This is a genomic window from Humibacter ginsengisoli (assembly GCF_054780095.1).
The window spans coordinates 741,732-968,194 of the sequence record NZ_BAAGWZ010000006.1; the positions used below are offsets into that span (position 1 = coordinate 741,732).

The window sequence follows — 226,463 nt, forward strand, 5'->3', positions numbered from 1 at the left end:
GCTCGTCGCCCTCGGAGTGGCTGCACTGGCCGACCGGCCGCTCGATCAGCTGAACGTGGAAGACCTCTCGGCACAGGCCGGCGTCTCACGCGGGCTGCTGTTCTACTACTTCGACTCGAAGCAGGGGTTCCACCGCGAGGTCGTGCGTGCCGCCCGCGACGGCATGCTGAACGCGACCGCGCCGCAACTCGACCTTCCGCCATTGGAGCGACTGCACACGACGCTGACGAAGATCGTGGAGTTCGTGCGTGAACATCGCAGCACGTTCGTCTCGCTCGTGCACGGCGTCGCCAGCGGAGACAAGGAGGTGCGGGCCGTCGTCGAGGAGGCGGAGCAGATCCAGACTGGGCGTGTGGTCGCCGTCTTCGAGGAACTCGGCGTTCCGCAGTCGCCGCTGCTCAAGGTCGCGCTGCGCGCGTGGGTCGCCTTCGCCGAGCGGGCGCTGGTCGACGGAGAGCTGGTCGAAGGGCCGGATGGCGACGACGACGCGGCCGCGTTCGTTGCCTTCCTGGAGCGTAGTGCCCTCGCCGTCGTCGAGTCCGTCGCCGGGCCTGTTCCGCGCTGACCGCGGCATCAGTCCGGTCCGCGGGTGCGGCGGCCTCTCGTTTTCGCCAGGCTGCATCGCCTACCCGAGACAGCGGGTGTTGCCCACGGTTTCGGGGCGGGCGTGCAGTCTCGCGATCGAGCATCGGTGTGGCAAACGGTTGCCTTTCGTTTGCCAGTGAGCCACGGGCCTGGTTGGCTGTCGTCATGGGAGGAGTTCGCGACGATGCGCCGCCCCAGGTGGCACTCGCTGAGGCGCCGCGTCCGGTGACGCTGGCCGACATCGCGGAGCGCGCCGGCGTCGCCATCTCCACCGCCTCGCGGGCGCTCTCGAACCCGGGCAGGGTGAACGCGGCCACCCGCGAACGCATCGCGCGCATCGCGGCCGAACTCGGCTACTCCCCCAACTCCCCTGCCCGCGCGTTGACGTCTGGCAAGACCGGCGCCATCGCCGTGCTCGTCTCCGATGTGACCAACCCGTTCTATTTCGGCATCATCAAGGGCACGCAGCGTCAGCTGAAGGCATCCGGATACTCGCAGCTGCTCATCGACACCGAGGAGTCGGATCAGAACGAAGACGACCTGCTGCACCGCCTGCGCTCGTCGTTCGACGGCGCCGTGCTCGCCGCATCGCGACTGTCGGACCGGATGCTCGCCGAGCTCGCGTCGCAACTGCCCATCGTCGCCGTCAACCGGCAGACCCGGGGCGTCTCGACGGTGTTCATCGACACACCGAAGGGCATCGAGCAGGCCGTCGAGCACCTCGTGTCGCTCGGCCACCGCGACATCGCCTACGTGTCGGGTCCCGAGACATCCTGGCCGAACGAGGGACGCTGGCGGCGGTTCGTCAAGGCCGGCAAGCAGCACGCGGTGACGACGCGCAGGCTGGGACCGTTCTCCCCGCTGCGCAGCGCAGGAGCGGCGGCGGCGGACGCGCTGCTCAACACCGGTGCCACGGCCGCTATCGCGTTCAACGACCTGCTCGCGATCGGCATGCTGCAGCACCTGGCAGGGCGGGGCATCCGCGTTCCCGGGCAGATGAGCATCGTCGGATGCGACGACATCTTCGGCGCCGACTTCTGCGATCCCCCGCTCACGACGCTCACCGCCCCGATCGAGCAGGCCGGCCGGCTCGCCGTCACGCTGCTGCTCGCGCAGCTCGAGGCGGGAGCGGACTCGGCTCGGCGGCGGAGCGCAACGCTGCCCACCCATCTCACCGTCCGCTCATCCACCGGGCCGGCGCCTGCGCTGGTCGTCACTTGACGCTGCCGGCAGTGAGTCCACCGACGAGCCAGCGCTGCAGGCAGAGGTAGAGGATGACGACCGGCGCCGCGCAGATCAGCGAAGCGGCCATGAGCTGACCGTAGAGCGGCAGCGATCCGCCGGACTGCGACGCACTGAAGATGTTGAGCGCGATCGAGACGGTCTGGGTGTCCGAATTCGTCATGACCGAGGCGAAGAGCACGTCGTTCCATCCCAGGAGGAACGAGAAGATGCCCGCCACGACGATACCCGGCCAGCTCAGCGGCAGGATCACTTGCCGAACGATCCGCACATTGGATGCGCCATCCATCCGCGCCGCCTCCTCCAATTCGCGGGGAAGGCCTCGCAGGTAGGTCACCATCACCCAGGTGGCGAATGGCAGCGCGAAGGTGAGATACGTGATGAACAAGCCCCACCGGGTGCCGATCACCTGAACGCCGATGTACGTGGTGAACGACGAGAAGACGACGAAGAGCGGCAGCACGAGCAGTGTGCCCGGGATCGACTGGAGGATCAGCATCGATCGCAGAACCGTCGAGCGTCCCAAAAAGGTGAATCGGACGAGCACGTACGCCGACACCGTGGCGATCGCCGTGGCCACCACAGCAGTGGACCCGGCGACGATGATGCTGTTCACCATGCCCTTCGCAAGCCCGACGGTCGTCCAGATCTTCGCGTAATTGACCAATGTGAACGATGACGGGAAGTACTCGCCACTGGCCACGCCCAGATCGGAGTTGACCGATCCGAAGACCACGAACATCATCGGCAGCGCGATGATCACGAGGATCACGACGATGATGACCGTTCGGAGCCATACCGGCACGAGCACCGCGATGCCCGCCGTCGCGCGGCGGCGATCACGTGTCGTGAAAGAGTCGGATGTCACTACCAGCTCTCCTTTCCAACATCGAGCCGCACCATACGCAGGTACACGATGAGCGGTATGGCAAGCAGCACCAGAGAGAGCACGGCAGTCGCGGCGCCGAGGCCGAATCGGAACACGGTGAAACTCTGGATGTAGGTGAGGAACGGCAGGGTCTGCACGTTGTCGGGCGCTGGAATCCCGAACAGCACATACGGAAGCGTGAAGTTGTTGATGTGGTTCAGCACCGAGACCACGCACGCCAGTGCCAGCGGGCCGCCGATGTTCGGGAAGACGATGGAGCGCAGCTGTCGGCCCCAGGTCACACCGTCTATCGCAGCCGCCTCGAACACCTGGTGCTCGATCGTCTGCATGCCCGCGAGCGTCAGAAGGTAGATGAACGGCCAAGACGCCCAGATCTCCACGATCACGAGAGTCCAGAATGCGTTCGGTCCGTTCAGCCACAGGCTCGACTTGACGCCGAAGCTCGTGAGCATGCCCGTCCACACCCCTCCGGGCTGCATGATCGTGCGCCAGATCGTGGCTACCACGAAGGACGGGATCACATAGGGGACCAAGAAGATGGAACGCACCACAGCCCGACCGCGGAATGAGTTGTGAGTCACCACCGCCGCTGCCACCCCGATGGGGACGCTGCACACCGTCGCGACCACGGCAAAGCCGATGCTCACACCCAGAGATTGGAAGAACTGCGTCTGCGTGACCACGACGACGTAGTTCTGGAACGCCACGAAGGGTGCGGCGAGCCACTGCCGAATCGTGTACTGGCTCAAGTTGAGCAGCGACATCCAGATCCCGATGATCAGCGGGATGAGGATGATCGCCACCAGCAGCACACCGCCGGGAATCAGCATCCACAGCGGCCGTCCGCGCTTCGTCACCGGCCGCCTTCGCCGGGCGGATCGCGAGCCGCCCGGCTGAATGGCGGACGAGCGGCTCGCGACGGTCGTCTCAGGCGTCATTGGGACTGCAGCGCCTGAGTCGCGGTGTTCTGCAGATTGTCGAGCAGGCCCTTGAGCTTGCTCGGGCTGACCGAGCCGTTGTTGAGATCGGGTATGGACTGCGTCACCACATTCAGCAATCCGACCTCAGTCGCGCCCCACGCGCCCGAGAACGGCGTCGTCACCGACTTCGACCCGGCTTCCAGGAGCGGAGCCAGCGACGCCTGGTTGGTTTCCAGCTTCTTGGCCTCGGACTGCGTCACCGGAAGATTGCCGAAGTTGGTGTACAGCTTGTTCTGCACCTCGTCGCTCGTCAGGTACTTCACGAGAGCGAGGTCGAGCGCCTGGTTCTTCGAGTACTTGGCGATGACGAGATTGTCGCCGGAGATGATGCTGGCGGCGGCGTTCCCGCCCTTCGGCAGCGAGGAGTACCCCGGGGGGACGGTCGGCATGACCGCGAACTTGTACTCGCCCTTGACCGGTGAGGCGTTCAAGGTGTTCTGTGCCGTTGCTGTCGTCCAGTTCAGCATCGCGGCCTTGCCCTGAGCGAACGCGGCAAGTGCCTGCACGCTTGTCCAGCCGACCGATGCCGGGTCGATCACGTGATCCTGGGTCAGCAGCCCGAAGTAGTCTTCGTAGGCTTTGAGCGTCTTCGGGTCATTCAGGGTGGCCTTCTTGCCCGAGATCAACGGGTTACCCATCTGCATGTCGTACATCCAGATGTACTTCCAGGGGCTGAAGCTGTCTTTGTAGTCCATGGCCATGCCGTAGACCCCGTTGCCGGTGAGTTTCTTCGCCTGGGCGATCAGGCCATCCCACGTCGTGGCCGGCTTCGTGAGGCCGGCCTGCTGGAACAGTTTGGTGTTGTACACCATCACGAAGGGACGAGACTCGTACGGGATGCCGACCTGATCTTTGGAGTTCGGTCCGGAGATGCCGAGCGACGCAGGAACGAACTTGCTCTTTCCTCCGATCGCGTTCCAGTCGGCGGTGGTCATGCTGACGAAGTCGCCTGTCGAGTAGGCGGTCGGCGTGAACGTGGTGCCGATGTCGTAGATGTCCGGGCCTTGACCGGAGACCGCCGAGGTCTGGATCTTGGTCTGCTCGTCGTTCGCCGACGCGCCCATGTCCCACACCAGCTTCGCGCCGGTCTGCTTCTGGAACGCTGCGGCCACATCGTCGTCGAACTGTTTCTGCTGCTGCGGGTACTGCGTGTTAGCCAGCGTGAAGACGGTGATGGTCTTGCCCTTGCCATTGACCGGTCCGCTGCTGGCGCTGGCGGTCGGACTGCCACCAGAACTGCATCCTGCCAGTGCGAGTCCTGCAACGAGCATCCCCGCGGTCACAGCGATCGCGCGTCTTCTGTGCATAGGTCGGTCCTCTCCATCGAGTACACGTGCTTCGTAGTAGTCGCACGGTAGAGACGCGACTGGGCAAGCATCAAGCTGTTGCCATTCGTTGCCACACTCTGCAACGAATCCGTGAATTGGACCGTGAACATCACCCTGCTTCCTTTGCTCGCGAGCGATGACAACGTTCTGCAACAAGTTGCAGAATGCTGCCGCCGCAGCTACCTTCAAGGGACTGGGACCCGAATGCGGGACCTGAACGGGAGCCGACCACGAGCAGCGACGAAGCCCGCAAACGGGTATCCATCAGAGATGTCGCCAGGGCCGCCGGCGTGGCCCCTTCGACGGTCTCCCGTGCGCTCTCGCTTCCGCACCGTGTGAACCAGGCGACGCGCTTGCACATCGAACACACGGCGGCGCAACTCGGCTATGAGCGCATCAGACCCGAACCGCAAGCGCACCGAAAACATGCGGTCGCCGTCGTCGTCTCGGACGTCACCAACCCGTTCTACTTCGGAATCATCCGCGGAACGCAGCACCAGCTCGCAGCCGCCGGATGGATCCAGCTGCTGGTCGATACCGAGGAGTCGCCGAGCACAGAGCTGCAAGCGCTGAACGCCATCGCCGGACGGGCTGACGGTGCAGTGATCTCGGCATCTCGCTTGTCGGATCAACGGATCGCGGAGATCGCGGAGCGACTTCCGCTGGTGGTGATCAACCGCAAGCCGCGGGGCGTTCCGTCCGTTCTCATCGACACCCCTGGCGGGATGGAGCAAGCCCTCCAACATCTCGTGTCCCTCGGACACCGCAACATCCTCTATGTTGCAGGCCCCGACAGCTCGTGGTCCAACGAACGCCGCTTCGGGGCCTTGAATGCCGCCGCAAAGCGGCTGAACCTCTCACTGAACAGAATCGGACCGCACGTGCCGTTCGTCGACTCTGGCGCAGCGGCGGCCGATGCCGCACTGAACACGGATGCTACGGCGTGCGTGGCGTTCAACGATCTGCTCGCGATCGGCATGCTGGAGCGGTTCCGAGAGCGTGGCATACGCGTGCCGGAAGACATGAGCGTGGTCGGGTGCGACGACATCTTCGGCGCCGCGTTCTGCCATCCCCCGCTGACCACCCTGACGTCACCCATTGAGCAAGCAGGAAGAGTGGCGATTCGGTCGCTTCTGCATCGGATCGAAACCGGGTCGGTGGTCGACGATGACGACCGCTTCGACGATCTCGCCCTGAGCCACGAAATCGTGCTCGCGACGCATCTCACCGTGCGCGAGTCGACCGGCCCCGCGCCCAGCTCGGTGCGGGAGTCACGACGCTGACCCAAGATTGGAGACTCGATGAGCGCTCGAACGCTGAGCCCGCACCCCGACCGTCTGCTGCCCGCCGACCCGGCCAGCCGCGATGTTGCGCGGCGGCTGTATGCAGAGGTGGCGGACGCTCCGATCTACTCACCGCACGGCCACGTCGACGCCCGCCTGCTGCTCGATGACGAGCCGTTCGGGGATCCGGCAGCGCTGCTGATCACGCCCGACCACTACGTGACACGGTTGCTGCACGCGGTGGGTGTGCCGCTGACCGAGCTGGGACTGAAGCGGAACGGTGTGCCGTCGCAGGCATCCGGTCGCGAGATCTGGCGCAGACTGTGCGAGAACTGGGACGTCTTTCTCGGCACTCCCGTGCGGTTCTGGTTCGAGAGCGAGTTCGCCGACGTCTTCGGGCTGACGGATGCTCCGTCGCCGCAGACCGCGGACGCCCTGTACGACCAGCTGTGCGCAGCGCTCGCGCGGCCCGAATTCCGTCCCCGCGCGCTGTTCGACCGCTTCCGCATCTCGGTGCTGGCCACGACCGACGATCCGGCGGACGACCTCTCGGCGCATCTCGCACTGCGCGACGACCCGACCTTCACCGGCGCAGTGGTGCCCACGTTCCGCGCCGACCGCTACATGCATCCTCTGCAGGCAGGCTGGCGCGACGCGCTCGCAACGCTCTCGACCGCAGCCAACATCGACTGCGGAACGTACGCAGGGATGCTCGACGCGCTTCGGTCGCGGCGCGCGTATTTCAAGGCGGCGGGCGGCACGGCCACGGACACCGGCGTGATCGACGCGGGCAGCGAGCCGCTCTCCGAGGCGGATGCCGAGCGCATCCACCGCGATGCCCTGGCCGGCACGATCAGCCAAACGGATGCGGACGCCTACCGCCGCAACCTGCTCTACCGGCTCGCGGAGATGAGCGCGGACGACGGTCTCGTGATGCAGCTGCACGCCGGCGTCATCCGCAACCACCACAAGCCGACCTTCGACGCTTTCGGTCCCGACACCGGTCACGACCTGCCGGGGGTGGGCGGCTACACCGTGCCGCTCACCCCGATCCTGCGCGACTTCGGAGTGAACCCGACATTCCGGCTCGTGCTCTTCACCGTGGACGAGACCCTGTTCTCGCGCGAGATCGCACCGCTCGCCGGTTTCTACCCGAGCGTGTACGCGGGCGCGCCGTGGTGGTTCCTGGACTCCCCCGCGGGCATCACCCGCTACCGTTCCGCGGTGACCGACTCGGCCGGCTTCACCAAGACGAGCGGATTCATCGACGACACCAGGGCGTTCTGCTCGATCCCGGCCCGTCACGACATGTCACGGCGGCTGGATGCCGGCTACCTGGCATCCCTCGTCGTCACGCACCAGCTCGACGAGGACGACGCGCTCGGTGTCGCCCGCCGGCTGGTGTCCGACATCCCGCGAGGCGTCTTCCGCCTGTAGCCGACGAACGCGCACCCTCGCGGGGACGAACCCGCGAGGGTGCGGGGCTACAGGTTGATCATGTGGCCGACGAGGCCGTGGAAGGCATCCTGCATCGACTCGGAGAGCGACGGATGCGGGTGCACGTTGCGTGCGAGCTCCAGCGCCCCGAGGTCCCACTTCTGAGCAAGCGTGAGTTCGGGCAGCAACTCCGAGACGTCGAGTCCGACCATGTGGCCGCCGAGCAGCTCGTGGTACTTCTTGTCGGCGACGAGCTTGACGAACCCGCGTGCGTCGCCGAGGGCGTGCGCTTTGGCATTGGCCATCATCGGGAAGGTCGAGACCTCGACGTCGTAGCCGGCGTCGCGGGCCTGCTGCTCGGTGAGGCCGAAGCTCGCCACCTGCGGCTGCATGTAGGTGGCGCGCGGCATGTTGCGGTAGTCGCCGAGTGTCATGGTCTCGGCGCCGCCGATGGTCTCTGCCGCGACGACGGCCTGCGCCTCGGCCACGTGGGCGAGCTGCAGCTTGGCGGTGACGTCGCCGATGGCGTAGATGCCGGAAACGTTGGTGCGCATGTGGTCGTCGATCGCGATCGCGCCGCGATCGGTGAGTTCGACGCCGGTGTTCTCCAGGCCGTAGCCGGAAACGTTCGCGGCGAATCCGACCGAGATGAGCGCCTTGTCGGCCGTGATGCTGCCCTGTGCACCATCCGCACCGGTGTAGGTCACCGTCACCTGGTTGCCGTCGTCGACCACCGACTCGACCTTCGTCGAGGTGAGGATCGGCACGCCGAGCGCCTTGAAGTGCTTCGTGACCTCTTTGGAGACGTCGACATCCTCGTTGGGGAGCGCGCGGTCGAGGAACTCCACGACGGTCGCCTGAACACCGTAGTTGGCCAGCACGTACGCGAATTCGAGCCCGATGGCGCCGGCGCCGACGATCACGATCGACTTCGGCAGCTCTCGGGTGAGGATGAGCTCCTTGTAGGTCTGCACGTTCTCGCTGAGCTCAACGCCGGGAAGCAGGCGCACCGTCGAGCCGGTCGCGATGATCGCGTTGTCGAACGTGAGCTGCTCAGTGCCTCCTGCGGCGAGCGCGACATCCATCGACTTCGGACCCGTGAAGAAGCCGTGCCCGTCGAACTGGGTGATCTTGTTCTTGCGCATGAGGAAGTTGACGCCCTTGGCACGGGCATCCGCGACCTTGCGGCTGCGGTCCCAGCCGACGCCGTAGTCGGCGTGAATGTCGCCGGAGATGCCGAACTCCGCGCCCTCGCGCGTGACCAGCCCCAGCACCTCGGCGTTGCGGATCAGCGTCTTCGCCGGAACGCAGCCGATGTTCAGGCACACTCCGCCCCAGTACTGCTGCTCGACGATGGCCACCTGCAGGCCGAGCTGCGCGGCGCGCACAGCGGCGACGTAACCGCCGGGGCCGGCACCGAGCACGACTACGTCGAAATGGGGCATGGGTCCTCCTCAGGAATCGGGCGGGTTTCGCTACGGGATGCTACCTGGTGCGCCTCGTGGTCCGGCCTCGTGAAGCCATCCGAGATGCCAGCGGCTACTCCGCCGCCGCCAGCTGGCCGCACGCGCCGTCGATCTCCTTACCGCGGGTGTCGCGGAGGGTTGTGGGGATGCCGGCCGACTCCAGCCTGTGGACGAACTCGGCCGTGACATCCCTCTCGCTCGCCGTCCAGATGGAGCCAGGCGTCGGGTTCAGCGGGATCGGATTGACGTGCACCCAGCCGCGACCCCGCTCGTTCAGCTTCTGCGCCAGCAGGTCGGCGCGCCACGCGTGGTCGTTCATGTCTTTGATGAGCGCGTACTCGATGGAGACGCGGCGGCCGGTCTTCTCGAAGTAGTAGCGGGCGGCATCCAGTGCCTCGTCGACCTTCCAGCGCGAGTTCACCGGGATGAGCTCGTCGCGCAGTCCGTCGTCGGGCGCGTGCAGCGAAAGCGCGAACGTCAGGGGGATGTCTTCGTCGGCCAGCTTGCGGATGGCAGGCACCAGCCCCACCGACGACACCGTGATGCCTCGTGCCGACATTCCGAGGCCGTCGGGCTGCGGGGCCAGCAGAGTGCGCACGGCGCTCATCAAGCGCTTGTAGTTTGCGAGCGGCTCCCCCATGCCCATGAAGACGATGTTGTGAACTCGCTCCGGCGCGCCGGAGGGTCTATGGCCCAGCTCCCCTTGTGCGATGGCACGGTTCGCTGCAACCACCTGGTCGACGATCTCGGCCGCCGACAGGTTTCGGGTGAGGCCGGCCTGGCCGGTCGCGCAGAACGGGCAGTTCATGCCGCATCCTGCCTGCGACGAGATGCACAGCGTGATGCGACCCGGATACCGCATGAGCACCGACTCCACCAGCGCACCGTCGAACAGCCGCCAGAGGAACTTGATGGTGCGGCCGTCGTCGGTGCGCAGACGGCGCACTTCCGTGAGCAGCGGGGGTAGCAGTGCCGAGACGAGCTCATCGCGACCGGATGCCGGCAGATCGGTCATGGCTGAGGCATCCGTCGTGCAGTGGGTGAAGTAGTGCGTCGACAGTTGCTTGGCTCGGAAGGCCGGAAGCCCGAGCTCCTCGACCTTCGCCTTGCGCTCGGCCGGAGTCAGGTCGGCGAGGTGCGTCTCGGGCTGCTTGCGGCGCGGTGAGGCGAACTGCAGCGCGGGCCGGCCGTCAGCTGCCAGCTGCTGCGTCCAGCCCTCGGCCACCGGGCGCACCTGGCGCCGCCCGGTGCGGGTGGCAGCAGGCACCTCGGCAGTGCGCTCATCGGGCAGGATCGTCTCGCTCACCCGGCCATTCTCTCAGGGTGCGGCTGGGCAACCGCCGGTGCAGGCATCCACCGCGCGATCCTGCGTGCGATGTCGCTCGACATGCCTAGCGACTGGCGGGCGGCTCCTCGAGGTCGGATGCCAGCGCCGCGCGGATGTCCGCAACAGTCGCGTCGACCGACGCATCGGAGCGGAAGACGGCACCGAACTCGTCCGGCTGCAGCGGTTCGAGCGTGGCCAGCTGTGAACCGAGCAGGTCGGCGGGCATGTACTCGTGCACCCGCACGGCGAGCCGCTGTTCGAGAGTCTCCGGCTGGGGGTCCAGGTGCGCGAAGAAGGTGTCGGGCGCATACGACCGCAGCAGATCGCGGTAGCGGCGCCGGAGCGCACTGCACGCCACGATCACGCCGTCTCCCACCGCGAGGCGCTCACCGATGATCCGCAACCACGGCTCGCGGTCGGCATCCGTCAACGGGATGCCTGCCCGCATCTTCTCCTTGTTCGCCGCCGGATGCAGATCGTCGCCGTCGATGAACACCCGGCCGGAGACGTCTGCCAGGGCATTGCCGACGACGCTCTTGCCCGCGCCCGACACCCCCATCAGCACGATCGCGGGAAGGTGGACGGGAGGAACGACGGTCATGCAGTCCATTCTGGTCGATCGCCGTCGTTGCCACTCACCGGCGAAGGATTGCCCGATCCGGCGCACGTCATCGTGCCGACGCGGCGGCGGTGCGTTCCGATGGAACAGGGCCGGTCGAACCCCTGACCGTGAGGTGAACCGCGAGATGCTCCGCTCTCGGCGCGTGGTCCTTGGTGGAGAAGTGGCCGATGAGTATCTCCGTCGCCGTTCTCCCGGCCCGTTCTCCCGACGTGGTCACGGTCGTCAGCGGCGGCGTGACGAACGCCGATCCGAAGACGTCGTCGCACCCGATGACACTGATGTCTTCGGGCACGCGGATGCCGCGCTCCCGGAACCGGCCGAGCGCACCGATCGCCAACGTGTCGTTGAAGAAGACCCCAGCCGTCGCCATACTCAGCGAGACCGCGTCGGCCGCCGCTGCACCGGCCGCCAGCGAAGGATGGAACGCGCCGATCGGCACGATCTCCGCCTCGTGGTGCTGTGCGGCGTCGCAAAGGGCCGCGTAACGCACCCGATCGGTCCACGAGTTCTCCGGCCCCCGGACGTAGGCGATGCGACGGTGGCCGAGACTGGCCAAGTAGTCGACGGCCTGCGCCGCGCCCGCAGGTGTCTCGATCACGACGCTGGACAGGGATTCGACCTCGCGGTTCACGACCACGACGGGCACGGCGTCGGCGACCGACCGGAGTGCGTCGTCGCTCGTTCGCGGCGCCACGACGACGATGCCGTCGACCGTGCGGGCAAGATCGGTCAGCCAGGTGGCTTCCACCGAAGGTGACTCGTCGGTGCTCACCAGCAGGTGGAAGTAACCCGCTGTCTGCGCCTGGCCCTGGCTGCCGCGTACGAGGTCGTAGAGGAACGGATTGGTCAGATTGGGCACGACGAGACCGATGGTGCCGTGCGTGCGCCAGTCATCTGCCTCCGGCAGAAGTGCTGAGAAGTAGCCCATCTCCCTGGCTTTGCGGGCGATCTTCTCGTACATCGACGTGCTCACCCGATGGGGATTGCTCAAGGCGCGCGACACCGTGGAGGGAGCGACACCGCAGGCCTGCGCGATAGCCGTGAGGGTGACATGCCGCGGATGGCGGCGTTGGGGCACGACCACGAACGCTCCGATCTGCAAATTGATTGGCAACAATTGTGCCAGTATTGCATCGATTCCAGGCCTGACACCAGTAGATCGCTGCCATCCGAGCATGCTGGACTGCACAGAGTTGGCACAATCATTGAACCTCGAGTGCGTCATATCTATCGTGAAGTCACCCCAGCTCTGCAGTTCCGTGAACCGTCGATGGAGACGAAATGACTGAGATTGCACTCCCCAAGAAGACGCCTGTGAAGGCGGCCGTGGCCGCCTGGATCGGTACGACACTCGAGTACTACGACTTCGCTGTGTATGGCACGGCGTCGGCGCTCGTGCTGAACGTGATCTTCTTCTCGCCCGACCTGCCCGAGGGCATCAGCGTCCTGCTCAGCATGGCGACCCTGGCAGTCGGCTACGTGGTCCGCCCGATCGGCGCGCTCATCCTCGGCCCGCTCGGCGACAGGTTCGGCCGCAAGTTCGTGATGATGCTCACGCTGTTCGGCATCGGCGGCTGCACCTTCTTGATCGGATGCCTGCCCACCTACGCTCAGGTCGGCGCTCTCGCACCCATACTGCTCGTCGCCATCCGCGTGCTCCAGGGCCTGTGCCTCTCCGGCGAGCAGGCGAGCGCCATCACGATGAGCCTCGAACACGCCTCGGACCAGCGGCGCGGGTTCGTGACGAGTTTCACCACGTTGGGCGCCTCCTCGGGCACGCTGCTGTCGATGGTCGTGTTCCTCCCCTTCACGGTCCTGCCCGAGTCGCAACTGCTCGGCTGGGCGTGGCGGATCCCGTTCTGGTTCTCTGCCGTGGTCGTCGTCGCCGCTTACCTGATCCGTCGCCGCATGCACGAGCCCCCCGCATTCGTTGCCACGCAGGCGATCAAGGTGCACATCGCTCCCCTCAATCAGGCCGTACGCTTCCACTGGCGGGCTATTCTCCGTGTCGCGCTCTGCGCGCTCATCGCGGGCACGAGCTACATGATGCAGACCTTCTCGGTGGCCTTCGGAACCGGCGGATACAAGCTCGACAAGGCGACCATGCTGCTGGTCACGACGGTCTCGGCCGTGATCGCGCTCGGGATCACGCCGCTCTCCGGATTCCTGGTGGACAAGATCGGCCGCAAGACCATGTTCCTCATCGGAACCGCCGGCGTCGGCATCACGATGGTGCCCTACCTCTGGTCGATCACGACCGGCGACTGGGCACTGATCTTCCTGTTCGGCATCGTCAACTACAGCCTCTTCTACTCGGTGGTGAACGCATCCTGGCCCTCGTTCTTCGCCGAGATGTTCCCGAGCCGGGTGCGCGTCTCCGGCCTCGCCGTGGGCACCCAGATCGGTTTCGCCGCCTCGGGCGCGATCGGCCCCGTGCTCGCGACCGCGCTGGCAGGCAGCGCGCTGACGGGGTGGGTTGGGCCGTCCATACTCGCGCTCGGGTTCATGGTCGTGGCAGGTGCATCGGCCCTCACGGCGAAGGAGACTCGCAAGTACACGCTCGACGATCTCGACGAGGTGCAGCAGAGCGACCATGAGAAGGCTGCGGTCACCGCCGCCACGGCACTGCCGACGGTGGCGCCCGCTCCGTGAACGCAGCGACCTGCTGACGCGCGATCTGGTTCCCCGCGATCGAAGGATGGAGATGATGTCACGCAGCATCGATCTGGTGGCCGACCTGGGCGAGGGCTTCGGCCCCTGGTCCATGGGCGACGATGACGCCCTGCTCGAGATCGTCACCTCGGCGAACGTTGCCTGCGGCTTCCACGCCGGCGACCCACGGATCATGGATCGCACTGTCGGCGAGTGCGTGCGCCGCGGCGTGCACGTCGGAGCGCATCCGAGCTTTCCGGACCTCGTCGGCTTCGGCCGGCGCACGATGGATGTGACCGCCCACGAAGTGCGCACCGACGTCGTGTATCAGCTCGGAGCCCTGGCCGCATTCGCCGCGTATCACGGCACCCGCCTGACGCACCTCACCCCGCACGGCAGGCTCGGGAACCTCGTCGGGACCCGCGCGGACTATGCGGATGCCGTGGTGGATGCCATTCGTCACGTCGACCCGTCGCTGCGCGTGCTCGCGCAGGACGGCTGCCTCGCGGACGCCGCCCGCGAGGCCGGCATCCGGGTGTCGATTGTCGGGATCGCCGACCGGGCGTACGAAGACGATGGCACGCTGGTGCTTCGCTCTCAGCCCGGTGCGGTCATCCACGACGCCGACGAGATCGCTCGGCGAACGGTACGCATGGTGACAGAGGGCGTTATCGACAGCCGCAACGGCGCGGCGATCCCGGTCGCCGTCGACACTGTTCTCCTTCACGGCGACAACGCGGAAGCCGTCGAGCTGGCGCGGCGGATCCGACGCGACCTGGAGTCCTCGGGCGTCACGATCGCGGCGCCCAAGGAAGATGGATGAGCGCTTGCGCGAAGGGAAGCGGACACGGATGAGCCCTGTCAGCGAGCGCGACGTGCGCGTCTCGGAGTGCGGTCCCGCCGCACTCCGCGTCTCAGCGCGTCTCGGTGACCGGGAACTCGACTGGCGTGTCGTACACGGGCTCTCCCGCCGACTTTCCGAGCGGCAGGAGCCCGGGCTCATCGGCTCGATCCCGACGTACGAGTCCGTACTCGTCGAGTTCGACCCGACTGCCACGACCGTGGCGGCGGTGGCCGAGCACGTGCGGCAGTTGTTGCGCACCATCGACCCTGGTGAACCCCTCGAGACGGCGCCTCGCACGTTCGTCGTGCCCGTGCTCTACGGCGGGCCATGGCAGGACGACCTCGACGAGGTCGCGCGCCTGACGAACCTCGACTCCGAGGAGGTGATCCGGCGGCATCTCGAGCCGTCCTACACGGTACGTTGCCTCGGCGCTCCCGGCGGATCCCCCATGCTCGACGGTCCCGACTTTCCGGTCCCGATCCCCCGGCTTGCAAGCCCTCGCGCCAGCGTGCCCGCGGGCGTCGTCTCACTCGCAGGGCGACAGGCCACGATCGCCCCCGCAACGTCGCCAGGAGGGTGGCGCGTCATCGGCCGTACGCCGCTGTCGTTCCTCGACCTGGCCCGCGAACCGCTCGTGCCCTACCTGCCCGGCGACGTGCTCCGCTTCGAGCGGATCGACGAGGATGCGTTCGAGCGCCTGTCCGGCCTCGCGCTCGTTCCCGACGGAACGATGACGCACACTCCCGCGACCGGAGCACGAGCATGAGCATGAGCGGGACATTGCGGATCGAGACGGCGGGCAACGCGGTGGTCACCGACCTCGGGCGACCGCGCGGCCCCGCGATGGGATTGCCCACAGGCGGCGCGAGCGACCAGTACTCGGCACGCGTGGCGAACATCCTCGTCGCGAACGACGATGACGCCCCGCTCATCGAGGCGACCGCGTTCGATCTCTCCTTCGTCGCCGAGGTCGACCTTCTCATCGCGGTGACCGGCGCGCCCATGACGCTCCTCGTCGACGGTGTCGAGCGCAGCATGTGGGAACCAGTGTCGATCTGTGCGGGCCAGCACGTGGTTCTGACCGAGATGTCGGCGGGCCTGCGCACCTACGTGGCCGTGCACGGCTCCTTCGACGTGCCGCTGCTGCTCGGCAGCTGTGCCCCGGATACCGGCGTGGGCTTCGGCGTGCGCCTCTCCGCCGGTTCTCGTCTCGACGTGCGCACCTCGATCGGGCCCGTCGTGAACCCGTACTTCGACATGTCGCTTTTCAACCTCGGAGTGCTGGTCCCCTACTTCGGCGACGACGTCGTCGTGAAGGTCACCGACGGACCCGACGAGGACGAGTTCGCGGGCACCTCAGGGCGACTCTTCCAAGCCCCGTACACGGTGACGGAGAAGAGCAACCACATCGGCCTTCGCATGACGGGCCGGCTCCCGGTGCGCACGAGCACCGCGGAGGTGCTCTCGCGTGGCGTACCCGTCGGCGCGGTCGAGGTGCCGCCGGGCGATGAGCTCGTCGTGCTTCACAGGGGTCGCGGCGTGACGGCCGGTTACCCCGTTCTGGCTGTGGTGACACCGGTCTCGCTCGACGATCTCGGCCAGGCCAGACCCGGGCAACGCGTGTGCTTCCGGCACATCACCGTCGAGCACGCTGCCCAGGATGTCCGCGAGTGGCGCATCCGCCTCCAGCAGCTGCGACGCCGCGTCGCCGCCATCTACTCGGCCCTCGGTCTCGCCGAGCCGCTCGGGATCGAACGCCGGACCACCGACAGAGAGGAACCCCGTGCCTTACAGCGACTATGAGACTGCGCTCGTCACCGGTGCATCGACCGGGATGGGAGCCGCGATCGTCCAGAAGTTCCGCGAGCGCGGCCTACACGTGCACGCCGTGGCACGCGACGCTTCCCGCCTCGCCGAGCTCGCCGAACGGACCGGGGCCGTCGCGCACGTCGTCGACCTTGCCGATGTCGACACGCTCGAGGCGGAGCTGGGCGCCATCCCGGCGGACATCCTCGTGAACAACGCCGGTGTGAGCGCGACCGGCAACATCCTCGACGCCTCTCGGCAGACGGTGGATGCGATGGTCGACGTGAACCTGCGGGCCGCGCTGCACCTCGCCCGCCTTCTCCTGCCGGGGATGGCCGAACGGGACCTCGGCCATGTGATCAACATCTCCAGCATCGCCGGCCGATACAACTTCTTCGGCCACACGGCTTACCACGCCACGAAGGCGGCCGTGTCGCAGCTCTCCCGGCAGCTTCGCAACGACGTCCTGGGCAGGCGTATCCGGGTCACCGAGATCTGCCCCGGGCGCGTCGAGACCGAGATCTTCGGCCGCAACTTGGGCGGAACGCCGGAGGCGATGGCCGAGGCGTGGAACACCTATTACGAGGGTTTCGAGTCCCTCACCGTCGACGACATCGTGAACACCGTCGACTTCGCCATTGACGCCCCGAGACACGTCAACCTCGGGCTTATCGAGATCACCCCGACATTCCAGGTTCCGGGTGGTCTGACCTTCGACAGGAGAGACGCATGACGAACACCGTCGGCCTACCCAAGCTGAGCACTGCCCCGCACGTCACCACGCGCATCCAACGGGCCGACCCGGAGAGCATCGAGCGACTCGGAACGTTCAGCGCCGCGACCATCCACGAGGCTCAGGGTCGTCGCGGGGCAGTCGCCTCACGCATCAAGCCCATCGATCCGGGAATGTCGTTCGTCGGCTCCGCCTTCACCGTCGTCTGCGCTCCGCGCGACAATCTCATGCTGCAAGTCGCCATCCACTTCGCACAGGCAGGAGATGTGCTCATCGTCTCGGCCGGAGAGCTCGCGGATGCAGGCACCTTCGGCGGCGTGCTCGGCAACGCGTGCAAGGCGAAGGGCATCGCCGCGCTGGTCACCGACAGCGGCGTGCGCGACACACGCGAGCTCCGCGAGCTCGGCCTCCCCGTCTTCTCCGGCAGCATCTCGATCAGGGGAACCGTGAAGGAGACGCTCGGTCACATCAACCAGGCGGTCGTGCTCGGTGGCGAGCTCATCCGCCCCGGGGACGTGGTGAAGGGCGACGTGGACGGCGTCGTCGTGGTGCGGCGCGAGGAGGTCGACGACGTCATCGCGCTCTCCGCCGACCGCGACGCGAAGGAGGAGGAACTGGTCGAGCTGTACAAGCAGGGCCGCACGACCATCGACCTCTGCAACCTCCACGACGTGCTTCGTGCGAAGGGCATCACGACCGACCTCGACGACATCGACCCCTACCAGGGCCTGGGCACCCGATGAGCGCTCCGGCTAAGAGAGATGAGCACAGATTGAGCGCGGCAGCATTCTCCCTGGCACAGCGGGTGAGCAGGATCCGGATCTCGCCGAGCCTCGCGGCCGCGCAACGGGCACGCGAGCTGCGCGAGGCCGGCCGGACGATCGTAGACTTCACCGCGGGTGAGCCCGACTTCGACACCCCGCGCCACGTCAAGGATGCCGCCATCGCTGCCATCGAGGCCGGCGAGACCAAGTACACCCCGGTGAACGGCACCGCCGTGCTGCGCAACGCCATCCGCGAACGGATGCTGCGAACCTCCGGCATCCGTTACGGGGACTCGCAGATCACCGTAGGAGGCGGCGGCAAGCAGCTGATCAACCTGGCGTTCGCCGCGACGCTCGACGCCGGTGACGAGGTCATCGTTCCTGCGCCCTACTGGGTGTCGTATCCCGACATGGTGCTCATGAACGATGGCACGCCGGTCCCGGTGCAGACCAGGCAGGAGGACGGATACCGGCTCACGCCCGAGGCGCTGCGCGCCGCCATCACACCACGGACGAAGTGGCTGGTACTGAATGCTCCCGGCAACCCGACGGGCGCCGTCTACGATCGCGCTTCGCTGAAGGCGATCGCGGCCGTTCTCGCCGACTTCCCGCACGTGTGGGTGCTCTCCGACGAGATCTACGACGAGATCCTCTACACCGACGAACCATACGTGGGGTTCGCCGAGGCCGCGCCAGAGCTTCGCGACCGCACCCTGACAGTGAACGGCGTCTCCAAGGCGTATGCGATGACCGGCTGGCGTCTCGGCTACGCCGTGGGCGACGAACGCCTGATCGCCGCCATCAACAAGCTCCAGTCGCAGAGCTCGTCGTGCCCGTCGTCGATCAGTCAGGCTGCGGCGGCCGCGGCTCTCACTGGAGACCAGACATTCGTGGCGGAGTGCTGCGACGCCTATCGCGCGCGGCGCGATCGCGCCGTCGCCGCTCTCGATCGCGTACCGGGGCTGTGCCCCAGCGTGCCGGATGGCGCCTTCTACCTCTTCGTCGGATGCTCGGGGCTCATCGGCAAACGCAAGCCGTCCGGCCAGACGATTCAGAACGATCTCGATGTGACGCTCTATCTGCTCGAGCAGGCAGGGGTCGCCGTCATCCAGGGGTCCGCCTACGGCAGCGAGCCGTTCTTCCGTATCTCGTTCGCCACCGGCGTCGACCAGATCGAGCGCGGGACGGCGGCCATCGCCGACGCGGTCGCGAAGCTGTCATAGGTGCGGCGCTGAGCCAGCGCCGAGCTTGGTCGCCTGCGATCAGGGAACGCCTCCGGCTGGCGTCATCGCTCAGAAGCGAAGAAGCACCTTGCCGGAACGCGCGGCATCGCGCGCGGTCTCGAACGCCTCGAGTGCGTCACTGACGTCGTACTCGTGCGTGACCACGGGTTCGACATAAAGCGAGCCGTCGGCCAATGCGGCCAGCACCTGATCGATCTCGCCGTTGAAGCGGAACGATCCGAGCAGGTCGAGCTCGCGCGTGATGACGAGAGAGAGGAGCGCGGGCTGCTCCCCGGTGGGCTGCAGACCCACCATCACGACACGACCGCCGCGGGTCGCCCCGCGCACTGCAGAGGCCAGTCCCGGCCGGGAACCGGATGACTCGAACACGACGTCGGCGTCGACCGCAGCGATCGCTTCGGCATCGCGCGCATCGATGGTGCGGGTGGCGCCGAGCTGCGCGGCGATCTCTCGTGGATGCTCGTGCAGATCGGTCACGACGATTTCCGCCGCTCCGGCGCGCCGTAGCACAGCCACCACGAGCGCTCCGATCGGCCCGCTTCCGATGACGAGGGCACGACGGCCCGCGACGTCGCCCGCGCGACCGACGGCATGCCAGGCGACGGCCGCGGGTTCGGCCAGCGCGGCGTCGCGAAGTGAGAGGCCCGTGGGAAGGGGGCGGAGCATCCTCGCCGGCAGATTCACCTGCCTGGCGAAGCCGCCCTGCCTGTGGGGCAGATGTGCTGCGCTGCCCAGATAGGTGGACCCCGGCGACAGATTGGGCCGGTCGCGCGGGTAGCGCGAACCGTCGCCGGCGCCCTCGGTGAGCGGGTGCACGGCGACGTCGACACCGGCTGCCGGTCCCGTTCCGTCGGCTGCCGGCGCCACGACGGTGCCGACGACCTCGTGGCCGAGCAGGAGCGGCTCGCGCAGGATCGACTCCCCGGCGGCCCCGTGCAGCCAGTAGTGCAGGTCGGATCCGCAGATTCCGCCGTAGGCGATGCGCACCACGGCCTCAGCGCCGGTCGGCGCCCTCTGCTCGATGGGCTCGATCCGCAGGTCGCCCTGGCCGTGCACGACCACCCCGAGCGACCGATCGTCGGTTCCGGTCATCGTCTTCACACTCACTCTCGAATCGGACGCGTCTACACGACGGCAGTCATGCCGCCGTCGACGAACAGCGTCTGCCCGTTCACGAAATCGCTCGCGGAACTCGCGAGGAACACGGCGGCGCCCACCAGGTCGTGCACGTCTCCCCACCGGGCGGCGGGAGTTCGCCCGCGCACCCACCCCGAGAATGCCGGATCGTCGACCAGCGCCTTGGTCAGTTCGGTTGCGAAGTAGCCCGGCGCTATGGCGTTCGCCTGGATGCCGTGCGGCCCGAGGTCAGCGCAGAGACCCTTCGTGAACATCACGATGGCGCCCTTCGTGGCCGAGTACGGCGCGATCGAGGGCCGGGCGAGCTGCGACTGCACGCTGCCGATCTGGATGATCTTGCCCGAGCCTCGCTCGATCATTCCGCGCGCGAGGCGGCGCGAGAGGTAGAAGACGCTGGACAGGTTGGTGCGTAGCAGCTCGTCCCAGTCGGGATCGGTGAACTCGGCGATCGGCGCGCGGCGTTGCACACCGGCGTTGTTCACCAGGATGTCCGGGGTTCCGAACTCCGCTTCGATCGCCGCGATCCCGGCATCCACGGCGGAGGCATCCGTCACGTCGAACGTGCGGCTGTGCGCCTGCACCCCGTTCGCCGCGGCGATCTCGTCAGCTGCTCCGGCCGCCTTCGCCGCGTCTCTCCCGTGCACGATCACGGTCGCACCGGCGGCCGCCAGCCCCTCCGCGAGCGCTCGTCCGATGCCCTGGCTCGAACCGGTGACCAGCGCGGTCCTTCCCGTGAGGTCGAAGGCGGACAGGCCCCGGGGAGCGTCGAAGGTCATGAGCCGATCATACCATCATGCTGAACGTAGTTCATTGTGCTGAACACCTGTTACCGCTTGGTAGTCGCTTGCCGCAGCGCCTCGGGCTGCAGATTCATCGGGTTGGACATCCGGTCGGCGACCTCGCGCAACGCATCGACGACGACGTGCAGAGCAGTAGCCGAAGCGCGGGACTCGACCAGGGAGGCACCCAACGCGATCGGCACCTCGCCGCTGGACTGCGGCGGAACGACGACCGCGACGCCGGCCAGGCCCGGGTAGACCTCGCCGTGGTCGATGCTGTAACCGCGCTCGCGCGTCTCCGCCAGCTTGCGCCGCAGCGCGTCGAGGTCGGTCACGGAGCGATCGGTGAACGAAGGGCGGGTCGCTTCGTCGGCGAAGCGCGTGGCGATCTCGGAGTCGGGCAGGTGCGACAGCAACGCGACGCCTACGGCGGTGATCGAGGCAGGATACTTCGAGCCAATGCCCGCGGAGAACCGGAAGGGCGCACGCCCCACGTGCGTAGCCAGGTAGAGCACATTCGTGCCATCGAGCACAGCGAGCTGGCAGCGCTCGTTGCTCAGCACCTCCGACTCCGCGCAGGCGCGATAGAACTCGAGCACGGGGTCGAACGAACGCAGGTAGTCGCCCCCGAGCTCGACGATCCGTCGCCCCAGCTGATAGCCGGCTTCGGTACGCCGGATCAGCCCACCCTCTTCAAGCGCGCCGCACACATTCAGCGTCGACGACTTCGCCGCACCGAGCGCCCGGGCGAGTTCGCTGAGGGTGACGGCACCTGCCGCCTCACCCAGGATGTCGAGGATGCGGACAGCCCGGCTCACCGCCGGTGCCTTGTCCCCCTGAACCTCTCGTGTCTCGGGTTCCATGCATTCTCCTGCCCGTTTCGAGCTCAGTAGAAGTCGACGACGTCGACGACGTTGCGCAGCGGTCGTCCGTCGAGCAGCCGCGTCGCATTGCCGGCGAACAGCTCGGCGAGCCGCCGATCCTCGGCCGCGGTCAGCGCGGCGGTGTGCGGGCTGATCAGGACCCTCGGATGATCCCACAGCGAACTGTCGGCGGCCAGCGGCTCGACCGCGACGACGTCGAGCGCCGCGAAGCCGACGTGTCCGTCATCGAGCGCAGCCATGAGCGCGGCTTCGTCGATCACCGTGCCGCGGCCCACGTTCACGACTGTCGCCCCGGGACGCAGAGCGGAGAAGAATGCGTCGCCGAGCATCCTTTCGGTCGCTGCCGTACCCGGCAAGGCGGCCACGACGGCGTCGACGCGGCTCGCCGCCTCGACGATGCGGTCGGGGTGCACGAGCTCATCGACCGATGGGACGGGCGCACCATGTCTCGACACGCCCACGACGCGTGAACCGAACGCCTTGAGGAGCCGGGCGATCTCCTTGCCGATGCCGCCGAGCCCCAGCACGAGCACGGTCTGCTCGGCGAGCTGTGCCATCTCGAAGCGCCCGCTCCACTCGTGCCGCTTCTGCTGCGCCGTCAGCCGTGGCAGCCGCTTGGCGCCGGCGAGCAGACCGAACAGCGCGAACTCGGCGAGCGGTCCGCCGTGGACCCCGGCTCCGGTCGTGAAGACCACGCGTTGCAGCTCGGCCGGGGTCAGTCCCGCCGCCTTCACCTGGCTGCCACCACCGGCGGCCATCACCTGCACCCAGCGCAAGCGCGGGTTTGCACGAACGACGTGGCGCAGGGCGGCCGGATCCACGTCGGGAATGCCGTAGAGCGCGTCCGCGTCCTCGAGCATCGCCTCGAAGCGAGCCTGCTGCTCGTCGGTGCGCCGGAACGACGGGTCGCCGGAGAAGTCGGCCGGATGCCTCATCGTGGGAAGCAGGTCCTGATCGCGCACGAGCCGCACCCGCGGTTCGAGCCGCTCGATCAGTGCGCACAGCTCCTCGCTGAGCGGTGTCGCCACGGCGACATTCAGACGTTGCTGGGTCATCGGCCGGTCTTCGGTCATCGTGGCCTCCATCGAGCGGGTGTATGACGGCCATGTTACCCGTGCATTCACTCACGTGAACAGCGTTCGATATATTGGCCAGCCTCCGCAGACTACGCTTGATTGAGCTGAATCCGATCCCCCGAAAACGTCCCGCGAAGGAGCCCCATGTCCCACGAAGCAGCAGCGAACATCGGTGTCGTCGGTCTGGCGGTGATGGGCTCCAACCTCGCCCGCAACCTCGCCAGCCGTGAGGGCAACACCGTTGCGATCTTCAACCGTACCTATGAGAAGACGCAGACGCTGCTCGACGAGCACCCGGAGGCGGGCTTCCTGCCGGCATCCAGCTACGAGGAGTTCGCGGCGACGCTCTCGAAGCCGCGCACGGCGATCATCATGGTGCAGGCCGGCCGCGGAACGGATGCCGTGATCGACGAGCTCGTCAAGGTCTTCGAACCGGGCGACATCATCGTCGACGGCGGAAACGCGCTCTTCACCGACACCATCCGCCGTGAGAAGGCGGTGCGCGAGACCGGCATCAACTTCGTCGGCGCCGGCATCTCCGGTGGCGAGGAGGGTGCGCTGCACGGTCCGTCGATCATGCCCGGCGGCTCGGACGAGTCGTGGGTGACCCTTGGCCCGATCCTCCGGTCGATCGCCGCCGTCGCCGAGGGCGAGCCGTGCGTGACCCATGTCGGGCACGACGGCGCCGGTCACTTCGTGAAGATGGTGCACAACGGCATCGAGTACGCCGACATGCAGCTGATCGCGGAAGCGTACGACCTCATCCGACGCGGCACGGGCAAGTCCCCTGCCGAGATCGCCGACATCTTCGCCGAGTGGAACAAGGGCGAGCTGGAGAGCTATCTCATCGAGATCACTGCTGAGGTGTTGCGTCAGGTCGACGCGGCGACGGGCAAGCCGCTCGTCGACGTCATCCTCGACCAGGCGGGCGCGAAGGGCACGGGAGCTTGGACCGTGCAGACGGCGCTCGATCTGGGCATCCCGGTCTCGGGCATCGCCGAGGCGGTGTTCGCGAGGTCGCTGTCGAGCAAGCCGGCGCAGCGGCAGGCGGCATCCGACCTTCCGGGGCCTTCAGAGGCGTGGAAGGTCGATGACGCCGATGGCTTCGTCGAAGACGTGCGCAAGGCGCTCTACGCGTCGAAGATCATCGCGTACTCGCAGGGCTTCGACGAGATCGTGGCCGGCGCAGAGCAGTACGCGTGGGATATCAAGAAGGGCGACATCGCCGCCATCTGGCGGGGCGGGTGCATCATCCGCGCCCAGTTCCTGAACCGCATCACCGAGGCGTACGCCGACGACCCCGGACTTGTGGCGCTGCTCACCGCCCCGTACTTCCGCGACGCGCTCGAGCGCACGCAGGAGGCATGGCGCCGCGTGGTCGTCGCGGCCGCACAGGGCGGCATCCCCTCCCCCGCGTTCAGCTCGAGCCTGGCCTACTACGACGGCCTTCGTGCCGACCGTCTGCCGGCCGCACTCGTACAGGGACAGCGCGACTTCTTCGGGGCGCACACGTACAAGCGGGTCGACAAGGACGGCGTGTTCCACACGCTGTGGTCAGGCGACCGCAGCGAGATCGAGACCGCCCCCTCCGACCACTGACGATTGAGACAGGGCTGAGCATGCTCGCATGGTCAGCCCTGCCGATTGAGCCAGTTGAGCGCGCAGCGCGACCACTGACGATTGAGACAGGGCTGAGCATGCTCGCATGGTCAGCCCTGCCGATTGAGCCAGTTGAGCGCCTAGCGCGATCACTGACGCCGAGCATCAGACCGGTTCACCCTCTCACCATCAGCTCACCTCCTGAAAAACCCTTTGCCCGCTGCCGAAAGGACTGCCGCGCGGTCGTGCGCGGCCGAGCGGCGCACCGTGTAGATGCCTGCTGCTTCCACCGCGCCCGAATCGACTCACTTCCGCCTGCCGAACGGCCAGGTACCTGTGGCCGTTGTGCTGCGCCGGCCCCGGCTGTTGACGACCGAGGTGCTGGCGGGACTGGTGACGACTCTCGCGCTCATTCCCGAGGTGATCTCGTTCTCGCTCATCTCGGGTGTCGGCCCCGATGTCGCGCTGATCTCGTCGGTCGTGCTCGCCGTCGTCATGTCGTTCCTCGGCGGTCGCCCGGCGATGGTCTCTGCGGCCGCGGGCTCGGTCGCGCTCGTGCTGGCGCCCATGGTGCAGGCGCACGGCACGGGCTACGTGCTGCCGACTGTGTTGCTGACCGGCCTGATTCAGATCGGGTTCGGAGCGGCGGGCCTGGCGCGGCTCGTTCGGTACATCCCCCGGTCGGTGATGATCGGCTTCGTCAACGCGCTCGCTGTGCTGATCTTCGCGGCGCAGGTACAGCACCTCGTGAACGTGCCTTGGCAGGTGTATCCCTTGTTCGCCGTCACGCTTCTGATCGTTGTGCTGCTGCCCCGGATCACTCGGGCTGTTCCGGCACCGCTGGTCGCGATTGTGGCCGTGACGGCGGCGACCTTCGCGTTCGGGCTGCACGTGCCGACAGTGGGTGACGAAGGATCGGTGAGCGGCGGACTGCCGGGGTTGACGCCGTGGACGGTGCAGTTCGATCTTCAGACGCTCCAGATCATCGGCCCGACCGCGGTCGCCGCGGCGCTGGTCGGGCTCCTGGAGACACTGTTGACCGCGAAACTCGTGGACGAGCTCACCGATAGCCGATCAGCCAAGGCGCGCGAGTCGTGGGGACTCGGCGTGGCGAACATCCTCGCGGGCCTCTGGGGCGGCGTCGCGGGATGCGCGATGATCGGCCAGACGGTCGTCAACGTGGAGATCGGGCGAGCGAGGACCCGGGTCTCCACGCTCGTCGCCGGCTTGTTCCTGCTTCTTCTGGTCGCGGTGCTCTCGCCCGTGATGGCGAGCATCCCGATGGCCGCGCTCGCTGCGGTGATGATGGTCGTGGCGGTGCGCACCCTCGACTGGCACAGCGTGCGACCGTCGACGCTGCGCCGGATGCCGATACCGGAGACGATCGTGATGCTCGTCACGGTCGGCACCGTCGTGGCGACGAACAACCTGGCGATCGGAGTCGGCATCGGCATCCTCCTCGCCCTCGTGTTCTTCGCCCGCCGGATCGCGCACGTCGTACGCGTCTCTCGCGCGGTCTCACCGGACGGCGCCTCGGTGCGGTACCGGGTGCTCGGTCCGTTGTTCTTCGCGTCGAGCAATGACCTCGTCGAGCAGTTCTCCTACGCCGACGATCCGGCTCAGGTCGTCATCGACCTGAGCTCATCGCACGTCTGGGATGCCTCCAGCGTCGCTTCTCTCGATGCCATCGAGACGAAGTACCTTGCGCACGGCGCGACCGTTGAGCTGGTCGGGCTCAACGAACACAGCCGCCTCTTCCACGGCAGACTGACTGGCGAACTGAACGGGCCGTCATAGCGCGACCGCGTCGCCGGCAGTGGCCGGCGTGCGCACGAAGAACGCGGCCACGACGGCGCCGAGCGAGATGGCGGCGCCGACGAGGAACGCGAGTCCGATTCCGGATGCCGTGGCATCGGTCGTGCTCGCTCCCGTGCTCGTGAGCGCGGCGCTGCGCACCGACATGACTGCCACGAACAGAGCTATGCCCCGGTGCGTGGTTCCCGGGCTCGCTACCGGCAGCGGCGGCGACATTTGGAGTCGGTCGTCGCCGAGCGGATGCCCGATGCCCGCCTCACCCGCCTGGCCGAACTCACGGAGTGGATGCCGCGTAACGCGCCGCAAGCGTACGCAGTCGATCCACTAGCTCGGGCGGCTCCGTGACCCGGAAGTCGAGATCGAGCAGTCCGAGGTAGACGGCGAGTGTGCCGATGCTGTCGGCGCCCGTCACGAGTTCGCACGTCGCATCGTCGATCGGGTCGACGATGCCGACAGCCGCGTTGATGCGTGAGCGCACCTCCTCGGCCGGGGCCAGCACTGTGACACGGGCGTGCACGTTCCAGCCGCTGTACGCGACCGCGCGCATGACATAGGCGCGCACGTCGGGCATGGGCAACGGCCGCGGTCGGAACGGTCGATGGGTCGGCATTCGCAGCGTCATGGAATCGACGCGGATGACCGCCCACTGGTCGGTCTCCGGGTCGCGGGCGAGCAGGTACCAGCGGCGCTCCCAACTCACCAGGCGATACGGCTCCATGAGGTGCTGCGAGCCAGCAGCATCGAATCGAAGCCAGTGCGCGTCCCTGATCGCCAGCGAGATGGCGGTGAGCGTGTCGGGGTCGACGTGCGGGTCGGCATCCGGGATGCCCGCGTCATCTGCCACCTGCACCGTCGCCTTGGTGAGGGCGGAGACCTGCCTGCGGAGCCGGCTGGGCAGCAGGAGGTCGAGCTTCGCCATGGCTCGTGCACTGGTCTCGGCGACGCGTTCGATGGAGCTCGCGGCCACGGCCCGCAGCCCCAGTGCCACAGCCACAGCCTCTTCGTCGTCGAGGAGAAGCGGTGGGAGGTCAGCTCCGGCGCCGAGCCGGTAGCCCCCCGCAGGACCCCTCGTGGTCTCGACGGGATAGCCCAGCTCACGCAGGCGCTCCATGTCGTTGCGCACGGTGCGCGTCGTGACGCCGAACCGTGCCGCCAGCTCGGTCGCCGACCACTGCGGCCTGGATTGCAGCTGAGCCAGAAGTGCGAGCAGGCGGACCGGTGTTGCGTGCATCCGAATTCCTTGCAGAAAGAGGCGGACGATCTTGTTCTTTAGGAACGCATTCTTCCTATACGAATCCTACCGTTGAGCCATGGCAAAGACGCAGAAAGCGGCCGACCGGAACCCTCAATCAACCAAGGAGGACACAACCATGACGACCATGAACAGCGGCGCGGGCGAGCAGGGCACCGCAGGCATCCGCCCCTTCCGCATCGAGATCCCGCAGACCGACCTCGATGACCTCGACCGTCGACTTGCAGGCGCCCGCCTGCCGATGCAGGCGCCAGGCGACGACTGGAGCTATGGAACGCCGAACCACTACCTGCGCGAGATGCTGCAGTACTGGCGCAACGAGTTCGACTGGCGTGCGCACGAGGAGCGCTTCAACGCGTTCCCGCAGTACCTCACCGAGATCGACGGGCAGACCATCCACTTCCTGCACGTTCCATCTGCGGAGGCGGATGCCACGCCGCTGCTTCTGGTGCACACCTACCCTGGGTCGTTCGTCGACTTCCTTGACATGATCGAGCCGCTCACTGACCCCGTAGCGCACGGCGGAAGGGCCGAGGATGCCTTCTCAGTCGTCATCCCCTCCCTGCCCGGCACCGGGTTCAGCACTCCGCTCGTCGACCGGGGCTGGACGATGGCCAGGGTCGCGCGTGCGTACGACACGCTCATGCGCCGCCTCGGTTACGAGAGCTACGGCGAGCACGGCAGCGATGCGGGAGCCATGATCGGCCGTGAGCTCGGCCTTCTCGAACCCGACAGATACCTCGGCTCGCACGTGCTCCAGCTCTTCTCCTTCCCGTCAGGCGACCCGGCGGAGTTCGAACGGCTCCAACCGGAGGATTATGCGGCCCTCGAGCACATGAAGTGGTTCCAGTCCGTGGGCGGCTACAACGCGATCAACGCGTCGCGTCCGCAGACGCTGGCCGTCGCTCTATCCGACTCTCCGATCGGCCAGCTCGCCTGGAACGAGCTGTTCGAGTCGTTCGGCAACGGCACGAGTCTCGTGACGAAGGACCAGGTCGTCACGCAAGCGGCACTCGAGTGGTTGACGAACACGTCGGCCGCGATGGGGCGCTACCACTTCGAGGAGGCGCACTCCGGGGCCGAGCCACGCGTGAACTCCTCGCGCACGGGTGTCTCGGTCTTCGCCGACGACTTCAAGTCGATCCGCGCGCTCGCCGAGCGCGACAACAGCAACATCGTCTACTGGAACCGACACGAGAAGGGCGGGCACTATGCGTCGCTCGAGCTTCCCGACGAGGTGACAGCGGACATCCGGGAGTTCTTCCGCGGCGTCTGACGGCGTCGGTGTCGTACGACCAACACCCGGATCGCCAGTAACAACACGGACGCAGCTGCTTCGGGAGAGCGGCTGCGTTCGCCATTGCAGGGCGCCCAGACCTCGTGGGCATGGTGACGTGGCGGGTGCCACGGCAGCGACCGAGCTGGGGATACGCGCGCCTGGCACCCGTTCGCGCGAGCGGCGCGGACAGCGCGCTCGCCGGTGCGGGCGCGTACGAGTCAATCCGTAACGCCTCATCATCGTCGAGAGCCGGCGACATCTTCGGGTCATTAATCTTGACGCAGGCGCGAACGGAAGGTGCGGCATGCGTGAACCGAAGTGGCGAGAGAGCGGCGAAGATCCGGACTACCGGTTCTCGCTGGCGAACGAGCGCACATTCCTCGCCTGGATTCGCACGGCACTGGCGATTCTCGCGGGCGGTGTGCTGCTCGAAGAGTTCTCCACCCGCATTGGACCGCACTGGGTGATCGTCATCCTCGCGGTCGTGCTCGGTGCACTCGCCACCGTGCTCGCTGTGATCGCCTACCTTCGCTGGCGCGCGAACGAGATCGCGATGCGAAACGGCAAGCGGCTTCCGCTCACGGTCGCCGTTCCGCTCATCGCGGCCGTCATCCTCGCTGTGGGCGCCGTGCTCACGGTGCTGATCGCCCTCTACCAGCGATGAGCGGCGTCCGGTGAGCGCCGACTCGCTGCGCGATCCCGGGCTGCAGGGCGAGCGCACCGCGCTGTCATGGTCGCGCACGTGCCTCGCGCTGGCTGTGAACGGCCTGCTGGCAGTGCGCGACGGCTGGCAGTCCGGCGCCCTGCCGCTCACCGCGACGGGTGTTCTGCTCCTGCTCGCGGCTGCCGCGTTCGTCGTCTACGGCAATGCGCGCGGACGGGCGCTGGCAGGTCGGGGCAGGCACCACGATCGGCTGCCGCAGGCCTCCCCCACCGTGCCCATGGCGCTTCTCGCTCTGGCGACCCTGGTGGCCTGCGCGGTCGGCATCGCCTCGACGCTCATCCAGCGCTGACTGGCTCCGTCGGGTCGCCGGAGCGGCGCGAACGTACGATTCCCCATGCGGTGAGCGCGGCGGCGGTGACTGTCAACGCGATGCCACCGACGGTGACGCCGGTCTGGAACTCGGCAGCCTGGCCGGCATTCCAGCGGGATGTCGTGATGCTTCCTACGAACACCGCAGCCAGGATGGTGCCCGTGACCGCGACACCGATGCCGTTGGCGACCTCGGTCGCGGTGTCAGTGAGCGCCGCTCCGATCGTCGTGCGGTTCGCTGGCAGGCCGCGCAGCACATTGGTGGCGGCCACGACTCCGACGACGCGCAGTCCTGCCGCGACGAGCGCAAGGGCGATTGCGATCCAGACGTACCCGGATCGGTTCAACGCCGCATAGACGGCGAGACCGGTCACCACGGCGGTCGCACTCAGCCAGGCGGCTCGGCGCAGGCCCACCCACCGCACCAACGGCTCGACGAAAGCACCACCGGCGAGAAGCACGACGACCTGAGGCAGCATGCCGAGCGAGGCAAGGGCGGGCGGCCATCCCCACTGGAGCTGCAGCTGAAGCGTGACCAGGTATCCGAGACCGGCGGTGGCGAGGCCCGCGGCCGCCTTGAACGCGAGCCCGCTGGAGACCAGTGGACGGGCGATGAGGCCGAGATCGATGAGCGGGTGACGAGCGCGGCGCTCCTGCCCGACGAAGAGCGCGGCGAACAGGAGCGCCCCGGCCGTGGCGGCCCACGGCATCCAGGACGCAGCACCGTCGTCCACGAAGAGCGTCGGGGCGACGAGGGCGAACACGATCGTGAGCGTGCCCAGCACGGCACCCGGGGCATCCACAGGATCGCGATGAAGCTCCCCAGGGTCGTCGGCGGCAATGCCGACGCGGATGCCGATCATGGCAAGGATGGCGATAGGCACGTTCACCAGGAGCAGTACTTGCCACGGCGCGATGGCGAGTACGAGTCCGCCGGCCGTGGGCCCGACAGCGAGCCCCACGAGACCGACAGTCGAGACGAGAGTGATGGCGCGTACGCGCAGCTTGTCGTCGCCGAACAGGCGGAACGCCAGCGCCATTGAGCCCGGCGTCGTCATCGCAGCGGCAACGCCCATCGCGGCGCGCACCGCGGTCAGCTCGGCTGTCGTACCGACGAACGCCGTCGCGAGACTGGCCGAGGCAAGGAGCGCGAGCCCGATGAGCATGATGCGGCGACGGCCGAACCGGTCGGCGATCGCACCGAACACGAGCATGAGACCCCCGAACACGACGGCGTAGACGCTCGTCACCCACTGCAGGCCGGTCGTCGAGGAGTGCAGTTCGCGCCCGATCGTTGGCAGGGCGACGTTGAGGATCGAGTTGTCGAGCATCTCGAACAGGAACACCGCCGAGAGCCCCGCGAGCGCGATCCACGCCTCTCCGAGAGAGCGCGGCGAACGACCGCGCGACGCGGCTCTTGAGGTCGACTGCTGCTCGGAGATCGGTCGGGTCGAGGCGGTCATGGATGCTCCCATCAGAAGACGACGAACAGTGTTCGTCACACGAACACCGTTCTATCAGCGAACGATGTTCGCGTCAACTGTTAGGCTCAGCCCATGCCAGACCGGAGCATCCAGAGCAGCTCGGATTCCCGCGACCGATGGGCGGCCCGACTCGCTGCCCTCGACGGGGCGGACAACGGCACACGATCACGCAAGACGCCCATCACGGTCGACAGGATCGCCAGCACGGCATTCGCGCTCGTGGCGAAGGAGGGGTTCGACGCCCTCACCATGCGGCGGCTCGCCGCGGCGCTGCACACCGGACCCGCGTCGCTCTACGGCCATATGCGCAACAAGGCGGATCTCGACGACCTGCTGATCGGCCGACTGTGCTCCGAGGTCGTTCTGCCGAAGCCGAGCCGCACCCGTTGGCGGGCGCAGATCATCGACGTCTGCGAGCAGCTTCGCGATCAGTTCCTGCGGTACCCGGGCATCTCACGAGCGGCACTCGCCGCCACGCCGAACAGCGTGGACACGCTCCGCATCAACGAGGGCATGCTCGCCATCCTCCTGGCCGGCGGCATCCCTGTGCAGCACGCGGCCTGGGCGATCGATGCAGCCTACCTCTACGTCGCCGCCTACAGCCTGGAGGCGTCGCTGAGGCAGGCATCCATCGGCGGCCCCGACGAGCGGTCGCTGAACAAGGCGGAGATCGTCGAACGTCTGCGTATGCTGCCGGCCGACCGTTTCCCGAACACGGTTGCTCACGCGGAGAAGCTTGCCGCCGGGGATGCGCACGAGCGTTTCGACTTAACCTTGCGCGTGCTCTTCGACGGACTCGCCGGAACCGCGTCGTAGGACGCGGCTACGCGGCTCCGTCGAACATCGAGGTGACCGAGCCGTCCTCGAAGACCTCGTGGATGGCGCGCGCCAGCAGCGGAGCGATCGGCAGGATCGTGAGGCTCGGGAACCGCTTCTCCTCCGGCACCGGAATGGTGTCGGTGACGACGACCTCGTCGATCGAGTCATCTTGAAGCCGCTCGGATGCCGGGTCGCTGAACACCGGATGCGTGGCGGCCACGATGACGCGCTCCGCACCGTTCTCCTTGAGCGCCTGCGCGGCCTTCACGATCGTTCCGCCGGTGTCGATCATGTCGTCGACCAGCAGGCACACCCGTCCTCGCACGCGACCGACGATCTCGTTCACGGTGACCTGGTTGGCGACGTTCGGGTCGCGGCGCTTGTGGATGATCGCCAGCGGTGCCCCGAGGCTGTCCGACCATTGGTCGGCCACACGCACCCGCCCGGTGTCGGGCGAGACGACCGTGAGCTTCTCGCGGTCCTCGAGCGACAGGCTCTGCTTGAAGTGATCGAGCAGCACGGGCTTCGCGAAGAGGTGGTCGACGGGCCCGTCGAAGAACCCCTGGATCTGCGCAGCATGCAGGTCCACGCTCATCACCCGGTCGGCCCCGGCGGTCTTCAGCAGGTCGGCGACGAGCCTGGCGCTGATCGGCTCGCGTCCGCGGCCCTTCTTGTCCTGCCGCGAATACGGGTAGTAGGGAGCGACCACCGTGATGCGCTTGGCGGATGCCCGCTTGGCGGCATCCAGCATGATCAGAAGCTCCATGAGCCATTCGTTGACCGGCGGCCCGAACGACTGGATGAGAAACACGTCGCAGCCGCGGATCGACACCTCGAACCGGGTGAGGATCTCCCCCGAGGCGAACGTGCGGTACTCGGTGGGCACCAGCTCCGTTCCGAGTGCCACCGCGACGTCGTGAGCAAGCTTGCGGTGCGACATGCCCGCGGCAACGACAAGTCGCTTCTTCGTCTTGGCGACGATGCCAGGTGCTATTCCGCGCTCCCGGTCGAGATCAACCGTCTTGTCTTTGCGACCCATCGTCCGCTTCCTGTGCGGATCGAGCACGCTCCGCCACCTCCGCGGCCGCCGTGCCCGATCGGTTCTTCTCGACCCATCCCTCGATGTTGCGCTGAGGGGCGACGCTCAAGGCCAGTGCTCCTGCCGGGACATCCTTGCGGACCACGGCCCCCGCTCCGGTCTTCGCGCCGTCTCCGATCCTAACGGGCGCCACGAACACGTTGTGAGCACCGGTGTGCACGTGATCGCCGACCTCGGTGCGGTGCTTGAGGATGTCGTCGTAGTTCGCGGTGATGGTTCCCGCACCGAGGTTCACGCCGCGCCCCACCGTGGTGTCGCCGACGTAGCTGAGGTGCGGCACCTTGCTGCCTTCTCCGATGTGCGCGTTCTTCGTCTCGACGAACGTGCCGATCTTGCCGTTCTCATCGAGCACGGTGCCGGGGCGCAGGTAGGCGAAGGGACCGACGGATGCCCGTGCCCCGATCACCGCGAGCGTCGCGTCCGCGCGCTTCACCGTCGCATCTTCGCCGACCTCGCAGTCGACGAGCGTGGTGTCCGGGCCGACGACGGCACCCCGGGCGACGGTCGTGGCGCCCTTGAGCTGGGTGCCGGGCCGGATCGTGACGTCGTTCTCGAGCTTGACCTTCAGGTCGATCCACGTCGTCGCCGGGTCTTGAACGGTGACGCCGTTCAGCTGCCATCCGCGCACGATCAGAGCGTTCAAGCGTGCGGCGGCCTCGCTGAGCTGGGCGCGGTCGTTGATGCCCTCGGCTTTCCACGGCTCGTCGACGGGCACTGCCTCCACCTCGCTTCCCGCTCGCCGCAGCAGTGCGATCACGTCGGTGAGGTACTTCTCGCCCTGTGCGTTGTCCGTGCTGAGGTTCGCCAGCTGGTCACGCAGCGCGTTCAGTCCGAAAACGTAGATGCCCGCGTTGATCTCGCCGATCGCGTGCTCCTCCGGCGTGGCATCCTTGTGCTCCACGATGCGGTCGAGCGACCCGTCGTCCGTGCGCACGATGCGGCCATAACCCGCGGCATCCTGGACGATGCTGCTCAGCACGGTGGCGCCTGCTCCACTCGCGCGGTGGCGGGAGACGAGGTCAAGCAGGGTCTCGGCATCCAGAAGCGGGACGTCGCCGTTAAGCACCAGCACCTCACCGGAGAAATCAGCGGGAAGCGCCGCGATCGCCTGCTCGACGGCACGACCGGTGCCAGGCACCTCGTCCTGGTCGACGATGACCGCGGTGGGCAGCTCGGCGGAGATCACCTCCGCGAGGCGGTCGCGCTCGTACCGTACGACGGCGAGCACCACTGCGGAGTCGAGCGCGCCGGCCGTGGCGAGCACATGACTGACGATGGGCACCCCGGCGAGTTCGTGCAGCAACTTCGGTGTCGCGGACTTCATGCGGGTGCCCTGCCCTGCGGCGAGCACGATGATGGCGAGGTTCGGATCGGTCACCGTACAAGTATTCCCGACCGAATCCCGCCCTCGAGAACCCGGCTGACTCCTGACGCCTGAAATTCCGACTGGCCCTGCCCCGAAAACAGGCAGATCACGTGGGAACAGGCGAATCCTGCCTGTTCCCGCGCGGTAAGCGCATTCTTGCTGTTATAGAACGAGGGAGGCATGTGCGAACTCCGCCGCCCTGTGCACCGCTAGCTCCGCCGCCCTGTGCACCGCGAGCTCCGCCGCCAGGACTCGAACCTAGACTTCACAGCTCCAAAGGCTGTCGTGCTGCCATTACACCACGGCGGATCGCGCCCTCCAGTCTGCCAGAGACGCGAGGCTCCGCTGGTCGGCACGGGCGGCGAAAATGATCCTCGCCCAATGTCGCCGATCCCGGAATTCCCGTCCGAAATGGTCGCTAAGTCACAGCGGCGACGACACATTCGGACAGGAACTCTCGGGCCGTGGGCACTTTCCTGTCCGTGGTTGCCGCCTCCGACCCTGGATGCGGCAACCACGGACAGGAAACCCCAGCGAGCTTCGGGCCTGCACACGTCAAGACGTGGTGACTCAGCCCGCCGCCCTGCGCACCAGCTCGGCGATGCGCTTCTCCACCTCGGGCGTCAGCTCGTTCAGCGCGTAGTAGATCGGCCACATGTCACCGTCGTCGAGCTTCGCCTTGTCGCTGAAGCCCAGGGTGGAGAATCGCGCCTTGAACTTGCTCGCCGGCTGGAAGAAGCAGATCGTGTCCTTGCCGATCGCATACGCCGGCATGCCATACCAGGTCTTCAGGGTGAAGTCCGGCACCGCCTCCGTGATGACCTCGTGCACCCTGGTCGCCACCGACCTGTCGGGCTCGGGCATCGCCGCGATCTTCTCGAGCAGGTCGCGCTCGCCCTCCTCCTTTGTCGCCTTGCCGCCCCGGCGGGCGTTCGTCTTCAGCTCCTCGGCGTACTCCTTCATCGCGGCTCGTTCGTCCGCCGTGAACTGGGGCTTCGACGATGTCTTCTGGGTCTTCTGCGACGTGGCCATGGCCTTACGCTCCTCGATTCACGTTCCGGTCATTCTGGATCCGGATGTCCTCCAGGCTAGGCAACCGCTTCCCGCCGGCGCCTCTCGAAAACTGCGCGATCACTGCGGCGACCCGCCACATCCGTCGAAAAGTCGAAAACTGCGATGGTGAGCGAAGGAGGAGGGCATTTCTTGACTTCTCGGTGTGGGAGGGCGACGGGCGGAGGCAGGATGACGACCGCGGGTGCCGTGGCTGGGCATTCGGGCCACGGATAATGGAGGGATGGCGGAGCACGCTGACGAGGTGGACCGGATCGTCGACGCCTGGGAGCGCGAGCGCCCCGACCTCGACTTCGCCCCGCTGCAGGTGCTCTCCCGGGTGGACCGGCTCTCCAAGCACCTGGATCGTGCGCGCCGCGGTGCCTTCGGGCGCTCCGATCTGCAGCTGTGGGAGTTCGACGTGCTCTCCGCGCTCCGGCGCGCCGGAGACCCGTACCGGCTGAGTCCGAAGGCTTTGCTCACCCAGACGCTGGTCTCCTCGGGCACCATGACGAACCGCATCGACCGGCTCGTGGAGCGCGGGCTGGTTGAGCGGCAGACCGACCCGCATGACGGGAGAGGCATCCTGGTGCGGATGACGCCGCAAGGACTCACCCGGGTGGATGCCGCCATCACGCGGCTCGTCGACGCGGAAGCGGAACTGCTCCGCACCCTTCCCGCGAACGAGCAGACGCGGCTCGCCGGCCTGCTGCGCAAGCTCAGCCTCGACTTCGACTGAGGAACTGAGGAGTTTCCGCGCGCTTCTACGGGGCGATGAACGGGCATCGAGACGGACTAAGACCGAGTTCACACGACTCCCCAAGTCGGCACGGATAGCGTCGCAGGCATGACCGCCGTGGAACCACAGCATGTGGCACGCCCGCTGCTCAGCGCCCGCACGCTCGAGCTGCTCGAACGCGCAGACAGCGGAACGCTCTCCGACCTGACGGCGCTGCGCGACGAGATCACCCGCTTCCTGATGCGGTACAAGTTCGGCGTCTCCGAGGTGGAGACCAAGCTCGACATCCTGCGCGAGGAGTTCAACCTCACCGCCGGATACAACCCGATCGAGAGCATCTCGTGCCGGGTCAAGACGATCGAGGGCGTGCTGGAGAAGGCTGCCCGCAAGGGCGTCGATTTCAACCTCGACTCCATTCGGGAAGGCCTGTCGGACATCGCGGGCGTACGTGTCATCTGCAGCTTCGTCAGCGACGTGTACCGCATCGTCGAGCTGCTGACGTCGCAGGACGACATCACCGTGCTCGAGGTGAAGGACTACATCGCCCGCCCGAAGCCGAACGGATACCGCAGCCTGCACGTCATCCTCGAGGTACCCGTGTTCCTCTCCGGCGGCCCCGAGCAGGTGCGCGTTGAGGTGCAGTTCCGCACCATCGCGATGGACTTCTGGGCCAGCCTCGAGCACAAGACGTATTACAAATACGACGCGCAGGTGCCTCAGCATCTGATCGACGGCCTGACCGAGGCGGCCGAGACCGCCGCTCACCTCGACGAGACGATGGAGCGGCTGCACCACGAGGTGCGCGGCTATCAGCCGTCCGCACCGACCATCGCCATCTGATGCCTGTCGTGTGAGGCCGACGCGAGCACGTCGAGCAGTTCGGCCGTCTCCTGCCAGCCGATGCAGGCATCCGTGATGCTCTGACCGTAGACGAGGCCGTCACGTCCGGCGTCCGTCAGCGGCTGGTTGCCCGGCACGAGGAAGCTCTCGGCCATGACACCCGCGATCGGGTCGCCGGCACGAACCTGGTCGGCGAGCTCGCGCAGCACGGATGCCTGCCTCACGTGGCTCTTCCCGCTGTTGCCGTGGCTGGCGTCGACGACCACAAGCGGCGTGTGTCCGGCTCGCGCGAGCAGGCCCGCGGCGTGCTCCACGCTCGACGTGTCGTAGTTGGGGGCGCCCCGGCCGCCACGCAGGATGACGTGACCCGCGTCGTTCCCGCTCGTGGATACCAGGGCCGCTCGCCCGTCGTCGTCGACGCCGAAGAACACGTGCCGCTGGGCGGCGACCGTGCAGCCGTCGACCGCGACCTGCACGTCGCCGTCCGTCGCGTTCTTGAAACCGATCGGCATGGAGAGACCGCTGGCGAGCTGACGGTGGATCTGGCTCTCGGTGGTGCGGGCGCCGATCGCTCCCCAGCTGACGGCATCCGCGATGTATTGCGGGCTCGTGGGCTCCAGGAACTCGCATCCGACCGGCAGCCCGAGCTCGAGGATGTCGATGAGCAACCGCCGCGCCATGCGCAAGCCTTCGGCGACGCGGTGCGTGCCGTCCAGGTGCGGATCGTTGATGAGGCCCTTCCACCCGCCGGTCGAGCGCGGCTTCTCGAAGTAGACGCGCATCACGACGAGGAGGTCGTCGCCGTGCTCCCGCGCGAGGACCGCGAGGCGCCGCGCGTAGTCGAGGGCGGCATCCGGGTCGTGCACGGAGCAGGGGCCGACGACCGCGAGCAGCCGCGGGTCGTCGCCGCGCAGCACGGCCTCGATCTCGCGACGGCTGCGGGCGACGAGGGACGCGGCATCCGCGCTCAGCGGCAGTTCTGCGCGAACCTCGGCGGGCGTGGGCAGCGGTTCCAGTGCGACGACTCTCGTGTTCGAGGTGCTCGGCGTTTGCCCCGTCTGGGCATGCCGTGACTGCGTCGCGACTGCCGGGGCCGGCTCGTGGGTGTTCCGGATGGCCGGATGTGCTGGCGGATTCATGGCTGGTCCTCTCGGTTTTCAGCGAGAGGCCTCTGCCAGGCCAACTCGCCGGTTAAGACGAAAGGCAGGATCCTTGCGGATCCTGCCCGTTGGCTCTGGAGAAGTCTGCTGGTCAGCGCATCCCGACCGTCGGCTCCTCCAGAGCCAACGCGAAATACGCATACCAGCGGGTTCTCATGCGGGTCACCGTATCACCGACGGCCGCGGTATACCAATCGCAGCATGCGTGAACGGAGCCGGAGGCCTGCCATGCGTGAGGCGATGAGCGGCAGAGCCGCGATACCGTGCACGGATGGATTCCCCCTTCACCGACACGGCGCTGAGGGCCGACTGGGCGGCGCTCGCGGATGCCGGATGGCAATCGCTCGAACGCCGCGTCATCAAGGCCGCACCCGACACCGCAATGGACACCGCAGCCGGATCGATCGGATGGATCGCCCGCTTCTCGCACGGCGTGACACGGCGTGCGAACTCGGTGTATCCGGTGCGAGAGGTCGCCGACGAAGCCGCCGCGATCACGGTCGTGGAGCGCTGGTACGGCGAGCGCGGGCTGCCATCCACATTCCAGATCACGGATGCCGACGCTGCTCTCGCTTCGAGGCTGCTCGCGCGGGGCTACGTCGCCGACAGCGAGACGCCGCTGCTCGCCGCGCGACTGCACACCGTGGCCGGAGCGCTGAGCAGCGCCGCAGCGCCGGCGTCTGGAACGAATGCCACCATGAGCGCGGAACCCGACGCCGAGTGGCTCGCTGTGTGGTGGGAGGTCGACGGGCGCGGTGGCGAGCCGGAGCTCGAGGTCGCGCGGCGCATCCTCACCAGCGGTCCCGCGCTCTACGCGACGGTGCGGGATGCGCGCGGTGCGGCATCCGTCGGCAGGCTCGCGCTCGTGGAGCAGAACGGGGTGCACTGGGGCGGCCTCTACGCGCTCGCCACACGGCCCGATGCCCGTGGCCGCGGACACGCACGGGCCGTGATCGCGACGCTACTGGAGCACGCCGCACGCCGGGGCACGACCGCGCTCTGGCTTCAGGTGATGGCCTCGAACGCGGTCGCGCGACGGTTGTACGACGGACTGGGGTTCCGGCAGGCGACGAGCTACCGCTACCTGTCGGCACCGGCCGGCTGATCGAGAACGGGCAGGATCAGGCGGCGGACTCTTCCGCTGCTGCGCCGCGGGCGTGCGGGTCGAGCCGGTTCAGCGTCGCGACCACAGAGTCGTACTCGCCGCGTGCCTCCGCGTAGCGCAGGAACTTGACGTTCTGCACCTGGATCTCGCGGGCATCCGGCTGCGTCTGAATGAGCTGCATCACCTCGGCCACGTAGTCGTCCAGCGGCATGGCGAACTCGCTGTCCTCCTGACCGGGCACGAGGCCGGTACGCACAGCCGGCGGCACGAGTTCCATGATCTGCACACCGGTGTCGGCCAGCTGCAGCCTGATGCTTTCACTGAGCTGGTGGACCGCCGCCTTGGTGGCGTTGTAGCTGGGAGTGACGGCGAGGGGGACGAAGCCGAGGCCGGACGAGACGGTCATGATGACGGCATCCGGTCTCTTCTGAAGGTGCTCGATGAAGGCGCCGATCAGCCGGATCGGGCCGAGCAGGTTCGTCGTGACCGTGGCCTCCGCCGTCTCGATGAAGCCGGCTGCCGAATGCCAGTCCTCGATGCGCATGATGCCGGCCATCGTGATGAGCACGTTCAGGTCGGGATGCGCCGTCAGAACGCGGTCAGCCGCATCCTGGATGCTCCGCGGGTCAGCCGTGTCCAGCTGAACCGTGTCAATGCCGGGATGCTCTGCACGGATGCTCTCCAGCAGCTCGGCGCGGCGGCCTCCGACGATGACGTCGTTGCCGCGCTCCTGCAGGGCGATGGCGAGCGCGAGGCCGATTCCGCTGGTCGCGCCGGGGATGAAGACGGTGTTTCCGGTGATGTTCATGCCTCCAGCGTGGAACGGGGCTGCCAAGCGCGGCAGAGAGCGGTTATCGGGGGATCGCCGATCCCTGGATGCGGCTCTGCGGGGTCGAGCAAGATGGACGCATGGATGCCGCAGCCCTCGCCGAGTTCCTCCGCCGCCGTCGCGGACAGCTCACGCCGCACGACGTCGGCCTTCCGGAGGGACCGCGACGCCGTACCCCGGGGCTGCGCCGCGAGGAGGTCGCGCAACTGGCGGCGATGTCGGTGGACTATTACACCCGCCTCGAGCAGCAGCGCGGACCGCAGCCGAGCGAGCAGATGCTGGCATCCCTCGCCCGTGCGCTGCGGCTCAGCCGGGACGAGCGCGACTACCTCTACCGTATGGCGGGCCACGGCATCCCGGATCAGGTCTCCACCGGAGCACACGTCGCACCCGCTCTGCTGAGGGTGCTCGATCGACTCGACGACTCCCCCGCGCTTGTGATCTCCGCCCTCGGCGAGACGCTCGTGCAGAACCGGATGGCCGACGCGCTTTTCGGCGATCGCAGCGCGCTCACCGGCTGGGAGCGCAGCGATGTTTACCGGTGGTTCAGACATCCGCAGACCGAACGGATGCTGTATCCCGCCCACGACCGCGACAGGCAGAGTCGCGCTCTGGTCGCCAGCCTGCGTGCCGCGTACGGAGCGATGGGCGCGCAGTCGAGGGCGGGCGAGCTCGTGCACGAACTTCAGCGGGTGAGCGACGAGTTCGCCGACCTGTGGGACCGGCACGAGGTCGCGAAGCGGTTCGAGGACCACAAGGTGCTGGTGCATCCGGAGGTCGGTCCCATCGAGCTGGACTGCCAGGTGCTCTTCACCGAGGACCAGGGCCAGGCACTGCTCGTGCTCACCGCCTCGGGCGGCGACGCCGAGGAGAAGCTGCGACTGCTCTCGGTGCTGGGAATCCAGGCGTTCTCGCCCTCCTCGGCCGCTTCAGACAGGACGAACGTGTCATTAGAGTGAGCGGGTGCGCGACACCACCGACCCGCGCGACACCGCCGACGAGGTAGTCGCCTCGCGATCCGTCTGGCGCAATCCGACATACCTGCGGCTCTGGTTGGGCGAGACGCTCAGCCAGGCCGGCGAGCAGGTCGGCACCTTCGCCATTCCGGTGCTCGCCGTGCTGGTCCTGGATGCCACGGCGCAGGAGGTCGGTCTGCTCAGCGCCGCGGAGACGCTCGCGTTCCTCGTGATTGGGCTGCCGGTCGGCGCGTGGGTGGACCGGATGCGCAAGCGCCGCGTGATGATGACGGCCGACCTCGTGCGCGCGCTTGCGCTGGCATCCATTCCGCTGCTGTGGTGGCTCGGCCTGCTGCAGATCTGGTACCTCTATGTGGTCGGCGCCGTGGTGGGCGGTGCGACGGTGTTCTTCGACGTCACGTACCAGAGCTACGTGCCGCGCATCGTGCCGTCACGGCAGGTGACGGCTGCGAATTCGGGGCTCGAGACCAGCGCGCAGGTGGCACGTGTGGGCGGACCGGCGGCATCCGGGGGGCTGCTGGCGATCATGCCGCCGCCGCTGGTGGTGCTGGCCACCTCGATCGGCTATCTGTTCTCGTTCGGGTTCGTCGCCTCGATCAGGGATCCCGAGCCGCGGCACGAGAAGACGGAGCACTCGTCCCTTGTGCGCGACATCGCCGAGGGACTGAAGTTCGTGTTCGGCAATTCGCTGCTGCGACGCATCACCATGATGACCGCGTCGTTCAACCTGTTCGAGGGCTTCGTGACGACGCTGCTGTCGATCTTCGTTCTGCGCACGCTCGGGCTCTCGCCCGCCGTCTACGGTGCGATGGCCGCGGTCGGTGCCGTGGGCGGCATCCTGGGCGCGGTCGGCTCGCCGGCGCTGTCACGGTGGATCGGTGAGGGTCGCGTCATCGTCGTGGCCGCGCTGGTGAGCGGCGTCGCCGTGTTCCTGGTGCCGCTGGCCGCGCTCGTTCCGAAATCCGCGGTCGCGTTCGGTGCGGTGCCGCTGCTCGTGGTGGGCGAGTTCTTCCTGATGTTCGCCGTCGTCGTCTACAACGTCGCCCAGGTGTCGTTCCGCCAGCGCATCTGCCCTCCCCCGCTGCTCGGGCGCATGAACGCGTCGATCCGGTTCGTGGTGTGGGGTGTCATTCCGATCAGCGGCGTCGTCACCGGTGCTCTCGGCGCATGGATCGGCGTCGTGCCGACGATGTGGGTCGGCTGCGTCTGCGGGCTTCTCGGCTGCGGCATCGTCGTGTTCTCCCCGCTCAGCAGGCTGCGTCGGCTTCCGGACGCCGGCGACGCGGTCACCGACCGCACGTCGCCCTCGGCATGACGGGCCCGGCATGGCAGAGAGCGACGCGCGACAATAGGGGCGTGAGCGAGCGCGAGGAGACGGAAACAGGCATCCGCACGATCGGCATCCTCGGCGCCGGCAAACTCGGCACCGTGCTGGCGAGACTCGCGGTGGCCGCCGGCTACGACGTGCTCATCGCCGGCTCCGGCGACGCGGCGAAGATCGCTCTCATCGTCGACGTTCTCGTGCCGGGTGCCCGTGCCGTCAGCGCGGCGGAGGCGGCGGAAGGAGCGGATGCCGTCATCCTCGCCCTGCCGCTGGGCAAGCACGAGACGCTGCCGGCCGACGCGCTGCGCGGCAAGCTCGTCATCGACGCCATGAACTACTGGTGGGAGGTCGACGGCATCCGCGACGACCTCAACGATCCGCTCACGTCGACCAGCGAGATCGTGCAGCGGTTCCTGCCCGAATCGCGAGTGGTCAAGGCGTTCAACCACGTCGGCTACCACGACCTGGAGGAGGAGACGCGTCCGAAGGACGCCGAGGGGCGCAAGGCCATCGCGGTCGCGGGAGATCGCGAGGAGGACGTCGCCGCTGTCGTCGGCATCGTCGACGCGTTGGGGTTCGACGCCGTCGTGGCCGGGCCGCTCGCCGAGGGCATCCGCATGGAGCCGAACACCGAGCTCTTCGGAGCGGATGTCGACGCCGAGCAGGTGCGCTACCTGCTGTCGACGTTCCCGGAATCGGCCAGAGGGCGCGTGGTCGCCAGGGCAAGGGCGGAACGGGCCGCGTAGTCTGCGCACCGGTCAACCTGAGCGTCCTCTCAGGCGGCGGTAGGCTGTCGGGGTCGCCGCCGACGTCGTCCCTGCGTCGGGCGCGCTCGCCCGCGTCGGCCGTTCCTCGCTCCCACCTTGATTGGAGACCTCCGTGCCCGAACTCTACCCGAACCTGCTGACGGTCTTCGACGAGGTCGTGCGCCGCAATCCTGGAGAACGCGAGTTCCACCAGGCGGTGCGCGAGGTGCTCGAGAGTCTCGGGCCGGTGGTGGCGAAGCATTCGGAGTACGCGGACGCCGAGGTCATCCGGCGCCTGTGCGAGCCGGAGCGGCAGATCATCTTCCGCGTGCCGTGGACCGACGACGCCGGGCACGTGCAGCTGAACCGCGGTTTCCGGGTCGAGTTCAACTCGGCGCTCGGGCCGTACAAGGGCGGACTGCGCTTCCACCCGAGCGTGTACCTGGGCATCGTGAAATTCCTCGGCTTCGAGCAGATCTTCAAGAACTCGCTCACCGGTCTGCCGATCGGCGGCGGAAAGGGCGGCAGCGACTTCGACCCGAAAGGCAAGTCCGACGCCGAGGTGATGCGGTTCTGCCAGTCGTTCATGACCGAGCTGTACCGCCACATCGGCGAGCACACCGATGTTCCGGCCGGCGACATCGGCGTCGGGGGCCGTGAGCTCGGCTACCTGTTCGGGCAGTACAAGCGCATCACGAACAGGTACGAGTCCGGCACGCTGACCGGCAAGGGCCTGACCTGGGGCGGGTCCCAGGTGCGCACGGAGGCGACCGGCTACGGTGCCGTGTTCTTCGTCGACGAGATGTTGAAGGCATCCGGAGACTCCTTCGAGGGCAAGCGGGTCGTCGTCTCAGGGTCCGGCAACGTGGCGATCTACGCCATCGAGAAGGTGCACGAGCTGGGCGGCATCGCGATCGCCTGCTCGGACTCCGACGGCTACATCATCGACGAGGCCGGAATCGACCTCGACCTGCTCAAGGAGATCAAGAACGGCCACCGGGGCAGGGTGAGCGAGTACGCGCAGCGGCGCGGAGCATCCGTTCACTACGTGCAGGGCGGCTCGATCTGGGACGTCGCCTGCGACATCGCACTCCCTTGCGCCACGCAGAACGAACTCGACGGGTCCGCCGCGGCGCGTCTCATCGCCGGCGGCTGCCGCATCGTGGCCGAGGGCGCCAACATGCCCACGACGCCGGATGCCATCCGCTCGCTGCGCGACGCCGGTGTCGCCTTCGCACCGGGCAAGGCCGCCAACGCGGGAGGAGTCGCCACGAGCGCGCTCGAGATGCAGCAGAACGCCTCGCGGGACTCGTGGACGTTCGAATACACCGAGGAGCGACTCGCCGAGATCATGCGATCCATCCACGACCGGTGCCTAGCGACCGCCGACGAGTACGGCGCCCCGGGCAACTACGCGGTGGGGGCGAACATCGCCGGCTTCACCCAGGTGGCCGACGCGATGCTCGCCCTCGGAATCATCTGAGCCTATTGCGCGCCGGTCCCCGCCCGGCGCCGCAGTCGGCTACTCGAGATGGTTGCGTTCGGCGCCGTCGTGGCCGCCGCCTCGTAAAGCGGGTCGCCGATCCGGGATCTGCACGCAATGCGGCACGCCGCCGTCGTCGGCACGAGGGGAATGTGTGCCGACGGCGGACGGTGGCCTTTGCCGGACTGCCCGTTCGGGTTGACCGGATTCGGGTGACCGAGTCGGATGGGCGTGTATTCAGTTGACGAGGTGCCAGCCGAGGGAGAAATCGAGCGCCACGGAGATCATCAGGTACATCAGCCACAGCCCCGTGACGAGGTGCCAGAACCCGAGTGCTCGCTCGCCCAGGGTCACCCCGATGGAGGCGAAGAAGTCCGACGCGTAGATCAGCGCCAGGCCGACGAACAGCAGCCCGACCGCCCAGTCGCCCGCCGCGAAGAACACGATGAGGCCGGTGACGGAGATGATGAAGAACGCGACGGACATGCCGGCGTTCGGCCTCGGGTCGCTTCCCCGGTAACGGTTGTAGCCGATGGCGAACCAGTGGATGCCGTATGCGGAGAACGCGAGCGCGGCCATGTACAGCGGCGCGCCCTTGAACACTTGGAACCAGCTCAAACCGATGAAGAGGATGATCCCGGTGACGAGCTGACAGAAGCCGGGCATCCAGATGCCCCACACGCCGGTCGCTCGGTCGACGCGTTCGTCGCGCTTAGGCCATCCCAACAGCTCCTGTGGTCCGTAGATCAGGTAGCCGGTGCCGAGGCCGAAGAATCCGAGTGCCAGAGGTGGGAACATCGACACTGCGAAATGCATGGTGAACCTTCTTCTACTCAGTTCCCCTCCATCTCATAGTGACCCTGTTCCCAGACAACTTCAAGGGACTGCCGCGTGCGGCGGCACGACTACCCTCGAAGCGAGGGAATCGCCCATGGCAGGCCGTTCCCGACCCGGCATCACGACCACTCGAGTCGAAGGAGCACGCCGTGACGAACACGCTTCATCGCGACGGCGAGCCGCGTGCCCTCCGTCTCCCCTCGACCGGGCTCCCGGCCGATCGTCTCGGGCGTCCGCTCACCGATCTGCGCGTCTCGGTCACCGATCGGTGCAACTTCCGCTGCGTGTATTGCATGCCGCGCGAGATCTTCGGTCGCGACTACGTGTTCATGCCCCGGGCGGAGCTGCTCACGTTCGAGGAGATCGTGCGGGTGGCGCGGATCGGGACCGAACTCGGCGTGCGCAAGGTGCGTCTCACCGGAGGCGAGCCTCTGCTGCGCCGCGGCATCGAGGAACTCATCGGGATGCTCGCCGTGCTGCGCACGACGGACGGCTCCCCGCTCGACATCGCGATGACGACGAACGGCTCCGCACTGGCGGTGAAGGCGCAGTCGCTCAAGCATGCCGGCCTGCACCGGGTGACCGTCTCGCTCGACTCGCTCGACGACGCCACGTTCCGGCGGATGAACGACGTGGACTTCCCGCTCGAGCGCGTGCTGCACGGCCTCGAGGCGGCGCACGAGGTCGGGCTCGGCCCGATCAAGGTCAACATGGTCGTCAAGCGCGGTCAGAACGACGACGACGTGCTGCCGATGGCCGAGCACTTCCGGGGGACCGGATACGTGCTGCGCTTCATCGAGTACATGGACGTCGGTGCGACGAACGGCTGGCGGCTCGACGAGGTGGTTCCCTCGCGCGAGATCGTCGAACGCATCGGCGCCGTGCATCCGATCGAACCCGTGGCCCCGGCCGCTCCCGGGGAGACCGCGGCGCGCTGGCGCTACCTCGACGGTTCGGGAGAATTCGGCGTGATCTCGTCGGTGACGCAGCCGTTCTGCGGCACCTGCAACCGGGCACGCATCTCGGCCGACGGGCGCCTCTACACCTGCCTGTTCGCCAGCGAGGGCACGGATCTGCGAGCCCTGCTTCGAAGCGGCGCGGGCGACGGCGAACTGAAGTCTGCGCTCACCGGCCTCTGGTCGAACCGCGACGACCGGTACTCGCAACTGCGGTCATCCGCCACACCGGACATCGCCTCGCACGGCCGCAAGGTCGAGATGTCGTACATCGGCGGCTGACGACCTCCAGGAGCGGCCGGTGAGCGCCGCCGGCCGTGTTGCGATCGCGGGGCCACCGGCGTATTCCTGAAATATGGGCAGAGTCACGACCCGACGGAGAGTCGCCCGGCTGACACTCGGCGCCGGCATCACGAGGCGCGAGGACACCCTCGTCGTCGAGGAACCACTCGAGATCCGTGTCGGCGGACGCTCGCTCGCCGTGACGATGCGCACGCCGGGGCACGATGTGGAACTCGCCGCAGGGTTTCTCGTCTCCGAGGGCGTCATCAGCCGTGGCGAGCAGTTCGCCTCCGCGAGGTTCTGCGCGGGCGACGCCGGCGTCGACAACACGTACAACGTGCTCGACGTGACGCTCGCACCCGGTGTCGCGCCGCCGGCACCCGAGCTGGCCAGAGCGTTCTTCACGACGAGCTCGTGCGGGCTGTGCGGGAAGGCGAGCATCGACGCGGTGCGCACGACATCCGCCTTCCGGGTGCAGGATGACCCGCTCCGCGTCTCAGCGGAGACGCTCGCGGAGCTGCCTAACCGGCTTCGTGCAGCCCAGGACGTATTCGAGAAGACCGGCGGCCTGCACGCCGCAGGGCTGTACCGGGTCGCCGACGACGAGCTGCTCGTGGTGCGTGAGGACGTGGGCAGGCACAACGCCGTCGACAAGGTCGTCGGCTGGGCGCTCACCCACGACCTGCTGCCGCTGACCGGAACTGTGCTCATGGTCTCTGGCCGGGCGAGCTTCGAGTTGACGCAGAAGGCGCTCATGGCGGGCATCCCGATGCTGGCTGCCGTCTCGGCTCCGTCGTCGCTCGCCGTCGAGCTCGCGATCGAGACGGGCATGAGCGTTGTCGGATTCCTGCGCGGAGAATCCATGGTGGTGTACGCCGGGACCCAGCGGGTCGTGCCGGCGCAGGAGAGAAGGCCGGCGCAGACGGAAGGAAGTGCGGCATGACGATCCACGAGGCCCGCAGCGAGCACAAGACGGCGCATCAGGACGAGCATCTCAGCGAGCGTAAGGTCGACGACTCGGAGCACCTGGAGATCTCGCATCCCAAGCACTGGGCGGCGGGTATCCCCGGCATCATGCACTCGGTCGGGCCGGCCGTCCGTGAGATGGGTCCGTCGCGCGCGGCGAAGCTGCTGACGTCGATGAACCACAAGGACGGCTTCGACTGCATGAGCTGCGCGTGGCCCGACCCCTCGCACCGCAAGATCGCCGAGTTCTGCGAGAACGGCGCGAAGGCGGTCACCTGGGAGGCGACGCCGGTAACGGTTCCGACCTCGTTCTGGGCCGAGCATCCGATTCCAGTGCTGCTGCAGAAGTCGGAGTACTGGCTGGGCATGCAGGGGCGACTGGTCGAGCCCGTCTACAAGGCCGCGGACAGCGACCGCTACGTGCCCGTCGGCTGGGACGAGGCGTTCCGCATCATCGCCGACAAGCTGAACTCGCTCGACTCCCCCGACCAGGCCGCGTTCTACACCAGCGGGCGCACGTCGAACGAGGCTGCGTTCGCGTACCAGTTGTTCGCGCGCGCGTACGGCACCAACAACCTCCCCGACTGCTCGAACATGTGCCACGAATCCACCGGTGCCGCGCTCGGCGAGGTGATCGGCGTCGGAAAGTGCACCGTGACGTACGACGACTTCGCCAAGGCGGACCTGATCGTGATCATGGGGCAGAACCCGGGAACGAACCATCCACGGATGCTCACCGCACTCGAGGAGGCGAAGGAGGCGGGCGCGAAGATCGTCGCCGTGAACCCCCTGCCGGAGGCGGGGCTGATGCGGTACAAGAACCCGCAGAAGGTGAGCGGCTGGATCGGCGAGGGCACCGGACTGGCCGACGACTTCTTGCAGATCAGGCTGAGCGGCGACCAGGCGCTCGCGCAGGCCGTGGCGAAGCGCGTGATCGAGGCGGAGGATGCCGCCCCAGGCACCGTGCTCGACCACGACTTCATCGACCGCTACTGCCAGGGATACGACGAGTACGCCGCGAGCCTGCGGTCGCTTGACGAGGCAGAGGTGCTCAAGGCGACCGGTCTCACGAGCGCAGAGATCGACAAGCTCGCCGATCGGTACATGAAGGCCGACCGGGTGATCATCACCTGGGCGATGGGACTCACGCAGCACAAGCGCGCCGTCGCCACGATCAAAGACATCATGAACCTGCTGTTCCTGCGCGGGAACATCGGCAAGCCCGGCGCCGGGGCATCCCCGATCCGCGGGCACAGCAACGTGCAGGGCGACCGCACGATGGGCATCTGGGAGAAGATGCCGCCCGCGTTCCTCGACAAGCTGCAGAACGAGTTCCACTTCGACCCGCCGCGCGAGAACGGAGTCGACAGCGTCGACGGCATCCGCGCGCTCGGCGAAGGACGCATCAAGGTCTGGTTCGCGCTCGGCGGCAACCTTGTCGCCGCGATCTCCGACACGGATGCCGCCGAGTCGGCTGTGCAGAAGGCGGAGCTGACCGTGCAGGTGTCGACGAAGCTCAACCGATCGCACGCCGTCGTGGGACGCGAGGCGATCATCCTGCCCACTATGGGGCGAACCGAGATCGACATGCAGGCATCCGGCGAGCAGTTCGTCTCTGTCGAGGACACCGTGTGCGCCGTGCATCCGTCGTGGGGCAAGGTCGATCCGGTATCGCCGAACCTGCTGTCGGAGATCTCGATCATCACGCGGCTGGCCAGGGCAACGCTCGGCGACAAGGTGGAGGTCGACTGGGGCGGGTTCGAGGCCGACTACGACCGGATCCGCGATCACATCGCCAACGTCTGCTCCGGATGCGACGACTACAACGTCAAGATCCGGCAGGAGGGCGGATTCGTGCTGCCGCACGGTCCGCGCGACTCGCGCACGTTCCCCACCGACACCGGCAAGGCCAAGTTCACGCTGAACGAGTTGCAGTACGTTCAGTGCCCGCCGGGGCGCCTGCTGCTGCAGACGGTGCGGGCGCACGACCAGTTCAACACGACGATCTACAGCCTGAACGACAGGTACCGGGGTGTGAAGAAGGGTCGCGACGTGGTGTTCGTGAACCCGCTCGACATCGCCGAGCTGGGCTTGCAGGACGGGCAACGCGTCGACGTGCACAGCGAGTACGACGACGGCGTCGACCGGGTGATCCGCGGGTTCCGGCTCGTGTCGTACCCCACCGCCAGAGGATGCGCCGCCGCATACTTCCCGGAGGCGAACCCGCTCGTTCCGCTGGATGCGACGGCGGAGGTGAGCAACACTCCCGCGTCGAAGTCGGTGGTGGTGCGCATCGAGCGGGCCGCGTAGCGTCGGGCGCTACCGCCCGGGCCACCCCCAAGCGACGTCATCCACGGCCAGGAACGGCTCGCCGCCGACCGTGGATGGGGTCAGGCCGGTGAACGCGGCGACGTCCCGGTGAAGGTGCGACTGATCGCTGAAGCCGGCCTCCGCGGCCACTGTCGCCGGTGCCTGCCCAACGGCGAGCCGGTGAACGGCATGGTCGAAACGAACGAGCTTGGCCGCGCTCTTCGGGGTCAGCCCGACCTGCGATCGGAAGCGGGCCCACAGCTGTCTGCGACTCCATCCGAGCTCTGTCGCGAGTCGATCGACTCGCACAGAGCCGTGTGACTCCGCGATCTGCTGCCACGCCCACGCCACCTCGGGCGTCGTGGCGACACCCGTCGAGACTCGTTCCCCGAGCCAACGTTCCACCAGAGCGAATCGGGACTCCCAATCACGGAGATCACCGAGCCGATACGTGAGCGGCTCGGCGTCTCGACCCCACAAGTCGTCGAGTTGCACGGCGCCGTCGAGCGCGCCGACCGCATCGCCGATCACGGCCCTGGCGACGGCGGGTGACAACCGAATCTGCAGGCAACTGAACGATTCCAGTTGCCGTGCCCGGAGCACCCGGCCGTACCCGGGTGCCAGCATGAAGCTGCCGCGCAGCCGCCCGCCTGCAGGGTCGTCCACGGCGAGCGCGCCTCCGAAGACCAGGATCAGGGTCACGGCCGGATGCGGGATGAGCCGCAACTGCGGAGGCGTGATCCCGCGGTCGGTGAATCCTGCCGCCTGCACACCGGCAAGCCGGATCGGGCGCGACGGGGAGCTGACATCCCACAGCAATCCGTCGCCGGCCATGCCCGCCATGGTAGGCGCGGAACATTCGTACAAGCCAGGGCGCACGTGCTCAGCGACGCTGGCAGCATGACTGAATACCCCTCGAATCCCTCCGAGACCGCCGTCGCCGGTGGCTCCGGCCTTCACTCGCTGTCGGCAGACGATCGCGTTCTCACCGTCGACGGAATCGACTTCGCTGTCTATCAGGACGGCCCGCCCGATGCCGATCCCCTGCTTCTCCTTCATGGCACCGCGGCATCGGCGCGATCGTGGGAGCCGTTGCTTCCGCTGCTGGTTCCGGCTCATCGAGTCATCCGCATCGACCTTCCCGGATGCGGGCGTTCGACACTGCCGCACGGCGCGAGCTACGACGTATCGGTCGTGGCCCGGCGCGTAGGCGGCGTCCTCGACCAGCTCGATGCGGGCCCGACAACGGTCGTCGGTCACTCCAGCGGCGGTGTCTTCGCGACCGGGCTGGCAGAACAGCGGCCGGACCTGGTGTCGGCACTCGCGCTGATCGACACCGGGCCGCACATGCGTGCCTACATCGCCGAGGAAGTCGACCTTCGCGGCGCATCCTGGACCGAACTGACCGACGACCAGCTCCGTCAAGCGATGCGGGATGGCTTCCATGCCGGCTTCGCGATTCCGAAGGACTATGTCGACCAGTTCCGCGAACTCGACTTCGGGGTCTTCGGCGCGGTCTCCGTCTCCATCCGCGGTTATCTCGCCGAGCGATCGCTGCCCGACCGGCTGGTCCCGATCGGCAAGCCACTGCTGGTGATCTTCGGCGAGCGGGACGTTCGATGGGACCCGGCGTCGGCACAGGACTACCGGATCGTCTCCGGCGCGCAGATCGAGTTGATGAACGGCCTCGGGCATTCGCCGAACCTCGAGGACCCTCAGCGCGTCGCCTCATCGCTGTCGTCGTTCCTGACAGGTCGGCTGCCGAGCGTGGGCAGCTGAGCCACAGGCGCCGGGCGTCACCGGTCGGATGCCTCGCCTACCTTTGAAGGCGACATGGCGCATCTTCTCGGGGCCGAGGCCCTGCATCTCGAGTTCCCCACCAAGGTCGTCTTCGACTCCGTCTCGCTCGGCGTGAACGAGGGCGACCGCATCGGCATCGTCGGCCGCAACGGCGACGGCAAGTCGTCGCTGCTGGCGATGCTTTCCGGCCGTCTGCAGCCCGACAGCGGGCGGGTGACGGTGCGCGGAGGCATCCGCATCGGGGTGCTCGATCAGGCCGACGTGCTCGAGGACGCGCACACCGTCGCACGCGTCGTCGTCGGCGACACGCCGGAGCACGAGTGGGCAGGCGACGCTCGCGTGCGCGACGTGATCGCGGGACTGCTGCGGGACATCCAGTGGGATGCCGTCATCGGCTCCCTGAGCGGAGGCCAGCGTCGACGCGTCGCCCTTGCTGCATTGCTCACGGGCGACTGGGATGTGCTCGCGCTCGACGAGCCCACGAACCACCTCGACGTCGAGGCGATCACGTGGCTCGCCGAGCACCTGAAGCGGCGGTGGCCGGCCAGCGCTGGCGGTCTGCTCGTCGTCACGCACGACCGCTGGTTCCTCGACGAGGTCGCCACGGCGACGTGGGAGGTGCACGACCGCCTCGTCGAGCCGTTCGAGGGCGGATACGCGGCCTACATCTTGCAGCGGGTCGAGCGCGACCGGATGGCCGCAGCATCCGAGGCGAAGCGGCAGAATCTGGCGCGCAAGGAACTCGCCTGGTTGCGCCGCGGCGCGCCCGCCCGCACGTCGAAGCCGAAGTTCCGCATCGACGCGGCGAACACCCTGATCGAGGATGTGCCGCCGATCCGCGACTCGGTCTCGCTGAAGGCTCTCGCCGTGGCGAGGCTCGGCAAGGAGGTCGTGGACCTCGTGGATGCCTCGGTGTCGTATCCGGCACGAGAAGCGGCCGACGCGGGCGACCGTGAGGTGCTGCACGGCGTGGAGTGGCGCATCGCACCCGGCGAGCGCACCGGCATCCTCGGGGTCAACGGTGCGGGCAAGTCGACGCTGCTCGGCCTGATCGCCGGCACGGTCGAGCCGACGAGCGGGCGCGTCAAGCGCGGCAAGACCGTCAAGGTCGCCTCGCTCACGCAGCGCATGGACGAGCTCGACCAGCACCTCGACGACCCGGTGCGCGTCGTGCTCGGCAGGCTGCGCACCACGTACACGATCGGCAGTGGATCCAAGGCGCAGGAGCTCACGCCGGGACAGATGCTCGAGCGGCTGGGCTTCTCCTCCGCTCAGCTGTCGACGCCGGTGAAGGATCTCTCCGGTGGCCAGAAGCGGCGGCTGCAGCTGCTGCTCATCCTGCTCGACGCCCCCAATGTGCTCATCCTCGACGAGCCGACCAACGACCTCGACACCGACATGCTCGCCGCCATCGAGGACCTGCTCGACTCCTGGCCGGGAACGCTGCTCGTCGTCTCGCACGACAGGTACTTCATCGAGCGTGTCACCGACCAGCAGTACGCGATTCTCGACCACCGGCTGCGGCACCTGCCCGGCGGGGTGGACGAATACCTGCGGTTGCGGTCGCTCGAGGAGCGGCGTGATGCCGGTGCTGGGGCGGGTTCCGCCAGTGCGGACGGCGCGGTTTCGGCAAGCTCGGCCGGCGGGAGCAGTCTGACCGGCGCTGCGCTGCGCGATGCGCAGAAGGAGGTGGCGTCGATCGAACGGCGGCTCGGCAAGCTGACCCAGCGCATCGACGCCGAACGCACCGCGCTCGCCGATCACGACCAGTCCGACTACACGGGCCTGGCGGCGAAGACGGATGCCATCGCCGAGCTCGAGCAGGAAGCGGAAGCCCTCGAGACCCGCTGGTTCGAGCTCACGGAGGCTATCGGTTGAGCAACCGCCTCCGCAGTGCGAAAGTGCCGGCCAGCAGAGCGGCGAGCACTGCGAGCCCCGCGACCAGGCCGACCGTCGCACCCCAGCCGGCGGCCGCGAAGACGAAGCCGCCCAACCAGCCGACGATGCTCGACCCGAGGTAGTAGAAGAGGTTGTACAGCGACGCCGCCTGCGCTCTGCCGAACGTCGCTCGGCTGCCCACCCATCCGGAGGCGATGGCGTGCGCCGCGAAGAATCCGGCGGTGAAGATCACGAGGCCGACGATCACCCATGGGAGCGAACCGGCCAGCGTGATAAGCACACCCGCCACCATGACGGTGACGGATGCCAGCAGCACAGCGGTGCGTCCGAAGCGACGTGCCGCCCCACCGGCCTGCCGCGAGGAATACGTGCCGGCGAGGTAGGCGAGGAACAACAGCGAGACCTCGAACGGATTCAGTTCGAACGGCGGCCGCTCCAGCCGGAAGGCCAGGTAGTTGTAGACCGTGACGAAGCCGCCCATCAGAAGGAACGCCTGCGCGAACAGCACGAGCATGCCGGGCGAGCGAAGATTCGCAAACGAAGCCTTGACCACCCACGCGATCGTCGCCCTCGACCGCCGGCCGCCGCGCGGCTGCGGCGTGACCAGCATGAAGCCGACGGTCGCCGCCGCACACAGCAGGACGACCACACCGACACCGACCCGCCAGCCGGACAACGCGGCGAACGGAGCGGCGAGGATCCGTCCTACTAGGCCACCCACCGTCGTGCCAGACACGTAGGTCGCGGCGGCGACCACTGTGTGTACCGGCCGCAACTCCTCGTACAGGTACGTGATCGCCAGTGCGGGGACGCCGCCGAGCGCGAGCCCCTGCAACACGCGGAGCACCAGGATGCCTCCGAACCCTGGAAAGACGGCGCCGCCTGCTCCTAGGAGCACGGCCGCGATCAGCGCGATGCGCATCGAGGGCAGGCATCCGATCCGGGTGGCCAGCCACGACCAGGGCAGCACTCCGACGGCGAGCCCTATCGTCGCTGCGGAGATCAGCAGCGCGGACTGCGCGGCCGTGACGTTCAGGTCACGCGCGACGAGCGGAAGTATTCCCTGTGGGGAATACAACTGGGCGAAGGTCGCGACGCCCGCGAATCCGAGGGCAATCAGGATCCGGCGGTACTCGGGAGTGCCACGATCATGACCGCGCCAGGCGATCTCAGCAGAGCCCGCGCTCATCCTCCGAGCGGCATCACTCGGGCACCGTGTACCGGCGCTGAGACGCGCACGGCCCGCAGCTGGCCGGCACTCAGCGCGATCTGCAGATCGATCGCCGACTCGCGATCCTCGGCGAGGAACGCGACCGTCGGCCCCGACCCGGAAACCAGTCCGGCCAGCGCGCCGTTGTTCTCTCCGAGTTCCAGCACATCGGCGAGCTCATCGGAGAGGTGGATCGCCGGTGCCTGCAGGTCGTTGGCAAGGTTCTCGGCGAGCAGCGCCGGATCCCCCGCACGCAGCGCCTGCAACAGCTCCATGCTCACCGACGGATGCTCCGCCACCGGCCCGAGCTCACCCGCGTGCCGTTCGCGATGCGCATCCAGCTCACGGTAGACGGCAGGAGTGGAGAGCTCGCCGCGCGGCAGCACGAGCACCCAGTCGAACCGGCCCTGCGTGAGCACGGGGCTCAGTTCGTCGCCGCGGCCCAACCCGATCGCCGTGCCGCCGGCGAGCGCGAACGGCACATCGGCGCCGAGCTGAGCCGCGAGCTCGTGCAGCTGCTCGCGCGGAAGCCCGGCGTTCCAGAGCGTGTCGCACGCGACCAGGGTTGCGGCGGCATCCGCCGACCCGCCGCCCATGCCGCCGGCGATGGGAACGTTTTTCTCGATCTCGATGCGCACACCGGTGCGCACACCTGCCGCGTCGGCCACGAGCTGCGCGGCCTGCACGGCGATGTTGCGTTCGTCGGTGGGCAACCCCGAGCAGTCGATCGGACCGCTGAAGTTCAGGGTGATGTCGTCGGCCGCCCAGACCCGCACATCCTCGTAGAGCGAGACCGCCTGGTAGACGGTCGCGACCTCGTGATACCCGTCGTCGCCGGCAACTCCGACCCCGAGGTAGAGGTTCACCTTGCCAGGGGCGCGAGCGTGCACAGGCAGACCCAGGCTGGCGGACGTCATGGTTCCAACCTACGGTGTCGGTCCGCCGACGCGCGCCAGGGCCACGAACTGGTCGGCCGTCAACTCCTCACCGCGCGCCGTCGGGGCCAGGTCGGCCGCCTCCAACACGGCTGATGCTGCCGCCGAGTCCCCGAACACGCCAGACAGCGACTGCCGCAGCATCTTGCGGCGCTGGCCGAACGCGGCATCCACGATGGCGAACATCCGCCGCCTCAACGCCTCGTCTCCCGGATGCTCGTGCCGCTCGAACGCGACGAGGATCGAGTCCACGTTGGGCACCGGCCAGAACACCTGCCGGGAAACCTGCCCCGCCGTGCGCCAAGAGCCGTACCACGCGGCCTTCACGCTGGGCGACCCGTACACCTTCGAACCGGGCTGGGCGGCCAGCCTCTGCCCCACCTCGGCCTGCACCATCACCACGCCGGACTGCAGCGTCGGCACGATCTGCAGAAGGTGCAGCAGCACGGGCACCGACACGTTGTATGGCAGGTTCGCCACGAGTCGTACCGGCGGGGCGTGCAGCGCGCTCACGGCCATTGCGTCGAGCGCGAGAGCATCCTGATGCACGACGTCGAGCCGATCGGATGCCTCAGGTGCGAGCTGCTCGACGGTCACCGGAAGCTGCCGGGCCAGCCTTCCGTCGATCTCGACGGCGACGACGGATGCCCGCGCCTCCAGCAGCCCCAGGGTCAGCGACCCGAGCCCCGGTCCCACCTCGATCACGACGTCGTCCGGCTGCACGTCGGCGACGCGCACGATGCGTCGCACGGTGTTGGCGTCGATCACGAAGTTCTGCCCGAGCTTCTTCGTGGGCGTGACGTCGAGCAGCTCGGCGAGGTCGCGGATCTCCGCCGGCCCTAGGAGTTGCATGGCCATTGCCGGTTCACGCGATGATCCCGATCGGCGTCGTGGGCGGTGCCGCGACCGGTTCCGAGTCCCACTTGCCGTAGACCAGTTCCGTGTTCGAGACGAGCTGCGCCGCCAGCAGCGAGACGTCGGTGCTGGTCACTGCCGCCATTCCGCGTACGGTGTGCGGAATGAGATAGGGCGCGTTCGGACGCCCGCGGAACGGCGACGGCGTGAGGTACGGCGCATCCGTCTCCACCAAGAGCAGAGATCGCGGCGCGATCTCCAGCGCGTCGCGCAGGTTCTGCGCGTTCTTGAAGGTCACCGTTCCCGCGAACGACATATACCAGCCGTTGTCGGCGCAGACCTCGGCCAGCCCGGCGTCCCCGGAGAAGCAGTGGAAGACGACGCGTTCTGGCGCCCCGACCCGCTTCAGAGTCGCGATCACGTCGTCGTGCGCGTCCCGGTCGTGGATCTGCAGGGCCAGGTCGTGCCGCTTCGCCATCTCGATGTGCGCCTCGAACGACCGGAACTGCGCGGCGCGACCGTTCTCATCCGTTCGGAAGAAGTCGAGACCCGTCTCGCCGATCGCCCGCACCCGTGGACGCGAGGCAAGCGAGTCGATCACGGCCAGGGCGTCGTCGAGCTCACCGGCGGCACCCAGCTCGGGCGCATCGTTCGGGTGGATGGCCACCGCCGCCAGCATGCGCGGCTCGACCGCGGCGGTCTCCGCCGCCCAGATCGACGACGCGACATCTGTTCCCACCTGCACGACGCCGCGCACCCCGACGGACGACGCACGGTCCAGGTGCTCGCGGTAGTCCAGCGCGTGGCCGTCTGCGATGCGGCCTGGCCGGGCCGACGGATCGATGTGCGTGTGGTTGTCGTATACCGGCACCACGAGCGGTGTCGGCAGCGGCGGATACGTCGGGTCGCTGGGCATGACCGCTACGCGACCACTGCCTGCTCGATGCGCGGGAACAACGCTTCCAAGGCGGAGACGCGGATGCCTGCAGGCAGCTGCCCCCACCTTCCCGCGTCGCGAAGCGGTTGCGCGGTGACCTCGCCGAGCGCATCCTGCGCACCGAGCGCCCGCCACAGCGTGCCCGTCGCCTTCGGCACAACGGGCGACAGCAGCACAGCGAGCGCGCGCAGCCCCTCCGCGGCCGTGTAGAGCACGGTCTGCAGGCGCTCGCGGTTCGCGTCGTCCTTGGCCAGCGACCACGGCTCCTGCTCGGTGATGTAACCGTTCAGCTCGTCCACGATCGTCCAGACCGCGGCGAGCGCGTCGTGGATCGCGAAACGCGAGATGGCGGCATCCGCGTTCGCGGCGGCATCCGCGACCGTGCGCTGGATCAGACGGTCGGCATCCGTCGTGGCACTCTCCACCGCAGCCGGCACCTCGCCGCCGAAGTAGCGCAGCAGCATGGCGATCACGCGCGAGGCGAGGTTGCCGAAACCGTTGGCGAGTTCGGACTGGTAGCGGGCCGAGAGGTCTTCCCAGCTGAACGAGCCGTCCTGACCGAAGCTGATGGCTCGCATGAAGTAGTAGCGGAAGGCATCCGACCCGAACGTGTCGGTGATCTGCGACGGCGCGATGCCGGTCAGCTTGGACTTCGACATCTTCTCGCCGCCCACGAGCAGCCAGCCGTGGCCGAACACCTTGTGCGGCACCTCGAGTCCCGCGGCAATGAGCATGGCCGGCCAGATCACGGCGTGGAACCGGGCGATGTCCTTGCCGACGAGGTGGTAGGCCGGCCAGCGCCGGTCGAACAGCTCCTGATCGGTGCCGTAACCGACGGCCGTCGTGTAGTTGAGGAGTGCGTCGAACCAGACGTAGACGACGTGCGACGGATCCCACGGCACCTTGATGCCCCAGTCGAAGCTGGAGCGCGAGATGGAGAGGTCGCTGAGCCCCTGCCGAACGAACTGCACGATCTCGTTGCGCACGCTCTCGGGCTGCACGAAGTCGGGGCGCGACTCGTAGAGGTCGAGCAGTTGCTGAGCGAACGCGCTCATGCGGAAGAAGTAGTTCTTCTCCTTGAGGATCTCGATCGGCCGGGAGTGGATCTTGCACACCAGCTGACCCTGGTACTCGCCGCTGAGAGGTTCGTCGAGCTCGTCGCGCTGCTTGTACTCCTCGCAGCCGACGCAGTAGTAGCCCTCGTATTCGCCGGCGTAGATGTGTCCGTCGTCGTGCAGCTTCTGCAGGAACCGGGTCACGGCCTCCTCGTGCCGTTCGTCGGTGGTGCGGATGAAGTCGTCGTTGGCGATGTCCACGGTCTCCAGCAGCGGCTTCCACGCGGATGCCACGAGCCGGTCGGCCCACTCCCGCGGCTCGAGCCCGTTCGCGGTCGCGGTGCGCAGGATCTTCTGTCCGTGCTCGTCGGTGCCGGTCAGCAGCCACGTGTCGTCGCCGGCCTGACGGTGCCAGCGGGCCAGAACATCCGCAGCGACCTCGGTGTAGGCGTGCCCGATGTGAGGGACATCATTCACGTAGAAAATGGGCGTGGTGATGTAGAACGAGGCGCCGTCGGACATGCGTTCCATCCTAAATGGAGCGGATGCCGCACTCCGGCCGCGTTACGGGCAATAGCTCCCCCGTCAGCGCAGCGCGGGCGGCAACAGCTCCGCGCGCAGGGCATCCCGTACCGCGACCATGCCGTTGTAGGTCTCCTCGAAGGATGTCGACAACGGCGACAGCCCGATTCGCAGGCCGCCCGGATCGCGGTAGTCCGGGATCACCCCTCGCTCCCGCAGTGCGGCGGTGACCTGTCGCATCGCCGGATGCTGCACCGTCACGTGGCCTCCGCGTCGTGCGGCATCCCGCGGTGACGCGAGCGCCGCACCGAGCGGCACCAGCCACTCGTCGATCAGCTGGATCGCGAAGTCGGTCAGCGCGAGCGACTTGGCACGGATCGCCTCGATTCCCTTGTCCCCGATCATCTCCAGCGTGTCCTGCATCGCGAGCATGCCGACGATCGGCGGGGTTCCGCTGAGAAAACGGCGCATGCCGGCGGCGGGAGCGTACTCGGGCCCCATGGTGAAGACATCCGCCGAGCCCATCCAGCCGTGGATCGGCTGCTGCAGCACCCGCTGCAGGTCGTCGCGCACGTACGCGAACGCGGGAGAGCCAGGGCCGCCGTTCAAGTATTTGTAGGTGCAGCCGACGGCGAGGTCGACCTCCCAGGCATCGAGCTCGATCGGTACGGATCCGGCCGAGTGGCACAGGTCCCAGAGCACGAGCGCTCCCGCGTCGTGTGCGATGCGAGTGATGCGCCGGGCATCTGCGAGGTACCCGGAGCGGTAGGCGACGTGGCTGAGCACGACGAGCGCGGTCTGCTCCCCCACGACGGCGGCGACCTGCTCCGGGGAGACGCCGGATACCGGGTCCGCCTCGATCCAGCGCAGCGTCAGTCCACGCTCTGCCGCGATCCCATCGAGGACGTATCTGTCGGTCGGAAAGTTGTCGGTATCGAGCACGATCTCGGTGCGACTTCCCGAGCTGCGCGGAGCATCCACCGCGGCCCTGGCCAGCTTGTACAGCAGCACGGTCGTCGAGTCGCCGATCACGGTCTGGCCGGGTGCCGCGCCCAGCGCCACGCTGCCGATGCGGTCGCCGATCGCGAACGGCAGCTCCATCCACTCCTCGTCCCAGCCCCGGATGAGCCGGCCGGCCCAATCCTGGGTGAGGAACCGCTGGATGCGTTCGACGCTCGCCGTGGTCGGCCGTCCGAGCGAGTTTCCGTCGAAGTAGGCGACAAGGCCGTCCGATGGCACGAACCTGGACCGGAAGTGCGCGAGCCCGTCACTTCGGTCGGCCCTCCTGGCGTAAGCGAGGAACGGGTCGGGGGCGCTCATTGCAGGGTCTCCTCCAGGTAGTCGATCGTCGTGGCGCGCGCGGTCGCCAGCCAGTGCGCCGTCTCCATCGGGCTCTCCGGCGGGGTGCCCGGCACCCAGGCGAATCGCGGACCGATCGCATCCGCGTGCGTCGCGCCCGCGATGCCTGCAACCAGGGCGTCGCGCTCCAGTGCCGCTTCGGCGAGCGCTTCCAGCTCCCTCGAGTTCACGCCGAGCGGCAGTGGACCGTTTCCGAGGTCGGTGCCGTACAACACGCGCACGCCGGCGGCCGCGAGGTGCCGCACGTTATGGAGCGCAGTCTCGAAGGCTGGCGTGCGGTCGCCCCAGCCGTGGATGTCGAGGGTCGAGATGACCGCGGTGCCTGCGCGGGACATCCGCGCGATGAGCGCGGGCTCGAGCCGTTCGGTGAACGGGGCATGCGCGATCACGTTGACGCCGGCATCCAGCGCGCGCTCCGTCATGCGCTCGCCCTCGACGTGCGCCGCAACCGGCACGCCTTCGGCTCGCGCGGCCGTGACGATGGCGACGAGCAGCTCCGGCGTCGGCACCGGGCCGGTGTCGCTGTTGAGAGCGACCTTGATGACGGATGCCCCGGCAGCCGCCTGCGTGCGTACCGCCGCCTCAGCCTCGTCGGGGTCGCGCAGCTCGACGACGGCCGGGTCGGGCGCCCAGTCGCGGCCCTTCGGATACCCGCCGGGGCAGGTGAGGAAGGCGCCGGCGATGTGGATGTCGGGCAGCGTGGATCCGGGGAACGCGGCGTCTCTGCGCAGTCGCCCGGTCAGTGCCGGGTCTCCTCCGAGGTCGACGACGTGCGTGATGCCGCCGGCGAGCAGCGGTTCGGCATCGACGAGCGTCAGGTGCACGTGGTGGTCGGTGAGGCGAGGGAAGAGCGTGCCGGGCACCTCGATGTCGGCACGGGCATCCGGCCCGACCGGTTGCAGCAGACCGTCGAGCAGTGCGTACGCCGTGCGCCCGCGGAACGATCCGGTCCACGCCGCGTCGAACGCGACGATCTGGCCCTCATCTAGCATCGGCCGCTCACGCCGGTGCTCCGATCTGCGTGCGCACGGCGTACAGCTCGGGGAAGAAGGCGATGTCGAGCGCCTTCTGCAGGAAGGGAACGCCGCTGGATCCGCCTGTTCCGGTCTTCATGCCGATGGTGCGCTGCACGGTCTTCAGATGCCGGAACCGCCACAGCTGGAAGTTCTCCTCCAGGTCGACCAGCTCCTCGCATGCCTCGTACTCCGACCAGTGCTCTTCGGCGTGATCGTAGATATCGCGGATCACCGGCATGAGCTCCTCGTTCATGCGGTACGCCTGCGTCACATCGCGCTCCAGAGCGGATGCGGGCACCTCGAAGCCTGCTCTGGCCAGGTAGCGCAGGAACTCGTCGTACAAAGTCGGCTCGTGAAGGATGCCCGACAACAGCTCGTGCGCGGCTGCATCGTTCTCGAACACCCGCAGCATGCGGGCGTCCTTGTTGCCGAGCGTGAACTCGACGGCCCGGTACTGCCAGGACTGGAATCCTGACGAGTTGCCCAGGAAGCCGCGGAACTGCGCGTACTCGGTGGGTGTCAGGGTGGCGAGCACCGACCACTGGTCCGTCAACGTGCGCTGAATATGCTTCACCCTGGCGATGCGCTTCAGCGCCGGTTGCAACTCGTTCTCGCGCAGCAGCCTGCAGGCATCCGTCAGCTCGTGCAGCACGAGCTTGAACCAGAGCTCCGTCGTCTGATGCTGCACGATGAACAGCAACTCGTCGTGATGCTCCGGAGAGCTCACCGGATGCTGCGCCGACAACAGCTGCTCGAGCCCGAGATACGACGAGTAGCTCATGCGGCGGCTGAAGTCGGTGACGATGCCCTCTTCGTAGCGGTCTGCGGTCATCACGCCTCCTCGCGTCCGCTCCATTGTCGCGTGGCGGTCGCGGCGGGGTCGAATCGTCCGCACGCTGCTGGCGCGCAGGATCCTGCTCACCCGCTCCGACGAGGCGGGCACGGTCGTGCGCTCCCTTGTGCAACATCGAGCTACTCGCGGCCGTACGGCTCAGTGGCCGATTCCGGACTCCCACGCGGTGATCGACACGCTGCTGCCGTCGGTGATGTCCGTCTGGGTGTCGAGTGCCGACCGGATCGCACCAGCGTAGGGAGCGACGAGTATCGAGTTCGCGGTGTCGCCCTGCGTGCCTGCACCCCATGACAGCGTCGCCTTTGCGGTCGTTCCGGGGCTGAGCGTCACCGTGTGCGGCCCGGGATCCTGTGCCAGGTACGAGCTGCCGTGCACGACCGGCACATTCAGCTCGCCGCCGTTCGAGGAGGCGAACGCGATGTCGGGGTAGCCGTCGACGACGCACGAGGTGCCGGACTGGTTCACCAGCACCAGCGTGATGGCGCGGTGGCCCAACGCGCCCTGCGTGCCCGAAGCGCTGATGCTGATGTCGGCATCCGTGCACCAGCCGGCGGCCGGCGCAACGGGCGTAGGCGCCACGCGAGACGGAGCTTGCGGGCGCGGCGTCGGGCTCGGGGTGACGGGGTGATACACGGGCGACAGCCCTTGCGCGGCCCGGTCCTGGCGCGTCGACGCCGGCAGCCCGCTGACGATGACGACGGATGCCGCGACCGCCATGACGGCGGCTGTGACGCTCATCCACGCAGCGACTCTGCGGCCGACCGGATTGCCGAAGTTGGCCAGCACGAGCGCGGGGAGCCATCCCCAGACCAGGCCGACGATCGCACTGGCCAGAAACCCGGGCAGATGCTCGCGGAAGACCCATTGCAGGCCGAGAGGCTCCTGCTCGGCCTCGGCCAGCACGGCCGCGAGATCCCACACCGCAGCTGTCACCACGCCCGCGACGGCACCCACGAACCAGGCGATGATCACTCTCATCAGCCGAGTCGCCGAGGACCAGTTGCGCATCCTGGCGGCCAGGGTGTAGCCGCAGGCAAGCAACGTACCGAACAACACCGCACCGAGAACTGGCAGCACGGTTCCCCACGGCGCTCCGCGCTGCCAGATTCCCATCGGCAGAGTCGGAACCACGACCACGCGGATCAGCGGAGCCAGGCGAACCGACGACAGGGCGGCCGAAGCGCTGCCGAGCTCCAGGAGGATCCAGCACACGGCTCCGACGAGCGCACTCCCGATGATGACGAGGCTTCCCTTGCTGCGCACCGACCCAGGCTATAGGGCGTCGTGTACTGGCCTGTCTTCCCAGAGCATGCCGCGAGTACGCGATTGTGCTTGCGCTGGCTCTCAGCGGCTGCAGCTGAAGCCTCACTACGGCCAGGCGTTTAGAAGGGTGGTGGGTCGCTGTCGTATCCGGTGGGGGTGCGGACGCGGATGCCGCCGTCGGGTTTCGGGTCCAACCGGATCCTGGTCACGGTCTTCAGCCGGTGGAGCCGGGGTTTCAGCGGTGCCAGGTTGGTCACGTTGGTGGGTCCGCCGTGTTGTCGTTCGATGACGTGGTCGATCTCGGCACCGGTGGTGACCCCGACTGGGAGGTAGGGGGCGGCGTCCTCGTCCAACCCGTACCTCAACGTCAGCCAGGTCCGCTGATCCGGGGTCGGCCGGTACCGTTTCGTGTCCAGATTCAACTGTGCCGGCCGGATCGGGTCCGCCAGCACTTTCCGGAACGAGGGTGCGTCCCGTAACGCTTTCCCGGCAACACTGGGCGGGATCGGACCATAGCCCAGGAGCTCGGCGAACCGGCCGTCCGCGTCGATCAGCACGAACGGTTGGACACCGGTCTTCACCGGTGCGACACCCGTTGCGTCGCCCTCGTGGCTGCGGGTGGCGGTGCCGTCGCGGGTGGCGGCGCCGCCGCAGGTGGCGGTGCCGTCGCAGGTGGTGCCGCCGGTGGTGAGCAGTTGCAGGGTCAGGTCGGCACGCAGCTGGTCCAGGGTGCGGTTCTCACCGGGCAGGGCACGCAACCGGCGTGCCTCCGCGGTGAGCCGGGCTTCGGCTTGCGCGATCTGAAGCACCGGCCCGTACACCGACAACCAGCCCATGCCGTCCTCGGCCGGTTCCACACACACCCGGCGACGCTTCCTGGCCTCCTCATGCCGCCGCTCCAGAGTGTCCGCACACAGCCGCTCCCGCAACAGCCGCGCCCGACGACCCAACACTCCCGGGGTCACCCGTTCGGCGATCCCGGCCAGACGTTCGTCGTACGTGCCCAGCACAGCATCCGGGAGGCCGGTGCAGGCATCCACCGCGGCGCGCACGTGCTGCGGGCTGATCCGACCCGAGCAGAACAGATCACGTAACCGCGGCAACGACGTCGTGAGCACGTCACCTTCCCACGCCAGGTTCCGCACCACGTTCTCGCTGACATGCAACCGGTGCGCGAGATCGAACGCGACCGACCGGAGAGCGAAGTCCACCTCATCCGCTTCCGGGTCACGCTCCGTGATCCCCACCGGCACGTAGATCCGCGGATCCTCACGTGCCAACTGGAACGCTTCCCGGATCGCGAACATCTGCCGAGCCGCCTCAATGTTCACCATCGTCTGCGAGCCGACCGCAGCATCCAGAGCGAACCGGATCGCCGCCTCACCCGACACCGTGACCACCGACGACACGAACCGATCCGCAGGCGAGGAAGCCCCGGACGCGTTACGGAACGAAGACTCCACCTCGTCGACGAGCGAGGACTCGTCGATCACATCCACCCACCACAGCTGACCCTCCAGCCCAGCATCCGGCAGTCCTTCACCGTTCATGTCTTCGACGCTAAACCCGACCACCGACATTCCGAACGCGCCTCTGACCTGGCCTTTTGACTGTGGATAACCACCCAAGCCGAACCCTGTGGACGGAAAGACGGCAAGGCGTCACGCCGCAGCGTCACACCGCAGTCAGCTTCAGAACGATCGCCTGCTCCGGGTGCAGTCCCGGCATGGCAAGCCCCAGGACTTCGAGCGCGCGACCGCTCATCGCGGCCGAACCGGCGTCGAACCAGGCCGGCAGCGCGCGATGTGCTACCGCGTGCCGGTCGATCTGAAGTCCGGGCGAAACCTCGTAGAGGCGGTCCGGGTCGAGGCCCGGAATCCGCAGCCTCGCCGGCGCCTCGTCAGGCGACGTGGCCAGCGCCACGTAGGCGACAAGAGCCTCGGAGACGTCCTGCGCGATCACTCCGTACGCACTGTCCGTCTCGTCGGGACGGTCGATGCGCACCGCACGGCCCGAGTGCAGGAGCGCGCGATTGGCCTTGTAGAACGCGATCGCCGCACCCAGTTCCTTGCGCTCGCCATCGGTCAGGGCTCGCACATCCCATTCGACTCCGAAGTGCCCGAACAAGGCCGTGATCGCCCGGAACGAGAGGGCATGCGTGCGCCCCGTGGTGTGCGACGTGCCCGGTCCGACGTGGGAACCGACAAGCTCCGGCGGCAGCACCAGGCCGGTCCAGCGCTGGATCGTCTGGCGCTCGAGTGCGTCGTTGGTGTCGGATGCCCACACCCGGTCGGTGCGCTCCAGGATCCCGAGGTCCACCCGCGCGCCACCCGATGAGCAGCTCTCGATCTCGACACCCGGGTGCGCGGCACGAAGGGCGTCGAACATGCGGTACGCAGCCAGCGTCTGCTCGTGCGTCGACGATCGGCCGTCGTGGCCGAGTTCGAGCTGGTCGCGGTTCTGATCCCACTTCAGGTACGAGATGGGGTACTCGCTGAGCAGGGCGTCAAGGCGGTCGTAGATGTACTGCCAGGCATCCGGATTCACCAGATCGAGAACCTGCTGGTGCCGCCACCGCAGCGAACGGCGGTCGGCAGGACCGGAGATCCAGTCGGGATGCGCCCGCGCGAGTTCGGAGTCCTCGTTGATCATCTCGGGCTCGACCCACAGCCCGAACTGCATGCCACGTGAGACCACGTGATCGGTGAGCGGCGTAAGCCCCTGGGGCCAGACATCCGGATCGACGAACCAGTCGCCGAGGCCGGCCGAGTCGTCCCGCCGGCCGAGGAACCAGCCGTCGTCGAGCACGAAGCGCTCGACACCGAGTTCGGCGGCGGCGTCGGCGAGCTGCCTCAGCACCTCGAGATCGTGGTTGAAGTAGACGGCTTCCCAGGTGTTGAGCACGACGGGACGCGGCGACGACGGATGCCCGGGCCTCGCCCGCATCCACTCGTGGAAGCGCTCGCTCACACCGTCGAGTCCGTGCCCGGAGTATGCAGCGAACGCACGCGGGCTGCGGTAGGTCTCCCCAGGTGCGAGCACCAGCTCGCCCGGATGCAGCAGCTCGCCCACCGCAATCACCTTCTGCCCGTCGCCCGCCCGCTCGACGCGACTCGCGTGATCTCCGCTCCAGCCGAGGTGCAGCGCCCACACCTCGCCGGAGCGCCAGTTGAAGCCGGGCGTGCCGGCCGCGATCACGAGCGTGGAGTCGTGGCCCGTGCGGCCGTGCCTGCCGCTGCGCGCCCACGTGCCCTGGTCGATGGTGCGCCGTTGCGGATGCTTCTCCCTCGCCCAGCGTCCCGTCAGGTCGAGCGCCTCGGTGGCGTGCGCCGGCACCGGAAGCGAGGTGTCGAGCGAGGCGAGACGGAAGTCGCCCTCCCCTGTGTTCTCGAGTTCGTTGTCGATCAGCAGCAGGCCGGACGGCGCGAGAGCGAGGGTGGTCCGCACCCGGATGCCTGCCGCCTCGTCGCTCAGAGTCAGCACCGCGCGCGATTCATCTGCCTCGACATCCTGGAGCACAAGGCGCAGCGAGTAGTCGCGCGAACCGCGGTCGCCCGTCACGCCGGGTGTGCCACGCCACCCGCGGGACGCCTGTGGAATGAGGGACACCGGCGCCGGCTGGTCCGAGGCCGAGTGCGGCACCGACGGCTCGAGCGCTGTCGCGTCAGGTACCTGCTCGCCCAGGTCGGCACCCCAGTGCACCAGCCGCACATCGGCGTCGCGCAGGTCGAGAAGAACACTGACACCCGCGGCGCGCAGGTACAGGCGGTCGATCACGAAGCATCCTCCGAACGTGCGCGGTTCTCATCGGTGGTGACGATGCGCAACTCGCCCGCGCGCGACGAGAGCACCTCCTGTGCGTGCCTGCTGAGGCCGTCGTCGCTGATCACGACGGCGGCCTCGTCGAGCTCCGCGATGGTCGACATGCCGACGGTGCCCCACTTCGTATGGTCGGCCAGCACGACGACGCGCCTGGCCGCGGCGACGAATGCCCGATCGGTCTCCGCCTCGAGCAGGTTCGGCGTGGTGAAGCCCTCGTGCTCGTCCATGCCGTGCACGCCGAGAAAGAGGTAGTCGAGGTGCAGCTGACGCAGCGCAGAGATCGCGATCGGCCCGACCAAGGCATCCGACGGGGTACGTTCGCCGCCGGTGAGGATGACGTGGCCCTTTCCGTTCCCTGCGCGTGGATAGAGGGCGCTCGCGACCTGCACCGAATTGGTCACGACGGTGCAGTCCAGCGGCGCTCCGGCCAAGAGCGACGCGAGTCGCCACGTGGTCGTGCCAGCGCTGATGCCGATGGCGCTTCCGGCACGCACGAGGGATGCCGCCTCCCGAGCGATCGCCAGCTTCTCGCCCTCCTCGCGCACGATCTTCGACTCGAAGCCGGGCTCGTCGGTGCGCAGGCCCCCGCCGGGCAGCGTGGCACCGCCGTGCACGCGCTCCAGCAATCCGCCGGAGACGAGCACGTCGATATCGCGCCGCACCGTCATCTCGCTCACCCCGAACTGGGCGGCGAGCTCCGTGACCCGAACGGTGCCCCGTTCCCGGGCACGGGTGACGATCGCGCTCTGACGCGCGGCTGCGAGCATCATGCGATTATCCCTTGCTCGCGCCCAGGGTGAGTCCCGCCACGAACTGTCGTTGCAGCACGAGATAGATGATCAGGGTCGGGATGACGGTGATCATCGCGCCGGCCGCCAGCAGGTTGTAGTTCGAGAGGAACTGGCCCTGCAGATTGTTGATCGCCGTCGTGACCGGCAAGCGGTTGCCGGATTGGATGAACACCAACGGCCAGAAGTAGTCGTTGTAGATGAAGATCACTTCGAGCGTTCCCAGGGCGGCCAGGGCGGGCCTCGTGAGCGGCAGGATGACATTCCAGTACTGGCGCCACACGCTCGCGCCGTCCACCCGGGCCGCCTCGGTGAGCTCGGCCGGGATCGCCTTCATGAAGTTCGACAGCACGAAGGTGCAGAACCCGATCTGGAACGCGGTGTTCGCCGCGATCACGCTCACGTAGGTGTTCAGCAGCGAACCGGAATCGCTCATCCAGTACGGCAGCGTCGTGTGCTTGAAGAGCTCGAACAGCGGAGCGGCGAGCACCTGCGGCGGCAGGAGGTTGCCCGCGGTGAACATGATCAGCAGCGTGACGTTGAACTTCCAGCTGTATCGGGACACGGCGAACGCCATCATCGAGGCGAAGAAGAGCGTGAGCAGCACGGCAGGAACCGTGATGATCACCGAGTTGCCGAAGTAGGTCGGGAACCCGCCCTGCGTCCAGGCGTCGATGAAGTTCTGGAAGCTGTAGTGCCCGGCGATGGAGAAGTAGCCGTATTTATCGGTGTCGGCCTTCGGCCGCAGCGAGGTGTACAGCGTCCACACGAGCGGCAGCAACCACATGATCGCCATCACCGTGATGAACAGATAGGTGGCCCAGTGCTTCTTCTTGTGCCTGCGCGTGGCGGCCGGCTGGTGGGGCGCCACGCGCACGGAGGTCGCGGTGGTCATGCCTTTTCCTTTCGGAACGTGCGGGAGAGGTAGAACACGATCGGCACGAGCGAGATCACGAGCAGCACCACGGCGAGCGCGGAACCCACACCGATCACCTGTCCTTCACCGATGAGGTTCTGGATGACCAGCACGCTGAGCAGTTCCAGCCCGTTGGTACCGCGGTTGATGACGTAGACGATGTCGAACGCCCGTAGCGACTCGATGATCGTGATGACGACGATGATGATGTTGGTCGGCTTCATTGCCGGGAACACCACCTGGAAGAACGACTTCCAGGCACCGGCTCCGTCGAGGGATGCCGCCTCCCGCAGGCTCGGGTCGACACTCTTCAGGCCCGCCAGGTACAGGATCATCACATAGCCGGCGTGCCGCCAGGTCGCGGCGATCATGGCCGCCCACAGATTGACCCCTGGCGTTCCGAGCCAGTCGACGGCGTTCGGTTTGCCCGCCGTGCCGAGCAGGAAGTTGAGCAGGCCGTTGTCTTGCGAATAGAAGAGTTGCCAGATGATGCCGATCAGCGCCAGCGAGAGCATCACGGGCGCGAAGAAGATGCTCTGGTAGATGCGCGTTCCCTTGAGCGCCTGGTCGAGCAGCACGGCGAACAGGAGCCCGAGCGGAGTGCCGATGATCCCGAGGAACAGCAACCAGACGATGTTGTGCAGAACAGCCGGCCAGAACGGTGTGTAGTTCTGGAAGATGTACTGGTAGTTGCCGAGTCCTGCCCACTTCATGTCTGTGAAGTCGAGCCCGTTCCACTGCACGAACGAGAGTCCGATCGAGAACAGAGTCGGCAACCAGACGAGGACGAGCTGGATCAGGGTGGGAATGCCCACCATGATCGACAGCACCACCACGTCTCGTCGGGTGAATTGGCGCAGGCGGCGCCGCTTCCGGGCGGGGTTCGAACCCCGCCCCGAAGCGGCTGCCTTCTGCGTGTCTGCAGACGTGACCGCCATGAGAAGTACTCTCCGCGCGACTACTCGGCCGCGTACAGGGTCTTCGCCTGCGCTTCGATGTTGCTGAGGTCGATGGTGCCGTTCTTGATGAACGTCTGCATCGCCGGCTCGAGCACATTGGTGGCCATGGCGGGCAGCGCATCGCGGTCGAAGAACTGGCTGATGTACTTCGCGTCGGCGATGACGCCGGCCAGCTTCTTCGTGAACGCGCTGTAGCCGGAGGTGTCGGCGTCCTTCGCTGTCATGATGTTCGACTTGTCGATGGCGTAATACGCCTCCTGGCCCTTGCCGGTGCCCATGAACTGCAGCATGTCGCGCGCGGCCTGGTTCTGGCCACCCTTCTTCGAGAGCATGAGCCCGTCGATCGGTGCCTCCACGGCGTCCTGTCCCTCGACTGCGATCGCCGGGAACTTGAAGAAGTCGATGTCTGCCAGCACGGTGGGGTCGGTGAACTGCTGCGTGATGAACGAGCCGAGCAGCATCATGCCGGACTTGTTCTGCGCGAGCTTCTGCGCGGCATCCTGCCACGTGAGGCCGAGCGCGTCGGGGTCCTGGTAGGGCAGCAGGATCTTCCAGGTGTCGAAGACGTCTTGCACCTTCTTCTGGTTCCACGACTCCTTGTGCGCACACAGATCGACGTGGAACTGGTATCCGTTCGTACGCATGTTGATGTAGTCGAATGTGCCGCAGGCGGGCCAGGCATCCTTGTCGGCGAACTGGATCGGGATGAGTCCGTCGGCCTGCATCTGCTTGCAGAGGGCCTCCAGCTGGTCCATGGTCGTCGGAATCTGGTAGCCCTTCGACTGCCACAGCGACTTTCGGTAGAAGAATCCCCACGGGTAGTTGTAGTTCGGCACGAAGTACTGCTTGCCGTCCTCGCCCGTCGAAGCCTTCTTGAGCGCGGGCGAGAAGTTGCTGCCGATCTTCGCCCACACGTCGTCGACGTCGGCGACCAGGCCCTTCTTCGCGTAGTACTGCATGCGGTAGCCGGCGAACCAGGTGAACGCATCGTCGGGGCTGCCCTGCAGGTAGTTGTTGATCTTGTTCTGGAAACCGTTGTGGTCGACCGTGTTGACCGTGACCTTGTCGCCCGATTTCTTCTCGAAGGCGGAGACGAACGAGGCGTACGCCTTCTTCGGCACGGGGTCGGAGGCGTTGGAGCCGAACGTGAGCGACTTGCCGCCGCCGGACGAACCGCCTCCGGACGTGGTGCCGGTGCACGCCGCCAGCAGCGGCACGGCTCCCAGTCCCAGGGCTCCCACTCCGATGCCCTTCAGAAGGGTGCGGCGGTCGATTCCCGGGCCGCGATTCAACTCTTGCATGTTGACTCCTTTGTAACGTGCAGGGGTGTGTGCAAAACCGCACAATTGCGATCATATTCGCCCACAGAGCTCGCGCAAGCAACGAATCGGCCACATCTTGGTGACGTTGCCATCGGCTCAACTCCGGGAAAGCGCATCCCACCACTGGCTGCAAGGGACCAGCCGTCTCACACGATCGTGCGTCATCCGACGAAATCGCATAAATTCGCACAAGGCGTCCACCCACACTGAGCCGCCCACGCCGACCGAAGGAGCTCGAATGACCGCGTCACCACGAGGATCCGCCTCGCTTCACGGGCCCATCGCAGCCGTGTGGAGGCATCCGGAGATCACGTCGGCCGGCCGGGAACGCAGCCACGCCGTGCCGAGAACCATCGGCTACGACGGAGCGCCGCTGGATGACGTCATCGACCTGGACGGAACGTGGCGGTTCCAGCTGCTGCCGAGCCCGGAGGCCGATCCCGGGGACGAGTGGCGGGAGATCCGCGTGCCAGGCGCGTGGTCATTGCAGGGCACCGACGACTCGCCGCAGTACCTGAACATCAGGATGCCGTTCCCCGACGCTCCCCCGCGGGTTCCGCATGCGAACCCGACCGGCGTCTATCGCCGCTCGTTCACCGTGCCCGAAGGATGGAGCGGGCGCCGCATAGTGCTCAGCGTCGGCGCGGCGGAGAGCGTGCTGCTGGCAACCGTGAACGGTGTGCAGGCCGGCGCGAGCAAGGGCAGCCGGCTGGCAGCGGAGTTCGACGTGACCGAGCTCGTGCACTCCGGAGACAACGATCTCGAGCTGACGGTCGTGAAGTGGTCCGACGCCAGCTACATCGAAGACCAGGACCAGTGGTGGCTCGGCGGCATCACCCGCGGGGTGCGGCTGTATGCGACGTCGCCGGTGTTCCTGCGCGACGTGCGCGTCGTCGCGGACTTCGACTCGGCATCCGGGGCCGGACGCCTCGACGTGCAGGCGATCGTCGGTGCACCGCGCGACGTCACGCCCGCCGGGCTGAGCGTGCGTGCTCGGCTGGGTGCGGCATCCGTCCCTGCGCCGGTCGCCGCCCCGGTGTCGACACGACTCGTGGTCGATCCTGACGACGGGCACGCGCAGGAGCTGCTCGCCCAGGTGCCGCTGGACGAGAACGTGTTCTCGCTGCATGCGAAGAACGCTGCACGGATGCCGCTGCCCGAGCCCGTGCGCACACTCGCCTCGATCGCGACCACCGTGAACTTCCCCGAACCGGACGGACGGGCATCCGTCTCGCTCGAGCTGCCGGATGCCTCGCCGTGGACCGCGGAGACTCCGACTCTGTACCCGGTCACGGTCGAGCTCGTCGACGAGGACGGCGCCGTGCTCGACACCGCTCGGCTGCGTGTCGGGTTCCGCCGGGTCGAGATCGTCGGGCGGGACCTGCTCGTGAACGGCCGTCGCATCATGCTGCAGGGCGTGAACCGGCACGAATTCGACCCGCGCACCGGTCGCACGCTCACGCGGGAGAAGATCGCCACCGAGCTGGCGAACCTGAAGCGGTGGGGGTTCAACGCGATCCGCACGTCGCACTATCCGAACGATCCCGCGTTCTACGACCTGGCCGATGAGTACGGGTTCTACGTGATCGACGAGGCCGACGTGGAAGCGCACGACTGGGCGTGGTCGATCTGCGACGATCCGCGCTATCTCAACCAGTTCGTGGACCGGGTATCGCGCATGGTGCTGCGCGACAAGAACCACCCGAGCATCATCATCTGGTCGCTCGGCAACGAGAGCGGATCCGGCGTGAACCAGGACGCCGCCGCCGGCTGGGTGCGCGGCTATGACTCGACCCGTCCCGTGCACTACGAGGGGGCGATCGCGAAAGACTGGTACGGCGGGCACTTCCAGACCGACATCGTCTGCCCGATGTACCCGCCGATCGACGCGATCGTGGCCTACGCCGAGAGCGAGGGCGCCGACCGGCCGCTCATCATGTGCGAGTACAGCCACGCGATGGGCAACTCGAACGGGTCGTTCGACGACTACTGGGCGGCGATCCGCTCCACACCCGGTCTGCAGGGCGGGTTCATCTGGGAGATGAAGGACCACGGCCTCGACCCCGACGGCGACGAGCACTACCGCTACGGCGGCGACTTCGGGCATGCCCTCAACGACGGCAACTTCTGCATCGACGGGCTGCTGTTCCCCGACGGGTCGCCGCATCCGGCGATCTTCGAGGTGCGGCGGGCGTTCTCCCCCGTGGAGATCGTGTCGGATGCCTCGGCAGCCCGGCAGGGAACGGTGCGCCTGCTCAACCGGCAGACGTTCGCGTCGCTGGAGGGGTTCACCCTCGAGGCATCGGTGGCGCGCATCGACGGTGAGACGGAGGCCGTGCGCGTGGATGTCGCTGCGCGAGCCGGCGAGACCGCCGACGTCGCGCTGCCCCAGGAGCTCGTGCGCGGGCTGAGCGACGACGGTGCACTTGCGTTGCGGGCGACGGTGCGGACGGCGGCGGACTCCGTGTGGGCGCCCGCGGGCACCGAGCTCGCAGTGCTCGAGGTGAGGGTTGCGGAGCCGGGCTCGCCGAGCCAGGAGAGTACGACGAGCCGGCAGAGCGCGTCGGGCACGCAGACCGCGTCGGCCGGGGCGGCCGTTGTCGACCTCGATGAAGAAGGCGTGGTGCGCCACCCGCTGCTGGCATCCGGTCCCCGGCTGCAGCTGTGGCGAGCGCTCACCGACAACGACAAGGCGATCCCGGGTCTCCAGCGGCTGGAGGAAACCGGGCTGCGAGACGCGGTGCGAACGGTCGAAGCCGTGGAGCGCGATGGTGAGACGACACTCGTGCGGGCGAGGTACACCGCGTCTAGCGGACACGTCGTGGAGCACACACAGCGGGTGCGGGCATCCGACGTGGTTCTGGAGTTCCACGAGACGGTCGTGGTGCCCGAGTCGCTGCCTGACATCCCTCGGGTGGGCATCGAGTTCGCGGTGGTGCCGGGCTTCGAACAGGTCGAGTGGGTGGGCGACGGGCCGCACGAGACCTATCCGGATCGGCGATCGTCGGGCCTGCTGGGGCGCTGGGAGTCCAGCGTCGACGACCTGCAGACGCCGTACGTGCGACCGCAGGAGAACGCCGGACGCACCGGCGTGACGGCGGCGTCACTGAGCGACGGCACTCGGAGCGTGGGCCTGCGGTTCTCGGGGCCCGTGCTGTTCACGGCATCCCACCACAGCGTCGCCGATCTCGAGACGACCGCGCACTCGTGGGAGTTGCCGCGGCGCGGCGAGACCATCGTGCGCGCCGACGTCGCGCACCGCGGGCTGGGCACTGCCTCGGTCGGCCCCGAGCCCCTGCCGCGCTTCATCGTCGGCCCCGGCACCTACGAATGGAGCTGGTCGCTGGCGCTGGCCTGACCCGGAGAGCGCGGGTTCCTGACCCCGAGAGTGCGGGTTCACCCCACCGAGAGTGCAGGTCACCGATAGCCGCGGTGCACGCTCTCCTTCTCCGTGCCGTCGTAGGAGGTGTCGGCGATCCACGGGCCGGTTCCCTCCGAGGCGTCGATCACGCCCTCCTCCAGCCACGTCATGTCGCCGTCCATCACCCTGTCGGTCAGCTTGCGGTCCACGTCGTCGGTGTTGTCCCACAGCTCGCGGAACAGCGCGTCGACCCGCTTTCGCGACTGGCGACAGAACACGTCGGCGAGCTGGTAAGCGGACCGCCCGCGTTGCGCGTCGCCTGCGCGGATCATCTCCGCCCTCGTGCACGAGGCGGCCATTGCGAACAGCTCCGCGCCGATGTCGACGATGCGTCCGAGGAACGCTTCCTTGTGCTCCAGACCCGCCTGCCACCTGCCCATCCCGTAGAACGTGGAGCGGGCGAGCTTGCGGGATGCCCGTTCCACGTAGCGCAGGTGGGCCGCGAGCGGGCCGAACTCGCCGTACGCGCCCGGCTCGTCGCCCTTGCCCACGACGAGCGACGGCAACCACTTCGCGTAGAAGCCACTGGCGTGCGCCGCGGCCCTGGCCTTGGCGCGAAGGTCGGCGTCCGGGGAGGCGAGATCGCCTGCGGCCTTGAGGTGGGCATCCACCGCCTCGCGCGCGATGAGCAGATGCATGATCTCGGTGGATCCCTCGAAGATGCGGTTGATGCGCATGTCGCGGGTCTGCTGCTCGGCCGCGACGGCTCGTTCGCCTCGAGCCCTCAGTGAGTCCGCGGTCTCGTAGCCGCGACCGCCGCGGATCTGTACGAGCTCGTCCGCCACCACGTAACCCATCTCGCTCGACCAGAGCTTCGCGAGCGCGGCCTCGATGCGAACATCCTTCATGCCGGAATCCGCGAGCTCGGCGGACAGCTCGAACACGGCCTCGAGCGCGAACGCGGTGGCGGCGATGAACGCGATCTTCGTGGCGACGGCCTCGTGCTGCGCGATCGGACGGCCCCACTGGACGCGCGCCGCCGACCACTCGCGGGCGATTTTCAGCGACCACTTTCCGGCTCCGGCGCACAACGCCGGGATCGAGAGCCGGCCGGTGTTCAGGGTGGTCAGCGCGATCTTGAGGCCCTGGCCCTCGCGGCCGAGCCGGTTCTCGGCGGGCACGCGCACTCGGTGGAAGCGGGTGACGCCGTTCTCGATGCCCTTCAACCCCATGAACGCGTTCCGGTTCTCCACCGTGATGCCGGGCGAGTCCGCCTCCACGACGAACGCGGTGATGCCGCCCTTCTGCCCGTCGTGCTCCGGCACCCGCGCCATGACGACGAGGAGTTCGGCGATCACGCCGTTCGTGGTCCAGAGCTTCACGCCGTCGAGCAGGTAGGCGGAGCCGTCGTCGGTGGGTGTCGCTGTCGCGGCCATCCTCGCCGGGTCGGAGCCGACATCCGGCTCGGTGAGCAGGAACGCCGAGATCGCGCCGGCAGCACAGCGCGGCAGGTACGTCTTCTTCTGCTCTTCCGATCCGAAGAGCTTCACCGGCTCGGGCACGCCGATCGACTGGTGGGCAGACGCGAGCGCGCCGATGGAGGGGTGCACCGACCCGATCAGCATCAGCGCACGACCGTAGTACAGCAGGCTGAGCCCGAGACCGCCGTACTCCTGCGGGATCTTCATGCCGAAGACGCCCAGCTCCGACAGCGCGGCGACGTACTCGTCGGGGATGCGCGCCTCGCGTTCGATTCGTCGGCCGTCGAACGTCTCGCACACGGCACGCAACCGTGCCAGGAACTCCTCGCCGCGCTCGATGTCGTGCGCGTCGCCGCGCGGATGCGGGTGGATCAGCGACAGGTCGAAGTCGCCCAGGTAGAGGCCCTTCGCGAAGCTCGGTCGCTCCCACTCGGTCTCGCGTGCCGCCTCCGCCGTCTCGCGTGCCGCGCGCTCCCCCACGTCGGTCGTCTGCGGGCGCGTCTCGGTGCCAACCTTCGGCTCCGCCTTGTCGCCGGTTGCCGGCTGCGTCTCCGTGCTCATGTGCCGCCTCCCCCTCGAAGCCACTGCACCTGCACTCTCATGCTAGGCACGCGGCCGCTCAAGCAACGAGACTGATTGAACCGCCACCACAATCGGTGCAGAGGAGGCACGATGACCAGACGCTTTGCGGTCGGCGACCACGTGAAGTGGAACTCGGAGGCGGGACACGTCTCGGGCACGATCGTGGCCGTGCACACCGCCGACTTCGACTACAAGGGCCACACGCATCACGCGTCGCAGGATGATCCGCAATACGAGATCGCCAGCGACAAGACCGGGCATGTCGCAGCGCACAAGGGCGCGGCGCTGATACTGATGCCCGACGACTGACGGTGCCGTTCTTCACGGTCGGACACTCCGACCGCACGATCGAGGCGTTCCACGAAGCGCTGCAGACGGCCGGGATCGAGTCCCTGGTCGACGTTCGCAAGCTGCCCGGGTCGCGGAGCAATCCGCAGTTCGACGAAGACGTGCTGGCGCCCTCGCTGAAGAGTGCGGACATCCTCTACCGGCACGAACCGGCGCTCGGCGGACTGCGTGGAAGGTCGAAGACCGTGCCGCCCGAGGTGAACGGTCTCTGGCGCAACCGCAGCTTCCACAACTACGCGGACTACGCCATGGGCGACGAGTTCGCGGATGCCCTCGCACGGCTTCGCGCGGAAGGGTCGGAGCGCGCAACCGTCGTGATGTGTTCGGAGGCGGTGTGGTGGCGATGCCACCGCCGGATCATCGCCGACCACCTGCTCGCCCTCGGCGAGGATGTTCGGCACATCATGGCCGAGGGGCGAATCGACCGCGCGACGCTGACGCCGGGCGCGTTCGTGCACGCGGACGGTCAGGTGACATATCCGCCGGTCTGACTCCCGGCGCTACCACGCGGAGGCGACCTCGGCATGCGTGCGAAGGATGCCCTCGGTCGTCCCGTCGGGTGCTCGGCCGATGCCGCATTCGGTGGCCACGCCGAAGACCGGCGCGTGCCTGAGTGCGGTGCGGATGCGCTGGCTCGCGCCGTCCGCGCCGTCCTCCCGGTGCACGAGCCCGAGGTACAGCTCGGTTTCATCGCTCAGCCGCAGCTCGTCCAGCGGCGCGAAGTAGGCGTCGTCGTCGCGCTCGATGGGCACCGGCAGGTGGATCCACGTGATCGCGCGGGGTGAGGCATCCGTCAGCATGTTCGCGTAGCGCACGAGGTTGCCGGCGTCGGTCGGCTCGATGAAGTGCTTCTCGGCGACGTCGCCGTAGCAGAGGTGGAAGCCGACCTCGACGTCCTCGGGCACGCGGGATGCCTGGTCTGCGGAGCGCTCCGTGAGGCCGGCCCACACGTCGTCTCCCCACCACGATTCTGCGCCACGGCCTCCGCGATGCGCGACGTCTTCGATGATGCCGAACTCGACCGCGTTGTCCCACTGCACGGCGAGATCCTCGTGCGGGATGGCATCCAGAATGGCGTCCAGCTCGCGGTACATCGCCTCGCGGTAGACGGGTTCGAAGGCGGCACGCTGGTCGGGCGGGAAGTACGCACCCACGACCGCAAGGGGCGTCGGAAGCGACACCTGGAACCGGGTACCCGGCTTGATGACTCCCTCGTCTCGCAGACGACGGAAGACGCCGTATGACTCGAGCGCGGCCTCCGCATAGCCGAGCGGTGGCAGCCGGAGCGCCGCCGGATCGACGCCATCGGCGATGCGGAGCGGACGGGCATCCAGCATGCGCAACGGAATCGGATGCTCCCCCACGCGCTCGATGCCCTCCGCCTGTCCGAGAACGTCGGGCTGGAACATGATCCAGTGGAACCGCTTGCCCGGCTCGCCGTCCGGGATGCGCTTCAGCAACGGGCCCATCAGCTCGGCCGCGGTGCGCATCGTGGTCTCGGCGTCGTCGTAGTTCACGCTGCCGACGAGCAGCGCGCCCTGGGGTTGGGTCGTGGCGACGTCGTGACTCATGGGACTCCTCCGGTTCGCAGGCAAAACTACCGGCAACAGGCAAGTTCTGCCTGTTCTCGCGATGAGAGCGCGACCATGCCTGTTTTCGGGTGAGTGGCAATCCACCGCGAGTCGAGACAGGCGCCTAGCGGCGAGCGCGGAGGGCGGCCTCGTAGAGGGTGCGGCGAGAAAGGCCGGTGGCAGCGGCGACGGATGCCGCGGCATCCTTCAGGCTCTCGGTCGCGGTGAGCAGCAGCACCTCCTGCACGGCGGTGGCGAGGTCTACTGTGCGTGGCTTGGCCCCCGCGACGACGACCACGATCTCGCCGCGAACGCCGTCATCCGCCCATTCCGCCAGCTCGTCGGCCGTGCCGCGCCGCACCTCTTCGTGCAGCTTCGTGAGCTCGCGGCAGACGACAACCCGCCGCGAACCGCCGAGCGCGTGCGAGATCGCCCGCAGCGATTCGGCGAGCCGGTTCGGCGACTCGAAGAACACCATCGTGCGCTGCTCGTCGGCGAGGGCCCCCAGGGCGGATGCCCGCTCGCCCGGCTTGCGCGGCAGGAACCCCTCGAAGGTGAACCTATCCGTGGGCAGCCCGGAGACGGCGAGCGCAGTGAGAACGGCGCTCGGCCCGGGGATGGCGGTGACCGTCACGCCTGCCTCGATGGCGGCCGCGACCAGGTGGTACCCCGGATCGGAGACCGTGGGCATTCCGGCATCCGACATCACGAGAACGTCGACGTCGCGAGCCTGCTCGACGAGGTCGGTCGAGCGCTCGCGCTCGTTGTGATCGTGCAGCGCGATCAAGCGTGGCCGGTTCTCGACGCGCAGGGCCTGAAGCAGCCGCTGCGTCACCCGGGTGTCTTCGGCGGCGACCACCTCGGCGTTCTCCAGCGCCTCCACGAGCCTGCGGGAGGCATCCCCCAGATTGCCGATAGGCGTCGCCGCGAGGATGATCACGTGTCCAGTCATACCAGCCGGAGTGGTCACACCGGCGCCCGGCGACCTCATAGCATTGCGGTCGTGACTGCCGACCCCGCGACGACCGGTGCCCAGGCGTCGACCGCCGGACCGACCGGGTCGCGGCTCGACAGATGGTTCGCCCGCACCGTCAACACCCCGGCCCGGCTGCGCCTGTACAACTGGGGTCTTCCCGGGCTGGTGACGCTGATCGCTGCCGTGACGAGGCTCTGGGCGCTCGGCGACCCGCACGCGCTCGTGTTCGACGAGACCTTCTATGTGAAGGATGCCTGGACCCTCATGCACAAGGGCTGGGAGGCTGCCTGGCCGGCGAACATCGACCCGCGGTTCGCCGACGGCGACGTGAACGCGTACACGAACGATCCGGAGTTCGTCGCGCATCCGCCGTTCGGCAAATGGATGATCGCCGCGGGCCTCGCCCTGTTCGGAGCGCAGAACACGGTGGGCTGGCGCATCTCCACCGCAGTCGTCGGGATCCTCGCGGTGGTCGTGCTGATGCTGATCGCGAAGCGGATGTTCCGCTCCACGTTGATCGCCGCACTCGCCGGATTCCTGATGGCGATCGACGGCAACGCCATCGTGATGAGCCGGGTGGCGATCCTCGACAACTCCGTGATGTTCCTCGCGCTGCTCGCGTTCGGCTGCCTGCTGCTGGACCGCACGTGGCAGCAAAAGCGACTGGCCGCGTGGATCGCCCGGCGGAGGGCAGAGGGACGTGAGCTCGGCTGGGGTCCGTGGATGTGGTGGCGTCCTTGGCTACTGGTCGCAGGCATCCTGCTCGGCCTCGACGCCGGCGTGAAGTGGACAGGGTTCTACTTCCTCGCGTTCTTCGCGGTGTACGTGGTGATCGTGGACGTGCTGGCGAGGCGCCGTGCCGGCATTCCGTTTTGGCCGGAGGCGGGCATCCTCAAGGGGGGCATCGTCTCGTTCGTGCTCATGGTGCCGCTCGCGTTCATCACCTACGTGGGCACCTGGGCCGGGTGGCTGCTCAACCCGGGAGGCTACTACCGCGACTGGGTGCAGACGACCGCCGACGCGAAATGGACCGGTCTTCTGTCGTGGGTTCCCGACTGGGCGCAGAACCTCTGGCACTACCAGTCGGAGATGTACGGGTACTCGATCAACCTGCACACGCCGCATCCGTACCAGTCGAACCCGCTGACGTGGATGCTCATGCTGCGGCCGACGAGCATGTACTACGTCGGCACGAAGTTCGGGGTGAACGGATGCACATCGCCGGGCGGATGCTCGTCCGCGATCACCGAGCTCGGCAACCCGATCATCTGGTGGGCGGGCACCGCCGCCGTGATCTACCTCGTCTACCGGCTGATCCGGTACCGCAATTGGCGGCACGGCGTGATCCTGATGGGACTCGCCGCCGGGTACCTGCCGTGGATGCTCTACGCCGGGCGCACCATCTTCACCTTCTATTCGATCGCGTTCGCCCCCTACGTCTACCTGGCGCTCGCTGCGGTGTTCATGCTCATCGTCGGCAGACCCACGGATGACTCCTACCGCCGCGTGCGAGGGCTCTCGCTGCTCGCGGTGTTCCTCGCCGTCGTCGTCATCGTGACGGTGTTCTTCTACCCGTTGTGGACGGGCATGCAGATCCCGTTCTGGTACTGGCAGCTGCACATGTGGCTGCCGAACGTCGTGACCGGCATCGGCACCATCGGGTGGATATAGCGACGCACGCGCAAGTCCTGTTCGGTGTCGCACCCCGGTGGTAAGCCGTAGACATGAGCGATAACCAGCCCCCCTCGAACGAACAGGCAAACTCGAACGAGCTGCCCGGCAGCCACCGGGAACCGCTGACCTCGTCGACGACACCGATCCCCGACGACGAGCAGGTCGAAGCCACGCTCATCCTGCGCAGACGGGAGCCGGTTCCCGACGAGGTGCTGCGCAACCCGCTCCCGCGCGACGAGTTCGTGCGGCGCTATGGGGCGGACCCCGCCGACATCGATGCGGTCGTGGCCGAGGCGAAGGCGGCCGGCGCCGAGGTGATCTCGGTGGATGCCGGCGAGCGGCGCATCCGCATCAGGGCCAAGGCGAGCGTGGTGCAGGGGTTGTTCGGCACCACCCTGGAGAGCGCCACCCACGAGCCTCGCGACGGCCAGACTGTGACGTTCCGGCAACGGACCGGGCCGCTCACCGTGCCGGAGCCGATGCGTGACCGCGTGGTCGCCGTACTCGGCCTCGACGACCGCCCGCAGGCCAGGGCGCACTTCGTCTCCGTGTCGACCTCCGCTGCCGCCGTCAGCTACTCCCCCGACCAGGTGGCCGACATCTACCGATTCCCTGCAGGAACGGACGGCACCGGCCGCACCGTCGCCATCATCGAGCTCGGGGGCGGGTTCGACCAGGCCGACCTGGACGCCTACTTCGGTGAGCTCGGCATCGCAACGCCGAAGGTGACGGCGGTGGGCGTCGACGGGGCATCCAATCAACCCGGCGGCGACCCGAACGGCGCGGACGGCGAGGTGCTGCTCGACATCGAGGTGATCGGGGCGATAGCCCCGAAGGCCGACGTCGTCGTGTACTTCGCACCCAACACCGACGCGGGGTTCGTGGATGCCGTCACGCGCGCCGCGCACGCCGAGCCCACGCCCGACGCGATCAGTATCAGCTGGGGCGAGAGCGAAGACTCCTGGACCGCGCAGGCCCGCACCGCGTTCGACGACGCCCTCGTGGATGCCGCGGCTCTCGGGGTCACCGTCACCGCGGCCGCCGGCGACGATGGAAGCGCAGACCGCGTGACCGACGGCAAGGCGCACGTCGACTTTCCGGCATCCAGCCCGCACATCCTGGCCTGCGGGGGCACGAGCCTGAACGCGAACCCCTCCACCGACCGGGTGACCTCAGAAGTGGTCTGGAACGACGGGCCGGGGCACGGAGCCACCGGTGGCGGCGTCAGCGACTCATTCGGTCTGCCGAGCTGGCAGGCCAAGGTGGGCGTGCCGAAGACGGCGAGCGGGAACGCCGGGCGTGGGGTGCCCGATGTGGCCGGCGACGCCGACCCGCAGACCGGGTACAAGGTGCGGGTCGACGGCACCGACACGGTGATCGGCGGAACGAGCGCCGTCGCACCGCTCTGGGCTGCGCTGACCGCACGGCTGGTGCAGGCCACCGGCACGCGCCTCGGGCTGCTCTCCCTGCACGTGTATCCGGATGCCACCGCCACCGCGACCGCACCTGGGTTCCGCGACATCGTGACCGGCAACAACGGCGCATACAGCGCTCGAGCCGGGTGGGATGCCTGCACCGGTCTCGGGGTACCAGATGGCGACGCGCTGTTGAAGGCGCTGCAGGCATCCGCGGGTTGACGTCGTGTTACGGCCGGTCCCGCCGGCTGTGCGAAGCTCCGTTACGGTAGCGGGGTGGCAGACCGCGAATTCGGCTTTCGCACGCGTGCGATCCATGCCGGCAATATCCCCGATCCCGTGACCGGCGCCCGTGCGCTCCCCATCTACCAGACGACAGCGTTCGTCTTCGACGACTCGGCGGATGCCGCCGCGCGGTTCGCACTGCAGAAGTACGGCAACATCTACTCGCGCCTCAACAACCCGACGGTCGCGTCATTCGAAGAGCGCATCGCCAGCCTCGAAGGCGGGCTCGGCGCCGTCGCCACGGCATCCGGCCTCAGCGCGCAGTACATCACCTTCGCAAGCCTGGCCGGCGCGGGCGACCAGGTCGTGGCATCCGCGAGCCTGTACGGCGGATCGGTCACTCAGCTCGACGTGACGCTGCGCCGGTTCGGTGTCGAGACCATCTTCGTCGACAGCGACGACCCCGCCGACTACGCCGCCGCGATCACGGACAAGACCAAGCTCGTGTTCGCCGAGACCATCGCGAATCCCTCGGGCGCGATCGCCGACCTCGAGGGCCTCGCCGAGGTTGCGCATGCCGCAGGAGTGCCGCTGGTCGTCGATTCGACGATCGCGACCCCGTACCTGAACCGGCCGATCGAGTGGGGTGCCGACATCGTCACGCACTCGGCGACCAAGTTCCTCGGCGGCCACGGCACCACGCTCGGCGGCGTCGTGATCGAGTCCGGCCGGTTCGACTGGCACAACCCGCGCTTTCCGCTGTTCAGCGAGCCCGTGCACACGTACGGCAACCTGCAGTGGAACGGCAACTTCGGCGAGTATGCGTTCCTCACCAGGCTGCGTGCGGAGCAGCTGCGCGACATCGGGCCGGCACTGGACCCGTTCGCCGCGTTCCTGCTCGCACAGGGCGTCGAGACGCTGCCGCTGCGCATGCGTGCGCACATTGCGGGTGCGCGTGCCGTCGCGGAATGGCTGGATGCCGATCCGCGCATCGAGCACGTGTACTGGGCGGGCCTCGAGTCCCACCCGCACCACGAACGCGCGAAGAAGTACCTGCCCGAGGGGCCGGGAAGCGTGTTCAGCTTCGTCGTGAAGGGCGGCCGGGAGGTGGGGCAGGGCTTCATCGAGTCGGTTGACCTCGCCAGCCACCTGGCGAACATCGGGGACGCGAAGACGCTGGTCATCCATCCGGCATCCACGACGCACGCCCAGCTGACCGAGCAGCAGCTGCACGACGCGGGAGTGCTGCCTGGACTCGTGCGGATAAGCGTCGGCATCGAAGACCCGGACGACATCATCTACGATCTGGACCAGGCGCTCACCAGGGCGCTGGAGGGCAAGCGATGAGCACTGCGACGGACACGACGGTCACCCAGCTTCCGAACGGCTTGAGCTGCGAGCTGCCCGCCGATTCGCCGCTCGCGCGACTCCTGCGATCGCAGCGCACCTGGGTGGGCCCTGACGCGAAGCAGCGGTTGGGCATCCTTCAGCGGGCGAAGTCGGTGGCGATCGTCGGCGCGTCGTCGAACCCGTCGCGCGCGAGCTACTTCGTCGGCACCTACCTGCTGCAGTCCAGCGACTACCGGGTGTACTTCGTGAATCCGAACGCCGACACCATCCTCGGCCAGCCGGTGTACAAGTCGCTCGCGGACCTGCCCGAGGTTCCCGACATCGTGGATGTCTTCCGCAAGCCCTCCGACATCCCCTCGGTGATCGACGAGGTCGTCGCGGTCGGCTCGCCCACCGTGTGGGTGCAGCTGGGCATCTGGAACGAGGATGCCGCCCGCTACGGCGAGGAGAAGGGCCTCACGGTCGTCATGGACCGCTGCATCAAGATCGAGCACGCCCGCTTCAACGGGAACCTGTACCTCTTCGGCTTCGACACCGGGGTCATCTCGGCGCGCAAGACGGCGCGCTGAGGCCTGTGTCTCCGCGTCGCTCGCGATTCCGCCCCGGCTAGAACGCGCACCCACCCGCCTTACCGCGGTCGGGTCCTCCGCGGCCATCTCGGCACAGGCCGAACGCGACACGGCGCTCTCCAGGCAGTCCCCACCGGCGGTGTGTTTATCCGGTGCACTGTTGTACCTGTTCCCAGGTGCTGCTCTTCGGGTGCAGGGGTATCGGTGCCAGCCCGGTGCCGCGCGGCGGTATGAGTACGTACTGGGTGCCTCGGCGTCGGACGTGCCAGTGGTTGTTGTGCAGGTTCAGGTGGTGGAATTTGCAGAGACTGACGCCGTCGGCGATGTCGGTTCTGCCATGTTCGGCGTCGTACTCGTTGATGTGGTGGGCTTCGGTTTGCCAGGGCGGTCGGTCGCAGCCGGGCCAGAGGCATCCACCGTCCCGGGCGCGCAGCACGATCCGTTGGGCCGGACTGAAGAGTCTGCGGGTTCGACCGAGGTTCAGCGCACGTCCTGACCTGTCGACGGTGATGGGTACGACCCCGTCGGTGCAGATGGCTGCTTCCACCGCACCGTGCGGGATGGTGAACGCGGATCCTTCGAGTTGCCCTGCCGGGATCGCCGTGGCCTCACGGTCACCGCGCTCCGGGTCGTCACCACGCTCTGGGTCGCCTCCGCGCTTCGTGTCATCGCCGCGCTCGGTGTCGGCGGTGCCGGTGTCGTTGGTGTTGATGGCGTCGATCACGGTGATGACGCGCACAGCGGGCCGGTCACCACGGAAGGTGGTGCTGGCATCGCAGGCGGCGCCGTCGCGGAGCACGGTGAGGAGGGTGTCGAAGGCGAGTTGTTCGTTGCTGCGTGGGTCTTCCAGCAGGCGTTGCGCCCACACCACATCGTCGTTGGCGGTGAAGCGGGGTCCGCCACGCCGGGGGCTGAGGGCGAGGTCGAACAACTGGGTGAGGAACACACCGGATTCGTCGTCGCAGACCGCGTGCAGGTTCAACGTCCCGTCCCGGTCGTGCCAGGTCTTCAGGGAGCGGCGCTCGTACCGGGCCGTGTACCGCTCAGCGATGCCGTCCGGGTCGATCTGGTCCCGCACCTGCCGGGCACGCCGCAACAGGTCCTCATGCAGGGCCGCACTCTCACCCTGCTGCCCGATGGCGTAGTCGACGAGTTCGGTCGCCGCCGCACGACGCACCTCCACACTGCAGGTATCGGACACGGTCTCCAGGATCCGTACGATCACGTGACCGTTCTCTGTGGAGAGGGTCCCGGTCATGATCGCCGCTGTCACCGGGTACTGCCACGGCACCGTCGGTTCGGGAGCAGGTGGCTCGTCGCCCGATACTGAAGTGTTCTCGTCGCCCTGGGTGGGCTCACTGGGGTCGATGCCGGGGTCAACAGCATCCTCGGCGCCTCTGCCGGTGATGGTGCCGCCGGGGTTGTCCGTGCCGGTGCCGGTGATGGTGCGTTGCGCGGCGTCCGTTTCACCGATCAGTTCGCCGACTTTCACCTGCCGGGCCGCTTCGCCCTTGGATTCCCCGGTGAGAGACTGCACGAGTTGGATCACGGTGCGGTGACCACGACGTTGCGCCAGTCCACCGTGCCCGAGGGCACGCTCGGAGCGTTTCGCCGCTTCCCCGGCAGCGACCGTGATCACCCGGTCGAACTCCGCCCGACCAGAAGCGGCTCGCGACAGCAGAGCTTCCAACTCTGCATCAGCCAGGTGGTGCAGAGTTTCGATCAGCGATGGCGAGTTCGATGCAGCATCGTCGCCGGTGTCGTCGGGAGCGGGTTTCTCCAGGATGGCGCACACCATCGCGGTCATCTCGGGGAGCCGCGTGAGGTGGAATGCCATGCTGCCATCCTACCGCATTAATCGAACAAAGTATCGAGGTTGGGATAAGTGTTCGATCCGCATGATTGGGGACGGAAAGACCCAATACCTGGAGCGATTCACACGTATATCGAACAAACTCTCGAGAGTAAGATTAGCAATTCCCACCGCCGGCTGGCGGCGCGCTAGCTCCAGAGCGGCTCGGCCGGCGCAGCCGGATCGACCGTGCGCAACGTGTTCGGCATCGGGAACGGCACGGTGTACTCGAGCAGCGGAATGTCGATCGCGCCCCAGTCGTCGCGCTTGACCCGGATCTCGTCTGTCGATACCTCGGTAATGCGCACCCGCAGCCACCGGCCGTCGTCGAGCAGCAGCTCGTAGGGGTCGGCGAGGTAACCGATTCCGAGCTCGTCCAGCGACTCCTCCGCGGTCAGCCAGTCGACGGCATCCGTTCGCTCGCGTCCCAAGAGGTCGACGACGACGAAGTCGCCATCGCCTTCGTCGTCCCGCGCAGGACGGATCCATCCCACGAGTTCGCGGTCGTGGCGGCGGTGTTCGATCCAGTCGGTGGGAACGGGCATCCCTCGAACTTAGCCGCTCATCAGGCCCGCGCCACGATGTGGAACACGTGCCAGTGCTTCGGGCCGGCGAACGATGCACCGTCGCGGTCGTCCTCCTGCAGCAGGAGCACGTCGAGCCCGTCGAGCAGACGCTCGACGTCGACGCGATCGTGCGTGGTGACATCCGGCCACTGAGCGAAGTTGTCGTGCGGCCCGAACAGTTCACCGGCGAAGAGGCCGCCGGAACGCAGCGACGAGCGGATGCCCGACCACAGCCGCGCGAACACGTCGCCGGAGCAGAACGGCAGCGCGAATCCCGCGTAGACGAGGTCTGCGGCCGGAAGCCCGCCACCGTCGAGCTCCTCGAAGGATGCGCGCCACACCGTCAGTCGCTCGAGCTCCCCCTCCGGCACGCCCGCCGTGACCCGCTCGACGACGCCCGGGTCGGAGTCGAGCGCGAGCACGCGCCATCCGCGCCTGACGAGCGTCCTCGACTCGACGCCGTCGCCGCAGCCGAGGTCGATGGCGTCGCCCGCCACCCAACCTCGTGCTTCACGCCAGGCATCCATCGCTGCGGTGAACGTGGGGCGCACCGCACGGCCGGCCTGCGCGGTGTAGAAGTCGTACCAGTCCATGGCCCCATCCTGACCGCACCGTGCACAGTCCCGGTCTTCTCGGGCACATCGAAACGTCAAAGGGTGCGGCCATCGGAAGCGACTCCAGCATTTTTCGACTTCTCGAGTGCGAGGGCGCGTTGCGAACGCGTTCGTGCCCTCAGAGGCTCAATCGGGTCGGCCCCGCGAGCGAGTTCGCGGCTCTCCCCTCAATCGCCTCTAGACTCGGCACAATGAGCCTGCCGAGCCGCGCGACCTGCCGGGTCGCCGTACTCGGTCCTGTGCTGGTGGAATCCTCGTCGGGCGACAGCGTGGAGCCGGGCGGCGCGACAGCGAAGGCGCTGGTCGTCGCACTGGTGCTCGCCCGCGGTTCGCTCTCGGTGCGCGGCATCGCCGACGACCTCTGGCAGGACGACCCGCCGCGCAATGAGAAAGCGGCGTTGCAGACGCTCGTGTCGCGGGTGCGATCCGTCGCCGCCGATGGTCTCATCGTCTCCACGCCCGGCGGGTACGCACTCGGCGGCAGCGGCGAGCCGCATCAGACCGACCTCGCCGAGGCGACGCGGGCCAGGGATGACGCGCGCGGTGCGATCGACCGGGGCGACTGGCGCGACGCGGAGGCGCGGGCATCCGAAGGGCTGCGGCTGTGGCGAGGCGAACCGGGCGCCGATCTCGGCCAGACGGAACTGGGCGATCGGCTCGCGTCCGTCGCCGCCGCGCTGCATCGAGACCTGACGCTGATGAGAGCCACCGCCCGCGCAGAGACCGGCGATGCCCACGGTGCGCTCGCGGATCTCGCTGCGCTCGCCGAGGCGGCCCCGCTGGACGAGACGGTCGAGCTGCTGCGGCTGAAGGCCATCGCGGCGGGCGGACGGACGAACGACGCGATCCGCGAGTTCGGCGAGTTCCGTGAGCGCCTACGCGACGAGCTCGGCACCGATCCATCGGCCGAACTCGTGGCCTTCAACGCCGAGTTGCTCCGAGCGCCGCAGGCGAAGGCGGAACCTGCACGTACGATGCGGGCGGGCATCCGTGTTCCACCGAACGAGCTGGTGGGACGTGACGATGACATCGCGGCGGTCGAGGAGCTGATGACTTCCGCACGGCTGACCACGATCCTGGGAGCGGGCGGCCTCGGCAAGACCCGGCTCGCGCAGGCTCTGGCGGCAAGGGCGGCCGACGGTGTCGGCAGCGGCGAGCGGATGCCCGGGGTCGCCGTCGTCGAGCTGGCCAGCGTGCGCACCGGTGACGACGTGCCGCTCGCGCTGGCGTCGACCCTCGGCATCCGCGAGTACACCGGTACACGTCTCACGCTGAGCGATCCGGTTGTACGGGTGGATGTTCGCGCTCGCATCCTCGGCGCGCTGGGCGAGCGGCCGACGCTGCTCGTGATGGACAACTGCGAGCACCTCATCGACGCGGCCGCGGAGTGGATCGCGGACATCCTGGCGTCGACACGCGGCGTGCGCGTGCTCGCCACCAGCCGCGCGCCCCTCATGATCGCGGCCGAGCAGGTGTATCAGCTCGAGCCCCTGCCCGCGACCTCAGACGACGACGGAGTACGACCGGGACCCGCCGTCGCGCTGTTCATCGAGCGAGCGCGGGCTGCACGACCCTCCGTCGTTCTGCCGGTGGAGATCATCGAGCGGCTGTGCGAGAAGCTCGACGGGCTTCCTCTGGCCATCGAGCTCGCGGCGGCGCGGGTGCGCTCGATGTCGGTCGACGAGATCGAGCGCCGCATCGGCAACCGGTTCGCGCTGTTGCGCGGCGGCGACCGGGCAGCGCCCGAGCGCCACCGCACGCTGCTGAAGGTGATCGACTGGAGCTGGAACCTGTTGCACACCTCGGAGCAGTTCGCGCTGCGTCGCCTGTCGCTGTTCGTCGACGGGTTTTCAGCGGATGCCGCTGCCGCCGTGTGCGGATCGCTCGATGATGTGGACGCGGACCTGGAGGGCCTCGTCAACCAGTCCCTGCTCTCCGCCGTCGAGAGCCCGCACACCGGGCGGGTGCGCTATCGCATGCTCGAGACGGTGCGCGAATTCGGTGACCAGCGGCTGCAGGAGGCAGGCGAAGTGAATGACGTGGCCGCGATCATCCGTTCCTGGGCCGGCGATTTCGCACTCACCGCTCTCGACACGACATACGGCGAGAAGCAGGTGGAGACGTTCCATCGCGTCGAGGAGGAACAGGACAACCTGGTCGCTGCGCTGCGCGATGCGATCACGGTGCGCGATCCGGCGACGGCAAGCAGTGTGTTCGCGGCGCTCGGAATGCACTGGACGCTGCGCGGTGCGCACGGCGAGGTGATGGGTCTCGCGCCACAGGTGCTGCAGACGCTGCGCCGCTACGACCCGGACGAGACCCACCGCGACGCGACCATGGTCTCGCTCGGCATGATCGGCGCGACCTCGCTCGTCTCGGACGTGCGGCAGGGCATCCGCTCGATCGTCCGGGTTCGCAAACTGCACGCCAGAGGGCCCGCGCGCGACCCGCAGCTGAACGCGATGCTCAGCCTGCTGCTGGTGATGCCCGACCTCCGCCAGGCGATGGACGTCGTGACGCGGCTGTGCACGGACGACGATCCGGCTGTCGCCTCCTTCGGTCTCATCATCCGTTCGCAGCTGATGGAGAATTCCGGCCGGCTCGACGCAGCCATCGCGGCCTGCGAGCAGGCGTACGGGAAGGCGCAGCTCACGAAGGATGTCTGGACCCTCGGCATGGCCGCGCACAACCTCTCCCAGTTGCACAGCGAGCGCGGCGCCCCGACCGAGGTGCTCGCATGGGCGAAGCTGGCGCGCGCCAACCTGGAGCAGCTGAACGCCGGAGAGGACCTCCGCCAGCTCGACTGGCTGGTGGCCGCGAACGAGGTGGTGCTGGGACGACCCGAGGACGCGCGGCCCGTGTTCGAGCAGCTCTCGCGGCTGCAAGGCGACCAGGACAGCTTCGACTGGAACGACTTGAAGGCGATCGGATTCGCAGGCCTTGCCGAGGTCGCCTCAGCCGAGGGCGACCTGGCGGAGTCGCGCCGGCTGTACGACGTTGCGGAGCGCATGTGGGGCGATCCGCCCGCTGGTCTCGCACCCTGGTACTACGGTGCCGCGGCCGGATACCTCGTGGCGTCGGTGCGGTGCGGTGGCGTCGACGACCCGCGCACCCGGTTGGTGGCCCGCCGCATCCGCAGTCGCATGCGGCGCGATGATCGTGTGCGGTCCGGCATGATCGACGTCCCGATCACCGGCGTGGCGGCGGTCGGCCTTGCCGTCTGGCTGCTCGCGACCCCGGACGAGGAGCCGGGCGCCCGTCACTGGCGGGCGACCGGACTCGAGCTTCTCGCCCTCGCCCGGGGCATCAGCGCTCGGCGCGATTTTCCGTCCATCGATCCCGAGCGGGCGTTGGACGACGTGCGGAGCCGGCATCCGGAGCTCGACGTCGACGCCGCGATCCGGCAGGTGGATGCCCTGACGCTCGACGAGCGCACCGCCCGCCTGACCGAGGTGGTGCGTTCGATGCGACCGCTGTTCGTCTAGCGTCTGCTCGAGGCGATAGCGGATTCGGCCGTCGCTTGCGGTGTGCGCACCAGCACCTCGTCGGCGATGCGCCACGCCTCTGCGACCGGCACGTCGGGGATCGAGTACCGATGCCGGCCGGCGGCCGTCGTGGCGATCAGCGTCGCCAGTCCTGCCCGCCGCTGAAAGAACGAGCGTCGCACCGTGAAGCCGATGATGCCGGCCGTGTCGAGCACGGTTCGTTTGCGTGCCAGCGAGCCATGCCGGGTGACCAGCCGCGAGCGCAGCAGAACGTGGCCGAGTCCGCGCCAGCGGTCCTCGGCGAGAAGCGCCGCTGCCGGCACGATACCCGCGAACACGTACCACGTTGCGGGCGAGAGGTATCCGAGCAGCTGAGCCACGAGGACCATCGCCGCAATCACCGCGACACCAGCCGCCGCCCGCGTGTACCGCCGCCGGTGCGCACGCACCCCGTGCTTCTGCAGCTCGCAGGTGAGCGGGTCGGCGTCGCCGTCGAGCGGGCCGAGCACGGCCGCCGCGACGCGCATTCCGTCCCCACGCGGTCCTGCGGGCTCGACCACCATGAGGCCTGCCCGATCCCGGCCCAGTCCGGTCATGATCGCGTGCACGGATGCCCCGCCCACAGCCCTCAGCGACAGCGGCTCGCCCAGGCTGATGCCACGCAGACGCCGCTCGTCGAGTGTGACCTGCCGCGTGCTCAGCAGACCGTGACGCACGTGCAGAGTGGTGGCATCCGTCCGCCAGATGGCGAAGCCGCTGTAGACGAGCACGTAGCGCACGAGCGCGATGACCGAGGCCGCCACGACGAGCACGAACGCGGCACCGATCGTGAGCTCCACTGGCGGGATGCGCCTGGCCGCGTCGATGCCTGCTCGCACGACGGGCAGTCGCACGAGCAGCCCACCGTCGAAGAACTGAAGCTGCAGCGCGAAGAACGCGGCGGCGAAGAGCGCGCCGACACCGGTGAGCGTGAACGGTGCGAACCGCGCCCATGACCACTTCCAGCCGCTGAAATCGCGGCCTGACGTCTCGGCATCCGCCATTGCGGCGCCTGAGTCTGCCCCGGGCAGGTCATGAGGTGCGGCACTCGAAGAGGTGCCGGGTCGTGCACTCGGCGCAATCGGTGGAACTACGACGCCGTGCAGCAGCTCCGAACGCAGTCCGGCGACGTCCACGGCCGCGATGCCGTCGAAGTCCAGGCCGTCCTGCCCGTGCGAGGCGCTCGTGCCGACCTTCACCACGGCGAGCCCGACGAGGCGGTGCAGCAGGGTGGCATCGACGTCGACCGAGCGGATGCGCTCTCGCGGCACCGAGAGCATCCTGCGGTTCAGGAACCCGCGGCGCACCTGCACGTGCGTGGGTGTGATGCGATAGCTCGTCGTCACCCAGCGCAGGATGCCGATCACGATGCCGAGGCCGGACAGCACGTACGTCCACCACGGCTCCCCTCCGACGGAGCCGGCGACGACGGCCAGCAACAGCACCGGGAGGTACCTGATGAGCTCGCGCACCGGGTGCACGAGCAGCATGCGCGGGTTCAGGCGGCGCCATGGCGTCGGGTCGGAGTCCGCATCGGCTGCCGGAGCAGCTTCGACGTCTGTCACGTCGCATCCCCCGGAGTCTGCTGCGCGACGGCGGTGAGCGTGGCGATCACGTCCCGCGCCACCGCGTCGTCGAGCGCGTGGATGCTCAGCGCACCTGCCGAGGACGCGGTCGTGACGGTGACGGTGGTCAGCCCGTAGATGCGGTGCAGAAACCCGCGGCGCGAGTCGACGGTCTGCAGGCGCGCGATCGGGGCGACGCGCGTCTCCTGGGTCAGCCATCCGCTGCGCACGAAAACGGCATCGTCGGTGATCTCCCAGCGGTGCACCCTGTAGCGCCACCTCGGCATGATCGATACGTGCACTATCGCCACCACCGCGGTGACCGCGAGGCCGGCGAGGTGCAGGGGGCTGGTCCAGGCATCCGCGAACAGCATCCAGAAGAGCTGAAGGCCGACGAAGACGCACCAGCCGACCACGGCGTTCCATGCCCAGAAAGCCACTGCGCGCTGGCTCGGCCGGCCGGCCGGTTCGCGCACGAGTCGCGCGATCCGGCCGGCCGGCTCAGAGGCGCTCATGGATTGCTCCTCCACGCTTCCGTTCTACGCCTTGCGCATGTAGGCGCGCACGGTGAGCGGGGCGAAGATCGCCACGATCACGGCGGCGCCGAGAAGCGAGATCCACAGGTCGGCGCCGACGGTGCCACTGTTCGCCAGGTCTCGCACTGCGGTGACGAGGTGCGAGATCGGGTTGACGTTCACGAACCACTGCAGCACCTGGGGCAGGCTCTTCACCGGCACGTAGGCGTTGGAGAGGAACGTCAGCGGGAACAGCACGAGCATCGAGATGCCCTGCACGCTGGATGCCGTGCGCGCGATCACGCCGAAGAACGCGAAGATCCAGCTGATCGCCCACGAGCACGCGATGACGAGAAGGCCGGCGAGAACCACGTTGCCGAAGCCCCCGGCCGGGTGATACCCGATCAGGTAGCCCACCACGAACGTGATCGTCGTGGCGATCGCATAGCGCACGGTATCCGCGAGCAACGCACCGGAGAGCGGGGCGATGCGCGCGATCGGCAACGAGCGGAACCGGTCGAACACACCCTTGTCCATGTCTTCGCGCAGCTGCACGCCGGTGACGACCGAGGTCGTGATGACGGTCTGCACGAGGATGCCCGGAATCAGCAGCGGCAGATAGCTCTGCACGTTGCCCGCGATGGCACCGCCGAAGAGGTAGGCGAACATCAGCGTGAAGATGATCGGCTGGATCGTCACGTCGATGAGCTGCTCAGGCGTTCTGCGGATCTTGATCAGCCCGCGATAGGCCATCGTGAACGAGTTGCGAAGCGTCTCGCTCAGGCTGGTGTGGTTCTTGAGCCGGCGTTCGGACGGCGGGACGATGCGTCCCGCGGGAGGCGCGATGGTGCTCATGCGTTCACCTTCTCCTTCTCTCCAGCGCCGCCTTCAGGCGCGGAGGCGTTCTGGTCGGCCGCGTCGTGGCCGGTGATGGTAAGGAAGACCTCGTCGAGGCTGGGCTTCTGAACGCTCAGCTCGGTGAGGTGGATGCCCGCCTCGCGCAGCGTGACGAGCAGGTCGGTGACGCGGTCGGCATCCGCCATGGGGGCCGTGATCCGCGCCGCTTCGGGCGACAGCGTGCCGCGAACGCCGAGCACCCGCTCGATCGCGGTGAGGGCGTCGTCGATGTCGGCCGGGTCTTCGATGCGAAGCTGCAGAGAGGACGTGCCGACGGATGCCTTCAGCTCGTCGGCGGTGCCCTCCGCGACCACGCGCCCGCGGTCGATCACGGCGATGCGGTCGGCCAGCTGATCGGCCTCGTCCAGGTACTGCGTCGTGAGCAGCACAGTGGACCCGGTCGCTACCAGCTCGCGGATGGTGTCCCACATCTGGCCCCGGGTGCGCGGATCGAGACCGGTCGTGGGCTCGTCGAGGAAGATCAGCGGCGGCTGCGCGATGAGCGACGCCGCCAGGTCCAACCGGCGGCGCATACCGCCGGAGAACTTCTTGAGCGGCCGCTTGGCGGCATCCGTCAGCCCGAACCGCTCGAGCAGTTCGGCCGCCTTCGTCCTCGACTCCTTGCGGCCGAGGCCGAGCAGGCGCGAGAAGATGACGAGGTTCTCGGTGGCCGAGAGGGTCTCGTCGACGGAGGCGTACTGGCCGGTCACGCCGATGAGCTGGCGCACGATCTGCGCCTCCTTCATGACGTCGTGCCCGAAGACCGTCGCGTTGCCGGCGTCGGGCTTGAGCAGTGTGGCGAGCATGCTGATGGTGGTGGTCTTGCCCGCGCCGTTCGGCCCGAGCACGCCGTAGACGGTGCCCGGTCGTACGAGCAGGTCGACCCCGTCGACCGCGCGGTTGTCGCCGAACGTCTTGACGAGACCGTGCGCCTCGATAGCCCAGTCGGCGCTTGCAGTGTGCCGTTGTGCGTTCATGGGTCACTCCTTTCAATGCGGTTGCGCGCCATGCGGCGCGGTGAAGTCGTGAAACGAGCATGCGGGGAGGCGCTTTCGCGGCACTTACATGCCGCTTACAGATGCTTTCGGGTGCTGTCAGCGCTCGCGACGGGCCTGCTGCGCGCGCTTGACGGCCTCGCGCCGTAGTGCTTGACGCTCCTGCGCGGACTGGCCCTGGTGCGCGGTGAGCGGGGCATTCCCGAGGTCCGCGAGCCGCTCGCGCTCGACCCGGCCGATCAGTCCATCGCGGTCGACCCCGGCGAATTCGAGCGCCCTGGCTACGGTTCCGACATTGGCGGTGATGACGCCGTAGAGCACGTCGAGTTCAGCCCGTCTGTGCCTCCCCCGGCCCGGAGGCTGCGCTCGCCGGAACAACTCACGCGTCGTCGACGCCCAACCCGGGCGGGTCATCGACCGGGGTGTGGCGTTCAGCAGCGACGCGTCCAACTCGTGAATGCCCACGACGGCCAGCGAGCGGGCGCGCTCCGTGTCGAGCGCACGGTCGAGCGCTTCGTAATCCAGCCCGACGTCGGCCAGTATGCCCGCCGCAATGGAGTCGGCTTCGGAGGCCAGCGCGAGCAGCAGGTGCTCCGGCGCTACCGCAGCGGACCCGCGTCGCTGTGCCTCTTCGATGGCGGTGACGACCACGGCACGGATCTGCTGGGGAACGGGAAAGTCATCCACGGCGCCTCCTCAGCTCGATATCGGAATCGGCGACACGCTTGAGGTGCTTCTTGTGCACCGCCTGACGCGAGACGCCGAGTGCCTCGGCGACGAGACCCCAGCTCCAGCCGTCGCGGAGCGCGTGTTCGACGGCCGCATCCTCGAGGCGGTCGGCCAGGTCGCGGAGAGCGACCACGGCGGCCAGCTCGTCGGCGGCGCCGCCCGTGGGCGGAGGTATTCGTACGGGATTCACGTTAAGCAACATAGGTTGCTTCGGAAGCACAGTCAACCTGCGTTGCTTATCTCTCAGCTTCCCTTCGGATAAGCAACGTTAGTTGCCTGTTCGAAGCGACTGTTGCCAGGTTCAGGCGATCGCTGCGAGGTGGCCACCCAGGATGTGCAGTGATCGACGTTCTCCGGTCGCATGGTGCGCACAGGAGGGCGGCGTAATGTCCGATCATGAATACGACTACTACAGCGGCCGATGCGGACATCGGCGTTCTTGGTTTGCGATCGGTGCTCGTGGGTTCGTTGCCTCCGGCGCTCTTGACCGCGGCGGCGCCTGATCGGTACTCGGTCGAAGCCGTTTTCTCGCGGCGGCCCGAGCAGGACGAGGTGACCGAGATCCTCGGCAGCGACACACGGTCCTTCCTGAGCGAGCACGGGCATCCGACCGTCGAACTGAGCATCTCCGATCGGCGACTGGGCATCGCGAACACGAACCTCGAGGAATTGCGCGACGGGCTTGCCGGTCTCATCGTCGAGCGTCTGGCCGAGATCAGCGCGCAGGTCAAAGCGAAGCATGTGCTCGCGCTGGCCCAGTCCAAGATCGCATCGGAACTCGAGCTGGACCGTGCGGCCGCGGTCGTCAGGCTCGCCGAGTCAATCGACTTCTCCGTCCGTCCTCCGGCCCCAACGGGCAACTGAGCCGAGGCAACCGGGACACGTCGAACCTGCCGCCGAGAACGAGTCTGATCCAACACTGAGACGCACTGATGCTCCGGGGCCTGCGTAGGCTGACAACATGGGTGGCGGCGGGGTGAAGGCGGCGGCCGTGCCGCACGCCGCCGTCGTCTTCAATCCGGTCAAGCTGTCGGCCACCGGTCTGCAGGCGCTCAGGGACGAGGTCACCCGTCACGAGGACAGCCTCGGCTGGGGTGCCACGACTTGGCACGAGACCTCAGTGAGTGAGGATGAGCGAGCGTGGCGTGAAGCGAGAGCGTCTCATCCCACGCTCATCGTTGTGGCAGGAGGCGACGGCACCGTACGCACCGTCGCCGAACACGCTCACGGAACTCCGCTCGGTGTCGTTCCGCTCGGGTCCGGGAATCTCTTGGCGAGGAACCTGGGACTGCCGGTGAACGACCGCGCCGAGGCGGTGCGGATCGCGTTTCACGGTGCTGATCGTCGAATCGACCTGGCCGGCGCCGAACTCGCGGACGAGAACGGGCACATAACCCGTTCCGTGTACCTGGTCATGGCCGGGATCGGACTCGACGCACGGATGGCGAGTGGTACGAACAGCGCGATGAAGAAGCGCGTGGGCTGGCTGGCCTACACCGATCCGATACTTCGTTCGGTGTTCTCTGGCGAGCGTTTCTCGGTCAGCTATGCGCTCGACGGCGGGCGCCGCCGCACGGTGCGTGCGCACACGATGATCGTCGGCAACTGCGGCACGCTGACGGCTGGGATTCTCCTGCTTCCGGACGCGGCGCCCGACGACGGCCTGCTCGACATCGTGGCGCTCAACCCAGCCGGCTTCGGAGGGTGGGCGAGCGTCGGCTCGCGGCTCGCCCTGAACGGAATGCTGCACCGCTCTCGCGGCGGGCGTCTCCTGCTACGCTCTGCGCCAGGCGTATCCGCTATCCGGTACGGGCAGGCCCGAACCATAGTCGCCAGATTCAACCGACCGCAAGCGATCGAACTCGACGGCGACAGTTTCGGTGACGTGGTTCGCGCCCGCATCACCGTCCGACCCGGCGCCATAGTCGTCCGAGTCCCGGATCAACCCTCCTGAGCCCTGGTCAACCCTGCTGAGGCCGGGTCAACCCTGCTGAGGCCGGATCAACCCTGCTGAGCAGAGTGCGTAGACAGGTCGATGACGACCTTGCCTCGGACGTGCCTGCCCGCCTGCAACTCCACGGCCGACCGGATGTCTTCGACCGGGAAGGTCGCCGCGATCGGCACGCTGATGCGACCGGTCGCGACCAGGCGTGCGATCTCGTCGAGGGCCTCCGGGCCGGCGTTCGCTCCGTTGGCGGCCCGCACACCGTCGACGCGGGCAGCGATGGTGCAGATGCGGTCGTCGGGGACTCCCAGCTCGCGGGCGACCTGCACCGTGTCCGTCCCGTGCAGGTCGAGCGCCGCTGTGACGGGCGCACCGCCCAGACCACGGATGCGCTCCGTCAATCCGTCGCCATACGCGACCGGCACGGCGCCCAGGCTGCTCAGGTACTCCGACGACGAGGGAGAACCTGTGCCGATGACCCGAGCGCCCGAGATGCGCGCCAGCTGAACGGCGAAGACACCCACGCCGCCCCCAGCACCGCCGATCAGCACCGTGTCGTCGGGGCCGAGATTCAGAAGCGCCAGCGCCGCCGCCGCGGTGCTGCCCGCGATCGACAGCGTGGAGGCAGTACGGTCATCGACGCCTTCAGGCGTGTGGTGGGCCACGCCGGTGGAGATGTTCCCCTCTGCTGCGATCACGAGGTGGTCGGCGATGGCACGGGAGAGAGCAGTTCCGAACACGCGGTCGCCGACGGCATAGCCCGCGGCATCCGGTCCGACCTCGTCGACGACGCCGGCGTAGTCGGTGCCGAACCCGGCAGGCAGCGTCAAGCCGAACCGCGCGGCTGTTGCGGCATCCGACGTCATGAACCAGTCCATGGGATTCAGCCCGGCCGCGGTCACCCGCACCCGGATCTCGCCACGGCTCGCGTGCGGCTCCGGCACGTTCTGCACGGACAGGTGTTCGGGACCGCCGAACGTCTCGAGCAGGACCGCCCGGCTTTGCTGCGTCATTCCGCTTCCCATCCTCGTGCTTCGTCGCTTGACCATTGCCGTGGCGCCGACCAGGCGCCATGGTGAACCGCTCGGAAACGGACTATGCTCCGTTTCACCTGGCCACCCTAACCGGAGCGTGATCCGTTTGGCAACATCGGAACCCCGACCGACCCGATCGGATGCGGTGCGCAACCGGGACCAGCTGCTCGCTGTCGCGGCGCGTGTGCTCGCGACCTCGGAGACCGAACCCTCGATGCGCGCCATCGCCCGGGAGGCCGGTGTCGGCATCGGTACGCTCTACCGACACTTTCCGACTCGTGAATCGCTGGTGGAGGCGGTCTACCAAGACCAGGTCGTTCGCCTCACGAAGGGCGCCAAGGATCTGCTTGCCGCTCACACGCCCGCAGTGGCGCTGCGGCGATGGATGGACCTGTTCGGTGACTGGATCGCGACGAAGAACGGCATGCTCGCCACACTGCTGACCATGGTCGAGTCGGGCGAGGTGGCCCATGCGCGAACCAGGAACGAGCTCTTGGCGGCGATCTCGAGCATCCTCACGGCGGGCGTCGCGGCAGGAGACCTCCGCGCAGACGTGACAGCCGAGGAGGTCTCGGCCGGCCTCATCGGGATCTTCACGGTCGCGCACCGGCACGACCAGGGTGTCACGGCTGAGCGACTGCTCGACATCTTCCTCGACGGCCTTCGCGCGCATTGACACCCGTCGCCGACGTTCACGGCCGCATCCGGCGAGGACCGAGCTGCCACGTTACGTCGTGTTGAGCGACGACGCGGGCGATCCCGTGCCGCGCCGTACCGTGGGCTGGTGACAGCGCACGCACCGGCATCCACTCCCGACTCGACCGCGCACAGCTCCGCGCCTGCTCGATTCAGCGGTCGGCAGCACCTCGTCTCCACTGCCGAACTCGCCCGGCTGCTGACCGGGTCCGACGATGCGATCGGATCGGACGTGGTCGTTCTCGACGCCACCGTATTGCAGGTGGCCGGCTTCGACGGGCATCCCTCTTACGTGACAGGGCACGAGCGGTACCTGATGGGCGGCCACATTCCCGGCGCGGTCTTCGCCGACCTGCTCGAGGAGTTCAGCGACGCGTCCGCCGCCCTGCCGTTCACCAAGCCGGATGCCGCCCAGTTCGCGCGCGCCGCCGCATCCGTCGGCGTGAGCCAGCATTCTTCGGTGGTGGTCTATGACGACTCGGTGGGCCAGTGGGCCGCGCGGCTGTGGTGGCTGTTCCGTTCGTTCGGCCACGACGATGTGCGGGTGCTCGACGGCGGCCTGCGCAAGTGGACGGCTGAGGAACGGCCGATCGAGGTCGGGCACGTCGCACCGCAGGCTTCCGCGACCTATACGGCGGTGGAGGCGACTGCGTACTGGGCCGACAAGCAGCGTGTGCTTCGCGCTGTGGCCGGCGACGAGCCGGCGGTTCTGGTGTGCGGACTCCCGCCGCGGGAGTTCGCCGGCGAGACCGGCCATCGGCCCCGGCTCGGACATATTCCGGGCAGCCTCAGCGCGCCGGCGTCGCGGCTCGTCGACCGAGAGACCAACGCGTTCCTGCCCGACGACGCACTCCGCGTGCTGCTTGCGGATGCCGCATCCTCCCCCGAGCCCGTCGTGGCGTATTGCGCGGGCGGTGTCGCGGCCAGCGCCGACGCTCTCGCGCTCACGATCCTCGGTCGCGACGATGTCGCCGTCTACGACGGGTCGCTGAACGAGTGGGCAGCCGACGAAGACGCTCCACTGCAGACCGTCGCCGGTTGAGCGTCGCCTAGGACTCCGCTACAGCCGATTCACGTCGGTGACCCGGAGCACTGCGGCGCCTTCCGCATCCGACGCGTCGAGATCGACCTCGGCCGCGATGCCCCAGTCGTGGTCGCCTTCCGGGTCGGCGAGGATCTGCCGCACGTGCCAGGTACGCGCGCCCGCGGCATCCGACTCGTCCACGATGAGCATCGCGGCGCTGCGGGCGTTCGTGTCGGTGCCGATCGAGTCGTGCTCACCGTAGTATGCGTCGAGCGCCTGCGCCCAGGCGTCCTCACCGAAGTCCGGGTCGAGCTCGGCGAGCTTGTCGACGCGGTCCAGCCCCGCCCACTGCACACGCCGGAACAGCTCGTTGCGCACGAGTACGAGGAAGGCGCGACGGTTCGACGTGAGCGTGCGTGGAGCAGGCGGCACGATCGCGGTCTCGGCGGCGTGCCGTGCGGCATCCGGATGCACCAGACTCTGCTCTGCTGCCTGCAACGTGGCCCACTCGTCCAGCAGGCTGGAGTCCACCTGGCGCACCAGTTCGCCGAGCCACTCGATCACGTCGCGCAGCTCCTCGTTCTTCGCCTCGTCGGGCACGGTCTGCCGGAGGGCCCGGAAGGCGTCGGACAGGTAGCGCAGCACCACGCCTTCGCTTCGCGCCAGGTTGTAGAACGAGACGAACTCCGCGAACGTCATCGCCCGTTCGAACAGGTCGCGCACGACCGACTTGGGGCCCAGCTCGAAGTCGCGCACCCACGGCTGACTGGAGCTGTACGTCTCGAAGGACTGCTGAAGGATGCCCTCCAGCGGCTTGGGCCACGTCACCTCCTCGAGCAGCTCCATGCGTTCCTCGTACTCGATGCCCTCCGCCTTCATCGCGGCGATGGCCTCACCGCGGGCGAGGTGCTGCTGGGCGAGCAGCACCGGGCGCGGGTCGTCCAGCGTCGCCTCGACGACCGACACGATGTCGAGTGCGTAGTCCCCCGTGCCGACACCCTGCTCCTCTGGCGAGAACAGCTCGAACGCCGCGAGAGCGAACGGCGACAGCGGCTGGTTGAGGGCGAAGTTCGGCTGCAGGTCGACCGTGAGGCGAGGGATGCCGTCGGCGTCCTTCTCGACGACTCCCGCCGTCACCAGGGTGCGGTAGATGCCCAAGGCGCGGCGCGCCAGTTCGAGCTGCCGCTTCCACGGTTCGTGGTTCTCGAACACCAGCGACCGCACGTTGCCGAAGACATCGCCGCCGCGACCGATGACGTTCACGATCATCGCGCTCGTGATCTGCAGGTGCGGCGTGAGCGTCTCGGGCTCCGCATCGATGAGTCGCCGGAACGACGGCTCGCCCCACGACACGAAGCCCTCCGGCGCCTTCTTGCGCACGATCTTGCGCTTCTTCTTCGGATCGTCACCCGCCTTGGTCACGGCGCGCGCGTTCTCGATGTCGTGCTCGGGAGCCTGCGCGACGACGGTGCCTGCGGTGTCGTACCCGGCACGACCAGCTCGTCCGGCGATCTGGTGGAACTCGCGCGCGGTGAGCTGCCGCATCCTGGTGCCGTCGAACTTCGTGAGCGCCGTCAGCAGCACGCTTCGGATGGGCACGTTGATGCCCACTCCCAACGTGTCCGTTCCGCACACGACGCGCAACAGGCCACGTTGCGCGAGCTGCTCGACGAGCCTGCGGTACTTCGGCAGCATGCCTGCGTGGTGCACGCCGATGCCGAGCCGCAGCAACCGGGACAGGGTGCGACCGAACCCCGCGGCGAACCGGAACCCGCCGATCGCTTCGGCTATCGCATCCCGCTGCTCGCGGCTGGCGACGGATGCACCGGCAAGCGCCTGTGCACGCTCGAGCGCATCCTTCTGCGAGAAGTGCACGACATAGACCGGCGCCTTGCCGGCATCCAGCAGCTCCTGAATCGTCTCGTGCACCGGCGTCAACGCGTAGGCGTAGTCCAGCGGAACCGGGCGTTCGACGCCGGTGACTGCGACCGTCTCGCGTGAGGTTCGGCGCGAGAGATCGTCGGCGATGCCGCTCACGTCGCCGAGGGTGGCACTCATCAACACGAACTGCGCCCGCTCCAGGATGAGCAACGGCACCTGCCACGCCCAGCCGCGGTCCGGGTCGGCATAGAAGTGGAACTCGTCCATCACCACCTGGTCGACCGGGGCATCCGGGCCGAGCCGCAGCGCAAGGTTCGCCAGGATCTCCGCTGTGCAGCAGATGATCGGCGCATCCGCGTTCACCTGAGAGTCGCCCGTCATCATACCCACGTTCTCGGCCCCGAACGTGTCGGCCAGGGCGAAGAACTTCTCCGACACGAGCGCCTTGATCGGCGCCGTGTAGAACGTGCGGCGTCCGTCGGCGAGTGCGGCGGCGTGAGCGCCGACTGCGATGAGCGACTTGCCGGTGCCGGTGGGCGTTGAGACGATCACGTTGGCACCGGAGACGATGCCGATCAGAGACTCCTCCTGCGCCGGGTACAGGCTGAGGCCGCTCTCCCCCGCCCACTCGGCGAACACATCGAAGACCTCGTCCGGTGAGTCCAGACCGTGTACGCGCTGGTCGAGCCGCACTTCCTTGTCAGTCGCGCGACCGGAGTGGATGCTGTCGGCCGCGCTCATCCCCTCAGGCTATCCGGCAGCGCACCCCCCTCCGCAGCACGCTCAGTGGCGTGAGCTGTTCGACGTGCGGCCGCGCACAATGCCGATGAATGTGTCGATGCGGCGCTGCTCCTCGTCGCTTCGAGGCGGCTGTGGTTCACTCAGCCACGCCAGCGCGATGCGGGTGGGTTCGGCATCCGTCACCTCCCGGGCGACGAGGTCGCGGCGTGAGTGCAGCCGGGCGACGGAATGCGGCAGCACCACGCTGCCGACCCCGGCGGCGACCAGCGCCAGCGTGTCTTCGACTGCGGCATCGAACGGATGCACCGGCTCGCCGAGCTCCGCCACCTCCGCGAGAGTCACGCCGTCCGCCGCCGCGATGACGTGGTCCTTCGGCACGACCACCACTGGTCGCTCCTCGTACATCGGGATGGCGTGCAGGCCGTCGCGATCGATCGGGAGCCGCACGAACACCATGTCGACGCGGCCTTCTTGCAACACCGGAAGCTGTTCGGGCTCATCGACTCGTGTGAGCTCGAGCGGGATGCGTCGCATCCGCTCCTCCCAGATGCGCACCCATTTGGCGGGCGTCACGCCGCGCACGTAGGCGAGCCGGAAGGGTTCCACCGTCCAAGGGTAAGGGCCCCTTAGCCTTGAGGGATGAGTGAGACGCTGCAGCCGGGGCCCGGCGCGATGAAGCCGGAGACCGCCGCCAAGAAGCTCGGCGTCTACCTGCCTGCCACGCCCGAGTCGTTCCAGGGCGGTGCGATCACGCGCGAGCAGTTCGCGGCGCTGCAGTCCGAGCCGCCGCAGTGGCTCGTCGACCTCCGGCGCGACGGACCGCATCCGCGCGAGGTCGTCGCGCGCAAGCTCGGTGTGTCGACGAGCGGGCTGGCAAGGGCCGGCGTGAAGGATGCCCTGACCACCGCGCAGATCCGCGAACTGCTGGCCGCTCCCCCGGAGTGGCTGGTGCGGGAGCGTGCGACGCAGGCGGCAGTGCGGGCCGAGAACGCTCGCGTGAAGCAACAGCGCGCGGACAGCATCGACCGTAGGCGCTGAGCGCAACGGAACGCCCCGTCGTCTACGCGGTGGCCGGCTCGCGACCCGCGAGGTAGACCGCCTCGGTGCGAGAGGTGGCGCCGAGCTTGCGCAGAATGGCGGAGACGTGCACGCTTGCCGTCTTCGTGCTGATGTAGAGCCGCTCGCCGATCTGCTTGTTGCTCAGCCCCTGAGCGATGAGGTCGAGCACCTGCCGTTCGCGGTCCGTGAGCCGCGCGGCGGGCGCTTCGGCTGCGGCATCCGTGGCGTGATCCGCTGGACCGTCGAGGCCCGCACGCTGGGCGAACTCGTCGAGCCAGCCCAGCAACAGTCCCGAGCCGAGCCACTCCGCTTGCTGCCGGCAGAGTTCGAGTTCACGATGCGCCTTCTCCCGGTGCGCTGCGGCACGATGCTGCGCCGTACCGAGACCGGTCCCTGTGGGGCCCAGGAGCGCCTGCGCCAGCCGGTACCGTGCATACGGCTCGAGGTGCGCAGGGGCAGCGGGCAACCGCGCCGCATCGACCGCGACCCGCCACGCAGAGACATCCGCTCCATCAGCGGCCAACTCGGCTTCGAAGAGCGGCGCCCACACCGGCGCCGTCGGCCAGTCGAGAGCCGTGGCGAGCACTTCGCGCAGCCCCGTCTCGGCCGAACCGAGGTCGATGTGCTCGAGGATGCCCGCGCCTGCTCCCGAGCGCAGCAAAGTGAGGGTCCGTGCCGCGTCCGCCAGCAGCGGCAGGTCGTATCCGCTCATCGTGCGGTGGTCGCGCAGGAGCACGCTCACGGCTCGCCACGCCCGTTCGGCGTCGCCGAGGGCGAGAGCAAGCTCGGCTTCGACGCGCGCCGTCCCCAGACGGGACTGCACCTCGATCTCGCCCTGAACGCTCATCATCGGTTCCCATGCGCGCCACAGCTCGTCGGCCTTGCGCAGGTCGCCCTGCCAGGTGAGCAGCCACATCTTCATCCGTTGCAGGTGCACGCGGAACCCTGGGGCCGGGTTCAGGGCAAGCGCCGGGTCGAGCAGGGCGGTTGCCTCCTCCCACCGTCCCAGCGCGGTGAGGGGCTCGACCGTGTTCGAGGCCAGCATGACGCCGCTGGTGCGCTGCACGCCGAGCTGACGGGCGCGCTCGACGCCCGCGTTGCCGATCTCGACGGCGTCGGCGTACCGGCCGATCAGGTGCATGACGTCGGACGAGTTCACCCGGTAGCGCAGCATCGCGCCGTCACGGGTCGCCGCGAGCTCTCCGGCCCGTTCGAGGTCGGCGAGCCCGTCTTCTATCCGGCCGAGTCCCACGAGCGAGACGCCGCGGATGTTGTGCGCCACTGATCGCCGCGAGAGCGACTCGGCACTCTCGGCCTGGGACAACGCCTTGGTCGCAACGGACACCGCTTCATCGAATCGCGCCTCGAGCATGAGGCGCCCCGCGAGATCGCTGAGCACAGCCGACGCCGTATCGGAGCAGGCATCCTCACCGAGCTCTGCGAGGGCATGCTCGAGGAGTGCCGTCGAACCCGTGCGAGAGAGGGATGCAAGATATCTGGCCTTGTCGACCAGGAGACCCGCGTGCTGTTCGGCGTCGGCAGGGTCGCACTCGGCCATCGCGGCGTCGATCAGCGTGAGAGCGCGCTCGATGTCGCCGGCATCGCGCCATGCGGCCGATCCGTCTTGCATGAGAGCCGTGTGCGACATGCCTGCAATGGACGCGGCATCGGGAACGCTCTCCCACAGTTCGAGGGCGCGCTCAGCCATGCGTGCGGCTCGTGCGAACGCGTACGCCTGCCGCGCCTCGCGCATCGCGTCGAGCGTCGCGGGAAAGGCGCGCACCGCGTCGTGCGCCTCCATGCGGTGCTGCGAGATCTCATGCGCGACGACGCGGCCCGCGGCGGCGAAGGTCTCGAGGGCATCCGCGTATGCCGTGTGATAGCGCACCCGCTCCCCCGGCAGCACTTCTCCGAGCACGGCGGTGCGCACCAGCGCGTGCCGGAAGTCGTAGCAGGCGTCATCGATCACGAGCACACCGCCGTCGACGGCAGCGCGCACCCCGGCATCCAGCTCGGCCGGAGAGCCGGGATACACCAGGTCGAGCAGGTCGTGACGAACGCAGGATCCACCGACCGCCAGCAGCCGCAGCAGATTCTGCGTGCCGTCGTCCAGCCGCTCGTATCTGGCCAGCAGCAGCTCGCGCAGCGTCTCGGGAAGCGCGCCCGGTGCCGCCCGCATGCCTGCGAGGCTCGCTCCGGCCAGTTCCTCCACGAAGAACGGAACGCCTTCGCTGCGCTCGAACAGGTCATCGATCAGTGCATCGTCGAGCTGCGCATCGTGGACGGACTCCGCCTCGCGCACAGCGGGCGCGCCGTCGGATGCCTCAGCCGTCAGCCTCGCACGGGACTGCGCTGCGATGGCGCGCACCTGCGCCGCGACCTGCTCACGCGTAAGCCGTGCCAGCTCCCATCGCGTGAGCCGCCTCGACCGCTCCAGCTCGGGCAGAACCGGGCGCAGCGGATGCCCGCGCACGATCTCGTCGCTGCGGTACGTGACCACGATGAGAATGCCGGGCCGCTCGAGCATGCTCACCAGGAACCGCAGCAGTTCGATGGTCGAGCGATCGGCCCAGTGGATGTCTTCGATCACCAGAACCAGCCGCCGCTGAAGCGCGACGTTCTCGAAGAGCACCGTCACGAGCTCGTACAGCCGCTCTGTTCCGGCACGCTGCGGCATCCCCTCGGCGGATGCCAGCTCCGGCAGGACGACGGACAGCACGGCACGAGCGGGCCCCGCGGCTTCGAGCAGCGCTTCGGTGCCGATCTCGGCAGCGAGCTCGCGGATGATCGCGGTGAACGGCGCGTACGGCGCGCTCTCCGTTCCGAGGTCGACGCACTTCCCGGTGAGCACGAGCGCGTCGCCGACGTCGCTGCGGAACTCGGCGACCAGCCGGGTCTTGCCGATCCCCGCCTCGCCGCCGATGGCGACCGCACGCGGCTCGTCGGCGCTGCGACGCAACTCGGCCCGCAGCGCCGCCAGGTCGGCCTCCCGGCCGATCATCTCGAGGCTGCTGACCGGTGATCTCACGTGGTCAATGCTGCCACCAGCCACCGACATTCCAGAGGCCGCCGAGACGGAAGCGTTCCGTGCCTCGAGGGCGGCCCGATTCACCTCGCTGCGAGGTGCCGAACCGGCATCCTGCCGGCCGAACGACGACCGCGCGAGCGACGTGGAGCATCGCCGGGTTCGGCATCCGTCTCCGCCGCCCGCTCGGCCGCGATCTCCCGCTGTCTGCGCACTCGGTCGAGCTCCGCGTAGAGGCGCTCCCGGTCGGCGTTCACGGCGTTCATCAGAGCTTCGTTGTACATCGTCTTCGTCCTTCTCTCCGTTGTCTAAGACGATGCTCGCGACTAAGGTAGGCACCCCGGATCGGGCGGATGCCTTATCTTTTCCGCGTCCGTCGGATGGCCGGTCTTAAGGAGCTGTGGATGCCCGACATCACCCGGCTGCACGTGCTGGTGCACGGCCAGGTGCAGGGCGTGGGCTACCGGTATTCGTGCGCCGAACTGGCCAGGGCATCCGGCCTCGGCGGTTGGGTGCGCAACCTGCCGGACGGCGCGGTGGAAGCGGTCTTCGAGGGGTCGCGCGACGACGTCGAAGCGGTCGTCGAATGGTGCAGGAGCGGTCCGACGTGGGCATCCGTCTCCTCCGTCGACGTCACGGAGGAGACGCCGGTCGGCGACGAAGACTTCCGCATCCGCTGACGCCGCTCGGGTCGCCCCGGCGCCCCTACTCGCCGGTGAAGAAAGCGGCGAGGGCTCCAGCGAGCCAGCGAGGGTCGTCCACATGGCACAGCTCGCGGGCGGAGTGCATCGACAGCAGCGGTACGCCGACGTCAACGGTTCGAATCCCGAGCCGTGTCGCCGTGAGCGGTCCGATCGTCGAGCCGCACGGCACCGAGTTGTTCGACACGAACTCCTGATACGGGACTCTGGCCGCTGCGCACAGACGCGCCCACAGGGCCGCGCCGTGCGCATCCGTTGCGTACCGCTGGTTGGCGTTGATCTTCAGCAGCGGGCCGGCGCCGGCGATGGGGCGATTCACCGGGTCGTGCTTCTCCTGATAATTCGGATGCACGGCGTGCCCGGCATCCGCCGACAAGCACCACGACGCAGCGTACGCACGCGCCCGCCCGTCGTCGCCCGCACCGAATGACCGCGAGATGCGCGAGAGCACGTCGTCGAGGATCGGCCCGCTCGCGCCGGAACGGGTCTCGGAACCGAGCTCCTCGTGGTCGAACGCGACGAGAACGCTGATGTGCCCGGATGCCGGCTCGGCGCCATCACCCGCGGCCTGCAGCAGAGCGTGCAGTCCGGCGTACACGGAACTGAGGTTGTCGAGCCTGGGCGACGCGAGCAGGCTGCCGCCCAGGCCGAAGGTGCGCGGCGGCTGCGTGTCGACGGTGACGAGGTCGTAACCGGCGATCTCGGATGCTGCGACACCGCTGCCTGCCAGCACCTGCGCTAAGAGGTCCTCGCTCTGCGGATCTCCCACGCCCCACACGGGCTGCGTGTTGCGCTGCTTGTCGAGCACCAGGCCGTCGTTGTTGACACCGCGGTCGAGGTGGATCGCGAGCTGCGGAATGCGCAGCAGCGGACCCGATCGCACCAGGTGCTCCACGCCGTCGGTCGTGACGACACGACCCGCGAGCTCGAGCTCGCGATCCAGCCACGAGTTCAGCAGTGGACCGCCGTAGACCTCGACGCCTGCCTGCAGCCATCCGGCGGCACCGGTCGTCGGCTTCGGCTTGAGCTTGAACCCGGGCGAGTCGGTGTGTGCCCCCACGATGCGGAACGGAGTCGTCGGCGTCGCGTCGGCGGGCGCAACCCAGGCCACGACCGCGCCATCGCGCACGAGCACGCCGCGACGCGCAGCTTCGCCAGCGGGGCCAGAGGGCCACGCATCCGTCTCCTCCACCCGCGCGAAACCCTCGGCCTCGAGCCGGCGGGCGACCTCCGCCGCCGCGTGGTACGAGGAGGGTGAGGCCTGAATGAACGCGGCGAAGTCGTCGATGTAGCCGGATGCCATGGGTTCATGGTGCCATGCACGGCAAGCGACTTTCCGCCCCAACGCGTGGCAGCCGATCTACGCTGCCATCATGACCGCCCTCTCCGACTCCGCCTGGGATCTCCCGCTCACCACCATCGACGGACAGCCCACGTCGTTGCGCGCCTTCGACGGGATGGCGCTGCTCGTCGTCAATGTCGCGTCCCGCTGCGGACTCTCGCCGCAGTACGAGAAGCTCGAGGAGCTGCAGAAGACGTACGGCGACCGCGGGTTCGCCGTGCTCGGCTTCCCGAGCAACCAGTTCCTCCAGGAGCTCGGCAGCGAAGACGCCATCAAGCAGTACTGCTCGACGACGTGGGGCGTGACGTTCCCGATGTTCGAGCGGGTGAAGGTGAACGGCAAGTCGGCGCATCCGCTCTACCAGGAGCTGAAGAAGACTCCGGATGCCTCGGGCAAGGCCGGTCGCGTGCAGTGGAACTTCGAGAAGTTCCTGGTGTCGCCGGACGGGTCGGTGCAGCGGTTCCGCCCGCGAACCGAGCCGGATGCACCCGAGGTGATCTCCGCCATCGAGACCGCGCTGCCCGCTGCCGCCGCGTGACGGCGCCTGTCCGACCGCTCTGCCGATGTCGCTCTGATCGACCTCTCCGGCGCACCTCGTAGGCTGTCAGCCGTGAAAGCGCTCCTCCCGGTCGGCATCGTGCTCGTCGTGCTCGGCATCGCCGCGGGCTTCGGCTATCAGATCGCTACCGCCGTGACCACCGGGTTGCCGACCAACGGCATCGGCTGGCTGCAGACGTCCGGCTTCGTCCTGGCGGCGATCGGCGCCATCATGATCGGCGTCTCGATCGGCAGGCGCCGGGCGGCGCGGCGAGCGGCGCGGGAGCAGTCGCAGCAAAGGTAGCGAGTCCGGCGAACAGCAACACCGAGCAGGTCGAGGCGAGCGCCGCGAACGCCGGCCGCGCCGACCTCAGGAGGCAGCGCATGTCAATGATCCTCGGTTGACGCTGGCGGTTCCGCCACTGCGAGCCGTCTCCGAGGAGAGAATGAGCGCATGCGCAGTCGACGGCGATCGGTCATCGTGGCGGCGGTGGCGGCTGCCACGTTGGCAGCTGCGGGCTGCACCGCTGTCCCCGCCGGTCCATCGTCGCCCGCGTCGTCCCCGACGAAGGCGTCGGACAGCAGAGAGCCCACTCCGACGAACGGGGTGAGCGCGCTTCTGGTCCAGCCCGTGCAACGCGCGCAGGTCGTCCCGGCCAGCGACGGCCGGAACCACCTGGAGTACGACCTTCTCGTCGTCAACGCGTTCGGCGAGCCGGTCACGCTGACCGACGTCGTCGTCCTTGGCACCGATGGCAAGCGCCTCCTCACTGTTACGGGGCGGTCGCTGGCCGCGGCGACCCAATCGCTCTACACCCACGTGGCATCCCCCGTCGTCGCCGCATCCGCCGCGGTGGTCGTCGAGGTCGATCTGCCGCTGTCATCCGGTGTCCCTGTGCCCGCCCGCGTCTCCAACCGCATCGACTACAAGCTGCCGGCATCCCCGGATGCGGTGATCGTCGACGACACGTCGGTGCAAGGCCCGACGGTCGACGTCGACCGTACCCACGCGGTCCGGATCGAGTCCCCGCTCGCCGGGAAGGGATGGCTCGCCACGAGCGCCTGCTGCTCACCGAACGTGCACCGCGACCTTCTGCTCTCGGAAGGCGGGCTGCGCCTGGCGACGTCGGAGACCTTCGCCGTTGACTGGGCTCTGGCCAAGGGCGACCGCATCTACGAAGGGAACGGAAGCACCAACGAGCAGTTCTACGGCTTCGGGGCTCCCGTGCTAGCTGTGGCTGACGGCACGGTCGTGGCCGCCCAGGACGGCATTGCGGAGTCCGTTCCGTTCAGCTCCTCGGCGCCCGAGACCAAAGAGGGATTCGGCGGCAACAGCATCATGCTCAAGATCGACGACGGCGTGTACGCCTTCTACGGCCATCTGCAGACCGGGAGTCTCACGGTGCGCGTCGGAGAGAAGGTGAAGGCTGGACAGGTGCTGGGCAAGCTCGGCAATACCGGCCCTTCGCAGGGGCCGCACCTGCACTTCGGCCTGCTCGAGAGCCCAGACGCCTTCACCGGTACAAGTCTGCCGTTCGTTCTCACGAAGGCGACGCTGACCGGGACCGTGGACTTCGCGTCGTCCACCGGGGACACGCTCGCCGTCTCGTCCGAATCGCGTTCGCTGAAGAACGTGTATCCGCTCTACGGCACGATCATGGACTTCGGCTGATGCTCCCCTCGGCCAGCGTGATGAACGCACTGAGTTCCGCGACTCCCTCCGGCCTGTGCGGAAGATGCTCGGTCAGCGAAGGCGAGTAGATCAGGTACGCCGCCCACTTGGCGCGCGACACCGCGACGTTCAACCGGTTCTTCATGATGAGGAACCCGAGCCCGCGAGGCGCGTACTCCGCGGATGACGCCGCCAGCGACACGATCGCGATCACCGCCTCCCGACCCTGGAACTTGTCGACGGTGCCGACACGCACGGCAGCGTGCCCGGCATCCGTCAGCGCGGCGTGCACGAGCGCGAGCTGGGCGTTGTACGGCGTGACGACGATGACGTCGTCGTCGGTCAGCCGGCGTTCGCCGTGCTCGTCGTGCCACACGCGGCCGAGCACGTGATCGACGAGCTCGACGACGCGCGTCGCCTCGGCAGTGGACTCCGTCGAGTCGCCCTCGTGCAACATCGGCTGCGGGTGCAGTCCGGGCTCGACACCTTTGAGCCCGCGGGCGCCGGACTCCGGATGCGCCCGCAGTCGCCCCTCGTACGACAGCCACGACACCCGGGCGGCAAGCGCCGGATGCATGCGCCTGGTCTGTGGCAGGAAGAAGCCGAGTTCGGCTGGCAGCACGTCGTGGCCGTCGCTGATCCAGCCGAGGGCCGACTGGTCGACCGGTTCGGGATGCAGCCCCTGACTCACCTGCGGCAACTGCTGCGGATCACCGAGGAGCAGCAGATTACGCGCAGCGACTGCCGATGCCGCGGTGGAGGCGAGCGAGAACTGCCCGGCCTCATCGATGACGAGCAGATCGAGACTCTTCGCGGGCACCCGTGCAGGGTGGCTGAAGTCCCAAGCGGTTCCGCCGACCACGAACCCTGACTGCAGGTGATCGAGAGCGAACTGCAGCTGGCCATCCTTCGGCAGCACAGTGAACGGGGATGCCGGGTCTGGCGCAGTTCGCGCGCCGCCTTGGGGTACCTTGCCGACCAGGCCGGCATCGAGACCCGCGGTGTTCACGATCGACGCGAGCAGGTTCTCGACAACCGAGTGCGACTGCGCCACGACACCGATCTTCCAGTGGTGGTCGCGCACGAGCGACGCGATGACGTGCGCGCCGAGGTAGGTCTTTCCGGTCCCGGGAGGCCCTTGCACGGCGAGGTAGGAGTCCTCAAGGTCGGCGACGGTCTCCGTCACCCCGGCGATGAGGGTGTCGACGGATGCCCGGCCCGCTCGCTCGGCTACGGTCGCCTCCCGTGTGCGCGGCGGGATGCGCCGCATCAGGTCCGTCACAGGGTCGCGCGGCCACGCAGGCTGCGCGTCGACGATGGACTGGCACCAGGACTCGATCGCCGGCACCTGGGTACCGGCACGCGGGGGTGGTCCTGGTGTGACGGCGCTCGGCAGGTCTGAATACGGCAGCACGTCGTCGGCCCTGGTCTCATCGACGAGCACCCAGTCGTCGCCCACATCCGAGAGACGAACGCCCCTGGCACTGCGCGCTCCACGGTCTCCGCTGGTGGCCTTGAACGGCCCGGGGTACTCGTACAGCAGGTAGGCGTCGCCGCCGGCCTTGGCGGTGCTGCCCGGGCCGAACTGGCCGGTGAGGCGCAAAATGCGGTGGTCGACGCGTTGCCCTTCCTCCCTGTGCCAGTCCCGCTCTACGCTCGCCCGCTCCACGACGAAGACATCTCTCGTGTTCGCCCATGCCTCGATGGGATCGACCAGCCGGGCGAAGTGCGACCACCAGAAGCTCTTCTGCTCTCGACGGTGGTAGTCGAGCGTGGCTGCGGCGAACGCGGCGGCGGTCTGGTCCGCGGTGCGCTGACGCGTGGCATCCGCTCCGGACGCATGCGGCACACCCGCCTCGCCTGCAAGCGCGAGCAGATCGTCGCGCAGCGTCGACGGCTCGAGCTCGGGCACGCGACCGTCGGGAGCCGGCAGGCCGACCGGGATTCCGGCATCCGCTGCGCGCTCCAGCAGCCAGTCCCGAAGGCGCAAGGTGGAGAGACAGTCGTAGCGGTTGTACGCGGCGATCTCGTCCAGGCGCCGCTGCCCCTCCTCGAGATCGCCGGAGAGCATCAGCGCGCGAGCCGCCGCGTACTCCTCGATGGAGGTGCCGGCATCCTGCACCTCCCCGCTTCGCAGCTGAACGCCCATGTAGAGCGGTTCGAGCTTCTTGATCGAGTACGACCGCGACCCCACCCGCACCGACTTGCGCACCAGCGGGTAGAGGTCGACGAGCACGTTGTCGCGCAGCAGGTCGTCCACCGCGTCTTCGCCCACGCCGTGCCGTGCCGCCAGTTGCAGCAGGTGCGTGCGCTCGTACGACGCGTAGTGGTAGATGTGCATGCCCGGATGCGCCGCCCTGCGTCGCTCGACATCGCTCAGGAACGCGATCAGCGCCTCTCGTTCCTCGGCGAAGGTGTGAGCCCAGAACGGGTGGAACTCACCGTCGGTCTGCAGCACCCCGAAGAGGTAGTCGATCCCCCACTGCTGGTCGGTGCCCTCGGTGTAGAGCGGATCGCCCTCGAAGTCGAAGAAGATGTCGCCGGGGTCGGGCTCGGGCAGCGCCGCGAGCGCAGCGGGCCTGTACACGACGAACGGCGGCGGCCCGCCGGCCTTCGCGGCCAGCTGCAGCCGCGCCTGCTCCCGCACAGCTGCCACGGTGGTCGGCGCGATCCGCTCGACCTCGGCACCATCGGGAAGCACTGCCAGGTCGTCGATGGTACGGATTCCTGCGGCCACGAAGCGCGGACGTTGCGTCACGCGCACCCCCGCCACGAGCAGCACGTCGCGGTTCGCCTCCACCTCGGCCGCGCACGTGTCGCATCGGCCGCACGCAGAGAATCGCTCGTCGCCCCAGTGCACGGCCTCCCCGTCGGAGAGGTGCTGCCGCACGATGTCGTGCAGCCTGGCGATGCGCTTGCGATACACCGGCAGGATGTCCGCCAGCCGGTGGGTGCTGACGCTCCCGTCGCCGAGCAGCAGCCGCACCTCCTCCGACGGCTCCACGCCGATGCGGCGCAACTGCAGGGCGTACGCGGCCACCTGCAGCAGCGCCGTCACCTTGGCACGCCGGGCGAGTTTCGTGTCTTCGACCGTATACCGCCCGTCCGGCTCGCAAACGATGAAGTCGGCGTACCCGACGAACGCGATCGGCAGGTCACCGTCGGCGATCCCGCCGGAGTCACTCCCCCCGCCGGCCGCTTCGAAGAACACTCCCTGATAGACGACGGGAGCGCCGGCGCGAAACGCCGCCGCCGTTGCCTGTGCGGCAGCGGTGAGGCCCTCGGCATCCGGGTGCTCCGGTCGGTCGAACACCGCGACGGCCTCGCCGAAACGCTGCAGGTACCGGTCGAGCACCCGATGCTCGTGCTCGTCGCCGAGCCGCGACGTGCGTTCGAGCATGGCATCCAGAGGCCGCTCCACGACCGGGCCCCAGCCGAGCTTGCCGTCGAGCCTGCGCAGAAAGTCGAACTCGCACGCCGACGCGGTGGTGAGGTCGCTGGGGCTCAGCACCACCGTGTCGGATGCGGATGCGGAACCGCTCAGCAGGAACATGCGGCAACGCTAGCGCCAGCCCCTGACGTTGCCTTACCGACCGCCGTCGATCCGCCGATGCCGCTGCTGCACTCCCGGCGCACCGTACGGGTAGTCCTCCACTCGTGGTGCGCTGGCCTCGTCGAGTGCGGCGAGCTGCTCATCCGACAACTCCACCTCGCTAGCGCCGAGGTTGTCCTGCAGCTGCTCGACGGTGCGAGCACCGAGGATGACGCTGGTCACGCCCGGCTTCGCGAGCAGCCACGCGAGCGACACCTGCGACAGGGATGCGCCGTGTACGTCAGCGAGCTCCTGTACGACCTCCAGGATTCGCCAGATGCGCGGGTCGTCGTTGCGTGCGCGCCACGCCTCCATGCCGCGCTCCGGGTTCTCGCCGAGTCGGGTCGCGCCGGTGGGCGCGACGTCGCGCTGGTACTTTCCGCTCAGCCATCCGCCGCCGAGCGGCGACCACGGGAGCAACCCGACCCCCGCATCCAGCGCGGCCGGTACGATCTCGTGCTCGATGCCGCGCACGATGAGGTTGTACTGCGGTTGCAGCGTCACCGGCTCGGCCCAGCCGTGAGCCCTGGCGACGTGCACTGCCTTCGTGAGCTGCCATCCGGTGAAGTTCGAGAAGCCGTAGTACAGGATCTTGCCCGCTGCGATCGCGTCGTTCAAAAACCGGAGGGTCTCATCGACCGGAGTCAGGGCATCCCACGCGTGCATCTGGTAGAGGTCGATCGTCTCGACGCCGAGCCGCTTCAGGGACGCGTCGAGCGCCCGGGAGAGGTGCCGGCGCGAGAGCCCGAGGTCGTTCGCGCCCTCGCCCATCGGGAAGCGGCCCTTGGTCGCGATCACGAGCTGCTCTGCCTCGGTGGGGTGCGCGGCGAGCCACCTGCCGACGATCTCCTCCGAAACGCCGTGCGTGTAGACATCCGCCGTGTCGATGAAGTTTCCGCCGGCCTCTACGTAAGCGTCGAGGATGGCATGGGATGCCTCCTCGCTCGCCTCGTGACCGAACGTCATGGTGCCGAGGGCGAGGTCGGTGACGGCCGTTCCGCTGCGGCCGAGGGTGCGGTACTGCATGGTTCTCCTTGATTCGGATGGGTTGGTCATCGGGTGATCTCTTCGTAGTAGGCGATCTTGTGCTCGATGTAGTCGAGCGCTTCCTGCTGCTTGCGGATGTCGTCGAGCACCTGCTCGCGGTGCGCGCGCAGCATCTCCAGTCGCGCTCGTTCCGTGCCACGACCCTCACGGGCCAGCTCCACGAACTCACGAATGGTGCGAATCGGCATCGCGGTCTGCCGTAGGCATTTGATGACATCGATGGATTCGAGGTCCCCGTCGGTGTAAACGCGTCGGCCACTGGAATCGCGCCCGACGGGCGACAGGATGTCCGCGCGCTCCCAGTACCGGAGGGTCTCGGCCGAGACGCCCAGGCTCGTGGCCGCCTGCGATGGTGTCAACGTGCTCATGCAACCATCGTGAGACCCGGAGTGCGCTCCGGGTCAAGTCCGCCGCCGAAACGATTCAATCCGCTTGCATCGCCCAGCCTCTGGGACGTGCGCTCAGGGCAGCGCGTTCACTCCCCGCGGTCGTCGTCGGCGACCGTGTCGCCCGACGAGTTGATGCCCTGCTCCCCGGCTTCGGACCGGCGGTCATCCAGAGGCAGACCGCCCGGTGCGGCTCCGGCAACGCTGGCGGACGGCTCCTGCGGGGCGACCAGCGGGGGTCGGCCCTGCGGCTCCAGGTCGTCGTCTTCGTTGTTTCGCGTCTCGTCCGACATGGTTTTCACCCTTCCCTCGTTCGGCGCGACCGTAGGCCGCTCTCCCCGAGTTCTGTCATCCCTTGACGGGGCGCGTGCTCCTGCTCCCGTATGACGAAAGCGACCGGCACGAGCGTCAGGCGACGATGTCTTCGTCGACCTCATCCCGCACGCGCTCGTGCACGACTTCCGACGCGGCGTACCGTCGCCAGCACACCCATCCGTAGACGCAGACGACAGCAGCGGCCATCGACACGGCGACGGTTGCCCAGGACCCCGCCGCCGCGGAGAGCGCGACACTCAGCACCGCGCTGGCGAGGCCGGCCCACCAGCCCGCGACCACGCCTCGTGCGAGCGCCGCCACCTGCACATACATCGCGACGACGACGATTGCCGTGCCCCATGCCACGGCGCCCGACTGACCGGAAGTCCCGTTGGCTGGCACCTGCTCGACGGATGCCTGCGAACCGCTGAGCGCGTACGCCACCACGACGGTGGCGATGGCCGACAGAACGACGCCATAGGCGGCCTCGCGCCCCGAGACGGAGCGCGGGCGCCGCACGTGGCCACTCCGGCGAGCACGCCAGCCGTATGCGCACAGGACGGCGAGCACCAGGCGCATGCCGGCATCCACGAACCGCACCTCGAGAAGCGCGAGCAGCGCGAACGCACCGCAGACGGCCGCCGCGACGGGCCACGCCCGGTCGGCGAAGCGAGCGACCGCGACCAAACCTGCGAGGAGGGCGACAGCCCCGAGCAAGGCTTCCACCGTGACGACCTGCGACCCCGGCATGGCCAGCGGCGCGGTGAGCCAGTCGAGCACGGCGAACATGAATGCCTTTCTCGACGGGGTTCGGACTAGTGACTCGTTTCATTGTGCCGTCGTCGCGGCACGGCCTCCGCCGCTCTCGGCGCTCCACCCGCAAGTCCTGGGGCAATCGTTATGCAGGCGAAACACTGCGGCATGCCGATTCGCTTGGCGTCGGACGACCGTCGTACCCTTGTCGATCATCCAGACGTGTCGGGGCGGGCAGCGCCGCGGATCGCAGGGCGGAGGTCGACGGATGACACAGCATCACAGGCATCCGATGAGCCTCGAACTGCTGCGCCAGGAGGCGCGCGACGAGCTGGCCGCGGTGATCGAGTTCCGGTGCCGGCTCGGCGACGATCCGTGGGACTTCCTGCCCGACCTGCCTACCGTCGACGAGCAGGTGGTGCTCACGTTGCGCGAGGAGACGATCGAGGCGCACGATCTGGCCGAAGCGCGTTCGCGGGCGTACCACCCGTCGGCGGCGCCCCAGGAGCGCGAGCGGTTCGAGTATCAGCTTCTGCGCCGCGTCGCGCTCGACCACCCCGAGCTCACACCCGCGGTGTGGGGCATGCTGGGCCGGCTGAACGCCGCGTAGCACAACGGTTCAGGCTGCGAACGGCCGCGGCAGCTCGCAGGTGAACGCCCGGCACAGGTACTCCGTCGGCTCGCCGCGAAGTGCTGTCCGGGCGTCGAACAGGGCGAAACCCGCGTCGGAGAGATCGGATGCCGCCCGCTCCGACACCGCCACCCCCGCGGCACCCGCACCCAGGCTCTGCGTCCGCACCGCCGTCTCCCGCACGACCGTCTCGCCGGGCCGTCGAGGGCACACCACAACGAGCTGCTGCAGCTCAGCGGCGAGCGCGGTCGCCGTCTGCAGCACGCCGCCGAACGCGATCGGCGAGCGCGTCGCGACGTCGGCGACCGAGCCGATCCCGGAGCGGGATGCCCGCTCGTAGCGCTCATCGTCGGTCAGCGCGAACAGCACGCGGCACGCGCCCGCGAGCGACGACAGCCCACCGGCATACGCGCCTTCCGACGGGTCTGCGTCGGAGACGAGACCGTGCGCGGCCAGCACCGGATCGCCACCCCCCGGAACCGCGAACGGCGAGCGGCCGGGAGCGGCTTCGGCGGCGTCCAGCGTCGCATCCGCCAGAGTGCGGGCCGCGAACGCGAAGCGCGGCTCGCCGGTGGCGAGGAACACGTCGAGCAGTCCTCGAGCGATCAAGCCGTAGTCCTCGAGCGCCGGTGCGGCAGCGGAGGCGCGACCTGCGAGCGAGGCGCGAATGAGAGTCCCGTCGTCTGAGACGTGCGAGGCAAGCAACCCGTCGGCGACCGAAGCTGCCGTGACGACCCACTCCGAGCGCCCCAGAAGGGCGCCGGCGTGGGCGAGAGCGCCGATCGCAAGTCCGTTCCAGCCGGTCAGCACCTTTTCGTCGAGTGCCGGTCGCGGCTGCTCGCTCCGCGCCGCGGCATCCAGCCGGTAGTAGGCACCTTCCCGCCGCTCGCCGTCGACCTCGCTCTCGGAGTCCTGCGCGGAGGCGAAGCCGCCGTCGACGAGGAGCGTGCCGAGAAGGAAGCCGGCGATGCCCTCAGCGACCTCAGCGAATCGCGCACCGCTGGTGCCGGAGTTGGTCTGGACGGCGAGCGAGGCGTCCGCATACAGGCGCAGGAGCCCGGCGTTGTCGTAGAGCATGCGCTCGTAGTGCGGCTCGCTCCAGTCCCTGCGCGTTCCGTAGCGGAAGAAGCCGCCGTCGACCGGGTCTCGCAACGCAGAGCCGGCCATGCGATCCAGGGTGTGCAGTGCGCTGCGCCGGCCGGAATCGGATCCGCTGGAGAGCAGGAATCCGAGCGCCGGCACGCTCGGGAACTTCGGCCCGGCGAAGTCCGGGGGCGTGCCGAAGCCGCCGAACTCCGGATCCTCCGCGGCGGCGAGTGCGTCGGCTGTTTTGATGAGCCGGCTGTTGTCGAGCACGGAGGCATCCACACCGCCGTCGTGCGCGTCTCTCCCCAGCTCCTCCATCGCCGCCGCGACCCGTGCCGCGGTGTCGGCGACGGAGTCCCGGCGGTGGGTCCAGGCATCCGTCACGGCATCCAGTACCTGCCCGAACGACGGCATTCCCCCGCGCACCTCGGGTGGAAAGTACGTTCCGGCGAAGAACGCGCGGCCGTCCGGCGTGGCGAAGACGCTGAGCGGCCATCCGAGACCCCGCGTGAAGGCGCTCGCTGCCGCGAGGTACGCGGCGTCCACGTCGGGATGCTCCTCCCTGTCCACCTTCACCGGCACGAAGCCGGCGTTGAGGCGAGCGGCGAGCAGCGGGTCGCTGAAGCTCTCCCGAGCCATCACGTGGCACCAATGACAGGTGGCGTAGCCGATCGACACGAACACGGGAACGTCGCGCTCTGCCGCCTCGGCGAACGCCTCCTCGCCCCACGGATGCCAGTCCACCGGGTTGTCCGCATGTGCGCGCAGGTAGGGACTCACCGCGTCGGCCAGAAGATTCGGCATCTCGCCAGCCTAGGCATGCCGCCACAGACCAGGACCAGAGCGGGGAGAGTTCGCTTTCGCTGCCGACTCGATGATGCTCTGAACTGGGGCGCAGCGATAGAGTCGCGAACGTGAACGTCACGATCGTTGACGCACCGACCGCGGCGGCACTGGCGAACATCCTGCCGGTCCTGTTGCTCGCGTTCACGGTCGAGTTGCGCCGCACCGCTCTGCACCGCCGCGGCCGCCGACCGGGATGGCTCATCGCCGGACTCGCGGTGTTCTACATACTGTTCGGCCTGGTCGAGACGACCATGGTGATGTCGATCGACGGGCGCCTCTTTCCGTCGAAGCCGAGCGACCTGATCTGCGCGTTCGCCATCTTCGTGCTGCTGTGCCTGCTCTTCGTGCTGGCTCTCGTACCGTCGCGAAACGGGCGCGCCGGCGAGGAGTGAGCCCCGGCGCGGCTCGCTCTACAGCTCGCGGGGCTGCAGCTCGCGCGACTCGAGATAGAACGCGTCGAGACAGTGCGGCGCCGCCCGCTCCAACCACCGAGTCTCGGCGAGCGTGTTATGCGGCGTGCCCAGGCGGTACTCGATCGCTTCGGCCAGAGCACCGCGCGGATCGGTTCCGCATGTCTCCAGGAACGCGTCGATGAACAGGGCGCGGAACGGCTCGATGTGCTCGGCCAGCTGCGGCTCGACGTCCAGGTCCGAGCCGAGCGTCAGGATGACGGTGATCGCGGCATCCGTCGCGGCAGCCCCCGCGGCGACGTCCGGCCAGTCGATGACCACCGGGCCGCGCTCGCTGAGGATCACGTTCTGCGGGTGCAGGTCGCGGTGGATGAACACGGCATCGCCGTCAACTGCGCCTGGCACCCTCGGGAGCCACGACGGAGCGGGCAGCCGGTGCAGCCGCTCGTGCAGCTCCCCCAGCAGCCGGCCGTAGCGCCGATACTGCCCGGGCTCGTGGAGCAACTCGTCGAAGAGGGTGCCGCCGTCGACACGCTCCAAGACGAGGTCGCCGCCCTCCGCATCGAACACGTGCGGAACCGGATACCCGTACTCCTCGAGGTGCAGCATCGCGCGGGCCTCGAACTGGGCGTCGCCGTCGCCTCGGTAGCGACGCAGCACCCTCCCACCGCCGAGGTCGAAGACGTCGGCGGCTCGCCCCTGTGCGATGAGCTCCATGAACGAAGCTTATGCGGGCACGCGCATCCTGAGGGGGTGCGTGCCACGGCGTCCCGCTTCACCCTTGTCGAGTGCGGCGATCGCCTGCATGTCGTCCCACGTCAGTTCGTAATCGAAGATGTCGAGGTTCTCCACCATGCGCTCGCGGTGGTTGGACTTCGGAATGGCGATGTTCCCCACCTGCATGTGCCAGCGAAGCACCACCTGCGCGACCGACTTGCCATGGGCATCCGCGATCCGCTTGAGCTCGGGCGCCTCGCTGATCGTCCCGCCGCCGAGCGGGTACCACGCCTCCGTGACGATGCCGTGTTCAGCGTGGAACGTGCGCAGTTCGCGCTGCTGGAACTCCACGTGCAACTCCACCTGGTTCACGGCCGGTGTCACGCCGGTCTCCGAGATGATGCGCTCCAGGTGCTCGATCTGGAAGTTCGAGACCCCGATCGACTTGGCCCGCCCCGACTCCGCGATCGCGGTCAGGGACTTCCAGACCTGGGGGTAGACGCCCTTCTCGTGCAGTGGCCAGTGGATGAGGTAGAGGTCAACATAGTCGAGGCCGAGCGCGTCGAGGCTCGCCTGGAACGCATCCTCGGGGCGGTCCTGATCGCCGTTGGCCAGCTTCGTCGTGATCCACAGTTCACTGCGCGGGATACCGGATGCCCGCACCGCCTCGCCCACGCCCGCCTCATTGCGGTAGCCCGCGGCCGTGTCGATGTGACGGTAGCCGACCTCAAGCGCGTTCCCGGCGATCTCGGCTGTGTGGTCGGGATCCACCCGGAACACGCCGAATCCGAGTTGAGGAATGCGCGAGCCGTTGTTCAGTTCGAGGGTGGGGACGTTCGTGTCGGTCATGCTTCAACGCTAGCAAGAAACCGATTTCCGACCTCGATTCGAACTCAGTCCGCCCTGGCCGGACCGTCGACGGCAGAGCTTCCGAGGTCGTGCACCTCGGCCGCCGATTCCGGCGACGGCCAGGGATTCGCCACGTATGCAGCCGTGTAGTGGAAGACCCTCGACGGGTCGTCCGGATGCTCCTCCGCAGCGGCAGCTCCCCGCACGCGCCACTTCTCGAAGACCTCGACGACCTCCTCGGCCATCTGCTCGGCCTCTTCCTTCGTCAGCACGACCGCGCCCATGTACTGCAGGCGCGACGCCGCCGGGTCACGGGGAAGGCTCTCGTCGAGAATGCCCTTGATCCATTCCAGACGCTCCGCCATGAACCTGTCCGCCATGTCGCTCGTGTCGGGAAAGTAGAGACCTTGCTGGAACGCCATGGTCCAGACACGGTCCCGGCCATCCCTCGCCTTCTCGGGCACCTCCTTGATGAGGCCGGCCTTGGCGAGGGTCCGCAGGTGAAAGCTGAGCGAGTTCGCGGGCTCTGCGGTGATCCTCGCGAGGTCGGCTGCACGGAGATGGTCGCGGGCAGCCAATTCCCAGATGATCCGCTGCCGAAGCGGATGCGCGAGCGCACGCAGCATCACAGGATCCGTCACCGCGTGCGACTTCTCGACCACGAGTTCAGACTATCAAATGGGCAATGTCTGTTGCGCAAGATCTCTTGCGCAACAGACATTGCGGATCTATGCTCGTGGCCGTGAGCGACTCATCCCCCGCATCCGCTGCGGCCTCCTCCGGCGATCACTGCGCCGATCCCGCGGCCGGAAACGGCACACAGACACTGTGGCGCAATGCGCCCTACCTGCTCCTCATGACGGGCAAGACCTCGCAACTGATAGGCAACGGTGCGGCGGTGTTCGCGGTTCCGCTGATCGCGTTCGCCATCACCGGCTCCGTCTTCTGGTCGGGTGTGATCGGCGCGATCAGCGAGGTCGGCGTGTTGTTGGCGGTACTGCCCGCCGGCGTCATCGCCGACCGCGTAGATCGGCGGCTGCTGCTACTGCTGTGCTCCGCGGTCGGACTGCTTATCTGGCTGGCGCTCTGGACAGCGGATGCCACGGGCGTGCTCAACGCTTTCGAGCTTGCGGCAGCGCTCCTGGTCGCCTCGGCAGTGTCCGCCTTCTATGCACCGACGGAAGCTGCCGGCATCCGCTACGTCGTGTCGTCCGAGCAGCTCGGAAGCGCGATGGCGGCGATGCAGGGCCGAGGTGCGGTGGCCAGCCTGCTGTCCGGACCGTTGGGCGGGCTGCTGTACGGACTCTCCCGCACGCTGCCGTTCCTCGCCAGCTCATTCGGCTACGCGCTGGCGGGAGCGACCGCGTTGTTCGTGCGGGTGCCGCTTAACGACAGGCATCCGCAGCGCCACTCCCAAAGCGTGGCCGCGTCGCTCGTCGACGGGTTCCGGTTCGTGTGGACAGTGCCGGTCATCCGCACGGGAATCGGGGTCTTCGCGCTGCTCAATCTGGCCTTCGGCGGCGCGTTCGTGTCGATCAATCTGCACCTGGTGGCCATCCACACCGCACCGCTGCTCATCGCACTGGTCGACGTGGCATCCGGTGTGGCGATGCTCGCTGGATCGATCGCCGCACCGCCGCTCGTCAAGCGATTCCCGAGCGGCCCGCTCGCGATCGTGTGCATGGTGCCGTCGGTGCTCGGCGGCTTCGGGCTGGCGCTCTCGACGCAGTACGTCGAGTACGTGCTGCTCGCGATCGTCATGTCGCTGTTCATCCCTCCGGTGAACTCCGGTCTGCTCGGCTACGTCAGCGCGATCACACCCCAGACCATGCAGGCACGAATGAACTCGGTGCTGTCGCTTTCGTGGACGGTGGTGGCGCCGGTAGCGCCACTTCTTGCCGGCGCGCTTTTGAGCGCGGTCGGTGTGGGCTGGTCGATCGCCGCCTTCGCCTTGCTGCTGCTCGTCGGCTTCATCCTGTTCGCCCTGAACCGAGCCGTGCGCCGCATCGGATTGCCCGGCACGTGGGAGGCCGATCTGGTCGAGTGGCCGTCGGAGCACCGCTTCCCCGAGCGTCACACGTCGTAGATGCGGATCAGCTCGCGCTTCAGCACCTTGCCGCTCGGCCCGAGCGGCATCGACTCGACGATCTCCACTCTGCGGGGGAACTTGTACGCCGCGACCTGCGCCTTCGTGTGCTCGATGAGCTCCTCTTCGGTCGCGGTCGCGCCCGGCATGAGCGTGACGGCGGCCATGATCTCCTGCCCGTGCGTCTCGTGCGAGACCCCGAACACGGCGGCCATCGAGACGGCCGGATGCGTCGACAACACCTCCTCCACCTCTCGCGGGTAGACGTTGTAGCCGTTGCGCACGATCATGTCCTTCTTGCGGTCCACGATCGTGATGTAGTCGTCGTCGCTCTTCGTGCCGAGGTCACCGGTACGGAACCAGCCGTCGATGACGGCTGCGGCCGTGGCCTCCGGCAGGTGAAGGTATCCCTTCATCAGGTCGTGTCCACGAACGACGATCTCGCCGAGCTCTCCGCGCGGAAGAAGTTCGATGCGGTCGTCGAGTTCCGGGTTCGCGACCTCCACTTCGACGCCCCAGAGCGGCTGACCCACGGTACCCGCCCTGGTCGGCTTTCCCACGACGTTGAACGTGGCGACGGGCGACGTCTCTGTCAGCCCGTAGCCCTCGTGGATGCTCACCCCGTACACCTCTTTGAACCGCTCGATCACGGCGAGCGGCAGCGCTGAGCCGCCGGAGAGGCCGTACTTCAGCGGTGGGCGCTCCGGATTCGCCTTCGCCGCCTCGAGCAGCGCGATGTACATCGTGGGCACGCCGGTCATGATGGTGCACTTGTGCTTGTTGAGAAGCTCGAGCGCGGTGGCTCCGTCGAACTTCGGAAGCAGCACGACGGTCGCTCCCGCGCGGAACCCGACGTTCATCACGCAGACCTGCCCGAACGTGTGGAAGAGGGGCAGGCATCCGAGAACAACGTCATCAGCCCTCAGATCGAACGCATCGGTCAGCAGCGAGCTGGTCTGCTCGACGATCGCGAAGTGACAGCCCTCCGCTCCTTTGGGCTTCCCGGTGGTGCCGCTGGTGTACAGGATCGTCGCGGTGTCGAACGGATCCATCGGCTCATAGCTCGCGATCGGTTCGGCGACGGATGCCTCGTCTTCCAACCGCGGGAACGGCAGGTCCGCCGTCGCTTCGTCGGGCACCAGCACGCTGAGCACGTCGACCCCGGCCAGTCCCGCAGCCTTCGTACCCTCGCCAAGCAACGGGGCCGCGCAGATCAGGGCTACGGCGCCCGAGTCGCGCAGCACGTAGGCGATCTCGTCGGCCTTGAGCAGTGCATGAACGGGCACGACGACTCCGCCGAGGGCGAGGATCGCGAAGTACACGCGCGGAAAGTCGGGCACGTTCGGGATGAGCACGGCAACCGGCGTTCCGTGTCCGACGCCGCGAGCACGCAAGGCCCCCGCATACCGGCGGGTCTCCCACCACAGCTGCGCGTAGCCGATCTTCTGATCGGCGAAGATGACCGCAGTGCGGTCGGGATTCTGTCTGGCCGCCTCCGCGAGGATGGCGGCCACGGAGATGGTCGCAAATCCTGCGGGCCTGGCGGGCGAGGAGACGACGCTGTCGGCCGTCTCCGGGTTCTCCACCGTCTGTGGCATCTCTGTCATGGCTGCTCCTTGTCGACGTTGACACGGCACCCGATCGGGATGGCTAGAAACCTACACTCCGGTGCTGTGGATGGCGTCAGCGAGCGGCCGCGGTCCGTTCGGTCAGGGAAGCCCCGCGAGCCGCAGCAGCGCGGCGGCGGCAGCGCCGACGATCACGACGACGAGGAACGGGGCGCGCAGCAGCAGGGCGATGAGCGCGGCCACGAGTGCGCCGATCCGCGAGTCGAGAGCCAACTGCTGCCCGTTCGCGAGTGTGTTGATCATGGTGAGGGATGCCAGCAGCCCGATGGTGAGAGTGCCGGCTACCCGGGTCATCCGCTTGTTCTTCAGCACCTTCGCCGGCACGAGGTATCCGAGAAGCTTCGTGAGGTATGCGACGACGCCGGCCGCGATGATGTAGAGCCACGTGGTCACGGCATCCGCCCTTCGTCCGACGACAGTCGTCCTTCGCCGGCAGCTCGGTGGGGCGGCTCCACGTCGGGTTCGAGACCCTCGTCCGCAGCGCCGACGCCGAGCAAGCCCCAGACAGCGGCGACGACGGCGGCGACGAGTACCGGCACTCCGGGCGGCACGAACGGGATCACCACGACTGTCACGACCCCGCACGCCACGGCGATCGCGACCGGCTCTCGTGCTTTCAGCCGTGGCCACAGCAGTCCGAGGAACGCCGCGACGGCTGCTCCGTCCAGCCCCCATGTCTTCGGGTCGCCGATGGCTCCGCCGAGCAGCGCGCCGAGTGCCGTGAACACATTCCACAACAGGAATATGCCGATGCCGGTCACCCAGAACGCGCGCTTCCGCTCCGCCGGATCGGTCTGCGCACTCGCTGTCGCCATGGACTCATCGATCGTCACGTGCGCGGCGCCGAAGCGCAGCCATCCCTTCGGCTGAAGCAAGGCGTTCAGCTGCATGCCGTACACGGCATTGCGGATGCCCAGCAGCGCGGCCGATCCGAGCGCCGCACCGCCTGCTCCTCCCCCTGCCAGCACGCCGATGAACGCGAACTGCGACCCGCCGGAGAACAGCAGCAGGCTGAGCACCTGCGTCTGCCAGAAGTCCAACCCGGAGGCGACGCTGAGCGCGCCGAACGAGACGCCGTAGAGGCCGGTGGCGATGGCGACGGATGCGCCCGTCCGCGCCGCAGGAGACCGCCAGAGTTTCACGGGTGACAGTCTGTCAAAGCCCACCGTCGTCTCGGCGCGTCGTAGGACCAGACGCGTACCCCGCCGCGAATCGTCCGGCGACGGATCGAATCCCGCACACATCACCCGAAGCAGAGTGATCGTCATCACTCGTGGAGCGCTGCCGGCGGTGGTACTTTCAGGTCGGCCTCGCGGATGCCTCGAGACCACCCATCTCCCGAAGGGTCGACGACGATGTCGGATGCCACACAGACGCGGGCGACCAGCCCCGCCTCCGAAGAACCCGAACACGCGCTCAAGGCGAACGGGGTCAGTGCCGCCGGGGCGGTCGTCATGGCCGTCGCGGGCAGCGCCCCCGCGTACTCGATCGCGGCCACCACCGCTCTGCTCATCGGCGCCGCGGGCCTCGCCGCGCCCGCTGCACTGCTGTGGTGCGGCATCCCGATGCTCGGCATCGCCTGGGCGTTCTCGTACCTCGGCCGATCCGATGTGAATGCCGGCGCCTCGTACTCCTGGGTCGGCCGTGCCCTGCATCCGATCCTGGGCTACCTTTCGGGTTGGTCGCTCGTGATCTCGGCGACGATTTTCATGGTTGCGGGAGCCCTGCCGGCCGGTCAGTACACGGTGTCGTTGTTCGATGAGAAGGCCACGAGCAATGTGTGGCTCGTGACCGGTGTCGGTGCGCTCTGGTTCCTGGTGATGGCCGGATGCGTTCTCGTGGGCGTCACGATCACCGCTCTCGCGCAATGGATCATGTCGTCGATCGAGGTCGCCATCCTCGTCGTGTTCGCGGTCATTGCGATCGTGAAGGGTCTGGTCGGGGTGCACACCGCCGGTGCGGCATTCTCGTGGGACTGGTTCGGCTTCTCGCACTTCGGCGGAATCACGGGGTTCGTCGGCGCAGCGCTCATCGCGGCCTTCTACTACTGGGGCTGGGATGTGAGCTCCAACCTCAACGAGGAGACCACCAACGGCCGCAAGACGTCGGGTGCCGGCGGCATCATCGGGGTGATCATCGTGTTCCTGCTGTTCGAGGTCTTCACGATCGCCACGCAGGTCATGCTCCCGGAGAAGACCGCAGTGAATCCGAACGCCAATCTGATCGGCGATCTGGGCCAGGCGATCATCCCTGGAGTGGGCGGCAAGATCCTCATCGTCGCCGTCATGCTCTCGACGATCGCCACGCTGGAGACCACGCTCATCCAGGTCACCCGCTCGCTGTTCGCCATGGGCCGCGATCACACTCTGCCGAGGCTCTTCGGCACCACGCACAAGAAGTGGAAGACGCCCGCCTTCGCAACACTGATCGTGACCGGTGTCTCCCTCGTGCTGTTCATCGGCTCGAATGCATTGGGCAGCGTCGGTCAGATCATGAGTGCCGCGATCAGCTCGATCGGCTTCCAGATCGCTTTCTATTACGCGCTGGCCGGCATCGCCGTCGTCGTGGCGTATCGCAAGGAGATCTTCAAGTCGGTGAAGAACTTCATCTTCATCGGGCTGTGGCCGGCTGTCGGCGCGGTTTTCATGGTGTGCATCTTCTTCTTGTCCATTCCCGGAGCGGACCCGCTGGTGCTCATCATCGGCATCGGCACGATCGCACTCGGCCTCGTGCCCATGGCGATCTTCTGGAAGAAGGGCAGGAAGTACTTCAGCCGCCGGCCGTTGGAGACCGGGGACGAGATCACGCCGGCAACGGTCAACATCGCGTTGCCGGACCCGAAGATCGACGACTGAGCGCGCGCAATAGGATGGAGGGCTCATGTCCTCCGTCCCCGTCGACCCGCCCGCCGACCTCGTCATCCATTTCCCGCCCGAGCTGCCGGTCAGTGAACGGCGGGATGACATCGCGCGCGCCATCGACGACCACCAGGTCGTGATCGTGGCCGGCGAGACAGGCTCGGGCAAGACGACGCAGCTGCCGAAGATCTGCCTTCAGCTCGGCCGCAAGTCCATCGGGCACACGCAGCCGCGACGCATCGCGGCGCGCGCGATCGCCGAGCGAGTGGCCGAGGAGCTGGGTCAGGACGTCGGCGGGCTCGTCGGCTTCAAGGTGCGATTCACCGACGAGGTGTCGAAGGCGACGCGCATCAAGGTGATGACCGACGGCATCCTGCTGAACGAGATCCACCGCGATCGTGACCTGAACGCGTACGACACGATCATCATCGACGAGGCGCACGAGCGCAGCCTCACGATCGACTTCCTGCTCGGATACCTGAAGCGGCTCTTGCCGCGCCGTCCCGATCTCAAGGTGGTCGTGACGAGCGCCACGATCGACCCGGAGAGCTTCGCCCGGCACTTCGCAGACGCCGAGGGCAATCCCGCCCCTGTGATCGAGGTCTCAGGGCGCACGTACCCAGTGGAGGTGCGGTACCGCCCCCTCGTGGCCGAGGACGAGGGTGACGACGATGTGGATGCCGCCTCGCCTGCAGACCGCGACTATTTGACGGGCATCACCGACGCGCTCGACGAGCTGGGTCGCGAGAAGCCCGGCGACGTGCTCGTGTTCCTCTCCGGTGAGACGGAGATCCGGGATGCCGAAGATGCGGTGCGCGGGCACCTCACGCGCCGTGGCCAGGCGGCTTCGACTCAGGTTCTCCCGCTGTACGGCCGGCTGTCTGCCGCTGACCAGCACCGCGTTTTCGGAGCCGTGCCCGCGGGCATCCGTCGTCGCATCGTGCTGTCCACGAACGTGGCGGAGACGAGCCTGACCGTTCCGGGCATCCGGTATGTGATCGATGCCGGAACCGCCCGCATCTCGCGGTACTCGACGCGTGCGAAGGTGCAGCGTCTGCCGATCGAGGCGATCTCCCAGGCATCCGCGAAGCAGCGATCGGGACGGTCGGGACGCACGAGCGATGGCATCGCGATCCGGCTCTACTCGCAGGAGGACTTCGAGCGGAGGCCGGAGTACACGGAACCGGAGATCCTGCGCACGAACCTCGCTGCGGTCATCCTGCAGATGATCTCGCTCGGGCTGGGCGACATCGCGGCGTTCCCGTTCCTCACCCCGCCCGATTCCCGAGGCATCAAGGACGGCCTCGATCTGCTGACGGAGCTGAACGCCATCGGCGACGGCGCGCTCACGAAGACCGGGCGAGCCCTGGCGCGTCTGCCCATCGACCCCCGGTTCGGGCGGATGCTCGTGGAGGCCGGCCGTCACGGCGTAGTACGCGAAGTGATGGCGATCGTCGCCGGTCTGACCATCCAGGACCCGCGGGAGCGGCCGCTCGAGAAGCGCGCGCAGGCGGATCAACAGCACGCGAGATTCACCGACCCGACGAGCGACTTCCTGACACTGCTGGGCCTCTGGAATCACCTGGAGAAGAAGCAGAAGGAGCTGTCGTCGAGCGCATTCCGGCGCATGTGCAAGGCGGAGTTCCTGAATTACCTGCGCATCCGGGAGTGGCAGGACCTCTATCGGCAGCTTCGCCGTACCGCGAAGCCGTTGGGGCTGGTCCCGGGCGATCCGAAGATCGATGCCGACGGCATCCACAAGTCTCTGCTCGCCGGGCTGCTGTCGCACCTCGGCCTGCGGGATGCGCAGAAGCGCGACTACCTCGGGGCGCGGAACACACGCTTTCTGATCTTCCCGGGATCCGTTCTGGCCAAGAAACAGCCGCAGGCGATGATGAGTGCGGAACTGGTGGAGACGAGTCGCCTGTTCGCCCGAATGAATGCGGCGATCGACCCGGCCTGGGCCGAGCCGCTCGCGGGCGACCTGGTGCGCCGCAGCTACAGCGAGCCGCACTGGGAGAAGCGGCAGGGCTCCGCCGTCGTGTTCGAGAAGGTCACCCTGTTCGGGCTGCCGATCATCGCGCGGCGTCGCGCTCAGCTGAGCCGCATCGATGCCCCACTGGCGCGTGAGCTGTTCATCAGGCATGCACTGGTCGGTGGCGAGTGGCCCGGCGACGTGCGGGATCACGCGTTCGACTTCCAGCGCTCCAACGCGAAGCTGCGTGCTGAGCTCGAGAAGGTCGAGGAGCGCACCAGGCGCCGGGACATCCTGCTCGACGACGAGGCGATGGTGTCGTTCTTCGACGAGCGCATTCCGGCGGACGTGACCGACACCCGCTCGTTCGAGTCGTGGTGGCGCCAGGAGCGGCGAACCAATGGCCGCCTACTCACGATGCGCCGGGAAGACCTGGTCGACGACGTCGAGGAGGCGACGATCGACGAGGATGCCTTCCCGCCGGTCTGGCGCCAGGGCGACCAGCGGCTGGCGGTGAGCTATCGCTTCGAACCGGGGTCGGACGACGACGGCGTGACCGTGCAGGTTCCGCTCGCCCTGCTGCCACGGCTCTCACCCGAGGGCTTCGACGCGCAGGTCCCCGGGCTGCGCACCGACCTCATCACCGCGCTGATCCGCACTCTGCCCAAGGCGCTCCGTCGCTCCCTGGTTCCCGCCGCGGACTGGGCGGCTCGCATAGCTGCGGAGCTGCCGCCGGGGCTCGGGTCGGGGCCGAGCCAGACCGATCCCGGCACGGGCGCCCACGGCGCCGACACGAGCGTCGCTGAACCGTTCTCTGCGATCCTCTCCCGCACCATCCGACGGCTCACCGGAACGCCCGTCGATCCCACTGACTTCGACATCGAGCGCCTCCCCGGCCACCTGCGCATCACCTTCCGTGTGATCGATGAGCGCTCCCGCGTCGTCGCGACCGGCAAGGACCTCGAAGAGCTGCAGCGCAGCCTGGCGCCCAAGGTGCGGGAATCGGTGGCGAAGGCATCCGAGCGGCGCCGTGATCCGATCGAGCGCGGCGGCCTCACCACCTGGGACTTCGACGAGCTGCCGCGCTTCGTCGACACCGAGCAGGGCGGACGCGGAACGGGCATGCCACGTAGCGTCATCCGCGGCTATCCGACGCTGGTGGTGGAGAAGGACGGCGTCGCCATCCGCGTCGTCGGCACGGTCGACGAGCAGGAGCGCTCGCTCCCCGACGGCGTGCGCAGGCTGCTGATGAACGGCATCCCGTCGCCCGTGGGGTACGTGCAGGAGCACCTGACCGGTGCGGAGAAGCTCGCGCTGGCCGCGAGTCCGTACTCATCGACGAAAGCGCTGTTCGACGACTGCCTCGCCGCGGTGGTCGACTCGGCACTGCGCGAGTCCGTGCCGGGTGGTCTGGTCTTCACACGTGCGGAGTTCGAGCGTGTGCGCGATCTGGTGTCGACCACCGTGATGGATGCCCTGTTCGACACGGTCTCGCTCGTCGCGGCCATACTCACCGGGTCTCGTGCCGCCGAGAAGGCGCTCTCGGCGACATCGTCCATGGCGCTGCTCGGCGCGCTGACGGATGCCCGTGCTCAGCTCGCCGGCCTCGTGTTCCCCGGTTTTGTCTCCCGCACCGGACTCGCGCACCTGCGACACCTGCCGCGGTATCTGCAGGCCCTGGTGTGGCGCATCGAGCGTCTGGCCGACAACCCGGGGCGCGACCGTGTCTGGATGAACGAGGTGCAGACGGCCACGACACGATTCACGGATGCCGGTGGCAGCATCCCGCTCCCGCCGCACCCGCGCCCCTCGCTCGAGCATGCGCGATGGATGCTCGAGGAACTGCGCGTGAGCCTTTTCGCACAGCACCTCGGCACGGCGGAGACTGTGTCGTTGCAGCGCATCCAGAAGGTGCTGGCGGGGTAGTGCGGATGCCTAGCGCTCACGGCGACAAGCTCATCCCGCACGACGTGCGCCGGCGCACTTCATGAGTCACTATGACGCGGGAACGTTCGGCACTCGTCGCGCCGCCGCCGCGTTCATTCGCGTCGTTTGAGACTTCCTCGGGTGACGCCGGTGGGTCGCCAGGTTCCGGTGGGGTCGATCCATGCTGGTGCTCGGACGTGTGGTGCGCCGTGGATCATCTTGATGGCCCAGCCTCCGGTGTCGACGTAGTGATGGTGGTACCAGCACAGGGCGACTCCGTTGCCGGTTTCCGTCGGCCCACCCTTCGAGTGCTCTACCACGTGGTGGATCTCGCACCAGCTGGCCGGGATCCGACACCCGGGGATCACACATCCTTTGTCGCGGGCGGCGATCGCGCGGCGTTGTTGTGGGGTGAAGCAGCGTTGCGGTGACCACAACGACACGATCCGCCCGTCCCGGATCAGGAGTTTTTGGATGCCGCCGGCGCAGGCGAACTGGGTGACCGCTGCCATCGGGATCGGCTCGTCCACCCCGTCGATCCACCCGGCACCACGCCCATCTCGGAGGTCGTGTTCGTCCACGGTGACCAGCACAGTGGGTGCAGCACCACCCATCGACGCAACCTCCGCACTGCGGGCGGCGGCGTCGATCAGGGACGCGAACGCATCATGCCGCCGCTGCGACGACGTACGGTCATCCAGGCCAGCCTCTGTCAGCTGGTCGCCGTTCAGGAACGCGGGTTTCGACTTCGGGGACACCACGGCGGCGAGGGCTTGTTCCAGTTTCCCGGAGATCTCCGGCATCAACTCCATCCGATACCTGATCAGCCCACCCCGGGTGCCCAACCGGGTCAGCGCACGATGCCGCATCGCCTCCTCCGCATCCCCCTCCACCCCGTCCGGATCCAACGCGACCCTCCACACCGTCGCCTGCACCCTCGTCTGGTCCGCCGTGAACCCCTCGTGCACGGCGGAGGCGACGAGGTCGGCCTCGGCGGCGGCCCAATCGTCCGGATCAGCACGATGCTCGATCCCGGCCAGGGTGGAGACGATGATGCGGGCGGCATCCTCACCCAGGTCCCCGGCGGCGACTGCTTGTGCGACGGTGGGGAACTTCGGCGGCAACAGGCCACCGGTGAGCGAACCCCGCACCGTGACCGCCTGCCCGAGCGCGGCACGCCGGGTGGCGGTCGCCTCCGACACCCCGGTCAACCGTGCCGTCAACTCTGCCGGGGTGCGGCACCCGTTACGGGCGGAGAGGCGTTCCGCACCGAGTCCTTTCGGGGAGCGTTCCAGGATCTCCCCAGCACAGTGCGCACGCAGGGCGTCCACCTTCCGACCCAGTGTCTCCACCGCCCGGGTCGCCTCAAGTAGAGCCTCGTCCTCGAGACCGTGCACGCCCCGCGCGGGGAGCGCGTCATCCACCGCTGAGCAGAGCGCATCGAACACATCCGTGAACGTCGCCGCAGGTTCGGCGACCGATGCGTTCGAACTGTTCATACCGATGAGTCAACCAGCACCCACCGACATTCCGAACCAACCCCTGACCAGGTACTTTACCTGTGGACAACCCGGCCGAACGGACACCTGTGGACGGAAAGACGAAACGCCACGGCACGCGACGAACCCTGGGCGGCATTTTGCTGCGACTGCCCAGCGAACGCGGCCAACCGCCCGGTCACACGGTGGATCGATCGAGCCTGTCGAGGAGATCCATCGCGGTGCGGTCGTCGTTCAGGTGCTCTCGGTGCCACTCGGCTGCCGCGAGCATGCGCAGCACCGTGTAGAAGTGCACACGCTTCTCAAAAGCGGCATCTACCCGGCCTCCCCCGCTGACGAAGCCCGATAGGACCGCAGGTATTGCGCCGGGGATCCAGGTCGCCAAAACGCCGATGTCCATCGCGGGGTCGCCAACGCGAAGCTCTTCCACGTCGATCATGCCGATGTCACCGCTTTCGCCGACGATGAAATGCTCAGGCCGCCCGTCGAAAAGGATGGCCCCGCCGCAAGCCTCATCCATATTCGGCGCAAGGCGGATCAGTCGGTCTTCGAGATCTTGCGCCGGCACATCGTCAGGGGAGCGGAAGGTTTTCCACCACGACAGTGCATGCGAGAGCCACCCCGCCATCCACTGGCTCCAACTTGAGTTCCCAGCGAAGTCGGTTGGTACTGACGTTGCGTGCACTTGAGCGATCAAAGCGCCGACCTGTTCGTGCACCGCTGAAGGATGACCCTCGTTCACGGCATCACCGGCAATCCACGGCAACGTGAGCGTCGACGGTGCACCCGCCTGATGGGCAATCGGTAGGGCCAGGGGCAGTCCCCGCCCGGCGAGAAGCTCCCGCGCTCGGACCTCACGCGAAAACTCCCCCGCATTCGGCGACACCTTGACGACGACAGGGCGCTCCCCGCCGGTACCGCGGAACAGAACGGTCACGCGATCCTCTTGTTGCGCAAGCAAGTGCGGCAGTGCGGCAGACACGACGACCAGTCTCTCGCGGTCACTCCGCCAGACTGTCAACGTGCCCATCCCGGAGTTCCTCCTGACCGGCGGCAACGCGTCGTCCTTCGTCGTGCGGGCGGGCAACACCGTGCGTAAACCGTGGACTGAATCGACTCCGAGCGTTCAGCGGCTCCTGAAACACCTCCACGACGAGGTCGGCGACGTCGTTCCCAAGCACCTTGGCAAAGACGACCACGGCCGCCAGATCCTGGAGTTCGTCCCGGGCATCGAGGCGATGAGCTCCATGCCGATCGACGAGGCGGATGCCGCACGCGTCGGCGCGAGCATCCGCGCGCTCCACGAAGCTGCCGCATCCTTCGAACGTACCGAAGCGGATATCTGGACGTCGGCGATGCGAAGCGCCGGCGACGAGGTCATCGGTCACAACGACCTCGCGCCGTGGAACCTGATCCGTGACGGCGACCGCTGGACGTTCATCGACTGGGACGGCGCGGGGCCGACGACCAGGGTCGCCGATCTCGGCTACGCGGCGCGTGCGTTCGCACAGCTCGACCACGAGCACGAACTCGACGAGTCCATTCCGCTGCTCCGGGCAGTTCTCGACGGCTACGACGCCTCGCCCGAGATGCGGACGGCGCTGCCGTCGTCGATGGTCGAGCGCACCGAGGCGATGCGCGACCTCCTCATAGACAGCATCGCAACGGGAACGCAGCCGTGGGCGCGCATGGCGGTCGACGGCCATGCCGACTTCTGGGCAGGCGCACTCGACCACCTCCTCTGCCACCGCGCCGAGATCGAGCTCGCCCTTCGCTGACCGCACCCGCACCGCCCGGTTTCCGGCCACCCCCTCCCCCGCCGTACCCTTGATGCCGATGACGAACGGTGCCCCCTCGAATCATTCCCCCCGCCACTCCGCCGTCGACCCGAGCGACGACTCCGCCGCCGCGCGCCAGGTGCGCAGCGGCGAGGTGCCCGAAGCGCTGCGCTCCGACGTGCGCTTCCTCGGCGAGCTGCTCGGACGCGTTCTGGCCGAGTCCGGCGGACCGGACCTGCTCGATGATGTCGAAAAGTTACGTGCACTGACGATCGACGCGTACGAGCGCAATGGTGAGGCATCCATCGAGGATGCCGAGGCGCTGGTGGAGAGCTTCAGTCTCGACCGCGCTGAGCAGGTGGCCCGCGCGTTCACGTGCTACTTCCACCTGGTCAACCTCGCCGAGGAGCGACACCGCGTGCGCGTGCTGCTCGCACGCGACCCATGGAGCACCGATGGCCATCGGCCGGCCGAATCGTTCGCGAGCGCGTTCGCCGCGCTCAGCGACGAGGTCGGCGATGCGGAGGCGCGCAAACGCGTCGCGAACCTGGAGTTCCGCCCGGTGCTCACGGCGCATCCGACCGAGGCGCGTCGCCGCGCCATCGCTTATGCCATCCGTCGCATCAGCGAACTCGTTGCCGAACATGACGACCCGCGCCTCGGCACGCTCGCCCGTATGGAGAACGAGCGGCAGCTACTGGCCGAGATCGACACGCTGTGGCGCACGGCGCCGCTGCGCTCCAACCGCCCGACGCCCCTCGACGAGGTGCGAACGGCCATGAACATCTTCGATCAGACACTGTTCCAGGTGCTTCCGCGCGTCTACCGGCTGATCGACGAACGACTCGCAGGACCGGATGCCTCGCCGCGCGCACCCGAGTCCCGCGCCTTCGTGCGGTTCGGCAGCTGGATCGGTGCCGACCGCGACGGCAATCCGTTCGTCACCTCGAAGATCACGCGCAAAGCCGCGGCGATCGCCTCCGAGCACGTGCTGCTCGGCCTGGAGCGCGCCACCGACCGCATCGGGCGCACGCTCACGCTCGACGGCCGCGACACCCCACCCAGCCTTCAGCTGCAGGACCTCTGGCGCCGGCAGCGCGCGCTCACCGAGGAGCTCACGGCGGATGTCGCCACCCGCTCCCCCAACGAGCCTCACCGCCGCGTGCTGCTCGTGGTGGCCGAGCGTATCGCCGCCACCCGGAGGCGCAACGCAGACCTGGCCTACGACGGACCGGATGCCCTGCTCGACGACCTGCGCATCGTGCAGCAGTCGCTGGCAGAGGCGGGCGACCTGCGCAACGCCTACGGCGAGGTGCAGCACCTCATCTGGCAGGTGGAGACGTTCGGCTTCCACCTGGCCGAGCTCGAGGTGCGGCAGCACTCTAAGGTGCACCGGCAGACGCTCGAGGCGATCGCGGCCGGAGCGAATGGCGACGAGGACCTCGACGACCAGAGCGCCGAGGTGCTCGAGGTGTTCCGGGTGATCGCGCACCTGCAGAGCCGCTACGGCGTGGATGCCGCCCGCCGCTACATCATCTCGTTCACTCAGTCCGCGGACGACATCGCCAACGTGTACCGACTGGCCGAGCACGCGCTCGGGTCGGCCGAGGCAGCACCCGTGCTCGACGTCATCCCGCTGTTCGAGACGTTCGACGACCTCAATGCGTCGACGGACATCCTCGACCGCATGATCGAGATCCCCGAGGTGAAGAAGCGCCTCGACCAGACCGGGCGCCGTCTGGAGGTCATGCTCGGCTACTCCGACTCGTCGAAGGATGTCGGCCCCGTCTCCGCGACGCTGGCCCTGTACGACGCGCAGGCGCGGATCGCGGACTGGGCGGAGCGCAACGGCATCGTGCTCACGCTGTTCCACGGCCGCGGCGGGTCGCTCGGACGCGGCGGCGGGCCCGCCAACGAGGCCGTGCTGGCGCAGCCGCCGGGATCCGTCGACGGGCGCTTCAAGCTCACCGAACAGGGCGAGGTCATCTTCGCCCAGTACGGCGATCCGGTCATCGCCGTGCGGCACCTGGAGCAGATCGCAGCGGCGACCCTGATGGCATCCGCACCATCGATCGGCGGACGCAATGCTCGCGCCGCCGCCGAGTTCTCCGATCTCGCCGCCCAGCTCGACCGCGTCAGCCGGGAGCGCTTCTTCCAGCTGGTGCGCTCCGAAGGATTCGCCCCGTGGTTCGGGCTCGTCACCCCGCAGGAGGAGATCGGCCTGCTCGCGCTCGGCTCGCGGCCGGCCCGCCGCGGGCTCTCACTGGAGTCGCTCGAAGACCTTCGCGCGATCCCGTGGGTCTTCGCCTGGACGCAGGCCCGCATCAACCTCACCGGCTGGTTCGGCCTCGGCTCCGCGCTCGCCGCGGTGGGCGACGAGAAGCTGCTGCGGGATGCCTACGACCGCTGGCCCCTGTTCCGCACCATGATCGAGAACGTCGAGATGTCGCTCGCGAAGACGGACGAGCGGCTCGCCAGGCGTTACCTCGCCCTCGGCGACCGGCAGGATCTCGCCGATCTGGTGCTCGAGGAGATGGCGCTGACGCGGGAGTGGGCTCTGAAGACGAGCGGCGCATCCGAGCTCCTGGCAGACCGGCCCGTCCTGCGCCGTGCCGTGCGGCTGCGCAGCCCGTACGTCGACGCGCTCTCCCTGCTGCAGCTCCGGGCCCTGCGAGCGCTTCGCAGCGACGCGGATGCCTCCACCATCGACGACACGCAGCAGGACGAGCTGCGCCGCCTGTTGCTCCTCGCCGTCAACGGAGTCGCTGCCGGCCTGCAGAACACCGGCTGAGCTCGGTTGCGGCGGTAGGCTCACCCTGGCGACGAAAGGGGGCGCATGCGCGCAACGGTGAAAGACGTCGCCGCGCTCGCCGGTGTTTCGGCCAAGACCGTCTCGAACGTGATCAACGGCGTCGTGTTCGTGCGCCCGCAGACCAAGGAGCGAGTCGAGAAGGCCCTTGCCGAGCTCGACTACGTGCCGAACCTCAGCGCACGGGGACTCCGTAACGGCCGTACGGGCGTCATCGCGCTGGCGCTGCCCGACCTCGCCACCCCGTACTCGGCCGAGATGGCACACCACTTCGTCGAGGCGGCGCACGAGCGCGGCTGGGGCATCCAGATCGAGGAGACCGGTGCCCGCCCGGAGCGCGAAGAGCAGCTGCTCTCCCGTGCGCGAGCGCAGATGGTCGACGGGCTGGTGCTCAACCCGATCGTGTCCGACGAGTTCACTCTGCCCGACGACTCGGCGCATCTTCCGCCCGCAGTGCTCATCGGCGAAGTCGAGCAGAGCAGGCTCGACCAGGTGCGCGTGGACCCCGATCAGGCCGCGTACGACATGACCACCACGCTCATCGGTCTCGGCCACCGGCGCATCGCCGTTCTGGGTTCACCCGTGCGCACGAACACGTTCACGGCCCGGCTGCGCACCGCCGGATATCGGCGCGCGCTGGCGGATGCGGGCATCCGCCACGATCCCGCGCTCGAGATCGGCTGCGACGACTGGGAACCGCACGGGGGTGCATCGGCGATGGATGCGTTCCTCGAGCGCTCCCCGCTTCCGGATGCGTTGTTCTGCTTCACGGATTCACTCGCGATCGGCGCGTTGAGCACTCTCTGGCGGCGGGGCATCCAGGTGCCGGAAGGCATCTCGGTCGCCGGCTTCGACGACATCGCGCACGGCGAGTACGCCTCGCCGCCGTTGACGACCGTGTCGTTCGACAAGCGTGCGTTCACGGACGCCGCGCTGGACCGGCTGGAGGCCCGCATCACCGATCGGGCTCGCGATGCGATGCTCGTCACGGTGCAGCACCGCATCATCGTGCGTGAGAGCACCCGTCACGCCGTCGGCTGAGCCCGTCGAAACCCCTTCGCGGGCTCCGACGGGCTCTCAACCGACCGTAGGTGCGCTCAGCCCTTCAGACCGCTTCCGGTCACGCCTTCGACGATGCGGCGCTGGAAGATGAGGTACAGGATGATCAGCGGCAACGCCGCCAGGATCGCTCCTGCCTGGATGTCCGCATAGCGCTGCCCGAAGCTGCCCTGCACCGTGGCGAGTCCCACCGGGATCGTCATGAGGTTCGGGTTGGAGAGCACGAACAGCGGCAGCAGCAGGTTGTTCCACACGCCCACGAACGTGAGGATCGTCACGGCCGCGATGACCGGGCGCGACAGCGGCATGATCACCGACCAATAGATCTTCCACAGGCCGGCGCCGTCGATGCGAGCGGCCTCCTCGAGTTCACGCGGTATGCCGTCGAAGAACTGCTTGAAGATGAACACCGCGATCACGGCGGGCACCTGCGGGAAGATCACCGACCAGTACGTGTTCAGCAGGCTGAGCGCGTTGAGCTCCTGGAAGATCGGCACGATCAGCACCTGGCTCGGGATCATGATGCCCAGGATGATCAGCAGCAGCACCGTGTTCGAGCCGCGGAACCGCAGGCGCGACAATGCGAACGCGGCCATCGAGGCGAAGAAAACGGTGAGCACGGCGGTGATGACCGACGTGATGGCGCTGGCGATGTACCAGTTCCAGATGGTGCCGGAGGCGAAATACGACGCATACGACGCGAGTGTCGGATTCCAGTTGCTCAGGATCGCCGAAGCCCCCAGAGCCGCCGTGCCATTGTCGGTGAGCGACGTCTTCAGTGCGAAGAGACTGGGGATGAGCCAGATGATCGCGAAGACGATGAGCACGATCAGCGCGACGATGTTGAACGTTCGCCCGCTCACCCGCGATGTGGCGGTCTGACGCGCGGGAGCCGCGCCCGAGACCGGGGACTTGAGACGAGGACGTGGGGTCGAGATCGCCATGTCAGGCCTCCTTCTTGGCTGCGGAACGGTCGGTGAGCTGACGGATGATCGCGATCACGATGATCACGATGAACAGCAGCACGCTCGCCGCTGATGCCGCACCGAGCCGATTGTCGGTGAACGCTGTGCCGGTGATGAGCTGCAGCGAGACCTGAGTGGAGATGCCCGGTCCCCCACCGGTCATCAGGTACACCTGGTCGAAGATCTTGAGGCTGGCGATGATCTGCAGCAGCACCACGAGGGTCGTGGTGCGGGCGAGCATCGGAATCGTGATGAAACGGATCTGCGACCACGCGGACGCCCCGTCGACCGCCGCCGCCTCGTACAACTCGCGCGGGATCTCCTGGAGACCGGCGATGTAGAGCACGAAGTTGAACCCGAGCGTCCACCAGACCGTGGCGATCGCCACGCCGATCATCGCCGTGTTCGGGCTGGAGAGCACGCCGGAACCTGGCGTGATGCCGAACCAGGTCTCCACCATCGCCCAGAGCCCCGTACTCGGTGTGAACACGAACACCCAGATCAGCGAGATCGTCGCCGAAGGAAGGATGAACGGCAGGAAGAAGGCCAGCCGGAAGAACCACTGTCCGCGGTTGAACCGGTTGGTCAGCACCGCGAAGACGAACGCGAGGATGACCAGTGGCGGGGTCGTGTAGAGAGTGAACTGCAGCGTGTGCAGCAGCGAGCTCCAGAAGTCCGGCCTCGTGAGCATCTCGGCGTAGTTGGCGAAGCCCGCGAACGATCCGAGCCCCGTGCGCACCATCGAGGTGTTGAAGAAGCTCATCACGAGCATGTAGATGGTGGGACCGAGCAGGAACGCCAGGTAGAAGACGCCGAACGGGGCGAGGAAGAGCCAGGCGCTCCGGCCATCCTTGCGTTGCAGCGGCGAGCGATAGGTCAGGCCCGAGTTCCGAACGGCACGGGGCCGGGGTCGGGCAGCGGTTGCGGTGGTCACGACGGTGGTACCTCCGGGAGAAAGTGTGGGTTCTAGAGCGGGCTTGGCGTGTTCAGATACACGCTCAACTGGGACTTGATGGCCTGCAGGGCCTCCTGAGGAGACAGCGTGAGCTGCTGCACGAGCCCGAGCTGGGCGCCGACGATGTTCTCGAACGTCGAGCCGGAGCCGCCGTACCACGCCGGGTCGTCGTATACGGCGCTGGAGGCGACCGACGCGTAGTCCGACTGCGGCTTCAGCGTCTTGTACGCAGCGCTCCGCGCCACAGGCTGGTAGGCCGGGATGTGCCCGCCCTTCGCCCAGGTGAGACTCTGGTCGAGCATCGAGCGGATGAACAGCATCGCCTGTTTGCGCTGCTCGGGTGTGCGATCCTTGCGCGGCAGCACGAAGGTGTGCGAGTCGGCCTGCGTGGCGGCCTTGTCGTACAGCGTCGGAACCGGCACGATGCCGAACTTCAGGCCCTTCACCGACTGAGCGGTCGTGATCTCCCACTCACCCTCGAGGTAGAGCCCCGCCTTGCCGGTGAACATGTAGGACTCCGCCGTCGCGTAGTCGAGACCGCTGTTCACCCAGCCCTTCTTCACCCACGACTGCAGTCGGGTGGTGACGTCGTTGAAGACATCTTCATTCACCGTCAGCTTCGACCCGTTGTCGGAGAGGAACGGTGTCGCCTGCGAGTGCTGGTTGTAGAACGTCCAGAACACACGCCATGGCGTCGCGGTCTCGCCGGCCACGTTGGCGATGGTCATCGCCGGACCCTTGGTGACCTTGCTGATCGCCGCCAGCGCGGACTCGAACTCATCCAGGTTGTTGAGCTTCTTCAGGGTGCCGCTCGAGTCCATCAGGCCGGCCTTGCGGCACACGTCGTCGTTGTAGAACATGACGAGCGGATGCGTGTCGAGCGGCACGCAGATGTTCTGTCCGTCCGTGCGCTGCTCGTTCCACGGTCGCTGGCTGAAGTCGGATGCGCTGAGGCCGACCGAGGCCAGGTCGTCATCCGTGATCGGCTCGAGCAGGCCGCCGTCCCACAGCGGCTTCGCCCGCGTGAGGTGCGAGACCGCCACGTCCGGCGGCTTGTTGCCGACAGTGGCGAGGGTGACCTTCGTGTAGTACGGGTTGCCCCACGCGAACGTCGTCGCCTGGAGTGAGTTCGCGCCGTACTGCTTCTCGTAGCCGGCTTCCATCGCCTGCATGCGGGTGCCGTCGCCGCCGCCGAACAGGTTCCAGTAGATGAGCGTCGAGGTGGGGAGCTTCGTGCCGAAGAGTCCCGCGGCGACTGTCGTGCCGGTGCCGCTGGAGCATCCGGCGAGGAGCGGGACCGTGGCGGCGCCCAGCCCGGCCGCGAGAAAAGCCCGGCGACTCAGGCCCGTGCTGCTTCGTGCCATGTCGTTGACGACCTCCTTGTCGTGCGCCGCTGCCGCGGCGTGGGTGGTGTGGGGGAACCATAGCCGAGCGCGAGCGCTCATTTCAACGTGGTAACGGTAGCACTCGGCGCGACCGGCCAGAAAGGGTTCGCGCCCTCACTTCAACGATGTAATGTGGTCGCTGGTTTCGAATGCGGGCATGCACCCGCCTCACCCTGACGACGCACAGACCGACGCACAACGACAAAGGAGTTCTATGCCCCGCGCCACCATCACCGTCGACCGCGACTTCACGGTCGGGCCCGTTCCGAGACGGATCTTCGGTAACTTCGTCGAGCACATGGGCCGGTGCGTCTACACCGGCATCTACGAGCCGGGCCACCCCGATGCAGACGAGAACGGCTACCGGCTGGACGTGCTGGAGCTCGTCAAGGAGCTCGGCGTCACGGTCGTGCGCTACCCGGGCGGCAACTTCGTCTCCGGTTACAACTGGGAGGACGGTGTAGGACCTGTCGACCAGCGTCCTCGCCGTCTCGACGGCGCCTGGCACACCGTGGAGACCAACGCGTTCGGTCTGCACGAGTTCGCCGGCTGGGCGAAGAAGGCGAACGTGGAGATCATGGAGGCGGTCAACCTCGGCACGCGCGGTGTCGAGGCCGCTCGTGAACTCGTCGAGTACGCCAACCACCCTGGCGGCACCTACCTGAGCGACTTGCGCAAGAAGAACGGGGCATCCGAGCCGTTCGACATCAAGCTGTGGTGCCTAGGCAACGAGATGGACGGACCGTGGCAGATCGGCCACAAGACGGCCGACGAGTATGGGCGCCTCGCGCAGGAGGCGGGCAAGGCCATGCGGCTGGTCGACCCGTCGATCGAGCTCGTCGCCTCGGGCAGCTCGAACCGCGGCATGCCCACGTTCGGCTCCTGGGAGCAGACCGTGCTCGGCCACACCTACGACGTGGTCGACTACGTCTCGCTGCACGCGTATTACGAGGAGAAAGACGGCGACGCTGCCAGCTTCCTCGCCTCCGGCGTCGACATGGACCTCTTCATCGACGGTGTGATCGCCACCGCCGACGCGGTGCGGGCCAAGGGCAAGCACTCCAAGCACATCAACCTCTCGTTCGACGAGTGGAACGTCTGGTACCTCACGGCTCGCGAGGGCGACGACCAGCTGTCGACCATCGAGGCGCGCGGTGGCTGGCACGAGCATCCGCGGATCATCGAAGACGAGTACAACGTGACGGATGCCGTCGTGGTGGGGACCCTGCTGAACTCGCTGCTGCGCCACGGCGACCGGGTGTCGATCGCCAACCAGGCCCAGCTGGTCAATGTGATCGCACCGATCCGCAGCGAAGAGAACGGACCGGCCTGGCGTCAGTCGATCTTCTGGCCGTTCGCCCGGATGTCCGAGCTCGCGAAGGGCGAGATCCTGCGCCTGTCGACCACGAGCGACCGGTTCGAGACCGCGAAATACGGCGACGCCGACCTGGTCGACGCGAGCGCGACGTGGGACGAGGAGAACGGCCGGGTCGCCTTCTTCCTGGCCAACCGGGGCCTGGACGATGCGGCCGAGGTCACGGCGACGCTGCGCGGCTTCGACGCCGCACGCGTCACCCGTGCCGAGGTGCTGACAGTGCCCGAGGGCGCCGACCGCTTCACCACGAACAACGAGCACAACCAGGACCGCGTCGGCCTCAAGCCGCTGAGCGACGTCGCGATCGACGGCGCCACGCTGCGTGTCACGCTCCCCGCGCTGTCATGGGCCGTCGTCGAGGTGGAAGTCACGAAGGCGTAACCGCAACGGCGAGAAGCGCGCACATCCTCACAGATGGGCGCGCTTCTCGCCTTCTGCCCCACCGTCCCTGAACCAACGGATGTAGTCCTCGGCAGCCGCAGCTGTGTCGTATTGCGACTGGTACCCCGTGTCCTGACGAAGGCGCGAGATGTCCAGCCAACGCAGCGGCTCCGCTGAACCTTCGGGCAGATCGACCTCGAAGCCCGGGACGACGGTCCGGATGGCGTCGACCACGTCCGCATTGGTCGTGGCACGCCCCGACCCGACGTTGTACACATCGTGTTCCAGCCGGTCGGCGAGTTGGAGCAACGCGATCGCTCTTCCGGTGTCTTTGACATAGCTGAGGTCGAGCCCGTCACCGGCGCGGGGAGGCACCAGCAGACCGGACAGATCCGGCTTGATTCCACGCGCAGCGGCAGCGACGAGCGCTGAGGCGGGGAAGAACGGGTCGGGCAGGTGTCCGCCCGGTCCCCACGTTCCGGAGATGCGGGCCTGGACGATCTCGACATCCGTCATCGAAGCGAGGTAGCCGCCAAGCAGCTCCGCGATCTTCTTGAACGTCGGAATCACGTGCAGATGGCCCAGCGGGACCGGCTCATCCTCGTGCAGCGCGCCACCGTGTTCGATCCCGCCGTACACGCCGATCGTGCTCGCGGTGACGACGCGTGGCACGCTCCACCTTTGGGCGGCGCTCACAAGGTTGAAGAAGCTGCCGAGACTGCGTCGTGCCGACTCGACTGCATTCTCTCGCACGGGCGGCCAAGGCATGGACCCGGCGAGATGGACGATGCCCGTGATCGCAGCGTGTTCTCCGATGGCGAGGAACGTCTCGAGGTCGTTCACGTCGCCCCTCACCAGTTGCACCGGCATTCCCGCGAACCTTGGTGGTGGCTCAGAGCGGGAGCGCTGCACAAGCACGCACTCCTCACCCATCGCGCAGAGCGCAGCGACCACCTGCGAGCCGATGAAGCCCGCACCTCCAGTGACCAGGATCATCCGAGCATCCTTTCTGCGCTGATTCTGATGATCAGCACTACTGACGATCAGCCTACGGTTATCCTCGGGGCATGACAAGTGCTCGCGACGAGGAACTCCCCCTCGGCTTTCTCCTGAAGCACGCGCATCTCGCATACGAGGCGCGCGCGGATGCCGCGCTGGCAAGCGTTGACTTGAATTCCCGCGAGCTCGGCGTGCTCCGGGTGATCGTGCGGAACCCCGGGTCCTCACAGCTTCAGGTGGCGGAGCGGATCGGCGTCGATCGCACCACGATGGTCGGGATGCTCGACACTCTGGAGCGCAAGGGAATCATCGCCCGCAAGACCGATCCCTCCGACCGGCGGCGCAACGTCGTCGAGCTCACGAAGGCCGGCGCCGATGCATACGGGAAAGCCCTCCGCATCGTGCAGAAGACCGAGCGCCAATTCCTCGCCGGTACGGACTCGTCAAGCGAGGCCGCACTCCGACGAGTTCTCGTCGCCCTGCACTCCCGTGCGTCGACCGTGACTCACCGGGGCGATGATCGCGCATAGTCGCCGGTCGGGCGCAGCCCGACATTGCTCAGTGCGGTCTCAGCGGCTCGGCGCGCGGGGCGCTCCGGCCAGAACCGCGTAGGCGAGCGGAATCACCGAGATGCACATCAGCACGATGCCGAGCGGCGCGACGAACTGCAGCAGCAGGATGCCGCCGACCAGGAGCGCGGCGAACACCACGGCGCCGATGGCCCTGCGGATGAGACGTTCGATGCGGCTCAGGCGACGGTCGATGGCAGGCGTCGCGACCGATACGGTGCCGGCATCGATGCGCGTGATCAGCTGATCGATGCGCTGCGGAAGCCGCAGCACGATGCCCGCCGCCGTCAGCGCCTCGCGCGCCACGGAGCGCACGACGTTGCCGCTCTCCTCGCGCATCAGCCTCGTCGCAAACGGCTCGATGGCATCCCAGATGTTGAACTCCGGGTCGAGCGAACTGCAGACGCCCGAGGTGAGCGACATCGAGCGGATGACGAGCAGGAAGTCCTCGGGCAGCTGGAAGGGCAGCGAGCGCACCACTGCGCCGAACTCCTGGCCGAAGTCGCGGAACTCGCGCTGATCCACCTTGCGCAGCTGCGCGAAGCCCATGCCGCCGAACCGGTCGAACAGTCGCGTCATCGCTCGCTCCAGCTCGCCGGTGTCGGCCGTGGGCAGCAGGATGCCCACCTCCTGGATGCTCGTGATCAGCTCTCGACCGTCGCGGGAGGCGACCGCGATGAGCAGCCGCCTCAGTCCGCCGCGTAGTTCGTCGGTGACCTCGCCCATCATGCCGAAGTCGACGAACGTGAGCCGCCATTCCGGGCCGGAGCCGGCACCCGGCACAGGCGTCACGAAGATGTTGCCCGGGTGCGGATCGGCGTGGAAGTAGCCGTGGCCGAAGAGCTGCTCGAACATGACCTCGGCGAAGACCGCGGCCACCTCGGACGGATCGATGCCCGCGGCCCGCAGGGCGTCGACGTCGTTGATCTTGATGGCCGAGACATCGGAGAGCGTGAGCACGCGCCGTGTCGTGCGCTCCCACACGACCTCGGGCACGTTCACCCGCGGATCGTCGGCGAACATCTCGGCGAAACGTTCGGCGCCCATCGCCTCGTGCAGATAGTCGATCTCCTCGAAGCTCGTCTTCGCGAACTCCGCGACCAGTGCACGAGGGTCGACGTGATCAGAGACGACCCGCAAGCGGCTGAGCCATCCGGCCACCCGGCGAAGCGCAGCGAGGTCGACGTCGACGATGGTCTGGATGCCCGGCCGCTGCACCTTCACGACCACGCCTTCGAAGCCGGTCTCCACGGCATCCCACTCCACGAGCCGGGCCGGGTGCGCCTGCCCGAGAGAGGCCGCCGCCACCGCCTCCTCCCCGAACCAGGCATACGCCTGGTTCAACGGAACACCCAGCTCGGCCTCTGCGAGCTCTTGGATCGCGGAGAAGGATGCCGGTGGCACCTCGTCCTGAAGCCCGGCCAGTTCCGCGGTGATCTCCGGCGGCAGCACGTCGAGTCGCGACGACAGGAACTGTCCCACCTTGATCATGAGCCCGCCGAGCTCGACGGCGAGCACGTGGAAGCGTTGGGCGACCCTCGTCAGCCGAGCCGAGCGACCACGTTCGGTTACGCGTTCCAGACCGATGCGAACGAGGAAGACCTCGTACCACCACGTCTGCACGAGGTAGCGCAGCGCGAACCGCAGAATGCGACGGTAGCGGGAACGAGCGGCCCCGTTCTCAGTGGAAGGAGCCGCTCGCGATCCGGATGCCGACGGCATCCGGTCAGTCCTGGGCGAGGATCGAGTAGAGCTTGCGCCGGGCGTCGTCGAGCACCGCGACCGCCTGGTCCACCTGCTCGCTCGTCCCGGTGCGTCGCACCTGCGCTGCCGCGTGCGCCAGGTCGACGACCGACTTGGGCAGCGGACCTACGCCGAGCAGATCGTGAAGAGCGAACGTTTCCCACGGAGCCGTCTTGCGTGCGGAGGAATCCGTCTCGGCTCTCCCGCTCTCGGTCAGTGAATACGTCTTGCGACCGTCGGCGACCTCCTGCGCGATGAGCCCCTCGTCGACCAGCAGCTGCAGGGTCGGGTACACCGAACCGGCGCTCGGCTTCCAGGCGCCGCCACTGCGTTTCTCGATCTCGGCGATGAGCTGGTAGCCGTGCATCGGCTTCTCGGCCAGAAGCGCGAGGATGGCGGAACGAACGTCGCCGCGTGCTGCGCGCGGGCCTCCCCGGTGCCCCATCAGAATGGAGCGCAGCTGATCGATCGCATCGACCACGTGGTGCCCGGAACCGGCACCGCCCAGACCGCCGGCACCGAAAGCACCGCTCGTGTACGAACCGCTCATCATGACCTCCAGAGGTGCGCGAACAAATCCACGACATATATCGCGATATATCGCCCAGGCTAGCCCGCGACCACCATCTAGAGAACCTTCGAAAGGAACGCCTTGGTGCGTTCGTGCTGCGGATTCGTCAGAACCTGCCGCGGGTCGCCCGCTTCGACGATGACCCCGCCGTCCATGAAGACGAGCGAGTCGCCCACTTCGCGCGCGAACCCCATCTCATGCGTCACGACGACCATCGTCATGCCGCTCTCCGCGAGTCCTCGCATCACGTCGAGCACTTCTCCGACGAGCTCCGGGTCGAGCGCGCTCGTGGGTTCGTCGAAGAGCATCAGCTTCGGCTCCATCGCCAGAGCCCGGGCGATCGCGACCCGCTGCTGCTGACCGCCCGAGAGCTGCGACGGGTAGTGCGAGGCGTGATTGCCGAGGCCCACCCTGGCGAGCAACTCGCGGCCGTGCGCGACCGCATCCTGTTTGCGGATGCCCTTCACCCGCATCGGCGCCTCCGTCACGTTCTCCAGCGCCGTCATGTGCGGGAACAGGTTGAAGTGCTGGAACACCATGCCGATGTCGCGGCGCTGCAACGCCGCCTCGCCGGGCTTCAGCTCGTAGAGCTTGTCGCCCTTCTGCCGGTATCCGACGAGCTGGCCGTCGACGTAGAGGCGCCCGGCGTCGATGCGCTCGAGGTGGTTGATGCAGCGCAGGAACGTGGACTTGCCCGAGCCGCTCGGCCCGATGACGCACATCACCTCGCCACGGCGCACGTTAAGGCTGATGGACTTCAGCACTTCGTTGCTGCCGAAGCTCTTCGAGACCGCGATCGCCTCCACCATCGGCGAGGATGCCTGCGCGCCGGCCGGTGCCGGATTGGTGTTCGTGGCCGCGCCGCTCACCGAGCCGCTCATCCCTTTCCTCCGATGTCGATGCCCACTCCCGCGACCGCTCCCGACGCGTTCACCCCGGCATCCGCCACTCCCACCGCCGGCCTGCCCCGGCCGGTACCCCGGGAGAACCGCTTCTCGAGGAAATACTGCCCGACCATCAGGATGGAGGTGAAGAACAGGTACCACAACGAAGCCACGATGAGCAGCGGGATGGGCGTGAACGTCTCCGCCGAGATGTCACGCGAGCGGCCGAACAGGTCGAGCGTGAACGGCACGGCCGCCACCAGCGTGGTGGTCTTCAGCATCGAGATGACCTCGTTGCCTGTCGGTGGGATGATCACGCGCATCGACTGGGGAATGACCACTCGTCGCATGGTCTGCCACCACGACATTCCCAGCGCCTTCGCCGCCTCCTCCTGGCCCGGGTCGACGGAGAGGAGCCCTGCGCGCACGATCTCGGCCATGTAGGCCGCTTCGTTGAGCGACAGTCCGACGACGGAGATGAAGAACAACGGCGGAACCCAGGTGATCGGGATGACCGCCCAGGTGTGCACGAACGGGATGCCGATCACGAACGTGTTGTAGATGAGCGTGATAAGGCCCCAGAACACCAGCTGCACATACACCGGAGTGCCGCGGAAGATCCACAGGTAGAGCCAGGCGACGGCCTTCAGCACCGGGTTAGGCGACAGACGCATGACGGCGAGGATGAGCCCGAGGATGATGCCGATGATCATCGAGTAGACGGTGAGCTCGAGCGTGATGAGCGCAGCCTGGCTGATGCGGATGTCGAAGAGGTACTTGGCGACATCCGGCCATCCGAACGCCTTGCGCTGCGCCGCGTCGAGCACGAACAGCACCAGCAGAACGATGAGGATGACGGCGATGGCGATGCGCCACGGATGCCGCAGTTTCACCGCTCTGATCGCCTCCGGCCGCTGGGCGGGAACGGATGCCGTCGGCACGCCGGGCGAGGCGGACGGTGTTCCGCCCGCCTCGCCGGAGGAACGCGAGTCGCTCATCGGCCTACGACGACGCCTTCGATGCGGCGTCGATCTCGATCGTCTTCACCGCGCCGTCGTCGACGCCCCACTTCTTGAGGATCTTCAGGTAGGTGCCGTCGTCGACGAGCGACTGCAGCGTCTTCTGGATCACCTTCGTCAGCGGCGCGCCCTTGTCGACCGCGATTCCATACGGCGCGATGTCGAAGGTCTTGCCCGCCTTCTGGATCTTGCCGCCCTGCTTGCTGATCGCGTACTCCGTGATCGGGGAGTCGGCGCTCATGGCGTCCACTTGACCGAGCACCAGAGCGTTGGTCGCCTGATCCTGTCCGTCGTACTTGAGCACCTGGATGGCCGGCTTGCCGGCATCCGTGCACGCCTTCGACTTCGCGGGAACCTCGTCGGTGTCCTCGTAGGTGCCTGCCTCGACGGCGACCTTGAGCCCGCACGCATTGTCGGGGTCGACCGTCTTGCCCTTCAGCGACGCCCACAGGATGCCGGCGTTGTAGTAGTTGACGAAGTCCACCTGCTTCTCGCGCTCGGTGGTATCGGTGAACGAGGAGACGCCGATGTCGTAACGGCCGCCCGTGATGCTCGGGATGATGTTGTCGAACTTGGCGATCGTGTAGTTCATCTTGACGCCGAGCTTGGCCCCGATGGCGTTGGCGAGGTCGATGTCCCAGCCGATGGGCTTGCCGTTGGCGTCCTTGTACTCGTTCGGCGCATAGGTCGCGTCGACGCCGACCGTGATCTGTCCGGCCTTCGAGATCGTGGACGGCAGCGTCTTGGCGAGCGCGTCGTCTTTCGTCACCCCGTACGGGTTGGATGTGCCGGAGCCGGAGGTCGCCCCGGAACCGGAACCTGAGTTGTCGACGCATCCGGTGAGCAGGAGCGCCGTGGCCACGGCGACCACCGGGAGTGCGTATCGAATTCGCATGGATGTACCTTTCCTCGTCTTTGAGGCGCGACGCGTGCTGTGTGAACGACGACGGGATCGCCGGATGAGACGACTGACTGACGAGAGTCTACGTAAGTCAGAAGCGGGGTCAGAGCACGATCGGGTCGGAAGCGCCTCACGAAAAGGGTAGGGTCCCCGCATTTCACGAACATTTCGCGTCCGGCACCCCGGACGCCGATTTTGCGCGCCGATCGCAGGTGCCCGGCGCAGACGGGAGCGGCCCTACGTAAATAGGCGCACCGGGCGCTGCGGCTCGTTCGGCGCCACGCTTGGCTCGAACTCCTCACCCGTTTCCAGCGACTGGCGGATGCGCCGCTTCTCCTGCACGCTCGAAGTGATGAGAGGCAGTCCGCGCCTGATCGAGGTCTTGATGCGCTCCACGAGAAGCGGCGAGTCGATGCGGTAGCCGTCGAAGTCGGACTCGTGCGCGTACACGCCGACCGGAAGTGTCAGGGCCTGGAAGAACCCGAACAGCGGACGCAGCTGGTGCTCGACGATGAGCGAGTGGCGCTCGCTCCCGCCTGTGGCGGCAAGCAGCACTGGTGTGTCGACCAGCGCGTACTGGTCGACGAAGTCGAAGAAGTGCTTGAAGAGCCCGGTGAAGGATGCCCGGTACACCGGCGAGGCCACCACCAGCAGGTCTGCGGTCTCGACGCGGCGCAGCTCGTCCTCGACGGAGCGCGGCAGCGCCTTGCGGTCGAGCACGCCGGCGAACTGCGGGCCGACATCCGTGATGCGGATCACGTGCGGCTCGACCGGCAGCTCCTCTCCGAGCTGTCGCAAGACCTCGTCGATGAGCACGTCGGTCTTCGACGGATTGTGCAGGCTGCCGGAGACGGCGACGACGCGAAGGGGCTCGGTCATGTGCGTCTCTCCTCTCGGTCGGTTCAGCGATCTCGGCGGAGGGACATCACCCTCCCATGCGACGCGGATGCTTTTCGAGGCTAGGCGAGGCCCTCCCCACACGCCGATCCCGCCGTCATACAGCGACACGGGACCTCGATCTCCGATCGCTACACGTACTTGGCCGCACCTCTGGCACCGAATGCCTGCCGGACGTCGATCCAGCGGGGAACAGCCCGGTGGTATCGGTCGAAGCGATCGCCGAACCGGCCACGCAGGGCGCGCTCCTCCGCCGGAATCTGCACGCGGTCGATGAGTGCGACGAACCCCGCGGCAGGCAGCAACGCGGCAACGGACCGCCGGGCCACCGCGTGCGCGACGAGGATGCCGGCCATGGCGAGATAGATCGGGTTGCGCGAGAAGGCGAATGGCCCGTCTGTGACGAGCGAGCTCGCGCGTTCCGGACGCTCGGGAGTGATCGTGGTGCCGTGGCTGCGCAGCGCCGCCACGGCGGACAGAGCGAGGAGTCCGCACCCTGCGATGACGCCGGCGGATGCCGCAGTCGACCAGGGCGTCCGGTGAGACCGGCCCACAAACCGCCCAACGAGCCACGCAATCGCCAGCCAGGCGGGTGGAGGCACCCGTCGCAGAGCATCCGATTCGATGGTCATCAGACGCAACGGTACGCGCGCCGGCGCGATGAGGGCCAGGAGTTACGCCTTCTGTCGCGTGCGGTATTCATGACCTGTGAGCGGTGCAGATAAGTCCTGGACCTAGCCCTCCGCGACCAGCTCTCGCAGTTGCTCACGCCGCTTCGCCTGCTGCTCCGGGTCGGGAACCGGCAAGGATGCCAGCAGCCGCTGCGTGTAGGCATCCTGCGGTGCCGAGAGCACCTGTTCGCCCGTGCCCTCCTCCACGAGTCGCCCGTGATGCATCACCGCGATGCGGTCGGCCACGATGTCGACGACGGCGAGATCGTGGCTGATGAACAGGCAGGCGAAGCCGAACTCACTCTGCAGGTCGGCGAACACCTCCAGCACCTTCTGCTGCACCGAGACGTCGAGCGCGCTCGTCGGCTCGTCCGCGATCAGAAGCGGCGGCTTCAACGCGATGGCGCGTGCCAGGCTGGCGCGCTGGCGTTGGCCGCCGGAGAGCTCGTGCGGGTACCGGTCGCCGTACGCACGCGGCAGCTGCACCGCCTCGAGCAGTTCGTCGACCTTGTCGCGCACATCCGCGACGCTGTCCGCCTTGCCGTGCACGATGAACGGCTCGGCCACGCACTGCGCGATCGTGAGCAGCGGGTTGAAGCTCGACGCCGGATCCTGGAACACGAACCCGAGACGATCGCGCACCGGCCGGAAGCGGCGCTCTGAGACACCGTTCATCTCGTGTCCGAGCACCCTCAGCGAGCCGCCCGTCACCTTCGTCAGCCCGGCGATCGCCCGGCCGATGGTGGTCTTGCCCGAACCCGACTCCCCCACCAGCCCCAGCACCTCGCCGGGCCGGATCGCGAAGTCGACGCCGTCGACCGCGACGAATCCCTTCTGCCCGATGCGACCCGGATACTGGATGCGCAGCCCGGACGCCTTCACGACGGGCTCGCTCCCCGCCCACTCCGCCGGTCGTGCGGCCAGCCTCTCGCGAGCCTGCGCCGTGCCCTCCCCGATGCGGGGGACGGCGGCCAGCAGCTTCTTCGTGTAGTCCTGCTTCGGGTCGGCGAACAACGTGGAGACATCCGCCTCCTCCACGAGCTTGCCGTTGTACATCACGGCGACGCGGTCGGCGAGATCGGCGACGACGCCCATGTTGTGCGTGATGAGCACGATCGCCGAGCCGAACTCGACCCGGCACCGGCGCAGCAGGTCGAGGATTTCCGCCTGAACTGTCACATCGAGCGCGGTGGTCGGTTCGTCGGCGACGATGAGGCGCGGCCCGAGCACCAGTGCCATTGCGATGACGATGCGCTGCTTCTGGCCGCCGGAGAACTGGTGCGGGTAATAGTCCACCCGCGTCTCGGGATCCGGAATGCCCACCTTGCGCAGGATCTCGATCGCCTGCTCGCGTCCCTGAGCCTTCGAGACCTTGCCGTGCGCCCGCAGCCCCTCGACGATCTGCCAGCCCACCTTGTAGACCGGGTTGAGCGCGGTGGACGGCTCCTGGAACACCATCGAAACGGCGGGACCGCGCACCTCGCGCATCTGCCGGTTGCTGAGCGTGACGACATCCACGTGTCCTTGGTCGGTGCTCACCAGCACGGCGCCCGAGGAGGTGGCCGTCTCGGGCAGGAGCCCGAGGATGGTGCGGGCCGTGACCGTCTTGCCGCTGCCGGACTCGCCGACGATGGCCAGCACCTCCCCCGGTGCCACGTGCAGGCTGACCCCGTCGACCGCCTTCACCGCTCCGGCGTCGGTCGCGAACGACACGTTCAGGTCGCGGATGCGCACCGCGTCATCCGTACCGGATGTCTGCGACGCCTTCGCCGCCCCGTTCACTCGCGCGCTCGCGTTCACTCGCGCACCTCGATTCCCTGTTCCTCGATGCCGGCGCCCGGTTCGAGTCCTTCGAGCCCGCCGGGAGCCTCGTTCGGACCGCCCGGCACGACGCTGATGTCCGCCGTCTCACCGGACGCCGCGGCTACCGCGCGCCGGCCCCGAAGCCGCGGATCGGCGAGGTCGTTGAGACTCTCGCCCACCAGTGTGATGCCGAGTACCACGAGCACGATGGCGAGTCCCGGATACAGTGCGGTCCACCAGATGCCGCTCGTGACATCCGCGATCGCCTTGTTCAGGTCATAGCCCCATTCGCTGGCCGACGACGGCTCGATGCCGAAGCCCAGGAAGCCGAGCCCCGCCAGCGTGAGGATCGCCTCAGAGGCGTTCAGCGTGAAGATCAGCGGCAGCGTCCGCGTCGAGTTGCGGAACACGTGCTTGAACATGATGCGGCCGCTGGATGCTCCGATCACCTTCGCGGACTCCACGTACGCCTCGGACTTGATGCGCACCGCCTCGGCGCGGATCACTCGGAAGTACTGCGGGATGTAGACCACGGTGATCGAGATGGCCGCTGCGAAGATCCCCGCCCACAGCCCGGACTGGCCGCCGGAGATGACGATCGACATCACGATGGCCAGCAGCAGCGTCGGCAGCGCGTAGATCGCGTCGCAGATGACGACCAGCACGCGGTCGATCCAGCCGCCGATGTAGCCGGAGACCAGGCCGAGCAGCACTCCGGCGATGATCGACAGGACGACGGCGATGATGATCACGAGGGCCGCGGTCTGCGCGCCCCAGAGCACCCGGGAGAAGACGTCGTATCCGCCCACAGTCGTGCCCCAGATGTGCGCGGGGCTCGGTGGCTGCTGCGATCCGAAGTCCTTGCCGTCGGCGCCATGCAGCTGCGCGAAGCCGTACGGCGCGATCAGCGGCGCGAAGATCGCTACGAGCACGAACACCGTGGTGATGACGAGGCCGGCGATGAGCATCCCGCGCTGCACGCCGACGGACTGCCGCACCTGGTGAACGACGGGCACCTTCGACCAGATGCTTCGCTTGGCCGGGCGGGAGACCGGCACTGTGGCGGTGGTGGCCATCTCAGTACCTCACCCTCGGGTCGATGAGCGCCGCGATGACGTCGACGACGAAGTTCGTGAACGCGACGATCACCGCCAGCATGACGACGATCCCCTGCACGGCGACGTAGTCGCGGGCCTGCAGGTACTGAGCGAGCTGGAAGCCGAGCCCCTTCCATTCGAACGTCGTCTCGGTGAGAACGGCACCGCCGAGCAGCAGCGCGATCTGCAGGCCCATCACCGTGATGATCGGGATGAGGGCCGGCCGGTACGCGTGCTTGCGCACCAGGCGGAACTCGCTGACGCCGCGCGCACGGCCGGATGCGACGTAGTCGGTCGACAGCGTGCTGATCACGTTGGTGCGCACCAGCCTGAGGAACACACCTGCAGTGAGGAAGCCGAGCGCGATACCGGGAAGCACAGCGTGCGCCAGCACGTCGCCGAGCACGGCGGGATCGCCGGTCTGGAACGCGTCGATCAGATAGATGCCGGTCGGATGGTCGAGCGACTGCATCGTCAGTTCGTCTCCGGTCGTCGCACGACCCGAGACGGGCAGCCACCCGAGCCACACCGAGAAGATCAGCTTGAGCAGCAGGCCCGCGAAGAACACGGGGGTCGCGTAGCAGAGGATCGCGAAGATGCGTAGGAGCGCGTCCCAGCCCTTGTCGCGGAAGTAGGCGGCAAGCATCCCGAGCGGGACGCCGACGATGAAGGCCACGATGAGTGCGTAGAACGCGAGCTCGAGCGTTGCGGTGCCATAGGTGACCAGAACGGTGGCGACCGGCTGATGGTCGCTGAACGTGGTGCCGAAATTGCCGGTGACGATGCCGCCCAGGTACTGGAAGTACTGAACGATCAGCGGCTGGTCGTAACCGGCCTCGTGGATGCGCCTGGCCAGCTCGTCCGGTGGGAGTCTGCCGCCCTGCGCAGCCGTGATCGGGTCTCCTGTCGTGCGCATCAGGAAGAACACGACGGTCACCAGGATGAACACCGTCGGGATGATGAGCAGGAATCGGATGATGATGTAGCGGAGCAGTCCGCCGCCTGAGCGGCTCCTGCCTGGCGCTGATGCCGGTGCCGACGTCTGTGCGAGCGGGTCGGATGCATCGAGCAGGGCTGTCATGACTTCCTCGTTGAACAGATGGTGATGCCGGACGCGCCTGGGTGGTCCGGCCGCTGATGGCCGGACCACCCGAGCGGGTGTTCCTCGACGCTACTTGTGCAGCGGCGCGTACCGGAACTTGAACGAGGCGTCGAGGGTCGTGCCCTTGACGCCCGCGCCCACCACGGCCACCTGCGAGCCCTGCAGGTAGGGCAGCGTGGACAGGTCGTTCGCCACCTTGTCCTGGATCTGCCCGATCAGCTTGGCGCGTGCGGCCTTGTCTGTGGTGCCGACCTGCTGGGTGATGAGCTTCTGCACGTCGGGGTTGTCGTAGTGGTTGGAGAGGAAGTTGTCCTTCGAGAAGAACGGCGTCAGGTAGTTGTCGGCGTCCGAGTAGTCCGGGAACCAGCCGAGCTGGTAGGCCGGGTAGACGTCGGCGACGCGGTCCTTGGAGTACTGCACGTACTCGGTCGAGGCCAGGTTCACCTTGAACAGGCCGCCGTTCTCCAGCTGGTCCTTGATCATGGCGTACTCGTCGGCGGACGACGGGCCGTAGTGGTCCGGCGTGTACTGCAGGCTCAGGTTGATCGGAGTGGTGACTCCTGCCGCCTGCAGCGTCTGCTTCGCCTTGTCGAGCGACGGACCGCCGTTGCCGTCGCCGTACAGCGGCTTCAGCGACTCGGTCGCGCCGGTCAGACCCTGCGCCACGTAGGAGTACAGCGGCGTGTAGGTGTTCTTGTACACCTGGCTGGCGATGGCCTTGCGGTCGATCAGGTCCGCCGCCGCCTGACGCACGGCGAGTGCCTTCTTCGCGTCCGCATCCGGTGTGGTGGCACCGTACGGCATCGTGTTGAAGTTGAACACGATGTAGCGGATCTCACCGCCGGGCCCGTCGACGACCTTGACCTTCTTGTCGGAGCGCAGGCTGTCGATGTCGGTCGCCGAAAGCGAACGGAAGGCCACGTCGATGTTGCCCTGCTGGATGTCCAGCTTCATGTTGGGCGCACTCGCGTAGTACTTCACGTTGATCGTGCCGGTCTTCGCGGGACCGAGGAGGCCCTGGTAGTCCGGGTTGGCCTTGTACTGGATCAGGCTGTTCACCTTGTAGCTCTTGATCGTGTACTGGCCGGCGAACGCGTCGCCCTTGACGATCGTGTTGTCGGGCGTGACCTTGTCGGCGGAGAAGACCTGCTCGTCCACGATCGGACCGGCCGGACTGGAGAGCACCTGCGGGAACGTCTGGTCGTTGGGCACCTTGAGGTGGAACACCGCGGTCAGCTTGTCGGGGGTGGTGACGTCTTTGAGGTTGCCGAGCAGCGATGCCGGACCGTTCGGATCGTTGATCTTCAGCTGGCGCTCGAACGTGAACTTCACGTCGGATGACGTCAGCGCGTGACCGTTCGCGAACTTGAGGCCCTTCTTGAGCTTCACCGTGTAGTCGGTGGGTGAGGTGAAGGATGCCAACGCGGCGATGTCGGGCTTCACGTCCGGGCTGCCGTACGGGGTGTTCATGAGGAACGGGTAGACCTGGTTCATCACCGCGAACGAGCCGTTGTCGTACGAGCCGGCGGGGTCGATGCTGGTGATCTTGTCGGTGGTGCCGATCGTGAGCGATCCGCCACTGGTGCCGCCCGATCCGCCTGAGCCGGAGCATCCGGCCAGTGCCAGGGCGGAGACGGCGAGCGCGGATGCGCCCAGGAGCACGCGCGCACGACGAGATGGTGCCGATTTCATACGGGGAGAGCCTCTCTGCTGACCGATCGGTGCGATCTGGATCATCGTTCTGTGAGGGCGCACAGAAGGGGGTGCGCTTTCACGGGTGCTTATGTCCTAACACACGACCGATCGAGACCCGGCAATCGACGGAGGACGCCTCGCACGATCGTTATTCGATGGAAACGCATGGAGCGAGAATCGCGCATAAGAGTGCGCGTTCGCGCAAGAAACGATCGCGCCGTTCGGGATTCCTGCGTCTTCTGAGAACATGGGCCAGGATGAACGAGCAATCTTCTTCGGCGCCGTCCTCCTCCGCTCTCGCCGTGCAGGAGGTGGTCATGCCCTCTGGCGATCTCGGCCTCGTGAACCCTCTACCGCCCATCGCGGGCTCGCGAGACCTTCACAAGGATGCCGGCACCGACGACGTCGACGACGAGCTGCGGTTCGGCCTGGGCTACGGCAAGGTCGAGACGGTGCTGCCGTACCTGATGCAGGACGGATACTCCCGCGGGCTGCGCGAAGCAGCGCATCCGGTGGCGGTGCTGGAGAACGAGTCGATTCGGGCCGAGTTCCTGCTCGACCTCGGCGGTCGCCTCTGGTCGCTCGTGGACAAGCGGACCGGGCGCGAACTGCTGCATCGCAACCCCGTGTTCCGTCCAGCCAATCTCGCTCTGCGCAACGCCTGGTTCGCCGGCGGCGTGGAATGGAACCTCGGCACCACCGGGCACTGGCCGCTGACGTGCTCACCGCTGCACGCGGTGCGGGTTCGTCGTGCGGACGGCACCGAGGCGCTGCGCATGTACGAGTACGAGCGGATGCGCGGGCTCATCGTGAGCATCGACGCCTCACTCCCGCAAGATGCTCCATTGCTGGTGGTGACCGTGAGCATCCGGAATCCCCGCGACATCGAGGTTCCGGTCTACTGGTGGTCGAACATCGCGGTTCCTGAGCGGGAGGACGTGCGCGTCGTCGCTCCTGCCGACTCGGCCTACCGGTTCGGCTACGAGGGAGTCCTCTCGACCGTCCCGTTCCCGGATGCCTACGCGGACGGCGTTGACCGCAGCTACACCACGCGGTCGCGCGACGCCGCCGACTACTTCTTCGAGCTGAACCGGGCGCCGATGCCGTGGATCGCCGCCCTGGACGGCGAGGGCAAGGGACTCTTCCAGGCCTCGACTGCCCGGCTGCGCGGTCGCAAGCTCTTCCTCTGGGGACAGGCGCAGGGCAGCAGGCGCTGGCAGCGCTGGCTGACCGATGGCGATCATCCGTATCTCGAGATTCAGGCGGGACTGGCGCGCACGCAGTTCGAGCACGTGCCCATGCCGGCCGGCGAGACGTGGCGCTGGAGCGAGGTGTACGGACTGGCGGATGCCGATCCTGCTGCGGTGCACGGTTCGTGGGAGCAGGCGGTCTCCGCGGCCCGTGACGCCGTGACGCGCACGCGGGCCGACGAGGTGCTCGCGCGGGAGGACGGCCGCGACGCCCGGGCCGACGAGATCGTGGAGATGCTGCAGCGAGCGTCCGGCTGGGGTGCTCTCGAGGATGCCCGGCGCAGGCGCACAGGCGAGCCGTCGCTGTCAACCGCCGCTACGCCCTTCCCGGCGAGCGATCTCGGCGCGGAGCAGGCCTGGTGGATCGACGCGCTCGAGCGTGGTTCTGCCGTCGAGGCGGATCCGGCATCTGACGCCGAACCGGGCGTTCGACCCCTCTCGTACCAGTCCGACCCGGCGTGGGAGCCTGTCGTGGCGGCGCAACCCGGCTGGACGGCGCGCCTGCACGAGGGCGTGCTGGCCGTGGCGCAGGGGCGGTGGGATTCCGCGGTCCAGGCGTGGCGGGCATCCGTGGCGCTGACAGACAACGGATGGGCGTGGCGCAATCTCGCCGTTGCGGCGTCGCGCGATGGCGACGTCGTTACGGCGGCGGATGCCTACGCGAAGGCGCACTCGCTCCTCCCCCACCTGCTTCCCCTCAGCATCGAGGCGGTGCGCCAGCTGCACGACAGCGGCCGCGCCGCCGATGCCCTGGCGCTCATCGAGTCACTCGACGCCGCGCAGCGAGCCGATGGACGCATCCGTTACGCGGAGGCTGCCGCCGCTCTCGCGGTGGGCGACCTCGACCGCTGCGCACGGCTTCTCGATGAGGGCATCGAGATCGCCGACCTGAAGGAGGGCGAGACCTCTCTCGACGGGCTGTGGGAGGACTACCAGGCCTCCCGCTTGGCGGAACGCGACGCCGTCGAGGTGACGGATGCCGTGCGCGAGCAGGCGGCGCGGGAGTTTCCGCCGCCGGAGCGGTACGACTTCCGCATGCACGTCTGAGGCGAGAGCCGCCGGCGTCAGGTGCGCGCCGTGGACCACTCGGCAAACGAGCTTGCGAGCGTTGCACCTTCGAAGACGGATACCCGAGCGATCCCGTCGCGACGCACATCGAGAACCGCTATTCCATACGGGCTGCCCTTCCAGTCGACCACGGCGGCCGGTTGGCCGTTGGCCACCACCGGGCGCATGGACCAGTCGCCCGGACGACCCACGGCCGCTGCGAAGACAGGCGCACACGCATCCATGCCGCGGAACGAGTCGCCGGACGGCATCAGCTCCAGGGAAGCGTCGGCACGGAGCACGGCCAGGAGCGGGGCGACCTCGCCGCTCTGGAAGGCCGAGATGTATGCGCCAAGCAGCCGCCGGGCGATGGGATCGCTCGGTTCGACCAGGTCGTCCGGCCTGCGGGACTGGCTGCGGATCCGCACGCGCGCTCGCTGCAGCGAGCTCTTCACAGCGACGACTGTGGTGCCGAGCATGTCGGCAACCTCGGAGGCCGGGAAGTCGAGCACCTCTCTCAGCAGGAACACGGCACGCTGGCGCGGGCCAAGCAGCTGCAGGGCTGCGACCAAAGCGAGCCGCAGGTCGTCGCCATCACCCGGTGCGGGTTGCAGCCAGCGAGCGGAATCATCCGCCGTTGTCGCGATGCGATCGTCCGGAGGCAGTTCCAACGGGAGCCCCCTACGCGTTCGGGAGCGCCGCGCATCGAGGCAGACGTTGATGGCGATTCGGTGCAGCCAGGTGCGTACGGATGCCCGGTGGTCGAATGCGTCCCACGAACGCCAGGCTCTGAGCTGAGTCTCCTGAACCGCGTCTTCGGCGTCGTCCCAGGAGCCCAGCATGCGGTAGGCGTGCGTGACCAGCTCGTGCCGAAGCGACGAGACCGCAGCGTCGAAGGCGCCCATCGTGTCGGAGCCATGCACTCCGGGGACGCCCTGCACGGCGTCGTCACTGGTCACGGGTTCAGTATCGACCGTAACCATGTCGCTCCCTCGGTGATCGCGTCGTCCGCGACCGGCGTACGTCCGGCCGTCATCTGGAACGTGTGCAGCTGGCCCTCGTAGGTGTCGACGCGGGTTCGCACTCCTGCCTCGCGCAAGCGCCGGGCCAGTCGGATGCTGTCGTCCAGCAGCGACTCCTCAGCTCCCACCTGGATGTACGTCGGCGGAAAGCCGTGGAGGTCGGTGAACAACGGTGCCGCTGCCGGATCACGGGGATCCTGTCCGTTCAGATAGCCGCGGGCGAGTCCGCGCACCACCTCACGCGTGAAGAACGGGTCCGTCCCCGTCTCGTACGATTCGCCGGTCGCCTCGAAATCCGACCAGGCCGACAGAAGCAGCAGCCCGGCTGGAACGGGCAAGCCCTCGTCGCGGGCGCGAGCGGCAACGCCGATGGCGAGCGTGGCTCCGCACGAGTCGCCGACGAGCGCGATCCTCCTTCCGCCGGCAAGCAGTGCCCGGTAGGCGTCGAACACGGCGTCCACCTGGGAAGGAAACGTGTACTCCGGAACCAGCCCGTACTCGACGGCGAACGCCGAGATGCCGCTCACCGCGACCAGGTGACCGAACATGCGATGGTGTGTGGACGCCGAGCCGCCGATGAAGCCACCGCCGTGGATCGCGAGGAGGACGCCACCGGAATCTTCGAGAGATCGGGCGTCGTCTGGTCGCAGCCAGAGGCCATCAGGGCTTGTTGCTCGCTCGACCGTCACCCATGGCGGCTCCGTGCCGAGTTGCTCCCAATCGGTCGTCTCGCCGCGTGCCAGGGCTTCCCAGTGCGCGCGATTGATGTCTGCCGTCGGGCTCGCAGTGGCCGGGGCGTCGGTTTTCGTCGTTGTCGTCATACAGGGATAGACGTCGAGAGACGCACGGAGGAATCGCGGCGTGAGGTATTACCGAGGCCGCGCGCGACGCACCCGCCCCGCCGCTGTCGCGCATCGCTGCTGGACGCCGCGATACGATCGGCGCATGCTCCGTCGCTTGATGCCCGTTCTGCTGATCGCGCTCGTCGCGGTCGCCGGGCTCGACACGTCGCACACGGCATCGGCGGCTGTTCTGGTAGCCGTCGCATCGATGGCAGTCCTGGCCGGAACCGCCGTTCTCGCCGCCGAAAGCGCCGGACGACGACCGACCCGTGTGAGCGCTACCCGAATCGCCTGGCTGGCGGCGACCGCCACCGCGACACCGACGCACACGGATGTCCGTGCTCTCATGCACGCACGACCCCCGTCGGCGAGACCATAGCGGCGCCACCGTCTGAACTCCTCGGCTCGTGTCGGCGCTCGCTTCACGCGTTCACCGACCGATCACACGAGACCTTGAGGACACGTTCATGGACCCCTTTTCCTTCCCACCGTTTGCGGCGGTGCTCGACGGCGCCGCTGCACTCATCACCGGCCTGACGAGTGCATTCGCCACGGTCGTGCCGACAGGCGTGGCCGCTCTCGCCGCGATCGCACTCGTCACACTCGCGGTGCGCGCGGCGTTGCTCCCCGTCGGGCTCGTCAACGCGCGGGCGCAGGTCGCGCGCGGCCGTCTTGCCCCGAGACTTCGCGAACTGCAGCGCCGGCACCGCAAAGACCCCGCGACCCTCGGCCGCAAGACTCAGGCGCTCTACACCGCAGAAGGCGTGTCGCCGTTCGCCGGCGTGCTGCCGACGTTGCTGCAGATCCCCGTCGTCTCCGTCGTGTACGGCGTCTTCACCAGGACCACGGTGGCGAGGCACGCCAACGCGCTGCTTGCGCACACGGTTCTCGGGTCGCCGCTCGGGGCATCCTTCGGGCAGTTGATCGCCGCGGGAGCGTTCGCTCAGCTCGCTCTCCCGCTGGCGCTGCTGACAGCGATCGCCGCGGTCGCCATAGTGTCGCGCCGCGTCGCGCTGCATTCAGCGAGGCAGGTCGACCCCGGTGCACCGGAACCGACTCGCCTCGCCAGTGTGCTCAGCTGGCTCCCGCTGCTCAGCGTCGTGTTCGCGGCTATCGCGCCGGTGGCGGCATCCGTCTATCTGGTGGTGTCGATGTCGTGGACGAGCGCCGAACGCACGATCGCCGTGCGCCACTACCTCACTGCCTGAGCAGGCAAGGGCGGGCTAGCTGCTGGCCTTCGCGTTCGACTCGTACGACGTGTTGATCGACTCGAAGAAGTTGACGAGCTCGAGCGTGTCGTTCGCCGCGGCCATCCACTTCGCCGGGTTCGTCACGTTGTACTCCGGACCGAACCCGAGCTCCTCGAGCCGCCGGTCGGCGAGGTACTTGACGTACTGGTTGATGTAGTTCGCGTTCAGCCCCAGGATGCCGCCGGGAAGAAGGTCCCGGTTGTACTCCTCTTCCATCTCCACCGCGTCGATGATCATCTTCTTGATCTCTGCGGCGAACTCCGGCGTCTGCAGGTCGGGGTTCTCCTCCAGCACCGTGAGGATCAGGTTCATGCCGAACTTCAGGTGAAGGGATTCGTCACGCACGATCCAGTCGATCAGCGAGCCGAAGTTGCGCAGCAGGTTCCGCTGCCGGAACGAGAGCGCAACCATGAAGCCCGAGTAGAACCAGATGCCCTCGAGGATGATGTTGTATGCCACGAGGTTGCGGATGAAGTCCTGCTTGCCCGCGGTCGTGGTGATGTCGAGCTTCTGCTCGAGCATGCGCCGGATGTACTTGACCTCGAACTCCTCTTTGCGCGCCATCGACGGGATGTCGACGTGCGAGGCGTACGCCTGCTCGCGGTCGATCGGGAACGTCTCGAGCACGTACTCGAACGACATCGAGTGGTTCGCTTCTTCCCACATCTGCTTCGCGAGGTACAGGTGGGCTTCGGCCGCATTGAGATAGGGATAGACGCCGAACGCGAGCGCCTTGTTCACGAGCAGCTCATTCGGGTTGAAGTAGCTGACCAGGAAGGTGACGGCATGCCGTTCCTCATCGGTCATCTTCTTGAAGTCCGCCAGGTCTTCACCCAACTGCACCTCGTTCGGGAACCAGGTGTTCGCCACGGCCTGGTCGTACAGGTCCATCGCCCACTGGTACTTCACCGGCTTGAGCAGCAGCCCCTCTTCGATGCCGGTTCCCAGAATGCCCATCGTTCTCTACGCCTCTATCTCGTTCTCGTGGTCGGTCGGGTGGTCGCGCGCTACTGGCAGGAGTCGCACTGGAAGGCATCCATCGGATCCTCCGGCACGAAGTACTCGCCCACGAACTGCTCTGCGGTGCGCTGGTCGTCCATCACTTGTCACCTCCAGCGACACCGCCGAAGCCGAACCCGCGACGAGCGGGAGCCGGTGCGGATGCCTGACTGCCGGCATCCGTACCGCTTGCGCCTGCTCCGACCCCGGCCGGCACCGCACCGAAGCCCTTGCGAGCACCGCCGATCTCCTCGGCCTTGTTCACCCGCACGGTCGTCTGCTCGGCCTGGTGGCGCGGCTTCATGTGCAGGTAGTAGGTGGTCTTCACACCGCGCTCCCACGCCGCCGCGTAGATGTCGACCATGTCGCCGATGTCGCGCGTCTCGAGGTAGATGTTGCGGCTGATCGACTGGTCGATCCACTTCTGGGCGCGCGCGGCGACCTCGAGGAACGCGTAGGGCGAGAGCTGGAAGCTCGTCTTGTACACGCGCTTGATCTCGTCGGGGATGTCGGCGATGCCCTGGATGTCTCCTTGGCTGCGAAGCACCTGCTCACGCACCTTCTCCCAGAGGCCGTGCTGCTGAAGCGTGCCGACCAGGTTGCGGTTCACCTCGAGGAACTTGCCGTTCGAGGTCGATCGGCTGAAGATCTGGGAGAACTGCGGGTCGAAGCCGGGTGTGGTCCCGGCGACGAGCCCGATGGATGCGGTGGGCGCGACCGCCATCAGCGTCGCGTTGCGCATGCCCCTCTTCACCCGCTGGCGAAGCGCGTCCCAGTCCATGCGGGTCTTGCGGTTGACCTTGATCTCGACGCCCCGGTCCTGTTCCGTGATCGCGATGGTGTCGAACGGCACCATTCCCTGCGACCAGCGGGAGCCCTGGAAATTCGGGTACGCGCCACGCTCGGCGGCCAGGTCGGCGGACTCCTCGATCGCGTAGTACGAGATGCGCTCCGCGACCTCGTCGATGAGGTCGTACGCCTCTTCGGACTCGTAGCTGAGTCCGAGACGCTCGACGACATCCGTGAAGCCCATGATGCCGAGGCCCACCGCACGGTTGTTCAGGTTGGCGTTGTCTGCCTCGGGGACCGACGACATCGTGATGTCGATCAGGTTGTCGAGCTGACGAATGGCCAGGCGTGCGCTGCGCTCGATCGTCGTCCAGTTGAACGTGCCGTCGTCCTGCAAGTGACGGGACAGGTTGATCGAGGCCAGGTTGCAGACCGCGATGTTGTCGATGTCCTGCGGAAGGCAGATCTCCGTGCACAGGTTCGACAGGTGGATTGTGCCCGTGTTGTTGTTCAGGGCCCTGTTGTTGATGGTGTCCTTCCAGGTCAGCCACGGGTGGCTGGTGGTCTGCAGGCTCATCAGCATGTCCTTGAACACGGACCGAGCCGTGGTGCGCTTGAACATGCGAAGGCGGCCGGCCTCGGCCTCTTCGATGTAGTGCGCGTAGCGCTCGGAGAAGGCCTTGCCGTAGAGCTCGTTGAGGTCGGCGACCTCGAGCGGGTCGAAGTAGTACCACGGCTCGTCGTGCTGCACGCGCTTCATGAACTCGTCGCTGATCCACACAGCCGTGTTGGCGGTGCGGGTGCGACGGTACGGGTCGCCGGAGTTCTGACGCAGGTCGAGGAACTCAGGGAAGTCGAGGTGCCAGTTCTCCATGTAGAAGCACAGCGCACCGAACTTCTTGCCGCCGCGGCTGACGGCTCGGAGCACGGAGTCGATCGTGTGCATGAACGGGATCGGACCGGTCGACGTGGTGTTGTTCGACCGGATCGGCGAGCCCTGCGAGCGCAGCTTCGTCACCGACAGGCCGATGCCTCCGGTGCCCTTCGTGATCCACATCACGTCGCGCACGCTCTTGGCGATGTGCTCGATGTCGTCGTGCATCTCCATCACGAAGCAGTTGGAGAGCTGCGGAAACTTCGTGCCGGCGTTCACGAGCGTTGAGCCGGCAGCGAGATAGTCGAGGCGAGACATCGTCTCGTAGAACTCGATCGCGATGCCGGTCGGATCGGTCTCGTTGAGCGACAGGCCCATGGCGATGCGCATCCAGAAGTACTGCGGCACCTCCAGCGGATCACCATTGCGCGCCTTGATGCCGTAGCGGTTGTTCAGCGTGACGAGGCCGATGTACTTGAGCAGGCCGTCGTTGGCCGGCTCGAGCACCGAGGCGAGCCGGTCGAGGTCGAAGAGATCGGGGAAGCGCGGATCGAGCAACTCCTCTTTGACGCCACGCTCGATGTAGGCGCGGAAGCCCTCGCGGTGGAGTCGCTTGAGATCGTCGTCGTTCTCGTAGTCGCCGAGCACGCGCTTGTAGATGGTCTTGAGCAGCAGCCGGGCGGCGACGGTGTCGAAAGCAGGGTCATCCTTGACGTTCTGCAGCGCCACCTGGATCACGGCCTCGTCCAACTGCTGAGTGGTGATGCCGTCGAACAGGGTCAGCTCGAGCTCGCTCGCGATCTGGGTGACCCAGGTGATGTTCTCGTCGAGCCCCTCCGAGGCCTTCTCGATCGCCAGGTTGATCTTGTTCGCGTCGTACGGCTCCCTCTCGCCGTTGCGCTTCACGACCGTGATTGTCACTTCGCCTCTTCCTCCACTACTGCTCGTGGCACCCTTTCGGATGCCGTCGACTCCACATCGGAGAGCGGAGTCGACGAAGCAGCCCGGCCGTTCGACGTGCCACCGCACGCCCTTCGGCCCGACGCCCCATCTCCCCGTGTTCTACCCCGGGCTCGTACCCGGATCCCCGCGCCGCGCGTCGTCTTCACTCATCGTCCGGCAGACCGCTGACATCCGGTTCGTGCGCTCGTGGCGACGCGGTTCTTCAAGCGTTCTGCCGACCTCGGGAGGCCCCGACTGGACCGGCGTGTGACCACTATATAGCGGGGTGCTCGGCAGCGCTCAACCCTAGATGTTGTGGGCGTGTCGTCCACAGAATGTGGATAAGTTCGCCGACTTATCCCCATTTTCCACAGCTGATCCGCGCCGCGTCCACACCGTCCCCCGGGCGCGGAGAATGGCCGGTCGGCGCATAGTATTGACCGCTAGTGAGCGCATATTCGGACCTGCTGAAGACGCCCGGTGTCGGCCGGATCATCGCTGCGCAGCTCACCGCGAGATTCCCCAGCGGGATGCTCTCGCTCGCACTACTCACTCACATCGAGCGCGTGCATCACACGTATGGCGCCGCCGGCCTGGTCCTGGCCGCCGCGAGCATAGGTCAGGCGGTCGCCGGTCCCCTCACCAGCCGCCTGATGGGGCGGGTGGGCATGCGCCCCGTGCTCATCGCCACGACAACGGTGTGCGCCGCGACGATCACACTGATCGCGCTCGTGGTCATGCCGATCCCCGTCACGATGGCGGTCGCGCTCGTCGGGGGCCTCGCCACGCCGCCCGTGCAGCCGGCCGTGCGCACGATCTATCCGAAGCTCGTCAACTCGCGCCTCCTGACGCCGCTCTTCTCACTGGATGCCTCGGCGCAGGAGATCATCTGGATCGCAGGTCCCGTCGTCATCACGTTCATCGCCACGCAGATCTCGACCACCATCGGCCTGCTGGTGTGCGCGGCGGTCATGCTGGCCGGCGGCGCGTGGTTCGTGGCGTCGCCCGAGCTCGGGAGGGTGCGCATCCCACGCAGCAAGCGCCGCTTCGGCGCAGTGCTCCGCCGACCGACCGTGATGCTCGCGACCATCGTCGGATTCCTGCTCGTGGGCTCGTGCGCGGCGATCGAGGCGGGTGTGATCGCCAACTTCGGAGACAAGGGACCGGAAGCCGGAATCGTGCTGGCGATCTGGTCGCTGGGCTCGCTCGCCGGCGGATTCGCGCTCGGAGCCGTGCCCATAGGACCGTGGGCGCTCGCACGGCGGATGCTCATCGTGTTCGTCGGCGTGGTGCTCGCCAGCCTCTGGATCACGAACATCTGGTGGCTCGCAGCGCTGCTCGTCATCGCGGGAGCCGGAATCGCGCCCGCGCTGGCCGTGATCTTCGCCATCGTCTCGTCGAGTGTGAAGTTCTCCGACACCGCGGAGGCTTACGGCTGGGTCGGCACCGGGCAGCTGATCGGCGCGGCGCTGGGAAGCGCCGTTGCCGGCTTCCTGATCGACCGCTACACGGCGATCGGCGCCTTCTGGGTCGCCGGCGTGCTCGCAGCGTTCGGCGTGCTCGTTCCCCTGATCGGCAAGCGGTGGCACCCGGATCTGCGCGGAAAGGATGCCAGCCCGATACCCGACACCGAGCCCGTGCCGTTGCCTCCGAGCTGACGGTCGCCCGCTCGAGCGACCCGCCGAAGGGGCGCCCGAACCACCGGCATAGGTGCCCTGTTACGGTGACGCTCATGGACGACGCGGCCTTCATCGAGTACGTCGGCGACCGCTTGGCCTCGCTGCCCGGCGTGGAGGCGGTGACGCTCGGCGGTTCCCGTGCCGAGGGCACGAACCGCCCAGACAGCGACTGGGATTTCTCCCTCTACTTCCGCGGCAGCTTCGATCCGCAATCGCTCCGCGACCTGGGCTGGCCCGGCACCGTCGGCGAACTCGGCAGCTGGAGCTCTGTGCCTCACACGGTCTTCAACGGCGGAGCGTGGCTGGAGATCGACGGCCGCGCCAGCGATATGCACTACCGAGACCTCGACGTCGTGGATCGGGTGATCTCCGAGACCCGCGAAGGCCGCTTCACCACCGAGCCTCTGTGGTTCCACGTGGCCGGGCTGCCCTCGTACTCGGTCCTGGCAGAACTGGCCACGAAGCGCGTGCTCGTCGGCGAGCTTCCCGATGTCACGGAGTATCCGCCGCAGCTGCGAAAACACGCTCCCGGTGCGTGGTGGGCGCAGGCGGAAGCGGAATTGGGCTATGCGCGCACCTACTACGCATCCGCGGGCCGGCTCACTCAGTGCGTCGGCTTGCTGGCCCGAGCGGCGACATGCACCGCGCACGCCGTGCTCGCGGCGCGGGGAATCTGGGTCACCAACGAGAAGCAGCTCTTCGTTCGCGCCGAGCTCGGCGAGGTCGACCGGATGCTCGCCACGGCGACGCCCGACCCCGTCGCGCTCGCGCGTCTCGTCGACGAATTCCGCGGGGCATGCGAGCGGGCCCTCCGCGAGGCACAGAGGTGACGACAAAAGCGGCCAGGGGCACGAAGCCCGAGTTCACTGAACGTATTGCGCGACGCCGTCGCCGAACGACCAGTCGGGCAGATCGTTCTCCACCAGCGTGATCAGGATGTTGCGCGATTCGACTCCGATGGCAGCGGCTTTCTCGGCGACCGCGCCATAGAACGCCTTCTTCTGCTCGACCGTACGGCCGGAGCGCAAGACGACCTGAACGATGACGACCCCTGCATCACGACGGATGCCCAGATAGCCCGGGTCGGCGATGACACGCGACCCTCCGCTACTGAGCACCTGGAAACGGTCATCCGCCGGGATGCCGATGGCCTCTACCAGCGCGTCGTGGACCGCTTCTCCCAGTTTCTCGAGCAGCTCGATGGGCGTGCCAGTGCTGTCGATGCGTACAAGTGGCATGGGCTGACACTATCCAGGATCCGGAGGCTCATGGGCGTCAGCGCACGAACGGCTTCGGCAGACGCATTCGTCACCACTTGTCGTGCACGCTAGCGCGGAAGTACTCGTCGTAGAGCTCCCGCACCGCCACGTCGAACTCGGCGCCCAGCGGCGCGACCGATCCTGCGGCAGCGTTGGAGCGCGCCTGATCCACGTTGCGGGCACCGGGGATGACGGAGCTGACGCCCGGCTGCTGCGCCACCCAGGCGAGAGCCGCCTTCGCCGGCGTGAGCTTGTCGGCGCACTCGATGCCGAGCGACCCGCGAGCGGATGCCACGACATCCGCGAACCGCCCCGCCGCCTCGACTCCGGTCTCGTAGTCCACACCGGAGAACGTCTCGCCCCCGTCGAACGCCTCGCCGTGCCGGTTGAACGTGCGGTGGTCCTGTGGCGCGAACGTCGTCTCCCTCGTGTAACGGCCGCTGAGCAGTCCACTCGCGAGCGGGACGCGCGCGATGATGCCCACCCCGGCATCCTGCGCGGCGGGCAGCACCCGCTCGAGCGGCTTCAGCCGGAACGCGTTCAGGATGATCTGCACAGTGGCCACATTGGGCCGCGCGATGGCGGTGAGCGCCTCTTCGCAGCGTTCGACGCTCACGCCGTAGTTCGCGATCGCGCCCTCGTCGACGAGTGCGTCCAGCGCGTCGAAGACCTCGTCGTCGGAGTACACCGCGGTCGGTGGGCAGTGCAGCTGCACCAGGTCGAGCGTGTCCGTGCGCAGGTTGGCGCGGGAACGGTCGATCCACTCTCTGAAGTTCTTCAGGGAGTAGTTCTCCGGCACCTGATCGACACGACGGCCCATCTTGGTCGCGACAGTGACACCGGCATCGGGGTGGGCCGCCCGGAAGCGGCCGATGATGCTCTCGCTGCGTCCATCGCCGTAGACATCGGCGGTGTCGAAGAACGTGACCCCGGCCTCGGCGGATGCCTCCAGCACGGCGAGCGCGTCCGCCTCGCTCACGTTTCCCCAGTCGGCCCCCAGCTGCCACGTTCCCAGTCCGATGACGGATACCGTGCGTCCGGTGCGGCCCAGCGTTCGGGTCTCCATTGTGCGCTCCTGCATAGGGGCCACCATAGCGACGCGCGCTGGAGCTTGGAGCCGCGGCGGCTATGCCGACGCGGCTGGGGTGCAACCCCGCGTGCACGCGGTGCGACCAGCTCGTCAGCGTGCCTTGTCAACCGGCGGCGCCCTGAGTCATGCGGCGTAACCTGAGAACCGTGAGCGAGTCTGCTGTGCGCGTGCTGTCGGACGAACAGCTGGAGCGCATCCGATCCAGGGCCGCAGGATACGACCGCGACAACGCCTTCTTCACCGAGGACCTCGCGGAGCTCACCGACTCCGGCTATCTCCGTGCCCTGGTGCCCGGGGAGTTCGGCGGCTTGGGGCTGTCGCTGCGCGACGTGGCGCGCGAGCAGGTGCGGCTCGCATCCGCTGCGCCCGCGACCGCGCTCGCGGTGAACATGCACCTGGTGTGGACAGGCGTCGCGAAGGTGCTGCGCGACCGCGGCGACGACTCGCTCGAGTTCGTGCAACGCGAGGCGGGCGCCGGAGAGGTGTTCGGATTCGGCATCAGTGAGGGTGGCAACGACCTCGTGCTCTTCGGATCGCGAACGGATGCCCGCCCCGACGGACAAGGGGGCTACACCTTTCACGGCACCAAGATCTTCACGTCGCTCTCGCCCGCATGGACCCGGTTGGGCACCATGGGGCTGGACTCCACGAGCGAAGACGCGCCGAAGATCGTGTTCGGCTTCATCGACCGCGCCGAGGGCGGCTTCGAGATCGCCGACGACTGGAACACGCTCGGCATGCGCGCCACCCAGTCCAACTCCATACGGATGGACGGTGCTCACGCTGCCGCTGACCGCATCGTGCGCAGGCTGGATCCCGGTCCGAACGCCGATCTGCTCACGTTCGGCATCTTCGCCAACTTCGAGCTGCTGCTGGCCTCCGTGTACACGGGCATCGGGGCACGGGCGCTGGAACTCGCGGTCGAGGCGGTGAAGAGGCGCACCTCGATGAAGAACGACGGTCGGTCGTACGCGCAGGATCCGGACATCCGCTGGCGCATCGCCGACGCCGCGATCGCACAGGACGCGCTGTACCCGCAGCTCGATGCCATCACCGCCGACGTCGATATGGTCGTCGACCACGGAGGGCAGTGGTTCGCAAAGCTGGTCGGCATGAAGGTGCGTGCCACCGAGACGGCTCGGGACGTGGTCGACAAGGCGATCCGCGTCTCCGGCGGCGGCAGCTACTTCGCCGGCAACGAACTGGGGCGACTGTACCGGGACGTGCTCGCCGGCATGTTCCACCCGTCGGACGACGAGTCGGCCCACTCGACCGTAGCGACCGCCTGGCTGGGTCCGATCGAGGCCTGATCGTGGCGGGCCGTTCCTCGTCACGGAGGCCGCAGCGCGGCCGGCTTCGGGATGCCCGCAACCGTCGCGCCCGGTTCGTCACGCGCCTGCGCCTGGACTGGTGGTGGATCGCCATCCTCCTGATCTGCGGATCGTTCCAGATCTACCGCGGCGCCCCGATCGACGGCGCTTTCTTCCTCGCCGCGGGTGCCGCACTGCTGGCGGATGCCGCCGGCTGGCTCCGCAGGCTCGACCGCTACCCGCTCCCCCGCCTGCATCTGGCCGTGCAGATAGTGCTCGGCGTGCTCGCCGTCGCCGTCATCACGCTCGCGCCCCAGTGGGGCGTCGCCGACCTCGTCGTGGTGTGCGTCATCGGGGCGACGGCCGTCATCGTGAGCTGGCGCAACGACGACATCTACCCGGTGGACACCGAGGCGGAGCGGTCTGTAGAGCAGGCGGACGCGCTGCGTCGCGCTGCCATCCGGTCCGCGGTGCTGTGGGCGTGCGCCGGTGTCTTCCTTTGCCTGTGGGAGTTGCTGCACTTCTTCCTCGCGATGCCGTCTCCGCAGGCCGAGTGGGATCATCCGGTGCTGTCCGACCTCATCGATCCGATCGTCGCCAACCCGGTCGGCCGCGCGGTGTGCGCGACGCTGTGGATCGTGGGCGGGGCGGCGCTGCTGCGCAGGGGGAGGCATCCGTGACCCGCATCATCACGATCTCCGGCTTCATCTCGGTCGGTGTCTTCGGCATCGTGCTCGCCTGGTACGCCTGGCGGGTTCCGGATCGTCTTGCCTCGTTCGGCTCGCTGCTCGACCGGGTGATGACGTCGAGAGCGGTGCGCATCACACTCGTGCTGTTCTGGTGGTGGCTGGGCTGGCACTTCTTCGCGGCGGCACCATTGCCGGCCTCATCGTGAGGGATGCGCCTCAATGACGGCCGCGGAGCCGCTCGAGTTCGCGGCGGTCGCGTTTGGTGGGGCGTCCCGCGCCGCGCTCGCGGACGACCGCGGCGGGCTGTTCGACCCGGGGCGGCCGTGCGGGCGTGCGGTCCAGGTACGCCGCCTGAGCGACGGGTGCACCGACACGCTTGGTGAGGATGCCGCGCACCTCGACGATGTGCTCGCGATCGGTCGTCACCCGCACCTCGTCGCCGACGCGCACGATCTGTGCCGGCTTCGCCCGTTCTCCGTTGACCTTCACGTGGCCGGCCTTGCATGCGGCCGTCGCGAGCGATCTCGTCTTGTAGAAGCGCACCGACCACACCCAGATGTCCGCGCGTGTGGAGCCCGTCGCCATCGGTTCGCTGCTGGTGCCACCGGCCATCGCCCCATCGTAGGCATGGGCGTTGCAGACCCCGCGATGGAGCGCACTTAAGCGGTTGCGCTACGCTCACGGCGTGCCCCGAGATGGGCACAGACGCGACGCAGGAGAACATCGATGACCGACCCGAACCAGCATCAGACACCCCCGGCCTGGTATCCGGACCCCGACCCGAACAATCCGGGCGGGCAGCGCTGGTGGGATGGCTCCCGATGGACCGAGCACTCCCGTCCGGCGGTGCCGGCTCCGCAGCCGCTCTACGATGCGGGGCAGGATGCCAGCACGCCCGCGGCGCAGCATCCAGCATCGGTGCAGGCCGGCTACGGGCAGCCGGCACAGCCTGCCACAGCGCAGCATGCTCCTGCCCAGTCCCCCTACCCGCCATCGGCGGCGCAGGCCGGCCACGTACCGACCCCGGCGCCGGCCTACGCTCCAGGCGGTTACGCCGGCGCTCCCGCACAGGCGGCGTTCCAGCCCGTGCGGCCCGGGACATCCGCGCTGACGTGGGCGATCTGGCTGGTGGTCGGGCTCCCGCTGCTCACGGCGATCGCCTTCATGTTCGCCGACTTCACCTCATACTTCCGCGCGGTCATCGCGCTCAGCGCTTCCGGATCGACGCCGGACAACGCAGACGTCGCCCACTTCACCTCCGCGATGAGCGGATTCTTCGTGGGCATTCTCCTGATAGACGCGCTCGGGTTCGTGATCTACGGGCTCAGCGTGATGTTCGCGTATTTCGACTGGCGCGAACTGCAGCGCCGCGGGTTCGTTCGCCCGTTCCACTGGGCCTGGACGTTCCTCAGCCAGCCCGTCTACGTGATCGGTCGCACCGTCGTCGCCCGGCGTCGCGGCGGCTCCGATGTGATGTGGCCGATCTGGGGGCTGATCGCGGTCTTCGTCATTGCCATCGTGCTGGTGGTGATCAAGGTCGTCATGATGTTCAACGTCATCTACTCGACCGTGGGAACCTACGCACCGGGCATGTCCTGAGTCCGCGATAGGGCCCGGGCTCGCGATAGGGTGAGTTCGGGCATGACGAGAGGGAGCATTCCGTGGAGTACTTGGTCTTCGCTGCAGGTGCGGTGATCTTCGGGCTGTTCTGCTTGTGGGCCCTCTACGACTCGGCGAAGGATGCTCACACACGCAAGACGCACCCGGAGCGCGCCGCGATCGTCGACACCGAGCACCACGCCATCGAGGGCAGTCACTAGGGCAGTCCCAGCCCCGTCGCGCGCCTACGCTCGGCGAGCGCCTCAGTCTTCACCGGCGAGGTCGTCGCTGCGCGCCAGCGTCGCGCCGGCCGCGCGGAGTTCGTCCAGCGCCCTCGTGCTGGATTCCGGTGACACCCCTGCGACGAGGTCGACGAGCACCCGCACATCCCGTCCGTCTGCGAGCGCATCCAGCGCGGATGCCCGCACGCAGTAGTCGGTCGCGATGCCGACGACATCCAGCTCGTTCACGCCGACCGAGTCGAGAACCGCGCTGAGACCGGCGCCGTCATCGGAGGTGCCCTCGTAGATGGAATACGCGGGAACGCCCTGTCCCTTGCGGATGTGCACGTCCACCCCGCCGGCATCCAGTGCCGGGTGGTAGTCCGCACCCGACGTGCCCGCGACGCAGTGCACCGGCCAGGTCGTGACGAAGTCGGGCTCGGCATCGGCAGGAGCGAAATGGCCGCCGTTGTCGCCCTCGGCGTCGTGCCAGTCACGCGAGGCCACCACGAGGTCGTACCGCCCTCGGTTCTGCGAGAGCAACCGGGTGATACCGGCCGCGACGGCGGCTCCACCCGGCACGCCCAGAGCGCCGCCTTCGGTGAAGTCGTTCTGCACGTCGATGATCAGCAGTCCACGCGACACTCCTTCATTGTGCCTGAGCGCGCGCGACGATCGGGGCCGAGCATGCTCGGGCGTCGGCGGGCAGACTGGACGGATGAGCCCCCGAGCGTTCGTCGGCACCTCCGGTTGGCGGTACCCGTCGTGGCGGGGCGACTTCTATCCGAGGGGCTTGCGCCAGAAGGACGAGCTCGCCTACCTCGCGACCCGGATGAACACGGTCGAGCTGAACGGATCGTTCTACTCTTTGCAATGGCCGACGTCGTATCGGCGCTGGCGCGACGAGACACCCGGCGACTTCGTATTCGGAGTGAAGGGCGGCCGTTACATCACCCACATGCTTCGACTGCGCGGCATCGAGCAGGCGATGGCGAACTTCTTCGCCTCCGGAGTGCTGCTGCTCGGCGACAAGCTCGGCCCGGTGCTGTGGCAGCTGCCGGAGCGTGTCGAGTTCGACGTCGAGCTTCTCGAGAGGTTCTGCGAGCTGTTGCCGTCGACCTTGCGGCAGGCAGCGGTGCTCGCTGAGACGCACGACGCGAAGGTGAAACGCGTCGAAGTCCCGCCGATCGAACGAGACGCGCCGGTGCTGCACGCGCTGGAGCCGCGGCACGTGAGCTTTGCGGATGCCCGGGCTGCGGACATTCTGCGCCGTCACGGTGTGGCCCTGGTGCTGGCGGACACCGCTGGACGGTTTCCCGTGTTCGACGAGCCGACGGCCGACTTCGTGTACGCCAGGCTGCACGGCGGTGAGGAGCTCTACACGAGCGGATACGACGACCGGTCGCTGCGAACCTGGGCCGACCGGATGCTGCGGCAGTCCGCGATGAACGGGGCCGATCGCGACATCTACGTCTACTTCGACAACGATGCGAAGGGTTACGCCCCGCACGATGCGGTCGCGATGGCCGGTCTGCTGGGGGCCGGTCTGCCGGAAACGTGATGGATCGTCCCAGCCAGGTCGGAGCATTCCAGCGTTAGCCTGGCGCTCAGGGCCGAATTCCCGAGCTTTCACGAGGAGATTCGTGATGAAGAGACTTCTGAAATGGCTACCCGCCGTCGTAGCGCCGGTGGTCGTTGCCGGTGCCGTCGCGGCGCCCGCCTTCGCGAACGGGCTGAGCGAAGCGAGCACGTCCACGCCGTCCGCGGCGCAGGTGCTGGCACTGATCGCGAAGGCGAAGGATGCGCACTACTCGGGCAGCATCGAGCAGACCAGCGACCTCGGCTTGCCCGAGCTTCCTTCCGGTGCGCTGGGCAACACGGGAAGCAGCGGGTCGTCCAGTGCTCAGGCGTCGAGCATCCTCGAGCTGCTGACCGCCTCGCACAAGGCGCAGGTGTATGTAGACGGCCACGGCAAGCAGCGCATCCAGGTGCTCGACAGCCTCGCCGAGCGCGACGTGGTGCGCAACGGAACCGACTTGTGGACGTGGGACTCGAAGACCAACAAGGCGGTACACGTGAAGCTGCCGTCGAAGACGGCGACGCACCACGGAGCATCCGGAACGCCGACCGCCACCCCGCAGAGCCTCGCCGACAGACTCGTGCAGAACGCGAGCAAGACCTCGACGCTGACCGTGTCGAAGGGGTCCGTCGCGTCGCACGACGTCTGGCGGCTGACGATCACGCCGAAGACGGCGGACACGCTCGTGGGCAAGGCCGTTCTCTCGGTCGAGACGAAGACCGGGGTTCCGCTGGCTGCGGAGATCGATGCGCGCGGCCAGAAGACCCCAGCAGTGTCCGTCGCGTTCACGCGCGTGGACTTCGGCACTCCGGCCGCGTCGAACTTCACCTTCACGCCACCGAAGGGCGCGAAGGTGACACAGAAGACGCTGCCGCCGCACGGTTCACATCCCGACAACCGCGTGCCGGGGTCCTTCGAGGGCCCGACCGTGATCGGGTCCGGGTGGACGTCGATCGTAGCGGTGCCCGCCGGGTCGCTCGGCGCTGGGATGTCGGGCCTCACGGCCGGGCAGTCGCAGCTGCTGAACGAGCTCACCCAGTCGGTAGACGGCGGCCGCGGGCTGCAGACCTCGCTGTTCTCCGTGCTGATCACGTCCGACGGACGCGCGTACGCGGGAGCGGTGCCGCTCAGCGCGCTCGAGTCGGCGGCCAAGTGACGCAGGTCGGCGCGGCGCCCGGAACGACGGCCGCGTCGGCTGGCAGCAGGCCCGGCGGCCGCGGGTCGGCCGGTGCGGACCTCGCCATCGCCAGCACCGGCCTGACCAAGCGATTCGGACGCCAGCTGGCGGTCGACGGACTCGACCTGCGGGTTCCGCGAGGATCGGTCTACGGGTTTCTCGGCCCGAACGGTTCGGGCAAGACGACCACGATCCGCATGCTGCTCGGACTGACCACGCCGAACGCAGGCGACGTGGAGCTGCTCGGGGAACGGATGCCACGCGCATCCGGGACCGTGCTGCCCCGCGTCGGTGCGCTCGTGGAAGGGCCCGCGTTCTACCCGTTCCTCACCGGGCGGGCGAACCTCAGCCGACTCGACGCGGCCGACCCGCGATCCGTGTCGGCGACGAGGCACCGCCGCGTCGCCGAAGCGCTGGACCGCGTGGGGCTCACGCATGCCGCTGACAAGAAGGCGCATGCCTACTCGCTCGGCATGAAGCAGCGGCTCGGCCTTGCGGGTGCACTGCTGCGCGAACGGGAACTGCTTGTGCTCGACGAGCCCAGCAACGGACTCGACCCGCAAGGGACGCGCGAGGTGCGCGCGCTCATCCGTCGACTCGCCGACGAGGGCGCCACCGTCTTCGTCTCCAGTCACCTGCTGAGCGAGGTCGAGCAGTTGTGCAGCCACGTCGCCGTGATGCGCGCGGGCCGGCTGGTGGCATCCGGATCGCTGGAAGAGCTCCGGGCCACCGGCGGCCGGGAGGCCGTGGTGCGCACCCCGGATGCCCGTGCCGCGGCATCCGTGCTCGCCGGCCTCGGTCTGGAACCCTCCGTCGCCGGTGAAGTCGTGACGGCTGCACTGGATGCGCACACCGCTGCCGAGGATCTCGTTGCCGCGTTGGTGGGCGCAGGCGTTCGGGTGCGCGGGTTCGACGTGACGTCGCCGTCGCTCGAGGACCGCTTCGTGGCATTGACCGGGGAGGGCTTCGATGTCGCAGGGTGAGGCGGCCGGGCTGCGAGCACCGTCCGAGACGCCGGAGAGGGCGGAGCCTGCCGCGATGAGCGCCCACCTGCGCCCGTTCGCGTTGCTGGGGTCCGAGCTCGGCACGCTGTTCCGTCGTCGCCGAACGATCGCCATGCTCGTCGCGCTGGCCGCCGTTCCCGTGCTGATCGCCGTCGTGGTGCGGGTCACCGGCGCGGGCTCCAGCGGACGTGGACCCGCTTTCCTCGGTGCGATCACCGACAACGGGCTCTTCGTGGGGTTCACCGCACTCGTGGTATGCATCCCGCTGTTCCTGCCGCTCACGCTCGGCGTCGTGGCCGGCGACACCATCGCGGGCGAGGCCGGTCTCGGCACCCTCCGCTACCTGCTCGTCGCGCCGGCCGGTCGCATCCGTCTGCTCGTCGTGAAGTACGCGGGCGTGGTCGCGTTCTCGTTGGCAGCCACCGTGGTGATCGTGCTCGCCGGCATCGGGATCGGCGCGTTGCTGTTCCCGATCGGACCGGTCACGCTGCTCTCCGGCGATACCGTCGATGCTGGCGGCTTCTTCGTGCGCACCGCGCTCATGGCCGGCTACGTCACGATCTCACTGCTCGGACTGGGCGCCATCGGCCTGTTCATCTCCACGCTCACCACCGTTCCGGTCGGCGCCATGGCAGCCACCGTCGTGCTCGCCGGTGTATCCCAGATACTCGACCAGCTCCCGCAACTCGACTGGGTGCACCCGTGGCTGTTCACCCACTACTGGCTCGGATTCGGCGACCTCTTGCGCGATCCGATCGTGTGGGATTCGTACGGACAGAACGCGTTGCTGCAACTGGGGTACGTCGTGGTGTTCGGATGTCTGGCGTACGGCAGGTTCGCGACGAAGGACATCCTGAGCTGAGCGGCCCTGGCCCTGCGTCGGACGTGCGGTGCAGACTGGTCGGGTGCCCGAACTGCCCGAAGTGCACGCGCTGGCCGCCGACCTCGACAGCCGGTTGAAGGGGCATGCCATCGACCGGCTCGATGTCACGTCGTTCGCGGCGCTGAAGACGTTCGACCCGCCCGTGTCGGCGCTGCACGGGATGCTCGTGGCCGGCGTGGGCCGGCACGGCAAGTTTCTCGACGCCACGGTCGTCCCGACGGACGACGGCGGGCTCAGCGGGTCGTTCGATGAGCTGCACCTGGTCGTCCATCTCGCCCGCGCCGGCTGGATCCGCTGGAGGGAAGCCGCACCGGTTCCCGCCGCTCGTCCGCGCGGGCGGAGCGCCGGCCCACTCGCCGCGCGGCTCGTGCTCGACGACGGCTCCGGCATCGACATCACCGAGGCGGGCACGAAGAAGAGCCTTGCGGTCTACCTGGTGCGCAGTCCTAGCGAGGTACCGGGAATCGCGCGACTCGGACCCGACCCGCTGGCTCCGGAGTTCACCGAGGAGGTCTTCGCGGGCATCCTTGCCGCCGCAGGCCGCGCCCAGATCAAGGGTGTGCTGCGCGACCAGTCCAGGGTCGCAGGTATCGGCAACGCGTACTCCGACGAGATCCTGCACGTGGCGAAGATGTCACCTTTCAAGCCCGCGAACATGACCTCAGCCGACGTGCACACCCTCTATGAGGCGACACGGTCGACGCTTCGCGAGGCGTTGCAGCGCGCGGACGGGCTGAAGGCATCCGAGCTCAAGGCAGAGAAGAAGTCGAACCTGCGCGTGCACGCGCGAACGGGAGAGCCCTGCCCGGTGTGCGGCGACACGATCAGGCAGGTCATCTACGCGGATTCGACGTTCCAGTACTGCCCGACCTGCCAGACCGGCGGCAAGCCGCTCGCCGATCGGGTGCTGTCGCGGCTGCTGAAATAGGCGTTTCCCCTGGTGGCGTGCAGGTCATAGGGTTCTCAAATGAGTTACACGCCACCGCCGTCGCCGCCGTACTCTCCGCCCAATGCGCAGGTGCCGCTCGAACTGCCCCACTACGGGGCGAGCCTGCCGGTCGCCTTCCGCCGGTTCTGGAAGAAGTATGCGACGTTCACCGGTCGCGCCAGTCGCAGTGAGTACTGGTGGTGGGCGCTGTGCAATGCGATCGTGTACCTTGCCGCCATCGCGATCGGCGTCGGCGGCGGCATCGCCACCGGCATAGCGGATGCCTACGGGAACGTTGCGCCTGGCCCGATCTTCGCCGTCTATCCCGTGGTCGGCATCGGCTGGTTCCTGGCAACGCTCGTCGGCAACCTCGCGATCACCTGGCGACGGCTGCACGATGCGAACCTCGCGGGTCCGTTCTTCTTCCTCGGGTTCATCCCCTACCTGGGAGGGATCGTCGTGCTCATTCTCGCGCTGCTTCCGTCCAGTCCGATGGGTGGTCGCTTCGACGCCGTCGCCTATGGGGTCGCCTACCCGCAACAGCCCTACCAGCCGTATTATCCGCAGCAGACCTACCAGCAGGCGCCATATCCGCCGCAGCAGCCCTACCAGCAGGCGCCTTACGCGCCGCCGCCCGCCCCGCCTACCGCCGAACAGACTCCGCCCGATCCGCCGCAGGGGCAGGCGTGAGCCGGAAGATGCGCAGCACTCGGCCGCTGGCGCGCTCGTAGCCGCGGTACCCGGGCCACTGCCGCTGGATGTAGTCCCAGACATCTTCGCGCTCGTCGTTGCCGATGAGTTGTGCCCGCACGGGAATCGGCCTGCCGTGCACCACGGCGACTGCGTCGGGGTGCGCGATCAGGTTCGCAGTCCACGCCGGATGCGCGTCACGGGCGAAGTTGCTGCCGGTCACGAGCATCCGCCCGTGCGGTTCCGGGCAGTACATCAGCGTGGTCTCACGCACGAGGCCGCTCTTCGCGCCGGTCGTGCGCAGCACCAGTGACGGTACGAGAAGACCGCTCAGCTGCACTCTGCCGCGGGTGATCACGGCCATGAACCGTTCCAGTGGAGGCATGACAGTGGGCCCTACGGCTCGGAAGAACCGGGTGCGTGAGAACCAGGCGACGGATGCCCGCACCGCGCGAAGCGGGGAGGACGTGCGCAGCGAGGGCATGCGTCGATTCTGACGCAGACGCCATCACTCGTCTGTGGCCCCGAGCACGAACGTCGAATCTCACCTGATTGACTTGACCGCATGACCGATCTGCAGCGTGTGACCGTTCTGGCCGGCGGCGTGGGCGGCGCCCGCTTCACCCGCGGGCTCCTCGCGCACCTGACGGATGCCTACCCGGACGGGATAGGCGGCTCGCGCGTGACGGTCACCGTGGTGGTCAACACCGGCGACGACATGACGCTGAACGGCCTGCGGGTCTGCCCCGACCTCGACACGGTCATGTACACCCTGGGCGGCGGCATCAGCGAGGAGCAGGGCTGGGGACGCGACGACGAGACGCGCCGGGTCTCCGGCGAGATCGCGGCCTACGGTAAGGGCTGGGACTGGTTCACGCTCGGCGACCTCGACCTCGGAACGCACATCGTGCGCACGGAGCTGCTCCGCGACGGTGCGACACTCAGCGAGGCGACCGGGTACCTGTGCAGGCGCTGGCGGCCGCAGGCACGTCTGCTGCCCATGAGCGACACGCCAGTGGAGACGCACGTGCGGTTGGGCGAGGCGGTCGACGAGCATCCGCAGGGGTCGCTCATCCATTTCGAGGAGTGGTGGGTGCGGTACCGGGCGGGCGTTCCGGCCACTGAGTTCGTGCAGGTGGGGCTCGAATCGGCCGTCGCCGCGCCCGGGGTGATCGAGGCGATCCGCGACGCGGACGTCGTCATCCTGCCGCCGTCCAATCCTGTGGTGTCGGTGGGGACCATCCTCAACGTGCCAGGGATCCGGGAGGCGGTACGAGAGACGCGCGCTCGTGTCGTCGGCGTCTCGCCCATCATCGGTGGCGCTGCCGTGCGCGGCATGGCGGATGCCTGCCTCACCGTGATCGGCGTCGAGACGTCCGCCGGGGCGGTCGGCCTGCACTACGGCGGCCGCCGCTCCGGCGGACTGCTCGACGGCTGGCTGGTCGACGAGGTCGATGCGGACGCGGTGCCCGCACTGAAAGCCGCAGGCATCGCCGCCCGGGCCGTTCCGCTGTGGATGCGCGACGTGCCGACGACCTCGCAGATGGCCGCCGCGGCGCTCGATCTCGCCATGAGCTGACACACCGGCTCCGCAGCGGGGCACGTTCCCTACGATCGGCTTCATGGCAGACCCCAACGACTACAACCAGCCGATCATCGACGAGTTCCGCGCCAATGACGGCACCGTCACCCACTTCGGACGCGGCCTCGTGCTGCTGCACCACACCGGCGCGAAGAGCGGAATCGAGCGCGTCACGCCCGTTGCCGCGTGGCGAACGGCACCGGACGCCTGGCTTATCGCCGCCTCGAAGGCCGGCGCCCCGGACAACCCCGCCTGGTACCACAACCTGCTCGCCCACCCCGATCTGACGATCGAGACGCCCGACGACGGCGAGGTGCAGGTGCACGCCACAGGGCTGACGGGCGACGAGCGCGACAGCGCGTGGCAGGAGTTCACGAGCCACTACCCCGGATTCCTCGACTACGAGAAGAAGACGGACCGCGTCATCCCGGTGGTACGGCTCACTCGACGCTGAGCGCGTTCACAACCGGGGCCGTGCGAGTAGGCTCGCCACGAATCAGCTGTATGGCCTGGCTTTGGGTCGCATCTCTCTTTTCCCTTGTTCCTGTTAGCCGATCGGCTCCCACGACGGCTAAGCACGCAGAGGATGTCCGTGGCCGCTGAGCAGCTGACCGTTACCGATGTCTTCTCGCGCCGCCAGGCATCCGCTGGTGCCTCCGTGGCCACCTCGTCGATGCCGCAGGAGGACGGCACGGCCGCGGTGCGTCCGTCTCTCGAGCGCATGGCGCAGGCGCTGGATCGCGCGCGCGAAGCAGCGGAGGCCGGGATCCCACCCACGCACGACGACGCTGAGACGCTGCTGTTCGCCCGCGGCGGCGACCTCGACGACCTGCTCGGCATCGCGTCCCGGCTCCGCGACGAGGGCCTCGAGCGAGCGGGCCGGCCCCGCGTCATCACCTACTCCCGCAAGGTGTTCATTCCGCTGACGCACCTGTGCCAGGACCGCTGCCACTACTGCATCTTCGTGCAGACTCCCGGCAAGCTCGCCAAGGCCGGGATCTCGCCGTTCCTCTCCGAGGACGAGGTGCTCGAGATCGCCAGGCAGGGCGCGGCGATGGGCTGCAAGGAGGCGCTCTTCACGCTCGGCGACCGGCCGGAGAACCGTTGGGCGGTGGCGCGTGAGTGGCTCGCGGAGCACGGCTATGCCTCGACGCTCGAGTACATGCGGGCCATGGCGATCCGAGTGCTCGAGGAGACCGGGCTGCTCCCCCACCTCAACCCGGGCGTGATGAGCTGGGCCGAGCTTCAGCGGCTGAAGCCCGTCGCACCCTCGATGGGAATGATGCTGGAGACCACGTCGGTGCGGTTGTGGTCCGAGAAGGGGCAGGCGCACTTCGGCTCGCCCGACAAGGACCCTGCAGTACGGATGCGCGTCATCGACGATGCCGGGCGCTCGCGCATCCCGTTCACCACCGGCGTGCTGCTCGGCATCGGCGAGACGGTGCGCGACCGCGTTGACGCCATGTTCGCGCTGCGGAACTCGCATGCGCGGTGGGGGCACGTGCAGGAAGTGATCGTGCAGAACTTCAGGGCGAAGGACGCGACCGCCATGATGCACCGCCCCGATCTGGCCGCCGACGAGTATGCAGCCGCAGTCGCCGTCACCCGGCTCGTGCTCGGAGCGGATGCCCGCGTGCAGGCACCGCCGAACCTCACCGATCACGATGAGCTCGCTCTGTTGATCCGCGCCGGCATCGACGACTGGGGAGGCGTCAGCCCGCTCACGCCCGACCACGTGAATCCGGAACGGCCGTGGCCGCAGATCGACGAGCTGGCCAGGCTCACCGGACTCGCCGGCTACACGCTGCACGAACGGCTCACGGCGCACCCGCACTTCGTGCGCGAGGGCGAGCCGTGGATCGACCCGGCCGTTCGCCCGCATCTGCTGGCGCTGTCGGATGACTATGGGCTCGCCGACGAGGCGGCACCGGTGGTGGGGCGACCGTGGGAGCTCGTGTCCAGCGCCTCCGCGTCCATCCGGCCGGCACGCATGTTCGGCTCCGAACCCCGAGCGACGATCCCCGGTCCAACTGCAGCGCAAAATACGCAAAATGCGCATTTTGCAAGAGGTGCCGACGCCACGCTAAGTCCCGTGCCGCTTCGCGTGGCCGGACTGCTCGAGGCTGCCCGCCGCGAGCCGCCCGGGCTCGACGACGCGGACTACGTCGCGCTGCTGGGCGCAGACGGCGAGGAGCTCGAAGCCCTCGCGGCCCTCGCGGACAACGTACGGCGCGAATGCGTCGGCGACGAGATCACGTACGTGGTGAATCGCAATATCGACGCGTCGCTCCTGCGCACTCTCGGTGGGAAGAACGCGCACCCTCGAGCGGAGGAACACGCGCGCTCGGCGCCGAAGACGCTGGGGAAGACGCCGCAGGGAACGCTCACGCTGGAACTCGCCACGGCGCTGGCCGACGAGGCCGCAGAGCTCGGAGCCACGGAAGTCTGCGTTCAGGGGCGCATCGGCGACGACGAGCCGGCATCCGCGTACCTGGAGCTCGTGCGCGCGATCCACGCGCATCACCCCGAGCTTCATGTGCACGCGTACAGACCGATCGAGCTGCTCGACGGAGCGAAGCGGTTCCATATGCCGTTGCCGGAATATCTCCGGACGCTTCGCGAGGCGGGCGTCGGAACCGTTCCCGGTACGGGCGCGCGCATTCTCGACGACAGCATCCGGAGCATCCTCTCCGGGGGGACCGAGCTGCCGGTCGCGGAGTGGACCACGACCGTCGAGGCGGCGCACCGGGCCGGGCTGCGCTCTACCGCGACGATGATCTACGGGCACATCGAGACGGCATCCGACCAGGTTGCGCACCTGCGCATGCTCGCCGACCTGCAGCGGCGCACCGGCGGCTTCACCGAGTTCATCGCCATGCCGTTCGTGCCGCAGGACTCCCCCGTCACCGTCCCGGGCGCGCGGCCTGGGCCCACGCTGCGCGAGTCGCGAGCGGTGCACGCGGTGGCCAGGCTCATGCTGGCTGGCACGATCGACCATCTGCAGGCGGCGTGGACGAAACTCGGCATCCACGGCACCCGGCTGGTGCTGCGTGGCGGCGTCGACGACCTGGGCGGGGTGCTCATCGACGGCGAGGTCGCACCGTGGGCCGGCCCCGAGCAGGGGCGCGTGCTCAGTGTCACGGACATGCGCCGCATGGCGGACGAGGTGGGGCGCCCTCTAGCGCAGCGCACGACGACGTACGAGCGGGTCGCGGGATGACGGTCGAGGTCGACGTCGCGATCGTCGGTGCCGGATTCGCCGGGCTGGGGCTGGGCATCCGCCTGAAGCGTCGCGCGGCCGAGAGCGGGGCGAACGAGTCGTTCGTGATCCTCGAGCGGGCCGACGACGTCGGCGGCACGTGGCGCGACAACGTGTATCCGGGCGTGGCGTGCGACATCCCGTCGCACCTGTACTCCTACTCGTTCCGCACGAAGCCGGACTGGTCGCACGTGTACCCGAGCGGTGCCGAGCTGCAGGAATACCTGCGCGAGTGCGCACGCGAGGAGGGACTCCTCCCCCACCTGCGGTTCGGCGAGCCCGTCACGGATGCCAGCTGGCTGGTGGACGACGAGCGCTGGCTCGTCACCACACCGGCCGCTCAGTACCGCGCGCGCGTTCTGGTGAGCGCGGTGGGCCGGCTGAGCGAACCGCGCATCCCCTCGATCGACGGCCTCGGCGGATTCCGAGGCCGCGCGATGCACACCGCGACCTGGGACGACACGCTGCCGCTCGCGGATGCCAGGGTCGGCCTGGTCGGCACCGGTGCGTCAGCGGTGCAACTGCTGCCGGAGCTCGCCCGTCGCTCGCGTCACGTCACGGTGTTCCAGCGAAGCGCACCATACGTGGTGCCACGCGGTGATCGCCCGTACTCGGCCGCAGAGCTCGACGAGCTGACGGATGCCACCGCCCGCCAGAGCCTGCGCGAACAGATCTTCTGGGACGCCGAGTCGGCGTTCCCGCAGCGACTCGGCGTACCGGAGGCCATCGGCGAGCTTCGCGAACGGGCCCGCACGCAGCGCGAATCGCAGGTGACGGATCCGCTGCTGCGCGCCGCACTGACCCCCGACTACGAGATCGGCTGCAAGCGCGTGCTGCTCTCCGACGACTTCTACCCCGCGTTGCAGCGGCCGAACGTGACGCTCGAGGCATCCGCTCTCCAGCACATGGATGGCTCCACCGCCGTCGCCGAATCCGGCACGCGCCACGAGGTGGACGTACTCGTGTTCGCAACCGGATTCCACGCGACGCGCCCGCCGTTCGCCGACCTCGTGACCGGGCGGGACGGCATCCGGCTCGCTGAGCGCTGGTCGGACGGCATGCGCGCCTACGCCTCGACCGTGGTGCACGGCTTCCCGAACCTGTTCGTGCTCGACGGGCCGAACGCCAGCCTCGGCCACAACTCAGCCGTCTACATGATCGAGGCGCAGCTGGACTACGTGCTCGGCGCGCTCGACCACCTCAGAGCCTCCGGCGATCCGCTCGAGATCCCGCTCGATGCCGAGGATGCCTACGTCGCCGCGATCGACGCCGCCGCCCGCGACACGGTCTGGCTGAGCGGCTGCACGAGCTGGTACGTGGACGAGCGCAGCGGCCGCCTCGCCCTGCTGTGGCCTGGCTACGCACACACGTTCCGCGAGCGAAACGGCACCTTCGACCCCGCCGTCTACCGCGTTCCGGTGGCGAGCTGATCCCACGCTTCGGGTGCGCTCGCTAACGTCGAGACATCCGATCCGCGAGCGCCCCCGTGCTCGCTCGAACACCAGGAGAATCGTGCCCAGTCAGGACGCCCCCGTTCGCATCGGCGTGCAGCTTCAGCCGCAGCACGCCGACTACCCGACCCTGCGCGACACTCTGCTGCGCCTGGAAGATCTCGGCGTCGACATCGCCTTCAACTGGGATCACTTCTACCCGCTCTCCGGCGAACGTGACGGGCTGCACTTCGAGGGCTGGACCATGCTGGCCGCGTGGGCCGAGCAGACCGAGCGCATCGAGATCGGTCCGCTCGTCACGTGCAACAGCTACCGCAATCCGGATCTGCTGGCCGACATGGCCCGCACCGTCGACCACATCAGCGCGAAGCCCGCTCCGGACGGAACGCCAGGAACCGGCCGGCTGATCTTCGGCATCGGCTCCGGCTGGTTCCGGCGGGACTACGACGAGTACGGCTATGAGTTCGGCACGGCAGGCTCCCGACTGGACGCCCTCGCCGAAGCCATGCCGCGCATCGAGCAGCGCTGGCAGAAGCTGAATCCGGCGCCGACCCGCGACATCCCGGTACTGATCGGCGGTGGCGGCGAGCGCAAGACCCTGCGCATCGTCGCCGAGCACGCGGATATCTGGCACAGCTTCTCCGACCCCGACACGCTGCGCCACAAACTCGGTGTGCTGGACCGCTGGTGCGAGACCGTCGGTCGCGACCGCGACGAGATCACGATCTCCGTCGAGCCCGGGCGCACTGCATCCCGCTCGGAGCTGGACGAGTTCCATTCGCTAGGCGCGCGCCTGTACACGCTCTCGATCAGTGCCCCGCACTACGACTGGGACAGCGTGCACCGACTGCTCCAGTGGCGCGACGCCGCGAACGGCTGAGGACTACGCGGCCTCTGGCCGATCCATCGCTCCCGTCCCTCGGTCGCGACGTCGCAACTTCCGGCGTTCGTACTCGAGCGATTTTCGAGGTGCCGCAAATTGCGCATTTTGCATCACCTCGAACATCGCATGCAGCTCCGCGAGGTCAGCCGACGAGTTCGCGGGTCGCCTCCCCAAGGCGGTCGCGAGCCTCGTTCAGGGCCGACGCGTCGTCGATGTCGAGGCGCAACGTGGAGCCCTGCGGGACGGCCAACTCGTGATAACCCGCCTCCGCATGACGGAGGCGGGAGTCGATTCCGAAACGGGAGGAGACCGCGGCGCCCGGCGCCGCCGTGATCGCCGTGGTGCCGGTTCCGTCGTGGTCGGGAACGAACGCGTACGGATGCCCGCCCTTCGCCGCATCCACCGCGAGCCGCAATGCCTCGTCGAGGTCATCAGCCCGAAGTGCTGGAAGATCGCCGACCAGCACGGCGACAAACGACGACGGCCAGCGCTCATACGCGGCGGACACTCCGGCCGTGACCGCGCTATTGAGACCCGTTCCAGGGTCCGGGATCACGCAATCGGCCAAGTCGCCGAGAACGTCGCACAGTCGCGAGTCGGCAGTAACGACGAGCACCCGATCCGGATAACCCGCACTCCGAACGGCGCGAATGGTGTCGGTCAGGAATGCGACCGACAGCTGCCTTCTGTCGATCCCTGCCGCATCCGCGAACCGGGATTTCGCGCTGTCGCCTCCCTTGAAAGGGATGACGACGGTCCACCGGGGTTCTGCTCCCGCGGCGATCGCGAGTCCGGTCGCCAGTCCGCGCCGGTATCCCTCGGCGAGCGCCTCGTCGGTGCCGAGCCGGAACATGTCGCCAGGACCGGTACGGGCCAACGAGCGACCGGTGGTGAACGGCGCCTCGCCATCCACCACCAGGCGGGAGGCACCGCGCACGACCGCCACCGGGCATCCGCTTGCCTTGCCCTTCACGAGGTCGCCGAGCGCCGCCAACTCGTCCCCCACGGCCGGCTGAGTCACGGCGAGCGGCTTGCCAGAGGCATCCGTCTGCCCGCGAAGGTCGTCGACGACGCGCACACCTGCCGCCCCGATAGCAACGTCCGTCTGACCGATGCGCCAGGTGCGACCCAGGGTGTCGCTGACGATCACGCCGAGTTGCACGCCGAAGCGGGCACTCCAGGCGTCGCGCAGTGCCTGCGCGGAGGCATCCGGATCCTCGGGCAGCAACAGCACGACGCCGTCCGGTGCGTTGCTCGCGTCGACTCCGGCGGCAGCACCCACGACGCCCTGGCGGTTTTCCACGATGCGGGTGAGACCGCCGTCGTAGGCGCGCGTCGCGACGACGCGCACGGTTTCGGCGGTGATCGCATCCTCGCGGTCCTGAGCCGCCACCACGCGACCCTCGGCCTTGGACACCACTTTGCTGGTCACCACGAGGATGTCGCCGGGCTGGAGGGCACGCTCCGGCCTCTCGCGGGCATCCGCTTCCAGTGCATCCCCAACGAGCGCGGCGAGGTCGTCGCCAGGCACGATCTCCCGGATGCCGGGAACGGGCCACGCGGTGAGTACGGCGGCCGTCATCGGTGCAGCTTGGGCAGCACGTCGCGCCCGAAGACCTCGATCCACTCCCGCTGGTTGCGGCCCACGTTGTGCAGGTAGACCCGGTCGAAACCGAGATCGACGTACTTCTGGATCGCGGCGCGGTGAACGTCGGGGTCGCTGGAGATCACCATGCGCCCCTGGAAGTCCTCCGGGCGCACGAGCTTCGCGATCTGCTCGAACTCGAACGGCGAACGGATGTCGGCCTTCGGGAACTTCATGCCCCCGTTCGGCCACTCGTGCATCGCGCTCGCCAAGGCCTCCTCGTCGGTGGGAGCCCAGCTGAGGTGCAGTTGCAGCACGCGCGGAGCGTCGTCCGGGTTCCTGCCGGCGTCACGCTGACCCTCATCGAACTTCGCGAACAGACCGCTGATCTTCTCCAGCGGTGCGCCGACCGTGATGAGACCGTCCACGCTCTGTCCGGCACGCTTGGCGGTCACCGGTCCCGCCGTGGCGATGAGGATCTCCGGCGCGTGCTCGGGCATGGTCCAGAGCCGCGTCGACTCCAGCTTGAAGAACTGACCGGAGTGCTTGGCATCCTTACCGGCCAGCGACGCCGAGAACAGCTTCTTGATGATGTCGATCGCCTCGAACATGCGGTTGATGCGCTCCGGCGCCTCCGGCCAGTAGCCGCCGACGATGTGCTCGTTGAGCGCCTCACCCGACCCGAGCCCCAGCCAGTGCCGCCCCGGATACATCGCGGCGAGCGTGGCGGACGCCTGCGCAACGATCGCGGGATGGAAGCGGAAGCTGGGCGTGGTGACGCCGGGCCCGAGATCGCCCTTCGTGCGCTCGCCGATCGCGGTGAGCACGTTCCAGACGAAGGATGCCTGCCCCTGGGTCGGCACCCACGGCTGGAAGTGATCGGCGGCCATCACCCCCGAGAATCCGTGCTGTTCGGCGTGCGCGCTCAGTTCGACGACCTCCATCGGAGCGAACTGCTCGAGCATCGCGGCGTATCCGACTTGGAGTTCTCGCGTGGCCATGCGCTCCATTCTGCCGATCGCGCCCCGGAGCCGTCGACAGGCGACACGTCACGATTGCCAGGGCACTTGCGGTTTGAGGCATGAGTGCGGCGGTAGCCTTTGAAGCAGCGATCGGCGTTTTGCCTTTGGCATAGAGATGGCCGTGACGGCCGACTATCAGACAGGCATACTCATCGCAGCTTCAACCGCCGCACTCGCATTACCGGAATCAGCAGCACCGTCGACGGCGACGGCTCTTCCCGAAGGTCGTCTCGGCGCGGTGCGCGCGACTCGTCGCCGATCGGATGAACGCGTCGATGTCGCCGCGTCGTACACAGAGGTGTCACGCGCGGTGAAGGCCCAAGGTCTTCTGCGACGCACACCCGCCTATTACGCACTGGTCGCCCTGTGCCTCTTCGTTGCGACGGCCGGCGTCGTCGTCGGAATGGTGCTTCTTGGCGACAGCTGGTACCAGCTCATCCTGGCCGGTGTGCTCGGCTTGATCTTCACCCAGTTCGCGTTCCTCTCGCACGAGGCGGCGCACCGCCAGATTCTCGGATCCGGTCCCGCCAACGACCGGCTCGGTCGCTACATCGGCACCTTCGTGGTGGGTATGAGCTACGCGTGGTGGATGAACAAGCACACCAGGCATCACGCCAATCCGAACCAGGTGGGCAAAGATCCCGACATCGCCGTCGACACGATCTCGTTCCTCGAGGAAGACGCGGCGAAACGCACCGGCCTCATGGCGATGCTCACCCGCCGGCAGGGATACCTGTTCTTCCCGCTGCTCACGCTGGAGGGCGTGAACCTGCACCTGACATCCACCCGGCACCTCTTCGGACGGAGCCAGGTGAAGGGTCGCAAGACCGAGATCACGTTGCTCGCTGCGCGCTTCGCGCTCTACCTCGGGCTGCTCTTCTTCTTCCTGCCGCCGGGCATCGCCGCGGCCTTCCTTGGCGTGCAGCTGGCGGTGTTCGGCGTGTACATGGGCGCGTCCTTCGCACCGAACCACAAGGGCATGCCGATCATCCCGGCCGGCACCAAGCTGGACTTCTTCAGCAAGCAGGTTCTGACATCCCGCAACGTCAGCGGCGGCTGGTGGGCGACGATGCTCTTCGGCGGCCTCAACTACCAGGTGGAGCACCACCTGTTCCCCAGCATGGCCCGCCCGCACCTGGCACGCGCGCGAAGGATCGTGCGCGACCACTGCGCCGCCAACGGCGTACCCTACACCGAGACGACACTGCTGAACTCCTATGGCATCGTCATCGCCTACCTGAACCGGGTCGGGCTGCAGGCTCGAGATCCCTTCGCCTGTCCGGTCATCGCCCAGTACCGTGGGGTTTAGCACGGCATCAAGAACGTCGGCAGCATCACAGCAGCCGCACGGGGAACCGCAGTTCGCGGTTCTCGAACATGAATAAAAGGAATACGACGTATGGCCACCGGCACCGTCAAATGGTTCAACTCTGACAAGGGCTACGGCTTCATCGCCCCCGACGACGGCTCGGCCGACGTCTTCGCCCACCACTCCGCCATTCAGGGAAGCGGCTACCGCAACCTCGAAGAAAACCAGAAGGTGGAGTACGACGTGGAGCAGGGTGCCAAGGGCCCCCAGGCCACGAACATCCGCAGCGCGCAGTAACAGCACGCAGCACACCACAACGGCGCGGGTCGGAGGGATGGTCCCCTCCGGCCCGCGCTTTGCGTCTGCGGCAGTCACGATAACGTCGACGCATGGACATCGGATTCCACATCGCCGACTTCACCTGGGACATACCGCCGCAGCAGCTGGGCGCCACCTTCGCCCGAGCCGCGCAGGAGGCGGAGGCGGCCGGCGTCAAGCGCATCACCGTGATGGACCACTTCTGGCAGATCCCCAACATCGGCACCGCGGAGAAGCCGATGCTCGAGGGATATACGGCGCTCGGGTTCCTCGCCGCGCACACGTCGAGCGTTCTGCTGCATACGCTCGTGACGGGCGTGATCTACCGCGAGCCGGGCATCCTCGCCAAGCAGATCTCGACGCTCGACGTGCTCTCCGGAGGCCGTGCCGGACTCGGCATCGGAGCGGGCTGGAACGAGGAGGAGTCGAAGGGTCTGGGCATCCCGTTCCCGCCGACGAAGGAGCGCTTCGAGCGGCTTGAGGAGGCCATTCAGATCTGCCTGCAGATGTGGAGCGACGACGAGGGCCCGTATGACGGCGAGCGCTACCACCTCGGTCGCACCCTCAACTCGCCGCAGCCGTTGAGCAAGCCGAGGCCGTATCTCATGATCGGCGGCGTCGGGGAGAAGAAGACGCTCCGGTTCGTGGCCAGATACGCGGATGCCTGCAACATCTTCGGCTCGCCCGATGCCGCCCACAAGCTGGACGTGCTGCGTCACTGGTGCGACGTCGAGGAGCGTGACTACGACACGGTCGAGAAGACCACGACGACAGCGTTCACGCCGGGGGCGGACCTCGACGAGTTCGTCGGCCGGCTCGACAAGCTCCGTGAGCTCGGGTTCACCACCGCATACGTCTCGGCGCGTGTGCCCGATCCGCTGCACGCCGTCGAGTTCTTGGGTTCAGTAGCAGAGAGGGTTGCATAGGCATGCCGTTGACGGGGGAATGGGAACCGGGCACGTCCGACTGGGCGCGCCAGCAGGTCGAGGAGTTCGAGGCATCCGGTGGCGCGAAGGCGAACACGCTGCGCGGCGTTCCGATCGTCGTCGTGACCTCTGTCGGCGCGAAATCGGGCAAGCTGCGTAAGAACCCGGTGATGCGCGTCGAGCACGACGGCGAGTACGCGGTGGTGGCCTCGAAGGGCGGCGCCGACAAGAATCCGACCTGGTATTACAACCTCGTGCAGAACCCGAACGTCGAGCTGCAGGACGGCCCGGAGCGGCACGACTACATCGCGCACGTGGCGGAGGGTGCCGAGCGGGATGCCTGGTGGGAGCGCGCCGTCGCCGTCTGGCCGGACTACGCGAACTACCAGAAGAAGACCGACAGGCAGATCCCGGTGTTCGTGCTGACGCCTGTCTCAGCTGCCTGACCGCAGCACGGTGGCGCCGGCGAGGATCGCCTCGCGCACCCGGTCGAGCGCGGGACTGCGCAGATTCCACTGTTGCCAGTAGAGCGGCACGTCGATGCCGTGCTCGTCGAGCACCACAACCTCTTGACCCGCCTGCGGCAGCTGCACGGTGGGGATCATGCCCCAGCCGAACCCGAGCCGCACGGCGGTGACGAAGTCGGCGGATGCCGGCACCTGATTCCGCGGCGGGCTCTCGTCGCCGACCCGGTGCTTGCGCAGGTAACGGTGCTGCAGGTCGTCTTTGCGGTCGAAGTCCACATACGGCGCAGCTCGAAGCGCTGCGGCGGTGACGCCGTGCGGGAACCAGCGGGCCGCGAACTCGCGGTCGGCCGCTGGCACGTAGCGCATCACACCGAGCGGCTCCGCCGTGCAGCCCTGCACCGGCGCCGAGTCGGCCGTGATGGCGGCCATGACGGTGCCATCACGCAGATACGAGACCGTGTAGTCCTGGTCCTCGCGGTGGAACTCGAAGTCCATCCCCTCGAGTCCCGCGAGCGCCGGCAGCACCCACGTCGCAAGCGAGTCGGCGTTGACGCCGAGCGGAATCAAGCGCCGGCCTCCCTCCTCTCCTGCGAGGTCGAGGGCCAGCGCGCCGGCCAGGGCATCCAGTTGACGCGCGACGCGCAACGCGGCGGCGCCGGACTCCGTGACGGTGACGGGTTTGGAGCGCACGAGCAGCACACGCCCGAGGGATGCCTCCAGCGCACGGATGCGCTGGCTCAGCGCCGACGGCGTGATGTGCAGGGCGCGAGCGGCGGCATCCAGTGTGCCGTGCGTCACGGCAGCCTCAAGGGCGCGGAGCTGCGCGAAGTCTAGATCCATCGAAAGCTATGCTAATGCAGCATTAGAAACAGTAGCTTCACTTCATCTTCGGATGCTCGTAGTGTCGTCGGGTGCCCGTCCCTATCTCGCTCGTATCCGCGGCGACCGAACTGCAGGCATCCGTGCATGCCGGGTCGGCGGGCTCCGGGATCGGCACCGTCTTGGCGGGACTCGGATTCAGCCTCTCGCTGATCGTGGCGATCGGAGCGCAGAACGCGTTCGTGCTGCGGCAGGGACTGCGTCGCGAACACGTTCTGCCCATCGTGATCGTGTGCGCGGGCAGCGACGCGGTTCTGATCACCGCGGGCATTGCCGGCGTCGGCGCGCTCGTGCTCGCAGCGCCGTGGGCGATCGCCATCGTGCGCTGGGTCGGCGTGGCGTTCCTCGTGCTGTACGGGGTGCTCGCGGCAAAGCGCGCGTTCCGGCCAGGCGAGCTCGATCCTGCGTCGGGTTCCGGTCCGGCCGGCCTGTGGGCAACCGTCGCGGCCTGCTTCGCGTTCACCTGGCTCAACCCGCACGTGTATCTCGACACCGTCGTGCTGATGGGCACTGTCGGCAACGGCTATGGCGCGAACCGCTGGTGGTTCGCACTGGGCGCCGCACTCGGTAGCGCCATCTGGTTCACCGCACTCGGGTTCGGTGCCCGCCTGCTCGGCCCGCTCTTCCGCTCCCCCGTCGCCTGGCGCGTGCTCGACGTGCTCATCGCCGTGACGATGTTCGTCCTCGCGGTCACGATCGCATTGGAGGCGCTCCACGACGGTGTCGGTTGAGCATGCGCTCAGCTCTCGGCGATACCGATCTTGGCGTGCACGCGTTTCATCCAGCGCGGCGCCCACCACATGATGCGCTCCTGCCAGGTCATGAACGCCGGCACGAGAAGGCAGCGCACCAGGGTCGCGTCGATGAACACGGCGAAGGCGAGGGCGACACCGAGCTGCTTGATGATGATCAGGTCGCCGGTGGCGAACCCCGCGAACACCACGATGATGATGAGTGCGGCTGAGGTGATGATGCGACCCGAGCGCTGCAATCCGAGGGCGATCGCCTCGCGACCCGGCAGGCCGGCATCCACCCGTTCCTTGATGCGGGAGAGGATGAACATCTCGTAGTCCATCGCCAGGCCGAAGCCGAACGCCAGCGCGAGGAGCAGCACGATCACGTCGACGCCGTACACCCGCCCGGCGTCGAAGCCGAGGATGCCCGCGAACGCGCCGTCTTGGAAGCCCCAGACGAGGAGCCCGAGCGATGCGCCGAGCGAGAGCGCGCTGGCGAGAAGCGCCTTCAACGGGACGACGAGTGAACCGGTCATGAGGAACAGCAACGCGATGGTGCCGGCCGCGACGATGAGGATCGCCCACGGGGCGCCGCGCACCAGCGAGTCGGCGAGATCGACGGTTCCGGCGTCGATGCCGGTGACCCAGTGGCCGAAGTGCGGCGGATCGGCACGGATGCTCCGTACCACCTCGACCCCCTCGCGCGGGTTCACCTCGACTCGGGCGGTCCACGACTCGCCCGACTTCTGCGGCTGCTGCACCGAGTCGACGTGTGCGAGCTTCGTCACCTCGCGCGTCCAGTCCACGAGATGCTGACGGGTCGTCGTGACCAGTTGCACGCGGGCGGGTGCGGCATCCGGGAATTCGTCGGTCAGCGTGGTCTCGAACGTGTACTGGCTGGAGGACCGCGGCACGGCGTCGATGCTCGTGTTGGCCAGAGCGAGTGTGACGACCGGGCTGCCGAGCAGCAGGAGCACGACCACGCAGCCGAGCGTGACCAGCGCGGGATGCCGCTGCACACGGCGGGTGAGCCGGGAGAAGAAGCCCTCCGCCGGCGCGACGTCGCCGAACCGCGTGATGGACCGGCCGAGCCAGGGCAGCCGGGTGAGCGCGCCGGGCCTCAGCAGCTTCTGCCCGGTGAGGCCGATGATCGCCGGGATGAGTGTTGTCGCCGACAGCATGGCGATCACCGTGACGGCGATCGCGGCGATTCCCACGGCATGCACGAACGTCGGCTCGAAGACGAGCAGCCCGAGGCTGGCGATCGCGAACGTCGTGCCGGAGAACAGCACGGTGCGCCCGGCGTGATCCAGCGCGGAGGCGACCGCGGCGATTCTGATCGCGCGGTGCTGCGCCGGTTCGTCGTGATCGCGCCCGTACAGCTTGCGCAATCGCTCCGTAGTGGCGCTATCGCGCCCGGCCGCCGCCCGGTACTCCTCACGGAAGCGGCTCACCACGAGCAGTCCGTAGTCGATGGAGAGACCGAGGCCGACCGCAGTGACGACATTGATCACGGTGTTCGCGATGTCGGTGACGTACGTGAACGCAAGCAGCACGCCGAGCGACGTGACGATTGACGCGCCCGCGCCGATCAGCGGGAGCCCGGCCGCGATGAACCCACCGAACACGATGAGCATGACGAGCAGCGCGATGGGCAGAGCGACGGTCTCTCCGCGTCGCAGGTCGCTCTCGCTGATCGACATCAGCGAGTCGGTGAGCAGCTGAGTGCTCCCGACCGCGACCGTCGCGCCCCGGTGGGCAGTGCGTAGATCGTCGGCGGCGGCATCCATCAGCCGCTGCACGTCGTCGACGGTGGCCTGTGACGCCGAGTGGCCGGCCGCCGCGGCAACGGTCGCCGTGATCAGGACGCCTCTGCCGTCTTTCGCGACGAGAGGCGCGACCTGCGGGTTCTGGATGCCGCCGGGCGCGGCGAGCGGGTCGGCCACGGTCGTCTCCGGCAGCGCGGCCAGATCGCGGGCGAGCGCGTTCGTCCGCGTCGCGACCTCGCGATCGGAGAGATCGACGCCGCGGATCAGCAGCGTGACGCTTTTGCCGGAGCTCGACGCGAGCCGGTCGGCGCCGGCAGAGCTCTCGCCGTGCACGCTCGGGACCGATCCGGCCAGGCGATCGAACAGCGTCTGCCCGCCGATTCCGCCGAGCGCCGTGGCCGCCGCTGCCGCCACGACCACGAGCCAGCACACGAGAGTGACCCAAGGATGCCGCGCGGCAGTCGCGCCGAGCCGGCCGATCGGTCCGAACCGGACAGGCTCGGGACCACGACTCGTCGGCTGCGTCAACGACCCTCCCGGTGTGTTCGCGGCTGGGCCGCTCAACAAACTCAATCGGTTGTGCAAGTGCTCGCCCCGAGCGCAGCACAGTCTAGGACCGCCGCCCGCGTCACCCCCGATTCAGGTCGCGCAGACGGCCCCTACTCCCACCGCATAAGGGCCGTCTTCGCGACCTGAACGTGGGTGGTGGACGTGCCGGAGCGGCCGGGCACTCAGTGGCCGACCGTGAACCGGCGGTTCTCGTGCTTCGGGTCGGCCAGTTCGTCCACGAAAGCAGCAGCCCTCCGCTCAGCGACCGACCACGGCGAGCAGCGCTCCGCTGGCGCCGGCCCAGTCGCCGAGGAGCAGACCATCGCCGTCCTGCGGCTGCCCGGCCTGCTGCGCTCCGAGATCGCGCACCAGACGCACCCGCACGTCACCCGCGTTCACGACGGTCGACACGACATCGCTCTCGCACCTGAGCGACGACGCATCAGCGGGCGTAGCCGGCACCGGGGCATCCGGATGTCCACTCCCGCGCACGTGCGCATCGCCGGGCTTCACCGTGCGCTCGCCGTTCTCCTCGTAGTACTGCTCGACTTCCCGGTCCCCGGTCACAACCGCGCGCACCAGTTCGGCGATGTAGACAGGATCGCCCGTGGCGTCGTACACCCACCGCGTGCCCAGCACGCTGTGGTGGGTGTTGCCGATGAACGCCGCCTCCCCGTTCTGCAGCGGCGCCTCGCGGTAGGTCAGCGGCACCTGGAGCGTCACGGCTGCGGTCGGTGCCTGGCAGCGAACGAGCAGCGTCTCGATGCCGACCTTGCCTGCCGGATCGTCGAAGCGATACGCGGCGATGCGTTCGAGTTGCGCGCTCGCCGCCTGCGGCCAGAACGGTTGCGAAGGCAACCAGGCGGCCAGGAGCTCGAGCTTGGACGGAACGAGTTCTGCGTGATGGATGAGCGCCATGCGCCCACCCTGGCACACGGACGCCTGCCCTACGCTGGCGTAGCATGACGGATGCTGCGCGCGACGGCGTCGTCTCTTCCCGGATGCACGATGGTCAGCTCGACATCGACGCGTCGATCGTGGCGGCACTCGTTGCGGAGCAGTTTCCGCGCTGGGCGGCGCTCCCGGTGCGCCCGGCTCCTGGCTCCGGCACGGTGAACGCCCTGTTCCGCATCGGCGACGACCTTGCAGCCAGGCTGCCGCTCGTCGTCGAGGATCCGGATGCCGCACTCGCCGCCCTGCACCGCGAAGCGGATTCCGCGCACGAGTTCGCGCTCGCCACGCGCGTTCCGGCTCCCACCGTGATCGCGATCGGCGAGCCGGGTCACGGCTACCCTGGCCCGTGGTGCATCACGACGTGGATCGACGGTGAGCTCGGGACACCGGATGCCCTGGCGCACGCGACCGGGTTCGCCCGCGACATCGCCGCCCTGATCCGCGACCTCCGCGCGGCGCCCGTGAATGGCCGGTCGTTCCGCGGCGCAGGCCGCGGTGGCGACCTGCGTGCGCACGACGAATGGATGGCCACCTGCTTCGACAACAGCGGGGGCTTACTCGACGTCGCCGCCTTGCGTGGGGCATGGGCGATCTTCCGCCGTCTGCCGCGACGCTCGCCCGATGTGATGTCGCACACCGATCTGATCCCCGCCAATCTGCTCGTCCGAGACGGGCGCCTCGCCGGAGTGCTCGACGTCGGCGGCTTCCAGCCGGCCGATCCCGCGCTCGATCTCGTCGCGGCGTGGCACCTGCTCGAGGAGCCCGCACGGAGTGAGTTGCGTGCGGCGTTGCGGTCGGGCATCGGTTTCGAAGGTGGTGACGAAGCCGGAGAATACGATGAAGCGCTGGAGTGGGCGCGCGGCGCAGCCTGGGCGTTCGAGCAGGCCATGGGGCTCGTCTGGTACTACCGCGGGAGCAACCCGGCGATGAGCGAACTCGGAGCGAGTACGCTGCGACGCATCATGGCATCCGACGTGCTGTCGTTCTGAACCCCGGTGTATATTGTGGTGTATGCACCGCACCAACATCTACCTGGATGATGAGCAGACGAGCGCCCTCGACCGGCTTGCCGCCGAGGAAGGCGTCTCCCGGGCCGAGGTCGTGCGGCGCCTGATCGATCGCGGGCTGGCCGGTGGAGACGGCGATCTCGCCGCCGATCTGGGGGCGATCGACGTCTCCTTCGGGTCTCTGGCCGAGATCGAGTACCCCGAGCGCGAATCGGGAGAGCGCGAACGGCACCTCGAGCAGATCTGGCACGACGCGTGATCCTGATCGATACCGATGTACTCATCGCCCACCTGCGGGGTCACGAGCGCGCTCGCGAATGGTTGCGCGCTGTGCGCGTCAGAGGACCGCTCATGGTGAGCGCAGTCACGCTGACGGAGCTCACCGGCGGAATGCGCTCCGAAGAGCGTCGGGACGTGTGGGCACTCGTCGGCGCTCTGCACGTCGAGCCGGTGACCGAGGTGGTGGCTCGACGCGCGGGCGAGTTCATGCGCACGTACCGGCGAAGCCATTCGGGCATCGGCATCGCCGACTACCTCATCGCGGCGACGGCGGATGTCCGTGGTGCGGAACTTGCGACCCTGAACGTGAGGCACTTTCCGATGTTCGCCGGGCTGAGGCCGCCATTTCGGCTGTAGAGGCGATTGAGGTGAGAGCACCGCGAGCGTGCTCGCGGTGCCGAGCCGAGTGAGCCTTTGAGCGGCGAAGCCGCGATAGCGAAGTCGAGGGGCTGGAAGTCATGGAACTGGACGAGAAGCAACGCGCCTTTCTCGAAGGCCACCACGCGGCGGCGATGATCACGAACGGCCGCGACGGCATGCCGAAGGCGGTGCGAGTCGGCGTGGTGCTCGTCGATGGCCGCATCTGGAGCAGCGGAACGCAGGGGCGGGTGCGCACGCGCAGGCTGCGCCGCGACCCCCGGTGCACGCTGTTCGTCTTCGACGAGGCGTATGCGTACCTCACGATCGAGGGCACGGTCACGGTGCTCGACGGGCCGGATGCTCCGCAGCAGAACCTGCGACTGTTCCGCATCATGCAGAACCGGCCGGAGGGCCCGCTGAGCTGGTACGGAAAGGAGCTCGACGAGGAGGCATTCCTTGCGCGCATGGCCGAGGAGGAACGTCTCGTGTACGAGCTGACGCCGTCCCGCGCCTACGGCCTGGGGTGAGTTCACGCGGTCGCGGGCTACGCTCGGAGCGTGCCGCGGCCCACGCAGCGGTCAGCGGAAGGAAGCCCATGGCCGATACCACCGAAAGCCGCGTCGCCGTCTACATCGACTTCGACAACATCGTCATCTCGCGCTACGACCAGGTGAACGGGCGCAACTCGTTCCAGCGCGACCGGGTGCGGCAGTTCACGCCAGACGAGACGGCGGATGCCTCGCTTGCCGCGAAGCTGGATGCCTCGACGGTCGACGTGGGTGCGGTGATCGACTTCGCGGCGTCCTTCGGCACGCTGGTGCTCACCAGGGCGTACGCGGACTGGTCGGCACCGGTGAACGCGGAGTACCGGCACCAGCTGGTCGGCCGCGCGGTCGACCTCGTGCAGCTGTTCCCGGCGGCGGCGTACGCGAAGAACGGTGCAGACATCCGTCTCGCCGTCGACGCCGTCGAAGACATGTTCCGTCTGCCCGATCTCACGCACGTGGTGATCGTGGCCGGCGACAGCGACTACGTTCCGCTGGCCCAGCGCTGCAAGCGGCTCGGCCGTTACGTGGTCGGGATCGGCGTCGCGGGATCGACCAGCCGCACGTTGGCTGCGGCGTGCGACGAGTTCTACACGTACGACGCGCTGCCCGGAGTGGAGCGGCCGACGCCGCCGGCGAAGGCGACGAAGACGGCCGAGGAGTCCGGAGCGGCCCAGGAGTCCGGAGAGGCAGATGGCGCCGAGGTTCCGGCCGCGACATCCGCCAAGTCCCCCGCGGGGCGCTCGCCGAAGGCGAAGTCGGCGGCGAAGGCCGGCACGTCGAAGCGGGAGACAGCGACTGCGCGGGAACGCGCCGAGCTCGACGCGCGGGCGGATCTCGAGAGCGCCGAGCTCGACGACGCTGACGACGCCGGCCGTGATCGTCAGGAGGAGGCGACGGGCCTCCTCGATCGCGCTTTGCGCATCGGGCATGAGAAGGACGACTCGGAGTGGCTGCATTCCTCCGCGGTGAAATCGCAGATCAAGCGCATGGATCCCTCGTTCAGCGAGAAGCAGCTCGGCTACCGGTCGTTCTCCGACTTCATCAAGTCCCGCCCGGAGATCGCCGAGCTCGATGACAGCAGTACGACGCAGCTCGTGCGACTGAAGCCGCAGCCGGATGCCGCGGGGCCTGCACCGAAGCGCTCCCCACGTCGCGCGAAGGGCTGACGCAGGCGAGATCGGAGACGGAACCGAGCATGTTCGACGTGGTCGAGGCATCCATCGCGACGCTGCGTTCGGCGCTCGAATCCGGCGACACGACGTCTGTCGAGTTGCTGGAGGCGTACCTGAACCGCATCGACGCCTACGATGCTCCGGGCACCGCCACGGCATTGAACTCGGTGGTCGTACGCAATCCCGAGGCGGCCGCGGATGCCCGCGCAAGCGACGAGCGGCGAGCGGTGGGAGCGACGCTGGGGCCGCTGGATGGCATCCCGTACACCGCCAAGGACAGCTACCTGGCACGCGGGCTGACCGCGGCCGCCGGCTCGCCGGCGTTCGCGGATCTGTTGGCGCAGCACGACGCGTTCACGATCGAGCGGCTACGCGCCGCCGGAGCCGTGCTCATCGGCCTGACGAACATGCCTCCGATGGCCAACGGGGGCATGCAGCGCGGCCTCTACGGCCGTGCCGAGAGCCCCTACAACGCCGACTGGCTCACGAGCGCGTTCGGCTCGGGATCGTCCAACGGGTCGGGAACGGCCACCGCCGCGAGTTTCGCCGCGTTCGGGCTCGGCGAGGAGACATGGTCGTCTGGCCGGGCGCCCGCGTCGTGCAACGCGCTGTGTGCGTACACTCCCTCGCGCGGCATCATCTCCGTGCGCGGCAACTGGCCGCTGGTGCCCACGATGGACGTCGTCGTGCCGCACACCCGCACCATGGCAGATCTGCTCGAGGTGCTCGAGGTGATCGTCGCCGACGATCCCGACACACGGGGCGACTTCTGGCGGGCGCAGCCGTGGGTGCGGATCCCTGCCGCCTCCTCCGTGCGGCCGAGGTCGTACCCCGAGCTCGCGGGCGGCTCGTTGCATGGCAAGCGCCTCGGCGTGCCGCGCATGTACATCAATGCGGATCCGGATGCCGGCACCGCCCGGCATCCGGGCATCGGGGGCTCGACGGGGCAGCGCATCCAGACGAGGGAGTCCGTGCTTGAGCTGTGGCGCGCGGCTCGCGCCGACCTGGAGGCTGCGGGAGCGCACGTGGTGGAGGTGGACTTTCCCGTCGTCACGAACTACGAGGGCGACCGCCCAGGCGCTCCGACCGTCTTCACCCGCGGCCTCGTGTCGCCCGAGTTCCTGCACAGCGAGATCGTCGACCTCTCTGCCTGGGCCTGGCAGGACTTCCTCGCCGCCAACGGAGATCCGGAACTGCACGATCTCAGCACGGTCGACGGCGAACAGATCTTCCCCGCGCCGGCGAGCGCGCTGCCCGACCGATACACCGGCTTCGACGACGACATCGCGACGTACCCGCGAGTGGTGCGCGAGCATCCGTACGCGGCGTTCACCGACATCCCGCACCTGGAGGCGGGCGCGCGAGGGCTCGAGGAGACGAGGCGCATCGATCTGGAGCAATGGATGGACGCCCTCGGCCTCGACGCCGTGGTGTTCCCCGCCGTCGCCGACATCGGCCCCGCCGATATGGATGTGAATCCGGCTTCGGCCGACCTCGGCTGGCGCAACGGGGTGTGGGTCGCCAACGGCAACCTCGTGCCGCGCCACCTGGGTATCCCGACCGTGACCGTGCCGATGGGCACGCTGAGCGACATCGGTATGCCGGTCGGGCTCACGTTCGCCGGCCGTGCGTACGATGACACGGCGCTGCTCGCGCTCGCCGCCGCGTTCGAGGCGAGCGGGCGGCGCCGCACCACGCCGCCGCGCACGCCGCGGTTGCCGTAGCAGCTTCGCTTGGGCCATCGCGGCAGGTGGACTCCCGCCGGAGCGCGTCACTGCATCGTGTCGAGGATGCCCGCCAACGATTCGAACGTGGTGCGCGGGTTGAGGATCGCGAAGCGTGTGTTCGGGCGCCCCGCGTGCGAGCTCGGCACGACGAACGCGCGCTGATCGCGTAGCAGCCGCGCCGACCACGCGTCGTAGTCCGACCTCGACCAGCCCTCGCGTTCGAACACGACCACCGAGAGCTGAGGCCGGCGCACCAGGCGGAACCCGTCGCGGGAGTCGATCTCGTCGGCGATACGGCGCGCCAGAAGGATGGAGACGGTCACGGCGTCCCGGTACGCCGCGGCGCCGTGTGAGGCGAGCGAGAACCACAGCGGAAGGCCACGAGCGCGACGGGTCAGCTGCACCGCGTAGTCCGACGGACTCCACTCGGCCGCCTCAGTGAGCGTGTCGAGGTAGTCGGCATGCTGGGTGTGTGCGCGGCGTCCCGCCTCGGGGTCGCGGTAGATGAGTGCGCACGCGTCGAAGGGGGCGAACAGCCACTTGTGCGGATCGACGATGAGCGAATCCGCGCGCTCGACTCCGGCGAAGAGCGGGCGCGCCAGCGGCGACAGCATCCCCGCGAGGCCGTATGCCCCGTCGACGTGCAGCCAGAATGCGAACTCGTCCTTGAGCGCTGCGATGGATGCGACGTCGTCGACGATGCCGAAGTTGGTCGAACCTGCGGTGGCGACGACGGCGAACACGCGGTCCCCGAGCCGCTCGAGCACGGGGCGCACGGCGTCGCCGGTCAGCCTGCCGGACGGTCCCGGATCGACGGTGACGATGTCGACATCCATCACCCTGGCTGCCGAGACGATCGACGAGTGCGCCTCCGCGTTGCACACGACGACCCGACGACCGCCCGGGTTCGCGACGCGGGCCGCTGCGGACTCTCGCGCCGCCACCAGGGCGGAGAGGTTGCCGAGAGTGCCGCCCTGCACGAAGACGCCTCCAGCGCTCTCGGGCAGGCCGAACTCTGATGCAAGGAAGGACAGCACCTCGTTCTCCGCGTACACGGCGCCTGACCCCTCGAGCCAGGATCCGCCGTAGACGGCGGTGGCCGACACGACGAGGTCGAACGCGGTCGCCGCCTTGGTGGGCGCGGTCGGGATGAACGACAGGTAATCCGGATGGTCCGTCGTGATGCAGGCGGGCGCCAGCACGTCCGCGAACACCTCGAGCGCTCGTTCCGCACCGATGCCACCCTCGGTGACTGTCGCCCCTGACCGCTCCCGCAGCTCGAGCTCGGTGGCGGTGTGATCGAGCGGAGTGGTGGTGGAGAGCATCCGTTCCCTCGCGTAGGCGAGCACCGCGTCGACGAGCACGACCGTCTCATCGGTCACGGCATGCATGCGGTCGCTGCGGCTCACGGCGACTCCTCTCGGTCCGGCCGCGGCCTCGCTCACCACCTCGGCTGCGCGGCGCACGGCGATCCATCATCTCGCAGCGCACGCGGGACACTGCGGTTGGGCGTCTTCCCGGCCGGACGGGTTTCTTTCCCGCCGGGCACGTGCACAGGCGCGGACACCCGCGAGGTGCCTCAGATCGGCGTGCGCTCCACCCAACGTCGCTGCCGGAATGTCTCCACAGCACGCGGCCGATAGTTCGTCCGCACCCAGGCGATCGCATCCCCGCTCGGAATACCGCTGAACCGCGCGAGGATCGCCAGCGCCGAACCTGTTCGCCCCGTACCGCCTCCGCAGGCGATCTCCACCTTCGATGTGGCCGCCCGGTGGAACACTTCAGCTAACGCGCCGATCGCCTCCGCGGTGGAGTGCGGCAGACGGAAGTCCGGCCAGCGCACCCACCGGAACTCCCAGTCCGGTTCCACGTGCGGTTTGCCCGTGAGGTACAGGCCGAACAGAGGCGTCAGCTCACCGCCCGGCGTTCCCTCGTGGAGCCCTCGGCCGCGTACGCGCGTGCCATCGGGGAACGTGACGACTCCGGCGATCTGCTCGTTCCAGGCATCCACGGGTCCATTATTCAATCGCCGGGCGCGGTGTGCGATGGGCGATCTGCGACGACCGGTTCGCGTAGTGCATGCCCATGCGCTCTCGGACCTCGTCCATCGTCGTGTCGGCGATCCGATTCGCGCGTCGGTTGCCCGCGGCAAGGATCTCCTCGACGAGACCGGGTTGCGCGGCGAACTCGGAGCGGCGCGCGCGATGCTCGGCGAGGAAGGCGTTCACCGCCTCGCTCGTGAAGTGCTTGAGTGCGCTGCTCCCCCTCTCGCCAATCATGTCGGCCACCGCCTCCGGAGTGGAGCTCGTGCACAGCGCCGCGGTCGAGAGCAGTCCTGCAACACCTGGCCTCTGGTCGGGGTCGTAGGTGATGCGGCGATCGCTGTCCGTGCGCACGCGCCGGATCACCGCCGCCGTCTCTTCAGGAGTCATCGACAACGCGATCGCGTTGCCGTAGCTCTTCGACATCTTTCGCCCGTCGAGGCCTGGGATTTCCGGTGTGTCCGTCACGAGGGCGTCCGGCTCGGGGAACACGACGCCGTACCGGTCATTAAAGCGGCGAGCGATCGTTCGGGTGAGTTCCACATGCGGGAGGTTGTCCTTGCCGATTGGAACGAGGTTGCCCTTGCAGAACAGGATGTCCGCGGCCTGGTGAACGGGATAGGTGAGCATCAGTGCGCTCAACGCCCTGCCGGATGCGAGCTGCTCCGACTTCACGGTGGGATTCCGGCGCAGCTCCGCCTCGGTGACCAGGCTCAGGAACGGAAGCATCAGCTGATTGAGAGCGGGCACCGCCGAGTGCGTGAAGATCGTCGTCCGATGGCGATCGAGGCCGGCGGCGAGGTAGTCGAGGACTGCCTCGCGAACGTTGTCGGCGACGCTCGCTGCGGTGTCGCGATCCGTGATGACCTGGTAGTCGGCGAGCACGACGAAGGTCTCGACGCCGAGCCTCTGCAGCCGCACGCGTTGCCGGATCGTGCCGAAGTAGTGACCGAGATGTAGCAGGCCGGTCGGTCGCTCGCCGGTGAGCATCCGGAAGCTCGACGGATGCTCGCGGATCCGATCCTCTAGTGCCGGCATCCGTGAACGAGTCGTTACGAATGAGTCCATCTGATATCCCTCCACAAGAAGGGCTGCACGGATGGATCCGCCGCGAACTCAACGCGGGCTGCCGTGCAGCCCGCGAACATGCGTCAACCGGCTGCTACTGCAGCCACCACCACGAAGTCGAACGCAGGGAACGCATGGCTCAAGGGTACGCCGGTCGCCAGGCTCGCCTTGGACTACCGCAGGTGAAAGCGAACGAAGTCGACGGCCGCGTCCTCTGGGATGCCTGGGTAGTGACCACGAAGCCCGGCGCGCAGGTCGTCGGCCGTTCCTCCGCCCTCGAGGCGGGCATCCTCGTCGGTGAGCTCGTCGAGGCGCTTCGTCTCGATCGATTCGACGATTCCCGGGAGTCGTTTGTAGCCGTCATCGAACTCGAACACGAGCCAGGCCGGCCCCGGCGCGCACGGATCGTCGAATCGGGTCGTGGCGGTCTTGCGTCCGGATGCGACCGCGTCGTAGTAGCGCGGGCTGAAGCGGATGAAGCGCTCCGGGCTCGCCTCCGGCCCGGCGTATGCGTATGGGAGCAGGTGACGAATCGGAACCGTCGTGAGCTCGTGCCCGTGCGGCACGATGACGAGGCAATCGGGGTGCTGGTCCAGCAGCGCCTGCCGGCAACGGCCGCACGGCGATATCACGCCGCGCCCCTCGTCGCCGACGGCCACCATCGTCGTGAGCGGTCCGGCAGCCGCAGACGCGGCGACTCCGAGCACGACGAGTTCGGCGCATGGGCCGCCGGTGAAGTGGTACTCGTTGACAGCGGTGAAGATGCGACCGGTCGTGTCCATCGCCGCCGCGGCCACAGTGTGATTGGGATCCCCGATCAACTGCTCGGACTGATGCAACGCCGCGTCGAGGACTCGTTTCTCGGGTGGGTAGAGCACCGAACCATCCTGTCAGCAATGGAACGGCGGCTCGCTCCGACCTGCGATCAGGTCTGATCGGTCAGGAGGCCGCACAGCGCCACACAAGTCGGTTCGTCCACTGTTAGCAGGCCGAAGGCCTCGTCGATGTCGGCCACGAACGCTCGCACGAACGGCTCGACCTCGGTGAGCCAGGCATCCACTTGCGCGGGCGTCCAGGACGCCTGTCGGTCGTTCGTGGGTACTGCGTGCGAGGCCGTGCCGGCCATGGCCCGCACCGAGGCCGCGTAGTCGGCGAGGATGTCGTCAGCGCTCACCCCCGCATTGGCAAGCAGGAGAGCGCTCATCATGCCCGTGCGATCACGACCCGCGGAGCAGTGCATCAGGATGCCCGGCCTCGCGGAGGCGACCGCGACCAGCGCACCTCGTACGTGACCGGGCAGGATGCGCAGATTGTGCCGCCAGTACTCGGGCGAGTCGAGAATAGGCATGCACACCGCCTGGAACTCCGGGTGGCCCTGGTCCTCGGTCGGTGCATGCACGATCGAGAGAGTTTCAAGGGGCTCGGCCATCGGATCCGTTTCCCGGCGGCCGATCTCGCCCTCGTTGCGAAGGTCGACGACCGACCGCAGGCCCCAGCTCTGGGCCGCGACCCACCCGGCATCCGTGAGCAGTTCGCGGCGGGGACCTCGGGCGATGCGGCCCGCGATCGTGGTGCCGGTGCGTGAGAGCGGCGTGGGGAGGCCGCCGAGATCGCGGACGTTCCGGCATCCGTCCCAGTCGAGGTCGCGCATGAGTTGAAGATAGAAGGCCGTGCTGGGTGGTTCCCGGCTAAGCGGGCCCGGGACACCCGATCGCCCGTGTCAACCCCTGCACCGCGCCGGGCACCGTCCGTAGACAAGGACGACGGCGAAGGGTGAATCATGACCGAATCCGGAATGACCAAGCCGACGCGCGGCATCGCGCTTCTGGTGGTCGGGATCGTGCTCACCGTGATCGGCGTGATCGCGATGTTCTTCTTCGGATTCGGCACGCCAGGCAAAGACACCGCGCTCAACAACGCGGTCTGGGAGACGTCGCTCACGATCGGATCCGCGATCGTCACCGGTGTCGGCATCCTGCTGATCCTGATCGCGATCGTGCGCAGACGCCGCCGCGGCTCGCTGTCGCAGCAGGGCAGGTTGCCGGCCGAGTTCGGCGGTAATCCCGAAGCCGGCACCGGAGGCACCTCGGAGGAGATCGCCAAGGACGACCGCGACCGCTGAGCGGCTGACGGGGCCTAGCTCTCGAAATACTCGACGAGTCGCGACCAGCGCCCGGCGATCGGCACGGGCGTGTCGGCCACCTCGATCCGCGCATCGGGCAACCGCTTCGCGTACCGGTTCGCGGCGGACCTCCGCTCCTTCGTGTCGCTGGTGAGGATGAGCGCGGACGCCCGGATCGCGTCCAGGCTCTCGTCCAGCACCTGCTGTTTGACGGCGGCGCGATCCGCATCTAGACCGGCCTCGCCCTGTTCGCGCGCGATGGCGAGCATCCGTTGCAGCCGAGAGCGGAGCCCGGCGAACTCGGAGGCCGCGTCACTGTCGATGCCGGGCATCAGCCGGTCCACGTCCCACGCGTCGCTCTCCGCAAGCGACCGGGCGGCCTGGCTGAGGGTCATCGGCTCGACGAAGGCCACCGCAGAGACCTGATCTCCGAGCGCTGCCGCAAGCGCTGCCGCGTAGATGCATCCTTCCCGCCACCCGAACACAGCCAGGTCGCGATAGGCGGCGTGGCCGATGGACTCCGCGTCGGTGCGGCAGGTCTCGAGGAACTCCTGCACGTCGAGCACCCAGCGCTGCGGCGACGGCTGCGGGGGCACCGTCCACGGGTCGGACGAGCCGTACCCGGGCCGGTCGAACGACAGGATGTCCAGCGGGCACGTGTCGGTGACGAGCGGGTCCGGGTCGAAGCCGCCGGCTCCCGGGGCTGGATGACAGAACAGCACCCACCGCGATGCGAACGGATTGCCTGCGGCGGTGATGCCCATTCGCCGCTTGTCGGAGAGCTCGAACTGCCGTTCGCTCACGTGCGCATCCCCTCATCTTCGACTTTTCCGGATGCTTGAACAGTAGCGACCACGGCACCGCCGCCGGCAGGCCTTGACCGCGTGCCGGATGCTGTTAGGTGGTCGGCACCGTGCTCAGCGCGGTCACTCCGCCGGCAGCACCGCCACCACGTCGATCTCGACCAGGATGTTCGCGAGCTGCGACCCGACAGTGGTGCGCACCGGGTACGGCTCGGCGAAGAACTCCTGGTACGCCTCGTTGAATTCGGCGAAGTCGGCGAGATCCGCCAGGTGCACAGTCGTTTTCACGCAGTCGTTCAGGGTCAGACCACGCTCGGAGAGGACGGCGGTCACGTTGCGCAGCACCTGCCTGGTCTGCTCGGCGACACCGTCAGGAACCGCTCCCCCGTTCGCTGGGTCCTGCGGCCCGAATCCGGCCGTGTACAGGAATCCGTTCGCCACGATGCCCTGGCTGTAGGGCCCGGCAGGCTGCGGAGCATTCGTGGTGCGGATCGCGGTCTTCGTCATGGTGACTTTCCCTTCTGTGGTGGTTCTCGTGTGCGCAGCTGAAGCGGATGCGTGTGCTCGGCTAACCGAGTTCGCGCGAGATGCGCCCTGCGGTTTCGCGGAGCAACGGCAGTCGTGTCTCGAGCTCGCCGAGGTCGTGCACGACCCGGAGCGCGGTGAGCGACAACGCGCCAACGACGCCCGCAGAGCTCGTGATCGGAACCGCGACGCAATTCACAACCGCCTCGAACTCGCCGTCGTCTGCCGCCCACCCCTGGTGGGCGACCCGCTCGAGTTCGGCGTCGAGCCGGGCACGCGTGGTGATCGTGCGGTCGGTGTAACGGCGCCACTCGACTCCGGCGAGAACGTCGTCGCGCCGGGTGACGGGGAGGCCGGCGAGGATCGCCTTGCCCAGCGCGCTGCACTGCGGCCGCACCGGCGAGCCCACGCGGGAGTACAAGCGCACGCGGCCGGCATCCTCCACCTTGTCGACGTACACGATCTCGTCGTCGACGAGCGCCGCGACGTGCACGGTGTCGCCGACGGCGCGGTGCAGCCGGCGCACCGCGCCGTGGGCGGCCTCGCGCAGGTCGAGACTCTCCAGCGACGCCGCGCCCAGCACCGCGAGGCGGAAGGCGGGCGCGTACGTGCCGTCGTGACGGCGACGCGCGAACCCCACCTGCTCCAGCGTCTGCAACTCGCGGAACATTGTCGAGCGATGGATGCCGAATTCCTCCGCCAGCTGCGCCACCGTCTTCGGCTGGGCGGCGATGGAGTCGAGGATGCCTGCGGCCCGCTTCACGCTCTGCGACACGCGATCACCCCTCCCCCTCGATGTGGCGACGGGACACGGCAGCGGCCCGGGCAGCACGGGGCGTGCGCTTCAGTCCGCGGCCCGGACGGGCATCTGTCAGCTCTCCGCCCGCCAGCACCTGAGTACCGGCGACGACAACGTCGTCGATTCCGACTGCCTCTCGCAGGGGCTCCTCGTACGTAGCGGTGTCGGCCACCGCCGACGGGTCGACCACGATGAGGTCTGCCACCGCGCCGCGCCGCGCCACCCCGCGATCGCCGAGCCCGAAACGCGCGACAGACCCGTACGAGAGGTGCTGCACCGCCTCCGGCCACGCCCAGGTGCCCGTCTCGCGCACATACTCGCGCAAGAAGCGAGCGAACGTTCCGCGTGTTCGCGGATGCGGGTGCGCCCCGACGAAGATGCCGTCCGATCCGCCGAGGTGGGCCGGGTGCGCGAAGATGCGGGCGAGCTCGCTGACCGGCCGGGCGTGCCGCACCGCCATCACGACGTTGACCTGCAACCGGCACTCGAGCAGCACGTCGAGCGCGAAGTCGATCGGATCGGACCCTGCCCGCTGCGCTGCATCCGCGATCGTGAGCCCGTGCGCCCAGGCGAGCTGCGGCGCCGCCACGTGCGCGAGCGTGAGCATGTGCGGCCAGTCCGGGCCGAGGCTGGCGTTCTTCGCGACCCGCGGGAACCAGTCCCTTCGCAGTCGCGCACGCTCCCCCGGGTCGCCGAGGGCGCGCACCACCTCGTCGACCGGATGCACGGACAGTTCGGGCGGCAGCAGGGGCATGCCGAGCAGGCTGCAGCCGCGCGTGTACGGATACGCGTCGAACGTCGCATCCGTTCCCGCCCGCGCCAGCTCATCCAGCTGGCCCAGCACGATGTCGGCGTCCGCATGGAAGTGCGAGACGTGCACCGGGAGCACGTGGCCCGTGTGTTCGCGCACCAGCTCGGCGATGCGCTGCATCTCACGGATGCCCGCGCTCGCATTCGCCTCATACCCGCCGCGCATGTGGCTGACGTACACGCCGCCGGCGAGCGCGACAGGATCGCACAGCACCGCGATCTCGTGAGTTGACTGGAAGACTCCCGGTACGTAGTCGAGTCCGGTGGACAGCCCGACGGCACCCTCGCGCATACCCCGCTCGACCAGTGCGGTCATCGCTGCCAGCTGATCGGGCGACGCGGGCTCCTGCGAACGCCCGCACACCTCGAAGCGCACGGTGCCCGCCGGAATCAGGTACGCGGCGTTCAGACGGGATGCGCCGTCGACGCCCGCGAGCAATGCCGCCACCCCACCACCCCGGTAGGTCGGATGCGCACCGTCGATCGCCGCGAAATACTCGGAGGCGTACGCGCCGTCGCCCGGGGCGTACGAGACGCCGTCCTGGCCGGCGATCACCGTCGTGACGCCCTGCTTCAGCAGTGCGCGCTGCACGTGCTCGTCGGCGAGCAGGCCGTCGGCGTGCGAGTGCGCGTCAACGAATCCGGGCAGAACGAGGCGGTCGGTGCAGTCGATGACGCGGTCGCCCGGGCGCGCTTCGACCTCGCCCACCTCGGTGATCACCCCGTGCGCGATCGCGACGTCCGCACGCCGCGGCGATGGAGCATCCGTGCCGCCGACGGGCGCGTCGACGACAGCGCCGTCGCGCAGCACGATCCGTTCCGAGTCGCTTCCCATCAGAAGTACGTGCGCACCAGCTCGACGACGCGTCCGCAGTCCCACGAGTCCACGACAGGCAGCACCCGCCACTTGTCGAACGCCGTACACGGATGCGAGAGCCCCAACGCGACCACGGAGCCGATCGGCGCGACGGCTCCCGCCGACTCGAGGCCGCCGGTCGCAGCATTCGAGGTATCCGCACCCCAACGCAGGAACGCATGCTGGTCGTTCAGCGCCGTAACGGAGGCGTCAGTCAGGGGCGACCAGGCCTCTCCGAGGTCGGCCGCAACCTGCCGGGCGACCGGGAGTCCTTCGTCGTACGGAAAGTCGCGCTTTCCGCCGTCGAGCAGTGCGAGCCCGGGTTCCGGATGCGACACCACGCGCGCGATCCCGCGCATCGCCGGACGAAGCCGTGGTCCTTCCGCGTCCGGCGCCGCCTCGTCGAACGGCGAGATGCCGCGATAGAACCCGTCGTCGTGAATGAGGTATGCGCCCGATCGCAGCGTGAACAGGGTGCGTCCTCCGCCAGGCCGGGGCGGAGCATCCGCACTCGCGCCCGCCTGCGCGTACACCTCGGCGACAAGATCGAAGTACGCGCTGCCCCCGGCGGTGACGTAGACGTCGCCGTCGTCATACAGCCGCTGGATGCCCTCGTGCAGCTCGATCTGCCGCATCAGGTACTCGCGCACCACGCGTAGCCCGGCCTCCGAGCGGTCGTGCGCCAGGCTGCCCTCGTATCCTGCGACGCCCGCGAGGCGGAGCACGGAAGACGATGCGATGCGCTCGGCGATCGCCGTCGCCTCGGCGATGCTGCGAGCGCCGGTGCGGCCGCCACCCATGCCCAGCTCGACGCAGACATCCACCGGTCGTGCAAGCGCGAGGGATCGCAGCGTCTCCTCCATCGCGGCGACCGTGTCGAAGGAATCGGCCCAGCACACGAACCGCAGGGCGGGATCCGCCAGTTCACCGGCAAGGTAGGTGAGGGCACGGCGATCGACGACGGAGTTCGCGAGCATGATCGAGTCAAGCCCGAACGAGCGCGCCGTGCGCACCTGGCCCATGGTGGCCAGCGTGATGCCGAGCGATCCGGTCTCCAGCTGCCGCTGCCACAGCGCGGGCGCCATCGTGGTTTTGCCGTGCGGCATGAGGTGAAGGCCGCGTGCGCGCGTCCATTCGCTCATCGTCGCCGCGTTCTGCCGCATCGCCTCATCGTCGAGCACGATGAGCGGGGTCCAGAACTCGCTCAGCTCGGGTGCGGTCGCGAGGAACTCGGCCGTCGTCATACCGACCGCCCGCGTGGGCACGCCCTTGTCTCGAGCGCTCAGCCGCTCCGCGGTGAACCCATCGAGCCGCAGCCGTTCCGTCATGGCATCCCTTCCCATCGTGTGCAAATGCTACAACGCACGTTGCAGCGAACGCATCCGCTGCTCACACTGGATGCATGTCCTCCCCCATCCGGCGCACCGCGGGTCACCTGCGTCCGCGCCTCATCGCCGTGGGCGAGACCATGGCGATGATCACGCCGGCGCACGCCGAACCACTCGCCACCGCGAACGAGCTGCGGCTGCACGTGGGCGGCGCGGAGTCCAACGTGGCGATGCACGCGGCGGCGCTGGGCATCCCGAGCGCCTGGGTCAGCGCGGTCGGCGACGATGCGCTGGGCGAACGCATCCGTCGGGAGGTCGCCGCGCGCGGAGTCGACGTGGGCTGGGTCGTCGTCGACCCGCACGCGCCGACCGGGGTGTACTTCAAAGATCCGGGCAACGGCGTTCTCTATTACCGTCGCGGTTCGGCCGCCTCCTGCATGACGGCGGAGTCGATCGCTGAGATCCCGCTCGAGCAGGCAGAAGTGGTGCACGTCTCCGGCATCACCCCGGCGCTCTCCGCGGACTGCGCCGCACTCATGGATGCCCTCGTCGAGCGAGTGTCCGGCAGTGAAGGCGTGCTGAGCTTCGATGTGAACCATCGGGCTCCGCTCTGGGAGACCGGAGCGGCGGCCCCGCTTCTGCTCGGGCTCGCCAGGCGCACCGACCTCGTGTTCGTCGGACTCGATGAGGCGAACGCGCTCTGGGGATGCGAGACCGCGGCCGAGGTGCGCACCCTGCTTCCCGAGCCGGAGCGGCTCGTCGTCAAGGACGGCGACGTGGGCGCCACGGAGTTCGAGCGACGGGATGACCGCGACGTCGAGACATTCGTTCCGGCCATCCCGACGGTCGTGGTCGAGCCGGTCGGGGCGGGCGACGCGTTCGCCGCCGGCTACCTTGCCGCGTTCCTCAACAACGCAGGCTCCGAAGACAGGCTGCGCGCCGGTCACGAACGCGCGCACCTCGTGCTGCAGTCCACGAGCGACTTCGTTCCGGAGCAGCCGGCGTCCGAGCCGGCCCGAACCGACGCTCCCCGATGAAAGGCGGATGCCCCGCATGACAGACAACGCAGCCTTCGGCGACCTCTTCCAGGGCGTGCCGCTCATGGCCATCCTGCGCGGCATGGGCGTCGAGCGCAGCCTGAAGGTCGCGACCACCGCGTGGGACCTCGGCATCCAGGCCGTCGAACTCCCCGTGCAGACTCCCACCGACGTGGAGGCGCTTCGCGTCGTGGCAGACGCCGCCCGCGAGCGCGGCTTCGTCGTGGGTGCGGGCACCGTGGTCACGCCGGAGCACGTGCGCCAGTCGAAGGATGCCGGTGCCGCCTTCACCGTGAGCCCTGGCTTCGACGTCGAGGTCGTCCGCGCCTCGCATGAAGCAGGGCTACCCGCGCTGCCCGGCGTGGCGACGGCATCCGAGGTGCAGGCGGCATTGAAGGAGGGCCTGACCTGGCTCAAGGCCTTTCCGGCGTCCCTGCTCGGCACCGGGTGGTTCGGGGCGATGCGCGGGCCGTTCCCGCAGGCCACCTTCGTGGCAACGGGCGGCATGGATGCCTCCACCGCCCCCTCCTTTCTGAACGCCGGGGTGCGCGTGGTCGCCGTCGGCTCCGCGCTCGAAGACCCTGAGCAGCTGCCGGCCCTGGCCGCCCTACTGCGCTGATCCAGTTGGTTGAGCTCGTCGAAACCGCCGCACAGCAGCGTTGGCTTCGACGAGCTCAACCAGCGATTCGGGTTCAGTTCGCGGGCACCTTGGCGGGCGTCGCCGGCGTCTTCGTCGCGGCGAGTGCGTGCAGGCGCCCGGCGCCTTCGACATCCGGCCGCACTGAGGCGACCAACGTCGCGATCACCCCGACGGCCGAGATCGCTGCGGCGTAGACGACCACGGGCCAGATCGCTCCGCCCGCTGCAGCGACGAGCGCCACGCAGATGAACGGCGCGAGCCCGCCTCCCAGGGTGTTCGAGATCTGGTAGCCGATGTTCACGCCGGTCGTGCGTGCTTCCGGATCGAACATCTCCACCAGCATGGTCGATAGGATCGCCTGCATGGCGACGCCGAACAGCACGAACCCGAGGATCTGGCCGAGCCAGATCAGCCACATGTTGCCGGTGCTGAAGAGCATGAAGCTCGGGTAGACCATGCACGCGAAGCCGACGCACCCGATGATGTAGACCGTTCGGCGCCCGATCCGGTCCGAGATCGCTCCCCACGCGGGCGCGACGAAGACCTGCAGAACACCGACGATCATGGTTCCGGCGAAGCCCATCCACGCCGGTATGTGCTTGTCGCCGACCATGAACGCGAGGCCGTAGGTCAGCACGACGTAGCCCGCGATCGACTGCGGAAGACCGATCAGGATGCCCATGATGGCGTTCTTCGGATGCCGGAACGCCTCGATCAGCGGGTTCGCCTTCTTGCCTGCCGCTTGGATCTGCAACGCCTGAGTGGCGGTGAACTCCTCGGACTCCTCGAGCTGACGGCGGAGCAGAATCGCCACGATCGCCAGCACGATCGAGAACAGGAACGGAAGGCGCCATCCCCAGGTGAGGAACCATGACGACGCCGTGAGGCCGAGGGCCGCCATGAGGCCACCCGAGACGATGTTCGCGACACCGGCGCCACAGATGAGGAAGGCACCGTACATACCGTGTTTCCCGACCGGGGCGTTCTCGACGACCATCGTTGCCGCGCCGCCCATCTCACCGCCCACGAAGAATCCCTGGAGCATGCGACAGAACAGCAGCAGCAGGGGCGCGATGATCCCGATGGTGTTGTCAGAGGGGATGAGGCCGATGCCTGTCGTCGCGAGTCCCATGCCGACCACGGTGATCATGAGCACCGTCTTGCGTCCCGCTCGGTCGCCGACGATGCCCCAGATGACCCCACCGACCGGACGCAGGAAGAATCCGACGGCGAAGGTAGCGAACGAGGAGAGCTGCGCGACGACCGGATCGTCGCCCGAGAAGAACACGACGGGGAACACCGCGGCCGACGCGAGACCGTACAGGTAGTAGTCGTAGTACTCCATGAGCGTGCCGATGGCGCCGCCCGCGACCATCCGTCGCTGTTTGGCGGAAAGCGTGCTTCGGGCGGGCAGAGCGCCGCCGGATGCCTGGGTCATCAGAGCCTCCTTACTCCTGAACCTGGCGGGGGTGCGGTTCGGGAGCTAAGGTAGCCCTATCTGAACACAATGTCTACTCGGTTAACATTTCGTTCAGCTCGAAGTCGGGAGGGATAGTGTGGCGAGCATCCGGCTCCCCACACGCCGCACAAGAAGGAGGCCCATGCTCAGGCCCGGCACTTTCGAGAGCGCCGACGAGGTGCTCGCCACTTTCCGTCCGGTGATGCACGCCATCGCGACCGCCGGCGGCCCTTCGTGCGAGGTCGTGCTGCACAACCTCGACGGCACCGATGTCGACCTCGGTCACACCATCGCCGCCATCGAGAATGGCCATGTCACGGGGCGCGAGGTCGGTGGCCCGTCGACGAGCATCGGGCTCGAGGTGCAGAAGGATCCGCTCGGGGACCACGACGCATTCGGTTACCGCGGGTTCACGAGCGACGGCCGCGAGCTGCGTTGCTCGAGCACATACTTCCGCAACCGCGAGGGCCGCATCATCGCCGCACTCTGCATCAACGTCGACCTCAGCGCCGTGCAGCAGGCGCGGTTCCTGCTCGACGCGCTGCTGCCTGCACAAGAGGCCGAGTCGCCGTCTGCCCCCGACGAGTACTTCGGGCGCGACCTGGTCTCGGTGATGGACGCCATGATCACCGATGCGATCCGCGAGGTCGGCAAGCCGGTCAACCAGATGTCGCGCGACGACAAGGTCGGGGTACTGCAGCGGCTAGATGCCAATGGTGCGACCCAGATGCGCAAGTCGGTCGAGACGATCGCGGTGCGTCTCGGCATCTCACGCGTCACCGCGTACTCCTACCTCGACGAGGCGCGCCGCTCCGCGGGAGAGCCTGCTTAATCGGGCAGCGGTCCGACGACGTCGTCCAGCCAGCCGAGAATCGTGTTCAGGCTCTCCGGGTCGAGGCGCGTTCCTGGAGCGTTGTAACCGTTCCCCGGCGTGGCCGCCACCTCCCCTGGGCTGCGCGTGTCGTGCTTGAAGACGTGATTCGCGTTCGAGGGGAACGCGAACGTCACATTCGCCATCCCATGCGCCGCCTTCTGCAACGGGTCACCGTCTGCGTGCACGTCCACCTGCACGTCCCTGCCGCCGATCAGCACGAGCGCGGGGATGCGCAGCTCGGCGATGTCGTCCGCGGCGGACTCCGACCACAGTTCGCGGGCAAGCGGCAGGTTCGCCGGTGCCTCGAAGCTGCTCAGCACCTGCCGCACGCTCTCCGGGAGAGCAGGGTCGAGATCCATCGGCTCGCCCGCGGCGTACCGCTCGGCGGCCTCCTCGACCTTGGGCATGAGATCGGCTCCTCCCGGAGTCTGGCTCGCCTGCAGCCCCAGCTGCGCGAGCAGAACATCGCCGACCGGGCGGCCGGGAGGAGCGGCCAGAATCACGCCGGCGAAGGAAGTGTGATGCTCGCCGGTCACGTAGTGCAGCACGTGCAGGCATCCTTCGCTGTTCCCCATTCCGACGATGCGCGATCGGTCGACGTAGCCCTGCTCGGCGAGAACGTGCACGGCGGCGGCGAGCTCGTCGAGGTGCGACCGCATGCTCATCTTGCCGGTGAGCTTCGGCAGGTTCTCCATCACGTGCGGGCCGGATGCGCGCTTGTCGTACCGGATCGACGCGATGCCGTGCTCGGCGAACGCTTCGGCGAACATCCGGCCGCTTCCGTTGGGCCCCGGCAGGAGCGGCGAGCACCAGTCGCGGTCGGTGGGACCGCTGCCTGCAACGAGAACCACCGCGGGGAACGGTCCGGCGCCGTCTGGTCGCACGATGGTGCCCTCCATCGTGACGCCGTCCAACTCCCAGGAGACCTCCGCACGTACCGTCATGCGTCGAATTTATCCTTCGCTCTTGTTCTGACGCTGCCCGATCGGGTCTCCGGACCGACCGGGAGCGATCTGCTCCCCTGGGTTCTGAAGGGGACCGATCTCATGTCCGTTGCGATCGAACGTGTGCACCTCTGGCCGCTCGTCGGGCAGCCGGGCGACGGCGAAGACCGAGACGACGAACGACACGACGGCGGCGGAGACCAGGACGGTGACCGCCCACGAAATGACCTGCACCATCACGTCGCCTCCCCCAGCCGGAACGGTCGAGCCGTGATGTCGCACACCCTGTCTGCCTCGATCGTGAACGCGTCGACGCGCGGAGCGAAGCGGTGCAGAAGCAGGTCGAATCGCCGATGCACCAGTACGAACCGACCGACGACCATCCGATCCTGGGTGGGAGAAACGATCACGTCGACCACGTAGCCGAGCGTGCTCCCCCGCTCGTCGAGCACGCGCGTGCCCCTCCGTGTGCTGAAGCGTTCGATCGGACCGCCTTCCCTCGCCGGTTCCCGGACTCCGCCCGGGGAGCCCGCACGATCGGCGGGAGGAACGCGCACGCTCGGTGGCTGTGTGGCCTGGTTCCCTCGACCGGCAGAACCAGGGATCCTCGCGATGACCCGCAGGACCGAGCGATCCACCGTGCGCAGCCCCGCTTCGTCCCGGTCGACGTCGAGGTGCACGAGCGCGTCGATCGCCTCGACGTGCCGCCAGTCGACGACCGCAGGACGCGGGTCACGGATGCCGCATGCCAGGTAGGACAGGCGGAAGAACGATCGGAGCACCCGCGGTGTCGGCCGGGGCAGCGGGCCCGAGACGACAGCACGCAGCACGAGCGCACGCGATGCGCGGCCCGCCGTGGATCCGTCACCCTGCCGAGCTTCGTCCGAGACGTCGAAAAGCACGTCGTCGACGCGTCCCGCGCGGCGGCCGTTGCGGTCCAGGATGGCGTGGTTCATGACCTGCGACACAGCCAGCCAAGGACCATCGTCGCGCGCACCTCCCGTCGGAGGGGCGGGCATCCGTGCGCCTTCAGCGCGATCAGAAGTTGCCACCGGTGATCACCAGTAGAGGAATGGTCGCGATCGTGATCGCCGCGAGCACGGTGAGCACGATGCCGGCGACGATGTTGATGGGCAGCGTGTTGCGCAGCTTTCCCATGAATTGCCGGTCGTTGGCCACCAGCAGCAGCGGGCCGAACGTGAACGGCAGGGCGGCCGCCCCGAAGGCCATCGTGATGACGGCGAACTGGATCGGATCGATGCCGGACAGGTCGATGACGGCGGCCACGGCGATCATGACCAGGATGATCGCGTTGAACATCGGGGCGCTGCGCGGGGACCCGCTCTTGCCCCATTCCCACCCGAAGTACTGCGCCACGCCGTAACCGCCGGAGAGGCACAGCTCGACGCACGCGGCCAGGGACACCGAGAACACGCCGATCACGAAGACGACGAATCCGATCTCGCCGAACGCCTTCACCGCGGGCGCCGCCGCAGCCTTGATCGAGTCGACGGCGTGCGCGTACGGATACAGCGCCTTCGCCCCGGCACCCATGACGGCGAGCGTGAGGGCGGCCCCGACGATGGTGCCGATCACGGCGACGATGCGGTTCTTCCTGAGGTCGCGCCCGGTCCAGCCCTCCTCGATGGCTCCCGAGGAGTAGAAGTCGAACTGGTACGGCGTCATGAACGAGCCGACGAGCGACGCGGTGGCGAACAGATAGGTCGGAATGGAGTACGACGACTTCAACTGAGGATGCACGAGCGAGATGCCGACGCGTTGCCAGTCCGGCGCGAGCGCGGCCATCGCCGCGATCATCACCAGCATTGTGAGTCCGGCGAGGGCGGCCGCTGTGTCGACCTTCGAGAAGCTGAGGAACCAGAGCGCGGATGCGAGCGCGACGGCGACGATCGGAACCCACACCCGATAGGGCGCGCCGGTCAGCAGCTGAAGTGCGAGCGACATGCCGATCAGGTCGACCGCGAGTACGAGCACGTGCACGACCACGTTCGCCACCAGCGGTATCGCCCCGAGCCTCGGCCCCAGCCTCGTTCGGATCACCTCGTACGTCGGCTGGGACGACGAGACGGCGACCCGGCCCGACATCTCCGCGAACACCGAGAATCCGACCAGACCGAAGACGACGGTCCAGAGCAGCGCGAAGTCGAAGCGGGCGCCGGCGGAGACCGCGGTGATCACGCCGCCGGTGTCGAGGAATCCGCCGATGCCGGCCAGAACGCCGAGGGCCAGGGCCGCGACACCGACGGGAGAGGATGCCTTTCCTGCACGCTTCTGCTGCCGCCCCCTCGGGTGCACCGCGTCGTGCACTGCGCCCTCCCGTCGACATCTGGTGGCCATCTATCTGCCGCGCCGGGTCGACGCGGCGCCCGCATCGACCAGCCGATCACATCGTCGGCGTCGGCACTCACAGCGGGAAGGGCTTGACGCGCCACCGGCGCAAGTCGATTCAGCGCAGTTCGAGGTTGCCCGCGTGCGCACGCACGCCCGCGGCCGGCCAGAGCGAAACGCGTGAGTCCGACGTCATGAACCGAGCCTGGCAGGGCCTCGGATGTTCTCTCGCCGACGGAAGCTTTCCCTCGGCGAGACGGTCGCTTCGGTCAGAAGGGTGGTGGGTCGCTGTCGTATCCGGTGGGTGTTCTCACTCGGATGCCGCCGTCGGGTTTGGGGTCCAATCGGATCCTGGTCACGGTCTTCATCCGGTGCAGTCTCGGTTTGAACGGGGCCAGGTTCCGCACGTTCGTGGGGCCGCCGTGTTGTCGTTCGATGACGTGATCGACATCGGCGCCGGTGACGATCCCGACCGGTAGGAACGGGGTCGCGTCCTCATCGAGCCCGAACTTCAACGTGAGCCAGGTCTTCTGGTCCGGGGTCGGACGGTACCGTGTGGTGTCCAGGTTCAACACCGCCGGACGGATCGGGTCCGCGAGGACTTTCCGGAACGAGGGTGCGTCCCGCAGTGCGGCTGCCGCCTGCTTCGGGGGGATCGGCCAGTACCCGAGGAGCTCAGCGAACCGGCCGGCATCGTCGATCAACACGAACGGGCGCACACCCGCACGGCCTTCTTCGCCGGTGGTGTCGCCTTTCAGCCACTGCACGGCCAGGTCGGCACGCAACTGATCCAGGGTGCGGGTCTCACCCGGCAGGGTACGCAACCGGCGGGCTTTGGCGGTGAGGGCGACTTCGATCTGCGCGAGGTCCATTACCGAGGCGTGGAGGTTCAACCAGCCCATCGCATCCGCGGCCGCCTCCACCACCACACGTCGTCGGGTGTGGGCGTCCTCATGCCGCTCCTGCAGCGTGCCCGCACACAACCGTTCCCGCAACAGGCGGCACCGGCGGGCGAACACGCCAGGGTTCAGCTTCTCGACAATCCCCGCCATCCGTTCGTCATAGGTGTCGTACGCGGCAGCATCCGGCAGCCCGGTGCAGGCTTCCACCACGGCACGCACATGCTGCGGGCTGATCCGACCCGAGACGAACAGGTCCTTCAACCGGGGCAGCGACCTGTTCAGGACTTCGGCTTGCCACGCCATGGAACGGACCGTGTTCTCACTCAGGTGCAACCACTGAGCCAGGTCGAACGCGACAGCCCGGACCGCGAAGTCCACCTCCTCCGCCCGCGGATCCCGCTCCACCGCACCCACCGGGACATAGATCCGCGGCTCTTCCCTGGCGTACTCGAACGCCCGACCTACTGCGAACAGTTGCCGTGCTGCTTCCAGGTTCACCAACGTCTGGGAGGAGACGGCGTCCTCGAACAACGACCGCATCAACGCTTCACCGGAATCGGTCCGCACCGACGACACGAACCCCTCTGTCGACGAACGCGCGGGCCGGTCCAGGAACGCCAGCTCGGCCGACTCGTCGAACAACGAAGCATCCGCAAGCTCCTCCCAGAAGGCGGCATCACCCTCCAGTGCCGGGGCCAGATCCACGTCGTTCATACCCTCGAAGCTAGGCCACGCCACCGACATTCCTCGACAACGGCAACCAGCTCTGACCTGGCCTGTTGATAACCACACAACCCTGCGACCTGGGGAGGAAGAGACGCACCACAGCGGCGCCAGACCCGCCGCATGCGAGCGCCGGAACTCGCATCCGCTACACAGATCGGCATCCGCTACGGGAATCGGCATCCGCTACCGAACATTCGTGTAGCGGATGCCGATACGTGTAGCGGATGCCGATACGTGTGGCGCGAAGCACGCGCCGCGTGCTCAGGCGCCCGCGAGCATCCTCGATTCGTCGCGCTTCGCAGCGTCGGCGACCACGGCGAGCGGCGCGAACAGCGGATGCCCGTGCGCGAGCCCCGTGATCCGCTCGACCGCCTCGATGGGGTCGTCGTGTCTCAGCAGTTCGCCCAGCTGCTGCGACTGCTCGTCGGCGTCGGAGCGGTACCTCAGCGCGGCGCCGATCGCGTGCAGGAGGGCCAACGGCACAGTGCCGCGCTCGGCGAGCTCCGCTGCCGGTGCGACGAACCGGTCATGCCTGCCCAGCTTGCGCAACGGCTCGCGGGCGACGCGTTCCACCTCGTCGTCCAGGTGCACGTTGCGGAACCGGTCGAGGATGCGCTGCCGGTACGCCGCCTGCTCGTCCGGGTCGATGCCGTGCCGGGCGACGAGTGCCGCGGAAGTCTCCTCGAGCGCGGCCGCGACGGCGGCCGACACGCCCGGATGCTCCAGCGCCTCGGAGATGGTGCGTGCGCCGACCAGGTGCCCGCAGTACGCGGCGGTGGCGTGCCCGGTGTTGACCGTGAAGAGCTTGCGCTCGATGTACGGCGCAAGGCCGTGCACGAACTTGGCGCCGTCGAGCCGCGGCGGACGGCCGTCGAACGGGCCGTCCTCCACCACCCACTCGGAGAAGTCCTCGACGATCACGTCCAGCCCGCTGTGCGCCTGCTGCACCGGGACGATGCGGTCGACGGCCGTGTTGGCGAACACGGCGCGCTCCCCGATGACCGACCACTGCTGGTCGGTGACGGCGGCGGCGATGGCCGCGGCGAGGGCATCCGTCGCCGCGACCGCGTTCTCGCACGCCATCACCGCGACCGGTCCACGATCCGCGGAACGCGCCAGGAGGCCCGAAGCGATCACCGGTGCCACCAGCGGCAGCACGCGCACTCCGACCGCCGTCGTGACGATGTCGGCGTCCGCGATCGCGGCGGCGACGGCGCCCGGGTCGCGCGCGCTGTTCAGCGCGCGGAACCCGGACACCGTGTCGGTGGTCGTGCTGTCGCCGACCGCGACCACGCGGTACTCGCGAGCGGTGTCGAGGGCGTCGATGAGAGCATCCGCGACGTCGACGAAGATCACCTCATAGCCGGAGTCGTGCAGCAACTGGCCGATGAAGCCGCGGCCGATGTTGCCCGCGCCGAACTGCACCGCGGTGGTCACGTGGTCACCTCGCGCGCATCGACGTCTTCATCGTCGTTCACCTCGGACAGCAGCGCGAAGATCGCGTCGGCGTCGGCAGCGTCCAGCAGCCGCTGCACGTCGTCGGCATCGGCGAACAGCACCGCGATGCGCGACAGGATGTCGAGGTGCTCGTTGTCGAGACCGGCGATCC

At 67.9% G+C, this 226,463-nt stretch carries 207 protein-coding genes and 1 tRNA gene (2 of these 208 cut by a window edge); 92 read left to right on the plus strand and 116 right to left on the minus strand.

The features are described from left to right. Positions 1-565 carry the 3' portion of a TetR/AcrR family transcriptional regulator gene (locus ACYVI5_RS11770; protein WP_460580325.1) on the plus strand. It extends 50 nt beyond the left edge of the window, so the window shows 565 of its 615 coding nt (coding positions 51-615); its start codon lies off the left edge, out of view; its stop codon occupies positions 563-565. Between the two features lie 185 nt (positions 566-750). After that, the gene (locus ACYVI5_RS11775; protein ID WP_460534676.1) at positions 751-1,806 is read left to right on the plus strand and encodes a LacI family DNA-binding transcriptional regulator; all 1,056 of its coding nucleotides are present in this window, start codon (positions 751-753) and stop codon (positions 1,804-1,806) included. On the opposite strand, the gene ACYVI5_RS11780 is transcribed toward ACYVI5_RS11775, so the two are convergent. The 3 genes from ACYVI5_RS11780 to ACYVI5_RS11790 all read right to left on the minus strand — a co-directional run bounded on the left by ACYVI5_RS11780 (position 1,799) and on the right by ACYVI5_RS11790 (position 5,003). After that, the gene (locus ACYVI5_RS11780; protein WP_460534834.1) at positions 1,799-2,608 is read right to left on the minus strand and encodes a carbohydrate ABC transporter permease; all 810 of its coding nucleotides are present in this window, start codon (positions 2,606-2,608) and stop codon (positions 1,799-1,801) included. The genes ACYVI5_RS11775 and ACYVI5_RS11780 overlap by 8 nt on opposite strands. A gap of 86 nt (positions 2,609-2,694) precedes the next feature. Continuing rightward, a complete protein-coding gene (locus ACYVI5_RS11785; RefSeq protein ID WP_460580326.1) occupies positions 2,695-3,573 on the minus strand; it encodes a carbohydrate ABC transporter permease in 879 nt (292 codons plus the stop codon). Positions 3,574-3,650: 77 nt separating this feature from the next. Continuing rightward, positions 3,651-5,003 carry an ABC transporter substrate-binding protein gene (locus ACYVI5_RS11790; protein WP_460580327.1) on the minus strand — a complete coding sequence of 451 codons (1,353 nt, stop codon included), beginning with the start codon at positions 5,001-5,003 and terminating at the stop codon, positions 3,651-3,653. A gap of 185 nt (positions 5,004-5,188) precedes the next feature. Here ACYVI5_RS11790 and ACYVI5_RS11795 point away from each other — a divergent pair, with 185 nt between their 5' ends. Both ACYVI5_RS11795 and uxaC read left to right on the plus strand, forming a co-directional pair. Further along, on the plus strand, positions 5,189-6,307 hold the full coding sequence (locus ACYVI5_RS11795) for a LacI family DNA-binding transcriptional regulator (RefSeq protein ID WP_460580328.1): 1,119 nt from the start codon (positions 5,189-5,191) through the stop codon (positions 6,305-6,307). 18 nt (positions 6,308-6,325) lie between these two features. Next, positions 6,326-7,744 (plus strand): glucuronate isomerase, encoded by a 1,419-nt coding sequence (gene uxaC, locus ACYVI5_RS11800; RefSeq protein WP_460580329.1) that lies wholly within the window; start codon positions 6,326-6,328, stop codon positions 7,742-7,744. A 47-nt stretch (positions 7,745-7,791) separates the two neighbouring features. On the opposite strand, the gene lpdA is transcribed toward uxaC, so the two are convergent. From lpdA to ACYVI5_RS11820, 4 genes are all read right to left on the minus strand, one after another. Next, positions 7,792-9,189, minus strand: a complete 1,398-nt coding sequence (gene lpdA / locus ACYVI5_RS11805) for a dihydrolipoyl dehydrogenase family protein (RefSeq protein ID WP_460580330.1) — start codon at positions 9,187-9,189, stop codon at positions 7,792-7,794. A 94-nt stretch (positions 9,190-9,283) separates the two neighbouring features. Beyond that, positions 9,284-10,504: a dual-specificity RNA methyltransferase RlmN gene (gene rlmN / locus ACYVI5_RS11810; protein ID WP_460580597.1), complete on the minus strand. Its 1,221-nt coding sequence runs from the start codon at positions 10,502-10,504 to the stop codon at positions 9,284-9,286. Positions 10,505-10,601: 97 nt separating this feature from the next. Continuing rightward, positions 10,602-11,138, minus strand: a complete 537-nt coding sequence (locus ACYVI5_RS11815; RefSeq protein ID WP_460534689.1) for a gluconokinase — start codon at positions 11,136-11,138, stop codon at positions 10,602-10,604. 67 nt (positions 11,139-11,205) lie between these two features. Next, a complete protein-coding gene (locus ACYVI5_RS11820; protein ID WP_460580331.1) occupies positions 11,206-12,384 on the minus strand; it encodes a LacI family DNA-binding transcriptional regulator in 1,179 nt (392 codons plus the stop codon). A gap of 56 nt (positions 12,385-12,440) precedes the next feature. Here ACYVI5_RS11820 and ACYVI5_RS11825 point away from each other — a divergent pair, with 56 nt between their 5' ends. The 7 genes from ACYVI5_RS11825 to ACYVI5_RS11855 are packed head-to-tail and all read left to right on the plus strand — an operon-like array spanning position 12,441 to position 19,181. Next, positions 12,441-13,811, plus strand: coding sequence for an MFS transporter (locus tag ACYVI5_RS11825; RefSeq protein ID WP_460580332.1), 1,371 nt, complete (start codon positions 12,441-12,443; stop codon positions 13,809-13,811). Positions 13,812-13,866: 55 nt separating this feature from the next. After that, complete coding sequence (locus tag ACYVI5_RS11830; RefSeq protein WP_460580333.1) at positions 13,867-14,634, plus strand: LamB/YcsF family protein; 768 nt, start codon at positions 13,867-13,869, stop codon at positions 14,632-14,634. Positions 14,635-14,662: 28 nt separating this feature from the next. After that, positions 14,663-15,421: a 5-oxoprolinase subunit B family protein gene (locus tag ACYVI5_RS11835; RefSeq protein WP_460580334.1), complete on the plus strand. Its 759-nt coding sequence runs from the start codon at positions 14,663-14,665 to the stop codon at positions 15,419-15,421. 2 nt (positions 15,422-15,423) lie between these two features. Beyond that, positions 15,424-16,458, plus strand: a complete 1,035-nt coding sequence (locus ACYVI5_RS11840; protein WP_460580335.1) for a 5-oxoprolinase subunit C family protein — start codon at positions 15,424-15,426, stop codon at positions 16,456-16,458. After that, entirely contained in the window at positions 16,439-17,194 is a 756-nt protein-coding gene (locus ACYVI5_RS11845; RefSeq protein WP_460580336.1) for an SDR family oxidoreductase, read from the plus strand. The genes ACYVI5_RS11840 and ACYVI5_RS11845 overlap by 20 nt, the downstream gene beginning before the upstream one ends. Then, complete coding sequence (locus tag ACYVI5_RS11850) at positions 17,191-17,937, plus strand: RraA family protein (protein ID WP_460534701.1); 747 nt, start codon at positions 17,191-17,193, stop codon at positions 17,935-17,937. Before ACYVI5_RS11845 ends, ACYVI5_RS11850 begins: the two co-directional genes overlap by 4 nt. Positions 17,938-17,966: 29 nt before the next feature. Next, positions 17,967-19,181 (plus strand): aspartate transaminase, encoded by a 1,215-nt coding sequence (locus ACYVI5_RS11855; protein ID WP_460580337.1) that lies wholly within the window; start codon positions 17,967-17,969, stop codon positions 19,179-19,181. Positions 19,182-19,250: 69 nt separating this feature from the next. Here ACYVI5_RS11855 and ACYVI5_RS11860 read toward each other — a convergent pair whose 3' ends face one another. From ACYVI5_RS11860 to ACYVI5_RS11875, 4 genes are all read right to left on the minus strand, one after another. After that, positions 19,251-20,294: an L-idonate 5-dehydrogenase gene (locus tag ACYVI5_RS11860; RefSeq protein ID WP_460580598.1), complete on the minus strand. Its 1,044-nt coding sequence runs from the start codon at positions 20,292-20,294 to the stop codon at positions 19,251-19,253. A 32-nt stretch (positions 20,295-20,326) separates the two neighbouring features. After that, complete coding sequence (locus tag ACYVI5_RS11865; RefSeq protein ID WP_460580338.1) at positions 20,327-21,115, minus strand: Rossmann-fold NAD(P)-binding domain-containing protein; 789 nt, start codon at positions 21,113-21,115, stop codon at positions 20,327-20,329. A 50-nt stretch (positions 21,116-21,165) separates the two neighbouring features. After that, complete coding sequence (locus ACYVI5_RS11870; protein WP_460580339.1) at positions 21,166-21,936, minus strand: IclR family transcriptional regulator; 771 nt, start codon at positions 21,934-21,936, stop codon at positions 21,166-21,168. A 68-nt stretch (positions 21,937-22,004) separates the two neighbouring features. Continuing rightward, on the minus strand, positions 22,005-23,075 hold the full coding sequence (locus ACYVI5_RS11875; protein ID WP_460580340.1) for a D-2-hydroxyacid dehydrogenase: 1,071 nt from the start codon (positions 23,073-23,075) through the stop codon (positions 22,005-22,007). 147 nt (positions 23,076-23,222) lie between these two features. On the opposite strand from ACYVI5_RS11875, the gene gndA reads away from it, so the two are divergent. Further along, positions 23,223-24,677 carry an NADP(+)-dependent, decarboxylating phosphogluconate dehydrogenase gene (gene gndA / locus ACYVI5_RS11880; RefSeq protein ID WP_460580341.1) on the plus strand — a complete coding sequence of 485 codons (1,455 nt, stop codon included), beginning with the start codon at positions 23,223-23,225 and terminating at the stop codon, positions 24,675-24,677. A 273-nt stretch (positions 24,678-24,950) separates the two neighbouring features. Further along, entirely contained in the window at positions 24,951-26,474 is a 1,524-nt protein-coding gene (locus ACYVI5_RS11885) for a SulP family inorganic anion transporter (protein ID WP_460580342.1), read from the plus strand. Here ACYVI5_RS11885 and ACYVI5_RS11890 read toward each other — a convergent pair. Further along, entirely contained in the window at positions 26,469-26,798 is a 330-nt protein-coding gene (locus ACYVI5_RS11890; protein WP_460580343.1) for a hypothetical protein, read from the minus strand. The two genes, ACYVI5_RS11885 and ACYVI5_RS11890, sit on opposite strands and share 6 nt — an antisense overlap. Beyond that, complete coding sequence (locus ACYVI5_RS11895) at positions 26,767-27,723, minus strand: helix-turn-helix transcriptional regulator (RefSeq protein WP_460580344.1); 957 nt, start codon at positions 27,721-27,723, stop codon at positions 26,767-26,769. Before ACYVI5_RS11895 ends, ACYVI5_RS11890 begins: the two co-directional genes overlap by 32 nt. Positions 27,724-27,862: 139 nt before the next feature. Between ACYVI5_RS11895 and ACYVI5_RS11900 the strand changes: the two genes are divergently transcribed. The 3 genes from ACYVI5_RS11900 to ACYVI5_RS11910 all read left to right on the plus strand — a co-directional run bounded on the left by ACYVI5_RS11900 (position 27,863) and on the right by ACYVI5_RS11910 (position 30,036). After that, positions 27,863-29,020 carry an epoxide hydrolase family protein gene (locus ACYVI5_RS11900; RefSeq protein ID WP_460580345.1) on the plus strand — a complete coding sequence of 386 codons (1,158 nt, stop codon included), beginning with the start codon at positions 27,863-27,865 and terminating at the stop codon, positions 29,018-29,020. Between the two features lie 307 nt (positions 29,021-29,327). Continuing rightward, on the plus strand, positions 29,328-29,687 hold the full coding sequence (locus ACYVI5_RS11905; RefSeq protein WP_460534719.1) for a YidH family protein: 360 nt from the start codon (positions 29,328-29,330) through the stop codon (positions 29,685-29,687). Between the two features lie 10 nt (positions 29,688-29,697). Next, positions 29,698-30,036 (plus strand): DUF202 domain-containing protein, encoded by a 339-nt coding sequence (locus ACYVI5_RS11910; RefSeq protein WP_460534721.1) that lies wholly within the window; start codon positions 29,698-29,700, stop codon positions 30,034-30,036. Here ACYVI5_RS11910 and ACYVI5_RS11915 read toward each other — a convergent pair. Further along, positions 30,023-31,519 (minus strand): MFS transporter, encoded by a 1,497-nt coding sequence (locus ACYVI5_RS11915; RefSeq protein WP_460580346.1) that lies wholly within the window; start codon positions 31,517-31,519, stop codon positions 30,023-30,025. The genes ACYVI5_RS11910 and ACYVI5_RS11915 overlap by 14 nt on opposite strands. A gap of 93 nt (positions 31,520-31,612) precedes the next feature. Between ACYVI5_RS11915 and ACYVI5_RS11920 the strand changes: the two genes are divergently transcribed. After that, complete coding sequence (locus ACYVI5_RS11920) at positions 31,613-32,356, plus strand: TetR/AcrR family transcriptional regulator (protein ID WP_460580347.1); 744 nt, start codon at positions 31,613-31,615, stop codon at positions 32,354-32,356. A 7-nt stretch (positions 32,357-32,363) separates the two neighbouring features. On the opposite strand, the gene ACYVI5_RS11925 is transcribed toward ACYVI5_RS11920, so the two are convergent. The 4 genes from ACYVI5_RS11925 to ACYVI5_RS11940 form a co-directional block, all read right to left on the minus strand. Beyond that, on the minus strand, positions 32,364-33,398 hold the full coding sequence (locus ACYVI5_RS11925) for a ribose-phosphate pyrophosphokinase (RefSeq protein ID WP_460580348.1): 1,035 nt from the start codon (positions 33,396-33,398) through the stop codon (positions 32,364-32,366). After that, entirely contained in the window at positions 33,373-34,836 is a 1,464-nt protein-coding gene (glmU, locus tag ACYVI5_RS11930; RefSeq protein WP_460580349.1) for a bifunctional UDP-N-acetylglucosamine diphosphorylase/glucosamine-1-phosphate N-acetyltransferase GlmU, read from the minus strand. The genes ACYVI5_RS11925 and glmU overlap by 26 nt, the downstream gene beginning before the upstream one ends. A gap of 225 nt (positions 34,837-35,061) precedes the next feature. After that, positions 35,062-35,133, minus strand: a tRNA-Gln gene (locus ACYVI5_RS11935). Between the two features lie 261 nt (positions 35,134-35,394). Next, the gene (locus ACYVI5_RS11940) at positions 35,395-35,856 is read right to left on the minus strand and encodes an iron chaperone (protein WP_460580350.1); all 462 of its coding nucleotides are present in this window, start codon (positions 35,854-35,856) and stop codon (positions 35,395-35,397) included. A 262-nt stretch (positions 35,857-36,118) separates the two neighbouring features. Between ACYVI5_RS11940 and ACYVI5_RS11945 the strand changes: the two genes are divergently transcribed. Continuing rightward, a complete protein-coding gene (locus ACYVI5_RS11945) occupies positions 36,119-36,613 on the plus strand; it encodes a MarR family winged helix-turn-helix transcriptional regulator (protein ID WP_460534733.1) in 495 nt (164 codons plus the stop codon). A gap of 117 nt (positions 36,614-36,730) precedes the next feature. Then, positions 36,731-37,453 (plus strand): GTP pyrophosphokinase, encoded by a 723-nt coding sequence (locus tag ACYVI5_RS11950; RefSeq protein WP_460580599.1) that lies wholly within the window; start codon positions 36,731-36,733, stop codon positions 37,451-37,453. Here the strand turns inward: ACYVI5_RS11950 and ACYVI5_RS11955 are convergent. Beyond that, complete coding sequence (locus ACYVI5_RS11955; RefSeq protein WP_460580351.1) at positions 37,423-38,592, minus strand: 3-deoxy-7-phosphoheptulonate synthase; 1,170 nt, start codon at positions 38,590-38,592, stop codon at positions 37,423-37,425. The two genes, ACYVI5_RS11950 and ACYVI5_RS11955, sit on opposite strands and share 31 nt — an antisense overlap. A gap of 292 nt (positions 38,593-38,884) precedes the next feature. Here ACYVI5_RS11955 and ACYVI5_RS11960 point away from each other — a divergent pair, with 292 nt between their 5' ends. Beyond that, positions 38,885-39,718 (plus strand): GNAT family N-acetyltransferase, encoded by an 834-nt coding sequence (locus ACYVI5_RS11960; protein ID WP_460580352.1) that lies wholly within the window; start codon positions 38,885-38,887, stop codon positions 39,716-39,718. A gap of 16 nt (positions 39,719-39,734) precedes the next feature. On the opposite strand, the gene ACYVI5_RS11965 is transcribed toward ACYVI5_RS11960, so the two are convergent. Beyond that, the gene (locus ACYVI5_RS11965; protein WP_460580353.1) at positions 39,735-40,526 is read right to left on the minus strand and encodes an SDR family oxidoreductase; all 792 of its coding nucleotides are present in this window, start codon (positions 40,524-40,526) and stop codon (positions 39,735-39,737) included. A 101-nt stretch (positions 40,527-40,627) separates the two neighbouring features. Between ACYVI5_RS11965 and ACYVI5_RS11970 the strand changes: the two genes are divergently transcribed. The 4 genes from ACYVI5_RS11970 to gdhA all read left to right on the plus strand — a co-directional run bounded on the left by ACYVI5_RS11970 (position 40,628) and on the right by gdhA (position 45,077). Continuing rightward, entirely contained in the window at positions 40,628-41,506 is an 879-nt protein-coding gene (locus ACYVI5_RS11970) for a helix-turn-helix transcriptional regulator (RefSeq protein WP_460580354.1), read from the plus strand. A gap of 4 nt (positions 41,507-41,510) precedes the next feature. Then, a complete protein-coding gene (locus ACYVI5_RS11975; protein WP_460580355.1) occupies positions 41,511-42,839 on the plus strand; it encodes an MFS transporter in 1,329 nt (442 codons plus the stop codon). Positions 42,840-42,880: 41 nt separating this feature from the next. Further along, positions 42,881-43,594 carry an NADPH-dependent F420 reductase gene (locus ACYVI5_RS11980; RefSeq protein ID WP_460580356.1) on the plus strand — a complete coding sequence of 238 codons (714 nt, stop codon included), beginning with the start codon at positions 42,881-42,883 and terminating at the stop codon, positions 43,592-43,594. Between the two features lie 133 nt (positions 43,595-43,727). Continuing rightward, positions 43,728-45,077 carry a glutamate dehydrogenase gene (gene gdhA, locus ACYVI5_RS11985; RefSeq protein WP_460580357.1) on the plus strand — a complete coding sequence of 450 codons (1,350 nt, stop codon included), beginning with the start codon at positions 43,728-43,730 and terminating at the stop codon, positions 45,075-45,077. A 237-nt stretch (positions 45,078-45,314) separates the two neighbouring features. On the opposite strand, the gene ACYVI5_RS11990 is transcribed toward gdhA, so the two are convergent. Beyond that, complete coding sequence (locus ACYVI5_RS11990; protein WP_460580358.1) at positions 45,315-45,893, minus strand: hypothetical protein; 579 nt, start codon at positions 45,891-45,893, stop codon at positions 45,315-45,317. A gap of 170 nt (positions 45,894-46,063) precedes the next feature. Between ACYVI5_RS11990 and moaA the strand changes: the two genes are divergently transcribed. From moaA to ACYVI5_RS12005, 3 genes are all read left to right on the plus strand, one after another. Beyond that, the gene (gene moaA, locus ACYVI5_RS11995; protein WP_460580359.1) at positions 46,064-47,152 is read left to right on the plus strand and encodes a GTP 3',8-cyclase MoaA; all 1,089 of its coding nucleotides are present in this window, start codon (positions 46,064-46,066) and stop codon (positions 47,150-47,152) included. 73 nt (positions 47,153-47,225) lie between these two features. Then, positions 47,226-48,095 carry a formate dehydrogenase accessory sulfurtransferase FdhD gene (gene fdhD, locus ACYVI5_RS12000; RefSeq protein ID WP_460580360.1) on the plus strand — a complete coding sequence of 290 codons (870 nt, stop codon included), beginning with the start codon at positions 47,226-47,228 and terminating at the stop codon, positions 48,093-48,095. Then, positions 48,092-50,428, plus strand: coding sequence for an FdhF/YdeP family oxidoreductase (locus tag ACYVI5_RS12005; RefSeq protein WP_460580361.1), 2,337 nt, complete (start codon positions 48,092-48,094; stop codon positions 50,426-50,428). Before fdhD ends, ACYVI5_RS12005 begins: the two co-directional genes overlap by 4 nt. 9 nt (positions 50,429-50,437) lie before the next feature. Here ACYVI5_RS12005 and ACYVI5_RS12010 read toward each other — a convergent pair whose 3' ends face one another. Further along, positions 50,438-51,262 carry an AraC family transcriptional regulator gene (locus ACYVI5_RS12010; RefSeq protein ID WP_460580362.1) on the minus strand — a complete coding sequence of 275 codons (825 nt, stop codon included), beginning with the start codon at positions 51,260-51,262 and terminating at the stop codon, positions 50,438-50,440. Positions 51,263-51,328: 66 nt separating this feature from the next. On the opposite strand from ACYVI5_RS12010, the gene ACYVI5_RS12015 reads away from it, so the two are divergent. Together ACYVI5_RS12015 and ACYVI5_RS12020 are read left to right on the plus strand one after the other, a co-directional pair. Beyond that, positions 51,329-52,207 (plus strand): alpha/beta fold hydrolase, encoded by an 879-nt coding sequence (locus ACYVI5_RS12015; RefSeq protein ID WP_460580363.1) that lies wholly within the window; start codon positions 51,329-51,331, stop codon positions 52,205-52,207. Between the two features lie 54 nt (positions 52,208-52,261). Then, entirely contained in the window at positions 52,262-54,106 is a 1,845-nt protein-coding gene (locus ACYVI5_RS12020; RefSeq protein WP_460580364.1) for an ABC-F family ATP-binding cassette domain-containing protein, read from the plus strand. Here the strand turns inward: ACYVI5_RS12020 and ACYVI5_RS12025 are convergent. The 15 genes from ACYVI5_RS12025 to ACYVI5_RS12095 all read right to left on the minus strand — a co-directional run bounded on the left by ACYVI5_RS12025 (position 54,096) and on the right by ACYVI5_RS12095 (position 71,918). After that, a complete protein-coding gene (locus tag ACYVI5_RS12025) occupies positions 54,096-55,316 on the minus strand; it encodes an MFS transporter (RefSeq protein WP_460580365.1) in 1,221 nt (406 codons plus the stop codon). The genes ACYVI5_RS12020 and ACYVI5_RS12025 overlap by 11 nt on opposite strands. Beyond that, entirely contained in the window at positions 55,313-56,254 is a 942-nt protein-coding gene (locus ACYVI5_RS12030) for a 4-(cytidine 5'-diphospho)-2-C-methyl-D-erythritol kinase (protein ID WP_460580366.1), read from the minus strand. Before ACYVI5_RS12030 ends, ACYVI5_RS12025 begins: the two co-directional genes overlap by 4 nt. A gap of 9 nt (positions 56,255-56,263) precedes the next feature. Beyond that, complete coding sequence (gene rsmA, locus ACYVI5_RS12035; RefSeq protein WP_460580367.1) at positions 56,264-57,130, minus strand: ribosomal RNA small subunit methyltransferase A; 867 nt, start codon at positions 57,128-57,130, stop codon at positions 56,264-56,266. 7 nt (positions 57,131-57,137) lie between these two features. Beyond that, positions 57,138-58,043, minus strand: coding sequence for a TatD family hydrolase (locus tag ACYVI5_RS12040; protein ID WP_460580368.1), 906 nt, complete (start codon positions 58,041-58,043; stop codon positions 57,138-57,140). A gap of 5 nt (positions 58,044-58,048) precedes the next feature. After that, a complete protein-coding gene (metG, locus tag ACYVI5_RS12045) occupies positions 58,049-59,641 on the minus strand; it encodes a methionine--tRNA ligase (protein WP_460580369.1) in 1,593 nt (530 codons plus the stop codon). 63 nt (positions 59,642-59,704) lie between these two features. Continuing rightward, positions 59,705-60,961, minus strand: coding sequence for a kynureninase (locus ACYVI5_RS12050; protein ID WP_460580370.1), 1,257 nt, complete (start codon positions 60,959-60,961; stop codon positions 59,705-59,707). Next, positions 60,958-61,992 carry an amidohydrolase family protein gene (locus ACYVI5_RS12055; protein WP_460580371.1) on the minus strand — a complete coding sequence of 345 codons (1,035 nt, stop codon included), beginning with the start codon at positions 61,990-61,992 and terminating at the stop codon, positions 60,958-60,960. Before ACYVI5_RS12055 ends, ACYVI5_RS12050 begins: the two co-directional genes overlap by 4 nt. Positions 61,993-61,999: 7 nt before the next feature. Continuing rightward, the gene (kynA, locus tag ACYVI5_RS12060; RefSeq protein WP_460580372.1) at positions 62,000-62,848 is read right to left on the minus strand and encodes a tryptophan 2,3-dioxygenase; all 849 of its coding nucleotides are present in this window, start codon (positions 62,846-62,848) and stop codon (positions 62,000-62,002) included. Positions 62,849-63,007: 159 nt separating this feature from the next. Beyond that, positions 63,008-64,132 carry a DUF4232 domain-containing protein gene (locus tag ACYVI5_RS12065; protein ID WP_460580373.1) on the minus strand — a complete coding sequence of 375 codons (1,125 nt, stop codon included), beginning with the start codon at positions 64,130-64,132 and terminating at the stop codon, positions 63,008-63,010. Between the two features lie 119 nt (positions 64,133-64,251). Further along, positions 64,252-65,682, minus strand: coding sequence for an HNH endonuclease signature motif containing protein (locus tag ACYVI5_RS12070; protein ID WP_460580374.1), 1,431 nt, complete (start codon positions 65,680-65,682; stop codon positions 64,252-64,254). A gap of 124 nt (positions 65,683-65,806) precedes the next feature. Next, the gene (locus tag ACYVI5_RS12075) at positions 65,807-67,906 is read right to left on the minus strand and encodes an alpha-galactosidase (protein ID WP_460580600.1); all 2,100 of its coding nucleotides are present in this window, start codon (positions 67,904-67,906) and stop codon (positions 65,807-65,809) included. Beyond that, a complete protein-coding gene (locus ACYVI5_RS12080) occupies positions 67,906-68,721 on the minus strand; it encodes a DeoR/GlpR family DNA-binding transcription regulator (protein ID WP_460537902.1) in 816 nt (271 codons plus the stop codon). Before ACYVI5_RS12080 ends, ACYVI5_RS12075 begins: the two co-directional genes overlap by 1 nt. A 7-nt stretch (positions 68,722-68,728) precedes the next feature. Beyond that, positions 68,729-69,637, minus strand: coding sequence for a carbohydrate ABC transporter permease (locus ACYVI5_RS12085; RefSeq protein ID WP_460580375.1), 909 nt, complete (start codon positions 69,635-69,637; stop codon positions 68,729-68,731). Next, positions 69,634-70,596, minus strand: coding sequence for a carbohydrate ABC transporter permease (locus ACYVI5_RS12090; protein ID WP_460580376.1), 963 nt, complete (start codon positions 70,594-70,596; stop codon positions 69,634-69,636). The genes ACYVI5_RS12085 and ACYVI5_RS12090 overlap by 4 nt, the downstream gene beginning before the upstream one ends. A 20-nt stretch (positions 70,597-70,616) precedes the next feature. After that, positions 70,617-71,918, minus strand: coding sequence for an ABC transporter substrate-binding protein (locus ACYVI5_RS12095; RefSeq protein ID WP_460537900.1), 1,302 nt, complete (start codon positions 71,916-71,918; stop codon positions 70,617-70,619). 259 nt (positions 71,919-72,177) lie between these two features. Here ACYVI5_RS12095 and ACYVI5_RS12100 point away from each other — a divergent pair, with 259 nt between their 5' ends. Continuing rightward, positions 72,178-75,297, plus strand: coding sequence for a glycoside hydrolase family 2 TIM barrel-domain containing protein (locus ACYVI5_RS12100; RefSeq protein WP_460580377.1), 3,120 nt, complete (start codon positions 72,178-72,180; stop codon positions 75,295-75,297). A 59-nt stretch (positions 75,298-75,356) separates the two neighbouring features. Here the strand turns inward: ACYVI5_RS12100 and ACYVI5_RS12105 are convergent, their stop codons facing one another. After that, a complete protein-coding gene (locus ACYVI5_RS12105) occupies positions 75,357-77,342 on the minus strand; it encodes an acyl-CoA dehydrogenase family protein (protein ID WP_460580378.1) in 1,986 nt (661 codons plus the stop codon). Between the two features lie 111 nt (positions 77,343-77,453). Between ACYVI5_RS12105 and ACYVI5_RS12110 the strand changes: the two genes are divergently transcribed. Then, the gene (locus ACYVI5_RS12110) at positions 77,454-77,672 is read left to right on the plus strand and encodes a hypervirulence associated TUDOR domain-containing protein (RefSeq protein ID WP_460580379.1); all 219 of its coding nucleotides are present in this window, start codon (positions 77,454-77,456) and stop codon (positions 77,670-77,672) included. Between the two features lie 2 nt (positions 77,673-77,674). Further along, entirely contained in the window at positions 77,675-78,202 is a 528-nt protein-coding gene (locus tag ACYVI5_RS12115) for a DUF488 domain-containing protein (protein ID WP_460580380.1), read from the plus strand. A 9-nt stretch (positions 78,203-78,211) separates the two neighbouring features. On the opposite strand, the gene ACYVI5_RS12120 is transcribed toward ACYVI5_RS12115, so the two are convergent. Both ACYVI5_RS12120 and rsmI read right to left on the minus strand, forming a co-directional pair. Beyond that, entirely contained in the window at positions 78,212-79,282 is a 1,071-nt protein-coding gene (locus tag ACYVI5_RS12120; RefSeq protein WP_460580381.1) for a hypothetical protein, read from the minus strand. Between the two features lie 124 nt (positions 79,283-79,406). After that, a complete protein-coding gene (rsmI, locus tag ACYVI5_RS12125; protein ID WP_460580382.1) occupies positions 79,407-80,222 on the minus strand; it encodes a 16S rRNA (cytidine(1402)-2'-O)-methyltransferase in 816 nt (271 codons plus the stop codon). 63 nt (positions 80,223-80,285) lie between these two features. Here rsmI and ACYVI5_RS12130 point away from each other — a divergent pair, with 63 nt between their 5' ends. The 4 genes from ACYVI5_RS12130 to ACYVI5_RS12145 are packed head-to-tail and all read left to right on the plus strand — an operon-like array spanning position 80,286 to position 85,491. After that, complete coding sequence (locus ACYVI5_RS12130) at positions 80,286-81,929, plus strand: dolichyl-phosphate-mannose--protein mannosyltransferase (protein WP_460580383.1); 1,644 nt, start codon at positions 80,286-80,288, stop codon at positions 81,927-81,929. A 53-nt stretch (positions 81,930-81,982) separates the two neighbouring features. Continuing rightward, on the plus strand, positions 81,983-83,569 hold the full coding sequence (locus ACYVI5_RS12135) for a S53 family peptidase (protein WP_460580384.1): 1,587 nt from the start codon (positions 81,983-81,985) through the stop codon (positions 83,567-83,569). Positions 83,570-83,623: 54 nt separating this feature from the next. Further along, positions 83,624-84,919 carry an O-acetylhomoserine aminocarboxypropyltransferase/cysteine synthase family protein gene (locus ACYVI5_RS12140; RefSeq protein ID WP_460580385.1) on the plus strand — a complete coding sequence of 432 codons (1,296 nt, stop codon included), beginning with the start codon at positions 83,624-83,626 and terminating at the stop codon, positions 84,917-84,919. Further along, positions 84,916-85,491 carry a CoA-binding protein gene (locus tag ACYVI5_RS12145; protein ID WP_460580386.1) on the plus strand — a complete coding sequence of 192 codons (576 nt, stop codon included), beginning with the start codon at positions 84,916-84,918 and terminating at the stop codon, positions 85,489-85,491. Before ACYVI5_RS12140 ends, ACYVI5_RS12145 begins: the two co-directional genes overlap by 4 nt. Positions 85,492-85,636: 145 nt before the next feature. Here the strand turns inward: ACYVI5_RS12145 and ACYVI5_RS12150 are convergent, their stop codons facing one another. From ACYVI5_RS12150 to ACYVI5_RS12160, 3 genes are all read right to left on the minus strand, one after another. Continuing rightward, complete coding sequence (locus ACYVI5_RS12150) at positions 85,637-87,328, minus strand: HNH endonuclease signature motif containing protein (protein WP_460580387.1); 1,692 nt, start codon at positions 87,326-87,328, stop codon at positions 85,637-85,639. Between the two features lie 164 nt (positions 87,329-87,492). Beyond that, positions 87,493-87,888, minus strand: coding sequence for a hypothetical protein (locus tag ACYVI5_RS12155; protein ID WP_460580388.1), 396 nt, complete (start codon positions 87,886-87,888; stop codon positions 87,493-87,495). Between the two features lie 20 nt (positions 87,889-87,908). Then, positions 87,909-88,502, minus strand: a complete 594-nt coding sequence (locus tag ACYVI5_RS12160) for a class I SAM-dependent methyltransferase (RefSeq protein ID WP_460580389.1) — start codon at positions 88,500-88,502, stop codon at positions 87,909-87,911. 212 nt (positions 88,503-88,714) lie between these two features. On the opposite strand from ACYVI5_RS12160, the gene ACYVI5_RS12165 reads away from it, so the two are divergent. Next, positions 88,715-92,008 (plus strand): ATP-binding protein, encoded by a 3,294-nt coding sequence (locus ACYVI5_RS12165; protein ID WP_460580390.1) that lies wholly within the window; start codon positions 88,715-88,717, stop codon positions 92,006-92,008. Here the strand turns inward: ACYVI5_RS12165 and ACYVI5_RS12170 are convergent. The 6 genes from ACYVI5_RS12170 to ACYVI5_RS12195 all read right to left on the minus strand — a co-directional run bounded on the left by ACYVI5_RS12170 (position 92,005) and on the right by ACYVI5_RS12195 (position 96,938). Beyond that, on the minus strand, positions 92,005-93,612 hold the full coding sequence (locus ACYVI5_RS12170) for a PH domain-containing protein (protein ID WP_460580391.1): 1,608 nt from the start codon (positions 93,610-93,612) through the stop codon (positions 92,005-92,007). The two genes, ACYVI5_RS12165 and ACYVI5_RS12170, sit on opposite strands and share 4 nt — an antisense overlap. After that, a complete protein-coding gene (locus tag ACYVI5_RS12175; protein WP_460580392.1) occupies positions 93,609-94,127 on the minus strand; it encodes a PH domain-containing protein in 519 nt (172 codons plus the stop codon). Before ACYVI5_RS12175 ends, ACYVI5_RS12170 begins: the two co-directional genes overlap by 4 nt. A 24-nt stretch (positions 94,128-94,151) precedes the next feature. Next, positions 94,152-94,982, minus strand: coding sequence for an ABC transporter permease (locus tag ACYVI5_RS12180; RefSeq protein WP_460580393.1), 831 nt, complete (start codon positions 94,980-94,982; stop codon positions 94,152-94,154). Further along, entirely contained in the window at positions 94,979-96,001 is a 1,023-nt protein-coding gene (locus ACYVI5_RS12185; RefSeq protein WP_460580394.1) for a DrrA family ABC transporter ATP-binding protein, read from the minus strand. The genes ACYVI5_RS12180 and ACYVI5_RS12185 overlap by 4 nt, the downstream gene beginning before the upstream one ends. 117 nt (positions 96,002-96,118) lie before the next feature. After that, positions 96,119-96,706, minus strand: a complete 588-nt coding sequence (locus ACYVI5_RS12190) for a Clp protease N-terminal domain-containing protein (RefSeq protein ID WP_460580395.1) — start codon at positions 96,704-96,706, stop codon at positions 96,119-96,121. Further along, positions 96,699-96,938, minus strand: a complete 240-nt coding sequence (locus ACYVI5_RS12195; RefSeq protein ID WP_460537782.1) for a hypothetical protein — start codon at positions 96,936-96,938, stop codon at positions 96,699-96,701. Before ACYVI5_RS12195 ends, ACYVI5_RS12190 begins: the two co-directional genes overlap by 8 nt. 206 nt (positions 96,939-97,144) lie before the next feature. Here ACYVI5_RS12195 and ACYVI5_RS12200 point away from each other — a divergent pair, with 206 nt between their 5' ends. Both ACYVI5_RS12200 and ACYVI5_RS12205 read left to right on the plus strand, forming a co-directional pair. Beyond that, a complete protein-coding gene (locus tag ACYVI5_RS12200) occupies positions 97,145-97,612 on the plus strand; it encodes a hypothetical protein (protein ID WP_460580396.1) in 468 nt (155 codons plus the stop codon). Between the two features lie 97 nt (positions 97,613-97,709). Then, positions 97,710-98,702, plus strand: coding sequence for a diacylglycerol/lipid kinase family protein (locus ACYVI5_RS12205; RefSeq protein WP_460580397.1), 993 nt, complete (start codon positions 97,710-97,712; stop codon positions 98,700-98,702). 47 nt (positions 98,703-98,749) lie between these two features. Here the strand turns inward: ACYVI5_RS12205 and ACYVI5_RS12210 are convergent, their stop codons facing one another. Continuing rightward, the gene (locus tag ACYVI5_RS12210) at positions 98,750-99,706 is read right to left on the minus strand and encodes an NADP-dependent oxidoreductase (protein WP_460580398.1); all 957 of its coding nucleotides are present in this window, start codon (positions 99,704-99,706) and stop codon (positions 98,750-98,752) included. Positions 99,707-99,833: 127 nt separating this feature from the next. Here ACYVI5_RS12210 and ACYVI5_RS12215 point away from each other — a divergent pair, with 127 nt between their 5' ends. Both ACYVI5_RS12215 and ACYVI5_RS12220 read left to right on the plus strand, forming a co-directional pair. Then, positions 99,834-100,403, plus strand: coding sequence for a TetR/AcrR family transcriptional regulator (locus ACYVI5_RS12215; RefSeq protein WP_460580399.1), 570 nt, complete (start codon positions 99,834-99,836; stop codon positions 100,401-100,403). Positions 100,404-100,511: 108 nt separating this feature from the next. Then, positions 100,512-101,465 carry a sulfurtransferase gene (locus ACYVI5_RS12220; protein WP_460580400.1) on the plus strand — a complete coding sequence of 318 codons (954 nt, stop codon included), beginning with the start codon at positions 100,512-100,514 and terminating at the stop codon, positions 101,463-101,465. An 18-nt stretch (positions 101,466-101,483) separates the two neighbouring features. Here the strand turns inward: ACYVI5_RS12220 and ACYVI5_RS12225 are convergent, their stop codons facing one another. Continuing rightward, on the minus strand, positions 101,484-104,069 hold the full coding sequence (locus ACYVI5_RS12225) for a DEAD/DEAH box helicase (RefSeq protein ID WP_460580401.1): 2,586 nt from the start codon (positions 104,067-104,069) through the stop codon (positions 101,484-101,486). Positions 104,070-104,111: 42 nt separating this feature from the next. Then, entirely contained in the window at positions 104,112-104,675 is a 564-nt protein-coding gene (locus tag ACYVI5_RS12230) for a LysR family transcriptional regulator substrate-binding protein (protein WP_460580402.1), read from the minus strand. Between the two features lie 66 nt (positions 104,676-104,741). Here ACYVI5_RS12230 and ACYVI5_RS12235 point away from each other — a divergent pair, with 66 nt between their 5' ends. After that, positions 104,742-105,107, plus strand: a complete 366-nt coding sequence (locus ACYVI5_RS12235; RefSeq protein WP_460537787.1) for a DUF5997 family protein — start codon at positions 104,742-104,744, stop codon at positions 105,105-105,107. 22 nt (positions 105,108-105,129) lie between these two features. Here ACYVI5_RS12235 and ACYVI5_RS12240 read toward each other — a convergent pair whose 3' ends face one another. Together ACYVI5_RS12240 and ACYVI5_RS12245 are read right to left on the minus strand one after the other, a co-directional pair. Further along, entirely contained in the window at positions 105,130-108,156 is a 3,027-nt protein-coding gene (locus ACYVI5_RS12240) for a helix-turn-helix transcriptional regulator (protein ID WP_460580403.1), read from the minus strand. Positions 108,157-108,236: 80 nt separating this feature from the next. Further along, complete coding sequence (locus ACYVI5_RS12245) at positions 108,237-108,437, minus strand: hypothetical protein (protein ID WP_460580404.1); 201 nt, start codon at positions 108,435-108,437, stop codon at positions 108,237-108,239. 120 nt (positions 108,438-108,557) lie between these two features. On the opposite strand from ACYVI5_RS12245, the gene ACYVI5_RS12250 reads away from it, so the two are divergent. Then, positions 108,558-108,833, plus strand: a complete 276-nt coding sequence (locus tag ACYVI5_RS12250) for an acylphosphatase (RefSeq protein WP_460580405.1) — start codon at positions 108,558-108,560, stop codon at positions 108,831-108,833. A 25-nt stretch (positions 108,834-108,858) separates the two neighbouring features. Here ACYVI5_RS12250 and ACYVI5_RS12255 read toward each other — a convergent pair whose 3' ends face one another. Continuing rightward, positions 108,859-110,157 carry a M18 family aminopeptidase gene (locus ACYVI5_RS12255; protein ID WP_460580406.1) on the minus strand — a complete coding sequence of 433 codons (1,299 nt, stop codon included), beginning with the start codon at positions 110,155-110,157 and terminating at the stop codon, positions 108,859-108,861. 70 nt (positions 110,158-110,227) lie between these two features. On the opposite strand from ACYVI5_RS12255, the gene ACYVI5_RS12260 reads away from it, so the two are divergent. From ACYVI5_RS12260 to ACYVI5_RS12270, 3 genes are all read left to right on the plus strand, one after another. Next, positions 110,228-110,734 (plus strand): glutathione peroxidase, encoded by a 507-nt coding sequence (locus tag ACYVI5_RS12260; RefSeq protein WP_460580407.1) that lies wholly within the window; start codon positions 110,228-110,230, stop codon positions 110,732-110,734. Between the two features lie 72 nt (positions 110,735-110,806). Beyond that, on the plus strand, positions 110,807-111,037 hold the full coding sequence (locus ACYVI5_RS12265) for a hypothetical protein (protein WP_460580408.1): 231 nt from the start codon (positions 110,807-110,809) through the stop codon (positions 111,035-111,037). 150 nt (positions 111,038-111,187) lie between these two features. After that, entirely contained in the window at positions 111,188-112,405 is a 1,218-nt protein-coding gene (locus ACYVI5_RS12270; RefSeq protein ID WP_460580409.1) for a M23 family metallopeptidase, read from the plus strand. Here ACYVI5_RS12270 and ACYVI5_RS12275 read toward each other — a convergent pair. The 5 genes from ACYVI5_RS12275 to ACYVI5_RS12295 form a co-directional block, all read right to left on the minus strand. Next, complete coding sequence (locus ACYVI5_RS12275; protein WP_460580410.1) at positions 112,389-115,958, minus strand: TM0106 family RecB-like putative nuclease; 3,570 nt, start codon at positions 115,956-115,958, stop codon at positions 112,389-112,391. The two genes, ACYVI5_RS12270 and ACYVI5_RS12275, sit on opposite strands and share 17 nt — an antisense overlap. 33 nt (positions 115,959-115,991) lie before the next feature. Then, a complete protein-coding gene (locus ACYVI5_RS12280) occupies positions 115,992-117,023 on the minus strand; it encodes an aldo/keto reductase (protein WP_460580411.1) in 1,032 nt (343 codons plus the stop codon). A gap of 26 nt (positions 117,024-117,049) precedes the next feature. Beyond that, entirely contained in the window at positions 117,050-117,412 is a 363-nt protein-coding gene (locus tag ACYVI5_RS12285; RefSeq protein WP_460537765.1) for a MerR family transcriptional regulator, read from the minus strand. 107 nt (positions 117,413-117,519) lie between these two features. Next, positions 117,520-117,732 (minus strand): hypothetical protein, encoded by a 213-nt coding sequence (locus ACYVI5_RS12290; protein ID WP_460580412.1) that lies wholly within the window; start codon positions 117,730-117,732, stop codon positions 117,520-117,522. 106 nt (positions 117,733-117,838) lie between these two features. Then, entirely contained in the window at positions 117,839-118,534 is a 696-nt protein-coding gene (locus ACYVI5_RS12295) for a nicotinamide mononucleotide transporter (RefSeq protein ID WP_460537763.1), read from the minus strand. A gap of 232 nt (positions 118,535-118,766) precedes the next feature. Between ACYVI5_RS12295 and ACYVI5_RS12300 the strand changes: the two genes are divergently transcribed. After that, on the plus strand, positions 118,767-119,108 hold the full coding sequence (locus ACYVI5_RS12300; protein WP_460537762.1) for a hypothetical protein: 342 nt from the start codon (positions 118,767-118,769) through the stop codon (positions 119,106-119,108). 9 nt (positions 119,109-119,117) lie between these two features. Here ACYVI5_RS12300 and ACYVI5_RS12305 read toward each other — a convergent pair whose 3' ends face one another. Beyond that, positions 119,118-121,019 carry a thioredoxin domain-containing protein gene (locus tag ACYVI5_RS12305; protein ID WP_460580413.1) on the minus strand — a complete coding sequence of 634 codons (1,902 nt, stop codon included), beginning with the start codon at positions 121,017-121,019 and terminating at the stop codon, positions 119,118-119,120. A gap of 110 nt (positions 121,020-121,129) precedes the next feature. Between ACYVI5_RS12305 and ACYVI5_RS12310 the strand changes: the two genes are divergently transcribed. Continuing rightward, a complete protein-coding gene (locus ACYVI5_RS12310; RefSeq protein ID WP_460580414.1) occupies positions 121,130-121,453 on the plus strand; it encodes a hypothetical protein in 324 nt (107 codons plus the stop codon). Positions 121,454-121,471: 18 nt separating this feature from the next. Here the strand turns inward: ACYVI5_RS12310 and ACYVI5_RS12315 are convergent, their stop codons facing one another. Genes ACYVI5_RS12315 through ACYVI5_RS12325 form a run of 3 tightly spaced genes read right to left on the minus strand, consistent with a single transcriptional unit; the run spans position 121,472 to position 123,699 of the window. Beyond that, positions 121,472-122,188, minus strand: coding sequence for a BUD32 family EKC/KEOPS complex subunit (locus ACYVI5_RS12315; RefSeq protein WP_460580415.1), 717 nt, complete (start codon positions 122,186-122,188; stop codon positions 121,472-121,474). Positions 122,189-122,197: 9 nt separating this feature from the next. Next, positions 122,198-123,037, minus strand: coding sequence for an aldo/keto reductase (locus ACYVI5_RS12320; RefSeq protein WP_460580416.1), 840 nt, complete (start codon positions 123,035-123,037; stop codon positions 122,198-122,200). Positions 123,038-123,081: 44 nt separating this feature from the next. Next, on the minus strand, positions 123,082-123,699 hold the full coding sequence (locus ACYVI5_RS12325; protein ID WP_460580417.1) for a helix-turn-helix domain-containing protein: 618 nt from the start codon (positions 123,697-123,699) through the stop codon (positions 123,082-123,084). Between the two features lie 80 nt (positions 123,700-123,779). On the opposite strand from ACYVI5_RS12325, the gene ACYVI5_RS12330 reads away from it, so the two are divergent. Then, positions 123,780-125,123, plus strand: coding sequence for an MFS transporter (locus ACYVI5_RS12330; protein WP_460580418.1), 1,344 nt, complete (start codon positions 123,780-123,782; stop codon positions 125,121-125,123). On the opposite strand, the gene ACYVI5_RS12335 is transcribed toward ACYVI5_RS12330, so the two are convergent. The 3 genes from ACYVI5_RS12335 to ACYVI5_RS12345 form a co-directional block, all read right to left on the minus strand. Then, entirely contained in the window at positions 125,111-126,721 is a 1,611-nt protein-coding gene (locus tag ACYVI5_RS12335) for a long-chain-fatty-acid--CoA ligase (protein WP_460580601.1), read from the minus strand. The two genes, ACYVI5_RS12330 and ACYVI5_RS12335, sit on opposite strands and share 13 nt — an antisense overlap. A gap of 111 nt (positions 126,722-126,832) precedes the next feature. Continuing rightward, positions 126,833-127,144: an AzlD domain-containing protein gene (locus tag ACYVI5_RS12340; RefSeq protein WP_460580419.1), complete on the minus strand. Its 312-nt coding sequence runs from the start codon at positions 127,142-127,144 to the stop codon at positions 126,833-126,835. Beyond that, entirely contained in the window at positions 127,141-127,893 is a 753-nt protein-coding gene (locus tag ACYVI5_RS12345; RefSeq protein WP_460580420.1) for an AzlC family ABC transporter permease, read from the minus strand. Before ACYVI5_RS12345 ends, ACYVI5_RS12340 begins: the two co-directional genes overlap by 4 nt. Before the next feature lie 213 nt (positions 127,894-128,106). On the opposite strand from ACYVI5_RS12345, the gene ACYVI5_RS12350 reads away from it, so the two are divergent. Next, a complete protein-coding gene (locus ACYVI5_RS12350) occupies positions 128,107-129,606 on the plus strand; it encodes an APC family permease (RefSeq protein WP_460580421.1) in 1,500 nt (499 codons plus the stop codon). A 25-nt stretch (positions 129,607-129,631) separates the two neighbouring features. After that, complete coding sequence (hrpA, locus tag ACYVI5_RS12355; protein ID WP_460580422.1) at positions 129,632-133,510, plus strand: ATP-dependent RNA helicase; 3,879 nt, start codon at positions 129,632-129,634, stop codon at positions 133,508-133,510. 113 nt (positions 133,511-133,623) lie between these two features. Here hrpA and ACYVI5_RS12360 read toward each other — a convergent pair whose 3' ends face one another. Continuing rightward, positions 133,624-135,009 carry an HNH endonuclease signature motif containing protein gene (locus ACYVI5_RS12360; RefSeq protein WP_460580423.1) on the minus strand — a complete coding sequence of 462 codons (1,386 nt, stop codon included), beginning with the start codon at positions 135,007-135,009 and terminating at the stop codon, positions 133,624-133,626. 178 nt (positions 135,010-135,187) lie between these two features. Continuing rightward, positions 135,188-135,991 carry a phosphotransferase family protein gene (locus ACYVI5_RS12365; RefSeq protein WP_460580424.1) on the minus strand — a complete coding sequence of 268 codons (804 nt, stop codon included), beginning with the start codon at positions 135,989-135,991 and terminating at the stop codon, positions 135,188-135,190. Positions 135,992-136,031: 40 nt separating this feature from the next. Between ACYVI5_RS12365 and ACYVI5_RS12370 the strand changes: the two genes are divergently transcribed. Genes ACYVI5_RS12370 through ACYVI5_RS12380 form a run of 3 tightly spaced genes read left to right on the plus strand, consistent with a single transcriptional unit; the run spans position 136,032 to position 140,637 of the window. Next, positions 136,032-136,787 (plus strand): aminoglycoside phosphotransferase/kinase family protein, encoded by a 756-nt coding sequence (locus ACYVI5_RS12370; protein WP_460580425.1) that lies wholly within the window; start codon positions 136,032-136,034, stop codon positions 136,785-136,787. 58 nt (positions 136,788-136,845) lie between these two features. Further along, on the plus strand, positions 136,846-139,578 hold the full coding sequence (locus tag ACYVI5_RS12375) for a phosphoenolpyruvate carboxylase (RefSeq protein ID WP_460580426.1): 2,733 nt from the start codon (positions 136,846-136,848) through the stop codon (positions 139,576-139,578). A 45-nt stretch (positions 139,579-139,623) separates the two neighbouring features. Then, a complete protein-coding gene (locus ACYVI5_RS12380; RefSeq protein ID WP_460580427.1) occupies positions 139,624-140,637 on the plus strand; it encodes a LacI family DNA-binding transcriptional regulator in 1,014 nt (337 codons plus the stop codon). Positions 140,638-140,693: 56 nt separating this feature from the next. Here the strand turns inward: ACYVI5_RS12380 and ACYVI5_RS12385 are convergent, their stop codons facing one another. The 3 genes from ACYVI5_RS12385 to ACYVI5_RS12395 are packed head-to-tail and all read right to left on the minus strand — an operon-like array spanning position 140,694 to position 144,020. Continuing rightward, positions 140,694-141,599 carry a carbohydrate ABC transporter permease gene (locus tag ACYVI5_RS12385; RefSeq protein WP_460580428.1) on the minus strand — a complete coding sequence of 302 codons (906 nt, stop codon included), beginning with the start codon at positions 141,597-141,599 and terminating at the stop codon, positions 140,694-140,696. A 1-nt stretch (position 141,600) separates the two neighbouring features. Beyond that, on the minus strand, positions 141,601-142,554 hold the full coding sequence (locus tag ACYVI5_RS12390; protein ID WP_460532798.1) for a carbohydrate ABC transporter permease: 954 nt from the start codon (positions 142,552-142,554) through the stop codon (positions 141,601-141,603). Between the two features lie 32 nt (positions 142,555-142,586). Then, positions 142,587-144,020 (minus strand): type 2 periplasmic-binding domain-containing protein, encoded by a 1,434-nt coding sequence (locus ACYVI5_RS12395; RefSeq protein WP_460532795.1) that lies wholly within the window; start codon positions 144,018-144,020, stop codon positions 142,587-142,589. Between the two features lie 154 nt (positions 144,021-144,174). On the opposite strand from ACYVI5_RS12395, the gene arfA reads away from it, so the two are divergent. Continuing rightward, positions 144,175-145,716 carry an alpha-N-arabinofuranosidase gene (gene arfA / locus ACYVI5_RS12400; protein WP_460580429.1) on the plus strand — a complete coding sequence of 514 codons (1,542 nt, stop codon included), beginning with the start codon at positions 144,175-144,177 and terminating at the stop codon, positions 145,714-145,716. Between the two features lie 27 nt (positions 145,717-145,743). On the opposite strand, the gene ACYVI5_RS12405 is transcribed toward arfA, so the two are convergent. Continuing rightward, on the minus strand, positions 145,744-146,712 hold the full coding sequence (locus ACYVI5_RS12405) for an NAD-dependent epimerase/dehydratase family protein (RefSeq protein WP_460580430.1): 969 nt from the start codon (positions 146,710-146,712) through the stop codon (positions 145,744-145,746). 71 nt (positions 146,713-146,783) lie between these two features. Between ACYVI5_RS12405 and ACYVI5_RS12410 the strand changes: the two genes are divergently transcribed. Further along, positions 146,784-147,245 carry a MarR family winged helix-turn-helix transcriptional regulator gene (locus ACYVI5_RS12410; RefSeq protein ID WP_460580431.1) on the plus strand — a complete coding sequence of 154 codons (462 nt, stop codon included), beginning with the start codon at positions 146,784-146,786 and terminating at the stop codon, positions 147,243-147,245. A 39-nt stretch (positions 147,246-147,284) separates the two neighbouring features. Here ACYVI5_RS12410 and ACYVI5_RS12415 read toward each other — a convergent pair whose 3' ends face one another. The 11 genes from ACYVI5_RS12415 to ACYVI5_RS12465 all read right to left on the minus strand — a co-directional run bounded on the left by ACYVI5_RS12415 (position 147,285) and on the right by ACYVI5_RS12465 (position 159,664). Further along, positions 147,285-149,006: an ABC1 kinase family protein gene (locus ACYVI5_RS12415; protein ID WP_460580432.1), complete on the minus strand. Its 1,722-nt coding sequence runs from the start codon at positions 149,004-149,006 to the stop codon at positions 147,285-147,287. A gap of 4 nt (positions 149,007-149,010) precedes the next feature. Next, the gene (locus tag ACYVI5_RS12420; RefSeq protein ID WP_460580433.1) at positions 149,011-149,577 is read right to left on the minus strand and encodes a PadR family transcriptional regulator; all 567 of its coding nucleotides are present in this window, start codon (positions 149,575-149,577) and stop codon (positions 149,011-149,013) included. Between the two features lie 77 nt (positions 149,578-149,654). Further along, on the minus strand, positions 149,655-150,407 hold the full coding sequence (locus tag ACYVI5_RS12425; protein WP_460532847.1) for an amino acid ABC transporter ATP-binding protein: 753 nt from the start codon (positions 150,405-150,407) through the stop codon (positions 149,655-149,657). A gap of 68 nt (positions 150,408-150,475) precedes the next feature. Then, the gene (locus ACYVI5_RS12430; RefSeq protein ID WP_460532777.1) at positions 150,476-151,480 is read right to left on the minus strand and encodes an amino acid ABC transporter permease; all 1,005 of its coding nucleotides are present in this window, start codon (positions 151,478-151,480) and stop codon (positions 150,476-150,478) included. Between the two features lie 4 nt (positions 151,481-151,484). After that, positions 151,485-152,396, minus strand: a complete 912-nt coding sequence (locus tag ACYVI5_RS12435) for an ABC transporter substrate-binding protein (protein ID WP_460532774.1) — start codon at positions 152,394-152,396, stop codon at positions 151,485-151,487. Between the two features lie 243 nt (positions 152,397-152,639). Continuing rightward, on the minus strand, positions 152,640-153,281 hold the full coding sequence (gene msuE / locus ACYVI5_RS12440; RefSeq protein WP_460532771.1) for an FMN reductase: 642 nt from the start codon (positions 153,279-153,281) through the stop codon (positions 152,640-152,642). Between the two features lie 149 nt (positions 153,282-153,430). Then, on the minus strand, positions 153,431-153,931 hold the full coding sequence (locus ACYVI5_RS12445) for a methyltransferase family protein (RefSeq protein ID WP_460580434.1): 501 nt from the start codon (positions 153,929-153,931) through the stop codon (positions 153,431-153,433). 102 nt (positions 153,932-154,033) lie between these two features. Further along, complete coding sequence (locus tag ACYVI5_RS12450; protein WP_460580602.1) at positions 154,034-155,752, minus strand: dipeptide ABC transporter ATP-binding protein; 1,719 nt, start codon at positions 155,750-155,752, stop codon at positions 154,034-154,036. Positions 155,753-155,766: 14 nt separating this feature from the next. Then, the gene (locus ACYVI5_RS12455; RefSeq protein WP_460580435.1) at positions 155,767-156,849 is read right to left on the minus strand and encodes an ABC transporter permease; all 1,083 of its coding nucleotides are present in this window, start codon (positions 156,847-156,849) and stop codon (positions 155,767-155,769) included. Between the two features lies 1 nt (position 156,850). Further along, positions 156,851-157,951: an ABC transporter permease gene (locus ACYVI5_RS12460; RefSeq protein ID WP_460580436.1), complete on the minus strand. Its 1,101-nt coding sequence runs from the start codon at positions 157,949-157,951 to the stop codon at positions 156,851-156,853. 90 nt (positions 157,952-158,041) lie between these two features. Further along, entirely contained in the window at positions 158,042-159,664 is a 1,623-nt protein-coding gene (locus ACYVI5_RS12465; RefSeq protein WP_460580437.1) for a periplasmic substrate-binding domain-containing protein, read from the minus strand. Positions 159,665-159,984: 320 nt separating this feature from the next. Between ACYVI5_RS12465 and ACYVI5_RS12470 the strand changes: the two genes are divergently transcribed. After that, positions 159,985-161,964, plus strand: a complete 1,980-nt coding sequence (locus ACYVI5_RS12470) for a DUF5107 domain-containing protein (protein ID WP_460580438.1) — start codon at positions 159,985-159,987, stop codon at positions 161,962-161,964. Positions 161,965-161,981: 17 nt separating this feature from the next. On the opposite strand, the gene ACYVI5_RS12475 is transcribed toward ACYVI5_RS12470, so the two are convergent. Further along, a complete protein-coding gene (locus ACYVI5_RS12475) occupies positions 161,982-162,923 on the minus strand; it encodes an RNA polymerase subunit sigma-70 (RefSeq protein ID WP_460580439.1) in 942 nt (313 codons plus the stop codon). Beyond that, complete coding sequence (locus ACYVI5_RS12480) at positions 162,920-163,807, minus strand: alpha/beta hydrolase (RefSeq protein ID WP_460580440.1); 888 nt, start codon at positions 163,805-163,807, stop codon at positions 162,920-162,922. The genes ACYVI5_RS12475 and ACYVI5_RS12480 overlap by 4 nt, the downstream gene beginning before the upstream one ends. Before the next feature lie 124 nt (positions 163,808-163,931). Between ACYVI5_RS12480 and ACYVI5_RS12485 the strand changes: the two genes are divergently transcribed. Both ACYVI5_RS12485 and ACYVI5_RS12490 read left to right on the plus strand, forming a co-directional pair. Continuing rightward, positions 163,932-164,207, plus strand: coding sequence for a hypothetical protein (locus ACYVI5_RS12485; RefSeq protein WP_460580441.1), 276 nt, complete (start codon positions 163,932-163,934; stop codon positions 164,205-164,207). Positions 164,208-164,295: 88 nt separating this feature from the next. Beyond that, the gene (locus ACYVI5_RS12490; RefSeq protein ID WP_460580442.1) at positions 164,296-165,036 is read left to right on the plus strand and encodes a YidC/Oxa1 family membrane protein insertase; all 741 of its coding nucleotides are present in this window, start codon (positions 164,296-164,298) and stop codon (positions 165,034-165,036) included. A gap of 15 nt (positions 165,037-165,051) precedes the next feature. Here ACYVI5_RS12490 and ACYVI5_RS12495 read toward each other — a convergent pair whose 3' ends face one another. Both ACYVI5_RS12495 and ACYVI5_RS12500 read right to left on the minus strand, forming a co-directional pair. Further along, on the minus strand, positions 165,052-166,035 hold the full coding sequence (locus ACYVI5_RS12495) for a ribonucleotide-diphosphate reductase subunit beta (RefSeq protein ID WP_460580443.1): 984 nt from the start codon (positions 166,033-166,035) through the stop codon (positions 165,052-165,054). Positions 166,036-166,177: 142 nt separating this feature from the next. Beyond that, positions 166,178-168,661, minus strand: a complete 2,484-nt coding sequence (locus tag ACYVI5_RS12500) for a ribonucleoside-diphosphate reductase subunit alpha (RefSeq protein ID WP_460580444.1) — start codon at positions 168,659-168,661, stop codon at positions 166,178-166,180. 467 nt (positions 168,662-169,128) lie between these two features. Between ACYVI5_RS12500 and ACYVI5_RS12505 the strand changes: the two genes are divergently transcribed. Beyond that, positions 169,129-170,340, plus strand: a complete 1,212-nt coding sequence (locus tag ACYVI5_RS12505) for an MFS transporter (protein WP_460580445.1) — start codon at positions 169,129-169,131, stop codon at positions 170,338-170,340. A gap of 74 nt (positions 170,341-170,414) precedes the next feature. After that, positions 170,415-171,191 carry a nucleotidyltransferase domain-containing protein gene (locus ACYVI5_RS12510; protein WP_460580446.1) on the plus strand — a complete coding sequence of 259 codons (777 nt, stop codon included), beginning with the start codon at positions 170,415-170,417 and terminating at the stop codon, positions 171,189-171,191. Between the two features lie 33 nt (positions 171,192-171,224). Here ACYVI5_RS12510 and ACYVI5_RS12515 read toward each other — a convergent pair whose 3' ends face one another. Together ACYVI5_RS12515 and ACYVI5_RS12520 are read right to left on the minus strand one after the other, a co-directional pair. Continuing rightward, positions 171,225-171,599, minus strand: coding sequence for a tautomerase family protein (locus ACYVI5_RS12515; protein WP_460580447.1), 375 nt, complete (start codon positions 171,597-171,599; stop codon positions 171,225-171,227). Positions 171,600-171,669: 70 nt separating this feature from the next. Next, on the minus strand, positions 171,670-172,686 hold the full coding sequence (locus tag ACYVI5_RS12520) for an aldo/keto reductase (RefSeq protein ID WP_460580448.1): 1,017 nt from the start codon (positions 172,684-172,686) through the stop codon (positions 171,670-171,672). A 149-nt stretch (positions 172,687-172,835) separates the two neighbouring features. On the opposite strand from ACYVI5_RS12520, the gene ACYVI5_RS12525 reads away from it, so the two are divergent. The 3 genes from ACYVI5_RS12525 to ACYVI5_RS12535 are packed head-to-tail and all read left to right on the plus strand — an operon-like array spanning position 172,836 to position 174,915. Continuing rightward, complete coding sequence (locus tag ACYVI5_RS12525; RefSeq protein WP_460580449.1) at positions 172,836-174,020, plus strand: acyl-CoA dehydrogenase family protein; 1,185 nt, start codon at positions 172,836-172,838, stop codon at positions 174,018-174,020. 2 nt (positions 174,021-174,022) lie between these two features. Further along, positions 174,023-174,700 (plus strand): hypothetical protein, encoded by a 678-nt coding sequence (locus ACYVI5_RS12530; protein ID WP_460580450.1) that lies wholly within the window; start codon positions 174,023-174,025, stop codon positions 174,698-174,700. Beyond that, complete coding sequence (locus ACYVI5_RS12535; protein ID WP_460532717.1) at positions 174,697-174,915, plus strand: DUF6186 family protein; 219 nt, start codon at positions 174,697-174,699, stop codon at positions 174,913-174,915. The genes ACYVI5_RS12530 and ACYVI5_RS12535 overlap by 4 nt, the downstream gene beginning before the upstream one ends. 10 nt (positions 174,916-174,925) lie before the next feature. Here the strand turns inward: ACYVI5_RS12535 and ACYVI5_RS12540 are convergent, their stop codons facing one another. Continuing rightward, positions 174,926-175,321 carry an RNA-binding S4 domain-containing protein gene (locus tag ACYVI5_RS12540; protein ID WP_460532714.1) on the minus strand — a complete coding sequence of 132 codons (396 nt, stop codon included), beginning with the start codon at positions 175,319-175,321 and terminating at the stop codon, positions 174,926-174,928. Positions 175,322-175,435: 114 nt separating this feature from the next. Between ACYVI5_RS12540 and ACYVI5_RS12545 the strand changes: the two genes are divergently transcribed. Together ACYVI5_RS12545 and ACYVI5_RS12550 are read left to right on the plus strand one after the other, a co-directional pair. Further along, the gene (locus tag ACYVI5_RS12545; protein WP_460580451.1) at positions 175,436-176,308 is read left to right on the plus strand and encodes a DUF2510 domain-containing protein; all 873 of its coding nucleotides are present in this window, start codon (positions 175,436-175,438) and stop codon (positions 176,306-176,308) included. A gap of 62 nt (positions 176,309-176,370) precedes the next feature. After that, positions 176,371-176,529, plus strand: coding sequence for a hypothetical protein (locus ACYVI5_RS12550; RefSeq protein WP_460580452.1), 159 nt, complete (start codon positions 176,371-176,373; stop codon positions 176,527-176,529). 42 nt (positions 176,530-176,571) lie between these two features. Here the strand turns inward: ACYVI5_RS12550 and ACYVI5_RS12555 are convergent, their stop codons facing one another. Beyond that, complete coding sequence (locus tag ACYVI5_RS12555; RefSeq protein ID WP_460580453.1) at positions 176,572-177,174, minus strand: cysteine hydrolase family protein; 603 nt, start codon at positions 177,172-177,174, stop codon at positions 176,572-176,574. A gap of 73 nt (positions 177,175-177,247) precedes the next feature. Between ACYVI5_RS12555 and ACYVI5_RS12560 the strand changes: the two genes are divergently transcribed. The 6 genes from ACYVI5_RS12560 (at position 177,248) to ACYVI5_RS12585 (ending at position 182,790) form a co-directional block, all read left to right on the plus strand. Next, positions 177,248-178,090, plus strand: coding sequence for a DUF72 domain-containing protein (locus ACYVI5_RS12560; protein ID WP_460580454.1), 843 nt, complete (start codon positions 177,248-177,250; stop codon positions 178,088-178,090). 85 nt (positions 178,091-178,175) lie between these two features. Continuing rightward, positions 178,176-179,264, plus strand: a complete 1,089-nt coding sequence (locus ACYVI5_RS12565; protein ID WP_460580455.1) for a LolA family protein — start codon at positions 178,176-178,178, stop codon at positions 179,262-179,264. Then, the gene (locus ACYVI5_RS12570; RefSeq protein ID WP_460580456.1) at positions 179,261-180,268 is read left to right on the plus strand and encodes an ABC transporter ATP-binding protein; all 1,008 of its coding nucleotides are present in this window, start codon (positions 179,261-179,263) and stop codon (positions 180,266-180,268) included. The genes ACYVI5_RS12565 and ACYVI5_RS12570 overlap by 4 nt, the downstream gene beginning before the upstream one ends. A gap of 55 nt (positions 180,269-180,323) precedes the next feature. Further along, entirely contained in the window at positions 180,324-181,151 is an 828-nt protein-coding gene (locus ACYVI5_RS12575; RefSeq protein WP_460580457.1) for an ABC transporter permease, read from the plus strand. 43 nt (positions 181,152-181,194) lie between these two features. Continuing rightward, positions 181,195-182,100, plus strand: a complete 906-nt coding sequence (locus ACYVI5_RS12580; RefSeq protein WP_460580458.1) for an Fpg/Nei family DNA glycosylase — start codon at positions 181,195-181,197, stop codon at positions 182,098-182,100. A 39-nt stretch (positions 182,101-182,139) separates the two neighbouring features. Then, positions 182,140-182,790, plus strand: a complete 651-nt coding sequence (locus ACYVI5_RS12585) for a DUF805 domain-containing protein (RefSeq protein WP_460580459.1) — start codon at positions 182,140-182,142, stop codon at positions 182,788-182,790. Here ACYVI5_RS12585 and ACYVI5_RS12590 read toward each other — a convergent pair. Beyond that, positions 182,744-183,274 (minus strand): PNPOx family protein, encoded by a 531-nt coding sequence (locus ACYVI5_RS12590; protein ID WP_460580460.1) that lies wholly within the window; start codon positions 183,272-183,274, stop codon positions 182,744-182,746. The genes ACYVI5_RS12585 and ACYVI5_RS12590 overlap by 47 nt on opposite strands. Before the next feature lie 81 nt (positions 183,275-183,355). Between ACYVI5_RS12590 and cofD the strand changes: the two genes are divergently transcribed. From cofD to ACYVI5_RS12615, 5 genes are all read left to right on the plus strand, one after another. Next, a complete protein-coding gene (gene cofD, locus ACYVI5_RS12595) occupies positions 183,356-184,369 on the plus strand; it encodes a CofD/YvcK family protein (protein ID WP_460580461.1) in 1,014 nt (337 codons plus the stop codon). A 43-nt stretch (positions 184,370-184,412) separates the two neighbouring features. Beyond that, entirely contained in the window at positions 184,413-184,826 is a 414-nt protein-coding gene (locus ACYVI5_RS12600; RefSeq protein WP_460580462.1) for a PNPOx family protein, read from the plus strand. A 138-nt stretch (positions 184,827-184,964) separates the two neighbouring features. Further along, positions 184,965-187,592, plus strand: a complete 2,628-nt coding sequence (locus ACYVI5_RS12605; RefSeq protein ID WP_460580463.1) for a bifunctional FO biosynthesis protein CofGH — start codon at positions 184,965-184,967, stop codon at positions 187,590-187,592. Next, positions 187,589-189,061: a flavin-containing monooxygenase gene (locus tag ACYVI5_RS12610; protein WP_460580464.1), complete on the plus strand. Its 1,473-nt coding sequence runs from the start codon at positions 187,589-187,591 to the stop codon at positions 189,059-189,061. The genes ACYVI5_RS12605 and ACYVI5_RS12610 overlap by 4 nt, the downstream gene beginning before the upstream one ends. An 82-nt stretch (positions 189,062-189,143) precedes the next feature. Continuing rightward, positions 189,144-189,962, plus strand: a complete 819-nt coding sequence (locus tag ACYVI5_RS12615) for an LLM class F420-dependent oxidoreductase (protein WP_460580465.1) — start codon at positions 189,144-189,146, stop codon at positions 189,960-189,962. A 145-nt stretch (positions 189,963-190,107) separates the two neighbouring features. Here the strand turns inward: ACYVI5_RS12615 and cofE are convergent, their stop codons facing one another. Beyond that, on the minus strand, positions 190,108-191,547 hold the full coding sequence (gene cofE / locus ACYVI5_RS12620; protein ID WP_460580466.1) for a coenzyme F420-0:L-glutamate ligase: 1,440 nt from the start codon (positions 191,545-191,547) through the stop codon (positions 190,108-190,110). Next, positions 191,544-192,551, minus strand: coding sequence for an LLM class oxidoreductase (locus ACYVI5_RS12625; RefSeq protein ID WP_460580467.1), 1,008 nt, complete (start codon positions 192,549-192,551; stop codon positions 191,544-191,546). The genes cofE and ACYVI5_RS12625 overlap by 4 nt, the downstream gene beginning before the upstream one ends. A 331-nt stretch (positions 192,552-192,882) precedes the next feature. Between ACYVI5_RS12625 and ACYVI5_RS12630 the strand changes: the two genes are divergently transcribed. The 4 genes from ACYVI5_RS12630 to ACYVI5_RS12645 all read left to right on the plus strand — a co-directional run bounded on the left by ACYVI5_RS12630 (position 192,883) and on the right by ACYVI5_RS12645 (position 195,571). Further along, positions 192,883-193,881 carry a fatty acid desaturase family protein gene (locus tag ACYVI5_RS12630; RefSeq protein WP_460580468.1) on the plus strand — a complete coding sequence of 333 codons (999 nt, stop codon included), beginning with the start codon at positions 192,883-192,885 and terminating at the stop codon, positions 193,879-193,881. A 90-nt stretch (positions 193,882-193,971) separates the two neighbouring features. Next, a complete protein-coding gene (locus ACYVI5_RS12635) occupies positions 193,972-194,178 on the plus strand; it encodes a cold-shock protein (RefSeq protein ID WP_460532656.1) in 207 nt (68 codons plus the stop codon). A gap of 92 nt (positions 194,179-194,270) precedes the next feature. Continuing rightward, a complete protein-coding gene (locus tag ACYVI5_RS12640) occupies positions 194,271-195,125 on the plus strand; it encodes an LLM class F420-dependent oxidoreductase (RefSeq protein ID WP_460580469.1) in 855 nt (284 codons plus the stop codon). A 2-nt stretch (positions 195,126-195,127) separates the two neighbouring features. Then, positions 195,128-195,571 (plus strand): nitroreductase family deazaflavin-dependent oxidoreductase, encoded by a 444-nt coding sequence (locus ACYVI5_RS12645; RefSeq protein WP_460580470.1) that lies wholly within the window; start codon positions 195,128-195,130, stop codon positions 195,569-195,571. Here ACYVI5_RS12645 and ACYVI5_RS12650 read toward each other — a convergent pair. Next, the gene (locus ACYVI5_RS12650) at positions 195,560-196,432 is read right to left on the minus strand and encodes a LysR family transcriptional regulator ArgP (RefSeq protein ID WP_460580471.1); all 873 of its coding nucleotides are present in this window, start codon (positions 196,430-196,432) and stop codon (positions 195,560-195,562) included. The genes ACYVI5_RS12645 and ACYVI5_RS12650 overlap by 12 nt on opposite strands. Before the next feature lie 149 nt (positions 196,433-196,581). On the opposite strand from ACYVI5_RS12650, the gene ACYVI5_RS12655 reads away from it, so the two are divergent. Continuing rightward, positions 196,582-197,202, plus strand: coding sequence for a LysE/ArgO family amino acid transporter (locus tag ACYVI5_RS12655; protein WP_460532842.1), 621 nt, complete (start codon positions 196,582-196,584; stop codon positions 197,200-197,202). A gap of 8 nt (positions 197,203-197,210) precedes the next feature. On the opposite strand, the gene ACYVI5_RS12660 is transcribed toward ACYVI5_RS12655, so the two are convergent. Further along, a complete protein-coding gene (locus ACYVI5_RS12660) occupies positions 197,211-199,502 on the minus strand; it encodes an MMPL family transporter (protein WP_460580472.1) in 2,292 nt (763 codons plus the stop codon). Positions 199,503-199,781: 279 nt separating this feature from the next. Next, positions 199,782-200,441 (minus strand): CG0192-related protein, encoded by a 660-nt coding sequence (locus tag ACYVI5_RS12665; RefSeq protein ID WP_460580473.1) that lies wholly within the window; start codon positions 200,439-200,441, stop codon positions 199,782-199,784. A 44-nt stretch (positions 200,442-200,485) separates the two neighbouring features. Here ACYVI5_RS12665 and ACYVI5_RS12670 point away from each other — a divergent pair, with 44 nt between their 5' ends. From ACYVI5_RS12670 to ACYVI5_RS12695, 6 genes are all read left to right on the plus strand, one after another. After that, positions 200,486-201,466: a protein kinase family protein gene (locus ACYVI5_RS12670; protein WP_460580474.1), complete on the plus strand. Its 981-nt coding sequence runs from the start codon at positions 200,486-200,488 to the stop codon at positions 201,464-201,466. A 22-nt stretch (positions 201,467-201,488) separates the two neighbouring features. Continuing rightward, complete coding sequence (locus tag ACYVI5_RS12675) at positions 201,489-201,743, plus strand: ribbon-helix-helix domain-containing protein (RefSeq protein ID WP_460532635.1); 255 nt, start codon at positions 201,489-201,491, stop codon at positions 201,741-201,743. Beyond that, complete coding sequence (locus ACYVI5_RS12680; RefSeq protein WP_460580475.1) at positions 201,740-202,120, plus strand: PIN domain-containing protein; 381 nt, start codon at positions 201,740-201,742, stop codon at positions 202,118-202,120. The genes ACYVI5_RS12675 and ACYVI5_RS12680 overlap by 4 nt, the downstream gene beginning before the upstream one ends. Before the next feature lie 101 nt (positions 202,121-202,221). Then, positions 202,222-202,650: a pyridoxamine 5'-phosphate oxidase family protein gene (locus ACYVI5_RS12685; protein ID WP_460580476.1), complete on the plus strand. Its 429-nt coding sequence runs from the start codon at positions 202,222-202,224 to the stop codon at positions 202,648-202,650. A 68-nt stretch (positions 202,651-202,718) separates the two neighbouring features. Beyond that, positions 202,719-203,837, plus strand: a complete 1,119-nt coding sequence (locus ACYVI5_RS12690) for an NYN domain-containing protein (RefSeq protein ID WP_460580477.1) — start codon at positions 202,719-202,721, stop codon at positions 203,835-203,837. Between the two features lie 29 nt (positions 203,838-203,866). After that, entirely contained in the window at positions 203,867-205,567 is a 1,701-nt protein-coding gene (locus ACYVI5_RS12695; RefSeq protein WP_460580478.1) for an amidase, read from the plus strand. 47 nt (positions 205,568-205,614) lie between these two features. Here ACYVI5_RS12695 and ACYVI5_RS12700 read toward each other — a convergent pair whose 3' ends face one another. The 5 genes from ACYVI5_RS12700 to ACYVI5_RS12720 form a co-directional block, all read right to left on the minus strand. Beyond that, positions 205,615-206,961: a pyridoxal phosphate-dependent decarboxylase family protein gene (locus tag ACYVI5_RS12700; RefSeq protein WP_460580603.1), complete on the minus strand. Its 1,347-nt coding sequence runs from the start codon at positions 206,959-206,961 to the stop codon at positions 205,615-205,617. 188 nt (positions 206,962-207,149) lie between these two features. Continuing rightward, entirely contained in the window at positions 207,150-207,581 is a 432-nt protein-coding gene (locus ACYVI5_RS12705; RefSeq protein WP_460580479.1) for a protein-tyrosine phosphatase family protein, read from the minus strand. A gap of 7 nt (positions 207,582-207,588) precedes the next feature. Further along, positions 207,589-208,680, minus strand: coding sequence for a tryptophan--tRNA ligase (gene trpS, locus ACYVI5_RS12710; RefSeq protein ID WP_460580480.1), 1,092 nt, complete (start codon positions 208,678-208,680; stop codon positions 207,589-207,591). A gap of 173 nt (positions 208,681-208,853) precedes the next feature. Beyond that, positions 208,854-209,558, minus strand: coding sequence for an ASCH domain-containing protein (locus ACYVI5_RS12715; RefSeq protein ID WP_460580481.1), 705 nt, complete (start codon positions 209,556-209,558; stop codon positions 208,854-208,856). Positions 209,559-209,605: 47 nt separating this feature from the next. Then, positions 209,606-210,331 carry a tyrosine-protein phosphatase gene (locus ACYVI5_RS12720; RefSeq protein WP_460580482.1) on the minus strand — a complete coding sequence of 242 codons (726 nt, stop codon included), beginning with the start codon at positions 210,329-210,331 and terminating at the stop codon, positions 209,606-209,608. 129 nt (positions 210,332-210,460) lie between these two features. Here ACYVI5_RS12720 and ACYVI5_RS12725 point away from each other — a divergent pair, with 129 nt between their 5' ends. Then, the gene (locus ACYVI5_RS12725) at positions 210,461-210,802 is read left to right on the plus strand and encodes an Asp23/Gls24 family envelope stress response protein (RefSeq protein ID WP_460580483.1); all 342 of its coding nucleotides are present in this window, start codon (positions 210,461-210,463) and stop codon (positions 210,800-210,802) included. A 14-nt stretch (positions 210,803-210,816) separates the two neighbouring features. On the opposite strand, the gene ACYVI5_RS12730 is transcribed toward ACYVI5_RS12725, so the two are convergent. The 5 genes from ACYVI5_RS12730 to ACYVI5_RS12750 all read right to left on the minus strand — a co-directional run bounded on the left by ACYVI5_RS12730 (position 210,817) and on the right by ACYVI5_RS12750 (position 215,938). After that, complete coding sequence (locus ACYVI5_RS12730; protein WP_460580484.1) at positions 210,817-211,605, minus strand: hypothetical protein; 789 nt, start codon at positions 211,603-211,605, stop codon at positions 210,817-210,819. A 123-nt stretch (positions 211,606-211,728) separates the two neighbouring features. Then, positions 211,729-212,112, minus strand: coding sequence for a RidA family protein (locus ACYVI5_RS12735; RefSeq protein ID WP_460580485.1), 384 nt, complete (start codon positions 212,110-212,112; stop codon positions 211,729-211,731). A gap of 61 nt (positions 212,113-212,173) precedes the next feature. Beyond that, a complete protein-coding gene (locus ACYVI5_RS12740) occupies positions 212,174-212,905 on the minus strand; it encodes an IclR family transcriptional regulator (protein ID WP_460532599.1) in 732 nt (243 codons plus the stop codon). A 4-nt stretch (positions 212,906-212,909) separates the two neighbouring features. Next, positions 212,910-214,574: an N-acyl-D-amino-acid deacylase family protein gene (locus ACYVI5_RS12745; RefSeq protein ID WP_460580486.1), complete on the minus strand. Its 1,665-nt coding sequence runs from the start codon at positions 214,572-214,574 to the stop codon at positions 212,910-212,912. After that, positions 214,574-215,938: a type III PLP-dependent enzyme domain-containing protein gene (locus ACYVI5_RS12750; RefSeq protein ID WP_460580487.1), complete on the minus strand. Its 1,365-nt coding sequence runs from the start codon at positions 215,936-215,938 to the stop codon at positions 214,574-214,576. Before ACYVI5_RS12750 ends, ACYVI5_RS12745 begins: the two co-directional genes overlap by 1 nt. A gap of 59 nt (positions 215,939-215,997) precedes the next feature. Here ACYVI5_RS12750 and ACYVI5_RS12755 point away from each other — a divergent pair, with 59 nt between their 5' ends. Next, positions 215,998-216,960 (plus strand): sugar kinase, encoded by a 963-nt coding sequence (locus tag ACYVI5_RS12755; RefSeq protein WP_460580488.1) that lies wholly within the window; start codon positions 215,998-216,000, stop codon positions 216,958-216,960. Between the two features lie 16 nt (positions 216,961-216,976). Next, entirely contained in the window at positions 216,977-217,579 is a 603-nt protein-coding gene (locus ACYVI5_RS12760) for a bifunctional 4-hydroxy-2-oxoglutarate aldolase/2-dehydro-3-deoxy-phosphogluconate aldolase (RefSeq protein ID WP_460580489.1), read from the plus strand. 73 nt (positions 217,580-217,652) lie between these two features. On the opposite strand, the gene ACYVI5_RS12765 is transcribed toward ACYVI5_RS12760, so the two are convergent. Next, positions 217,653-219,038 carry an MFS transporter gene (locus ACYVI5_RS12765; RefSeq protein WP_460580490.1) on the minus strand — a complete coding sequence of 462 codons (1,386 nt, stop codon included), beginning with the start codon at positions 219,036-219,038 and terminating at the stop codon, positions 217,653-217,655. Positions 219,039-219,201: 163 nt separating this feature from the next. Between ACYVI5_RS12765 and ACYVI5_RS12770 the strand changes: the two genes are divergently transcribed. Beyond that, a complete protein-coding gene (locus ACYVI5_RS12770) occupies positions 219,202-219,891 on the plus strand; it encodes a helix-turn-helix transcriptional regulator (protein ID WP_460532581.1) in 690 nt (229 codons plus the stop codon). Here ACYVI5_RS12770 and ACYVI5_RS12775 read toward each other — a convergent pair. The 7 genes from ACYVI5_RS12775 to ACYVI5_RS12805 all read right to left on the minus strand — a co-directional run. Continuing rightward, complete coding sequence (locus tag ACYVI5_RS12775) at positions 219,888-220,877, minus strand: alpha/beta hydrolase family protein (protein ID WP_460580491.1); 990 nt, start codon at positions 220,875-220,877, stop codon at positions 219,888-219,890. The two genes, ACYVI5_RS12770 and ACYVI5_RS12775, sit on opposite strands and share 4 nt — an antisense overlap. Before the next feature lie 9 nt (positions 220,878-220,886). Continuing rightward, positions 220,887-221,114, minus strand: coding sequence for a hypothetical protein (locus tag ACYVI5_RS12780; protein WP_460580492.1), 228 nt, complete (start codon positions 221,112-221,114; stop codon positions 220,887-220,889). After that, complete coding sequence (locus ACYVI5_RS12785) at positions 221,114-221,896, minus strand: hypothetical protein (protein ID WP_460580493.1); 783 nt, start codon at positions 221,894-221,896, stop codon at positions 221,114-221,116. The genes ACYVI5_RS12780 and ACYVI5_RS12785 overlap by 1 nt, the downstream gene beginning before the upstream one ends. 19 nt (positions 221,897-221,915) lie before the next feature. Beyond that, the gene (locus ACYVI5_RS12790) at positions 221,916-223,205 is read right to left on the minus strand and encodes an NRAMP family divalent metal transporter (RefSeq protein ID WP_460580494.1); all 1,290 of its coding nucleotides are present in this window, start codon (positions 223,203-223,205) and stop codon (positions 221,916-221,918) included. Positions 223,206-223,495: 290 nt separating this feature from the next. After that, entirely contained in the window at positions 223,496-224,842 is a 1,347-nt protein-coding gene (locus ACYVI5_RS12795) for an HNH endonuclease signature motif containing protein (protein ID WP_460580495.1), read from the minus strand. Between the two features lie 273 nt (positions 224,843-225,115). Then, positions 225,116-226,291: a mannitol-1-phosphate 5-dehydrogenase gene (locus ACYVI5_RS12800; RefSeq protein WP_460580496.1), complete on the minus strand. Its 1,176-nt coding sequence runs from the start codon at positions 226,289-226,291 to the stop codon at positions 225,116-225,118. Further along, positions 226,288-226,463: the end of a PTS sugar transporter subunit IIA gene (locus ACYVI5_RS12805; RefSeq protein ID WP_460532563.1), read on the minus strand. The gene runs 292 nt beyond the window's last position; 176 of the gene's 468 nt are visible here — the last part of the coding sequence; the start codon falls outside the window, past its right edge; its stop codon occupies positions 226,288-226,290. The genes ACYVI5_RS12800 and ACYVI5_RS12805 overlap by 4 nt, the downstream gene beginning before the upstream one ends.

Excerpts from the sequence above, each read along its gene's own strand:
- ACYVI5_RS11775 (WP_460534676.1), top strand. The coding sequence starts at position 751 with ATGGGAGGAGTTCGCGACGATGCGCCGCCCCAGGTGGCACTCGCTGAG.
- ACYVI5_RS11790 (WP_460580327.1), bottom strand. The coding sequence starts at position 5,003 with ATGCACAGAAGACGCGCGATCGCTGTGACCGCGGGGATGCTCGTTGCA.
- ACYVI5_RS11795 (WP_460580328.1), top strand. The coding sequence starts at position 5,189 with ATGCTGCCGCCGCAGCTACCTTCAAGGGACTGGGACCCGAATGCGGGA.
- uxaC (WP_460580329.1), top strand. The coding sequence starts at position 6,326 with ATGAGCGCTCGAACGCTGAGCCCGCACCCCGACCGTCTGCTGCCCGCC.
- lpdA (WP_460580330.1), bottom strand. The coding sequence starts at position 9,189 with ATGCCCCATTTCGACGTAGTCGTGCTCGGTGCCGGCCCCGGCGGTTAC.
- ACYVI5_RS11815 (WP_460534689.1), bottom strand. The coding sequence starts at position 11,138 with ATGACCGTCGTTCCTCCCGTCCACCTTCCCGCGATCGTGCTGATGGGG.
- ACYVI5_RS11820 (WP_460580331.1), bottom strand. The coding sequence starts at position 12,384 with ATGACGCACTCGAGGTTCAATGATTGTGCCAACTCTGTGCAGTCCAGC.
- ACYVI5_RS11825 (WP_460580332.1), top strand. The coding sequence starts at position 12,441 with ATGACTGAGATTGCACTCCCCAAGAAGACGCCTGTGAAGGCGGCCGTG.
- ACYVI5_RS11830 (WP_460580333.1), top strand. The coding sequence starts at position 13,867 with ATGTCACGCAGCATCGATCTGGTGGCCGACCTGGGCGAGGGCTTCGGC.
- ACYVI5_RS11835 (WP_460580334.1), top strand. The coding sequence starts at position 14,663 with ATGAGCCCTGTCAGCGAGCGCGACGTGCGCGTCTCGGAGTGCGGTCCC.
- ACYVI5_RS11840 (WP_460580335.1), top strand. The coding sequence starts at position 15,424 with ATGAGCGGGACATTGCGGATCGAGACGGCGGGCAACGCGGTGGTCACC.
- ACYVI5_RS11850 (WP_460534701.1), top strand. The coding sequence starts at position 17,191 with ATGACGAACACCGTCGGCCTACCCAAGCTGAGCACTGCCCCGCACGTC.
- ACYVI5_RS11860 (WP_460580598.1), bottom strand. The coding sequence starts at position 20,294 with ATGACCGGAACCGACGATCGGTCGCTCGGGGTGGTCGTGCACGGCCAG.
- ACYVI5_RS11865 (WP_460580338.1), bottom strand. The coding sequence starts at position 21,115 with ATGACCTTCGACGCTCCCCGGGGCCTGTCCGCCTTCGACCTCACGGGA.
- ACYVI5_RS11875 (WP_460580340.1), bottom strand. The coding sequence starts at position 23,075 with ATGACCGAAGACCGGCCGATGACCCAGCAACGTCTGAATGTCGCCGTG.
- gndA (WP_460580341.1), top strand. The coding sequence starts at position 23,223 with ATGTCCCACGAAGCAGCAGCGAACATCGGTGTCGTCGGTCTGGCGGTG.
- ACYVI5_RS11885 (WP_460580342.1), top strand. The coding sequence starts at position 24,951 with ATGCCTGCTGCTTCCACCGCGCCCGAATCGACTCACTTCCGCCTGCCG.
- ACYVI5_RS11895 (WP_460580344.1), bottom strand. The coding sequence starts at position 27,723 with ATGCACGCAACACCGGTCCGCCTGCTCGCACTTCTGGCTCAGCTGCAA.
- ACYVI5_RS11900 (WP_460580345.1), top strand. The coding sequence starts at position 27,863 with ATGACGACCATGAACAGCGGCGCGGGCGAGCAGGGCACCGCAGGCATC.
- ACYVI5_RS11905 (WP_460534719.1), top strand. The coding sequence starts at position 29,328 with ATGCGTGAACCGAAGTGGCGAGAGAGCGGCGAAGATCCGGACTACCGG.
- ACYVI5_RS11915 (WP_460580346.1), bottom strand. The coding sequence starts at position 31,519 with ATGACCGCCTCGACCCGACCGATCTCCGAGCAGCAGTCGACCTCAAGA.
- ACYVI5_RS11920 (WP_460580347.1), top strand. The coding sequence starts at position 31,613 with ATGCCAGACCGGAGCATCCAGAGCAGCTCGGATTCCCGCGACCGATGG.
- ACYVI5_RS11925 (WP_460580348.1), bottom strand. The coding sequence starts at position 33,398 with ATGGGTCGCAAAGACAAGACGGTTGATCTCGACCGGGAGCGCGGAATA.
- ACYVI5_RS11940 (WP_460580350.1), bottom strand. The coding sequence starts at position 35,856 with ATGGCCACGTCGCAGAAGACCCAGAAGACATCGTCGAAGCCCCAGTTC.
- ACYVI5_RS11945 (WP_460534733.1), top strand. The coding sequence starts at position 36,119 with ATGGCGGAGCACGCTGACGAGGTGGACCGGATCGTCGACGCCTGGGAG.
- ACYVI5_RS11955 (WP_460580351.1), bottom strand. The coding sequence starts at position 38,592 with ATGAATCCGCCAGCACATCCGGCCATCCGGAACACCCACGAGCCGGCC.
- ACYVI5_RS11960 (WP_460580352.1), top strand. The coding sequence starts at position 38,885 with ATGGATTCCCCCTTCACCGACACGGCGCTGAGGGCCGACTGGGCGGCG.
- ACYVI5_RS11965 (WP_460580353.1), bottom strand. The coding sequence starts at position 40,526 with ATGAACATCACCGGAAACACCGTCTTCATCCCCGGCGCGACCAGCGGA.
- ACYVI5_RS11970 (WP_460580354.1), top strand. The coding sequence starts at position 40,628 with ATGGATGCCGCAGCCCTCGCCGAGTTCCTCCGCCGCCGTCGCGGACAG.
- ACYVI5_RS11990 (WP_460580358.1), bottom strand. The coding sequence starts at position 45,893 with ATGCATTTCGCAGTGTCGATGTTCCCACCTCTGGCACTCGGATTCTTC.
- fdhD (WP_460580360.1), top strand. The coding sequence starts at position 47,226 with ATGGGCAGAGTCACGACCCGACGGAGAGTCGCCCGGCTGACACTCGGC.
- ACYVI5_RS12005 (WP_460580361.1), top strand. The coding sequence starts at position 48,092 with ATGACGATCCACGAGGCCCGCAGCGAGCACAAGACGGCGCATCAGGAC.
- ACYVI5_RS12010 (WP_460580362.1), bottom strand. The coding sequence starts at position 51,262 with ATGGCCGGCGACGGATTGCTGTGGGATGTCAGCTCCCCGTCGCGCCCG.
- ACYVI5_RS12015 (WP_460580363.1), top strand. The coding sequence starts at position 51,329 with ATGACTGAATACCCCTCGAATCCCTCCGAGACCGCCGTCGCCGGTGGC.
- ACYVI5_RS12020 (WP_460580364.1), top strand. The coding sequence starts at position 52,262 with ATGGCGCATCTTCTCGGGGCCGAGGCCCTGCATCTCGAGTTCCCCACC.
- ACYVI5_RS12025 (WP_460580365.1), bottom strand. The coding sequence starts at position 55,316 with ATGAGCGCGGGCTCTGCTGAGATCGCCTGGCGCGGTCATGATCGTGGC.
- ACYVI5_RS12030 (WP_460580366.1), bottom strand. The coding sequence starts at position 56,254 with ATGACGTCCGCCAGCCTGGGTCTGCCTGTGCACGCTCGCGCCCCTGGC.
- rsmA (WP_460580367.1), bottom strand. The coding sequence starts at position 57,130 with ATGGCCATGCAACTCCTAGGGCCGGCGGAGATCCGCGACCTCGCCGAG.
- ACYVI5_RS12040 (WP_460580368.1), bottom strand. The coding sequence starts at position 58,043 with ATGCCCAGCGACCCGACGTATCCGCCGCTGCCGACACCGCTCGTGGTG.
- metG (WP_460580369.1), bottom strand. The coding sequence starts at position 59,641 with ATGTCCGACGGCGCCTCGTTCTACATCACCACGCCCATTTTCTACGTG.
- ACYVI5_RS12050 (WP_460580370.1), bottom strand. The coding sequence starts at position 60,961 with ATGAGCGCCCCCGACCCGTTCCTCGCTTACGCCAGGAGGGCCGACCGA.
- ACYVI5_RS12055 (WP_460580371.1), bottom strand. The coding sequence starts at position 61,992 with ATGCTAGATGAGGGCCAGATCGTCGCGTTCGACGCGGCGTGGACCGGA.
- kynA (WP_460580372.1), bottom strand. The coding sequence starts at position 62,848 with ATGACCGCAGACCGCTACGAAGAGGGCATCGTCACCGACTTCAGCCGC.
- ACYVI5_RS12070 (WP_460580374.1), bottom strand. The coding sequence starts at position 65,682 with ATGAACGGTGAAGGACTGCCGGATGCTGGGCTGGAGGGTCAGCTGTGG.
- ACYVI5_RS12080 (WP_460537902.1), bottom strand. The coding sequence starts at position 68,721 with ATGCTCGCAGCCGCGCGTCAGAGCGCGATCGTCACCCGTGCCCGGGAA.
- ACYVI5_RS12085 (WP_460580375.1), bottom strand. The coding sequence starts at position 69,637 with ATGACCACCGCGACCTCCGTGCGCGTGGCGCCCCACCAGCCGGCCGCC.
- ACYVI5_RS12090 (WP_460580376.1), bottom strand. The coding sequence starts at position 70,596 with ATGGCGGTCACGTCTGCAGACACGCAGAAGGCAGCCGCTTCGGGGCGG.
- ACYVI5_RS12095 (WP_460537900.1), bottom strand. The coding sequence starts at position 71,918 with ATGCAAGAGTTGAATCGCGGCCCGGGAATCGACCGCCGCACCCTTCTG.
- ACYVI5_RS12100 (WP_460580377.1), top strand. The coding sequence starts at position 72,178 with ATGACCGCGTCACCACGAGGATCCGCCTCGCTTCACGGGCCCATCGCA.
- ACYVI5_RS12105 (WP_460580378.1), bottom strand. The coding sequence starts at position 77,342 with ATGAGCACGGAGACGCAGCCGGCAACCGGCGACAAGGCGGAGCCGAAG.
- ACYVI5_RS12110 (WP_460580379.1), top strand. The coding sequence starts at position 77,454 with ATGACCAGACGCTTTGCGGTCGGCGACCACGTGAAGTGGAACTCGGAG.
- ACYVI5_RS12120 (WP_460580381.1), bottom strand. The coding sequence starts at position 79,282 with ATGAGTCACGACGTCGCCACGACCCAACCCCAGGGCGCGCTGCTCGTC.
- ACYVI5_RS12135 (WP_460580384.1), top strand. The coding sequence starts at position 81,983 with ATGAGCGATAACCAGCCCCCCTCGAACGAACAGGCAAACTCGAACGAG.
- ACYVI5_RS12145 (WP_460580386.1), top strand. The coding sequence starts at position 84,916 with ATGAGCACTGCGACGGACACGACGGTCACCCAGCTTCCGAACGGCTTG.
- ACYVI5_RS12150 (WP_460580387.1), bottom strand. The coding sequence starts at position 87,328 with ATGGCATTCCACCTCACGCGGCTCCCCGAGATGACCGCGATGGTGTGC.
- ACYVI5_RS12155 (WP_460580388.1), bottom strand. The coding sequence starts at position 87,888 with ATGCCCGTTCCCACCGACTGGATCGAACACCGCCGCCACGACCGCGAA.
- ACYVI5_RS12160 (WP_460580389.1), bottom strand. The coding sequence starts at position 88,502 with ATGGACTGGTACGACTTCTACACCGCGCAGGCCGGCCGTGCGGTGCGC.
- ACYVI5_RS12165 (WP_460580390.1), top strand. The coding sequence starts at position 88,715 with ATGAGCCTGCCGAGCCGCGCGACCTGCCGGGTCGCCGTACTCGGTCCT.
- ACYVI5_RS12175 (WP_460580392.1), bottom strand. The coding sequence starts at position 94,127 with ATGAGCGCCTCTGAGCCGGCCGGCCGGATCGCGCGACTCGTGCGCGAA.
- ACYVI5_RS12180 (WP_460580393.1), bottom strand. The coding sequence starts at position 94,982 with ATGAGCACCATCGCGCCTCCCGCGGGACGCATCGTCCCGCCGTCCGAA.
- ACYVI5_RS12185 (WP_460580394.1), bottom strand. The coding sequence starts at position 96,001 with ATGAACGCACAACGGCACACTGCAAGCGCCGACTGGGCTATCGAGGCG.
- ACYVI5_RS12200 (WP_460580396.1), top strand. The coding sequence starts at position 97,145 with ATGAATACGACTACTACAGCGGCCGATGCGGACATCGGCGTTCTTGGT.
- ACYVI5_RS12205 (WP_460580397.1), top strand. The coding sequence starts at position 97,710 with ATGGGTGGCGGCGGGGTGAAGGCGGCGGCCGTGCCGCACGCCGCCGTC.
- ACYVI5_RS12210 (WP_460580398.1), bottom strand. The coding sequence starts at position 99,706 with ATGACGCAGCAAAGCCGGGCGGTCCTGCTCGAGACGTTCGGCGGTCCC.
- ACYVI5_RS12225 (WP_460580401.1), bottom strand. The coding sequence starts at position 104,069 with ATGAGCGCGGCCGACAGCATCCACTCCGGTCGCGCGACTGACAAGGAA.
- ACYVI5_RS12235 (WP_460537787.1), top strand. The coding sequence starts at position 104,742 with ATGAAGCCGGAGACCGCCGCCAAGAAGCTCGGCGTCTACCTGCCTGCC.
- ACYVI5_RS12245 (WP_460580404.1), bottom strand. The coding sequence starts at position 108,437 with ATGTACAACGAAGCTCTGATGAACGCCGTGAACGCCGACCGGGAGCGC.
- ACYVI5_RS12250 (WP_460580405.1), top strand. The coding sequence starts at position 108,558 with ATGCCCGACATCACCCGGCTGCACGTGCTGGTGCACGGCCAGGTGCAG.
- ACYVI5_RS12255 (WP_460580406.1), bottom strand. The coding sequence starts at position 110,157 with ATGGCATCCGGCTACATCGACGACTTCGCCGCGTTCATTCAGGCCTCA.
- ACYVI5_RS12260 (WP_460580407.1), top strand. The coding sequence starts at position 110,228 with ATGACCGCCCTCTCCGACTCCGCCTGGGATCTCCCGCTCACCACCATC.
- ACYVI5_RS12270 (WP_460580409.1), top strand. The coding sequence starts at position 111,188 with ATGCGCAGTCGACGGCGATCGGTCATCGTGGCGGCGGTGGCGGCTGCC.
- ACYVI5_RS12275 (WP_460580410.1), bottom strand. The coding sequence starts at position 115,958 with ATGTTCCTGCTGAGCGGTTCCGCATCCGCATCCGACACGGTGGTGCTG.
- ACYVI5_RS12280 (WP_460580411.1), bottom strand. The coding sequence starts at position 117,023 with ATGCAGTACCGCACCCTCGGCCGCAGCGGAACGGCCGTCACCGACCTC.
- ACYVI5_RS12285 (WP_460537765.1), bottom strand. The coding sequence starts at position 117,412 with ATGAGCACGTTGACACCATCGCAGGCGGCCACGAGCCTGGGCGTCTCG.
- ACYVI5_RS12295 (WP_460537763.1), bottom strand. The coding sequence starts at position 118,534 with ATGTTCGCCGTGCTCGACTGGCTCACCGCGCCGCTGGCCATGCCGGGG.
- ACYVI5_RS12300 (WP_460537762.1), top strand. The coding sequence starts at position 118,767 with ATGACACAGCATCACAGGCATCCGATGAGCCTCGAACTGCTGCGCCAG.
- ACYVI5_RS12305 (WP_460580413.1), bottom strand. The coding sequence starts at position 121,019 with ATGCCGAATCTTCTGGCCGACGCGGTGAGTCCCTACCTGCGCGCACAT.
- ACYVI5_RS12315 (WP_460580415.1), bottom strand. The coding sequence starts at position 122,188 with ATGGAGCTCATCGCACAGGGGCGAGCCGCCGACGTCTTCGACCTCGGC.
- ACYVI5_RS12320 (WP_460580416.1), bottom strand. The coding sequence starts at position 123,037 with ATGACCGACACGAACGTCCCCACCCTCGAACTGAACAACGGCTCGCGC.
- ACYVI5_RS12335 (WP_460580601.1), bottom strand. The coding sequence starts at position 126,721 with ATGCCACAGACGGTGGAGAACCCGGAGACGGCCGACAGCGTCGTCTCC.
- ACYVI5_RS12350 (WP_460580421.1), top strand. The coding sequence starts at position 128,107 with ATGTCGGATGCCACACAGACGCGGGCGACCAGCCCCGCCTCCGAAGAA.
- hrpA (WP_460580422.1), top strand. The coding sequence starts at position 129,632 with ATGTCCTCCGTCCCCGTCGACCCGCCCGCCGACCTCGTCATCCATTTC.
- ACYVI5_RS12360 (WP_460580423.1), bottom strand. The coding sequence starts at position 135,009 with ATGAACAGTTCGAACGCATCGGTCGCCGAACCTGCGGCGACGTTCACG.
- ACYVI5_RS12375 (WP_460580426.1), top strand. The coding sequence starts at position 136,846 with ATGACGAACGGTGCCCCCTCGAATCATTCCCCCCGCCACTCCGCCGTC.
- ACYVI5_RS12380 (WP_460580427.1), top strand. The coding sequence starts at position 139,624 with ATGCGCGCAACGGTGAAAGACGTCGCCGCGCTCGCCGGTGTTTCGGCC.
- ACYVI5_RS12385 (WP_460580428.1), bottom strand. The coding sequence starts at position 141,599 with ATGGCGATCTCGACCCCACGTCCTCGTCTCAAGTCCCCGGTCTCGGGC.
- ACYVI5_RS12395 (WP_460532795.1), bottom strand. The coding sequence starts at position 144,020 with ATGAGCGCTCGCGCTCGGCTATGGTTCCCCCACACCACCCACGCCGCG.
- arfA (WP_460580429.1), top strand. The coding sequence starts at position 144,175 with ATGCCCCGCGCCACCATCACCGTCGACCGCGACTTCACGGTCGGGCCC.
- ACYVI5_RS12405 (WP_460580430.1), bottom strand. The coding sequence starts at position 146,712 with ATGATCCTGGTCACTGGAGGTGCGGGCTTCATCGGCTCGCAGGTGGTC.
- ACYVI5_RS12410 (WP_460580431.1), top strand. The coding sequence starts at position 146,784 with ATGACAAGTGCTCGCGACGAGGAACTCCCCCTCGGCTTTCTCCTGAAG.
- ACYVI5_RS12415 (WP_460580432.1), bottom strand. The coding sequence starts at position 149,006 with ATGCCGTCGGCATCCGGATCGCGAGCGGCTCCTTCCACTGAGAACGGG.
- ACYVI5_RS12420 (WP_460580433.1), bottom strand. The coding sequence starts at position 149,577 with ATGAGCGGTTCGTACACGAGCGGTGCTTTCGGTGCCGGCGGTCTGGGC.
- ACYVI5_RS12425 (WP_460532847.1), bottom strand. The coding sequence starts at position 150,407 with ATGGTGGAGGCGATCGCGGTCTCGAAGAGCTTCGGCAGCAACGAAGTG.
- ACYVI5_RS12430 (WP_460532777.1), bottom strand. The coding sequence starts at position 151,480 with ATGAGCGACTCGCGTTCCTCCGGCGAGGCGGGCGGAACACCGTCCGCC.
- ACYVI5_RS12435 (WP_460532774.1), bottom strand. The coding sequence starts at position 152,396 with ATGCGAATTCGATACGCACTCCCGGTGGTCGCCGTGGCCACGGCGCTC.
- msuE (WP_460532771.1), bottom strand. The coding sequence starts at position 153,281 with ATGACCGAGCCCCTTCGCGTCGTCGCCGTCTCCGGCAGCCTGCACAAT.
- ACYVI5_RS12445 (WP_460580434.1), bottom strand. The coding sequence starts at position 153,931 with ATGACCATCGAATCGGATGCTCTGCGACGGGTGCCTCCACCCGCCTGG.
- ACYVI5_RS12455 (WP_460580435.1), bottom strand. The coding sequence starts at position 156,849 with ATGGCCACCACCGCCACAGTGCCGGTCTCCCGCCCGGCCAAGCGAAGC.
- ACYVI5_RS12460 (WP_460580436.1), bottom strand. The coding sequence starts at position 157,951 with ATGACAGCCCTGCTCGATGCATCCGACCCGCTCGCACAGACGTCGGCA.
- ACYVI5_RS12465 (WP_460580437.1), bottom strand. The coding sequence starts at position 159,664 with ATGAAATCGGCACCATCTCGTCGTGCGCGCGTGCTCCTGGGCGCATCC.
- ACYVI5_RS12470 (WP_460580438.1), top strand. The coding sequence starts at position 159,985 with ATGCCCTCTGGCGATCTCGGCCTCGTGAACCCTCTACCGCCCATCGCG.
- ACYVI5_RS12480 (WP_460580440.1), bottom strand. The coding sequence starts at position 163,807 with ATGACGACAACGACGAAAACCGACGCCCCGGCCACTGCGAGCCCGACG.
- ACYVI5_RS12485 (WP_460580441.1), top strand. The coding sequence starts at position 163,932 with ATGCTCCGTCGCTTGATGCCCGTTCTGCTGATCGCGCTCGTCGCGGTC.
- ACYVI5_RS12490 (WP_460580442.1), top strand. The coding sequence starts at position 164,296 with ATGGACCCCTTTTCCTTCCCACCGTTTGCGGCGGTGCTCGACGGCGCC.
- ACYVI5_RS12495 (WP_460580443.1), bottom strand. The coding sequence starts at position 166,035 with ATGGGCATTCTGGGAACCGGCATCGAAGAGGGGCTGCTGCTCAAGCCG.
- ACYVI5_RS12510 (WP_460580446.1), top strand. The coding sequence starts at position 170,415 with ATGGACGACGCGGCCTTCATCGAGTACGTCGGCGACCGCTTGGCCTCG.
- ACYVI5_RS12515 (WP_460580447.1), bottom strand. The coding sequence starts at position 171,599 with ATGCCACTTGTACGCATCGACAGCACTGGCACGCCCATCGAGCTGCTC.
- ACYVI5_RS12520 (WP_460580448.1), bottom strand. The coding sequence starts at position 172,686 with ATGGAGACCCGAACGCTGGGCCGCACCGGACGCACGGTATCCGTCATC.
- ACYVI5_RS12525 (WP_460580449.1), top strand. The coding sequence starts at position 172,836 with ATGCGGCGTAACCTGAGAACCGTGAGCGAGTCTGCTGTGCGCGTGCTG.
- ACYVI5_RS12540 (WP_460532714.1), bottom strand. The coding sequence starts at position 175,321 with ATGGCCGGTGGCACCAGCAGCGAACCGATGGCGACGGGCTCCACACGC.
- ACYVI5_RS12545 (WP_460580451.1), top strand. The coding sequence starts at position 175,436 with ATGACCGACCCGAACCAGCATCAGACACCCCCGGCCTGGTATCCGGAC.
- ACYVI5_RS12560 (WP_460580454.1), top strand. The coding sequence starts at position 177,248 with ATGAGCCCCCGAGCGTTCGTCGGCACCTCCGGTTGGCGGTACCCGTCG.
- ACYVI5_RS12565 (WP_460580455.1), top strand. The coding sequence starts at position 178,176 with ATGAAGAGACTTCTGAAATGGCTACCCGCCGTCGTAGCGCCGGTGGTC.
- ACYVI5_RS12575 (WP_460580457.1), top strand. The coding sequence starts at position 180,324 with ATGAGCGCCCACCTGCGCCCGTTCGCGTTGCTGGGGTCCGAGCTCGGC.
- ACYVI5_RS12585 (WP_460580459.1), top strand. The coding sequence starts at position 182,140 with ATGAGTTACACGCCACCGCCGTCGCCGCCGTACTCTCCGCCCAATGCG.
- ACYVI5_RS12590 (WP_460580460.1), bottom strand. The coding sequence starts at position 183,274 with ATGCCCTCGCTGCGCACGTCCTCCCCGCTTCGCGCGGTGCGGGCATCC.
- cofD (WP_460580461.1), top strand. The coding sequence starts at position 183,356 with ATGACCGATCTGCAGCGTGTGACCGTTCTGGCCGGCGGCGTGGGCGGC.
- ACYVI5_RS12600 (WP_460580462.1), top strand. The coding sequence starts at position 184,413 with ATGGCAGACCCCAACGACTACAACCAGCCGATCATCGACGAGTTCCGC.
- ACYVI5_RS12610 (WP_460580464.1), top strand. The coding sequence starts at position 187,589 with ATGACGGTCGAGGTCGACGTCGCGATCGTCGGTGCCGGATTCGCCGGG.
- cofE (WP_460580466.1), bottom strand. The coding sequence starts at position 191,547 with ATGACGGCCGCCGTACTCACCGCGTGGCCCGTTCCCGGCATCCGGGAG.
- ACYVI5_RS12625 (WP_460580467.1), bottom strand. The coding sequence starts at position 192,551 with ATGGCCACGCGAGAACTCCAAGTCGGATACGCCGCGATGCTCGAGCAG.
- ACYVI5_RS12635 (WP_460532656.1), top strand. The coding sequence starts at position 193,972 with ATGGCCACCGGCACCGTCAAATGGTTCAACTCTGACAAGGGCTACGGC.
- ACYVI5_RS12640 (WP_460580469.1), top strand. The coding sequence starts at position 194,271 with ATGGACATCGGATTCCACATCGCCGACTTCACCTGGGACATACCGCCG.
- ACYVI5_RS12645 (WP_460580470.1), top strand. The coding sequence starts at position 195,128 with ATGCCGTTGACGGGGGAATGGGAACCGGGCACGTCCGACTGGGCGCGC.
- ACYVI5_RS12650 (WP_460580471.1), bottom strand. The coding sequence starts at position 196,432 with ATGGATCTAGACTTCGCGCAGCTCCGCGCCCTTGAGGCTGCCGTGACG.
- ACYVI5_RS12665 (WP_460580473.1), bottom strand. The coding sequence starts at position 200,441 with ATGGCGCTCATCCATCACGCAGAACTCGTTCCGTCCAAGCTCGAGCTC.
- ACYVI5_RS12670 (WP_460580474.1), top strand. The coding sequence starts at position 200,486 with ATGACGGATGCTGCGCGCGACGGCGTCGTCTCTTCCCGGATGCACGAT.
- ACYVI5_RS12675 (WP_460532635.1), top strand. The coding sequence starts at position 201,489 with ATGCACCGCACCAACATCTACCTGGATGATGAGCAGACGAGCGCCCTC.
- ACYVI5_RS12685 (WP_460580476.1), top strand. The coding sequence starts at position 202,222 with ATGGAACTGGACGAGAAGCAACGCGCCTTTCTCGAAGGCCACCACGCG.
- ACYVI5_RS12690 (WP_460580477.1), top strand. The coding sequence starts at position 202,719 with ATGGCCGATACCACCGAAAGCCGCGTCGCCGTCTACATCGACTTCGAC.
- ACYVI5_RS12695 (WP_460580478.1), top strand. The coding sequence starts at position 203,867 with ATGTTCGACGTGGTCGAGGCATCCATCGCGACGCTGCGTTCGGCGCTC.
- ACYVI5_RS12700 (WP_460580603.1), bottom strand. The coding sequence starts at position 206,961 with ATGCATGCCGTGACCGATGAGACGGTCGTGCTCGTCGACGCGGTGCTC.
- trpS (WP_460580480.1), bottom strand. The coding sequence starts at position 208,680 with ATGGACTCATTCGTAACGACTCGTTCACGGATGCCGGCACTAGAGGAT.
- ACYVI5_RS12720 (WP_460580482.1), bottom strand. The coding sequence starts at position 210,331 with ATGCGCGACCTCGACTGGGACGGATGCCGGAACGTCCGCGATCTCGGC.
- ACYVI5_RS12725 (WP_460580483.1), top strand. The coding sequence starts at position 210,461 with ATGACCGAATCCGGAATGACCAAGCCGACGCGCGGCATCGCGCTTCTG.
- ACYVI5_RS12735 (WP_460580485.1), bottom strand. The coding sequence starts at position 212,112 with ATGACGAAGACCGCGATCCGCACCACGAATGCTCCGCAGCCTGCCGGG.
- ACYVI5_RS12745 (WP_460580486.1), bottom strand. The coding sequence starts at position 214,574 with ATGGGAAGCGACTCGGAACGGATCGTGCTGCGCGACGGCGCTGTCGTC.
- ACYVI5_RS12750 (WP_460580487.1), bottom strand. The coding sequence starts at position 215,938 with ATGGGAAGGGATGCCATGACGGAACGGCTGCGGCTCGATGGGTTCACC.
- ACYVI5_RS12755 (WP_460580488.1), top strand. The coding sequence starts at position 215,998 with ATGTCCTCCCCCATCCGGCGCACCGCGGGTCACCTGCGTCCGCGCCTC.
- ACYVI5_RS12760 (WP_460580489.1), top strand. The coding sequence starts at position 216,977 with ATGACAGACAACGCAGCCTTCGGCGACCTCTTCCAGGGCGTGCCGCTC.
- ACYVI5_RS12765 (WP_460580490.1), bottom strand. The coding sequence starts at position 219,038 with ATGACCCAGGCATCCGGCGGCGCTCTGCCCGCCCGAAGCACGCTTTCC.
- ACYVI5_RS12770 (WP_460532581.1), top strand. The coding sequence starts at position 219,202 with ATGCTCAGGCCCGGCACTTTCGAGAGCGCCGACGAGGTGCTCGCCACT.
- ACYVI5_RS12775 (WP_460580491.1), bottom strand. The coding sequence starts at position 220,877 with ATGACGGTACGTGCGGAGGTCTCCTGGGAGTTGGACGGCGTCACGATG.
- ACYVI5_RS12780 (WP_460580492.1), bottom strand. The coding sequence starts at position 221,114 with ATGGTGCAGGTCATTTCGTGGGCGGTCACCGTCCTGGTCTCCGCCGCC.
- ACYVI5_RS12785 (WP_460580493.1), bottom strand. The coding sequence starts at position 221,896 with ATGCCCGCCCCTCCGACGGGAGGTGCGCGCGACGATGGTCCTTGGCTG.
- ACYVI5_RS12795 (WP_460580495.1), bottom strand. The coding sequence starts at position 224,842 with ATGAACGACGTGGATCTGGCCCCGGCACTGGAGGGTGATGCCGCCTTC.